The organism is Corallococcus sp. BB11-1, assembly GCF_026626625.1.
Lineage (GTDB): Bacteria > Myxococcota > Myxococcia > Myxococcales > Myxococcaceae > Corallococcus > Corallococcus soli.
In genome coordinates, this window is the sequence record NZ_JAPNJY010000031.1 from 1 (window position 1) to 228,131 (window position 228,131).

General features: G+C 70.9%; 190 protein-coding genes and 1 pseudogene (1 of these 191 running past the window's edge). 94 read left to right on the forward strand and 97 right to left on the reverse strand.

The features are described 5' to 3' along the window. From OV207_RS26050 to dnaE, 3 genes are all read right to left on the reverse strand, one after another. On the reverse strand, nt 1-2,041 hold a 2,041-nt coding region (locus OV207_RS26050), incomplete at its 3' end, for an Ig-like domain-containing protein (RefSeq protein ID WP_267557802.1). 127 nt (nt 2,042-2,168) lie between these two features. Further along, nucleotides 2,169-2,972, reverse strand: a complete 804-nt coding sequence (locus OV207_RS26055; protein WP_193349228.1) for an SDR family oxidoreductase — start codon at nt 2,970-2,972, stop codon at nt 2,169-2,171. A 21-nt stretch (nt 2,973-2,993) separates the two neighbouring features. After that, nucleotides 2,994-6,539 carry a DNA polymerase III subunit alpha gene (gene dnaE, locus OV207_RS26060; RefSeq protein ID WP_267557803.1) on the reverse strand — a complete coding sequence of 1,182 codons (3,546 nt, stop codon included), beginning with the start codon at nt 6,537-6,539 and terminating at the stop codon, nt 2,994-2,996. Between the two features lie 237 nt (nt 6,540-6,776). Between dnaE and OV207_RS26065 the strand changes: the two genes are divergently transcribed. From OV207_RS26065 to OV207_RS26075, 3 genes are all read left to right on the forward strand, one after another. Next, nucleotides 6,777-8,876 (forward strand): sulfatase, encoded by a 2,100-nt coding sequence (locus OV207_RS26065; RefSeq protein WP_267557804.1) that lies wholly within the window; start codon nt 6,777-6,779, stop codon nt 8,874-8,876. A gap of 297 nt (nt 8,877-9,173) precedes the next feature. After that, entirely contained in the window at nt 9,174-9,698 is a 525-nt protein-coding gene (locus OV207_RS26070; protein WP_267557806.1) for a hypothetical protein, read from the forward strand. Nucleotides 9,699-9,709: 11 nt separating this feature from the next. Next, entirely contained in the window at nt 9,710-10,177 is a 468-nt protein-coding gene (locus OV207_RS26075; protein WP_267557808.1) for an SMI1/KNR4 family protein, read from the forward strand. A 72-nt stretch (nt 10,178-10,249) separates the two neighbouring features. Here OV207_RS26075 and OV207_RS26080 read toward each other — a convergent pair whose 3' ends face one another. Next, nucleotides 10,250-11,188, reverse strand: coding sequence for a CPBP family intramembrane glutamic endopeptidase (locus tag OV207_RS26080; protein WP_267557810.1), 939 nt, complete (start codon nt 11,186-11,188; stop codon nt 10,250-10,252). A 160-nt stretch (nt 11,189-11,348) separates the two neighbouring features. Here OV207_RS26080 and OV207_RS26085 point away from each other — a divergent pair, with 160 nt between their 5' ends. From OV207_RS26085 to OV207_RS26110, 6 genes are all read left to right on the forward strand, one after another. Further along, a complete protein-coding gene (locus tag OV207_RS26085) occupies nt 11,349-11,798 on the forward strand; it encodes a Spy/CpxP family protein refolding chaperone (RefSeq protein ID WP_193349224.1) in 450 nt (149 codons plus the stop codon). Nucleotides 11,799-11,926: 128 nt separating this feature from the next. Continuing rightward, the gene (locus OV207_RS26090; protein WP_267557811.1) at nt 11,927-12,736 is read left to right on the forward strand and encodes a hypothetical protein; all 810 of its coding nucleotides are present in this window, start codon (nt 11,927-11,929) and stop codon (nt 12,734-12,736) included. After that, the gene (locus OV207_RS26095; RefSeq protein ID WP_267557812.1) at nt 12,733-13,614 is read left to right on the forward strand and encodes an aldo/keto reductase; all 882 of its coding nucleotides are present in this window, start codon (nt 12,733-12,735) and stop codon (nt 13,612-13,614) included. The genes OV207_RS26090 and OV207_RS26095 overlap by 4 nt, the downstream gene beginning before the upstream one ends. A 127-nt stretch (nt 13,615-13,741) precedes the next feature. Beyond that, nucleotides 13,742-14,023, forward strand: a complete 282-nt coding sequence (locus OV207_RS26100; RefSeq protein WP_267557813.1) for a FruA-associating protein, FapA — start codon at nt 13,742-13,744, stop codon at nt 14,021-14,023. A 79-nt stretch (nt 14,024-14,102) separates the two neighbouring features. Then, nucleotides 14,103-14,579 carry a (2Fe-2S)-binding protein gene (locus tag OV207_RS26105; RefSeq protein WP_267557814.1) on the forward strand — a complete coding sequence of 159 codons (477 nt, stop codon included), beginning with the start codon at nt 14,103-14,105 and terminating at the stop codon, nt 14,577-14,579. After that, the gene (locus OV207_RS26110) at nt 14,576-16,792 is read left to right on the forward strand and encodes a xanthine dehydrogenase family protein molybdopterin-binding subunit (protein ID WP_267557815.1); all 2,217 of its coding nucleotides are present in this window, start codon (nt 14,576-14,578) and stop codon (nt 16,790-16,792) included. Before OV207_RS26105 ends, OV207_RS26110 begins: the two co-directional genes overlap by 4 nt. Here OV207_RS26110 and OV207_RS26115 read toward each other — a convergent pair. Next, nucleotides 16,774-17,424 (reverse strand): Isoquinoline 1-oxidoreductase subunit, encoded by a 651-nt coding sequence (locus OV207_RS26115; RefSeq protein WP_420715263.1) that lies wholly within the window; start codon nt 17,422-17,424, stop codon nt 16,774-16,776. The genes OV207_RS26110 and OV207_RS26115 overlap by 19 nt on opposite strands. A gap of 253 nt (nt 17,425-17,677) precedes the next feature. Here OV207_RS26115 and OV207_RS26120 point away from each other — a divergent pair, with 253 nt between their 5' ends. Then, entirely contained in the window at nt 17,678-19,267 is a 1,590-nt protein-coding gene (locus OV207_RS26120; protein WP_267557818.1) for an adenosine deaminase, read from the forward strand. Between the two features lie 49 nt (nt 19,268-19,316). On the opposite strand, the gene OV207_RS26125 is transcribed toward OV207_RS26120, so the two are convergent. Next, complete coding sequence (locus tag OV207_RS26125; RefSeq protein ID WP_193349216.1) at nt 19,317-20,513, reverse strand: substrate-binding domain-containing protein; 1,197 nt, start codon at nt 20,511-20,513, stop codon at nt 19,317-19,319. Between the two features lie 167 nt (nt 20,514-20,680). Between OV207_RS26125 and OV207_RS26130 the strand changes: the two genes are divergently transcribed. Beyond that, nucleotides 20,681-21,514 carry a hypothetical protein gene (locus OV207_RS26130; RefSeq protein WP_267557819.1) on the forward strand — a complete coding sequence of 278 codons (834 nt, stop codon included), beginning with the start codon at nt 20,681-20,683 and terminating at the stop codon, nt 21,512-21,514. 13 nt (nt 21,515-21,527) lie between these two features. Here the strand turns inward: OV207_RS26130 and OV207_RS26135 are convergent, their stop codons facing one another. The 4 genes from OV207_RS26135 to OV207_RS26150 all read right to left on the reverse strand — a co-directional run bounded on the left by OV207_RS26135 (nt 21,528) and on the right by OV207_RS26150 (nt 26,060). Continuing rightward, nucleotides 21,528-22,388 carry a WGR domain-containing protein gene (locus OV207_RS26135; RefSeq protein ID WP_267557820.1) on the reverse strand — a complete coding sequence of 287 codons (861 nt, stop codon included), beginning with the start codon at nt 22,386-22,388 and terminating at the stop codon, nt 21,528-21,530. 40 nt (nt 22,389-22,428) lie between these two features. Next, on the reverse strand, nt 22,429-23,403 hold the full coding sequence (locus OV207_RS26140; protein WP_267557822.1) for an NAD-dependent epimerase/dehydratase family protein: 975 nt from the start codon (nt 23,401-23,403) through the stop codon (nt 22,429-22,431). Nucleotides 23,404-23,477: 74 nt separating this feature from the next. Beyond that, nucleotides 23,478-24,668, reverse strand: coding sequence for a GNAT family N-acetyltransferase (locus OV207_RS26145; RefSeq protein WP_267557823.1), 1,191 nt, complete (start codon nt 24,666-24,668; stop codon nt 23,478-23,480). Between the two features lie 126 nt (nt 24,669-24,794). Beyond that, on the reverse strand, nt 24,795-26,060 hold the full coding sequence (locus OV207_RS26150) for a P1 family peptidase (protein ID WP_267557824.1): 1,266 nt from the start codon (nt 26,058-26,060) through the stop codon (nt 24,795-24,797). A gap of 121 nt (nt 26,061-26,181) precedes the next feature. On the opposite strand from OV207_RS26150, the pseudogene OV207_RS26155 reads away from it, so the two are divergent. After that, nucleotides 26,182-26,283: pseudogene (locus tag OV207_RS26155) on the forward strand (glutathione S-transferase family protein); the annotation flags it as partial. 46 nt (nt 26,284-26,329) lie between these two features. Here the strand turns inward: OV207_RS26155 and OV207_RS26160 are convergent. Continuing rightward, a complete protein-coding gene (locus OV207_RS26160; RefSeq protein ID WP_267557825.1) occupies nt 26,330-26,698 on the reverse strand; it encodes a hypothetical protein in 369 nt (122 codons plus the stop codon). A 132-nt stretch (nt 26,699-26,830) separates the two neighbouring features. On the opposite strand from OV207_RS26160, the gene OV207_RS26165 reads away from it, so the two are divergent. Continuing rightward, nucleotides 26,831-27,403, forward strand: coding sequence for a dihydrofolate reductase family protein (locus OV207_RS26165; protein WP_267557826.1), 573 nt, complete (start codon nt 26,831-26,833; stop codon nt 27,401-27,403). Between the two features lie 129 nt (nt 27,404-27,532). Here OV207_RS26165 and OV207_RS26170 read toward each other — a convergent pair whose 3' ends face one another. Then, nucleotides 27,533-28,090, reverse strand: a complete 558-nt coding sequence (locus tag OV207_RS26170) for a hypothetical protein (protein WP_267557828.1) — start codon at nt 28,088-28,090, stop codon at nt 27,533-27,535. 307 nt (nt 28,091-28,397) lie between these two features. On the opposite strand from OV207_RS26170, the gene OV207_RS26175 reads away from it, so the two are divergent. Next, complete coding sequence (locus OV207_RS26175; protein WP_267557830.1) at nt 28,398-29,960, forward strand: sensor histidine kinase; 1,563 nt, start codon at nt 28,398-28,400, stop codon at nt 29,958-29,960. Between the two features lie 76 nt (nt 29,961-30,036). On the opposite strand, the gene OV207_RS26180 is transcribed toward OV207_RS26175, so the two are convergent. Beyond that, the gene (locus tag OV207_RS26180) at nt 30,037-30,261 is read right to left on the reverse strand and encodes a hypothetical protein (RefSeq protein WP_267557831.1); all 225 of its coding nucleotides are present in this window, start codon (nt 30,259-30,261) and stop codon (nt 30,037-30,039) included. A 278-nt stretch (nt 30,262-30,539) separates the two neighbouring features. Here OV207_RS26180 and OV207_RS26185 point away from each other — a divergent pair, with 278 nt between their 5' ends. The 3 genes from OV207_RS26185 to OV207_RS26195 are packed head-to-tail and all read left to right on the forward strand — an operon-like array spanning nt 30,540 to nt 33,623. Beyond that, the gene (locus OV207_RS26185; RefSeq protein WP_267557832.1) at nt 30,540-31,643 is read left to right on the forward strand and encodes a hypothetical protein; all 1,104 of its coding nucleotides are present in this window, start codon (nt 30,540-30,542) and stop codon (nt 31,641-31,643) included. 57 nt (nt 31,644-31,700) lie between these two features. Continuing rightward, entirely contained in the window at nt 31,701-31,979 is a 279-nt protein-coding gene (locus tag OV207_RS26190; RefSeq protein WP_193349205.1) for a DUF485 domain-containing protein, read from the forward strand. Between the two features lie 18 nt (nt 31,980-31,997). Then, nucleotides 31,998-33,623 (forward strand): sodium:solute symporter family transporter, encoded by a 1,626-nt coding sequence (locus tag OV207_RS26195; protein WP_267557834.1) that lies wholly within the window; start codon nt 31,998-32,000, stop codon nt 33,621-33,623. Between the two features lie 80 nt (nt 33,624-33,703). On the opposite strand, the gene OV207_RS26200 is transcribed toward OV207_RS26195, so the two are convergent. Both OV207_RS26200 and OV207_RS26205 read right to left on the reverse strand, forming a co-directional pair. Beyond that, nucleotides 33,704-34,810, reverse strand: a complete 1,107-nt coding sequence (locus OV207_RS26200) for an alpha/beta fold hydrolase (protein ID WP_267557835.1) — start codon at nt 34,808-34,810, stop codon at nt 33,704-33,706. A 74-nt stretch (nt 34,811-34,884) separates the two neighbouring features. Continuing rightward, nucleotides 34,885-35,652: a hypothetical protein gene (locus OV207_RS26205; RefSeq protein ID WP_267557836.1), complete on the reverse strand. Its 768-nt coding sequence runs from the start codon at nt 35,650-35,652 to the stop codon at nt 34,885-34,887. 204 nt (nt 35,653-35,856) lie between these two features. Between OV207_RS26205 and OV207_RS26210 the strand changes: the two genes are divergently transcribed. The 3 genes from OV207_RS26210 (at nt 35,857) to OV207_RS26220 (ending at nt 38,990) form a co-directional block, all read left to right on the forward strand. After that, complete coding sequence (locus OV207_RS26210) at nt 35,857-36,720, forward strand: ion transporter (RefSeq protein WP_193349201.1); 864 nt, start codon at nt 35,857-35,859, stop codon at nt 36,718-36,720. 12 nt (nt 36,721-36,732) lie between these two features. Beyond that, the gene (locus tag OV207_RS26215) at nt 36,733-38,310 is read left to right on the forward strand and encodes an N-6 DNA methylase (RefSeq protein WP_267557837.1); all 1,578 of its coding nucleotides are present in this window, start codon (nt 36,733-36,735) and stop codon (nt 38,308-38,310) included. Nucleotides 38,311-38,423: 113 nt separating this feature from the next. Continuing rightward, the gene (locus tag OV207_RS26220; protein ID WP_193349199.1) at nt 38,424-38,990 is read left to right on the forward strand and encodes a superoxide dismutase family protein; all 567 of its coding nucleotides are present in this window, start codon (nt 38,424-38,426) and stop codon (nt 38,988-38,990) included. A gap of 66 nt (nt 38,991-39,056) precedes the next feature. Here OV207_RS26220 and OV207_RS26225 read toward each other — a convergent pair whose 3' ends face one another. Both OV207_RS26225 and OV207_RS26230 read right to left on the reverse strand, forming a co-directional pair. Next, complete coding sequence (locus OV207_RS26225; protein WP_267557838.1) at nt 39,057-41,336, reverse strand: glutamine amidotransferase; 2,280 nt, start codon at nt 41,334-41,336, stop codon at nt 39,057-39,059. 21 nt (nt 41,337-41,357) lie between these two features. Continuing rightward, the gene (locus OV207_RS26230) at nt 41,358-42,116 is read right to left on the reverse strand and encodes a DUF4159 domain-containing protein (RefSeq protein WP_193349197.1); all 759 of its coding nucleotides are present in this window, start codon (nt 42,114-42,116) and stop codon (nt 41,358-41,360) included. A 56-nt stretch (nt 42,117-42,172) separates the two neighbouring features. Here OV207_RS26230 and OV207_RS26235 point away from each other — a divergent pair, with 56 nt between their 5' ends. The 4 genes from OV207_RS26235 (at nt 42,173) to OV207_RS26250 (ending at nt 46,311) form a co-directional block, all read left to right on the forward strand. Next, nucleotides 42,173-42,445 (forward strand): molecular chaperone DnaJ, encoded by a 273-nt coding sequence (locus OV207_RS26235; RefSeq protein WP_193349196.1) that lies wholly within the window; start codon nt 42,173-42,175, stop codon nt 42,443-42,445. A 27-nt stretch (nt 42,446-42,472) separates the two neighbouring features. Further along, on the forward strand, nt 42,473-43,180 hold the full coding sequence (locus OV207_RS26240; RefSeq protein WP_267557839.1) for a hypothetical protein: 708 nt from the start codon (nt 42,473-42,475) through the stop codon (nt 43,178-43,180). A gap of 81 nt (nt 43,181-43,261) precedes the next feature. After that, entirely contained in the window at nt 43,262-44,716 is a 1,455-nt protein-coding gene (locus OV207_RS26245) for a hypothetical protein (RefSeq protein WP_267557840.1), read from the forward strand. Nucleotides 44,717-44,745: 29 nt separating this feature from the next. Beyond that, entirely contained in the window at nt 44,746-46,311 is a 1,566-nt protein-coding gene (locus OV207_RS26250; RefSeq protein WP_267557842.1) for a beta-ketoacyl synthase N-terminal-like domain-containing protein, read from the forward strand. A 37-nt stretch (nt 46,312-46,348) separates the two neighbouring features. Here OV207_RS26250 and OV207_RS26255 read toward each other — a convergent pair whose 3' ends face one another. Then, nucleotides 46,349-47,488 carry a sigma-70 family RNA polymerase sigma factor gene (locus OV207_RS26255; protein WP_267557843.1) on the reverse strand — a complete coding sequence of 380 codons (1,140 nt, stop codon included), beginning with the start codon at nt 47,486-47,488 and terminating at the stop codon, nt 46,349-46,351. A 68-nt stretch (nt 47,489-47,556) separates the two neighbouring features. Here OV207_RS26255 and OV207_RS26260 point away from each other — a divergent pair, with 68 nt between their 5' ends. Then, on the forward strand, nt 47,557-49,992 hold the full coding sequence (locus tag OV207_RS26260; RefSeq protein ID WP_267557844.1) for a DEAD/DEAH box helicase: 2,436 nt from the start codon (nt 47,557-47,559) through the stop codon (nt 49,990-49,992). Nucleotides 49,993-50,050: 58 nt separating this feature from the next. On the opposite strand, the gene OV207_RS26265 is transcribed toward OV207_RS26260, so the two are convergent. Further along, nucleotides 50,051-50,542, reverse strand: a complete 492-nt coding sequence (locus OV207_RS26265) for a helix-turn-helix domain-containing protein (protein WP_193349190.1) — start codon at nt 50,540-50,542, stop codon at nt 50,051-50,053. A gap of 62 nt (nt 50,543-50,604) precedes the next feature. Between OV207_RS26265 and OV207_RS26270 the strand changes: the two genes are divergently transcribed. From OV207_RS26270 to OV207_RS26285, 4 genes are all read left to right on the forward strand, one after another. After that, nucleotides 50,605-51,834, forward strand: a complete 1,230-nt coding sequence (locus OV207_RS26270) for a Glu/Leu/Phe/Val family dehydrogenase (protein WP_193349189.1) — start codon at nt 50,605-50,607, stop codon at nt 51,832-51,834. 126 nt (nt 51,835-51,960) lie between these two features. Continuing rightward, nucleotides 51,961-53,178 (forward strand): threonine ammonia-lyase, encoded by a 1,218-nt coding sequence (locus tag OV207_RS26275; RefSeq protein ID WP_267558147.1) that lies wholly within the window; start codon nt 51,961-51,963, stop codon nt 53,176-53,178. Between the two features lie 50 nt (nt 53,179-53,228). After that, nucleotides 53,229-54,581 (forward strand): tetratricopeptide repeat protein, encoded by a 1,353-nt coding sequence (locus tag OV207_RS26280; RefSeq protein ID WP_267557845.1) that lies wholly within the window; start codon nt 53,229-53,231, stop codon nt 54,579-54,581. Between the two features lie 138 nt (nt 54,582-54,719). Next, a complete protein-coding gene (locus OV207_RS26285; RefSeq protein WP_267557846.1) occupies nt 54,720-59,900 on the forward strand; it encodes a DUF6982 domain-containing protein in 5,181 nt (1,726 codons plus the stop codon). A gap of 104 nt (nt 59,901-60,004) precedes the next feature. On the opposite strand, the gene OV207_RS26290 is transcribed toward OV207_RS26285, so the two are convergent. Both OV207_RS26290 and OV207_RS26295 read right to left on the reverse strand, forming a co-directional pair. Continuing rightward, nucleotides 60,005-60,634 carry a YceI family protein gene (locus OV207_RS26290; protein ID WP_267557847.1) on the reverse strand — a complete coding sequence of 210 codons (630 nt, stop codon included), beginning with the start codon at nt 60,632-60,634 and terminating at the stop codon, nt 60,005-60,007. 33 nt (nt 60,635-60,667) lie between these two features. Then, nucleotides 60,668-61,543: a DODA-type extradiol aromatic ring-opening family dioxygenase gene (locus tag OV207_RS26295; RefSeq protein ID WP_267557848.1), complete on the reverse strand. Its 876-nt coding sequence runs from the start codon at nt 61,541-61,543 to the stop codon at nt 60,668-60,670. A 145-nt stretch (nt 61,544-61,688) separates the two neighbouring features. Between OV207_RS26295 and OV207_RS26300 the strand changes: the two genes are divergently transcribed. Next, nucleotides 61,689-63,329, forward strand: coding sequence for a sigma-54-dependent Fis family transcriptional regulator (locus OV207_RS26300; protein ID WP_267557850.1), 1,641 nt, complete (start codon nt 61,689-61,691; stop codon nt 63,327-63,329). A gap of 82 nt (nt 63,330-63,411) precedes the next feature. Here the strand turns inward: OV207_RS26300 and OV207_RS26305 are convergent, their stop codons facing one another. The 7 genes from OV207_RS26305 to OV207_RS26335 form a co-directional block, all read right to left on the reverse strand. Then, on the reverse strand, nt 63,412-64,146 hold the full coding sequence (locus tag OV207_RS26305; RefSeq protein ID WP_193349183.1) for a DUF1751 domain-containing protein: 735 nt from the start codon (nt 64,144-64,146) through the stop codon (nt 63,412-63,414). A 134-nt stretch (nt 64,147-64,280) separates the two neighbouring features. Continuing rightward, nucleotides 64,281-64,478 (reverse strand): hypothetical protein, encoded by a 198-nt coding sequence (locus OV207_RS26310; RefSeq protein WP_120535321.1) that lies wholly within the window; start codon nt 64,476-64,478, stop codon nt 64,281-64,283. A gap of 192 nt (nt 64,479-64,670) precedes the next feature. Beyond that, nucleotides 64,671-64,886, reverse strand: a complete 216-nt coding sequence (locus OV207_RS26315) for a hypothetical protein (protein WP_193349181.1) — start codon at nt 64,884-64,886, stop codon at nt 64,671-64,673. A 56-nt stretch (nt 64,887-64,942) separates the two neighbouring features. Continuing rightward, nucleotides 64,943-66,139: an acetyl-CoA C-acetyltransferase gene (locus OV207_RS26320; RefSeq protein ID WP_267557851.1), complete on the reverse strand. Its 1,197-nt coding sequence runs from the start codon at nt 66,137-66,139 to the stop codon at nt 64,943-64,945. A gap of 72 nt (nt 66,140-66,211) precedes the next feature. After that, complete coding sequence (locus tag OV207_RS26325; protein ID WP_267557852.1) at nt 66,212-66,862, reverse strand: hypothetical protein; 651 nt, start codon at nt 66,860-66,862, stop codon at nt 66,212-66,214. A gap of 19 nt (nt 66,863-66,881) precedes the next feature. Further along, nucleotides 66,882-67,538, reverse strand: coding sequence for a 2-hydroxychromene-2-carboxylate isomerase (locus tag OV207_RS26330; RefSeq protein WP_193349177.1), 657 nt, complete (start codon nt 67,536-67,538; stop codon nt 66,882-66,884). Nucleotides 67,539-67,566: 28 nt separating this feature from the next. Then, nucleotides 67,567-71,163, reverse strand: a complete 3,597-nt coding sequence (locus tag OV207_RS26335; RefSeq protein WP_267558148.1) for a serine/threonine-protein kinase — start codon at nt 71,161-71,163, stop codon at nt 67,567-67,569. 393 nt (nt 71,164-71,556) lie between these two features. Between OV207_RS26335 and OV207_RS26340 the strand changes: the two genes are divergently transcribed. The 4 genes from OV207_RS26340 (at nt 71,557) to OV207_RS26355 (ending at nt 75,664) form a co-directional block, all read left to right on the forward strand. Further along, nucleotides 71,557-72,228, forward strand: a complete 672-nt coding sequence (locus OV207_RS26340) for a S1 family peptidase (RefSeq protein ID WP_267557853.1) — start codon at nt 71,557-71,559, stop codon at nt 72,226-72,228. A 359-nt stretch (nt 72,229-72,587) separates the two neighbouring features. After that, the gene (locus tag OV207_RS26345; RefSeq protein WP_193349174.1) at nt 72,588-72,986 is read left to right on the forward strand and encodes a response regulator; all 399 of its coding nucleotides are present in this window, start codon (nt 72,588-72,590) and stop codon (nt 72,984-72,986) included. A gap of 169 nt (nt 72,987-73,155) precedes the next feature. Further along, nucleotides 73,156-74,811, forward strand: coding sequence for an L-glutamate gamma-semialdehyde dehydrogenase (pruA, locus tag OV207_RS26350; protein WP_193349519.1), 1,656 nt, complete (start codon nt 73,156-73,158; stop codon nt 74,809-74,811). 4 nt (nt 74,812-74,815) lie between these two features. Continuing rightward, a complete protein-coding gene (locus tag OV207_RS26355) occupies nt 74,816-75,664 on the forward strand; it encodes an aldose epimerase (protein WP_267557854.1) in 849 nt (282 codons plus the stop codon). 6 nt (nt 75,665-75,670) lie between these two features. On the opposite strand, the gene OV207_RS26360 is transcribed toward OV207_RS26355, so the two are convergent. Then, nucleotides 75,671-76,858 carry a cytochrome P450 gene (locus OV207_RS26360; RefSeq protein WP_267557856.1) on the reverse strand — a complete coding sequence of 396 codons (1,188 nt, stop codon included), beginning with the start codon at nt 76,856-76,858 and terminating at the stop codon, nt 75,671-75,673. A gap of 90 nt (nt 76,859-76,948) precedes the next feature. On the opposite strand from OV207_RS26360, the gene OV207_RS26365 reads away from it, so the two are divergent. Next, nucleotides 76,949-77,929 carry a hypothetical protein gene (locus tag OV207_RS26365; protein WP_267557858.1) on the forward strand — a complete coding sequence of 327 codons (981 nt, stop codon included), beginning with the start codon at nt 76,949-76,951 and terminating at the stop codon, nt 77,927-77,929. Between the two features lie 91 nt (nt 77,930-78,020). On the opposite strand, the gene OV207_RS26370 is transcribed toward OV207_RS26365, so the two are convergent. Continuing rightward, complete coding sequence (locus tag OV207_RS26370) at nt 78,021-78,974, reverse strand: alpha/beta hydrolase family protein (RefSeq protein WP_267557860.1); 954 nt, start codon at nt 78,972-78,974, stop codon at nt 78,021-78,023. A gap of 323 nt (nt 78,975-79,297) precedes the next feature. On the opposite strand from OV207_RS26370, the gene OV207_RS26375 reads away from it, so the two are divergent. Genes OV207_RS26375 through OV207_RS26385 form a run of 3 tightly spaced genes read left to right on the forward strand, consistent with a single transcriptional unit; the run spans nt 79,298 to nt 84,439 of the window. Further along, complete coding sequence (locus OV207_RS26375) at nt 79,298-80,587, forward strand: O-acetylhomoserine aminocarboxypropyltransferase/cysteine synthase family protein (RefSeq protein ID WP_267557861.1); 1,290 nt, start codon at nt 79,298-79,300, stop codon at nt 80,585-80,587. Between the two features lie 4 nt (nt 80,588-80,591). Continuing rightward, nucleotides 80,592-81,929 (forward strand): homoserine O-acetyltransferase family protein, encoded by a 1,338-nt coding sequence (locus tag OV207_RS26380; RefSeq protein WP_267557862.1) that lies wholly within the window; start codon nt 80,592-80,594, stop codon nt 81,927-81,929. After that, nucleotides 81,926-84,439 carry an ACT domain-containing protein gene (locus OV207_RS26385; protein ID WP_267557863.1) on the forward strand — a complete coding sequence of 838 codons (2,514 nt, stop codon included), beginning with the start codon at nt 81,926-81,928 and terminating at the stop codon, nt 84,437-84,439. Before OV207_RS26380 ends, OV207_RS26385 begins: the two co-directional genes overlap by 4 nt. A gap of 64 nt (nt 84,440-84,503) precedes the next feature. Here the strand turns inward: OV207_RS26385 and OV207_RS26390 are convergent, their stop codons facing one another. The 6 genes from OV207_RS26390 to OV207_RS26415 form a co-directional block, all read right to left on the reverse strand. Next, the gene (locus OV207_RS26390; protein WP_267557864.1) at nt 84,504-85,220 is read right to left on the reverse strand and encodes a hypothetical protein; all 717 of its coding nucleotides are present in this window, start codon (nt 85,218-85,220) and stop codon (nt 84,504-84,506) included. Nucleotides 85,221-85,494: 274 nt separating this feature from the next. Further along, entirely contained in the window at nt 85,495-86,586 is a 1,092-nt protein-coding gene (locus OV207_RS26395) for a potassium channel family protein (RefSeq protein WP_267557865.1), read from the reverse strand. Between the two features lie 12 nt (nt 86,587-86,598). Further along, nucleotides 86,599-87,804, reverse strand: coding sequence for a twin-arginine translocase subunit TatC (gene tatC, locus OV207_RS26400; RefSeq protein ID WP_267557867.1), 1,206 nt, complete (start codon nt 87,802-87,804; stop codon nt 86,599-86,601). Between the two features lie 39 nt (nt 87,805-87,843). Further along, a complete protein-coding gene (gene tatB / locus OV207_RS26405) occupies nt 87,844-88,377 on the reverse strand; it encodes a Sec-independent protein translocase protein TatB (RefSeq protein ID WP_267557868.1) in 534 nt (177 codons plus the stop codon). Nucleotides 88,378-88,526: 149 nt separating this feature from the next. Continuing rightward, nucleotides 88,527-89,819, reverse strand: coding sequence for an MFS transporter (locus OV207_RS26410; RefSeq protein WP_267557870.1), 1,293 nt, complete (start codon nt 89,817-89,819; stop codon nt 88,527-88,529). A gap of 30 nt (nt 89,820-89,849) precedes the next feature. Continuing rightward, entirely contained in the window at nt 89,850-91,919 is a 2,070-nt protein-coding gene (locus tag OV207_RS26415; RefSeq protein ID WP_193349152.1) for a methyl-accepting chemotaxis protein, read from the reverse strand. Nucleotides 91,920-92,028: 109 nt separating this feature from the next. Between OV207_RS26415 and OV207_RS26420 the strand changes: the two genes are divergently transcribed. Then, nucleotides 92,029-93,057, forward strand: a complete 1,029-nt coding sequence (locus OV207_RS26420; RefSeq protein WP_267557871.1) for a histone deacetylase — start codon at nt 92,029-92,031, stop codon at nt 93,055-93,057. A gap of 90 nt (nt 93,058-93,147) precedes the next feature. On the opposite strand, the gene OV207_RS26425 is transcribed toward OV207_RS26420, so the two are convergent. Then, on the reverse strand, nt 93,148-94,329 hold the full coding sequence (locus OV207_RS26425) for a porin (protein ID WP_267557872.1): 1,182 nt from the start codon (nt 94,327-94,329) through the stop codon (nt 93,148-93,150). Between the two features lie 99 nt (nt 94,330-94,428). Then, nucleotides 94,429-95,589, reverse strand: a complete 1,161-nt coding sequence (gene glsA / locus OV207_RS26430; protein WP_267557873.1) for a glutaminase A — start codon at nt 95,587-95,589, stop codon at nt 94,429-94,431. 204 nt (nt 95,590-95,793) lie between these two features. Between glsA and OV207_RS26435 the strand changes: the two genes are divergently transcribed. The 3 genes from OV207_RS26435 (at nt 95,794) to OV207_RS26445 (ending at nt 101,166) form a co-directional block, all read left to right on the forward strand. After that, nucleotides 95,794-97,185, forward strand: coding sequence for a glutamate decarboxylase (locus OV207_RS26435; RefSeq protein WP_267557874.1), 1,392 nt, complete (start codon nt 95,794-95,796; stop codon nt 97,183-97,185). 24 nt (nt 97,186-97,209) lie between these two features. Further along, nucleotides 97,210-99,051, forward strand: coding sequence for an aspartate:alanine exchanger family transporter (locus OV207_RS26440; protein WP_267557875.1), 1,842 nt, complete (start codon nt 97,210-97,212; stop codon nt 99,049-99,051). 447 nt (nt 99,052-99,498) lie between these two features. Beyond that, entirely contained in the window at nt 99,499-101,166 is a 1,668-nt protein-coding gene (locus OV207_RS26445) for an arylsulfatase (protein WP_267558149.1), read from the forward strand. A 113-nt stretch (nt 101,167-101,279) separates the two neighbouring features. Here the strand turns inward: OV207_RS26445 and OV207_RS26450 are convergent, their stop codons facing one another. Both OV207_RS26450 and OV207_RS26455 read right to left on the reverse strand, forming a co-directional pair. Next, the gene (locus tag OV207_RS26450) at nt 101,280-101,660 is read right to left on the reverse strand and encodes a hypothetical protein (RefSeq protein ID WP_267557876.1); all 381 of its coding nucleotides are present in this window, start codon (nt 101,658-101,660) and stop codon (nt 101,280-101,282) included. 19 nt (nt 101,661-101,679) lie between these two features. Then, a complete protein-coding gene (locus OV207_RS26455; RefSeq protein WP_267557877.1) occupies nt 101,680-102,183 on the reverse strand; it encodes a hypothetical protein in 504 nt (167 codons plus the stop codon). A gap of 286 nt (nt 102,184-102,469) precedes the next feature. Here OV207_RS26455 and OV207_RS26460 point away from each other — a divergent pair, with 286 nt between their 5' ends. Continuing rightward, nucleotides 102,470-103,459 carry a formylglycine-generating enzyme family protein gene (locus OV207_RS26460; RefSeq protein ID WP_267557878.1) on the forward strand — a complete coding sequence of 330 codons (990 nt, stop codon included), beginning with the start codon at nt 102,470-102,472 and terminating at the stop codon, nt 103,457-103,459. Between the two features lie 3 nt (nt 103,460-103,462). Here OV207_RS26460 and OV207_RS26465 read toward each other — a convergent pair whose 3' ends face one another. From OV207_RS26465 to OV207_RS26490, 6 genes are all read right to left on the reverse strand, one after another. After that, on the reverse strand, nt 103,463-104,740 hold the full coding sequence (locus tag OV207_RS26465) for a threonine/serine ThrE exporter family protein (protein ID WP_267557879.1): 1,278 nt from the start codon (nt 104,738-104,740) through the stop codon (nt 103,463-103,465). Then, nucleotides 104,737-104,907, reverse strand: a complete 171-nt coding sequence (locus OV207_RS26470; RefSeq protein ID WP_267557880.1) for a hypothetical protein — start codon at nt 104,905-104,907, stop codon at nt 104,737-104,739. The genes OV207_RS26465 and OV207_RS26470 overlap by 4 nt, the downstream gene beginning before the upstream one ends. A 54-nt stretch (nt 104,908-104,961) precedes the next feature. Beyond that, complete coding sequence (locus OV207_RS26475; protein ID WP_267557881.1) at nt 104,962-106,716, reverse strand: SulP family inorganic anion transporter; 1,755 nt, start codon at nt 106,714-106,716, stop codon at nt 104,962-104,964. Nucleotides 106,717-106,863: 147 nt separating this feature from the next. Beyond that, the gene (locus OV207_RS26480) at nt 106,864-107,763 is read right to left on the reverse strand and encodes a symporter (RefSeq protein WP_267557882.1); all 900 of its coding nucleotides are present in this window, start codon (nt 107,761-107,763) and stop codon (nt 106,864-106,866) included. Beyond that, nucleotides 107,763-108,704: an HAD family hydrolase gene (locus OV207_RS26485; RefSeq protein WP_267557883.1), complete on the reverse strand. Its 942-nt coding sequence runs from the start codon at nt 108,702-108,704 to the stop codon at nt 107,763-107,765. Before OV207_RS26485 ends, OV207_RS26480 begins: the two co-directional genes overlap by 1 nt. Nucleotides 108,705-109,162: 458 nt before the next feature. After that, entirely contained in the window at nt 109,163-110,050 is an 888-nt protein-coding gene (locus OV207_RS26490; RefSeq protein ID WP_267557885.1) for a hypothetical protein, read from the reverse strand. Between the two features lie 214 nt (nt 110,051-110,264). Between OV207_RS26490 and OV207_RS26495 the strand changes: the two genes are divergently transcribed. Then, nucleotides 110,265-111,752: an arylsulfatase gene (locus OV207_RS26495; RefSeq protein ID WP_267557886.1), complete on the forward strand. Its 1,488-nt coding sequence runs from the start codon at nt 110,265-110,267 to the stop codon at nt 111,750-111,752. A gap of 141 nt (nt 111,753-111,893) precedes the next feature. On the opposite strand, the gene OV207_RS26500 is transcribed toward OV207_RS26495, so the two are convergent. After that, nucleotides 111,894-112,577, reverse strand: coding sequence for a pilin (locus tag OV207_RS26500; protein WP_267557887.1), 684 nt, complete (start codon nt 112,575-112,577; stop codon nt 111,894-111,896). Nucleotides 112,578-112,639: 62 nt separating this feature from the next. Beyond that, entirely contained in the window at nt 112,640-113,215 is a 576-nt protein-coding gene (locus OV207_RS26505; RefSeq protein WP_267557888.1) for a hypothetical protein, read from the reverse strand. Here OV207_RS26505 and OV207_RS26510 point away from each other — a divergent pair. After that, nucleotides 113,214-115,094 carry a hypothetical protein gene (locus OV207_RS26510; RefSeq protein WP_267557889.1) on the forward strand — a complete coding sequence of 627 codons (1,881 nt, stop codon included), beginning with the start codon at nt 113,214-113,216 and terminating at the stop codon, nt 115,092-115,094. The two genes, OV207_RS26505 and OV207_RS26510, sit on opposite strands and share 2 nt — an antisense overlap. A gap of 4 nt (nt 115,095-115,098) precedes the next feature. Here OV207_RS26510 and OV207_RS26515 read toward each other — a convergent pair whose 3' ends face one another. Next, nucleotides 115,099-115,494, reverse strand: coding sequence for a response regulator (locus OV207_RS26515; RefSeq protein WP_267557891.1), 396 nt, complete (start codon nt 115,492-115,494; stop codon nt 115,099-115,101). A 142-nt stretch (nt 115,495-115,636) separates the two neighbouring features. Between OV207_RS26515 and OV207_RS26520 the strand changes: the two genes are divergently transcribed. Both OV207_RS26520 and pyrF read left to right on the forward strand, forming a co-directional pair. Next, entirely contained in the window at nt 115,637-116,398 is a 762-nt protein-coding gene (locus tag OV207_RS26520) for an SDR family NAD(P)-dependent oxidoreductase (RefSeq protein ID WP_193349116.1), read from the forward strand. An 11-nt stretch (nt 116,399-116,409) separates the two neighbouring features. After that, nucleotides 116,410-117,267: an orotidine-5'-phosphate decarboxylase gene (gene pyrF, locus OV207_RS26525; protein WP_193349114.1), complete on the forward strand. Its 858-nt coding sequence runs from the start codon at nt 116,410-116,412 to the stop codon at nt 117,265-117,267. A 36-nt stretch (nt 117,268-117,303) separates the two neighbouring features. On the opposite strand, the gene OV207_RS26530 is transcribed toward pyrF, so the two are convergent. Together OV207_RS26530 and OV207_RS26535 are read right to left on the reverse strand one after the other, a co-directional pair. Further along, nucleotides 117,304-119,877 carry a penicillin-binding protein 1A gene (locus tag OV207_RS26530; protein WP_193349113.1) on the reverse strand — a complete coding sequence of 858 codons (2,574 nt, stop codon included), beginning with the start codon at nt 119,875-119,877 and terminating at the stop codon, nt 117,304-117,306. Nucleotides 119,878-119,907: 30 nt separating this feature from the next. After that, nucleotides 119,908-120,870, reverse strand: a complete 963-nt coding sequence (locus OV207_RS26535; protein ID WP_193349112.1) for an RluA family pseudouridine synthase — start codon at nt 120,868-120,870, stop codon at nt 119,908-119,910. A 44-nt stretch (nt 120,871-120,914) separates the two neighbouring features. Between OV207_RS26535 and OV207_RS26540 the strand changes: the two genes are divergently transcribed. Next, entirely contained in the window at nt 120,915-122,393 is a 1,479-nt protein-coding gene (locus OV207_RS26540; RefSeq protein WP_193349111.1) for a pentapeptide repeat-containing protein, read from the forward strand. 94 nt (nt 122,394-122,487) lie between these two features. Here OV207_RS26540 and OV207_RS26545 read toward each other — a convergent pair whose 3' ends face one another. The 4 genes from OV207_RS26545 to OV207_RS26560 form a co-directional block, all read right to left on the reverse strand. Continuing rightward, on the reverse strand, nt 122,488-123,117 hold the full coding sequence (locus tag OV207_RS26545; RefSeq protein ID WP_267557894.1) for an MOSC domain-containing protein: 630 nt from the start codon (nt 123,115-123,117) through the stop codon (nt 122,488-122,490). 46 nt (nt 123,118-123,163) lie between these two features. Continuing rightward, the gene (locus tag OV207_RS26550) at nt 123,164-124,138 is read right to left on the reverse strand and encodes an MBL fold metallo-hydrolase (protein ID WP_193349109.1); all 975 of its coding nucleotides are present in this window, start codon (nt 124,136-124,138) and stop codon (nt 123,164-123,166) included. A 75-nt stretch (nt 124,139-124,213) separates the two neighbouring features. Continuing rightward, nucleotides 124,214-125,140, reverse strand: coding sequence for a DMT family transporter (locus tag OV207_RS26555; protein WP_267557895.1), 927 nt, complete (start codon nt 125,138-125,140; stop codon nt 124,214-124,216). 85 nt (nt 125,141-125,225) lie between these two features. Further along, entirely contained in the window at nt 125,226-126,203 is a 978-nt protein-coding gene (locus OV207_RS26560; protein ID WP_267557896.1) for a GNAT family N-acetyltransferase, read from the reverse strand. Between the two features lie 114 nt (nt 126,204-126,317). Between OV207_RS26560 and OV207_RS26565 the strand changes: the two genes are divergently transcribed. Then, nucleotides 126,318-126,908, forward strand: coding sequence for a cytochrome c oxidase assembly factor Coa1 family protein (locus OV207_RS26565; protein ID WP_267557897.1), 591 nt, complete (start codon nt 126,318-126,320; stop codon nt 126,906-126,908). Nucleotides 126,909-126,999: 91 nt separating this feature from the next. Here OV207_RS26565 and OV207_RS26570 read toward each other — a convergent pair whose 3' ends face one another. The 3 genes from OV207_RS26570 to OV207_RS26580 all read right to left on the reverse strand — a co-directional run bounded on the left by OV207_RS26570 (nt 127,000) and on the right by OV207_RS26580 (nt 130,105). Further along, nucleotides 127,000-127,965, reverse strand: a complete 966-nt coding sequence (locus tag OV207_RS26570) for an electron transfer flavoprotein subunit alpha/FixB family protein (RefSeq protein ID WP_193349105.1) — start codon at nt 127,963-127,965, stop codon at nt 127,000-127,002. 42 nt (nt 127,966-128,007) lie between these two features. Beyond that, nucleotides 128,008-128,805 (reverse strand): electron transfer flavoprotein subunit beta/FixA family protein, encoded by a 798-nt coding sequence (locus OV207_RS26575; RefSeq protein WP_193349104.1) that lies wholly within the window; start codon nt 128,803-128,805, stop codon nt 128,008-128,010. A 163-nt stretch (nt 128,806-128,968) separates the two neighbouring features. Further along, complete coding sequence (locus tag OV207_RS26580; protein WP_193349103.1) at nt 128,969-130,105, reverse strand: acyl-CoA dehydrogenase family protein; 1,137 nt, start codon at nt 130,103-130,105, stop codon at nt 128,969-128,971. A 251-nt stretch (nt 130,106-130,356) separates the two neighbouring features. Here OV207_RS26580 and OV207_RS26585 point away from each other — a divergent pair, with 251 nt between their 5' ends. Further along, entirely contained in the window at nt 130,357-132,264 is a 1,908-nt protein-coding gene (locus OV207_RS26585; protein ID WP_267557898.1) for a hypothetical protein, read from the forward strand. A gap of 99 nt (nt 132,265-132,363) precedes the next feature. On the opposite strand, the gene fsa is transcribed toward OV207_RS26585, so the two are convergent. Then, complete coding sequence (gene fsa / locus OV207_RS26590; RefSeq protein WP_193349101.1) at nt 132,364-133,017, reverse strand: fructose-6-phosphate aldolase; 654 nt, start codon at nt 133,015-133,017, stop codon at nt 132,364-132,366. A 155-nt stretch (nt 133,018-133,172) separates the two neighbouring features. Between fsa and OV207_RS26595 the strand changes: the two genes are divergently transcribed. Next, entirely contained in the window at nt 133,173-134,243 is a 1,071-nt protein-coding gene (locus OV207_RS26595) for a KpsF/GutQ family sugar-phosphate isomerase (RefSeq protein ID WP_267557899.1), read from the forward strand. 31 nt (nt 134,244-134,274) lie between these two features. On the opposite strand, the gene OV207_RS26600 is transcribed toward OV207_RS26595, so the two are convergent. From OV207_RS26600 to mutM, 9 genes are all read right to left on the reverse strand, one after another. After that, nucleotides 134,275-135,621 carry a tetratricopeptide repeat protein gene (locus tag OV207_RS26600; RefSeq protein ID WP_267557900.1) on the reverse strand — a complete coding sequence of 449 codons (1,347 nt, stop codon included), beginning with the start codon at nt 135,619-135,621 and terminating at the stop codon, nt 134,275-134,277. Continuing rightward, nucleotides 135,618-136,157 (reverse strand): 2-amino-4-hydroxy-6-hydroxymethyldihydropteridine diphosphokinase, encoded by a 540-nt coding sequence (gene folK / locus OV207_RS26605; RefSeq protein WP_193349098.1) that lies wholly within the window; start codon nt 136,155-136,157, stop codon nt 135,618-135,620. The genes OV207_RS26600 and folK overlap by 4 nt, the downstream gene beginning before the upstream one ends. After that, nucleotides 136,154-136,921: a fumarylacetoacetate hydrolase family protein gene (locus OV207_RS26610; RefSeq protein ID WP_193349097.1), complete on the reverse strand. Its 768-nt coding sequence runs from the start codon at nt 136,919-136,921 to the stop codon at nt 136,154-136,156. Before OV207_RS26610 ends, folK begins: the two co-directional genes overlap by 4 nt. Continuing rightward, nucleotides 136,918-137,736 (reverse strand): 4-hydroxy-tetrahydrodipicolinate reductase, encoded by an 819-nt coding sequence (gene dapB, locus OV207_RS26615; RefSeq protein WP_193349095.1) that lies wholly within the window; start codon nt 137,734-137,736, stop codon nt 136,918-136,920. The genes OV207_RS26610 and dapB overlap by 4 nt, the downstream gene beginning before the upstream one ends. Nucleotides 137,737-137,782: 46 nt before the next feature. Next, nucleotides 137,783-138,670 (reverse strand): 4-hydroxy-tetrahydrodipicolinate synthase, encoded by an 888-nt coding sequence (gene dapA, locus OV207_RS26620; RefSeq protein ID WP_193349093.1) that lies wholly within the window; start codon nt 138,668-138,670, stop codon nt 137,783-137,785. A 16-nt stretch (nt 138,671-138,686) separates the two neighbouring features. Beyond that, nucleotides 138,687-139,928 carry a diaminopimelate decarboxylase gene (gene lysA / locus OV207_RS26625; RefSeq protein ID WP_267557901.1) on the reverse strand — a complete coding sequence of 414 codons (1,242 nt, stop codon included), beginning with the start codon at nt 139,926-139,928 and terminating at the stop codon, nt 138,687-138,689. After that, complete coding sequence (locus tag OV207_RS26630; protein ID WP_267557902.1) at nt 139,925-140,158, reverse strand: hypothetical protein; 234 nt, start codon at nt 140,156-140,158, stop codon at nt 139,925-139,927. Before OV207_RS26630 ends, lysA begins: the two co-directional genes overlap by 4 nt. A 2-nt stretch (nt 140,159-140,160) precedes the next feature. Then, the gene (locus OV207_RS26635; RefSeq protein ID WP_267557903.1) at nt 140,161-142,026 is read right to left on the reverse strand and encodes a TIGR04551 family protein; all 1,866 of its coding nucleotides are present in this window, start codon (nt 142,024-142,026) and stop codon (nt 140,161-140,163) included. A 79-nt stretch (nt 142,027-142,105) separates the two neighbouring features. Beyond that, nucleotides 142,106-142,996 carry a bifunctional DNA-formamidopyrimidine glycosylase/DNA-(apurinic or apyrimidinic site) lyase gene (gene mutM / locus OV207_RS26645; RefSeq protein ID WP_420715264.1) on the reverse strand — a complete coding sequence of 297 codons (891 nt, stop codon included), beginning with the start codon at nt 142,994-142,996 and terminating at the stop codon, nt 142,106-142,108. 140 nt (nt 142,997-143,136) lie between these two features. On the opposite strand from mutM, the gene OV207_RS26650 reads away from it, so the two are divergent. Beyond that, nucleotides 143,137-143,958 carry a M48 family metallopeptidase gene (locus OV207_RS26650; protein WP_193349083.1) on the forward strand — a complete coding sequence of 274 codons (822 nt, stop codon included), beginning with the start codon at nt 143,137-143,139 and terminating at the stop codon, nt 143,956-143,958. A 40-nt stretch (nt 143,959-143,998) separates the two neighbouring features. Here OV207_RS26650 and OV207_RS26655 read toward each other — a convergent pair whose 3' ends face one another. Together OV207_RS26655 and OV207_RS26660 are read right to left on the reverse strand one after the other, a co-directional pair. Next, the gene (locus tag OV207_RS26655) at nt 143,999-145,048 is read right to left on the reverse strand and encodes a YihY/virulence factor BrkB family protein (protein WP_193349081.1); all 1,050 of its coding nucleotides are present in this window, start codon (nt 145,046-145,048) and stop codon (nt 143,999-144,001) included. A 108-nt stretch (nt 145,049-145,156) separates the two neighbouring features. Further along, nucleotides 145,157-146,047: an MTAP family purine nucleoside phosphorylase gene (locus OV207_RS26660; RefSeq protein WP_267557904.1), complete on the reverse strand. Its 891-nt coding sequence runs from the start codon at nt 146,045-146,047 to the stop codon at nt 145,157-145,159. A 95-nt stretch (nt 146,048-146,142) separates the two neighbouring features. On the opposite strand from OV207_RS26660, the gene OV207_RS26665 reads away from it, so the two are divergent. After that, complete coding sequence (locus OV207_RS26665) at nt 146,143-146,940, forward strand: hypothetical protein (protein ID WP_267557905.1); 798 nt, start codon at nt 146,143-146,145, stop codon at nt 146,938-146,940. A gap of 10 nt (nt 146,941-146,950) precedes the next feature. Here OV207_RS26665 and OV207_RS26670 read toward each other — a convergent pair whose 3' ends face one another. From OV207_RS26670 to OV207_RS26680, 3 genes are read right to left on the reverse strand one after another with little or no spacing between them, the layout of a single operon-like run. Beyond that, nucleotides 146,951-147,898: a DMT family transporter gene (locus OV207_RS26670; RefSeq protein WP_267557906.1), complete on the reverse strand. Its 948-nt coding sequence runs from the start codon at nt 147,896-147,898 to the stop codon at nt 146,951-146,953. Continuing rightward, entirely contained in the window at nt 147,871-148,890 is a 1,020-nt protein-coding gene (queG, locus tag OV207_RS26675; protein WP_267557907.1) for a tRNA epoxyqueuosine(34) reductase QueG, read from the reverse strand. Before queG ends, OV207_RS26670 begins: the two co-directional genes overlap by 28 nt. A 9-nt stretch (nt 148,891-148,899) precedes the next feature. After that, complete coding sequence (locus tag OV207_RS26680) at nt 148,900-149,460, reverse strand: cob(I)yrinic acid a,c-diamide adenosyltransferase (RefSeq protein ID WP_193349072.1); 561 nt, start codon at nt 149,458-149,460, stop codon at nt 148,900-148,902. Between the two features lie 68 nt (nt 149,461-149,528). Here OV207_RS26680 and OV207_RS26685 point away from each other — a divergent pair, with 68 nt between their 5' ends. The 4 genes from OV207_RS26685 to OV207_RS26700 all read left to right on the forward strand — a co-directional run bounded on the left by OV207_RS26685 (nt 149,529) and on the right by OV207_RS26700 (nt 153,584). Then, a complete protein-coding gene (locus OV207_RS26685; RefSeq protein ID WP_267557908.1) occupies nt 149,529-150,323 on the forward strand; it encodes a thymidylate synthase in 795 nt (264 codons plus the stop codon). Then, the gene (locus OV207_RS26690; RefSeq protein WP_267557909.1) at nt 150,320-150,802 is read left to right on the forward strand and encodes a dihydrofolate reductase; all 483 of its coding nucleotides are present in this window, start codon (nt 150,320-150,322) and stop codon (nt 150,800-150,802) included. The genes OV207_RS26685 and OV207_RS26690 overlap by 4 nt, the downstream gene beginning before the upstream one ends. A gap of 137 nt (nt 150,803-150,939) precedes the next feature. Then, the gene (locus tag OV207_RS26695; RefSeq protein WP_267557910.1) at nt 150,940-152,820 is read left to right on the forward strand and encodes a cytochrome c/FTR1 family iron permease; all 1,881 of its coding nucleotides are present in this window, start codon (nt 150,940-150,942) and stop codon (nt 152,818-152,820) included. An 11-nt stretch (nt 152,821-152,831) separates the two neighbouring features. Next, on the forward strand, nt 152,832-153,584 hold the full coding sequence (locus OV207_RS26700) for a GlsB/YeaQ/YmgE family stress response membrane protein (RefSeq protein WP_267557911.1): 753 nt from the start codon (nt 152,832-152,834) through the stop codon (nt 153,582-153,584). A 72-nt stretch (nt 153,585-153,656) separates the two neighbouring features. Here OV207_RS26700 and OV207_RS26705 read toward each other — a convergent pair whose 3' ends face one another. Both OV207_RS26705 and OV207_RS26710 read right to left on the reverse strand, forming a co-directional pair. Next, nucleotides 153,657-155,189 (reverse strand): MBL fold metallo-hydrolase, encoded by a 1,533-nt coding sequence (locus OV207_RS26705; RefSeq protein ID WP_267557912.1) that lies wholly within the window; start codon nt 155,187-155,189, stop codon nt 153,657-153,659. A 14-nt stretch (nt 155,190-155,203) separates the two neighbouring features. Continuing rightward, a complete protein-coding gene (locus OV207_RS26710) occupies nt 155,204-156,496 on the reverse strand; it encodes an HD domain-containing protein (RefSeq protein ID WP_267557913.1) in 1,293 nt (430 codons plus the stop codon). A 175-nt stretch (nt 156,497-156,671) separates the two neighbouring features. On the opposite strand from OV207_RS26710, the gene OV207_RS26715 reads away from it, so the two are divergent. The 3 genes from OV207_RS26715 (at nt 156,672) to OV207_RS26725 (ending at nt 159,771) form a co-directional block, all read left to right on the forward strand. Then, the gene (locus OV207_RS26715; RefSeq protein WP_193349061.1) at nt 156,672-157,772 is read left to right on the forward strand and encodes a D-alanine--D-alanine ligase family protein; all 1,101 of its coding nucleotides are present in this window, start codon (nt 156,672-156,674) and stop codon (nt 157,770-157,772) included. Continuing rightward, complete coding sequence (locus OV207_RS26720) at nt 157,711-158,136, forward strand: GNAT family N-acetyltransferase (RefSeq protein ID WP_227027324.1); 426 nt, start codon at nt 157,711-157,713, stop codon at nt 158,134-158,136. The genes OV207_RS26715 and OV207_RS26720 overlap by 62 nt, the downstream gene beginning before the upstream one ends. 93 nt (nt 158,137-158,229) lie before the next feature. Beyond that, complete coding sequence (locus tag OV207_RS26725; RefSeq protein WP_267557914.1) at nt 158,230-159,771, forward strand: transglutaminase-like domain-containing protein; 1,542 nt, start codon at nt 158,230-158,232, stop codon at nt 159,769-159,771. Between the two features lie 28 nt (nt 159,772-159,799). On the opposite strand, the gene OV207_RS26730 is transcribed toward OV207_RS26725, so the two are convergent. Further along, entirely contained in the window at nt 159,800-161,887 is a 2,088-nt protein-coding gene (locus OV207_RS26730; protein WP_267557915.1) for a thioredoxin domain-containing protein, read from the reverse strand. A gap of 161 nt (nt 161,888-162,048) precedes the next feature. On the opposite strand from OV207_RS26730, the gene OV207_RS26735 reads away from it, so the two are divergent. The 3 genes from OV207_RS26735 (at nt 162,049) to OV207_RS26745 (ending at nt 164,701) form a co-directional block, all read left to right on the forward strand. After that, nucleotides 162,049-163,365 (forward strand): ArnT family glycosyltransferase, encoded by a 1,317-nt coding sequence (locus OV207_RS26735; RefSeq protein ID WP_267557916.1) that lies wholly within the window; start codon nt 162,049-162,051, stop codon nt 163,363-163,365. Nucleotides 163,366-163,433: 68 nt separating this feature from the next. Further along, complete coding sequence (locus tag OV207_RS26740) at nt 163,434-164,153, forward strand: hypothetical protein (RefSeq protein ID WP_267557917.1); 720 nt, start codon at nt 163,434-163,436, stop codon at nt 164,151-164,153. A gap of 74 nt (nt 164,154-164,227) precedes the next feature. Continuing rightward, nucleotides 164,228-164,701 carry an SMI1/KNR4 family protein gene (locus OV207_RS26745; protein ID WP_267557918.1) on the forward strand — a complete coding sequence of 158 codons (474 nt, stop codon included), beginning with the start codon at nt 164,228-164,230 and terminating at the stop codon, nt 164,699-164,701. Between the two features lie 133 nt (nt 164,702-164,834). Here the strand turns inward: OV207_RS26745 and OV207_RS26750 are convergent, their stop codons facing one another. Beyond that, on the reverse strand, nt 164,835-166,130 hold the full coding sequence (locus tag OV207_RS26750; RefSeq protein WP_267557919.1) for an Ig-like domain-containing protein: 1,296 nt from the start codon (nt 166,128-166,130) through the stop codon (nt 164,835-164,837). 205 nt (nt 166,131-166,335) lie between these two features. Beyond that, on the reverse strand, nt 166,336-166,698 hold the full coding sequence (locus OV207_RS26755; RefSeq protein WP_267557920.1) for a winged helix-turn-helix transcriptional regulator: 363 nt from the start codon (nt 166,696-166,698) through the stop codon (nt 166,336-166,338). A 65-nt stretch (nt 166,699-166,763) separates the two neighbouring features. Between OV207_RS26755 and OV207_RS26760 the strand changes: the two genes are divergently transcribed. From OV207_RS26760 to OV207_RS26810, 11 genes are all read left to right on the forward strand, one after another. Continuing rightward, nucleotides 166,764-167,108: a nuclear transport factor 2 family protein gene (locus tag OV207_RS26760; RefSeq protein WP_267557921.1), complete on the forward strand. Its 345-nt coding sequence runs from the start codon at nt 166,764-166,766 to the stop codon at nt 167,106-167,108. After that, nucleotides 167,105-167,884: an SDR family oxidoreductase gene (locus OV207_RS26765; RefSeq protein ID WP_267557922.1), complete on the forward strand. Its 780-nt coding sequence runs from the start codon at nt 167,105-167,107 to the stop codon at nt 167,882-167,884. The genes OV207_RS26760 and OV207_RS26765 overlap by 4 nt, the downstream gene beginning before the upstream one ends. Before the next feature lie 463 nt (nt 167,885-168,347). Beyond that, entirely contained in the window at nt 168,348-170,864 is a 2,517-nt protein-coding gene (locus OV207_RS26770; RefSeq protein ID WP_267557923.1) for an HYR domain-containing protein, read from the forward strand. Nucleotides 170,865-170,890: 26 nt separating this feature from the next. Then, entirely contained in the window at nt 170,891-171,433 is a 543-nt protein-coding gene (locus OV207_RS26775; protein WP_193349049.1) for a DUF350 domain-containing protein, read from the forward strand. A gap of 11 nt (nt 171,434-171,444) precedes the next feature. Beyond that, nucleotides 171,445-172,320, forward strand: coding sequence for a hypothetical protein (locus OV207_RS26780; protein ID WP_193349048.1), 876 nt, complete (start codon nt 171,445-171,447; stop codon nt 172,318-172,320). A gap of 126 nt (nt 172,321-172,446) precedes the next feature. Next, entirely contained in the window at nt 172,447-173,760 is a 1,314-nt protein-coding gene (locus tag OV207_RS26785; RefSeq protein ID WP_267557924.1) for a chitosanase, read from the forward strand. 90 nt (nt 173,761-173,850) lie between these two features. Beyond that, nucleotides 173,851-175,764: an AAA domain-containing protein gene (locus OV207_RS26790; protein ID WP_193349046.1), complete on the forward strand. Its 1,914-nt coding sequence runs from the start codon at nt 173,851-173,853 to the stop codon at nt 175,762-175,764. A gap of 207 nt (nt 175,765-175,971) precedes the next feature. Then, nucleotides 175,972-176,160 carry a hypothetical protein gene (locus OV207_RS26795; protein ID WP_267557925.1) on the forward strand — a complete coding sequence of 63 codons (189 nt, stop codon included), beginning with the start codon at nt 175,972-175,974 and terminating at the stop codon, nt 176,158-176,160. A gap of 71 nt (nt 176,161-176,231) precedes the next feature. Further along, complete coding sequence (locus tag OV207_RS26800) at nt 176,232-177,113, forward strand: alpha/beta fold hydrolase (protein ID WP_267557926.1); 882 nt, start codon at nt 176,232-176,234, stop codon at nt 177,111-177,113. 232 nt (nt 177,114-177,345) lie between these two features. Continuing rightward, nucleotides 177,346-180,345: a choice-of-anchor D domain-containing protein gene (locus OV207_RS26805; protein ID WP_267557927.1), complete on the forward strand. Its 3,000-nt coding sequence runs from the start codon at nt 177,346-177,348 to the stop codon at nt 180,343-180,345. A gap of 134 nt (nt 180,346-180,479) precedes the next feature. Continuing rightward, nucleotides 180,480-182,066, forward strand: a complete 1,587-nt coding sequence (locus tag OV207_RS26810; protein ID WP_267557928.1) for a serine/threonine protein kinase — start codon at nt 180,480-180,482, stop codon at nt 182,064-182,066. Nucleotides 182,067-182,235: 169 nt separating this feature from the next. Here the strand turns inward: OV207_RS26810 and OV207_RS26815 are convergent, their stop codons facing one another. Genes OV207_RS26815 through ttcA form a run of 3 tightly spaced genes read right to left on the reverse strand, consistent with a single transcriptional unit; the run spans nt 182,236 to nt 184,733 of the window. Next, a complete protein-coding gene (locus OV207_RS26815; protein WP_193349041.1) occupies nt 182,236-183,060 on the reverse strand; it encodes a phosphate/phosphite/phosphonate ABC transporter substrate-binding protein in 825 nt (274 codons plus the stop codon). Nucleotides 183,061-183,072: 12 nt separating this feature from the next. Continuing rightward, complete coding sequence (locus OV207_RS26820; protein ID WP_193349040.1) at nt 183,073-183,897, reverse strand: tellurite resistance TerB family protein; 825 nt, start codon at nt 183,895-183,897, stop codon at nt 183,073-183,075. Further along, on the reverse strand, nt 183,876-184,733 hold the full coding sequence (ttcA, locus tag OV207_RS26825) for a tRNA 2-thiocytidine(32) synthetase TtcA (RefSeq protein ID WP_193349039.1): 858 nt from the start codon (nt 184,731-184,733) through the stop codon (nt 183,876-183,878). Before ttcA ends, OV207_RS26820 begins: the two co-directional genes overlap by 22 nt. Before the next feature lie 65 nt (nt 184,734-184,798). On the opposite strand from ttcA, the gene OV207_RS26830 reads away from it, so the two are divergent. Further along, complete coding sequence (locus tag OV207_RS26830) at nt 184,799-185,968, forward strand: ribonuclease D (protein WP_193349038.1); 1,170 nt, start codon at nt 184,799-184,801, stop codon at nt 185,966-185,968. Nucleotides 185,969-186,239: 271 nt separating this feature from the next. Then, on the forward strand, nt 186,240-186,506 hold the full coding sequence (locus OV207_RS26835; protein WP_227027321.1) for a hypothetical protein: 267 nt from the start codon (nt 186,240-186,242) through the stop codon (nt 186,504-186,506). A gap of 29 nt (nt 186,507-186,535) precedes the next feature. Here the strand turns inward: OV207_RS26835 and OV207_RS26840 are convergent, their stop codons facing one another. Further along, a complete protein-coding gene (locus OV207_RS26840; RefSeq protein WP_267557929.1) occupies nt 186,536-188,041 on the reverse strand; it encodes a carboxypeptidase M32 in 1,506 nt (501 codons plus the stop codon). 42 nt (nt 188,042-188,083) lie between these two features. On the opposite strand from OV207_RS26840, the gene OV207_RS26845 reads away from it, so the two are divergent. Further along, a complete protein-coding gene (locus OV207_RS26845) occupies nt 188,084-188,629 on the forward strand; it encodes a hypothetical protein (RefSeq protein WP_193349035.1) in 546 nt (181 codons plus the stop codon). A 64-nt stretch (nt 188,630-188,693) separates the two neighbouring features. On the opposite strand, the gene OV207_RS26850 is transcribed toward OV207_RS26845, so the two are convergent. Beyond that, nucleotides 188,694-190,322 carry a peptide chain release factor 3 gene (locus OV207_RS26850; protein ID WP_267557930.1) on the reverse strand — a complete coding sequence of 543 codons (1,629 nt, stop codon included), beginning with the start codon at nt 190,320-190,322 and terminating at the stop codon, nt 188,694-188,696. A gap of 129 nt (nt 190,323-190,451) precedes the next feature. Here OV207_RS26850 and OV207_RS26855 point away from each other — a divergent pair, with 129 nt between their 5' ends. Together OV207_RS26855 and OV207_RS26860 are read left to right on the forward strand one after the other, a co-directional pair. Then, nucleotides 190,452-190,850: a RidA family protein gene (locus OV207_RS26855; RefSeq protein WP_267557931.1), complete on the forward strand. Its 399-nt coding sequence runs from the start codon at nt 190,452-190,454 to the stop codon at nt 190,848-190,850. 192 nt (nt 190,851-191,042) lie between these two features. Continuing rightward, nucleotides 191,043-191,951 carry a helix-hairpin-helix domain-containing protein gene (locus OV207_RS26860; RefSeq protein WP_267557932.1) on the forward strand — a complete coding sequence of 303 codons (909 nt, stop codon included), beginning with the start codon at nt 191,043-191,045 and terminating at the stop codon, nt 191,949-191,951. Between the two features lie 66 nt (nt 191,952-192,017). Here OV207_RS26860 and OV207_RS26865 read toward each other — a convergent pair whose 3' ends face one another. Continuing rightward, complete coding sequence (locus OV207_RS26865; RefSeq protein ID WP_267557933.1) at nt 192,018-194,183, reverse strand: Kelch repeat-containing protein; 2,166 nt, start codon at nt 194,181-194,183, stop codon at nt 192,018-192,020. A gap of 137 nt (nt 194,184-194,320) precedes the next feature. Between OV207_RS26865 and OV207_RS26870 the strand changes: the two genes are divergently transcribed. After that, nucleotides 194,321-195,262 (forward strand): MBL fold metallo-hydrolase, encoded by a 942-nt coding sequence (locus OV207_RS26870; RefSeq protein ID WP_267557934.1) that lies wholly within the window; start codon nt 194,321-194,323, stop codon nt 195,260-195,262. A 6-nt stretch (nt 195,263-195,268) separates the two neighbouring features. On the opposite strand, the gene OV207_RS26875 is transcribed toward OV207_RS26870, so the two are convergent. From OV207_RS26875 to OV207_RS26885, 3 genes are read right to left on the reverse strand one after another with little or no spacing between them, the layout of a single operon-like run. Beyond that, complete coding sequence (locus tag OV207_RS26875; protein WP_267557935.1) at nt 195,269-196,063, reverse strand: ABC transporter permease; 795 nt, start codon at nt 196,061-196,063, stop codon at nt 195,269-195,271. Nucleotides 196,064-196,067: 4 nt separating this feature from the next. Continuing rightward, a complete protein-coding gene (locus OV207_RS26880) occupies nt 196,068-196,871 on the reverse strand; it encodes an ABC transporter permease (protein ID WP_267557936.1) in 804 nt (267 codons plus the stop codon). Continuing rightward, a complete protein-coding gene (locus OV207_RS26885; protein ID WP_193349028.1) occupies nt 196,868-197,878 on the reverse strand; it encodes an ABC transporter ATP-binding protein in 1,011 nt (336 codons plus the stop codon). The genes OV207_RS26880 and OV207_RS26885 overlap by 4 nt, the downstream gene beginning before the upstream one ends. A gap of 58 nt (nt 197,879-197,936) precedes the next feature. Here OV207_RS26885 and OV207_RS26890 point away from each other — a divergent pair, with 58 nt between their 5' ends. The 3 genes from OV207_RS26890 to pip all read left to right on the forward strand — a co-directional run bounded on the left by OV207_RS26890 (nt 197,937) and on the right by pip (nt 200,941). After that, nucleotides 197,937-199,160 carry a small ribosomal subunit Rsm22 family protein gene (locus OV207_RS26890; RefSeq protein ID WP_267557937.1) on the forward strand — a complete coding sequence of 408 codons (1,224 nt, stop codon included), beginning with the start codon at nt 197,937-197,939 and terminating at the stop codon, nt 199,158-199,160. Nucleotides 199,161-199,327: 167 nt separating this feature from the next. Next, nucleotides 199,328-199,909, forward strand: coding sequence for a hypothetical protein (locus OV207_RS26895; protein ID WP_267557939.1), 582 nt, complete (start codon nt 199,328-199,330; stop codon nt 199,907-199,909). An 84-nt stretch (nt 199,910-199,993) separates the two neighbouring features. After that, nucleotides 199,994-200,941 carry a prolyl aminopeptidase gene (gene pip, locus OV207_RS26900; protein WP_227027352.1) on the forward strand — a complete coding sequence of 316 codons (948 nt, stop codon included), beginning with the start codon at nt 199,994-199,996 and terminating at the stop codon, nt 200,939-200,941. 24 nt (nt 200,942-200,965) lie between these two features. On the opposite strand, the gene OV207_RS26905 is transcribed toward pip, so the two are convergent. Together OV207_RS26905 and OV207_RS26910 are read right to left on the reverse strand one after the other, a co-directional pair. Beyond that, nucleotides 200,966-202,012 (reverse strand): hypothetical protein, encoded by a 1,047-nt coding sequence (locus OV207_RS26905; protein WP_267557940.1) that lies wholly within the window; start codon nt 202,010-202,012, stop codon nt 200,966-200,968. A gap of 50 nt (nt 202,013-202,062) precedes the next feature. Continuing rightward, nucleotides 202,063-203,460, reverse strand: a complete 1,398-nt coding sequence (locus OV207_RS26910) for a M20/M25/M40 family metallo-hydrolase (RefSeq protein WP_193349023.1) — start codon at nt 203,458-203,460, stop codon at nt 202,063-202,065. A gap of 82 nt (nt 203,461-203,542) precedes the next feature. On the opposite strand from OV207_RS26910, the gene OV207_RS26915 reads away from it, so the two are divergent. Continuing rightward, nucleotides 203,543-203,917 (forward strand): response regulator transcription factor, encoded by a 375-nt coding sequence (locus tag OV207_RS26915; RefSeq protein ID WP_120544842.1) that lies wholly within the window; start codon nt 203,543-203,545, stop codon nt 203,915-203,917. Between the two features lie 13 nt (nt 203,918-203,930). Next, nucleotides 203,931-205,070, forward strand: coding sequence for a TIGR02266 family protein (locus OV207_RS26920; RefSeq protein ID WP_267557941.1), 1,140 nt, complete (start codon nt 203,931-203,933; stop codon nt 205,068-205,070). Between the two features lie 42 nt (nt 205,071-205,112). On the opposite strand, the gene OV207_RS26925 is transcribed toward OV207_RS26920, so the two are convergent. Further along, the gene (locus OV207_RS26925; protein WP_255525107.1) at nt 205,113-205,247 is read right to left on the reverse strand and encodes a hypothetical protein; all 135 of its coding nucleotides are present in this window, start codon (nt 205,245-205,247) and stop codon (nt 205,113-205,115) included. Between the two features lie 120 nt (nt 205,248-205,367). On the opposite strand from OV207_RS26925, the gene OV207_RS26930 reads away from it, so the two are divergent. After that, on the forward strand, nt 205,368-206,966 hold the full coding sequence (locus OV207_RS26930) for an ATP-binding protein (RefSeq protein ID WP_267557942.1): 1,599 nt from the start codon (nt 205,368-205,370) through the stop codon (nt 206,964-206,966). A gap of 42 nt (nt 206,967-207,008) precedes the next feature. On the opposite strand, the gene OV207_RS26935 is transcribed toward OV207_RS26930, so the two are convergent. Then, nucleotides 207,009-208,154, reverse strand: coding sequence for a THUMP domain-containing class I SAM-dependent RNA methyltransferase (locus tag OV207_RS26935; protein WP_267557943.1), 1,146 nt, complete (start codon nt 208,152-208,154; stop codon nt 207,009-207,011). Beyond that, nucleotides 208,151-210,802, reverse strand: a complete 2,652-nt coding sequence (locus OV207_RS26940) for a response regulator (protein WP_267557944.1) — start codon at nt 210,800-210,802, stop codon at nt 208,151-208,153. The genes OV207_RS26935 and OV207_RS26940 overlap by 4 nt, the downstream gene beginning before the upstream one ends. A 396-nt stretch (nt 210,803-211,198) precedes the next feature. Here OV207_RS26940 and OV207_RS26945 point away from each other — a divergent pair, with 396 nt between their 5' ends. Beyond that, entirely contained in the window at nt 211,199-212,206 is a 1,008-nt protein-coding gene (locus tag OV207_RS26945; RefSeq protein ID WP_193349018.1) for a fatty acid desaturase family protein, read from the forward strand. Between the two features lie 387 nt (nt 212,207-212,593). Continuing rightward, a complete protein-coding gene (locus OV207_RS26950; RefSeq protein ID WP_267557945.1) occupies nt 212,594-214,759 on the forward strand; it encodes a glycosyl hydrolase family 18 protein in 2,166 nt (721 codons plus the stop codon). A gap of 107 nt (nt 214,760-214,866) precedes the next feature. Here OV207_RS26950 and OV207_RS26955 read toward each other — a convergent pair whose 3' ends face one another. Then, nucleotides 214,867-215,616 (reverse strand): lysophospholipid acyltransferase family protein, encoded by a 750-nt coding sequence (locus OV207_RS26955; protein WP_267557946.1) that lies wholly within the window; start codon nt 215,614-215,616, stop codon nt 214,867-214,869. 254 nt (nt 215,617-215,870) lie between these two features. Here OV207_RS26955 and OV207_RS26960 point away from each other — a divergent pair, with 254 nt between their 5' ends. Both OV207_RS26960 and OV207_RS26965 read left to right on the forward strand, forming a co-directional pair. Further along, nucleotides 215,871-216,758 (forward strand): oxidoreductase, encoded by an 888-nt coding sequence (locus tag OV207_RS26960; protein WP_267557947.1) that lies wholly within the window; start codon nt 215,871-215,873, stop codon nt 216,756-216,758. A 121-nt stretch (nt 216,759-216,879) separates the two neighbouring features. Then, nucleotides 216,880-219,474 (forward strand): S8 family serine peptidase, encoded by a 2,595-nt coding sequence (locus OV207_RS26965; RefSeq protein WP_267557948.1) that lies wholly within the window; start codon nt 216,880-216,882, stop codon nt 219,472-219,474. 68 nt (nt 219,475-219,542) lie between these two features. On the opposite strand, the gene OV207_RS26970 is transcribed toward OV207_RS26965, so the two are convergent. Genes OV207_RS26970 through OV207_RS26980 form a run of 3 tightly spaced genes read right to left on the reverse strand, consistent with a single transcriptional unit; the run spans nt 219,543 to nt 221,912 of the window. Next, nucleotides 219,543-220,382, reverse strand: coding sequence for an alpha/beta fold hydrolase (locus OV207_RS26970; RefSeq protein WP_267557949.1), 840 nt, complete (start codon nt 220,380-220,382; stop codon nt 219,543-219,545). Between the two features lie 46 nt (nt 220,383-220,428). Then, nucleotides 220,429-221,442 carry a class I SAM-dependent methyltransferase gene (locus OV207_RS26975; RefSeq protein ID WP_420715269.1) on the reverse strand — a complete coding sequence of 338 codons (1,014 nt, stop codon included), beginning with the start codon at nt 221,440-221,442 and terminating at the stop codon, nt 220,429-220,431. After that, entirely contained in the window at nt 221,352-221,912 is a 561-nt protein-coding gene (locus OV207_RS26980) for a NifU family protein (RefSeq protein ID WP_267557950.1), read from the reverse strand. Before OV207_RS26980 ends, OV207_RS26975 begins: the two co-directional genes overlap by 91 nt. Nucleotides 221,913-222,118: 206 nt before the next feature. On the opposite strand from OV207_RS26980, the gene OV207_RS26985 reads away from it, so the two are divergent. The 4 genes from OV207_RS26985 to clpA all read left to right on the forward strand — a co-directional run bounded on the left by OV207_RS26985 (nt 222,119) and on the right by clpA (nt 226,465). After that, nucleotides 222,119-222,562 (forward strand): hypothetical protein, encoded by a 444-nt coding sequence (locus tag OV207_RS26985; protein WP_193349011.1) that lies wholly within the window; start codon nt 222,119-222,121, stop codon nt 222,560-222,562. Between the two features lie 67 nt (nt 222,563-222,629). Further along, nucleotides 222,630-223,790 carry a GNAT family N-acetyltransferase gene (locus OV207_RS26990; protein WP_267557951.1) on the forward strand — a complete coding sequence of 387 codons (1,161 nt, stop codon included), beginning with the start codon at nt 222,630-222,632 and terminating at the stop codon, nt 223,788-223,790. A gap of 56 nt (nt 223,791-223,846) precedes the next feature. Next, nucleotides 223,847-224,173: an ATP-dependent Clp protease adaptor ClpS gene (locus OV207_RS26995; protein ID WP_171413745.1), complete on the forward strand. Its 327-nt coding sequence runs from the start codon at nt 223,847-223,849 to the stop codon at nt 224,171-224,173. Between the two features lie 3 nt (nt 224,174-224,176). Next, nucleotides 224,177-226,465 (forward strand): ATP-dependent Clp protease ATP-binding subunit ClpA, encoded by a 2,289-nt coding sequence (gene clpA / locus OV207_RS27000; RefSeq protein WP_267557952.1) that lies wholly within the window; start codon nt 224,177-224,179, stop codon nt 226,463-226,465. A gap of 89 nt (nt 226,466-226,554) precedes the next feature. On the opposite strand, the gene OV207_RS27005 is transcribed toward clpA, so the two are convergent. After that, nucleotides 226,555-228,131 carry the 3' portion of a methyl-accepting chemotaxis protein gene (locus OV207_RS27005; protein WP_193349008.1) on the reverse strand. It continues 40 nt past the right edge of the window, so the window shows 1,577 of its 1,617 coding nt (coding positions 41-1,617); the start codon falls outside the window, past its right edge; it ends in the stop codon at nt 226,555-226,557.

Genomic DNA, 228,131 nt, shown 5'->3' on the forward strand with positions numbered 1-228,131 from the left:
CCTGCGCGCTGCCCGCGTCGACCGGGTCGTTGAAGTGCGACAGCACCAGCTCCGCCGCCGGCCCCGCGCCCATGGTGAAGGACTGGCTCTCCAGGCTGAGCGCCCCCACGGTGGCGGTGAACGTGAACGTGTCCGCCGTGTCCACGCGCAGCCCCTGGAACGTGGCCACGCCGTTGACCGCCGCCACCGCCACCGACGGAAAGGAGGGCTGCCCCGTCAGCGTCAGCGTCACCACCGAGCTGGCGGTGGTGACGACGTCGCCACGCGCGTCCTGGAGCGCCACGAGCACGTCCGCGAGCGCCGTGCCCGCCCTGCCACCCGCCGGCTGCGACACGAACGCCAGCTGCGTCACCTGCGGATTCACCGTGGACACAGTGAGGCTGTCCGACCGCGTGGCGTTGCCCCGCTTGTCCGTCACCTTCAGCGCCACATGGTACGTCGTGCCCACCGCCAGGCCCGTCAGCGTCGCGGACTGCACCGAGCCCGGAGGCACCGGGCTGCCGCTGTCCACCAGGGTCCCCGCCTCGAAGGCCGCGTCCGAATCGATGGGCGCCGTGGCGTAACGCAGCTCCTGCGCGGTCAGCGGTCCCTGGGTGCCGTCATCGCCCACGCCCGTCCACTGCACCGTGAGGCCCGTCTCCGTCGCCGCCGTCTGCGTCAGCACCGGCTTCGCGGGCGGCACGTCGTCCACCACCTCGATGTCAGCGCTGCTCGCGTCCGGCAGCCCGTCCGCGGAGGCCACCAGGTGCGTGAGGCCATGGCCCGCCACGCTCAGCGTCGTGAACGTCGCGACGCCGTCCACCGGCACCGCCTCCGTCGTGCCCGCCAGCGTGAAGCCCGCCTGGGGCAGCGACAGCTTCACCGTCGGCGTGCTCACCCGGACCACGTTTCTGAAGGCGTCCTCCAACTGGACCAACACGGTGCCCAGGGGCGCGCGCGTCGACACGGGCGTGGGCAGCTGCGTGAAGACGAGTTTCGCGGGAGGCCCGGCGGCCACTTCCACATGCAGGGTGAACGCGATGGCGCTCGTGCCGTCGTCAATCATGAGCCGCTGGCTTCCGGCGGTCTGGAAGGTGATGCCCGCGAAGGTGTGCTGCCCTGCGTCCGCGGCCGTGTACGCATGGGCCGCGGGGAGGCTCGCGGCGGAGTCCGTGGACGTCAGCGTCACCGTGCCCGTGTAGTCCGTCACCGTGTTGAAGTACGCGTCCTGCACCGTCACCTGGAGGTCCTGCGCCACGCCCGCCACCGCGGACTCCAGCAGCGTGTTGTAGGCCAGGGTCGCCGGGACGTTGGGGACCACCTTGAAGAAGGTGCTTGAGGCCGGCTCGAAGCCGGGGGCGCTCGCGATGAAGTGGTAGTTGGCGCCCGCCCGCTTCAGCACCACGTCCGGGAAGCGCGCCACGCCATCCACCGCCGTGACCGTCAGCAGGCCCTCCGGGAAGACGACGCCCCCGGAGCCCAGCGACAGCGTCACGTCCGCCGTGCCGTCGGTGATGGGCTGCCCGCTGGCATCCTGGAGGACCACCTCCAGGCCGCCCAGCGCAACGCCCGCCACGCCATCCGGCAGGGCCTGCCTGAACGCGAGCCGCGTGGCCGTGGGGTCGATGAACTCCACCGTGGCGGTGGCGGTGAGCGGCACCGTCTTCCCGTTCAGGTCCTTCACCGACGCCTTCACCGTCTTCACGCCCGTCGTCGTCGACGCCACCTTCGCGACGGTCTCGCCGTTGATGCCGGTGAGCTCCGCCTGCACCGCGATGGAGGCGCCCTCCCCCTCCACCGTCACCGTCACCGCGCGCCCGGGCATCCGCGAGCCGTCCTTGCTCAGCACCGTCACCGTGACGGCGGCTGCGTCCTGGCCGTTCGCGAGCACGCCCGTGGGCCGGTCCACCACCACCGTGGAGGCCGCCGCGTCCACCACGCCCTCCACCACGGGTGGAGGCAAAGGCGAAACGCCGGGCTCGCTACACCCCAGCGACAGACCCAGACACAGCACGCTCAAACCCAGGCAGCGGGCGAGCACCTCGAAACGGGGGGAGGACATGGATGTCTCCGTCCAGCGGGCAGACCCCGCGCGGCATGGAGTGCCTGCGCGGGGCTGCACAGCTTTCTAGCAGACATCCGGCGGCCCCACGAACGCGGGCCGCCCCTTTCAGCTCAACCGAAGAAGCTCAGCTGTTCATCGCCTGGAGGAGCGCGGCGCCGCCCAGCAGGGACTGGCCGCCGTCGCACACCATGATGGCGCCGGTGATGAAGGAGGCCGCGTCGGAGGACAGGAACAGGGCCAGCCGGGAGATGTCCTCCGGGGTGCCAAAGCGCTGCAGCGGCAGGGCCTCGGCCAGCTTCTGCCGTGAGTCCACGGACGGCGCCAGCCGGCTCATGCCCTCGGTGCCTTCGATGGGGCCTGGGGTGATGGCGTTGACGCGCACGCCCGCCCCGCCCCATTCAATGGCGAGCACGCGGGTGAGCATGTCCACGCCGGCCTTGGCGGCGCAGACGTGGGCCTGCATGGCCATGGGCAGGTAGGCCTGGGGCGCGGAGATGGTGATGACGGACGCGCCCGGCTTGCGCAGGTGTTCGAAGGCGGCGCGCGACACGTTGAACGTGCCCAGCACGTCGATGTCCATCACCGCCTTGAAGCCGTTGGAGGACATGCCCAGCGCGGGCGCGGGGAAGTTGCCGGCCGCGCCGCACACCAGCACGTCGATTTCACCGTACGCGTCCTTCACCTGCTGGAGCGCCTTCTCCACGGACGCGTAGTCGCGCACGTCCGCGGCGACGCCCATGGCGGTGCCGTGGGCCTGGAGGCCCTTCACCGCGCCCTCCAGCTTCTCCACGTTGCGGCCGTTGATGGCCACCTTCGCGCCCGCCTTCACGAACGCGGTGGCGATACCGAGGTTGATGCCACTGCTGCCACCGGAGATGAAGGCCGTCTTGCCCTTGAGCAGCCCGTCCCTGAACACGCCATCCGCCATGGAGTCGCTCCTTCTTTCAAATCAGCCGAACTCCACGACCTTCTGCCCGAAGAGCTTGTCCACCGCGAGCAGCAAGTCGTCATTCACCTGCACCCGGAGCGTCGTGCCGGCGATGTGCGCTTCGGCCTCACCGGGGAACAGCACGCTCACGGCCACCGGCGTGGCGCCCGCGTACTTCTTCGCCAGCTCGTTGAGCTTCGCCAGCCGCTCCTCGGTGACGATCTCCGCGGGCAGGCGCAGCTCCAGCCGCTTGGTGCGCTTCTCCCGCACGGACTTGAGGCTCTGGATGTCGTCGACGATGAGCTCCGCGGTGGGCGTGTTCTCGTCGCGCTGCGAAATCTGCACGGTGCCCGTCACCAGGATGGGGTCGTCCGACTTGAGCAGGTGCTCCCACTGCTCGTAGCCCGGCTTGGGCCCCTGCTTGGACCACTTGCCGTCCTTGCCCATCACGTTGCGCGTGCCGTCCTTGCCCGGGAAGCACACCAGCTCCGTGGAGCCGGACAGGTCTTCGATGGTCACCCACGCCATGCGCTTGCCCGTCTTGGTGGGGCGCTCGCGCAGCACGGTGATGATGCCCGCCACGGTGAGCTTCTCGTCGCGGCGCGCGCGCTGCACGGCGGTGATGGGCCGCGCGTAGCGCTTCAGCTCCTTCTCGTACTGGTACAGCGGGTGGCCGGACACGTAGAAGCCGATGGACTCCTTCTCGAAGGCCAGCCGCTCCTTCTCCGGCCACTCATCCACCGCCGCGTAGTCGTCCTTGAGGCCGGTGCCAGCGGCGGCGGGGCCGGAGAGCATGCCGAACAGGGAGCTCTGGCCCGCGGCCTTGTCCTTCTGGCTGGCGGAGCCGCGGTTCATCGCGCGCTCGATGGTCTCGAAGAGCTGCGCGCGGGGGCGCTTCTCGAAGTCGAAGGCGCCCGCCTTCACCAGGGCCTCCAGCACCTTGCGGTTGACGCGCCGGCCGTCCACGCGCTCGCAGAAGTCGAAGAGGCTCTTGAAGGGGCCTTCCTTGCGCGCCTCCAGGATGGACTCGATGGCGCCCTCGCCCACGCCCTTGATGGCGCCCAGACCGAAGCGGATCTTCCCCTCCACCGCGCCGAAGGCCAGGTCGGACTGGTTCACGTCCGGCGGCAGCACCTGCGTGCCCGACTCGCGGGCCTCGCCGATGTGCTTCACCACCTTGTCCGTGTTGTCCTTCTCGCTGGTGAGAAGGGCGGCCATGAATTCGCACGGGTAGTGGGCCTTGAGCCACGCCGTGTGGATGGTGACCAGGCCGTACGCCGCGGAGTGGCTCTTGTTGAAGCCGTACTCGGCGAACTTCTCCATCAGGTCGAAGATTTCGCCCGCGACCTTCAGGTCCACGTTGTTGGCCTTGCAGCCCTCCATGAAGCCGGCGCGCTCGGCCTGCATGACCTCGGCCTTCTTCTTGCCCATGGCGCGGCGAAGCAGGTCCGCGCGGCCCAGGGTGTAGCCACCCAGGACCTGCGAAATCTGCATCACCTGCTCCTGGTACACGATGACGCCGTAGGTGTCCTTGAGGACGGGCTCCAGGTTCGGGTGCGGATACGACACCTTCTCCCGGCCGTGCTTGCGGTTGATGAAGACGTCCACCATGCCGGCGTCCAGCGGACCCGGGCGGTAGAGCGCGCCCGCGGCGATGACGTCTTCGAAGCAGGACGGCTTGAGCTTCATCACCATTTCGGTGAAGCCGCTGGACTCCATCTGGAAGACGCCGGCCGTGTCGCCCTTGGCCATCAGCGCCCACATGCTCTCGTCGGTGAGCGGGATCTCGTGCCGCTTGATGTCCTTGCCGTGGTTGCGGTTCACCAGGTCCAGCGCGTGCTGGATGACGGTGAGCGTCTTCAGGCCCAGGAAGTCGAACTTCACCAGGCCCGCGGCCTCCACCTCGTCCTTGGCGAACTGGGTGATGAGGATCTTCTCGCCCGGGGGCGAGTAGACGGGCACGAACTCCCACAGGGGCTTGTCGGCGATGACGACGCCGGCCGCGTGCATACCGGGCTGGCGGTGCAGGCCCTCCAGCGCGAGCGCGATTTCGAGCACGTCCTTGGTGGTGACGGGGTTGCCCTCCACCTCACCGATGTTGGCGGGCTTTTCGATCATCTCCTTGAGGCGAGGCTCCATTTCGATGGCCTCCTTCAGGGAGATGTTGAGCACTTCGGGCACCAGCTTCGCGATGCGGTCGCCTTCGCTGAAGGGCAGGCCGAAGACGCGGCACACGTCGCGCAGCACGCTCTTGGCCTTGAGCGAACCGAACGTGATGATCTGCCCCACGTTCATCTCGCCGTACTTGCGGCCCACGTACTTGATGACCTCGTCGCGCCGGTCCTGGCAGAAGTCGATGTCGAAGTCCGGCATCGACACGCGCTCCGGGTTGAGGAAGCGCTCGAAGAGGAGGTTGTACGGGATGGGGTCCAGGTCGGTGATGCGCAGCGCGTACGCCACGAGCGACCCCGCGCCGGAGCCTCGGCCCGGGCCCACCGGGATGTTCTGCTTCTTCGCCCAGTTGATGAAGTCCTGGACGATGAGGAAGTAGCCGCTGAAGCCCATGCGCTGGATGACGCCCAGCTCCAGGGTGAGGCGGTCTTTGTACTGCTGGTGGTCGATGGGGTACTGGTGCTTGAGCTCCTCGAAGCGCTGGCGCAGGCCCTCGTAGGACAGCTCCGCCATGAAGGAGTCCGGGGTGTGGCTGTCCGGCACCTTGAACGTGGGGAGCATGGGCTTGCCCAGCTTCAGCTCCACGTTGCACTGCTCGGCGATGCGCTGGGTGTTGTGGACGGCCTCGGGCGTGTCCTTGAAGAACTCCAGCATCTCCGCGGGGCTCGTCACGTAGAGCTTGTCGGTGGAGTGGCGCAGGCGCTTGCTGTCCGCGAGCGTCTTGCCGCTGGCGATGCACATGAGCAGCTCGTGCGCCCGGGCGTCCTCGCGCTTGATGTAGTGCGCGTCCGCGGTGGCGACGAGCGGGATGTCCATGTCCCGCGAGAGCTGCTTGAGGTTCTCGTTCGCCTTGTCCTGCTCCGGCATCCCGTTGGATTGGATCTCCAGGAAGAACTGCCCGGGCTCGAAGATGTTCTTGTACTCACCGGCGGCGCGGCGGGCGTGGTCCATGTCGCCGCGGAAGCACGCGCTCGTCACTTCACCGCCCAGGCACGCGGTGAGCCCGAAGAGGCCCTTGCTGTGCTTGGCGAGCACCTCCTTGTCGATGCGCGGGTGGTAGTAGAACCCGTTCATGTACGCGGTGGAGGACAGGTAGCGCAGGTTCGCGTAGCCCTCCTCGTTCTTCGCCAGGAGGATGAGGTGGTGGGCCACCTTCTCCGAACGGTCCTCGCGCCCCTTGGGGCCCGCGACGTAGGCCTCCAGGCCGAGGATGGGCTTGATGCCGGCGTCCTTCGCCTTCTTGTAGAAGTCGATGGTGCCGAACATGTTGCCGTGGTCCGTGACGGCCACGCTCGACATGCCCTTCTCCTTCACCGTCTTGATGAGGTCCTTCATCCGGATCGCCCCATCGAGCAGCGAATAGAGGGTGTGGAGGTGAAGGTGGGTAAAGGACATGGGCGTCAGGTTCCCGGGGTGAAGAGGGAGGCGCCTGAACACTAGAGCCCGCAACCCCTGCTCGCCAGTCCAGTGACGGGCCCCCCGGTCTTCGGCCGTCTGCGAGTGAAGCGGGGCCCGGAAATCCGGCCCGGGGCAACACCCGGAGCGGAATCCAGGCCCCCGGTCGTCCAGGCGTGGGCAGTCCGGCGCATCGCGGGATGCCGGACGTGGGATTCGTGCCCACGCTGCCCCAGGATGCCCGCCACCACCGCCCGTCCACCGACGCTTCCCCGAGCCCTCCTGCTGGGCTGCCGGGCAGGCCTGCTCGTCTTCCTGGTGCTCTACACGCTCTGTGCCCTGCTGAACATGCAACTGGGTTACCAGGGGAACGAGAGCCGCATCGTCACGGACTGGGTGTGGACCGAGTGGCGCTCCGTGGTGCTGTGGCAGGTGGCGCGGCTGCTCGCGGCGTACTGCGTGGTGGGGCTGGGGCTGGGGGCGCTGCTGGGGGCCGGGCTGTGGGCCGCGGAGCGGGGCCGGCGCGCGGTGTTCTGGGGGAGCGGCCTGGGGTGCCTGGTGGTGGAGGGGATGCTGGTGCTGGGGGACATGGCGCACCATCCGCACGTCTACGCGGCGACGCTGTATGGGCGCTCGGAGGTGACGGCGGCGCTGCTGCGGGGCGTGAGCGGGACGCAGCCTTCGGGTTGGTACACGGCGGCGCTGGTGCTGCCGGTGTTGAGCGTGCTGGCGGTGGTGACGCGGTGGCTGGTCATGGCGCCGCGCTGGCGCAGCGTGATGGGGGGCATGGCGGTGGCGGCGGTGGTGGTGGGGTTCACCGGCCTGGGCCTCGCGCGGACGCGCGGCGCGGAGACGTCCGCATCGCCACGGCCGAACCTGCTCATCCTGGCGTCGGACGGGCTGCGGCCGGACCACCTGTCGGGCAACGGGTATTCGCGGGCCACGTCGCCCAACATCGACCGGCTGATGGCGGAGGGCACGCGCTTCGACGACACGGTGGTGCAGGTGCCGCGCACCGCGCCGTCGTGGACGACGCTGCTGACGTCGCAGTGGGCGGGCGAGCACCCGGTGGTGCACACACTGGTGGGGCCCGAGGCGCGCGAGGCGAAGCTCACCACGCTGGCCACGGTGCTGGCGGAGCAGGGCTACCGCACGGCCGTGGTGGCGGACTACGCGGGGGACCACTTCTCCCGCTTCGAGTACGGCTTCCACCAGGTGTCCGCGCCGGACTTCCGCTTCCCGGACCTGGTCCGCCAGCGGATGCTCATCATGAACGTGGCGCTGCTGCCGTGGACGTCGCTGGCGCCGGGGCTGTTTCCGGAGCGGGGCCAGTTCCCGGAGCTGACCGACCCCGCCCCGTTGCGGGCGCGGGTGCGCCGCACGCTGGCGGGCCTGCCGGAGGACGCGCCGTTCGCGCTGGTGGTCTTCGCATCGTCCACGCACTTCCCCTACGCCGCGCCGTGGCCGCAGGAGGGCCGGTTCGTGGAGCGGGGCTACCGGGGGCCGTGGCGGTTCGGCGCGACGCCGAGGATGGAGGTGGATCCCCAGGCGCCTACGATCACGCCCCAGGACGTGGCGGCGCTGGGGGCGAACTACGACGCGGGGGTGCGGACCTTCGACAGCCTGGTGGGGAGCCTGCGCCAGGACCTGGAGCGGCGCGGGCGGTGGGACGACACGCTGGTGGTGCTGGTGTCGGACCACGGGGAGCACCTGGAGGACGCGGGCCTGGGGCTGGGCCACGGCGACCACCTGTGGGGCCGCGCGGCGCTGCGCATCCCCTTCGTGGTGCGGCTGCCCGGGCAGGTGGCACAAGGGCGCGCGGTGACGCAGCGGGCGCGCTCGCTGGACGTGGCGCCCACGCTGCTGGAGCTCCTGGGCGTGAGCGCGCCGGAGTCCTTCCGAGGCCGCTCGCTCGCGTCGCTGGTGAAGCCCGGACCGGAGCCCCGGCCGCTGCCGGACCTGCCCGCGCTCATCGAAACGGACCTGTGGTTCAGCGACCGCGACGGACAGCCGTACCAGACCGTGCGCGTCCCCTACCCGTGGATCTACGAGACGGCCACGGTGGAGCCGGACACTGGAGAGATTTCACTCAAGCCCGAATGGGAAGGCACCGTGCTGCGCGCGCGGCACCGGGGCCTGTACCTGGGCCGGTGGAAGCTGCTGGAGCTGCCCACGCCGGACGGGGTGGTGCTACAGCTCTTCGACGTGGTGACGGACCCCGAGGAGAAGCGCGACGTGGCCGGGGACTTCCCCAACGTGGTGACCGCGATGCGCGCGAAGCTGGCCGCGGAGTTGCCGGATGCCTCCGGAGAAGCGCGCAGCCCGGTCATCCACTGAGGGCCCGCACGGAGCTGGCGCTTCGCGGGTGCGATGCCGCCCAGGGCCTTCAGCAGGCCGAAGACAGAAGCGGGTCCCATGCCGCATGCGGAGCCAATGTCATGCAGGGAATGGTGCGCACCGGTTGAATGCACCCTCGCAGTCATGACTTAACTCGCCGCGTTGATCGTGCTGTCATGGTTTCCCGTGACAGCCATTCCCCCTGTTCAAGGCGCCGCGAGTGCTGCCCTCCTCGTCCTCGTGAGCTGCGGCTCCGCCACCCTCGGCACCGTTGGCCCCCCCGCATCCGCGAAGTGGGTGAGCCCGATCGTCGCCAGTCCGGACGGTGGCCAGGTGCGCACCACCATCTATTACGGGCCCTGGCAGTGCAGCGCCGCGTTCATGGCCCGCTGCGAGTCGAAGTGCGCAGCCCAGGGCCACGCGCTCATGGGTTGCATGTGGCTCGCCGACATCAAGGGCGACTGGCAGGGCCGCTTCATGCTGATGCCCGCGGAGGCCGGCGGGCGGCTCGCCATCACCCACTGCTGCTGCGACTACCCCAAGGTGGCGGACCTGGAGGCCCGCAGGAAGGCGTGGAACAACGCGCGCAAGTCGTTCCGAAGGGACTGGGCGAGCGAGTACGGCGACTGGCCGAGGAGTGGTGATGCCTGGCCGGGACACCACATCTTCGACCTCGCGCACGGAGGGGAGCCCGTGGCACCTGGCAACGTGCTCCCCGTACCGAAGGCAGTGCATGACGTCTTCACCACTGAGTACCCCGCCTGCTACGCGCCCGGGGGGCGATGGCGCGCCGTAGGCCCGGACCATCCCTATTCAGATTGAGGACCGCGCCCATGCCCACGCCCATCGAGCGCCTGCTGGTCGAAATCACCCGGCACCACTACCCGAATCCCCCTGCGACAGCCGCGCAGCTTGCGGCGTTTGAATCGCGCGTGAATTGGATGCTTGACCCGGACTTGCGCGCCTTCTACCTGCACTGCGATGGCGCGACCCTCTTCGATCCGCGCGACCAGGACCCGAACTATCGCATCCTGCCCCTGGCGGAGATCGAGCGTGCGCGAGTCAGAATGCGCCATGAGGACAGCGACACCTACGGGGCTGCCTCCTGGTACACGCTGCTCTACCTCCAGGATGGCGACTACGTGCTCGTGGATGTCGCCCAGCAGGTGGGCGGGCGCTATCCGATGTTGGACGCATTTCACGAGACCTATCCCGAGGTGAAACAGATTGCCTCGTCCTTCGGCGAGTTCCTGGAGGAGGCGCTGGCCAGCGGGGACGACTACTTCTGGCTGAAGGGGTGAAGCAGGCGTGGCGCCAGCCCTCGGTGAGCATCAGGGTCGTTGTCGCGTGAGAGAGGGCCCCGCCCAGCGCCATCAAGGACCGACGATCGCGGTCCTCGCCTGGGGCTCCACCGGGGAGGCCCCGGTCCGACGCAGCAGCATCACCGCGCCCACCGTCAGCAGGGTGCACACGACGAGCAGCGCCGCGTGCATGGAGGTCGGCAGCTCCAGGGCGGACGGCGCGAAGCGGGTCAGGAGGAAGGACGCCGCGTTGTTGAGGATGTGGACGAACACGGGCAGACGCACGCTGCCGGTGCGCTCCGCGAGCCAGCCCAGATACACGCCCAGCACCAGCGCCAGGGGGCTGTGGATGGGGTCCAGGTGCATGAAGCCGAAGAGCGTGGCGGCCCCCGCGATGCCGGCCCAGGGGCCCCAGCGCTCCACCAGGCGCGTCTGCACGTAGCCCCGGAAGAACAATTCCTCCCCCGTGCCCGCCACCAGCGTGCCGAAGAACATCAGCAACGCGAACGTCCCGAGCGACCCCTGGCTGGTGGCCTGCAACCCCTTCAGCGACGACGTCCAATCCCATACACCCACGAGCACGCTCAGGCTCTCCATCGCCTGCCCCAGCGCGAAGCAGCCCACCAGCGCGGCCCCCCAGGCCCAGGCAGGCAGGGACACGCCCGGCCTGGTTCTCAGCCGCTCCCGCAGCGGGCGGGGGGAGAGCCACCCGCCCATGAGCGCGACGCCCAGCCCCACGAGGCTCGACAGCATCACGCCCGCAACGTGCAGCCACGGCAACAACTTGATCTGCTCCATCATGGCCGCCATGGCCGCGGCGTCCGGGGACTTCACGCCGGTCCGCGCCATCTCCAGCGCCATCGCGATGCCAGCGAACAGGGTGCCCCCGACGAGGAGCGTCACCAACATGAGCCCGAACGCGAGGAACACCGTCCACACCCGGGGGCGCTCCGGGGAGGCGGGCGCGGGCGGAGTGTCCTGGGTGGAGGAAGGTTCGGGCTGGAAATCCATGGCGCGCGACGTTAGTGCCCACGCCATTCCAAGTCGAACCGGGCCTCGCGGCTGGCTTCACACTACTTCACGTCCCATGCAAACCCACGCAATGAGCGGTCTGCATATTGGCTCCAGTCACGAAGCGGGAAACGAACCCCACGCCTGGAGACACCACGCCATGAAGAAGAAGCTCGTCATCGCCGGTACCGCCGTCGTCGCCGTCACCCTCCTCACCGGCTTCGGCTTCGGCGGCCGCGGTCACCACGGCTCACCGGATCCGGAGCGCATCAAGCAGATGGTGACGTGGAAGCTGGACGACAAGCTGGATGACCTGGACGCCACCGAAGCGCAGCGCTCGTCCATCCACGCCGTGAAGGACCGCCTGCTCGCGGAAGGCCAGCAGCTCATGGTGGGACAGCAGGCCGTGCGCAAGGAGGCCCTGGCCCAGCTCGAATCCCCGACGCCCGACGCCGCGAAGCTGCACGCGCTGGTGGACTCGCGCATCGACGCCTTCCGCGCCTTCGCCCACAAGGCGACCGACGCCGTGCTGGAGATGCACCGCACGCTGACGCCGGCCCAGCGGCAGGAGCTGGCCACCGAGTACCGCGAACGCACCGGCCAGAAGTAGCGCCGGCTTTACCGGCGGCCCGTCCTCTTCCCGGGACGGGCCGTTGGGGTTGCGCTCAGGCTGACATTCTCTTCGGCGGCCCTTGCGCCAGCGTGGGCAGGGCCTGCCCGGGCGGCTATGGTCGGACGGTGGATTACACCGACTACGCTCGACGCATCCGTGCCCATGCCTCCCTGGGTGAACTCACCGAATACGGACAGGTGCACGAAGGCGGGCGCGACTACCCGCTCTTCCGCCTCATCGTCCCTGGCGAACGCTGGCTCGTCATCACCTCCGGCTTCCACGGCGAGGAACCCGCCGGTCCGCTGACGCTCGCCCAGCACCTGCCCGACGTCGTGGCCTACGCGAAGTCCAAGGGCGTGGGCCTGCGCGTCTACCCGTGCATCAACCCCTCCGGCTTCGAGGACGGCACGCGCTACAACCGCAGCGGCGAACACCCCAACAACGACTTCATGCGCTATGAAATCGCCCCCGGCGAGTGGCGCGGGGAGCTCATCGGCGATCCGCCCATCCTGCGCTGGGCCCTGTACGACGGCGGCCCCAAGGAGACGCGCGCGGTGAGGGCCGACCTGGCCCGCTTCCCGCCTCCCGACGCCGCGCTCGACATCCACCAGGACAACTACCTGGGCGGCGTCGCCACGTACGCGTACACCTTCGGGGACAAGGCCGCCTACGTCCCGATGATGGAGGCCTGCGCCGCGCACGCCACCGTGGTGCGCAGCCGCAAGGTGGACGACAACAGCTTCGCCGACGAGAACGGCTTCGTCGTCTTCCACGACGGCAGCGTCACCGACTGGTACACGCGCCAGGGCGTGCCGTACACCGCCGCGCTGGAGACCACCACGCCCACGTCGCGCGACGCGTGCGACACCGTGAACCTCATCTGGATCCGCGGCTTCATCGACCTGGCGGCGCGTGGCGAAGGCCCCAAGCGATGATGCAGCGCCCCCTGGGAAGCAGCGGCCTCACCGTCTCCGCGCTCGGCTTCGGCGCGGGCCCGGTGGGCAGCGAAGCGCTCAGTGACTCCGACGCGGGCGCGCTGCTCCACGGCGTGCTGGACGCGGGCGTCACCCTCATCGACACCGCGCCCAGCTACGGCGCGTCCGAGGAGCGCATCGGCCGACACCTCGCCTCGCGGCGCCGGGAGTTCGTGCTGTCCACCAAGTGCGGCTACGGCGTGCCCGGCGTGGAGGACTGGACGCCCGAGTGCATCACGCGCGGCGTGGACCTGGCCCTCCAGCGCCTGCGCACCGACGTGCTGGACGTGCTGCACTTCCATTCGTGCCCGCCGGACGTGCTGCGCCGGCCCGGCCTTCTGGAGGCGCTCACGCGCGCGGTGGAGGCGGGCAAGGTGCGCGCCGCCGCGTACTCGGGTGACAACGCGGGCCTGGACGCCGCGCTGGAGACGGGCGTGTTCGCGGTGGTGCAGACGTCCGTGAACCTCTTCGACCAGCGCTCGCTGGACCACGGCGTGGCGAAGGCCGTGTCGCGCGGCGTGGGCGTCATCGCGAAGCGGCCCCTGGCCAACGCCCCGTGGCGCCACCACGACCGGCCGTCCTCCCACGACGTGGGCGAATACTGGGACCGGATGCGGCGCATGGACGTGCGCCCGGAGGGGCCGGACTGGCCGGAGCTGGCGCTGCGCTTCGCCGCGTACGCGCCCGGCGTCGCGACCTGCATCGTGGGCACCACGCGGCTGGACAACCTGCGCGCCAACGCGCGGGCGCTGGAGCAGGGCGCGCTGCCCGAAGCCCACGTCCACGCCCTCCGGGACGCCTTCCGCCGGAATGACCACGGCTGGGATGGCGTTGTCTGAACAGCCTCCAGGGGCCCCGTTCCGTCAAGCAGCGAAGATTCCAACGCCGCCAACTGCTCACCATCAACGTTTGTCTCGTCCAGGCGGGTCGGGTGCTAGCTCTTGGGTCCGTGTCGACCATCCGGACATGAACGAGATGCCAGAGTTTGAGAAGCAGGGAGAGTCGGCGGAGATCCACCCCTCGGAGCTGGACCTCCACCAGGTGGAGCACACTCCGCAGGTGGCCTCCTGGCTGCGCATGCGGGCCAGCCAGTGGCTGGGCAACGCGCAGAAGGCGTACAACGAAGCCGTCTTCGCGCGGGATGGGTCGGACGCGTCGCTGGACCGCTTCGCCGACGCCCGCTCGGAGCTGGACTCCGCCGAGGCCTGGGCCCTGCGCGTTGCCGACTTCCTCATGCGCCCGCAGTAGCGCCGTCCGCTGACGGGAGTTGGACGTTCGCCTCCCTCGCCGGCCCCGACAGGCGTCGCGGGCTTGATAGTTTTCGCGGATGGCCTTCACGCTGACCGTCAACGGGACGCCCCACGTCATCGAGCCGGGTGAGGGAGAGGAGGACATCCCCCTCCTCTACGTGCTCCGCGACACCCTGCGCCTCAACGGGGCGAAGTACGGCTGCGGCGTGGGGCAGTGTGGGGCCTGCACCGTGCTGCGCGACGGGGCGCCGGTGCGCTCGTGCCTCGTGCCGGCGGCGTCCCTCCAGGGCCGGGAGCTCACCACGCTGGAGGGGCTGCGCGCTCCGGATGGAGCCCTTCATGCGCTCCAGCGCGCGTTCCTGGCCGAGCAGGCCGGACAGTGCGCGTACTGCATCCCGGGGATGATGCTCACGGCGGCGGGGCTGCTCCAGCGCAAGCGCTCGCCCACGGAGGCGGACATCCGGACCGCGCTGGACGCGAACCTGTGCCGGTGTGGTTCGCACAACCGCATCGTGCGCGCCGTGCAGCGCGCGGCGGCGGAGCTGGCGAAGTGAGCGCCCGCGTCTCCCGACGTTCGGTGCTGAAGGGCTCGCTGGTGCTGGCCTTCTCGCTGGTGGTGCCCGCGCCTTCCGCGCAGGGGCAGGGGCGGCGGCTGCCCGGGGACCTGGCGCGCACGCCCGGGCTCGATGCGTGGTTGCGCATCGGCGCGGACGGCGTCGTCACGTTGATGACGGGCAAGGTGGAGCTGGGCCAGGGCATCCTCACCGCGCTGGGGCAGCTCTGCGCGGACGAGCTGGACGTCGAACCGGCGCGGCTGCGCATCCTCTCCGGGGACACCCGTGTCTGTCCCCCGGAGGGCGTCACCGCCGGCAGCATGTCCATCCCCAACGCCGGGGCGGCCGTGCGGCAGGCCTCCGCGGAGGTGCGCGCGCTGCTCGTGTCCATGGCCGCCACGCGCCTGCGCGTCCCGGAGCAGCGGCTGCGCGTCCAGGACGGCACGGTGCGGGCCCCCGGGGGCAGCGCCGTCACGTACTGGGCGCTCGTCGGTGGGCAGACGCTGAACCGCGAGGCCACCGGCACCGTCGCGCCCAAGGCCGCCTCCCAGCGACGCCACGCGGGCCGTCCCCTGCCCCGGTTGGACCTGCCCGCGAAGCTCACCGGCGAGCCGCGCTTCGTCCAGGACCTGCGCCCCGACACGCTGGTGCACGGCCGCGTCGTGCGCGCGCCCACGCCGGGGGCCTCCCTGGTGGCGGTGGAGACGTCCCGGGTGGCCGCGATGCCCGGCGTGCTGAAGGTGGTGCGGGACGGAGACTTCCTGGGCGTCATCGCCACGCGCGAGTGGCTGGCCGTGAAGGCCGCCGCCGCCCTGGCGCTCGCCGCGCGGTGGAAGGACGGCGCGCCCCTGCCCGTGGATCCCCATGCGTGGTTGCTGGCCCAGCCCACGCAGGACGCGGTCATCCACCGCGTCGAGCGCCCCACCGACGTCGCGCCCACGCGCACGCTGGAGGCCACCTACCGCCGGCCGTACCAGATGCACGCGTCCATCGGGCCGTCCTGCGCCGTGGCCGCGTGGGACGGGAGCACGATGACCGTGGACACCCACAGCCAGAGTGTCTTCGAGACGTCCGAGGCCATCGCGAGGCTGCTGGGGCTCCGAAAGGAGCAGGTGCATGGCCGGCACGTGGAGGGCTCCGGGTGCTACGGCCACAACGGCGCGGACGACGCGGCGGCGGATGCGGCGCTGCTGGCCCGCGCCCTGCCCGGCCACGCCGTGCGCGTGCAGTGGTCGCGCGAGGACGAACACACCCACGAACCCTACGGCGCCGCGATGGTGACGAAGGTGCGCGCGGGCGTGGACGCGAACGGCGACGTGCTCGACTGGGATTACGCGCTGTGGTCCACGTCGCACGGGACCCGGCCCTTCGCCGAGCCCGGCAACCTGCTGGCGGGCCGTTCGCTGGCGAAGCCGTTCGCGCAGCCGACGCCGAGGAATGGCGGGCCGCCGAGCTACTCCGCCGACCGCAATGCCATCCCGCTGTATGTCTTTCCCGGCCAGACGGTGACGACGCACTTCGTGAGGGCGATGCCCCTGCGCGTGTCGTCCATGCGCGGCCTGGGCGCCTACGCGAACGTCTTCTCGATTGAGTCCTTCGTGGACGAGCTGGCGCACTCGGCGGGCGTGGACCCGGCGGAGTACCGCCTGCGGCAGCTCCAGGACCCGCGGGCGAAGGCGGTCATCCTCCGCGCGACGGAGCGGTTCGGCTGGAGCCGCTTCGAGCGCAGGCCGCACCACGGCCGGGGCCTGGCCTTCGCCCGGTACAAGAACCTGGCGGCGTACTGCGCGGTGTGCCTGGAGGTCTTCGTCGATCCCGCGACGCACGCGCCGCGCGTGGTGCGCGCCGTGCTCGCCGCCGACGCGGGCGAGGTGGTCAACCCGGACGGGCTGGCCAACCAGTTGGAAGGGGGGCTGCTCCAGTCGCTGAGCTGGAGCCTGAAGGAGGCCGTCCACCACGACGCACGGCGCATCCTGTCGCGCGACTGGGAGGGCTATCCCATCCTCACCTTCTCCGAAGCGCCTCCCGTGGACGTGCAGCTCATCGACCGTCCGGAGGAGCCGTTCCTGGGCGCGGGAGAGGCGAGCCAGGGGCCCGCGCCCGCGGCGCTCGCCAACGCCGTGTTCGCCGCGACGGGGCTGCGCGTGCGCGACCTGCCGGTGACGCCAGAGCGGCTGGCGGCGCTGCGCCGGGCTCAGGGCTCCGGGCAGTAGGCGCCGGAGTCCACCCACGCCTGGAAGAGCCTGCCGAACGCGGCCTGCGTGCCGGGCACCGGCTGTCGCCCCGGGCCCGGGTCCCAGCCCCAGCCCACGAGTTCGTCCTTCGCCATGTGGTGCTGGAGCGCCGCCAGGTCCTTGCCCCCGTTGCGCTTCGGGTCCTTGAGCTGTTCGCAGATGGCGCCCAGCGAGTGCCCCACCCACGCCATCTCCACCGGCGCCAGCGCCCACTTCGGGTTGCCGGGGATGCTGGCCACGGTGGCGCCCACCGTGGGGGTGTTCGTCGCCTGATGGCAGGCCGTGCAGGGCAGCCCGGGAGGTCCGTGGCCGTCCTCGCCTCCCACCACCGCCGGGACATGGGCGCGCTGCTCCATCCCCTGGCGGGGCCGCCCATCCGCCGGGTGGCAGCTGGTGCAGCGGGGATGGGCAATCACCCGGCCCGCTTCGACGAAGAGCGCCACGGAGCGCTCGCGGGCGTCCTGGATGTCCGCGAAGGACTCCACGGACCGGAGCGCCGCCGGGGGCGCGCGGGTTTCAGGCGAGGGAGCTGGGGCCGGCGTCGCGCACCGGCAGCCCGTGAGCGCGACGACCCCGCACGACGTCAGGAGGAGACTCCTCAGGCTTCGCATTCCCGTCGAGCGTGCCATGGGCGGAGCCCCGCCCACCACCCGCGCCAGCATCCAGGGGCACCGGACTGTCCACCTTCCGCCGTGTCTCCGACCCTCCGGAAGGAGGAGTCCCCCGGGGCCCTGCGACCCGGGTCCCAGGCCAAAGCCATTCCCAGACACATTCTCGCATTTCAAGATAAACAGGAAAAACTTCGCGTTCTTCCTGGCAACCTGTACGGAGCGTCCCCTCCCTCCACGAAGGACCGCCACCGTCATGTTCAAGCTTTCCTCATTCGCCATCGTCGCCGCGCTGGGCCTGAGCGCCTGCAATGAAGAGGACCCCATCCCGCCGGTCGAGAAGACGCGCGAGGAGCGCGTCAACGAGCACATGGAGTCGCTGCGCGGCGACGCCACGGCGCTCGGGACCTTCCTGTTCGACATGCCCAAGGGCGGCGACCTGCACAGCCACACCTCCGGTGCCATCACCACGGAGAAGCTGATTGCGTGGGGGGCGGAGGACGGCGCGTGCGTGAACACGACGACCTACGTGGCCAGCAACCCGTGCGCGGCCGGTTCGGTGCCGCTGTCCACCACGGAGAGCGACCGCGCCCTCTACGACGCCGTGATGAGCGCGTGGTCCATGGAGGACCACCCGGGCCCGCTGTTGAGCGCGCACCAGCACTTCTTCGACGCCTTCGGCAAGTACGGCGCCGTGCAGAACGACACGCGCAATGACGACAGCTACGCGGACATCCTGTCACGCGCGGGCAGGCACAATCAGGTCTACGTGGAGCTGATGCAGGGCTTTGGCGCCGGCACGGGCGGCCGGCTGGCCACGCCGCTGTTCGCCTCCACCGACGTCTGGGACAAGGCGACCCTGCTGGCGAAGCGGCAGCAGCTCATCGCGCTGCCGGACTTCCAGAGCGCGCTGACGGCGCAGGCCGCCAGCATCGCGAACACCCTGAAGGGCACCCGCGAGCTGCTCGGCTGTGCCACGGCCCAGCCGGATCCCGGCTGCAACGTGGACGTGCGCCTGCTGGTCTCCGCCAACCGCACGGCGGACCGGACGAACGTCTTCGGGCAGTGGGTGTATGCCTATGAGCTGGCCCAGAAGGTTCCCGAAATCGTCGGCGTGAACCTGGTGTCGCCGGAGGAGAACGCCAACTCGCTCGCGTTCTACCAGGATGAGATGTTCGCCCTGGGCACGCTCGACGACTTCAACGACCAGGAGGTCGGCCGCAAGCTGGTGCACGTCTCGCTGCACGCCGGCGAGCTCATCCCTTCGGTGCTCCAGCCGCAGGACCAGCAGCACATGAACTTCCACATCCGCGAGGCCGTGGAGAAGGCCCACGCGGAGCGCATCGGCCATGGCGCGGACGTGCTGAGCGAGACGGCCGGCGACGGCGCCGAGGACCTGCTGCGCGACATGCACGAGGCGGGCGTGATGGTGGAGATCTGCCTGACCTCCAACCGCGTCCTGCTGGGCATGACGGGAGACGCGCACCCACTCTCCGCGTACCTGAAGAACAAGGTGCCGGTGGCCCTGGCGACGGATGACTCGGGCATCCTGCGCGGGGACATCACCCAGGAGTACGTCGCCGCCGCCACCGCGCAGGGGCTGGACTACAAGACGCTCAAGATGATGGCGCGCGCCAGCCTGGAGCATGCCTTCGCGGAGGGCGACAGCCTCTGGGCCCGCCGCGATGACTTCACCGCGGCCGTGAGCGCCTGCGCCTCCGACAAGCCGGAGCAGGCCCCCCCGTCCACCGGCTGTGAGGGCTTCCTCGCCGCCAACAAGCGGGCCTCGATGCAGTGGAAGCTGGAAGTGCAGCTGGCCACCTTCGAGCGCGGTATCGCCCCGTAGGCCGCTTCACCTTCGCGCTTCCGTCACAGGGGGCGCGAGGGCCGGGGCTTCAGCGCCCCACGCCGATGCGGGTCCACAGGTCCAGCAGCGTGCGCAGCACGTCCGCGTCCGGCACCTCCGCCGCGGGCGGCACGTCCACCCGGATGCCGTGGGCCGCGAGCCGCGTGAAGGGGTTGTCCGCGTCCGGGGTCTTCAGCGGCACCGAGGCGTCCGCGGGCCGGAAGCCGAACGCCAGGGCCCGCGCCTGCACCGGCCGGCTGCGCAGGAAGCCCACCCACTCCAGCGCGGCCTCGCGCTGCTCGGGCGTCACCCACTCCGCTTGCAACACCGCCGCCGGATGGTCGCTCCACAGCGTCACCGGCGGGTAGTCCACCTGGAGCTGCCCCCAGCGCCCCTGCGCGTGGCCCAGGTGCGAGATGACCAGGCTCTCGTACACCAGCGCCAGGTCGTAGCGGGACGGCCCGAAGCGCACCAGGTCCGTCATGAAGATGCCGGTGGAGGGCTCGAAGCGCGTCACGCCCCGCTCCAGCCGCCGGAGCCAGTCCTGGTAGCCCGGCTCCAACAGGTCCGCCTGCTTCACCCCAGCCCTGCGCCCCAGGTACTCCAGCGTCGCGGACAGCAGCGCCTGGAGGCCGGAGTTGGACTTCGTCGGGTCGGTGTGGCCCAGCTTCACGAAGCCCCACTGGGCGGGGCCGCCCACCGAAGGCCAGCCCTGGTCGCTCGCCACCGCGCGCTGGAGCGTCTTCCACGACAGCCCCCCGCCCCCGCCCGCCTTGCGCAGCACCTCCATCCGGTCCTGCCAGCCCACGAACACCAGCGGGGTGATGACCAGCGGCTGGGGCGCGGCGTCCCCCTGCGTCGCGAACAGCGGCCCGTGCGAGGCGTCCGTCGCCCAGTCCGCCGCGAGCATGCGCAGCACCGCGCTGTCCGCCGGGCTCCACACCGTGGGCTGCTCGCGGCCCTCCAGGATGGCCTGGGCCGCGTCCAGCGACCCCCGCCCCACCAGCGTCACCCGCACGTGCGGATGCGAGGACTGGAACTGCGCGAGCGCCGCCTCCACCCACTCGCGCTTCTCCGTGCTGTAGAGGAACGTGATGTCCGTCACCTTCCGGCGCGGCGGCGGACGCACGGGCCCCACCCCCGAGTCCGGCGCCACCGTGCGCGGCGCTTCCGGGGCCGCCAGCAGGTAGAACACGCCGAACGCCGCGGCCAGGACGCCAATGAGGAGGAGGACCCGGGGCTTCATGTCCTGCCTCGTACCCCGGGTCGCACCGCCTGGAACCCCGGCGGCGCCGTTGTCACAACCATGTCACGCACCCCTTCACCCCTGGCCGGTCGCCCCCCGGAGGGGGAAGCCTCCGGACGCACTCCTGGAAGTTTGTTTGTCCTCAAAACGGATGGCAGACTGGCCCCATGATGGCAACGGGTTGGCGAATCACGCTCCTGGGACTGGGCGCGGGGCTCGTGCTCGGTGGATGCGCGGCGAAGCAGGCCCCGCCCATCCAGCACTACGCCCTGGGCATGTCGCGCGCGGAGTATCGGGACTACGCGGGGTCGAAGGCGAGCCCCTGTGACTCGGAGCCGCGCTGGTTCTCCGACGAGCTGACGGCGGTGAACGGGCTGCTGGCGCGCTTCGTCCGGGAGACGGCGCACGCGCAGGACCTGAAGTCGCCGGACCAGCCCGGGCACCTGGCGCTGCTGGAGGAGGGGCTGCGCACGCTGCCGCCGGTGATGAAGGTGCACGAAGGCAACCTGCGCGCCCTGCGGGCCTGCGGCTTCCGGAACACGGGGGCGTTCCCGGACCTGGCCCAGCGGGGCGCGGAGGTGATGCAGGAGGCGCGGGAGCGGCTGGCGCTGGGGCCGAAGATCCAGGCCGCGGCGGCGCTGCGCGAGGCGCAGAAGAAGTGGCGGGACGAGGCGCCGGAGCGCGAGGCGAAGGCGCGCGGGACCTGGTGCTCGAAGGATCCGCAGGTGGGCCAGCCGGACCTCTACTTCGCGCGGCAGTCGCCGGACGGGCACACCGAGTGGTTCTTCTGCGATGGACACGTCGTGGAGAAGACGGGCGAAGCGGAGCCCACGCTCTTGAGTCCGGAGGGGTTGAGCCGGGCGGCGCGCCGGCGGGTGCAGCCGAAGAAGTACCTGGACGCGGCGCGCGGCTATCCCACGGAGGAGATGGACCGCCAGCCCACCTCGCCCCCCGCGCCCTCGGAGGCAGGGGCCGCGAGCGCCACGAACGGGGCGCCCTGAGGGGCGCGCCCCGTCACGCCCCCAGCCGGGCGAGCCGCTTCGACAGGTGCGCGTCACCGCCCGCGTCCACCCCACCGACGAAGGCCGCCAGCGAGCTGCCCGCGTCTCCCAGGTGGGCCTCCACGTGCGGCTTGAGCACGCCCCAGCGCTTGGTCCAGGCGTCCTCGGAGCCGTCGCGCAGTTCGGGACGCTCCGCGAGGAGCGCCGTCACGCGCAGCGCCAGCTCCGGGTCTCCCAGCGACCGCGCGGCGGCCACGCCCGTCGGCACCGAGCCCGCGGGCGCGGCCTGCCACATCTGCGCCGCCCGCTGGAAGGCCGCCACGTCCACCGCGGACAGCAGCCCCAGCGCGTGGCGCACCGGCAGCCGGCCTTCGGCCTTGGGGCCCACCACGTGCGCCATCAGCGCGGCGAAGGGCGCGGCCAGCGCGGGGTGCGCCGCGGGGTCCACGCCGCCAAGGGCCCGCAGCGCCCGCCGGGCCTTGCGCGCCAGCCGCGTCACCTTCCAGCTGGGGCCCTTGAGGCGCGACTGGAGCGAGGCCAGCGCGGCGCCCGCGGCGGCCACCAGCTCGGGGCCGGGCGTGGCGGGCGCCACGCGGCGGGGCAGCACGAGCTTCGCGGGCGGAGCCGCGACTGCGACCTTCGGGGGCGGCGCGGCGGGGGCCTCGCCCGTGCTGACCTCGGCGTAGCCCTCGCGCACCTTCTCCGCGACCTTCTTGGTGTACTCGCGCAGGGCGGCTTCCTCGTCCGGGAAGGCCTTCTCCTTGCGCTGCCCGGCCGTGCCGATGCGGCCGTAGGTGACGATGAAGGTGGCGCCCTGCAATTCGGGCATCCAGAACTTGGAGCTGTTGCCGTCGACGAACTCGAACCTGCGCATGGCCCGGGAGGCTACCGCACCTGGGGGGCCCGTGCGCGCTTCAGCCGGCGTTCACCGCCAGGGCGCGCAGGCCCTCCTCGCGCGACACGCTGCCCGTGTAGCCCAGCTCCAGCCGGGCCTTCTCGTCGCTCACCGTCACCTCCTGCCCTCCCAGCAGCAGCTCCGTGCGCGACAGCGGCGGGGCGCCCTTCAGGCCCAGCACGTCCCAGAGGAGATCCCCCACCACCGCCATCATCGCCGCGAGCGAGGTGGGCAGGGTCTTGTCACCGGGCTCCACGCCCTGCGTCTTCAGGAGCGCGGTGACGAAGGCGCGGAACTCCACCGGCGCGCCGTCGGTGAGGAAGTAGGCCTGGCCGCCCTGCCCCTTCTCCGCCGCCAGCAGCAGCCCCTCCACGACGTTGGCCACGTGGCAGGTGGACGTCAGGTAGCGCCCGCCACCAATCCAGCGGAAGCGCCCGGACTTCACCGCGGCCACCATCGCGGGCAGCGCGGTGGTGTCCCCGGGTCCCCAGACGAGCGGGGGCCGCACCGCGACGGTGGTGAAGTCCGCGGAGTTGACGCTGAGCACCCGGCGTTCGGCCTCGCCCTTGGTGGACGGGTACGCGCCCACGGGGCGCTGGGGCAGCGGGCGCGTTTCGTCGAGGCGGACCATGGGGCCGCCGTCCACCAGCACACCCTGGGTGCTCACGTGCACCAGGCGCTTCACCCCGGCCGCGCGCGCCGCCTCCAGCACGGACTCCGTGCCGCGCACGTTGGCCTCGTAGAGCTCCGCGCGCGGGCCCGACGTGCGCACATGCGCGGCGGCGTGGAAGACGGTGTCGCAGCCCTCCATGCCCAGGCGCAGCCGCTCCGGGTCGCTCAGGTCGCCTTCCCACGGCTCGCCGCCAGCGGCCTGCACCGCCGCCACGGCCGCGGGCGAGCGGGCCAGCGCGCGCGCCGGCACCCCGCGCTTCGCGAGCGCCGCGAGCAGGTGCTTCCCGACGAACCCCGAACCCCCGGTGACGAACGCGCGCACGTGAGCCTCCTGTCTGGCGAGGACGCGCTCCTACCACTCCCGGGCGGCCCGGGGTAGCCGGGCCCCGGCCCGCGTCAGAACATGTCGCGCAGGGACGGCGCGGGCCCGGCGAACAGGGCGGCCGCCACGTCGAGCGACGCGTCGTCCGCGTCCAGCATCCCGGCCAGTTGGAGCGCCCGGGGCGTCAGGAAGCCGGTGAAGAGCGGGGCCAGGGCGCGCACGTGCAGCCGCAGCCGTCCCTCCCCGCCCGGCCGCACGCGCGCGGCGCCGCCTTCCACCTCCAGCACGAAGCGCCCCTGGTTCTGGGGCAGGACGTCGTCCGCCACGTCCAGGTGCAGCGCGCCGGACAGGCCTTGCGGCCAGCCCCGGGCCTCCAGCGCCTTCGGGACATCCAGCAGCCGCGTCATCCAGTGCATGGACAGCTTCACCTGGTACGTCTGCTCACGCAGCAGCGCGAGCAGCGGCTCGTCCGCGCCGCCGTACCACACCACGTCCTGCGCCAGCGAGCGGTGGTCCCCGATGAAGCGCAGCAGCCGCCGCGCGGCGGCGGGCGTGGTGGCTACCAGGTCGTTGAGCTTCAGCAACTGCTTGGGCACCGCGCCCTGCGGCGCGAGGCTCCGGATGAGGTACACGAAGCCCTCCAGGCCGGAGTCGCCCTCCACGACGAAGCCGTGCGCCGTGTCGTGGCGCGGCGTGCGCACGCGCCGCCAGATGTAGTCCCCCCGGTCCAGCCAGCCGTGGCGCTGGGCGGCGAAGCGCCGGTAGCACGCGTCCACCGCCGCCTCGTCCGAGGGCCGCATGGGGCGCAGGGTCAGCGAGCGCTCCCCCAGCTCCAGCGAGGAGGCGTCCACGCGGATCTCATACCGGGCACCGGCCTGCTCGTAGCCCACGCGCCGGTAGAGCGGCTGCGTCGCGGGGAAGAGCACCGACAGGGGCGCCCCCTCGTCGCGCATCTCACGCAGGAAGTGATGGAAGAGGCGCGTGGCGGCCCCGGCCCCCCGGTGCTCGGGCGCGACGCCCACCCCGCCCACGCCGATGATGGGCACCGAGCGGCCGCCCAGGAACTGGCCCATGCGGATGAGGGTGAGCGTGGCCGCCACCTGCCCGTCGTGACGCAGCAGGCGCAGGAGCTGCGATGCGTGGTTCTTGCGCACCACGCTGTCGGAGTCCGCGGCGGCCATGGCGAAGGCCTGCGCGGTGATGTCCACGACCGCGGTGACTTCCTGCTCATCCCGCGGAGGCCCGTACTCTCCCGTCAATTCCATCCCGCATCCCCTTCCAGCGCACGCGCCCCCACGGCCTTCCCCGGTCCCGGGCCCGGCGCGGTGGGCGCTCGCGAAGCAGCATGGCGCAGGGCATGGGGACGCGGAAAGGCGCGCGAGGCGCAGGGGTCACTTCTTCGGCGTCGGCTTCGCGGCCGGAGGCAGCCGCCCGGCCTTGCGCAGGGCCTTCACCAGACGGTCGTGGGGAAGGCCATACACGCGCGCGCCCTGATTGCCGGTCATCGTGTCGGAGACCAGCATCGCGTTCAGGATGGCCTCCTGGGTGGCCTGCACCGTGGCCTCGAAGAGCGGGTTGAGCCGCTCGTTCTCCAGCATGGCGACGCTGGCGAAGGGGACCCCGGCCGCCGGCTGCGTGGGCTGGGTGGAGAACGCGAGGAAGATGTCGCCGGAGAAGTCCTCCCCCAACCCGCCCATCTTCCCGATGGCGAGCGGCACCCGCCGGGCGATGCGCTCCAACTGGTGCGGCAGGAGCGGCGCGTCCGTGGCCACCACCACGATGATGGACCCCATCCCTTCGGGATGCGTGGGTTTGACGCCGGTCCCGGGCGAGCAGGGCTTCATCTGGCGGAAGAAGGGCCCCTTCGGAGGCTGGGCCCCCGCGTAGCAGGCGCGAAGGTCGGGGATCTCCTCGCCCACGGGAACCCCGGCGACGGAGAGCAGCCGCCGGCTGCCGTAGTTGCACTGGACGAGCACGCCGAGCGTGTAGCCCCCCTGCTCCGCCGGCATCCTGCGCGAGGACGTGCCGATGCCGCCCTTGAACCCATGGCAGACCATGCCCGTCCCACCGCCCACGGAGCCCTCCGGCACCGGGCCCGGCCGTGCGGCGTCTATGGCTTGCATGGCGTGGGTGGGCCGGACGTGGAAGCCGTCGATGTCGTTGAGCATGCCATCCCAGGTCTCCGCCACCAGGGGCAGCCCCAGCTCCCAGGTCAGGTCGCGCTTCTGCGCCCAGGCAATCACGCCTTCGTGCACGGCGCCCACGGCGTGCGTGTTGCTGATCATCACGGGCCCGGAGAGCAGACCGGACTCCTTCACCCAATGCGTGCCGGTCATCTCACCGCTGCCATTCAGCGCGTGGGTCGCCGCGAACACGGGCTGCGCCACCGCGTCCCGGCCCCGGGGCAGCACGGCGGTGACGCCGGTACGGACCTGGGGCGAGCCAGGCGCGGCCTCGCCGGAGTGGAGCGTCGCGTGGCCGACCTCCACGCCCTTCACGTCGGTGATGGCATTGAGCGCGCCCGGGGTTCCGCCCAGGAAGACGCCCAGGTCGCTCGCGCGAGCACGGCCCCGGGGCGCCTGGGCCGGGGCCGCGGAGGGAAGCAGCGCCAGGAGGCAGAGCAGACCCGGGACGAGGGCAGGGCGGACGGGGTTCATGGGTTGGAATGTAGACCACATCCCGTCACGAGGCCTGAAGGGCCCGGGAAGCTCTTGAGCACCCCGGGTGTCGTGGCCAGAGTGCCCACCGGCCGCTCACGGCCAGGGGAGCCACCGGGACATGATCTCAATCAGTGCATTCAAGTGGGTGCCGCCGTTCGCGCAGGGGCTGGTGCGAGACCTCCGGGTCCGGTGGGCGCTCGAAGAGGCCGGGCTGCCCTACGATTGACATGCCTTTCACCCCAGGCGTGGACGCGCAACGCCAGACGTCACGGGTCGGAGGACACCACCCGCTCCGGCTCCAGCACCTCCCGGGTCCGTGCTCCGCTTTCGATGTAGCCGGCGCCACCACGCAATTCCCGGCCATCCTCCAGCACCGCGAGGAGCCGGTACGACGACTCCCCCCGGGGCACGTAGGACATGGCCAGGGAGTCCCCCTTGAGCAGCAGGCGGTGGACGACCTGACCATCCGCATGCTCCAGGCGGACCTCCTGCACGTCCTGTCCGGTGTGGTTCTCCACCCGGACCTCGATCTGGGCCCGCCTGGGCCCCGTCTCCTGCAACCAGAGCACGACGCCGGTGACGAGCGTCAGGACCGCCCCTGTCACCGCGCCTCCCAGGAACCACAGCACCCGCATATGGACACCCTCCAGCCTGCCCCTCCACGGGGCCCCGTGTCCGGTTCTAGCAGACGTGTGCGTTCCACGAAGCACCGGCTGCCCGGCCCTCCACCGCGATGGTAAGCAAGGGCGAAAGGAGACAGGACCGCCATGCGAAGACTCACCTACTACGTCGCCAGCACCCTGGATGGCTTCATCGCCTCGCCCCAGGGAGCCTACGACTTCTTCAAGATGGAGCCGGACTACCTGGACGCGATCGCCGCCGAGTATCCGGAGACGCTCCCCGCCAGCTACCGCGCGTTCCGGGGCCTCTCCGGTCCGGGCCAGCACTTCGACACGGTGCTGGAGGGACGCAACACCTACCAGGTGGGGTTGGACGCGGGCGTCACCAATGCGTATCCCCACCTGGAGCACTACGTCTTCTCCCGCACCCTCACCCAGAGCCCGGACCCCAAGGTCACGATCTCCACCACCCCGCTCGCCACCGTGCGTGAGCTGAAGGCCCGGGAGGGGCGCGGCATCTGGCTGTGTGGTGGCGGCGCGCTCGCGGCCGAGCTGCGCCCGGAGATCGACGCGTATGTCATCAAGCTCAATCCCGTCATCGTCGGTTCAGGCATCAAGCTCGTCGACACGGGCTTTTCGCCCCAGCGCCTCCAGCTCACCGGGGTTCGCGCGCTGGCGAGCGGCGTCGTCTTCCTGAACTACGTGCGCCAGCCCGCGTGAAGCACCGCGTCTGACTTTCGCGGCGCTGGGACACGCGAACCGGGAGCGCCCACTCCCCTCCGGGCCCCACCCGGAGGGGTGGCATTCCAATGCGAGGCATTGGAAGCCGCGCGAGGCGGGTGCCTGGGCTCAGCCCAGGTAGAACTGCTCGAAGGTGAAGGCATACATCGTGCTTCCGGAGAAGCCCGTCAGCACGTTGCCGGAGCAGGTGGGCGACGCGAGGGTGATCTGTCCGTTGCCCCAGGTGTTGAAGGTGATGGTCATCTTGCCGGTGTCATCCAGTCCGAGCTGGATGTTGTCCTGGGCGAAGACGGAGAAGTTCTGGTAGCGCGTGACGCCCCCCTGCGTGGAGGAATAGCCCCGGTCGTTGAAGCCCTGGCGCCCGCTGTTGGCGGGGCTGGTGATCCGGGCGGGGATCCGGGTCAGCGTCCCGGTGATGGGATTCAGATACCAGCTCTGGGCCACGTAGCCGCTCAGACTGCCCGTGAAGTGCGAAGCCACCGCCCCCACCGAGCCCGTGGCGGGCTTCAACGTCACGCCCGTCACGTGGAGGAAGTAGCCGCCGCCCTGCTGCACCCAGCTGAACTGGGAGTTCACCAGCGTCGTGCAGCTCTGCGCGGACGCCTCGGCGCCAATGAGGAGGGTCAGCGAGAAGAGCAGTCCTGCGAGGAAACGGGACGCGTTCATGGGGGGCACCCTGCCGGTGGGGGGGTCCGCTCCCGAAACGCCACCGGCACGCGGGCGTTCGGGCTTCAGCGCTCCAGCCCCTGAGCACGCGCCGTGCCGTGACCGTCCCTCCCTGGGTGCCCGCGAGGCGGCGGGCTCCCGGTGTTGCCCTGGGGGCTACGAGGCCACACCGCCGTGGACGCCCAGGCAATCCCCTGCCCGCCTGGGCGTCCGCTGGCCGGGCGGGAGTGTCCTGAGGAGGAAGCTGACACACCCCGATGTCCGCTTGACCCTCCAGGTGCATTACGCTTCTCCCATGCGAAGCCCCATGGATGACCGCCTTGCGCCAGGAGTCCTGGACGGCGGCATCACATACGCGAACAACCTCGCCAGTGACGCGGACGCACAGCTGCGCCTGCTCATCGACAACTTCAGGGACTACGCGCTGCTGACGCTGGACCTGGACGGACGCGTCGCCAGCTGGAACGCGGGGGCCGAGCGCATCAAGGGCTACAAGGCCGAGGAGATCCTCGGGCAGCACTTCAGCCGCTTCTACCCCGCCGAGGACGTCGCCCTGGGCAAGCCCCAGCTGGAGCTGGAGATCGTCACCCGGGAGGGGCGCTTCGAGGAGGAGGGCTGGCGGCTGCGCAAGGACGGCAGCCGCATCTGGGCCAACGTCGTCATCACCGCGCTGCGCGACGACCAGGGGGTCCTGCGGGGCTTCGGCAAGGTGACGCGCGACTTCACCGAGCGCAAGCTGACCCAGGAGCGCCTGCTCCAGAGCGAGGAGCGCTTCCGGCTCCTGGTCGAGAGCATCCAGGACTACGCCATCTACATGCTCGACCCCGAAGGCCGGGTCAGCACCTGGAACGCGGGGGCCGAGCGCATCAAGAACTACCGGGCCGAGGAGATCCTCGGGCAGCACTTCAGCCGCTTCTACCCCCCGGAGGAGGTGGCCCGGGGCAAGCCCCAGCGGGCCCTCCGGGTGGCCGCGGAGGAAGGGCGCTTCGAGGAAGAGGCCTGGCGGATCCGCAAGGACGGCACCCGCTTCTGGGCCAGCGTCGTCATCACCGCGCTGTATGACCCCCAGGGGACGCTGCGGGGCTTCGCCAAGGTGACGCGCGACTTCACGCAGCGCAAACAGACCCAGGAGCGGCGCGAGCTGGAGATGCTGCGGGACGCCGTGCTCGCCCGGGACGAGTTCCTGTCCGTCGCCTCCCATGAGCTGAAGACGCCGCTGACGCCGCTGCAGCTGAAGCTGACGTCCCTCCTGCGAACCGTGGAGGCCCACCCTGAGTCCTCCCTGCCCGTGGCGCGGCTGGCGCGGGACCTGGACGTGGCGCGACGCCAGGTCCGCAAGCTCGCGGACCTCATCGAGGACCTGCTGGACGTCTCACGCATCAGCATGGGCCAGCTGCGCCTGGACCGGACGCCCACGGACCTGGCCGCGCTCGCGCGGGAGGTTGTGGTCCGCTACACGCCGCAGGCCCTCCAGGTGGGCTCCACGGTGGAGGTGGAGGCGCCGGCCCCCATCCCCGGCAACTGGGACCAGACCCGGCTGGAGCAGGTGCTGACCAACCTGCTCACCAACGCGCTCAAGTACGGCGCGGGCAAGCCCATCCGCGTCCACGTGCGCAGCGAAGCGGGGCTGGCCCTCCTCACCGTGCAGGATGAAGGCATCGGCATCGCGCCGGAGCAACAGCCCCGCGTCTTCGACCGCTTCGTGCGCGCGGTGTCCGAGCGCAACTACGGAGGGCTGGGGCTGGGCCTCTTCATCACCCAGCAGATCGTCGAAGCCCACGGCGGCATCGTCCAGGTCCGCAGCACGCTGGGTCAGGGCTCCTCGTTCACCGTGCTGCTGCCCCAGGGACTGGACGCGAAGCCGGACTGACGCCGTCAGCCCGCTGCCCCGCGCCGAAGCCCACCTCCAGCGCGGTGTCGATTCCGTACTGGTTCAGCCGCACCGGCTACACCGGCCGCCGCAGGAAGTCCGCGATGCGGTAGCACACGGACAGGTCGTCCGGATGGAGCATGGCCACCGTCACCGGCTCCTGCTCGCGGGTGCTGTCCACCCGCCCCATCACCGCGACGCCCGGCCGCCGGCAGAAGGACTCCGGCAGGAGCCGCGGCGACTCACGGTCGAGGGTGAACCGGGGCAGCTCTGAGAAGGGGGCGACTTCCGGGGGAGCCATGAGGCGTTGGCCTAGCAGTCCCGACGGGAAGGGACCAAGGCGCGCACGGGCCCCGCGGATCCACCCGCAATGCCGTCGCCGCCAAACGAACGGGGCCGCATCCCTGCCCCCGGGGGCGAGCGGGTGTTGCCCGGGCATGACGGCGCGCTGCACGAATCGTTACGAGCAGTAACGTCCTGGCACCCTCCGTCACCTCCTGACGCGACGAGCCAGCCTGCAAGGCCCTGAAACCCGGGGCGGCCCCGGTTGGAACACGCGTTGCTCTTGCGCCGGGGCCTATGCGCCCCGACCCTCGCGTGCTCCCGCCGTGGCTGGTGCTGGTGGCCCTGCTGTCCGCGCTGCCCGCGGGGGCCGGGAAGATCCAGCTCGGCGAAGACGCGGTGCTCAACGTGGACGTGCTGCTGCACCCGCAGATGCAGCTCGTGAAGGACGGCACGCCCCTGGGGGGCGTGGGCACGGACTTCTTCCTGCGCCGGGTGCGGCTGCTCATCTTCGGCTCCATCACCAAGCGGCTGTCGTTCTTCATCGACACGGACCAGCCGAACCTGGGCAAGAACGGCGACTGGAATCCGGCCTTCTTCATCCAGGACGCGACCATCGCCTACGAGGTCGCCGACAAGACGTGGGTGGAGGCGGGCTTCATCCTCGCGCCGCTGTCGCACCAGGCGTTGCAGGGCGCCATCGCGCTCCAGACGGTGGACTATCACTCCGACCTCATCCGCTACCCGCTGGGCGTGGGCAAGGTGTGGCGGGACATGGGCGTGCAGGTGCGCGGCTTCGCCGGCCCCTGGACGTACCGCGCGGCCCTCCTCAACGGCGTGGAGGGCGCGAAGCTGGAGAGCGGTCAGGTGGTCAACCCGGACGACCTGCCGCGCGTCGTGGGCCACGCGCGCTACAACGTGCTGGGCCGCGAGTACGACCCGTTCCTGCGCGGCATCTACTTCACCGACACGCCCATGCTGTCCTTCGGTGTGGGCGGCGACTACCAGTACTCCGCCATCGCCACCGCCTCCGGCGTGCACGACGCGGTGGCCCTGGCGGCGGACGTGTTCCTGGACGTGCCCGTGGGCGCGAACCAGGAGTTCGTCTTCCAGAGCAACGTCTTCTCCTGGCAGCAGGGCTTCGACAACCCGCGCAGCGGCACGGGCTTCTTCGTGGAGCTGGGCTACCGCATCGGCATCGTGCAGCCCATCCTCTCTGGCGAGTACTTCAACGGCCGCGTGGACGCGCAGGACCTGCTCACGCTGCGTCCCGGCCTCAACCTCTGGTTCCAGAAGCACACCTTCAACCTGAAGACGGAGGTGGCCGTGTCACGCGCGGGCGACATCGCCCATGCTCCCACGGGCATCACCGGCACCGCCCAGCTCCAGCTCTTCTACTGAAGCCCCACCGCCATGGCCCGGCGGTCCATTCTCTTTCCTTCCCGAGGAGGCACACCGATGTATGGCAATTCCAAGGACGACGTCCTGAAGGCCCTCGCCGCCGCGCGCTGGCGCGTGGCGGGAGCGCTCACGGTGGCGATGCTCGTGACGTACCTGGGCTTCATCCTGCTCGTGGCGTTCAACCGGCCGCTGATGGGACGGCAGCTCATCCCAGGGCTGTCCATCGGCATCGTGCTGGGGGCGGTCACCATCCTGGTCGCCTGGGTGCTGACGGGCATCTACATCCTGTGGGCGAACCGCAAGTACGACCACGTCCTCGACGAGCTGCGCCGCTAGCACCGAAAGGGCACTTCCATGAACCCCTCGACCGCGGGCTCCCAGTTGGGCCAGCCCAACACGACGGCCATCGTCTTCTTCCTCCTCTTCGTCGGCATCACGTTGGCCATCACGTACTGGGCCGCGCGCCGCACGAAGACGACCTCCGAGTTCTTCGCCGCCGGCGGCAACATCAGCGCGGTGCAGAACGGCTTCGCGCTGGCGGGCGACTTCATGAGCGCCGCGAGCTTCCTGGGCATCGCGGGGCTGGTGGCCACGTCCGGGTTCGACGGGCTCATCTATTCGGTGGGCTGGCTGGTGGGCTGGCCGGTGGTGACGTTCCTCATCGCGGAGCCCCTGCGCAACCTGGGCAAGTACACCTTCGCGGACGCGGTGGCCTACCGGCTGAAGCAGACCCCGGTGCGGCTGTCCGCCGCGGTGGGCACGCTCACCGTCGTCATCTTCTACCTGATTGCCCAGATGGTGGGCGCCGGCAACCTCATCCACCTGCTCTTCGGCCTGTCGTATGAGATGGCCGTCATCACCGTGGGCGCGGTGATGATCCTCTACGTGCTCTTCGGCGGGATGATCGCCACGACGTGGGTGCAGATCGTCAAGGCGGTGCTGCTGCTGGGCGGCGCGTCCGCGCTGGCGGTGGCGGTGCTGTGGAAGTTCGGCATGAACCCCGCGGCGCTCTTCAGCGAGGCGGCGAGGATGTACGGGCCGGAGGTGCTGGCCCCGGGCAAGCTGGTGGCGAACCCGCTGGAGACCATCTCCCTGGGCGTGGCGCTGATGTTCGGCACGGCGGGCCTGCCGCACATCCTGATGCGCTTCTACACGGTGCCCGACGCGAAGGCGGCGCGCACCAGCGTGTTCTACGCCACGGGCCTCATCGGCTTCTTCTACCTGGTGACGTTCGTGCTGGGCTTCGGCGCGGCGGTGCTGGTGGGCCGGCAGGGCATCACGGCGGTGGACAAGGGCGGCAACATGGCGGCGCCCATGCTGGCGGAGGTGGTGGGCGGCACGGGCTTCCTGGGCTTCATCTCCGCGGTGTCCTTCGCCACCATCCTGGCGGTGGTGGCGGGCCTGACGCTGTCGGGCGCGGCGGCGCTGTCGCACGACCTGTGGTCGCACGTCGTGCGCAAGGGCCACGCGCCGGAGAGCGAGCAGCTCAAGGTGGCGCGGCTGGCGAGCCTGCTGCTGGGCGTGCTGGCCGTCATCCTGGGTGTCGTCTTCAAGGGCCAGAACGTGGCCTTCATGGTGGGGCTGGCGTTCGCCATCGCGGCGAGCGCGAACTTCCCGGCGCTGCTGCTGTCCATGCTGTGGAGGGGCTTCACCACGCGCGGCGCGGTGGCGAGCATGCTGACAGGGGCCTTCAGCGCGGTGCTGCTCATCTTCCTGTCGCCCACGGTGCAGGTGGAGCTGCTGGGGAACGCGTCGGCGCCCTTCCCGCTGAAGAACCCGGGGCTCGTGACGATCCCGCTGTCGTTCCTGGTGGGGTGGGTCGTCTCGCTGCTGTCGCCGGAGGATGAGGCGTCGCGGCGGTTCGCGGAGGTGCAGCACCGGATGCACGTGGGCGCCCTGCTGCCGCCTCCGGTGGTGACGCCGCCCGGCCCGGCGGGCTCGGTGCCACCCGGCATCCCGGAGGCGCCGCGCAAGGTGTGAAGGCTGCTCGGCGGTCCTCCACGGTTCCCGGGTGCCCCCTGAGGGGCCCGGGTTCCGTCCCCCTTCTTCCAGGGCCCGCGCTACTTGCGGCGCGTGAGCGGGAGCACGTCCTGCACCAGCCGGACGAGCACCTTGCCGGGCTCCTCCTCGTGCACCATGTGGGCGGAGTCCTCGAACCAGACGAGCTTCTTGGAGGGCGCCTGGAGCGTGGCGTACCAGGAGTCCAGCAGGCGCGCGGAGGTGGTGAGGTCGTGCCGCCCGTGGAAGAAGACCACCGGGAGGGCGAAGCGCTTCACCGGCCTGAAATCCACCTGGGAGATGGCCCCCCAGAGCGTCACGAAGCTCAGGTCCAGGCCCGCGTCGCGCGCCACCATGTCCGGGTCCGAAACGTCCGGGCTGAAGCGCCAGACCTCCGCGCCGTGCCAGCTCGGGTCGCGCCAGTTGTAGCTCTCATACCGTGACAGCCACCGGCGCTCCTTCGGCAGGTTCACCAGTTGGCGCGCGGCGTCCTTCGGGTCCGGGAAGGGCGCGAGCGCTTCGAGCTCCGCGACGGCCTTCGCATTGCCATCCGCGCGAGCGGCCTGGAGCGTGGCCTCGTAGCCCAGCGCTTCGTTCCGGGGGACGTCCACGGCCTGCCCGATGCCGACATAGGCGTCGAACCACTCCGGGTGGCGCTGCGCGAGCTTCACCCCCAGTATCGAGCCCCAGCTGTGTCCGACGAGCACGATGCGCTTCTTGCCGTAGGTCTTGCGCAGGTGTTCGACCACCTCCTCGGCGTCGGCCACCATGCGCTCCATGGTCATCGTGGGGCGCACCGCCTCCGGCGGGTTGAGCGCGTAGGTCTTCCCCGCGCCCCGCTGGTCCCAGTGGGCGACGGTGAAGTACTCCTCCCATTCGCCCTGGTAGAAGTACGCGGTGGGCAGGGCCGTGAAGCCCGGCCCCCCGTGCAGGAAGAGCAGCAGCGGGTTGTCCCGGTGGCGTCCCCGGACGGAAATCCACTGGTCGATGCCACCGATGCGCACCGCCTCCGCCTTCTCGATGCCGTCCGGGAGCACGCTCCGGCGCGCCTCGCGCATGACGGCCTGGGGCGTGGGCGGGACCTCCTCCGCCGCGGTGGCCAGGCCGGCCACCAGCGACGCGCCAAGGCCGAGCAGGTGGAGAAAGGTGCGCCGTGCCGCGTGTTCCATGGTCTGGACTCCTCAGGGCCGGGTGCGTTCGCCCGCCCGCGTCCTGGGAACGACCAGGGCCCGCCGCGATTGCATCAGGGTAGGGCCTCCATCTGCCTCCGGAGGTCCACCAGGGGCTGCTGGCTGGTGCGGATGCGGCCGCGGTCGGGCAGGTCCAGGTCCAGCAGGGTGAACATGACCGCGGTCAGCATCACCGCGAAGACCGTCCAGCATATCCACGCGCGCGAGTGCGTTTCGGGCTGGTAGCCCAGCAGCAGCCCCGAGCCGAGGACCCCGACGAGCAGGAGGACGAAGATGGTGTCCGGGATGAGGTTCCGGGCGGCCGAGAGGCGATCAGCGGAGACGTCGATGACGTCATTGAGCCCCTGGGTGACGAGGGTCTGAACGCCTGTCGGCTGCTGGAGCACGATCGCGTCCAGCGCGGACCAGAGCTTCCCCTGGATCTGATCCGCTTCGTCCCGGAGCTGGTTGAAGCGCTCCCGGTCCCCCACGGCCATGTACGCCTCCAGCCGGAGGTCGACATAGCGGCGCAACCGGCTCCGCATCTCCGTGCGCGTGGGCTCGGGGAGAAAGCCGCTGCGCAGGTAGAGGGTGCCAATGGCGTTCGCCTCCTTGACAACGAGGTCGCGCCGCTGGCTGAAGCGCTCCTCCGCCATGGAGAAGGAGAAGGACAGCAGCAGCGCCACCAGACCGAGCACCGAGGCCTGGAGCGCGGACGCCTCATCGAGCCCGGGCCTGCGGTGGCTGAGACGGAAGCCCACCTCCAGCGCCACGAAGATGAGCCCCATCACCCCCAGGGCGATCAGCCACGTCGGGAGGATGTCCAGTATTCCCACCACCATGCTCCACCCTCCGGACCCGACCCGCGTCAGGACCGCTCCACGGCATGCAAGCCGGTGACGGTGGCCCCTGGCCCGGCTGGGAGCAACGCAGGCGCAAGTCCAGGGGAAGTGGCGGTCGCGAACGTTCCCGCGCGAAGGCGCTGTCACGGGAGGCGGGCTCCGCCATCCTCGACGGACGGGGGATTGCGCTTAAGCTGCCCGGCAGTGAACCGGCCTTCCGAGCAGAGTCCCCCGGGCGGCCTTCGCGCCCGCCTGCACACCATCATCTTCGAGGCGGACACCCCGGCGGGGAGGGCGTTCGACATCGCCCTGCTGTGGGCCATCGTGTTCAGCGTGGGCGCGGTGATGCTGGAGAGCGTCGCGCAGGTGAGGGCGAACCACAGCCACGCCCTGCACGTCGCCGAGTGGACCTTCACCGTGCTCTTCGCGCTGGAGTACGTGCTGCGGCTCATCGCGGTGCGCCGGCCCCTGGACTACGCCCGCAGCTTCTTCGGCCTCGTGGACCTGATGGCGCTGCTGCCCTCGTTCCTGAGCGTGCTGTTCCCCGGGGCCCAGACGCTGCTGGTGGTGCGCGTGCTGCGCCTCCTGCGCGTCTTCCGCATCCTGAAGCTGGGGCACCTGCTGGGGCAGGCGGAGGTGCTGATGACGGCCCTGCGCGCCAGCCGCCCGAAGATCATCGTCTTCCTGGGCACGGTGCTGAGCATCGACGTCATCATGGGCGCGCTCATGTACATGGTGGAGGGCGAGGCGAACGGCTTCGACAGCATCCCCCGGTCCATGTACTGGGCCATCGTGACGATGACGACGGTGGGCTTTGGCGACATCACGCCCAAGACGGTCACCGGCCAGTTCCTCGCGTCCATCCTGATGGTGATGGGCTACGGCATCATCGCGGTGCCCACGGGCATCGTGTCCGTGGAGCTGGCCGCCGCCACGCGTCAGCACGTGGACACCCAGGCCTGCCCGGGCTGTGGCGCACAGGGTCACGACCCGGATGCGCGCTACTGCAAGCGGTGCGGGACGGCCCTGGACTGGACCCCGCCCGGCACCGACGGTGAAACTGGCTAGGATGGGCCGGGCATGCCCCGCTCCATCGACACGCCCGAGCTGGACGAGGAGCTGCTGGTCCACCAGTTCCCCGGCATCAACCGCAAGGCGGTGGGCGCGTTCTACACGCCCGCGCCCATCGTGGAGCGCACGCTGGCGCTCGCGCTGGCGCACGTGGGCCAGGGCCCGCTCACGGTGGTGGACCCGGCCTGTGGCGCGGGAGCCTTCCTCGCGGCGGCGGCGAGGCACCGGCCGGGCGCCAGGCTGTGCGGCCTGGAGCTGGACGCGGGCGTCGCGCGCCTGTGCCAGGCCCGGGTGCCCGGCGCGGACGTGCGCGTGGGCGACGCGCTCCGGGGCGGGCTGGAGCCGCTGCTCGCGGCGACGCCGGAGGGGCACGCCGAGCTGTGGGTGGGCAACCCGCCCTACAACGGCACGTCGCCGGTGCTGAAGGACGCGGAGGCCTACGCGCGGCTGCGGGCCCTGGTGCCCCTGGCGATGCCGCACGGCACGAGCCTCCGGGATGACTTCGCCTTCTTCCTCCTGGTCGCCACGAAGCGCCTGGCGGCGCGGCAGGGCACCCTGGCCTTCATCACGCCCGCGAGCCTGCTGGAGTCCTTCATCTACGCCCCGCTGCGCCACGCCCTGCTGGGCGCGCTCCACCTGCGGGAGGTGGTGGACCTGGGGCCGGGCATCTTCACGGGCACGCAGGTGCGCACCTGCATCACGGTGTGGACGTCCCGCGCCGGGAGCGAGGCGCCGCCCCCGCGCTACGAGCACAAGGGCGTGGACCAGCGCTTCACGCCGGAAGCGCCCGAGTGGCGCCTGTCCCCCATCGCCCAGGAGGCCTCCGCGCTGGACGCGGACTGGCGGGCGCGGGGCGAGCTGCTCACCACGCTCATCCCGGTGAGCCTGCCCGGGGTGAAGACGCGCTTCGACGAGCTGCTGGTGGACGCGGACGCGGAGCGGCTGCTCGCGCGCGTGCGGGCCTTCGCCGCCGCCACGGAGGACACGCTGGAGGACTTCGCGCGGGAGCACGGCCTGGAGCCGGCGCTGTTGCCCAAGCTGCGGGCGCTGAAGCAGGGCCCGGCGCTGGAGGTGGACGCCCGGCACCTGCGGCCGTTCTTCCGCTACGGCGGCGCGCGGCACCGGGGCGCGCTGCCACCCGAGGCCCGCGCGTTCTGCTACCTGGACCGGCGGTGGATTCCGCGCGGGGACCACCGGCTGCGCGGCCCGTATGATCCGCACCACGACGCAGTGAAGCTGCTGTTCAACGTGCGCGAGCTGCCCCTGTCCGCGGCGCTGCTGGAGGAGCCCGGCTGCGTGCACGACCACCGGCACGCGCGGTTCGCGCCGCTGTACGTGCCCCAGCGCGTGCGGGACGAGGGCCTGGGCATCACCCGGGGCGCCGAATCATGCGAGGAGCTGGGGCCTCCGGTGCCCAACCTGTCGCCCCGGGGTCAGCGCTGGGCGGAGTCGCTGGGAGGCCCGGAGGCGGCGTTCCGCGCGGTGATGCGCTTCCTGAACGGGGCGTCGGTGCAGCGGGTGTGGGCGCCCGCGTTCGGAGCGTCCCGGGTGGTGCCGGTGCCGCTGGACGGGCCGCTGCCGGAGTGATGACTCCCCATCACCGGTGACGCGGAGGGGTGGACATTCTCCTGCGAGGCGAGGCGGTGGGAGGTAGTGTCGCGCCGCTTCGTCACCCACTCCTTCCTGGAGAAGCGCCACCCATGATGATTCGCTCCCTGCTGATTGCCGCTGCCCTGACCACCACGCCCGCCCTGGCCCAGGATGCGGGGACTCCGGCCACCCCGGGCACGGCGACGACGGACGCGGGCGTGAAGCCGGCGCCCAAGCCGGGCGAGATGGCGAAGGCGGCGCTGAAGGACTCCCAGGGCAAGGACGTGGGCACGGTGACCTTCGAGCAGGCGCCGACGGGCGTGCTGGTGAAGGGCACGCTGATGAACCTGCCCGCGGGCGAGCACGCCATCCACATCCACGAGACGGGCAAGTGCGAGGCGCCGGACTTCAAGACGGCGGGCGGCCACTTCAACCCGACGAAGAAGAAGCACGGCGTGCTGTCCCCCAAGGGCAAGCACGACGGCGACCTGCCGAACCTCCACGTCCCCGCGGACGGCAAGGTGCAGTTCGACTTCTTCGCCCACGGCCTCAAGGTGAAGTCCATGTTCGACAAGGACGGCTCCGCCGTCGTCGTGCACGCCACCAAGGACGACTACCACACCGACCCCGCCGGTGACGCCGGCGGCCGCATCGCCTGCGGTCTGGCGGAGAAGTAGCAGTCCCGTCGCGAAGCCGCGAAGCACGGCGCCGGGTCCCCAGGAGCACGGGACCGGGCGCCCGCCTCACACGTACCCGAACCGCCGCCGCGCGAACCACTCCGCGCCGAGCAGCGCGATGAGCGCCACCAGGTAGTACCAGCGATCCCACAGCGGCTGGTCCTTCGCGCGCCCCACCTCCACCACCGGCGGATCCAACAGCGGCACGTCCGGCAGCCCGTCCTGCGGCAGCTTGTACGCCTTGCCCTCGGTGATGCTGGCGATCTGCTCCATCAATTGCGGCCGCACGGACGCGTCCGACAGCTCCGGCCCCACCGCGCGCACCGCCACCGCGTCCTCACCCTTGCCCAGGTCCGTGTCGCCCTTCTTCGCCGACGCGAGCAGCTTGTACGGCCCCGGCGCCGGCGGCGCGAACTCCAGCCGCACCACGCCGTCCGCCCCCGTGGTGCCCGTCTGCACCGCCACCGGCTTCTGCGTCGCCACGGAGAACAGCTCCACCCGCACCTGCGCCTCCTGCGCCGGCTGGTAGTCCGCCATCCGCGCCTGCACCACCACGCCCACCGGCCGCCCCGGCTCCACCGACGGGGGATCCGCCGTCACCTTCAGCGTCGTCAGGTCCGGGTCGCGCACCAGCCACCGCAGGGCATTGCCCCAGAAGCGGTCATATGCCCGGTTCGGGGAGCCGCCCCGGTGCGCCGTGAACGCCCACGACCACGTCGCGTCCGTGGCCACCACCATCGCCCGCCCCCGCCCGTAGTCCCACACCGACACCAGCGGCGCGTTCTTCCCGTCCACCGTCATGAACGGGTGGTCCATCAGCACCGTCGCGCCCTGCCGCGCCCGCGTCAGGTTCGCGCCCGGAATCGGCGCCAGCTCTCCCCACGTGCCTTCGGTGCTCGCCGCGCCCGTCCCAATGGACGTCACCGGGTGCCGCAGGCCCTCCGGCGTGAGCCTCGGCTTGAAGGGCTCCGGGTTCGCCGGCCCCGCGGCCTCCACCGGCAGCGCCTCCATCAGCGTGGGCATGCTGGCGCGGCCTTCGCCCAGCACGCTGTCGCCGCCAATCATCACGAACGCGCCGCCCTCGTGGACGTAGCGCTCCAGGTTGCGCTCGTACTCCGCGATGGACAGCGACGGGTCCGAGTAGCCGAAGTTCTGGAAGATGACGACGTCGAACGTGTGCAGCTTCGTGTCGAAGATCTCCTCCATGGGGAACGGGATGAGCGACAGCTCGCGCTCGTTCGTCACCCCCGGGTCGTCCGACAGCGTGCGCAGGATGTAGAACGACACCAGGTCCACGTTCGCGTCCTGCTTGAGCAGCCCGCGCAGGAACCGCTCGTCCCACGACGGCCGGCCCACCACCAGCAGCACGCGCACCCGGTCGCGGATGACCTTCAGCGTGAACGACCGGCTGTTGTTCTCGCTCACCGCCTCGTCCGGGAACGTGGGCACCGTCACGGTGTAGACGAACCGCCCCGTCTGGTCCGGCGTGAAGGTGAAGGACACCGGCTTCACGTCGTCCGCGGTCGTCATCCGCACCAGCTTGTTCGCGACCGTCTTGCCCTCCTGGCTGAGCACCACCGGGATGTCCTGGCCGGCGAAGCCCCGGCCGTGGATCTCCACCTCCACCGTGAGCGAGTTCCTCACGAAGGCGAAGTCGTCCACCTTCAGCCCCTCCACCGCCAGGTCCTTCAGCGCCTCCTGCCCCACCAGGAACGTGGACACCGGCGCGCCCAGGTCCGCCAGCGCCGCGCGCGCCCGGCCCACCGCCCCGGCCTTCAGCTCCGTGTTGTCCGCGCCGTCGCTGAACAGCAGCACGCCGGACAGCTTGCGCGACCCCTGCCCCGCCGCCGACGCGGACCGCAGCGCCGCGAGCAGGTCCGTCGTCCCCGCCCGCGCGGGCTCACCGGACAGCTGCGCGGGCGTGACGGGCGCCAGCTCCGGATCCACCCCGTACACCTCCACCGTGAAGCGGTCCTGCCAGGACGCGAACGTGGGCGCGGCCTTCTCCAGGAACGCCGCCACCTGCGCGCTGCGCGTGGGCCCGCCCGGCTCCGACGGGAAGTTCATGGACGCCGAGCGGTCCACCAGCACCGCCACCCGGTTCTTCATCCGCGCCACCTGCAGGTGCCGGATGCCGGGCTCCAGGAGGAAGAAGAACGCCGCCAGGCCCGCGCCCAGGCGCAGGCCCCACAGGAGCAGCCGCCGGCCGCGCGACGGCTCCCGGCGCACGCCCCAGGCCGCCAGCGCGATGCCCGCGACCAGCCCCACCGCCAACAACACCAGCGCCCACACCGGCAGGGGCGAGAGGCTGACGAGCTTCCACGCGTTGAAGGACGGGGAGTTCATTCGGTCGCGCGCCAGGACACGTCAGCGCCGCTTGTTGAGGATGAGGGGCAGGTGCACCGCGTCGTCCTTGTAGTCCAGGCACAGCGCGTACATGCACAGGTTGATGCCCAGGCGGATCGCCAGCTCGCGCTGCGGCTCGCCGCCCGGGGTCACGTCGAACTCGTAGTCGCCGGACTCGCTGCGGCTCCACGCGCCCGCCACGTCGTTCTGCGAATAGATGACCGCCGCCCGCTTGCCCAGGGTCGCCACCAGCGGCAGCGGCTTGTGGAGCAGCCGCCCGGGCGCCGCGTCCAGCAGGAAGAAGGACTTGAAGACGACGTGCGTCCCCGGCGTCTCCTTCAGCGGGTTCTGCGGCAGCACCCGCGCCATCTCCCGCCGGAAGCTCGCGTCGAAGCCGTCCCCGTCGCTGCCGTCGTTGGCGTCCCCGAACACGAAGCCGCCATACGTCAGGTAGCGGCGCAGGTTCGTCACCTCCGCGTCCGTGAGCGGCGGGAAGGCCCCGTCCCCCCCGAAGTACAGGAAGGGGTATTCAAAGAGGTCCGGGCTGCTGAGCGCGAACGGGCGCGCGTCCGGCACCACCTCCACGGACGTGCGCCGCTGCAGTTCCCACGCGAGCCGCCGCAGGCCGGACAGCCGTCCGTCCCAGCGGCCGCCGTGCCGGGCCACCGCGGGGATGAACCGGCTCTTCTCGCCAAAGGCGGCCGCACGCCGGGACAGCAGCGGGACGAGCGCGGACGTGGCGAACAGGAGGCTTCGACGGGACAGGGACCGCACGGGCATGGAGACGTGCTTATACCGTCGGCGGGTGTCCACATTCCCTGGTATAGACGCGCGCCATGGCGAAAGGCGGACAGACGCCCCCGGAGCCCGTCTCCCCCGGCTCCGACGAAGTGCGCGCGGCCTGGGCCCGCAAGGACGCCGGGGACGTGGCCGGAGCCCGGAGGGACGCCCGGCGCATCCTGGCCCAGGCCCCTTCCGCGGAGGACCGCGAGCGGGCGGAGGACCTGCTGCGCGCCACCGCCTCGCCCCGCGCCCTCTACGCCTTCGCGCTCCTGGGCGCCGTCATCCTGGCCATCCTGCTGGGGCTCGCGTTGACCCGCTATTCCTAGCGGCCATTGTCAGTAGGATGACGCGCCATGGAAGGCTTCCTCCAGGCGCTCAAGTCCTACCAGACCTTCAACCCCTCCGGCTGGGTGGGCATCTACCGGCTGTTGCCCATGTGGTCCGGCGTCGTCATCGCCGCCGTGGGCGTGGTGCTGCTGCTCGCGGGCGGAGGCCGGATGTTCCGCCTGGTCGCCGGCCCCGTGGGCGCGGTGCTGGGGCTCGTGTGGACGGGGGCCGTCACCCAGAGGCTGGGCCTGATGGACCTGGACCCGCGCCTGCCCACCTTCGTGGCCGCAGGCCTGATGGCCGTGGGCTTCCTCTTCCCGCCCGCCATCACCTTCGTGGGCGCGGGCGTCCCCCTGGGCCTCGTCGCGGGGCAGATCGCCGGCCAGACGGACTTCCTGCTCGGCTTCGGGCCGGGCTTCATCGTGGGCGGCATCGCGGGCGCGCTCCTGCACCGGTTCGTGAGCGGCATCGTCGCGTCCGCGGTGGGCGCGTGGCTGCTGGTGATTGGCGCGCTCGCGGCGCTCCACCAGTTCGGCAGCGTCGTGGAGGCCGTGGCCAGCCGCCCGTGGGGCGTCATCATCGCCGCCCTGCTCTTCGCCCTGGCCGGCAGCGTCTATCAGATCGCCGTGCGCCCCTCGCCCGAGGAGTCGGATCAACAGAAGGCCGAGCGCCACCGGGAGAAGCAACGCCAGGCGGAGCAGCGGGCGCTCGAGAAGCGGTGGGGGGTCAAGTAGTCCCCGCCCGGCAATCCTTTACGCCGGGGGGGCCGGGGCGTACATTCCGCCGCCATTTCCCCCGGAGTTCCCCGAGCATCGATGGGCCAGGCCAGCCGCAAGGACAAGGAGAAGCAGGTCGAGTCCCCCGTGGCGGAAGCCCTGCCGCCCTCCACCGGGGCCGCCCCCGCCGAGGCGTGGCGCAAGCCCGCCGGGCTCACCCGGAAGGGCTGGGCGGTCCTCGCCGGCGTCATCGTCTTCATCCAGTTCCCGCTCATCCACTACGCGCTCTTCCGGGGCCAGGCGGACGTCACCGCCACCCTCCCCTACGCGCAGTCCTTTGATGACCCGGCCGTCGTCGCCCGCGACTTCTTCTCCACCGGCGCCTACTGGCGGGTGACGAACGGGGAGCTGCTGGGCCCCGCGCCCAAGAACAACCCGCTGTGGCTCCAGGCCACGCTGCCGGACGACGTGGCGGTGGAGTTCGACGTGCGCCCGGAGTACCCGGACGGCGACATCCGCGTGGAGCTGTTCGGCAACGGGCGCGACCCGGCCTCCGGCTACGTGCTGGTGCAGGGCGGGTGGAACAACAGCCTGTCCGTCATCGCCCGGCGCGACATCAACGCCCCCTCGCTGGACGCGCTCCAGCGCCGCGCGGCCCGCATCGCGGAGCGGGGCGGCGGACAGGGCGCGGACCTGGTCGCCACCGGCGTCTTCAAGAAGGACACCTCCGTGCGCGTGGAGTCCCGCGTGGGCGCCCCCGTGCAGTCCGGCCGCGTCTACCACTGGCGCATCGAGCGGCGCGGCAACGTGCTCAAGTGGGCCATCGACGGCACGCTCGTGGCGGAGCTGGACGACCCGTTCCCCTTCAAGGGCAAGGGCCACGACCGGCTGGGCCTGTCCGGCTGGGAGTCGCAGCTGTTCTTCGACAACCTGCGCATCGGCACGCCGGACTCGATGCCCGCCACGGCCATGAAGCAGGAGCCCGTGCTGCCCCCGGGCCCCTTCGAGGACGACTTCAACCGCGCCACCCTTGGCGACGCGTGGAACGTGACGAACCCCGGCGCCGTGAAGCTTGAGGACGGGGCGCTGGTGGTGCAGGGCGTGGGCAACCGCCCCATGTGGCTCAAGCAGCCCCTGCCGGAGAACGCCTCCATCGAATTCGACGCCTGGGCCGACAGCGCCGACGGCGACATGAAGATTGAGGCCTGGGGCGACGGCCGCTCCTTCTACGCGGGCGACCCCCGCCTGCAGTACACCGCCACCGGCTACGTCTTCATCTTCGGCGGCTGGCGCAACACGCAGTCCGTCATCGCCCGCCAGCACGAGCACACCAACGACCGCGCCGTGCGCGACGGCGCCGCGGTCACCCCCGGCCAGCGCTACCACTTCCGCATCACCCGGCGGGATGGGCTCCTGTCGTGGGAAGTGGATGGCAAGCCCTTCCTGTCCCTCCAGGACGCCTCTCCCCTCTACGGCCCGCGCAACCGGCACTTCGGCTTCTCGGGTTGGCAGACGCGCGTCCACTTCGACAACCTCAAGATCCAGCCGCTGTAGTCTTCCCCCCGGCGGCGAAGGAAACACCCGTGCGCAGAGTCGGAATCTTCGGCTGGGGCGTGGTTGCCCCGCGTTCCCCCAACATCGAAGCGTTCGCCAGGAACCTCGCGTCCTCGGAGACCTGGCTGACCCCGTTCAACGGCTTCGGTCCGGACAACTTCCTCGTCGGCAACCCCACCTTCAACCTGGCCGACTACAAGCCGTGGATCGACGCCCGCTTCCCCGGCAGCCGCTTCTCCCAGCTGGAGCGGAAGATGGGGCAGCCCACGCAGTACGCCATCGGCGCGTTCATCCAGTCGCTGTCGCAGAACCCCGGCATCGAGAAGGAGCTCCAGGAGCTGGGCGCCCGCGCGCACGTCTACGTGGGCACCGGCCTGGGTGATTTGCCCACCATCCAGAACATCTCCCTGGACCTCTACCGCGCCCAGCGCCGGTGGGATCGCTTCTGGGCCAGCCCCGAACACAACAGCGCCGTGCGCGCGTGGCGCGAGACGCGCGAGCCCCTGGAGGGCCTGCCCCCGGAGCCCTCCACCATCGAAGAGGTGGAGCGCGACAAGGCGGAGGACGACTGGTGGCACTTCTGGGCCGGCCGCTCGCCGGAGCTGCGCGAGTACCTGGAGGAGCTGCGCGAGATTGAAGCCATGGGCGTGCCCGACGAGGGCGACGTGGAGTCCGCCAAGCTCGCCGTCATCAAGGAGAAGCGCACGCGCAACGCGCGCCTCCAGAAGAAGTGGAGCTCCCCGGAGCCGCCCTGGAACGCGGTGTCCTCCAACGTGCTGTGGAACATCCACAACACGCCCGCGTCGCAGGTGTCCATGCTGGGCCAGATTACGGGCATGACGTTCGCGCCCGTGGCCGCGTGCTCGTCGTTCGGCTACGGCCTGAAGCTGGCCATGAACGCCATCCGCCTGGGCGAGGCCAAGGCGGTGGTGCTGGGCATGACGGACGCGGCGCCCAACCCCCTGGTGGTGGGCGGCTTCTACAACGCGCGCGTCATCTCCGCGGACGCCGCCGTGTCCAAGCCCCTCACCGCGCTGCGCGGCACGCACATCGCCGGAGGCGCGGTGGTGTGGGTGGTGGGCGACTACGAGCACTTCACGCAGAAGGGCTTCAAGGCGCTGGGCCTGGAGCCCGTCGCGGTGGGCGTCACCGCGGACGCCGACCACATCATCACCCCGTCCAAGGAAGGGCCCACGCTGGCCATCCGCGAGGCGCTCGCCTCCGCCGGCTGCGAACCCAGGGACGTGGGCACCTGGGACCTGCACGCCACCGCCACCCCGGGGGACTTCCTGGAGGTGCAGAACCTGCGCGACGTGCTGCCCGACTCGGTGCTCATCACCGCGCGCAAGGGCACCTTCGGCCACGGCATGTCCGCGGGCGGCGGTTGGGAGCTCACCGCGCAGTACCTGGGCGCCGAACAGGGCAAGGTCTACCCCACGCCCCTGGCGGCCCCGGAGCTCAACAAGCAGATCGCCAAGGTGCACACCCGCTTCGTGTACGACCACGAGGAGCCGGCGCCCGAGGGGTGCTCGGGCAAGCTGTCCATGGGCGTGGGCGGCATCAACGCCTGCATCATCTCCCGGCCCTGGAAGTAGCGGCCGGGCGGTGTCGCGAGAAGCCCAGGGGCTCTTTTCAGCCCTTGGGCACCGCCACCATGTCGAAGTCCGGGATGCGCTCGCGCATGAACTCGCGCATCCGGTTGATGAGGGCCGCTTCAATCTGCCGGGCCCGCTCGCGGCTGACGCCGTACTTGTCGCCAATGTCCTGGAGCGTGAGCGGCTCATCCGCGGTGAGGCGGTTCTCGAAGATGTAGCGCTCCTTGCCCTCCAGCGTCTGGGCGAAGGCGTTCAGGTTCTCCCGGAAGAGCGCCTTGAGCTGTTCGCTGCCCAGCCGCTCGTCGGCGGGCACCGCGGTGGACGGCAGGTAGCGGTCCGCGCGCGTGCCGCCGGAGTCCCCGTCGTTGCCCAGCGGCGCGTCGATGGACAGCTCGTCGTGCCCCAGCCGCTGGTCCATCTCCACGACGTCCTGCTCGGTGACGTTGAGGCGCTCGGCCAACAGGCGCGGGCTGGCCTCGAAGCCCTGGGAGACGAGCTTCTCCTGCTCCTGGCGCAGCTTGAAGAAGAGCTTCCGCTGGGCCTCGGTGGTCCCCAGCTTCACCATCTTCCAGTTGTCCATGATGTAGCGGAGGATGTACGCGCGGATCCACCAGGCGGCGTAGCTGCTGAGCTTCACGCCCCGGTCCGGGTCGTACTTCTTCACCGCCTGCATCAGCCCGATGTTGCCCTCCTGCACCAGGTCCAGCAGCGACAGCGGGTTGCGGTGGTACTCGTGCGCCAGCTTCACCACCAGCCTCAGGTTGGAGGCCACCAGGCGGTAGGCCGCCCGCACGTCCCCCGTGGCCTGGTAGTCCTTGGCCAGCCGGTGCTCCTCCTCGCGGGTGAGCAGCGGGTGGCGCGTCACCTCGGCCATGTAGGCCTGGAGCGGATCGCGGTTGGTGAGCGCGGAGGCCCCCTGGGCCCGCACCAGGGCGGCGGCCTCCGCCTTCGTCGGGGTCCGGGCCGCTCGGGGCGCGGGTTCCTCGATTTCCGCTTCCACTTCGTTCAGTTCCGACAGGTCCGGTTCCAGGGTTTCCGGGTCCGGGGCCAGCGCCTCGCCCTCCTCGGCGTCCGCCCCCGGGTCTTCCTGGGGGGCGCTCGGGCGGGCAGGGGCCGGAGCCCGCTTCGCACGGGCCTTGGGGGCCGGGCTATTGGTTCTCTTCCTCCCATTCGCCATGCGCGCTCCATACCCCAAAGTGCCGCGATTGTTGCCAGAGGGTAATGCAGGGGCTATGCCCATGCCCGATGAGCGACATCCAAGAGCCCACGCCGGGAGTCCCGGCGCCTGACGAAGCCCCGACGCGTCCCGGCGAGTACATCGCGGACATCAGCTTCGAAGACATGAACCTCTCCGAGCCCCTCCGCCGCGCGCTGGCGGATCGCGGCTACACGAACCCCACCCCTGTCCAGGCCAAGGCCTTCGGCCCCGCGATGGCGGGCAAGGACCTGATCGTCCGCAGCAAGACGGGCACGGGCAAGACGGCCGCCTTCGGCCTGCCCCTGCTGGAGAAGATCTCCCCCGATGAGAAGCGCGTGCGCGCCCTCATCCTCTGCCCCACGCGCGAGCTGGCGCTCCAGGTGGCGGAGGAGCTCACCACGCTCGCCAAGTACAAGGGCGTGAAGGTGGCGGCCATCTACGGCGGCGCCTCCATGAAGCAGCAGGAGGACGCGCTGGAAGAGGGCACGCCCATCATCGTGGGCACCCCCGGCCGCGTCTTCGACCACATCAACCGCGGCAACCTGAAGCTGGACGGCTGCGACCACGCCATCCTCGACGAAGCCGACGAGATGCTGAACCAGGGCTTCTACGAGGAGGTGACGCGCATCCTCGACCGTCTTCCGAAGACGCGCCAGGTGCTGCTCTTCAGCGCCACCGTCCCCACGGACATCCAGAACCTCATCGCGCGCTACACGACGAACGCGGAGACGCTGCTGCTGTCCGGCGACGTCTTCACGGTGGAGCACATCCACCACATCCGCTACGACGTGTCGGATCAGTTCCCCAAGCCGCGCAACCTCATCTACATCCTGGAGAAGGAGGAGCCCTCCAACGCCATCATCTTCTGCAACACGCGGGATGACACGGCGCTGGTGACGGCGGTGCTCAACCGCAACGGCTTCGACGCGGAGCTGCTCAACGGAGACCTGCCGCAGAAGGAGCGCGAGCGGGTGATGGGCAAGGTGAAGCGCGGCGAGGTGGCCTTCATGGTCGCCACGGACATCGCGGCGCGCGGCATCGACATCTCCGGGCTGGAGTACGTCATCAACTACTCCCTGCCGGAGGACCCGGCCGTGTACCTGCACCGCGTGGGCCGCACGGGCCGCATCGGCAACAAGGGCACCGCCATCAACCTCTTCTCCGGGCGCGAGCTGGCGACGTTCACCGTCCTGGAGAAGAAGTTCGGCATCAAGTTCGAGATGCGCGAGATGCCGGCCCCGGAAGAGGCCATGCACCTGTGGACCGAACGCCACGTGCGGGAAATCCGCGAGGCGACGGGCTCCAGCATCTTCGAGGGCTTCCTGCCCCTGGCGTCGCAGTTGAAGACGCGCAGCGACGCGGACGACCTCATCGCGTTCCTCATCAAGTACTTCTTCAGCCACCTGCGCATGGAGAAGGCGCAGGCCGCCGGGGAGACGGAGAAGCGCGAGCCGGTGGAGCAGCGCAAGCCCCTGGAGCGCCGGGGCAAGGACCGCGAGCGCGAGCGTGAGCGTCCCCCCCGCCGCGAGGACCGGGGCGAGCGTCCGGAGCGGCCCGCTCCGCGCGCCGAGTCCGGTGAGCGCGAGCGCCGCCCGCGCCGCGACGAGCCCCGCCGCGAGGACCGGGGTGAGCGTGGCCGGGGGACGGCACCGTCGTCCGCCGCGCTGGAGCCGGGCCCGGGCGAGGTGAAGCTCTGGGTGAACCTGGGGACCGCTGACGGCCTGGGGCCGGGCAGCATCGCCACGGCGATGGAGGACGCGGGCGCCCCGGTGGGCAAGATGGTGCGCGCGGAGCTGCGCCCCACGTTCGCGTACGTCTTCGTCGCGGAGGCGGACTCGCCGGGCTTCGAGGCCCTCAACGGCAAGCAGCACGGCAGCAAGACGCTGCGCGTGGAGAAGAGCAAGCCGCGCAGCGAGCGCGACGTCACCAGCACCCGCCCGCCCCCGTCCCCGGACGCGGCCCCCGGCGAGGTGAAGCTCTGGGTGAACCTGGGCATGGATGACGGCATGGACGAGGCGAAGCTGCCCGCCACGCTGGAGTCCCTGGGCGCCCCGGGCGGCAAGGTCATCAAGGCCCTCACCCGCCCCACCTACGGCTACGTCTACGTGCCGGAGGCGGAGGCCCCCGGCTTCGAGGCCCTCAATGGCAAGACGCACGCCGACAAGGCGCTGAAGCTGGAGCGGCACCGTCCGCGCGGCCAGCGTGAGGAGCGTCGTCCCCGCCACGAGTCCCTGCCGGACCTCCCCGGCCAGGCGCGCCTCTGGGTGGGCCTGGGCCGTCAGGAGGGCCTGGACGAGGCGGGCGTCACCGCCGCGCTGGAGGCCGCGGGCGCTCCGGCGGGCAAGGTGCTGCGCACCGACCTGCGCCCCACGTACGCGTACGTCTTCGTCGCGGAAGAGGACGTGGCGGGCTTCGAGGCCACCCACGGCAAGCCGCACGGCGAGAACAAGACGCTCAAGGTCGAACGCGCGAAGCGCAAGTAGTCGCGCGCCCCGGTGCCTTGCTTGAAGGCGCGCCTCCCCGGAAAGGGAGGCGCGTTGCTCAGGGGGGCGCCTTCTTCCTGCGGGCCCGGTGGTAGTGCGCGGTGCACAGCCCCCGGGCCAGCACGGGCCGGCCGCAGTCCGGTTCGGTGCAGGCAGCAGGCGCGTGTCCCTGGGACGGGGGGCATGCGGCGTCAGGCCCGCCGCTGAACATCGCGTCCGCCACGGCCAAGAGGCGGTCCACGTCCCCGCGGCCCAGTCCCCGCACCCGAACCCACTCCACCAGCCGATGAGCCCCCGCGTCCTCCGCGTCCTCCAACCGGAACAGCTCCCACAGCGGCAGCTCCAGCGCGGCCGCGACCTGGAGGAGCGTGTCGTAGCTGGGGTTGCGCTCGCCGCGCTCCAGCAGCGACACGAAGCTCACGGAGATGGCGCACCGCTCCGCGAACTCCTCCTGGGTGAGGCCGCGCCGCTCGCGCAGCGTGCGGATGCGCCGGGCCAGCCCCTGGAGCGAAGCACTTCCGTCGCTTGGAGCCGGGGAGCCGGGGCGCATGGACGCCCCCATCGTAGCGCACCCCTTCTGTTATGGTTTTCCGACCAGGAGCCAGCCCCCACATGAACGCCGTCGACGGCACCAACTACTACTTCCGCAAGGCCGCGCGGGTGATGGACGTGGGCACGCCCATCGAAACGCTCCTGGCCACGCCCCTGCGCGAGGTGAAGGTGCAGGTGTCCATCGAGATGGACTCCGGGGAGATCCGCACGTTCCTGGGCTACCGCATCCAGCACGACAACAGCCGGGGCCCCATGAAGGGCGGCCTGCGCTACCACCCCGCCCTGGACCAGGACGAGTGCGTGTCGCTCGCGTCGCTGATGACGTGGAAGACCGCCGTGGTGAACGTGCCCTACGGCGGCGCCAAGGGCGGCGTGGCGTGCGACCCCGCGCAGATGAGCCTCAAGGAAGTGGAGCGGCTCACGCGCAAGTTCGTGGATCAGATTCAGGACGTCATCGGGCCCACGCGTGACATCCCCGCGCCGGACGTCAACACCAACCCCCAGGTGATGGCGTGGGTGATGGACCAGTACTCGCGCTACCACGGGCACTCGCCCGCGGTGGTGACGGGCAAGCCCCTGGAGCTGTACGGCTCCAAGGGCCGCGAGGCCGCCACCGGGCGGGGCCTGCTGTACGTGTGCCGTGAAATCCTGCGCGACCTGGGCATGCCGGTGAAGGGCACGCGCTTCGCCATCCAGGGCTTCGGCAACGTGGGCAGCCACATCGCGCAGCTCCTCTGGGGCGACGGCGGCGTGGTGGTGGCCGCGTCCGACGTGCTGGGCGGCATGTACAACCCGCTGGGCCTGGACGTGCCGTCGCTCTTCGAGCACGTCAAGCGCACCGGCACCGTCACCGGCTTCAGCGGCGGCACGCCGTGCAGCAACGCGGACGTGCTCGCGGCGGACTGCGAGGTGCTCATCCCCGCCGCGCTGGGCCACGTGCTCACCCGCGACAACGCCAACAGCGTGCGCGCGCGCCTGGTGGTGGAGGGCGCCAACGGCCCCACCCAGCCGGAGGCGGACGACATCCTGGAGAAGCGCGGCATCTTCGTGGTGCCGGACATCCTCGCCAGCGCCGGGGGCGTCACCGTCAGCTACCTGGAGTGGGTGCAGAACCTCCAGCACGTCTCCTGGGAGGAGGACCGCGTCAACGCGGAGCTGGAGAAGACGATGAAGGAGGCCTACGACCGGGTGGCGCAGATTGCCCGCTCCCGGAAGGTCTCCATGCGGACGGCCGCCTACATCCTGGCCATTGGCCGGGTGGGCAAGGCCACGGTGCTGCGCGGCATCTGAGGCATTCCCGGGCGGTGCTTCGGGCACCAACGTCCGCGCCGCCCGCCGCCGCATCGCGTCCAGGCAGGCGACGCGGCCCCGCTTCACTTCCGTGCGGGGCCGGCTTTGCGCTACACGGCCGGCATGATGGTCACCCTGCAGGACATCCAGGCGGCGCGGGAGCGACTGCGCACGGCGCTGCGCCCCACGCCGTGCCCCGCGTCGGACTACTTCACCGAGAAGACGGACTGCGCGGTGGTGTACTTCAAGCTGGAGAACCTCCAGCGCACCGGCGCCTTCAAGGAGCGGGGGGCGCTCAACAAGCTGCTCACGCTCACGCCGGAGGAGCGGCAGCGCGGCGTCATCGCGGCCTCCGCCGGCAACCACGCGCAGGGCGTGGCGTACCACGCGCGCCGGCTGGGCATCCGGGCCACCATCGTGATGCCGGAGCGCACGCCGCTCATCAAGGTGACGCGCACGCGGGACGACTACGGCGCGCGCGTGGTGCTCAAGGGCGCCAACTTCGACGAAGCCTACGCGGAGGCCCTGCGCATCCAGAAGGCGGAGGACCTGGTCTTCGTCCACCCCTTCAACGATCCGCACGTCATCGCGGGCCAGGGCACGCTGGGCCTGGAGCTGCTGGAGCAGTGCCCGGACCTGGAGCTGGTGCTGGTGCCGGTGGGCGGCGGAGGGCTCATCTCCGGGGTGGCGGTGGCGCTCAAGGAGACGAACCCGCGCATCCAGGTGGTGGGCGTGCAGGCCTCCACCATCGCCAGCATGAAGGCGTCGCTGGACGCGGGCGCGCGCACGGAGCTCACGGCCGCGGGCACCACCATCGCGGACGGCATCGCGGTGAAGATTCCAGGCGACCTCACCTTCGAGCACGTGCGCAGGTACGTGGACGCGGTGGTGACGGTGGACGAGGAGGAGATCGCCGCCGCCATCCTGCTGATGCTGGAGCAGGAGAAGACGGTGGCGGAGGGCGCGGGCGCCGCGGGGCTGGCCGCGCTGCTCAACGGCAAGGTGCCGCAGGCGAAGGGCAAGCGCGTCGCCATCATCGTGGGCGGTGGCAACATCGACATGAACGTCATCAGCCGCATCATCGAGCGGGGCCTCGTGAAGGCGGGCCGCCTGGTGCAGTTGGAGGTGCGGCTGCCGGACCGGCCGGGCATGCTCGCCCGGCTCACCACGCAGATCGCGGAGATGCGCGCCAACGTGGTGGACCTGCACCATGACCGCGCCTTCTCCAAGGCGGGCCTGGGCGAGGCCACGGTGGAGGTGATGCTGGAGACCACCGGGCACCCCCACATCCAGGAGCTGATGGCGTCGCTGGAGTCGCAGGGCTGGCAGGTCGCCCGGACCTAGTCCGAGGGAGCTTGCACGTCCGCGTGCGGCTTCGGCGATACTGGGATTCCATGAACACGCCCCTCATCGCCCTGCTGCTGCTCGCCGCCGCTCCTCCGCCGCAGAAGGCAAGGGAGCTGGCCGCCCAGAAGCAGTGGGAGGAGCTGTACCTGGCGTTCGCGGCGGCGTCCCCGGAGGACTACCCGGAAGCGCAGCGACCGGCCGTCGCGGGGCCCCTGCTCAAGGGGTGCGAGGCGCTGCTCGCGGAGGACGCGGTGATGGCGTACTCGCTGGGCGAGCGCGCCGTGGCCTTCCAGGAGACGTCCGGGGGCCTGCGGTGCCTGGCGAGGTCCGCGCTGAAGACGGACCAGCGCGCCTCCGCGGAGGAGGCGCTGAAGAAGGGCCTGGAGCACTTCCCCAAGGACGGCGCGTTCGGGCTGGAGCTGGGGCGCCTGCTGCTGCAGGACGAGGACTCGACGGCGGCCATCGCCACGCTGGAGCGGGTGCCCGCGAAGTCGAAGGAGGCGAAGGAGGCGCGCAAGCTCATCCAGCAGGCGCGCGCCAAGGTGTCGGAGGCCGGGGCCGCGCGGGGTGAGGTGGAGCGCCTGGAGAAGCGGTTGAACGGCGAGGATGAAAAGCGCGCCGCGAAGGGAGAAGGAGACTTCCGTCCGGACAGCCTCAACTACGAGTCTGGGGTGGGCAAGGACGGCATGCGCGTGCGCGCCAACAAGCGCTTCATCATCAGCTACTACAACAGCGAGCGCGACTTCGGGCAGCGCACTGACTATGAGAGCCAGGTCGCCTCCGCCATGGAGGAGGTGCATGCCTTCACCCGGCGGCTGCTGGGTCGTGCCCGCGAGCAGCCCCTGAAGGTGGTGCTCTACACGCGCGATGAGTTCATCACGCATGTGGGCTCCCGCTACGCGAGCTATGCCGGGCTCTACGTCGATGGCCTCATTCGCATGAATGACGCCGCGAAGCTCACGCAGGCGACGAAGGGCGCGCTGACGCACGAATACACGAACGCCGTGCTGGATGAGCTCTGCACCGGCGGCATCGGCAACCTGCATCGCTGGTTCAGCCAGGGACTGGCCGACTACATGAAGTGGCGCTTCCTGGGACTCGACGGTCCTCCGCGAGAACTGGCGAACAAGCTGCATGGGGCGGCCAGGCAGGGTCGGCTGCCGAAGCTGTCGGAGATGAGCTCGAAGTCCCCCATCTACCAAGAGAACCCGGAGGTGGCCTTCGGAACCTCCGCCATGGCCGTGCACGAGCTCGTCCGGATGGGGGGGACGGAGAAGATCCTGGCCTTCATCGATTCCTTCAACCAGTCCGGGTCCTTTGAAGGCTCCCTGCAGTCCACCTACGGAAAGGACCTTGCCGGCCTGGACGCCGCGGTCCATTCCGCCCTCTCGGGGAGGTAGCGGCCGGTCGGGCGTGGCGGATTGGTTTACCCCCTGGCGGGAGTCCCCTACACTCGCGACCCTCCAAGATTTTCGCTGCGGCGGTCCCCGTTTGACGCTGGCGCAGCAAGGTGACGGATGTCCGATACGCGCGCCGCGATGAGAGAATTCCGCTTCCTGGATGAGAAGCGGAAGCTGGGAAGTCTGTCCGCCGTCGAGGAAGCTCGCTGGGTCGAGTTGCGGGGCCTGTTGGGCATCCAGGACGCGGCGGACACCGCGGCGGCGGCGCAGGCCTGGGCACAGCCCCAGGCCCAGGAGCAGCCCCAGGGCTACTACGGCGAGGACGGCCAGTGGTACGCCTACCCCGCCGGCTACGAGCAGCCCCAGGGCTACTACGGCGAGGATGGCCAGTGGTACGCCTACCCCGCCGGCTACGAGCAGCCCCAGGGCTACTACGGCGAGGACGGCCAGTGGTACGCCTACCCCGCCGGCTACGACCCCAACGCGGCGTATGATCCGAACGCGGCGGCGTGGCCCCAGCAGGGTTACGACGCGAACGCGGCCTATGATCCGAACGCGGCGGCCGCCTACGCGGCCCCGGCCGGCACCGACGCTGGCGCTGCGTATGATCCGAACGCGGGCGACGCGCAGGCGTGGGCGGCCTACTCCGGAGGAGCGGCGGAGGCCGGCTACGCGCCGCAGGCGCCCGTGGATCAGGACAACCTGAGCCTCAGCACGGACGACATCGACATCCCCTCGCTGAGCGAACCCGCGCCCTGGATGCCCCAGCCGGCGGCGGAGGTGGCGCCGGCGGCGGCAGGCGCGGAGGAGACCTGGGAGACGAGCGCCGAGGAGGACTTCTCCGGGCTCTCCACGGCGACACCGCCCCCGGTGGCCGCCGAGCCCGAGGCGTCGCTGGAGGACTCGTTCGCCGAGCTGTCGATGGACGTCGAGGCCGAGGCCCAGGCCCCGGCGGAGTCCGGACTGGATCCGATGGCCGAGGCCCTGGCCTCCGCCGAGCACGCGGCGTCCGAGGAAGCGGCGCTGATGGACGCTGAACCCGAGGCGGTGCTCGCCGAGGACCTGGCCCCCGCGCCCATGGATGCGGCGTGGGACGCGGCACCGCTCGCGGTGGAGTCCGACGAGTCCCGTGAGGGCGCGCTCGACACGGCGCCGCTCGCGGTGGACACGTCGGCCCCGACCGAAGGCGCCGCTTCGGACTGGGACTGGAGCGACGTCTCGACGACGCAGGCCCCCGTGGCGTCGGACGGCGCCGTGCTGGAGGCGTCGGCCGAGGAGATCTCGACCGACGCGGGCGGAACCGACGCGGCGTGGCAGGCGGAGTCCGCTTCCGGAACCACGGATCCGAATGGGGACATCGTGCTCGGCTCCGGCGATATCGCCGAAGCGTGGACGGACGGTGCCGCTGCTTCGGAGATGCCCGCGGAGGAGAGCGCCCAGCAGGTGGGGGACGCCGCCGGGGAGTGGTCGTCGGAGACGGCAGGCGCGGCGGAATGGCAGGCCGACGGTGCGACTTCGACGGAGGCTCCGGCCGAGGAGATCGCGCTCAGCCCGGATGAGGTCGCGAGCAGCTGGCAGGCCGACGGCGCGGCTTCCACGGAAGCACCCGTCGAGGAGATCGCGCTCAGCCCGGATGAGGTCGCGAGCAGCTGGCAGGTCGACGGTGCGGCGTCCACGGAGGCTTCGGCCGAGGAGATCGCGCTCGATCCGAGCGAGGTCGCGGATGAGGGTGCGGCCTGGACCGATGCGTCGACGGGGGCCGAAGGCGAAGCCATCGCGCTGACGGACTCCGATGCCATGCCCTCCGCGCAGGCGGAGGAGACCCCGACGTTCGATGCGGCCGACCTGGGAGCCGAGGAGACGCTCACCCCGCCCCCTTCTCCCTTCGCCGAGGACGCGCGGGGCTCGTCGCTGCGGATCCGCAGCATCCCGGTCGGTCCGGACGTGGAAGCCGACACGCTGGAGCTTGGCGCGGACGACGTCGAACCGATGCCGTTGGCGGCGGCGCGTGACACCCTGGCCTCGGAACAGTGGACCGACCTGAACGGTCATCCCGACGAGGCCGTGCCGCTGGCCACCGCGAGCGAATCCCTCGCGGAGGCGCAGTCCACCGAGGCCTCGGCCTGGGGCGACGGAGCACAGGACGCACAGGCCGAGTGGTCCGCCGATGGCGCGCCGTCCGACGCGACCGCCACCGTCGGATTGCAGGAGGAGTCCGCGCCCATCGAGTTGCAGCCCGAGTGGGCCTCCGATGCGGTGGAGTCCCCCGCCGAGACGCCCGCCTGGGCGCAGGCGTCCGAGGAGTCCGCGCCCATCGAGCTGCAGCCTGAATGGGCTGCTTCCGCCGGAGACGCGAGCGCGACCGATCCCCAGGCGGAGTGGGCCACCCCGGAGCAGGAAGGTGCTGCGTCGGAATGGTCCGACACCGCCTCGTCCGAACAGTCCACCGAAACCGGGACGTCCGCCGGGTGGGGCACGTCGGAGGACGCGTCCGCCACCATCGCCACGCAGCCGGAATGGGCTGAGGCCGACGCCTCCGGCGAAGCCCTGCCCCTCGATGCGCAGCCGGAAGGGGCCACCGGGGAAGAGACCGCGACCGAAGTGCCGGCCACCGAGTGGGAAACCCCGGTGGAGGAGACCGCGTGGGCCACGTCCTCCGAGAACCTGGCCGCAAGCACCGCCCAGACGGAGGGCACTGCTCAGGCCGAGGAAGCACCACTGCTTGAAGCGCAGCCGGAGTGGGCCACGTCGGAGACGGCCTCCGCGGAGTGGACGGATCCGTCCGGAGAAGCGGCGCCTGTCGAGGCGCAGCCGGAGTGGGCTGCGTCCGAGGAAGCCGCGCCGGTCGAAGCCGGATCCGGGTGGGCCACGCCGGGCGAAGCAGCACCCGCCGCACAGTCTTCGGATTGGGGCTCCACGGAAGAAGCCGCGCCCATCGAGGCGCAGCCGGAGTGGGCCACCTCCGAAGAGTCGGCGCCCATCGAGGCGCAGCCCGAGTGGGCCACGACCGAAGAAGCAGCGGCCGTCGAAGCGCAGCCCGAGTGGGCCACGACTGAAGAGGCAGCGCCCGTTGCCGCGCAGACGGAGTGGGCCGCGACTGAAGAAGCAGCGCCCGTCGCCGCTCAGCCGGAGTGGGCCACCGCCGAAGAGAATGCGCCTGTCGCAGCGCAGTCGGAGTGGGCGACGTCCGAAGAGACCGCGCCCATTGAGGCTCAGCCGGAGTGGGCGACGTCCGAAGAGAGCGCGCCCGTCGCAGCGCAGCCGGAGTGGACCACGGCGGATGAAGCTGCGCCCATCGAGGCTCAGCCGGAGTGGGCGACGACTGAAGAGGCAGCGCCCGTTGCCGCGCAGTCCGCGTGGGCGACCTCCGAAGAAGCCGCGCCCGTCGCAGCGCAGCCGGAGTGGACCACGGCGGATGAAGCTGCGCCCATCGAGGCTCAGCCGGAGTGGGCCACGGAGGAAGCCGCTCCTGTCGCCACTCAGTCCGAGTGGTCTGCCTCGGAAGAGGCCCCCATCGAGGCGCAGCCGGAGTGGGCCACCTCCGAAGAGACCGCGCCTGTCGCCGCGCAGTCTGAATGGGCCTCCTCGGAAGAAGCCCCCATCGAGGCACAGCCGGAGTGGGCGACGACCGAAGAAACCGCCCCCGTCGCCGCGCAGTCCGACTGGGCAGGTACGGAAGAGGCAGCCCCTCTCGAAGCCCAGCCCGAATGGGCCACGGCTGAAGAGACCGCGCCTGCGGTCGCGCAGTCCGAGTGGGCCTCCACCGAAGAAGCCGCGCCCATCGAAGCCCAGCCGGAGTGGGTTACCCCTGGGGAAGTGACTCCCGGCTCGCCGCAGCCGTGGTCCGCCACGGACGCGGCTGCTCCCGTCACCGCGCAGCCCGCCTGGAACTCGGACGATTCCGGAACGTCGGCGTCGGAGTGGGCCTCCACGGAGGAAGCCGCTCCCATCGAAGCCCAGCCCGAATGGGCCGCGGACGCCTCCGAACCCGCCGTCGCCACGCAGTCGGAGTGGGCCTCCACCGAAGAAGCCGCGCCCATCGAAGCCCAGCCCGAATGGGCCACGGACGGCTCCGAAACCGCCGTCGCCGCGCAGTCGGAGTGGGCCTCCACCGAAGAAGCCGCGCCCATCGAAGCCCAGCCCGAATGGGCCACGGAGGAAGCCGCTCCCGTCGCCGCGCAGTCAGAGTGGGCCTCCACGGAGGAAGCTCCCGACGGGTCGGCGTCCGCCTGGGCCCAGCCCTCCACCGAAGCCCAGCCCGCCTGGGACGCCCCCGTCGAGGAAGCCGCCTCCGAGTGGTCCTCTCCTCCGGCCACCCCCGAGTGGAGCGCCCAGGAAGCCCCGGCCGCCAGGTCCGCCTGGGGCGCGCCCCAGGAAGCCCAGCCGGAATGGATGGCCTCCGAGCCCGCGCCCGCCCACGCCGCCTGGGAGGCCCCGCAGGCCGCGGCCTCCAACTGGAGCGAGCCCGTCGCCGAGGAAGAGGTCTCCCTCACCGGCCTGAGCCCGCTCGAGCCCGCCTGGGCTGAACAGCCCGTCGTGCCGGCCGAGTCCTCGTCCTGGGAAGAGCCCGCCGTGGACGTGGAGCCCCTCTCCGACGCCGCGCCCCTGGAGACCCCGGAGCCGGCCTGGGCCGCCCAGCCTGCCCTCGACGTCGAGGAGCTGGAGCCCGAAGCCGAACCCCTGGCGGACATCGAACTGGTGGAGGAAGAGCCCGCCCTGCCCGTCGCGGCCATGCCGCCCCCGACGCCTCCTCCGGCCCTGTCGCTCGCGGCGGCCCGGCCGGCGCCGGCCGTCCTCCCGGCGAGCCCGCCCCTGCGGAGCGCCGTCCCCGGGCAGGCCTCTCCCGCGCCCGTGGCGATGGGGGGAGCTTCCTCCAACCACCTGCGCCCCACCGAGGATGCCCTCTTCGATGCGCACGCGGCGGCCGGGTTCCCGCCCTCCACCCACTCCTTCGTGGAGGGCGAGCACCGCGTCATCATCCACACCATCGAAGGCCAGGTGAAGCGCGGCACCATCCGCGACGCGGACCTGCTCGAGGACGTCATCTCCCTGGAGCAGCAGAGCGGCTTCGCCCCCGAGCGCATCCCCGGCAAGCGCGTGAAGGCCATCTTCTTCATGCTCGCGGCGGGCGCGCGTCAGCCCCAGGCGGAGGGCTCCAAGATTCGCGTCACCTTCAACGACGGGCGCCAGGTCGCCGGCTTCTCCCAGGACTTCAAGGGCCCCACCCCGGGCTTCTTCGTCATCCCCGCCGACAACCGCACCAACACCGCGCGCATCTTCATCTACCGCGCCAGCGTGCAGGCCGTCGCCGAGGGCTGACGGCCTCCCGGCGGGACAGCCACCGCACAAAAAAGAGGGGCCTCGTCACCGAGGCCCCTCTCTTCATTTCACCGACCCGGGGGCCGGCGAGCTGACGCGAAGGACTACTTCGCGTCCTTCGCCGCGGGCGCCGCCGCCGCGTCCTTCTTGGGCGTCAGCTCCAGCGCGAGCGTGATGGCGATGTCCTCGCCCACCGCCACGCCGCCGGCCTCCAGCGCCTTGTTCCAGCCCAGGCCGAAGTCCTTGCGGTTGATCTTCGTGGTCGCCTCGACGCCACGGCGCATGCCGCCGAACGCATCCTTGATCTCCGGCGTCGGGCCCACCACGTCCAGCACGACGGACTTCGTCACGCCGTGCAGCGTCAGGTCGCCGGTGACCTTCAGTTTGTCCTTGCCGGCCTTCGCGACCTTCGTCGACTTGAAGGTGATGGTCGGGTACTTCGCCGTGTCGAAGAAGTCGGGGCTCTTCAGGTGCTCGTCGCGCTTGGGCTCCGCGGTGTTGACGGTGGTCGCGTCCAGGACGGCCTCGACGGTGGACTTGGTCACGTCCTTGTCGTCGATGTTGACCGTGCCGGACTGCACCTTGAAGTTGCCCTTCACGTTGGACACCATCATGTGCTTCACGGAGAAGTCGGCGGAGGAGTGCGACCCGTCGATGTCATACGCCGCCGCGAAGGCGAACGAGGGGGCGGCGACGGCGATCAGGGTGATGGCGGACTTCAGGGTCATCTTCATGGTGTGGACTCCCAGGACTGCGAACTGCGAGGTTCAGGCGCGCAGCGCGAAGCTGCGCATGGACAAGGTTCCGTGATGGAAACCCTCGAACACCGGGGTGAGACGGTCCTCGGCGAGGGCGGCTCCGAGGACGAAGTAGATGGGCAACCAGTGCTCGGCGGATGGATGCGCGACCCGCGCATTCGGTGCGCCCATCCATGACTGAAGCCCGATGAAGTCTCGTGCGACAAGTTTTCCGGCGACCCACGCGTCGAACTCGGCCGCCCATGGCTCCACGGACGCCAGCTTGGATCTGAAATTCACCCGGCGCAGGTTGTGGACCACCCCGCCGCTGCCCATCAGTAGCACGCCGTCCGCGCGCAGCGGACGCAAAGCCTCGCCCATCCTCGCCACGTCCGCGGGGGACGCCCCCGCCGGCAGCGCCACCTGGATGACCGGCACGCGCGCCTCCGGGAAGGCATGGCGCAGCGGCACCCAGACGCCGTGGTCCAGGCCGCGCGAAGCCTCCGCCACCGCCGGCACGCCCGCCGCCTGCAGCCGGGCCACCACGTCCAGGGACAGCTCCGGCGCGCCGGGCGCCGGGTAGCGCAGCCGGTACATCTCCTCCGGGAAGCCGTAGAAGTCGTAGACGAGCGGCGGCGCCGCCATCGCGGTGACGTGCACGCGCGCCTCCGTCTCCCAGTGCGCCGACACCACCACCAGCGCCTTCACCGCGCCCACGCTGTCACCCAGCCGCTTGAGCGCCTGCGGGTACGCGTCCGAGTCCAACGCCGTCATCGGTGAGCCGTGCGACACGAAGACCGCTGGCGCCACCTGCCGGGCCACCGTGGGCCCCGCGCCCATCACCCCCGCCACCCCGGCGGCCGCCACGCCCTGCAGCACCCCGCGTCTGTCGAGTTCGGAACCCATGGTGGACCCCATCGACTGCAACCCCAGGGCCAGCACAAGCGAAACGCCAACCCCATGGAATCATTGGGAGTCCAATTCCGCCCCTGCGAAAATGCTCTCAGAATGATAGAGAAGCCCCTCAGTCTGAATGGATCCGGGAGTCACCGTGGCTGGGCTGGAAGGGCTGGACCTGAGGGAGCTGCTGGCGTTCGAGCCGAAGGGGGGCGTCATCCACTTCGCCGGGCAGCGGGCACTGCTGATGGATCCGGTGGCGCTGGGGCTGCTGCGCTCGGAGATCGTCGGAATCATGGGGATGACGGCGGCGCGCGGCATCTTCACGCGGCTGGGCTACGCGCACGGCTGGCGCACCGCGGAGGCGATGCGCACGGCGGTGCCGTGGACGGACGAGGCCGAGTGGCGCCGGGCGGGGGGCCGGCTGCACACGCTGATGGGCCAGGTGCGCGTGGAGCGCATCGAGCGGACGGAGAAGGACGGGCCGGCGCCCTTCGCGGAGGCGCAGTGGCGCGACTCCTATGAAGCCGAGCAGCACCTGCTCCACCTGGGCCAGGCGGACCAGCCGGTGTGCTGGAGCCTCACCGGCTTCGCGTCCGGGTACCTGAGCTACTGCAATGGCAAGCCCATCTATTGCGCGGAGGAGAAGTGCGTCGGCAAGGGGGACGCGCTCTGCCAGATTGTCGGCCGGCCCGCCGAGGAGTGGAGCACCGAGTGCGCGGAGCTGCTGCGCTTCTATGAGACGCAGTGCATGGAGGGCGTGCTCGGCCAGGTGACGGAGGCCCTGCGGCAGGCGGAGCGCAAGCTGCGCGCGAAGCGGCAGTCGCTGGCGCGGGTGTCCGGCATGAAGGAGGACCCGGCGGGCATGGTGGCCCGCGCGGACGCGATGCAGAAGGTGCTCAACCTGGCCCGGCGCTCGGCGAAGGTGGACACCACCATCCTCGTCACCGGCGAGAGCGGCGTGGGCAAGGAGCGCATCGCGCGGCTCATCCACGACGAGTCCGGCCGCGCCCACAAGGCCTTCATCGCCGTCAACTGCGCCGCCGTGACGGAGAGCCTGCTGGAGAGCGAGCTGTTCGGCCACGCGAAGGGCGCCTTCACCGGCGCCACGCACGACCGGCCCGGCCTCTTCGAGGCGGCCCACGGCGGCACCCTCTTCCTGGACGAGGTGGGCGAGGTGCCCCCCGCCATGCAGGCCAAGCTGCTGCGCGTGCTCCAGGAGCGCGAGGTGCGGCGCGTGGGGGAGAACCTCAGCCGCAAGGTGGACGTGCGCGTGGTGGCCGCCACCAACCGCGAGCTGTCCGAGGAGGTGCGCCTGGGCCACTTCCGCCAGGACCTCTTCTACCGGCTGCGCGTCATCGAGCTGCGCATCCCGCCCCTGCGCGAGCGCAAGGAGGACATCCTCCCCCTGGCCCGGCTGCTGCTGGCCGAGGCCGGAGAGCGCCTGGGCCGCCGCGTGAGCGGCCTGTCCCCGGACGCGGCGGATCAGCTCCTGCGCTACCCCTGGCCCGGCAACGTGCGGGAGCTGGGCAACGCCCTCGAGCGCGCGGTGGTGCTGTGCGAGGGCCCGCGCGTGGAGCGCGAGGATCTGCCCGAGGAGGTGCGCGCCGCGCCCCCCAGCATGGTGCCCACCGGCAACCCGCGCCGGCTGGAGGACATGGAGAAGGAGTACATCCTCGCGGTGCTGGCCCAGAACGGCGGCAACCGCTCACGCACCGCGGAGCAGTTGGACATCGGCGTGGCCACGCTTTACCGCAAGCTCAAGCAGTACGGGCACCCGGAGGCCGCGCACTAGCGGACGCGGCACGGGCCCACCGACGCTCGCGCGTCAGCAGGCCCGTGGAGGAGGCACGCGCCGGCCCGGAGGCCGGCGGGCGTCAGTTGAGGAACTGGTCGCGGTCCGGCGGGCGGTTCTTGCCCACCACGCGCAGGTGCTTGGAGCGGTCGCGCAGCTGGCGCTGCAGCCGCCAGTGCTGCAGGTGCAGGAAGAGCCGCTTGGGGCTCGCGCCGCGCACGTAGGCGAACACCAGCACCAGGCTGATGAGCTCCGGCGCCAGGAACTGCCAGGACGGCGCGGTGAGCAGCCGCAGCACGGTGAAGCCCGCGCCAATGGCCGCGAACCAGTTGCCCGTCAGCGGGATGCCCCAGAAGTTCGCCTGCCCCCGGCCGATGACGAGCCCGTACGCCACCCACAGCACCGTGGTCATCACCGAGCCGCCGGCGTAGGCGCTCGCCATGGGCATCACCAGCGCCAGCAGCACCGTCAGCAGGCCCGCGAACACCGTGATGCCCACCGACGCCATCAGCAGGCGCCGCGCGCCCCAGGTGGACTCCAGGAAGCCGCCAATGGACCAGATGATGATGCCGCCGAAGATGATGCCCAGCGGGTCCGGCGCGATGAACGCGTAGGTGAACAGCTCCCACACGCGGCCGCGCAGCACGTCGTAGGGGTTGAGCAGCAGCAGCGCGCCCTGCCCGCCGCGCGTCGCCAGGTACAGGGCGGAGAACGCCACCAGCGCCACCGCCAGCTTGGCCGCCATCGATTCCAGGCCGACGAAGCCGCCGCCAAAGCCGCCGCCTCCGCCACCGTTGAAGCCCCGCATGGGTCGCATAGAGGCCCAAAGGTGGTGGAACACCGCCCGGTCCGCAACCCCAATCGCAGAAACGATGAAGGGCGCCCCACCCTGATGTCTCCAGGGAGAAGCGCCCTCACCTCCAACCCGCCTTCACGCGCCGGTCGAGGAGCTCAGACCTTGTGGCGGTAGAAGAGCGTGATGGTCAGACAGTGAAACTCCTTGTCCGAGGACTGCGTGACGATCTTGTCCACGATGTCCACGCCGGAGTTCTCCTTCAGCCACTTGGTGATGTTCTCGCCCATGTTCTCGCGATCGCGCGCGAGCGTGGTGGAGAACACCTTGACTCCCGTGAAGCTGATAACGCCCATTCCAACCCTCGTGTCACCAGAGATTACGAACGTTTACCCCGAGTCGCGGGCGCCATCAAGAAACGGGCCCGACAATCCGGCCTGCTGCTGCCCGGGGCGTGCGCTGCCCGGGCGCCCGGGCCCCCGGGGAGCCGGAAGCCACCGTCCGCCCGCCAACACTCGGGCGGGCGGCGCGGGGGCGGGAGGTGCGTGTCAGCGGCCCGAGGCGGCGCGGCGGGCCTGACACGTCACCTCGTCCTTGCAGGCGGGACCGATGCCTTCGGGGTGGGCCGTCAGGGGCGTCTTGTCACTCTCCTCCACGCCACACACCACGCAGCGGCGCTTGCGGTTGCGGCGCTCGGCGCGGCGCTGCTCGGCGATGGCCTTGGCCCGCTCGCGGGCCGTCTTCGCGTCCACCTCGTTGCTCATCTCACGTCCCGTCCGGAAGTCGTCTGCCCCGTACCCCGTCCCCGACCCAGCGGCGCCTAGAGCGCCTCGACCAGCACGGCGATGCCCTGGCCGCCACCGATGCAGGCAGAGCCGATACCATAGCGAGCGCCCCGCCGCTTGAGCTCGTAGGCCAGCGTCATGGTGATGCGCGCCCCGGAGGCCCCCAGCGGGTGGCCCACGGCGATGGCGCCGCCGTTGACGTTGGTCGCGTCGCGTGGCAGGCCCAGCTCCTTCTCCACCGCCAGGTACTGCGGCGCGAAGGCCTCGTTGACCTCGAAGAGGTCCACGTCGGACAGCTTCGCGTCCGCGCGCTGGAGCAGGTTGCGGATGGCCGGCGCGGGGCCGATGCCCATGATCTTCGGGTCGCACCCGGACACGCCCCAGTTGACCAGCCGCGCCACGGGCTTCAGGCCGTGCTTCTCCACGAAGGTGCGCGTGGCCATCACCATGGAGCCCGCGCCGTCGCAGATGCCGCTGGCGGCGCCCGCGTGCACCACGCCGTCCTTCTTGAAGACCTTGGGCAGCTTGCGCAGGGTCTCCACCGTGGTCTCCGGACGGTTGTGCTCGTCCCTGGACACCACCGTGTCACCCTTCTTGCCCTTGAGCGTCACCGGGGCGATCTCCTCCCCCAGGCGGCCGGCCTCCTGCGCGGCGGCGAAGCGCTTCTGGGTGAGCACCGCGTACTGGTCCACGTCGTCCTGGGTGAGGCCGTAGTCCACCGCGAGCTGCTCGGCGGTGAGCGCCATGGCCTGCCCGGTGTAGCTGTCCGTCAGGGCCGTCCAGAGCATGTCCTCCAGGCCGCCCTTGCCCAGGGGGATGCCCCAGCGCGCGCCGCGGATGACGTGGGGCGCCTGGCTCATGGACTCCGTGCCGCCCGCCAGCACGCACTCCCCGCCGCCCGTCAGCATCATCTCCGCGGCGGTGACGAAGGCCTGGAAGCCGGAGCCGCACAGCCGGTTGACGCCCAGCGCGGGCACCGGCACGGGCACGCCCGTGCGCAGGCCCACGTGGCGCGGCAGATAGATGGCGTCCGAGCTCGTCTGGACGACGTTGCCGTACACCACATGCTCAATCTGCTCCGGGGACACGCCCGCCTGCGCCAGGGCCGCCTTCGCGGACTCCACGGCCAGGTCGGTGGCGCTCAGGTCCTTGAGGCTGCCGCCGTAGGTACCGAACGGGGTGCGCTTGCCGGACAGGAAGTAGATTTCCTCGTTCTTGGACACGCTCTTCATGGTGGTCGACTCCCTACTCTTCCGGGCGGCGCGGTGCACGCACGACGTGACGAGCAAGACGCGGTGGCCGCCTCAGCCCGCGCGCCTGCCCAGGAAGGCGCCGGCGACGATGGCAAGCGCGATGGCCGTCCACAACACTCCCTGGAGGTTCTGCCGGCGGATTTCCTTGCGGCCAAGGCCCTGGTACCAGGCCCGCCCGGCCTGGATCCGGCCCTCCCAGGTGAAGGCGCCCGGCTCCGCCGGACCCAACCCGTCCAGTCGGCGCACATGTGCGCGCAACAGGCGCTCCGGGGAGGCGTCCTCCAGGGCACCGGAGCGGTAGCCGGGCAGGTCCAGGGCGGGGCGCCGGTAGCTGGCGGTGACGACGAAGCCCCCGGAGGCCAGGGGGGTGAGCAGGTAGAGGCGGGGCAGCTCCTCCTTGCCCAGGTGCAGGGTGGCGAAGACGCGCTCGCCGAGGTGGGCCCACGTGTAGGAGCGGGTGGCCCCCTGAAGGAGCGGCTTCTCCTCGTGGCTGCCCAGGGGGGTGAAGCCCAGCGCCTGGAGCTGGCCGGCGAGAGGGACCAGCGCCTCCGGCAGGTCCATCTGGTCCGCGGGGGCCTCCGGCTCGATGCGGACCGTGCCGGGGAAGAAGAAGAGCAGCGCGCGCCAGAAGTTGAGCGACAGCAGCACGCCCGCCAGCACGAGGCTCGCGACGACGAAACCCAACTGACCGAGGACGTTCATGGACCGGGGCCTCCGGCGCTCAGCGACGCGACGCGGTGGAGGGCAGGTGCTGCCAGCGCGCCAGGGCGTCCGGGGTGAGCGGGTCGCGGCCCTCCAGGAAGCGCTCCAGGTGGCCCAGCGAGTCCACGCCCCAGAACATCTCCCCGTCCACCAGCACGGAGGGCACGCCGAAGGTGCCCTGGGCCAGCGCCTCGTCGGTGTTCCTCCGCACGCGGTCCTTCACCTCCGGGCTCGCCGCCCGGGCGAGCAGGGCCTGCGCGTCGAAGCCGGCCTGCTGGAGCACCGCGCCCACCTGCTCCGGCGTCTCGATGCCCCGGCCCTCGCCCCACGCCGCCGCATAGAGCGCGGTGGCGAGCCTCGTCCGGGCCTCCACGTCGTCCACCGCGGCCGTCACGCGCAGGGACAACAGCGGGTTGAACGGGTGCGAGGGCGGCGGGGTGAACGGGGCCCCCTGTTCGTGCGCGATGCGGAAGGTCTGCTTGAAGACGTAGACGCGCTTGGCGGGGATCTCCGCGGGCCCGATGGAGCCCACCGCGTTGAGCAGCCCCGCGAGCAGCACCGGCACCGGCTCCAGCGTGCGCCCGTGGCGCGCCGCGAGGGCGGGCATCCGCAGCCAGGCGAGGTAGGCGTACGGTGACAGGTAGTCCAGGCAGAAGCGCAGGGGGGACGGGGCCATGGGGCCATCCTACCCAGGACGGCGCCCGTCAGGCGCTCTGCTTCAGCGCTCCGGGCTGGCGCGACAGCGGGCCGCGCAGGGAGCTGGCGAGCGACTGGAGGTGCGTGGCCTTCGCGTTGCCGAAGGCGCGCTCGGCGATCTCCAGCTCCAGCATCACCTCCTCGTGCGTGCCGTGCCGCTCCGCGTGTTGCAGGTACACGAGCCCCATCTGCAGCACGTTGCCGGTGGCCTCCGCCAGGATGAGCGCGTGGCGCAGGTGCGCGTCCCCCTCCTCCTTGGACACCAGCGGCGCCAGCGCGCGGCGGGCCAGGATTTCATCCCACGGGTTGGCGAGCACCGGATCCAACGCGCGCGCGAGCGCCGTCTGCGCGGCGGCGAGCGCGGCGGGCAGCCGGCCCTGGTCGCGCTCGAAGCGCGCCTGGTACACGTGCACCAGCGTCTCCATGCGCAGGCCGCCCTGGCGCGCGGCCTCCAGGGCGCGGGGCAGCGACTCGCGCGCGGCGGCCGCGTCCTCGAAGAGCACGTCGCGGCACGCCTGGTACACCTGCACGTGGGCCTGCAACCAGCGGTCCTGGGGCAGCACCCGCGCCAGGGCCTCGCCGCGCGCCACCACCGCGGCGACGAGCTCGTGCTCGCCGCGCTCCAGGTAGTACGGCGGCGTGAAGAGGGCCAGGTTGCGCTCCATCAGCCGAGGGCTGCCCAGCCGCCGGATGAGCTCCGTCTTCTGCGCCAGGGCCGGCGCGAAGGCGGCCCCGTCCCCGGTGAAGGCCGCGCGCGTCACCTGGGTGAACAGGTGGTAGGCGCGCACGTCGGTGAAGCCGTGGGCCTGCGCCACCGCGAGCCCGTCGCGCAGCACGTCCTCGTCCAGCGCTTCGCCGCGCAGGGCCAGGTTCACGTTGAGCAGGTAGCCGCCCATGCCCAGCGCCCACGCGAGCCGCCGGGGCGGACGGCCCACGGCGTCGCGGAAGTCGCGCAGCCGCTTCACCTGCCGGCGCTGCTCGACCACGCCCCCGGACCAGCAGCCGGTGTACGCGCTCAGCGTCGCGCGGGCGATGGACATCCCGGCCAGGTAGGGCGAGTCCTCCGGGTGCTCGGCGGACGCGCTCGACAGCAGCGCCTCCATCTCCTGCGTGCGCCCCAGGATGGCCAGCGACATGCCCTGGAGGATTTGAAGCTCCGAGCGCTTCCAGAAGACGTCCACCGGCGTCATGCGCGCGCCCGCGGACACCTCGCGGAACAGCGGGCACAACAGCTCCTCGTGCTCCGCGGCCGTGGCCGTGCGCGCGGACGCCAGCCGCGCCGCCGCCTCGCGGCGCCCGGCCTCCACGTCCACCGTGGCCGCCCAGTGCGCGAAGAGGCGCTCCGCGTACGCCACCGACGTCGGCGGGTCGCTGGAGTAGCCCACCTCCACCAGCGACACCCAGGTGCGCAGCAGCTGCTCCGAGCGCCCCGGGAAGTCCGGCGCGGACTCCAGGAGCCCCGCCGCCTCCTTCAAGAGCAGCGTGGCCTCCAGCAGCGCCTCCGCCTCGATGGCCGCCCTGCCCGCCTCCAGCAGCGGCTGGATGGCCTCCGCGGGCGCGTCCGAGCGCGCGTAGTGCCAGCCCACCGCGCGCACCAGCCCCGCGCGTCCCACGGGCAGCGCCTGGAGCGCCCGCGCCACCAGGCCGTGGTGCGACCGGCGCTCCACCTCCGGCGTGCTGTCGTAGACGGCCTGGTGCACGGTGTCGTGCGTGAAGACGTACCGGCCCTCCACGTCCTGGAGGAACTGCCGCTCCACGATGCCGTCCAGCACCGCGAACAGCTCCGCCTCCGGCAGCCCCGCCAGCGCGCGCACCAGCGGCAGGTCCAGCATGCGGCCCGCGGGCGCCAGCTTGCGCAGGAGCGTCACCTGCTCCGGGGGCGCGCTCGCCAGCCGCACCAGCACCGCCTCCTGGATGCTGTCCGGCAGCCGCCGCGTCCCCAGCCCCTCCTCCGCCTCCCACCGGCCGCCCACGCGCTTGAGCGCGCCCGCCTCCACCAGCATGCGCAGGCACTCGGTGGCGAAGAAGGCGTTGCCGCCCGTGGTCTCGTGCAGCCGCGTGACGAAGCCCTCCGGCATCTCCAGCCCGGGCAGCACCAACTCCACCAGCGTGCCCACGTTCTCCGCGGACAGGGGCTCCAGGTCCACGCGCGAGGTGAGCTTCTCGTCCACCGTCTGGAACGCGAGGCTCAGTCGCGACAGCTCCGCGGAGCGGAACGTGCCCACCACCATGCCGCGCGTGCCGTGCAGCGCGCGGATGATGACGTTGATGGCCTCCAGCGACGCGCTGTCCGCCCACTGGAGGTCCTCGAAGCACAGCACGAACGACTGCCGCCCGCCCAGCGTGTGCGTCCACTCCGACAGCGCCTCGAAGAACGCGCCCTTCTCCTCCGCGCCTTCGCGCAGGGCCCGCTCGTGCACCTCGTCCTCGGGCACCTCCGACGACAGGTGGGGTAGCAGGCGCGCCAGCCGGGGCCCCAGCCGGTCCATCAGCTCCGCGGGCGTGTGCGGCACCATGCTGCGCAGCGCCTGCGCCACCGGCGCGAGCGGCGCCAGCCCCTCCGCGCGGCACTGGCCCCGGCCGAAGGGCAGCTCCGCCAGCTTCGCCTGGAGCTCGAACTCCTGGAGCAGCCGCGTCTTGCCCACGCCCGCGGGCCCGCCCACGAGCACCGCGCGCGACTGGCCCCAGTCCGCCTCCGCCAGGCCGTTCATCAGCCCCTCCAGCTCCGCCTCGCGCCCCACCACCTCCGGGACGTGCAGGTAGCTGGCGCGCGCCGACAGCGGCTCCTCCGGGGACGGCTCGCCGCTCGCGTGGCAGAGCGCTTCGAGCAGCTCGCTGGCGTCCTGGAAGCGCTCGCGCGGATCCTTGGCCATGAGCAGGAGGATGATCTCCTCCAGCTGCGGGTCCACCGCGCAGAGCGTGGAGGGGCGCGGCGGCGGGCGCGTCAGGTGATCCGCCAGCAGCACCGCGGGGTTGCTGCGCTTGAAGGGCAGCTTGCGCGTGGCCAGGTACCAGGCCATCACGCCCAGCGAGTACAGGTCCGCGCGCCCGTCGATGCTCGCGCCCCGCTGCCACTCCGGCGCCAGGTACTCCAGCGTGCCCTTGAGCTTGCCGGGGCTGGGCGTGCCCAGCTGGTGCATCACGCCGAAGTCCATCAGCTTCACCGCGCCGGACTCGGTGATGCGCACGTTGCTGGCCTTGATGTCGCAGTGCACGTACAGGCGCGAGTGGATGAACGCCAGCACCTGCGCCATCTGGATCAGCACCCGATACATCGTGCGCGTGTCCAGCGGCGATTCGCGCACCAGCGTGCTCAGGTCGTGGCCGCCCACCACCTCCATGGTGATGAAGCGGTTGCCGGCCTCCGTCATGCCCCAGTCGAAGACCTTGAGCGTGGACGGGTGCTGGAGCTTCTTCATGGCGAAGAACTCGTGCCGGAACATCAGCACCAGCTCCTCCACCTTCGCGGCGGACAGCTCCGCCGGGACGTGCATCTCCTTGAGCGCGACGCGCCGGCGCTCCTGCAGGTCGTCCGCCAGCCAGATGCGGCCCATGCCGCCCTCGCCCAGCAGCGACTCCACCCGGTAGCGCCCGGTGACGACCATGCCCGGCTCCAGGGAGCGCCGCTCCCCGATGCCCGCCCCCGGCAGGGTGATGGGCGTACGCAGCCGGTCCCCCCACGTGCTCGGAGGCCGGGTGCGCTCGTCCAGGACCGTTGTCTTCTCGTCGTCGCTCACGCGCTAGGGGCCGGCGGTTGCGCCGGAATCCAGACGTTGGAGCAATAGCACGTTTCAGTGACACCGCCTCCGGGACATCCGAGCAGGTGAACTCCATGCTCCTGGACATCCCGCCCCCGTCCTGCCGGAGGAAGGCGCGCCCCGCCGCCCGAACGCCTGCTGGGGGGCCACTTCCGGCCGCCCGGCCTCAACGCATCGGGACGCATGCACACCCTTCTTCCAGGCTCGGGGCCCACCGCCCCTACCCGAGGGGGAAGCGGCATGCGTGCATGGAAGCGGGGCGGAGTGACCGTGGCCTTCGTGGCCGTCACGGCCTGGATGGCCTGCGGTCAGCCGGTGGACCCGGAGACCCGGGGGCTCCAGGAAGCGGCGGCGGCGACCGTCACCCTGGGCGAGGGCCACTGCGCGGGCGTGGTGGTGGGCACCGGGCGCCACGTGCTCACCGCGGCCCACTGCGTCGCGCAGGGGCAGGACGCCGGGCCCGAGCACACGAACTTCGAGGACGGGCGACGGCTGGAGGGCCGCTACGTGTTCGTGGATCGCGGCCGGGACCTGGCGGTGCTGGAGCTGGAGGCGAAGGCGCCGGTGGCCCCGCTGGAGGTGGCGGACGCGCTGCCCGCGCCCGGCGAACCGCTCGTCTTCACCGGCCGGTTTGATCGCCCCGGAGCGCCGCAGCAGGTCCAGTTGGAGCGGCTGGGCCGCTGCCCCTCGCTGCCGGACGTGCCCGCCGCGCTCTTCACCACGATGCACGGCATCCCGGGTGACTCCGGCGCGCCCCTGGTGGACGCCCGGATGCGCGTGGTGGGCCTGGTGCACGGCGGCGCGCGGTGCAGCATCGCCGCGCCCACGGCCGACATCGCCCCGGAGCTCCAGCGCCTCTCCCAGGAAGCCTCCCAGCCCCTGGCCCGGGGCCTGCCACCAGCCCCCCGCTGAAGGCGGAGGTCAGGGTCGTTTTGCTGGAGCCTCGCAGCCTCGGGGCCCGGGCCGCCGCGCGGCGCGACAGGGACGCCGCCCTTCGCCCCTGGGCGGCCAGGCAGGCGGGCTTCCAGGGTCTGTTCGTTGCCCGGTCGCTCCCGCGAGGCCCACCTTCCTGCCGGATGCCGGTTCGCGCCCCACGCAGGGCTCCTTCCGCGACGGCGAAACCTCCGGCTTGGAGGCAAACCCGTGAGGTGGAGGCTTTCATGAATTCCTCCGGGTGAAGGGGGACCTCTTGCCCGGTGCGCACGGTGGGGGGATGCTGGTGCCGTCGTGCCCCCTGCTGTCCGCGGTCCCCTCCCGGGAGTCGAAGCGCCGTGAAGCCCAAGGTCCTCATCGTCGAGAACTCCTGGACCATGCGCGAGACGCTGCGGCTGCTGCTGTCCGGTGAGTTCGACTGCACGGTGGCGGCCGACGGCGAGGCGGGGCTCGCGCACGCGCTGACGGAGACGCCGGACGTGCTGCTGTCGGACGTGAACATGGACGGCATCGACGGCTATGAGCTGTGCCGCCGCGTGCGCGCCGAGCCGTCCCTGGCGCGCCTGCCGGTGGTGTTCGTCAGCGGCTACGCGCCGCGCGTGGACCTGGACCCCGCGCAGCCCCAGCCGGACGCGTACCTGGTCAAGCCCGTGAAGCCGCCGTACCTCATCGCGCAGCTGCACGCCGTGCTGCAACGGGCGCGGGGCGCGACGGCCAAGGCGGCGGGCGAGGCCTGAGCCGAGGGCCAGGCCGTCCGGGGGGCAGGAGGCTTTTGCCCCGCCCGTGACGCGCGGGGGCGGCGCCTCCGGTGTCGCGGCGCGGACGGCCCGGGCATCTGTCGCTGACCTGGACGTGCGGGAGGGCTATACCTTGCCCACCTTTCTTCTCCTGTCCCGAGGTCCTCGCGTGCTCAACGCCTTCCCCCGCGTCCCGGCTCCCAAGAACGAGCCCGTCCTCTCCCACGCCCCCGGCACGCCCGAGCGCGCCGAGCTCCAGGCCACGCTCAAGCGCATGAGCGGTGAGAAGCTGGAGATCCCGGTCGTCATCGGCGGCAAGCACCTCCGCTCCGGCAAGACGGACACGGTGCGCATGCCGCACCGGCACCAGCACGTGCTGGCCACCCTGCACGAGGCGGACGCCAGCCACGTCGAGCAGGCCATCCAGAACGCCCTGAGCGTGAAGGAGGACTGGGCGCGGATGTCCTTCCACGCGAGGGCGGCCATCTTCCTGCGCGCCGCGGAGCTGCTGGCCACGCGCTACCGCCCGCTGCTCAACGCGTCCTCCATGCTGGGCCAGTCGAAGACGGCGCACCAGGCGGAGATCGACGCGGCGTGCGAGCTCATCGACTTCCTTCGCTACAACGTCCACTTCGCGCAGCAGATCCTGTCCATCCAGCCGGAGAGCTCCGCGCAGACGTGGAACCTGACGGACTACCGGCCGCTGGACGGGTTCGTCTTCGCCATCACGCCGTTCAACTTCACCTCCATCGCCGTCAACCTGTGCGTGGCGCCCGCCATCATGGGCAACGTGGTGCTGTGGAAGCCGTCCTCCACGCAGGCCCTGAGCGCGTGGTACGGCCTGGAGCTGCTGCGCGAGGCGGGCCTGCCCGACGGCGTCATCAACATGCTGCCCGGCGACGGCCCCACGGTGGGCAACCCGGTGCTGGCGAGCCCCCACCTGGGCGGCATCCACTTCACCGGCTCCACGCCCACGTTCAACAGCCTGTGGCGCACCGTGGGCGAGAACATCAGCCGCTACAAGCAGTACCCCCGGCTGGTGGGTGAGACGGGCGGCAAGGACTTCATCTTCGCGCACCCGTCCGCGGCGGATGACCTGGAGGCGCTCGCGGTCGCCATCGTGCGCGGCGGCTTCGAATACCAGGGCCAGAAGTGCTCCGCGGCCAGCCGCGTCTACGTGCCGGAGTCGCTGTGGCCCAAGCTGAAGCCGCGCCTGCAGGCGCTCATCGGTGAAATCAAGATGGGCGACGTGGCGGACTTCCGGAACTTCATGGGCGCCGTCATCGACGAGCGCTCGTTCAAGAAGGTGTCGTCGTACATCGACCTGGCGAAGACGGGCGGCGACGCCACCATCATCGCGGGCGGCGGGACGGACAAGAGCGAGGGCTGGTACGTGCAGCCCACGCTGGTGCAGTGCCACAGCCCGCGCCACCGCATCATGACGGAGGAGATCTTCGCGCCGCTCGTGGGCCTGTACGTCTACCCGGACGCGAAGCTGGAGGAGACGCTGAAGGAGTGCGACCAGGCCGCCAGCTACGCGCTGACGGGCGCCATCTTCGCGCGCGACCGCAAGGCCATCGAGATGATGATGAGCAGCCTGCGCGGCGCGGCGGGCAACTTCTACATCAACGACAAGCCCACGGGCGCGGTGGTGGGCCAGCAGCCCTTCGGCGGCAGCCGGGCGTCCGGCACGAACGACAAGGCGGGCTCCATCGTCAACCTGTTCCGCTGGAGCAGCCCGCGCACCATCAAGGAGAACTTCGTGCCGCCCGCGCAGGTGCCCTACCCCTTCATGGACAGCGACCCGAAGGAAGGGGCCATCTAGTCCCATGAGCGGACCGTTCCCGGGCATCGCGGGGCTGGACACCTACGCGCTGGAGGATGGCGCGTGCCGCGTGGAGGTCATCCCCACGCGCGGCGCGCTCGTCACGCGCATGGTGGTGGACGGCGAGGAGGTGCTCTTCCTGGACGAGGGCACCGTCGCCGACCTCACGAAGAACGTGCGCGGGGGCATCCCCGTGCTCTTTCCCATCGCCGGTCCCCTGCCCGGGGACACGTACCCGGCGGACCGCAAGGCGTACACCCTGCCGCAGCACGGCTTCGCGCGGCGGCTGCCGTGGACCGTGCGGCAGGCGGAGGGCTCGCTGCTGGTGCTGGGGCTCACCTCGTCGGAGGAGACGCTGCGCCAGTACCCCTGGGCCTTCGACGCGCAGCTCACCTTCTCGCTGGTGGGCAGCCGGCTCACCATCGACTTCGACCTGGAGAACCGGGACACGCGGCCCCTGCCGCTGCACCTGGGCTACCACCCGTACTTCCGCGTGCCACAGGCGAACAAGGCCCAGGCCCGCGTGGAGACGGACGCCACGCACGCGTGGGACAACCGGGAGAAGAAGGAGGTGCCCTTCACCGGCCTGGACCTCACGCAGGCGGAGGTGGACATGCACCTGCGCGACCACAAGGGCCCGGGCACGGTGCTTTCGCGCGGGCCGGGCCTGCCGCCGGTGAAGCTGTCATGGAGCCCGGAGTTCCGGCTGCTCGTCGTGTGGACGTTGCAGGGCAAGGACTTCGTCTGCGTGGAGCCGTGGACCGCCGCCGCCGGGGCGCTGGCCACCGGCGAGGGCCTGCTGCACGTGGAGCCCGGCGAGCGCGTGTCGCTCGCGTTCGACATCGAGGCGTGAGCGCGCTCAGGCGTGCGGGATGAGGGGCATCGTCAGCGGGCCGCGCACGGTGAGGGAGGTGTTCCACTTCACCGGGCCCGCGGGCGTGAAGCGCGTGAAGCGGGACAGGAGCACCTCCAGCCCCACGCGCGCCTCCAGCCGGGCCAGGGGCGCGCCCAGGCAGAAGTGGATGCCGTGGCCGAAGGGGAAGTTGTTCACGCCCTCGCGGTCCATGTCGAAGGTGTCCGGGTCCTTGAAGCGCTCGCCGTCGCGGCACGCGGAGCCCACCATCAGCGCCACGCGCGCGCCCTCCGGAATCACCACGCCCGCCACCTCCGTCGCCTTCGTGGTGACGCGCACCAGGCCGTGCACGGAGGGCTCGAAGCGCAGCACCTCCTCCACGAAGCGCGGGAGCTGGGCCGGGTTCTCCCGCAGGCGGGTGAGCAGGTGCGGGTGCTCCATCAGCATGCGCACGCAGTGGCTGACGAGCTGCACGGTGGTCTCCAGCCCCGCGACGACGAGCAGGAACAGGAAGCTCATCAGCTCCGTGTCGGAGAGCGCCTCGCCGTCCACGCGCGTCCGCACCAGGTCCGACACCATGTCGTCCTGGGGCTGGCGGCGGCGGTCGGCGACCACCTGGGACAGGTAGTCCTCCATCTCGCGCACCGTGGCGCGGATGGACTCGTGGCGGTGGGTGTCCGTCTCCGTCGTCCCGGACACGCTGGACAGGTCCACCGACCAGCGCTTGTAGCGGGCGGTCATCCGCGGATCCAACGCGAACAGTTCGCCAATCACGCTGGCGGGCAGCGGCATGGCGAAGGCATCCACGAAGTCCACCTCCCGCTCCGGATGCAGGCGTTCGGCGAGCGCCTGCGCGAAGCTCCGGATGCGAGGCTCCAGCCGGTTCACCGCCGCGGGCGTCCACGCGCGGCTCACCAGCGTGCGCAGCCGCATGTGGTGCGGCGGGTCCATGACGATCATGGATTCGGAGAACGGGTTGTGGCCCAGCCACGGGGGCGCCGTGACGGCGCGCACCCCCGCTGAGGAGAACACCTGCGGGTTCTTGAACGCCGCGGACACGTCCTCGAAGCGCGTGAGCGCCCAGAGGCCACCTGGCTCCACCTGACACACCGGAGCGTTGCGCCGCAGCTCCGCGTACACGGGGTAGGGATTGGCCCGGACCTCCGGGGCCATCAGGTTCACGCGTCCGCTCATGGAATAATTTCCTCTCCGGGCTGGAATTCTATACCCGGTATACTGGCGTCTGAACAGAGGCACTGCCTCCCCCTTCCCTCCCCGAGTCACATGCCCCGTCTCGTCCTCGCCGCCGTCCTTGCCCTGGGCCTGTCCGCGTGTTCGGACGACCCTGATGAGCCCACGCCCGATGCGAGCAGCACCGCCGACTCGGGCACCGCCACCGATGCCGGGGCGGACGCGGGTGTGGATGCGGGCACCGACGCGGGCACGCAGGTAGACGCCGGCACGGACGCGGGCTCGGGCAGCTCGCGGGGTGCCGGCAAGCTGCCCTGCATCACCACGGGGACGACGCAGACGGACGCGGGCACCCTGTCGTTCTGCGAGGCGCAGGTCGGCGCGGCGAAGGTGAAGATCATCGAGCCCCAGGCGGGCATCGCGGCCGCGCCCATGAAGCTGGCCATCTACCTGCACGGGGATGGCGCCTCGGCCTACAGGCCCGACAACAGCGGCAAGGGCCCCCGCGCGCTATACACCCACGGGGGTTGGGCCTACGGGCACAACACGCTCTACGTGGCGGCACTCGCACCGAACAGCTGCGCCTGGTGGACGACCCCGGAGCGCACGGACTGCTCCACCGAAGCGACGGACGCGGATCGCGACCTGGAGGGCAAGAACGCGGCGGCGCTGGCGGAGATCATCGAAACGGTGCGCCGGAGCTGGGACATCCTGAACGGGCCCATCTACTTCGGCGGCTCGTCGGGCGGCTCCATCCAGCTGACCGCCAGCTTCCTGCCGCGCTACGGCGACCGCTACCCGGGCGTCTACGCGCTCAGCTGCGGCGGCGAGAAGCCGTGGTCTGGGAGCATGGACTGGGATGCGAGCCAGGCGTCGCTGCGCGGTAGCACGAAGTTCTACTTCACCTACGGCAGCAAGGACTTCCTGTACGACGACATCCAGGCCGCCAAGGCCTACCTCACCGGGCTCCAGTTCCCGGTGGACGACAAGATCATCCCGGACGCCGTGCACTGCGCGTTCGATCAGATTGGCCGCGTCTCCGAGGTCTGGAACGAGGCCACCCCCACGCCGTAGTTCGCGTGGCTGGAGCGCGTGAAGGCGCAGCCGGGCTTCCAGGGCGCGCTGCCGCCCTACCCCGCGAACGCCCAGGTGCGCTGAGCGGACCTCACCTGTCGCGTTCGACACGCATCGCCTCACGGACCTCCGCGTCCGTGAGCACCACCGTCGGTGCCTCCGCTGGCGCTTCCGCGAGCTTGCGCGCCAGCAGCTCCGTCACGGGCGCGAGCACACTGAAGTGCGTGGCGCCGGGCACGGCGAGGAACGACAGCGGCGCACCCTTCGCCGCCTCGCGCAGGGGCTCGAACGCGTCGGTGTTGCCCTCTTCCGCGCCCTCGATGATCTGCGTGGGTACGCGCAGGGACTCCACGAAGCTCACCGGGTTGCGCATCCACAGCTCTGGTCCCGTAGCGCGGTCCAGCGCCGTGCCCGTCTTTCCGTACACGGAGACGTCGTGGACGGGACCGAAGGCGTAGACCCCCTTCAGGCGCGGTGCATGCGCCGCCGCGATGAGCGCCAGCGTGCCTCCCGTGCTGTGCCCACCCAGGTAGATGCGAGCAGGGTCCACGTCCGGGCGCCGGGCCAGGAAGTCGATGGCGGCCACCACGTCGTCCGCCTCACCCAGGAAGTACTCGCGCTCGCCGGGGTTGTCGTTCGCGCCGCGCAACGACGGCAGCATCAGCACCATGCCCGCATCACGGAACGCCCGCGCGCTCTGGTCGTTGTCTCGCTTGGCGGGCACCCACGCGAGCGGACCGATGCCCCAGTCGAAGCCTCCGTGGATCCACACCATCGCCGGACGCCGGGCCCCTTCGCGCACGGGCGAGACGTAGGCCGCGTTGCTTCCCAGCGGCGCCGGATAGCGCACCACTTCGAAGGCACTCACGGGCGGAAGGTGCGCGCTCGCGGGGAATCCTGCCGGGTCCTTCAGCTGCGTGCGGAACGTCTTTCGCAAGGTCATGGAGGTGGGCGGCGCGGGCCGGGAACACGCGCCCGCGAAGAGACAGGTGACGAGGCAGGCCAGCAGCTTCGTTCCAGGGGGTGGCTTGACAGTGCGTGGCATGCTCGCTACTTCTATTCGCAGAATGTTCGTCACCTCCGCCATGTGCATGTGTTCGATGCCTGTTCCGGGTGGGCCCAAGCCCGCCGCGGCCGGCTGACGCACAGCCTGCCCCTGGCGAGCCACCGGAGCCCACCCACCCGCGAGGGTCGGTGGGCTTCGTCGTTCCGGGCCTCCGCTCTCGCATCCCCGCCGAAGAGCGTCGTTAGCGCCCACCGAGACCTGAAGCCTCCCCCGCCGCCCGTCGTGCCCTGACGTCCCCGTCACCCGTCCGCCCTTCACCTCACGCGCGCCTTCGCTGGCGACGCGAACAGGAGCCCCTTGCCATGAGCACGCCCAACGACCGCCCGCTGCACTTCGACACGCTCGCGCTGCACGCCGGCTATTCGCCCGACCCCACCACCGGGTCGCGCGCGGTGCCCATCTACCAGACGACCAGCTACCGCTTCCGCGACGCGGACCACGCCGCCGCCCTCTTCGGCCTCAAGGAGTTCGGCAACATCTACACGCGCATCACGAACCCCACGACGGACGTGTTCGAGAAGCGCATCGCCGCGCTCGAAGGGGGCGTGGGCGCGCTCGCCGTGGCGTCCGGACAGGCCGCGCAGACGCTGGGCATCCTCAACATCCTCAAGAACGGGGATGAGCTCGTGTCCGGCGCCAGCCTCTACGGCGGCACCTACAACCTCTTCAAGGTGACGCTGCCCCGCCTGGGCATCACCACGCGCTTCGTGGACTCCAACCGCCCGGAGTCGTTCCGCGAAGCCATTGGCCCCAGGACGAAGGCGCTCTACCTGGAGTCGCTGGGCAACCCGCGCCTGGACGTGCCGGACTTCGACGCCATCGCCGCCATCGCGCGCGACGCGGGCCTGCCCCTCTTCGTGGACAACACCGCGCTGTCCCCCGCCCTCTTCAACCCCCTGCGCCACGGCGCGCACATCGTGCTGCACAGCGCGACGAAGTACATCGGCGGCCACGGCACCTCCATTGGCGGCGTCATCGTGGACGGTGGCAACTTCCCCTGGGAGAACGGCCGGTTCCCGGAGCTGACCGAGCCCAACCCCGGCTACCACGGCCTGCGCCTGCGCGAAGCCTTCGGTCCCGCGGCCTACATCCTCAAGGCCCGGCTGGAGGGCCTGCGCGACCTGGGCCCCGCGCTCAGCCCCTTCAACGCGCACGCCTTCATCCTGGGCCTGGAGACGCTGCGGCTGCGCCTGGAGCGCCACTCGCAGAACGCGCTCGCGGTGGCGAAGTGGCTCCAGCACCACAAGAAGGTGGAGTGGGTGCGCTACCCGGGCCTGGAGAACGACCCCGCGTTCACCCACGCGAAGAAGTACCTCAAGAACGGCTTCGGCGGACTCGTCACCTTCGGCGTGAAGGGCGGCCTGCCGGCGGGGCGCCGCGTGATTGACGGCGTGAAGCTGTGGAGCCTGCTCGCGAACATCGGCGACACGCGCTCGCTCATCATCCACCCCGCGTCCACGACGCACGAGCAGCTGTCGCCGGAGGAGCGCGCCAGCACGGGCGTCACCGACGACCTGGTGCGGCTGTCCGTGGGCCTGGAGCACCTGGACGACATCCTGGCCGACCTGGACCAGGCGTTGGACGCGGCCTGACGCCATGCGACCCGTGAGGAATCCCGTGGAGCTCCCCGCGCGCGCCGAAACGCCGCGCGTCTTCGACCTGTCGCTGCCGGACCTGCCCCTGGAGGCCGGCGCCCGCGTGGCGCCCCACCTGGTGCGCGGCTGGTGGTGGGGGCCCCCGGAGGACCTCGCGTGGCTGCGGTCGCGCTCGCGCGTGCACTCGGAAGAGGCGACGCGCGCGGGCAGGCTTCAAGTCGTGCGGCGCTCCGCCTCCGAGCTGCGGGACGCCGCCGCCGATGCACGTCGCGACGGTCCGCGACGCGCGCCCGACCCCGTGCCCACCGTGCTGCTGGTGCACGCGCTCACCGGGGACATGCACGCGGGGGGCGAGGGCGGCTGGTGGGAGCCCGTCATCGGGAAGGGCCGGCCGCTGGACCCTTCGCGCGTGCGCCTGCTGTGCTTCAACAACCTGGGCTCCTGCTACGGCACCTTCGGCCCCGCGGACGAAGGCTTCCCCCTGCGCACCGACGACACCCGCTTCGGCCCCTCGCCGGTGTTGGCCAAGGGCGACCTGCGCCTGGATGAGCGCAGCCTCCCCGCCACCCTCACGCCGTGGGACCAGGCGCGCTCCATCCTCGCCGCGCTGGACGCGCTGGGCATCGCGGAGGTGGCGCTCGTCATCGGCGGCTCGCTGGGCGGCATGGTGGTCCTGTGCCTCGCGGCGCTCGCGCCGGAGCGCTTCCAGCGCATGGTGCCCATCGCCACGGCGGAGTCGGCATCCGCGTGGGTGGTGGGCTGGAACCACGTGGCCCGGCAGGCCATCCTGTTGGATCCGGAGTACCCGGAGTCCCCCCGGCGCGGCCTGGAGCTGGCGCGTCAGTTGGCGACGCTCACCTACCGCGCGGAGGCCGGCCTGGACGCGCTCCAGAAGCGTCCGCAGGCGTGGTCTTCGCGGGCCCTGTACCCGGTGGAGAGCTACCTGGAGCACCAGGGCGCGAAGCTGGAGGCGCGCTTCGATGCCCGCTCCTACCTGGCGCTGCTGGGCGCCATGGACCACCACGACCTGGCGCGCGTGCCCACGCCGCGCGGCGGCCCCGGCCTGGACCGGATCCGCGCGAGCACGCTGAGCATCGGCATCGACCGCGACCAGCTCTTCCCGCCCGAGCACATGGTCACGCTGTCCCGGCGCCTGCGCGCGCAGGGCCTGCACGCCGAATACGCGGCCCTGAGCAGCGTGCACGGCCACGACGGCTTCCTCATCGAATGGGACGCGCTCGCGCCCCTGTTGCTGCGCGCCCTGGCCCTGCCCCCGGGCGTGGGCCGTGACGCCCGCCCCTCCTCCCCTGCCGGCGTCCGCGCCCGGAAGACTTCATGACCGCCCCCGTGAGCATCACCCGCTACGCGCCCTTCCTGCTCGACACCGCCCTGGGCCTCGCGTCCGTGGCCACGCACCTGTCGCGCCGCGACGCGGGCACCACGCGCGCCGCCATCGTGTCGTCGCCGCCGTGGCTGTCCACGGGCCTGGAGGCCGCGCTGTCCATCGCGTTGAAGGGCAACGCCGTGCTGGCGCGACAGGAGCTGGATGGCCTCCTGGCGCGCGGCCTGTTGATGCTGGAGGAGGCCGAGCGCCGGCTGGGCGCGCCTCCGGGCTCCACGTCGGTGGAGGCGGAGGGGACGCGCACGCTGGCGTCGCTGCTGGAGCCCGCGCGGCGCGCGCTGGATGGCGCCAGCCTCGTGCGCGAGCGACGCCCGGCGCTGGAGGACGTGGTTCAGGGCGCGGGCGAGCGGCTGACGGCGGCGCTGCTAGGACGGCTGCTGGGAGCGCGGGGCGTGCCTTCGCTGGAGGTGGACGGGGCGGACTGGACGGTGACGGAAGGAGAACCCGGACAGGCGCGCGTGGACCGGGAGCACACCCGCGCGCGGGTGGCGACGCTGCGGCCCACCTGGGAGGGACGGCTGACGCTGCATGCGGGAGGGCGCGGGGTGTCGCTCGACGGGCGCTCCACCACGCTGGGCTCCGGTGGCGCGGACGAGACGGCGGCGGTGCTGGCCGTGCTGCTGGGCACGCCGCTGACCCTGTGGACGGACGTGCCCGGGGTGATGACGGCGGATCCGCTCCACGTCGCGGACGCACGGCCGGTGCCGCACCTGAGCTACACCGAAGCACTGGAGCTGGTGTACCTGGGCCTGCCCACGCTGCACCCGCGCGCGCTGTCCACGCTGCGCGACGCGGACATCCCGCTGCGCGTGCGCCACCTGCAACAGCCCGACGAGCCGGGCACCCTCATCGACGTGCCCGGCGCGGGCGACGGCAGCGTGCCCACCTGCGTGGTGTCGCTGGAGGACCTGGCGCTGCTGGGGCTGGAGGGCGGCGCGGAGGAAGCGGCGCGGCCGGTGGGGCCTCGCGCGTTGCAGGCGCTGGAGGCGGCGAGCATCGACGCGTGGATGGCGGCGCAGTCGTCGCCGGGCCGCTCGGTGGCGGTGGTGCTGCACAAGGCCCATGCGGCGCGCGCGGAGCAGGTGCTGCGGCGTGAGCTGGCGCTGGAGCTGGAGCGGGGCGCCCTGCTGCCGCCCCAGGTGCGCGCGCCGGTGACGCAGGTGGCGCTGGTGGCGGAGGCGATGGGCCAGGGCGCAAATGTGGCCGGCCGCCTGTTCCAGCCGCTGGGCGCCCTGGGCATCAACGTGCGCGCCATCGCGCAGACGGCCAGCGCGCGCTCCATCTCGTTCATCGTGGATGGAGGGGAGACGGCGCTGACGGTGCGCACGGTGCACGCGGCCTTCCACTTCGCCCACGAGGAGGTGAGCCTGCTGGTGCTGGGCCATGGCGTGGTGGGCAGCCAGTTGCTGGAGCAGCTGCGCACGCTGCAACAGACGCTGGCGCAGGAGCACGGCATCCAGCTCAACCTGGTGGGGCTCGCGGACAGCCGGCGGGTGCTCTTCTCGCCGGAGGGCATCCCGCTGCACCAGTGGCGCGAGCGCATCGAAGCGGTGCCCGAGGGAGCGTCACCGCCCGTGGTGCAGGCGCTGCTGGAGCCGCTGCGGCGGCTGCCGGTGCCGGTGCTGGTGGACTGCACCGCGGCGGACGGCATGGAGGCGCTGTACCTGGAGGCCTTCCGCGGCGGCATCCACGTCGTGGCGGCGAACAAGAAGCCGCTGACGCAGCCGCGCGAGGTGTGGGAGCGACTCAGGAGCACCGCGCGCCTGAACCACCGCGCGTACCACTACGAGACGACGGTGGGCGCGGGCCTGCCCGTCATCCAGACGCTGAAGGACCTGGTGCGCACGGGGGACCGGGTGCACCGGGTGGAGGGCTCCTTCTCCGGGACGCTCGGCTACCTGAGCCAGCAGTTGATGGACGGCGTGCCGCTGTCGAAGGCGGTGCGCACCGCGCGCGAGCTGGGCTTCACGGAGCCGCACCCGCGCGAGGACCTGGCGGGCACGGACGCGGCGCGAAAGGCGCTCATCCTGGCGCGCGAGCAGGGCCTGGAGCTGTCAATGGAGGACGTGGAGGTGGAGCCCTTCGTGCCGCGCGCGTACCTGGAGGAGGCCGACGTGGAGCGCTTCCTCACCAGCCTGGAGAAGCTGGACCGCACGTTCACGTCGCGCATCGAGGGCCTGCGCGCGGAGGGCAAGGTGCTGCGCTACCTGGCGCGAATCGATCCCGCCGCGAAGGACGGCCCGGTGCTGCGCGTGGGGCCGGTGGCCGTGGCGAAGGAGCACCCGGCGACGCGGCTGCGCGGCTCGGAGGCGTTCGTGGCCTTCTCCACGGAGCGCTACGCGGACCACCCGCTGCTGGTGCAGGGCGCGGGCGCGGGAGGTCCCGTCACGGCGGCCGGCGTGCTCGCGGACATCCTGAAGATTGCCCAGGGCCTGCGCGGACGGTGACGGCGGCGCACGGGGGCACGGTCTGGGGCGCCGCTTCGGAACAGCACCCCGCCCGTGGCCCCGCCTACTTCCGGGTCCGCGTCTTCTTCGCTGCGGCCGTCTTCCTGCCAGGCGCCTTCCTGGCGCCGCCAGCGCGCTTCGCAGCCATGGACTTCTTCACGCCACCAAGGGGCTTCGCGGACACGGACTTCTTCACACCACCGCGGGGCTTCGCCGCCACGGACTTCTTCACGCCCTTCTTCACGCCACCAAGGGGCTTCGCGGACACGGACTTCTTCACGCCCTTCCTCACACCACTGGGGGGCTTCGCGGACACGGACTTCTTCGCCCCGCGCGCCGCGCTCTGCTTCACCCCACGGGCGCCCCCCGTGGGTCCCGCCGCCTTCAGGTCGGCCGCGCCCCTCTCCGCGAGTCCCTTCTCCAGGGAGGGGGTCTCCTGCGCCTCCTTGCCCCCCGCGGGATCGCGCGTCGGAGGACCCGACCGGCTCACCGCCACGTGCCGTCCGGAGAAGGCCTCCCAGGACTCCAGGGCATGTGTCCACCGCGCCAACAACTCCTCGCGGACGCCCGCATCCGGCAGCCCCTCCGCGTGCAGCGCCACGGTGATGCCGTGCACGGAGGGAACCAGGCGCAGTTGGACGGTGCGAGCCCGGCCCCACTCCTCGCGCTCCAGCCGCAGGCGCAACTGCTTCGCCGGAACGCACCGCACCACCGTCACCCGCGTCCCATCCGGCAGTGAGGCCAACGCCCCGTCCTCCAGCGGCTCATGGATCGTGCCCACCCAGCGCGACAATCCCGGGCCTTCACCCCACCCCTCCCACGCGACGTCCGCTCCCACCGAGAAGGACCGACGGACACCTGCCTGGAATCCAACGGTCGCGGTACGGCCTGTCGGCATCTGGCAGCTTCTCCCGGCATTGGGGGGCTCCGTCCCATCACGGGAGGAAGCGCCCGATGAACCGACTTCTTAAGGGCGTGTCGCTGACCGGAGCAATGCTGCTGGCCGCATGCGGAGGCATGGAATCGGCTCCCGGACAGGAGTCCGTGATGGACGCTCACCCCGTGGGGCGATAGCCGGGCATCAGGAAGTTGTCGTGGTCCGCGTACGCGGGCGCGTCCGCCTCGCCGGTGAAGGCGCGCAGGGCGCAGTACTCCGGATAGGACGCCTGGACGGTGACCTGGTCCCCGGGCTGGAACACCACGTCCCCGTTCGGGTGCAGCGTCTCCTCCGCGCCCCGGATGAGGGACAGGGCCAGCCCGCCGAAGCGGTCGCGCACCTGGGACACGTTCATGCCCGGCAGGCCCTCACGCGCCACGAACAGCGACACCACCATCAGGTGCTTGCCAATACGGAAGGAGTGCACGAGCCGAGGGTCCAGCGCCGCCAGCGCCATGGCGGGCGCGGCCAGCGAGGAGCTGGACAGGGCCTCCGCCTTGAACGTGTCGCGCACCTTCGCGCCCAGGTCGTCGTCGAACAGCCGGATGACCACGCGGATGCCCGGGTTGAGCCTGCGCGCGTCCAGCGCGATGTTCAGGTTCGCCAGGTCGTCGTCCGTGGCGCAGACGATGGCGGACGCGTGCTTCACGTGCGTGCGCGGCAGGCACAGCGGGCTGCGCGTGTCGTCGATGAGCAGCGGCACGTTCTCATCCCGCAGCGCGGACACGAACGTCGCGTCCTCGCGCTTCTCCACCACCACCACGTCCTTGCCCATCTCCCGCAGCTGCGTCACCACGCGGTAGCCCACGCGCCCCGCCCCGCACACCACGACGTGGCCCTTCATCGTTTCGGACACCACGGTGACCCACTCCTTGTCGTTCTTGTGCCGGGCGAAGAAGAGGTACGCGAAGCGCACCACGCCATCCACCACCAGCGCGATGCTCACGGGGGGGATGAGGATGTTCAGGCTCTCCACCAGCCAGTCGTCGACGTACGGCAGCGACGGCTGACCGAAGAGCAGGAAGTAGACGTGGTGCAGCGCCTCCCCGTAGGCGATGCGCTCCCCGCCCGGCCCCACGAAGCGCCACTGGAACAGCAGCGGCCCCAGCCCGAAGATGACCGCCGCCAGCAGCAGCGTGCTGCGGAACCTCCGCGACAGCGCGCGCAGGTACCGCAGGTCCACCATCAGTCGCGCGGAGAAGCTCTTCATGCGCGCGAGAGTCTACGCCGCCGGGGTGATGTCCGTGGAGGCTTCCGACTTCGAGCGGCGCTTCTCGATGAGCCACACCGCCAGCACGCCCAGCTCGTAGCAGAGCAGCATGGGGCCGGCCATGAGCGACAGGTTCACCACGTCGCCCGTGGGCGTCAGGATGGCCGCCGCGATGAGGCACACCACGAACGCGTGGCGCTGGTAGCGGAAGAGCCACTTCGACTGCACCACCCCGACGATGCCCAGCAGCGCCATCACCAGCGGCAGCTCGAAGATGACGCCGAAGGCGAGGATGAGCAGCAGCACCAGCGACAGCTGCTCGTTCATCGTCAGCATGGGCCGCGTCCAGCGCGCCGCCTCCGCCTCCGCGTGGCCCCGGGCCAGCTCCTTCTCCAGCCGCCACAGGCCGGACATCTCCTCCGCGCGCGTGGGGGCCACGCCCGCGAGCAGGCTCGCCGCCTGGTCCATGGCCACCTCCGACGCGACGTAGTCCTGCCGGCCGAAGGCGTTCACCGCCTCCACCCGCTTCTCCACCGCCGCGCGCAGCACGCCGCGCGCGGGCACGCCCAGCCCGTCCGACGCCGCGTCCAGCAGGTCGCCCAGGCCCTTCAGGCGCGCGGTCAGCTCCACGCTCTTCGCGGTCGCGACCTCCGGGTCCTTCACCTGGCCCTGCCCCGCGGCCGTCAGCGCGGCGCTGGTCTGCTTCGCCAGGTGCCCGGCGCGCTCCACCTCGCCAATGCGCAGGAAGCGCAGCGCGTCCTCCGCGCCCAGCCTCGCGGTGTCCACGCGCTGCTCCAGCGCCAGCGTCTCCTCCTCGCTCAGGAGGAACTTGAACATGGAGGGCAGCACCAGGAAGTAGCAGAACAGCGCGCCCACGAGGAACGCCACCGAGCCCAGCATCACGAAGGGCGAGGCGTACTTGCGCTCCTCCGGGTAGAGCCCGGGCGACACGAAGCCCCAGATCTGCCAGAGGATGACGGGCGTGGTGAGGAAGATGCCGCAGTACACGCCCACCTTCATCAGCACGTTGATTTCTTCGATGCCGGATGTGTAGACGAGCGACCGGCCGTCCGCGGGCAGCGCGTCGAGCACCGGCCGCATCAGCAGGCCGAAGATGGGCTTGGCGAAGAGCAGCGACGCGGCGCCCAGCACGAGCACCGCGAGCGAACACTTCACCAGCCGCGTGCGCAGCTCCGTCAGGTGCTCCGACAGGCTCATGCGCAGATCGTTGAAATCAACCCCTTGGCGGTTCAGGGCTCAGCTCCGTTTCGGCGCGTTGCGCGCCACCGTGCCCGGGATGGGGGCGAGTTGCGGGAGGCCATCCGCGCCAGGGCGCGGCTCCGTCCCTGCCGCGTCACCCTCCGCTTCCGGCGAAGCCTGGGGACCGGTGGCCACCGCCAGGGCGGCCGCCTCCGCGGACGGCCCGTGGGACTCCGCCGCCGCTTCGGGTGCGGGCAGGTGCGCGGGCTCCAACGACGCGGTGAGCGACGGCGCGGGCTCCGCGAGCATGTTGGGCAGGGAGCCATCCGGCAGGTGGTGCAGGCCCCCCGTCAGCTCCGGCGGCGGGGACGGCACGCGCGTGCCCGGGCGGGCCGGAAGCTCGCGGTTGAACTCCTCGTCCATCGCGTAGAACTCGCGCTCCACCACGTTGCGCACGTCGTCCGTCTGGCGACGGAACTCGCGCATGAACTTGCCGATGGCCCGCGCCAGCTCAGGCAACCGCTGGGGGCCGAGCACGATCAGCGCGGCCACCAGGATGAACACCATTTCGCCTGCGCCGATGTTGAACATGGGTCTTCAGAGTCCCCTTGAAGGGAGTTCCCGGGTTATCGCCCCGGGAGCGGGCTCGCGCAACCGCCAGTGGACGTCCAGCGACCGACCGGCACCGTGGGGAGGGGGCGGGCGGCCGGGCCCCCGGTGCGGCCCTGGGGCAAAAAGCCTCAGGTGTGGGGGTTCGCCGGGGAGGACAGCGGCACCGCCAGCCCCTGGGAGGCGGGCGTTGCCAGGGCCAGGGCCTGCTCGCGCGAGCGGACCCGCTTCTCCACCACCCACAACATGCCGGGCACCCCCAGCGACAACCCGATGGACACCCAGGCGATGGTCCCCATTCCGCCCAGCGTCCCGTCCGGCAGGTCCATCAACAGGCGGGAGGACAGGAAGGCGCCCAGCGCGGACGCCATGTGCTGCGTCGCGGACTGCAACGACATGAAGCGGGCGCGCACCGGGTTGTCCGGCACGCGGGAGGTGAGCGTGTTGTACGCCACGTTGCGCATCCCCATGGCCAGCATGAAGCCCATGAAGACGAGCGGGATGGGCAGCCACGCCGGATAGGAGATGAAGCCCACGTAGGTGGCGCACGCGGCCAGGAGCACGCCCGCCGTGCCCACGCGGAAGGAGCCGAAGCGGTCCACCAGCGGCCCCGTCAGCCGCAGCGTGACGAAGCTCACGATGCCGCCCACGAAGTAGAGGAACCACAGCCGGTCGCGCGGGTAGCCCAGGTTCTGCTGGAGGTAGGCGGAGATGTTGGGGATGACGATGAAGCCGCTCATCATCACCAGCGCCGTCATCAGGTAGGACAGTTGCACGTCGGTGCGGCCCAGGAGCGCGCCCACGCCCGGCGCCCGGGCCGCGCCGCCCTGGCCCAGGTGGCCGCGCACCGGCGGCAGCAGCAGGAGCGCGGCCGTGGCCACCACCAGCCCCAGCGCCGCCACCGCGAAGAAGGGCAGCCGCCAGCCGCCCACCTCCGCCACCTTCAGGGCCATGGGGACGCCCAACACGGACGCCACGGAGAAGGACGCCATCACCGCGCCCAGCGCCCGGCCCCGGCGCTCCGCCGGGATGAGGTCCGCGATGATGGACAGCGACAGCGCCGTCGCCGGCCCGCCGAAGAGGCCCGCGCACACCCGCGTCAGCAGCAGCGTGGACAGTCCCGTGGACAGGCCCCCCGCCGCCGTGGCCGCCACCAGCCCCAGCATGCACACCGCCAGCGCCTTGCGGCGGTCGAAGCGGTCCAGCATGTAGCCGCCCACCAGCCCCGCCACGCTCGCGGCGGCGGTGTAGCTGCCGCCAATGGTGCCGATGTGCGACGACTCGATGCCCAGCCCCTTCGCGAAGTCGGGGCCCAGCGGCATCACCATCACGAAGTCCAGGATGTTGACGAACTGCACCGCGCCGATGAGCAGCACCACGGCGCGCTCGGAGACGGTGCGGGGAGCGGCGGGCTCGGCGGGCATGGGGGACAGGCTGCCTTCTTCCAAGGGACCTCAGACGCGGAAGCGTCGCACTTCGGCGCGGAGGATCTCCGCCTGCCGCGTCAGGTTGTCGATGGCTTCTTCCAGCTGGCGCACCGAACGCGTCTGGTGCTCGGACACGCCCTTGATGGTCTCCACCGCCTTGAGCACCTGTTCGCTGCCCTTGGTCTGCTCCTTCTGGGCGCGGTTCAGGTGGGTGACCATCTCGTTGATGCTCTCGATGGAGCGGGTGATCTGCTTGCTGCCGTGCGCCTGCTCCTGGCTGGAGCGCTGGACGTGCTGGGTGAGCGTCTTCATCCGCTCCGCGCTCTTCATGATCTGCTCGCCACCCCGGGCCTGCTCGTTGGAGGCCTGGGAGATCATCTGCACGGTGGCGGAGATGCGGTGGATGGCCGCGGTCACCTGCTTGCTGCCCCGGGACTGCTCCACCGTGGCGCGGGCGATGGCCTTCACCATCTGCGTGGACTTCTGCGTGCTGTCGTTGATCTTCCGCAGGGCGCCCTCCGCCTCGCGGCCCAGTTGCACGCCCTCCTCCACGCTCTTGTAGCCCTGGTTCATCACCACCACGGCGTTGCGGCTCTCCTCCTGCACGCCCCGGATGAGCTCCGCGATCTCCTTGGTGGACGCGCCGGTGCGCTCGGCCAGGTCCTTGATCTCCTCGGCCACCACCGCGAAGCCCTTGCCGTGCTCGCCGGCCTGCGCGGCGATGATGGCGGCGTTGAGGGCCAGCAGGTTCGTCTGCTCCGCCACGTCGTCGATGACGTTGAGGATGTTGCCGATCTCGGAGATGCGCCGGCCCAGGCTGTCGATGACGCCCGCGGCGGTGCGGCTGGTGTCCTTGATGCGGTCGATGCCGGACAGCGTCTTGCGCAGGGCCTCCACGCCCGTCTGCGCGTCCTCGAAGACCTGCTCGGACAGGCGGGCCGTCTCGTTGGCGTTGGCGTCCACCTGGCCGATGGCCGCGTCCATCTCACTGATGGCGGAGGAGGTGTCCTCGGTGGAGGCGGACAGGTCCTCGATGTTCTTGGCCACCTCCTTGATGGAGTACGTCATCTGCTCGATGGCGCTGGTCGTCTCCTCCACGCTGGCGGCCATGGCCTGGACGTTCTCCGCCACCTCGTCGTTGGTGGCGGCCATCTCCATGATGGAGGAGCTGCTCTCCTCCGCGCTCTGGTAGAGGACCTCCACGTTCTCCGCGATGCCGCGCAAGGACGCCATCATCTCCACCATGGAGGAGGACGTCTCCTCCACGCGCGACTGCACGGTGCCCGCGCCGGAGGACACGGTGGTGCCGGTGCGGTGGATCTGCTCGATGACGCCCGCCACCACGTCGGACACGCCGCGCACGCGGCCCAGCGTGTCGCGCCAGCTCTGCGCCATGCGGTTGAGCGCCTCCGCCAGCTGGCCCAGCTCGTCCGTGCTGTTGCGCACCTCCGCGCGGCCGGTGAGGTCGGCCTCCGCCAGCTTGCGCGCCATGGACATCATCGTGTCCAGCGGCTGGAGGATGAACGCGCGGGAGATGAGGAACGCCACCAGCAGGAACAGCACCAGCCCCACCAGGAAGGCCAGCAGCACGGTGTGGCGCAGCGTCTGGAGCACGTCGTCCAGCCGCGACAGGTTCACCACCACCACCACCTCCCCGGGCACACCGCTCGCGGGCGCCACGGCGACGGACACCGCCTCGTTGCCGTTGGGGAACGCCAGCCCGTTCAGCGGAGGCGGAGGCCCGGACTCCGTTTCGGTGCGATCCTCCAGGGCCTTCCGGAACCACGCCGGTGCCTGCGTGGGGTGGGTGGCCAGGATTGAGCCCTGGTCATCCACGAGGGCCACGACGCTGAAGTCCTCGTCCTGGCTGTAGATGCCTTCCAGGCTGGGAGCCGACCGGATGCCCCCCCGTGCCATGAGCAGCGCACCCACCTCCTGAGCCTTCGCACGGGCGTGAGCGCGCAAGCGCTCCTTCAGGTAGTCCTCCACCTGCCAGGGGACGACGAAGTAGAGCGCTCCAAGGACGACGGCCAACGCGAGGCCGAAAGAACCCAGGAGGATGCCCCGGAGACCGGGTTTCTTGAGGCGACGTGCCAAGGCCCGCGCACTGTAGGGAGGGTGTGGCACCCAGGGCAAGGAGCGGCCCCTTCCGGACCGACCCCGGCGCTGGGTTCCTGGCCCCGGGATGCGTAAGGTCGTCCGTACGATGACCGCGACGCTGCTGCTCACCGACCCGCTGTTCCTCCAGCACGACCCCGGCGAGGGCCACCCGGAGTCCCCCGCCCGGCTGCGGCGCATCCTCCAGCTGCTGGCCCGCGCGCCCATCGCGGGCACGGTGATGGCGCAGCCCCGCTCCGCCACCGACGCGGAGCTGGCGGCGGTGCACTCGCCGGAGCTGCTGGCTTCGCTCGCGAAGTTGAACGGGCACAGCGCGGAGATCGACGGTGACACCTTCGTGTCCCCGGACAGCGTGGACGCGGCGCGGCTGGCGGCGGGCGCGGCGGTGCAGGCCGTGGAGGCGGTGCTCGCGGGCAAGGCGAGGAACGCGTTCGCGCTGGTGCGGCCCCCGGGCCACCACGCGGAGCCGGACCGGGCCATGGGCTTCTGCCTGTTCAACAACGCCGCCGTCGCCGCGGAGGCTGGACGGCGGCTGGGCGCGGAGCGCGTGCTGGTGCTGGACTGGGACGTGCACCACGGCAACGGCACCCAGGCGGCGTTCTGGGGCCGGCGCGACGTGCTCTACCAGTCCGTGCACCAGTTCCCCTACTACCCGGGCAGCGGCGCCGCTCCGGAGGTGGGCCGGGGCGAGGGCCAGGGCTTCACCGTCAACTGCGGCCTGCCCGGCGGCAACAGCGACGCCGACTACGGGATGATCTTCGAGGAGCTGCTGCTGCCCGTCGCGCAGGCGTACCGGCCCGACCTCATCCTCGTCTCCGCGGGCTTTGATCCGCACCGCGACGACCCCATTGGCGGCATGGACGTCACCGAGCGCGGCTTCGCGGCGATGTGCACCTCCATGCGCAAGCTGGCGGAGGAGGTCTGCGGCGGGAAGCTGGTGCTGTGCCTGGAGGGGGGCTACTCGCTGGAGGGGCTGTCGAACTCCGTGCACGCGTGCATCGAGGTGCTGGCGGGCCGCGACGACAGCTTCGCCACCGGCCACACCAACGCGGACGCGCGCCACGCGCTGGCCGCCAGCCGTCAGGCGCTCCAGCCCTTCTGGGCCAGCGTGCGCTGAAGTCTTCCCGGGCTCGAACAGGCCCGACTGGCCGTGATTGCAGCTTCAGGCTGACGGGACTCGCGGCCAACGACTGCCCGGTGCCGTCCGTCAGAACGCCAGATTGAGCTGGAGCGTGAGGAGGTTGGACGTGCCCGCCTCCTTCGCCAGGTTCACCGCGCCCAGCAACGCGGGATCCGGCGAGGCCTGGTGCGCGTGCTGGTAGCGCAGCTTGATGGCGAGGATGGGTGCGTCCACGAACCACGCGAGCTGCGCCTCCGCGATGTAGAGCGTGTCGTCGGTCAGCTCGCGGCTCGCGTCCAGCCAGGACAGACGCACGCCCGCGTCCAGCACCTTCTTGTAGAAGACGTAGTCGGCCTGGGCCCACGCCCCCACGCTGGTGTAGCTCGAACCCGTCTCCTCGGGGTTCGTGCGCTCCAGGTACGCCTCCATGAAGAAGGTGAAGCGCTGGGCCTGGAGCATGAAGTCCACGCCGCCGGTGGCGAACTTGCGCACGCCCTCGTCGGTGATGTCGAAGCCGCCCGTCTCCACGTTGAAGTTCTCGTCACGGCGCTCCACCTTGCCGCCCGCCCCCTGCACCGTGAAGGACACGCGCAGCGGCGCGCCCTTCTCATCCGACATGATGTACGGCAGCTCGCCGTAGCCCATGGGCCCCATGGGGCTCACGGTGAGCCGCGCGTTGGACACCCACCGCCCCGGGTCCGACGTGATGGAGCGCAGCGGTGAGCCTCCGTAGATGCCCGCGTAGTACTCCAGCGTGTCGGTGGTCCCCATGAACGTCACGCCCTTGTCGCGGCCCGTCCAGAAGTAGTTCGCCACCGGCGCGAACTCGGGGAAGAGGATCTGCTGCGGCCCCAGCGACTCATGCCGGCTGAGCGGCGTGTAGTGCTGGCCCACGCGAACGCCCGCGACCTTCCACGGTTGCAGGTCCACGTAGGAGTCCAGCACGTAGGGCGCCAGCGGCGACGCCAGCTCCAGCGACGTCCAGAAGCTTATCCACGGCCGGTACACGTTGCCGTAGATGCGCGGGCGCAGGAACGGGAACGCCGTGCGCGACTTCGACTCGCCGTCCTGCCAGACGGGCTCCAGCTTGTAGCCACTCTGCAAGCCCGCGCCCAGCCGGTAGTTGCCGTCGTCGGACGCGATGGCGAAGCCCTTGTCCCCCTTCGGCGTCTCCACCTTCGGAGGCTTGTCGTCCTTCGCGTCCGCGGCCTCCACGCCCGACGCCACGAGCACGCCCAGCAGCCCCGCCCATCCCCACCGCTTGCGCATGCCCACGCTCCCCACCGCCCCGGGCTCCCGGACGCGGGAGCCCGAGCCATGGTGGGGAGCGAGGGGGCGCACGGCACCGCCCCCCCGGGTGCCTTGCGCCTATCGCGAGCCGGACACTCCGCCGCCGGAGCGGGCCGCCTGCTTCGCGCCGCCCGAGGAGAAGATGTCCCCGCCCAGCTCCGTGATGATGGACTCCACCGCCTTCTGGCCGCGCACGCTGTTGCCTGCCTTGTCCAGGGGCGGGGAGAACGTCGCCACCGCGAAGCGGCCCGGCACCACCGCGACAATCCCACCGCCCACGCCGCTCTTGGCCGGCAGGCCGGCGGTGAAGGACCAGTCCCCGGAGTTCTCGTAGAGGCCGGTGGTGAGCATCTGCGACAGCACCTTCTGGGCGTTGTCGGAGTCCACCACGCGCTTGCCGGTGACGGGGTTCATCCCGCCGTTGGCCAGCGTCGCGCCCATGATGGCCAGGTCCTTCGCGGTGACGTTCACGGAGCACTGCCGCGTGTAGACGTCCAGCGCCTCCATGGGGTCTCCAGGCAGCGCGTCGTAGGACTTGAGCAGCCAGGAGATGGCCCGGTTGCGCGTGTTGGTGGCGGACTCGGAGCGGTAGACCTCTTCGTTCACGGGGAGCTCGCGCCCGGCGAAGTCGTTGAGCGTGTCATGGATGCGCGTCCAGCGCTCGTCCGCGCTCTTCGCCGGCACCATGCTCACCGCGGTGATGGCGCCCGCGTTCACCAGCGGGTTGCCCGCGGGCGGCCGGTTCGCCTCCTTGTTCTGCTCAATGGCGGTGATGGAGTTGAAGGGCTCGCCGGTGGCGTTGGTGCCAATCTTCTTCTCCACCTTCGCGGCGCCCACGTCCTGGAGGACGCGCGCCAGGGTGAAGGGCTTGGAGACGGACTCGATGGCGAACGGGGACTCCGAGTCCCCCACCGAGTACACGCGCCCATCCACCGTCACCAGCACGATGCCGAAGAGGCTGGGGTCCACCTTCGCCAGCGAGGGGATGTAGTCCGCGTTCTTGCCCTCCTTCACGCCCTTGAAGCGGGAGTGCGCCCGCTGCAGTGCGTCCTTCGCCTCCGCGGCGGAAACCTCCGCGTCGGCGGCGGCCGGCGGCGTCTTGCGCGCGGGCTGCGTCTTCGGTGCCTGCGCGGGGGTGGGCTGCTGGCCAAGCCCCACCCCTGGCGCGCCCAGCAACCCCATCACACACACGAGCGCCGTGGCGGCCCACCGCTGCCTGTTGCCCAGGGACTTCGACATGGAACGTCCTCCCCTTCATGCGTCCGGCGGCTGCCGGCGCCGAGTTCACCCTGGGGACGCAGCCCCCTGTCGGGCAACGCACGGCCTTCTGCTGGAACGGGGGCATGCGCCCACGGCCGCTCCACACCGAGGGACGACGCGGAACCCACGGACACGCACCATTTCACCAAGCGGAGCAGCCCCGCCCGCCGCCAAGGAGCGCGCATGTCCCTGCATGGAAAGGACGAAGTCCGCGACCGCATCAACGACGACGTCTACGCATCCCCCGACCTCTCCGTCCCGATGCCCAAGTTCCGCATCCCCGAGGGCGCGCACAGCCCGGAGCACGCCTACGCGGTGGTGCACGACGAGCTGCTGCTGGACGGCAACTCACGACAGAACCTGGCCACCTTCTGCCAGACCTGGGTCGAACCCCAGGTGCACCGGCTGATGGACGAGTGCCTGGACAAGAACATGATCGACAAGGACGAGTACCCGCAGACCGCGGAGATTGAAACGCGCTGCGTGAACATGCTCGCCGACCTCTGGCACGCGCCCGAGGCGAACAACACCATTGGCACCTCCACCACCGGCTCCAGCGAGGCGGCGATGCTGGGAGGCCTGGCGCTCAAGTGGCGCTGGCGCAAGCGCCGCGAGGCGGAAGGCAAGCCCACGGACAAGCCCAACCTCATCTGCGGCCCGGTGCAGATCTGCTGGCACAAGTTCGCCCGCTACTTCGACGTGGAGCTGCGCCAGGTGCCGCTCGCCCCCGGCCGCACGACGCTGACGCCCGAAGAGGTGCTCAAGCGCTGCGACGAGAACACCATCGGCGTGGTGCCCACGCTGGGCATCACCTTCAACCTCGTCTACGAGCCCGTGAAGGAGATCGCGGACGCGCTGGACGACCTCCAGCGCCGCACGGGGCTGGACGTCCCCATCCACGTCGACGCGGCGAGCGGCGGCTTCCTCGCACCCTTCATCCACCCGGAGGTGGTGTGGGACTTCCGCATCGAACGGGTGAAGTCCATCAACGCGTCCGGCCACAAGTTCGGGCTGACGCCGCTGGGCTGCGGCTGGGCGGTGTGGCGCGACAAGAGCGACCTGCCGGAGGAGCTGGTGTTCCGCGTGGACTACCTGGGCGGGGACATGCCGACGTTCGCGCTGAACTTCTCGCGGCCGGGCGGGCAGATCGTCATCCAGTACTACAACTTCCTCCGGCTCGGGAAGGAGGGCTACCGGCGCGTCCACCAGACGTGCTCGGACACCGCGAACTTCATGGCGCTGGCCATCGAACAGATTGGCCTCTTCGACATCCTCTACGACGGCCGGGGCGGCGTGCCCGGCGTGTGCTGGACGCTGAAGGCCGGCGTGGACCCCGGCTTCACGCTCTATGACCTGGCGGACCGGATGCGCGAGCGCGGCTGGCAGGTGCCCGCCTATCCCATGCCCGCGGACCTCCAGGACCTGGTGGTGCAGCGCGTGCTGGTGCGCCACGGCGTCAGCCGGGACCTGGCCACGCTGCTGGTGCATGACCTCATCGGCTGCATCGAACACTTCCGCCGCCACCCGGTGGGCACGCCGATGTCGCAGCAAGAGTCCTCCGGCTACCACCACTGAGCGTCAAGGCGAGGGAGCACTCCCATGCGAGTCATCACACGCCACACCGCCCTGCTCGTGGGCGCGGCGGCCCTGGGGCTGGCGGTCGTCGCCTTCGCCCAGGGCGCGCCCCCGCCCGGCGCGGGCCAGCCCCACCCCCATGGCGTCTTCGGGAAGTTGCTCAACACCCTGGGCCAGCAGCCCTTCATCCTGCTCTTCCTCATCGTCGCGGGCGGCTACGCGCTGGGCAAGGTGCAGGTGAAGGGCGTGGGGCTGGGCTCCACCGCGGCCACGCTGCTGCTGGGTCTGGCGGTGAGCCTCTGGGCCTTCCAGGCGTTCCACGTCACCTACGCCATCCCGGAGTTCACCAGCACGGTGTTCTTCAACCTCTTCATCTTCGCCATCGGCATGAAGGTGGGGCCGCAGTTCATTGGCGGCCTCCAGCGCGAGGGGCGGCACCTGCTGGTGCTGTCATTGCTGGTGCCGCTGCTGTCCGCGGTGCTGGTGTACCTGTCGAAGTTCGTCTTCGACCTCCAGCCGGGCCTGCTGGCCGGCATCCTGTCCGGGGCGAACACCGCCACGCCGGGCTTCGGCGCGGCGCAGTCGGCGCTGGCTGGCGGCGGGGTGAAGCTCCCGGCTGGCGCGACGCTGGAGGCGGCCCGCGCGAACCTGACGACGTCCTACGCCCTGCTCTACTCCATCAGCATGGTGCTCTTCACCGTGATGACGAAGGTGCTGCCCAACATGTTCGGCCGGGACGCGGCGGTGGACGCGAAGGCGATGGAGAAGGTGCTCGCGGGCGAACATCAGTCCCCCCTGCCCGGCACCGCTGAATCCTTCCTCCGGGGCAGCATGCCGGTGGACGTGCGCGTGTTCCGCGTGGAGAACCCGGAGGTGGAGGGCCGCTCGCTATCGCAGCTGAGCCCGCAGGCCCCACGCGTCGGCATTGAACGGGTGCTGCACGCGGGCCGCGTCTACCTGCCCGAGGACGGCCTGGTGTTGCACCGGGGCGACGAGGTCGCCGTCGCCGGGCCGGTGGGGCTCTTGATGACCGGGCCCCAGCGCATCGGCCCGGAGGTGGATGACTCGCGGCTGCGCGACATCCGCTTCGAGACGATGGAGATCGTCGCGCACAAGTCGGACCTCGTGGGCCACTCCCTGGGGGAGATCGCCCTGCACGAGGGCCACGGCCTCTACCTCAATGCGCTGTTCCGCGCCGGCGACGAGCTGCCCATCGACCGCGACGTGGTCATCCGCCGGGGCGACGTGCTGCGCGTCACCGGCAGCCGCCGGCGCCTGGACGCGCTCCAGAAGCGCGTGGGCAAGGTGGTGCGCCCCAGCCTGGTGACGGACATCATCACCCTGGCGCTGGGCGTGGCGCTGGGCGCGCTCCTGGGCGCGATCACCGTGCCCGTGGGCGGGGTGAAGTTCAGCCTGGGCTCCGCGGTGGGCCTGCTCATCGTGAGCATCGCGCTGAGCATCCTGCGCACCCACAATCCGGCCCTGGGCGGGCCCTTCCCGGAGGCGGCGCGCGAGCTGCTGGAGGACCTGGGCCTCAACGTCTTCATCGCCATCCTGGGCATCAACGCGGGCGCGGGCGTGGCGAGCGCCGTCGCGGGGGGCACCCTGGCGCCCATCCTCATCGTCGGCCTCGTCGCCGCGCTGGTGCCGCCCGTCATCGCGTGGATGGTGGGCCAGTACGTGATGAAGATGAACACGGCGGTGCTCATGGGCGCCGTCGCGGGCGCGCGCTGCAACAGCGCCGGCATGCGCGCCGCGCAGGAGGCCACCGGGAGCATCATCCCGGCCATCGGCTACCCGGTGACGTTCGCGGTGTCGAACCTGCTGCTCACGCTCATCTGCTACCTCTTCGCGCTGATGGGCTGAAGACGTCCCCCCCGGACGGGCGCAAGGGCGGCGCGGGTGATACCCGCGCCGCTCGTGTCTTCGCAGGTTGCCAGACATGCGAACCCTGCTCCTGGCCCTGCTCCTTGCCCCGTGATGACCGCCGGGGCGGCGCCGTCGGACGAAGGCAGCCCTCCGCGCGAGCGGCAGCTCAACGGCCACACCTTCCAGCTCCCCATCCTCCAGCAGAGCGCGCTGGTCACCACGCACGTGGGCGTCCGCGAGGGGGTGGCGCGCTACAGCGTGCCCGACCTGCCCACCAGCGACATTGAACGGAGGGACCTGTGGCTGCTGGGCGTGCAGTCCACCCTGGACGGGGGCCGTGCGTCTCACCGCCAGGGATGCCCGTCCGCCACCCGGGGACGGGGCGCGCTCCGGAGGCAGCCCCCACCTTGCACGGCAGTGAAACCGCGAGGGGGAGGTCCACGCATGGCGACCGCAGGCAAGAAGTCCACGGGCAACGGCAACGGGCACGGCAAGCACGGGAAGCGCAAACCCAACATCCTGGTCATCTGGGGTGACGACATCGGCTTCTGGAACATCAGCGCCTACAACCAGGGGATGATGGGCTACAAGACACCCAACATCGACCGCATCGCGAAGGAAGGCGCGTTGATGACGGACTGCTACGGCCAGCAGAGCTGCACCGCGGGCCGGGCGGCGTTCATCACGGGCATGAACCCGCTGCGCACGGGGCTCACCACCATCGGCATGCCGGGGGCGAAGTACGGCCTCCAGGACTCCGACCCGACCATCGCGGAGATGCTCAAGCCGCTGGGCTACACCTGTGGCCACTTCGGCAAGAACCACCTGGGCGACTCCAACCCCTACCTGCCGACGATGCACGGGTTCGACGAATTCTTCGGCAATCTCTACCACCTGAACGCGGAGAACGAGCCGGAGTGCCCCGACTACCCGAAGGACCCGGCCTTCAAGGAGCGCTTCGGGCCTCGCGGCGTGCTGCACTCGTACGCCACCGACCGCAACGACGTGACCGAGGACCCTCGCTGGGGGCTCGTGGGCAAGCAGCGCATCGAGGACACCGGCGCGCTGACGAAGAAGCGCATGGAGACGGTGGACGGTGAGTTCCTCAAGGGGACGCTGGACTTCATGGAGCGCGCGGTGGAGGAGGACAAGCCGTTCTTCCTCTGGCACAACACCACGCGCTGCCACGTCTGGACCTACCTCCAGGAGAAGTACCAGAACGCGACGGGCCATGGGCTCTACGCGGACGCGATGCGGGAGCTGGACGACATCGTCGGGGCGCTGCTGGCGAAGCTGGACGAGCTGGGCATCGCGGACAACACGATGGTGGTGTTCTCCAGCGACAACGGGGTGCAGAAGATGGGTTGGCCGGACGGCGGCAACAGCCCCTTCCGCGGCGAGAAGGGCTCGACGTGGGAGGGCGGCGTGCGCGTGCCGTGCGTGGTGCGCTGGCCGGGCGTGGTGGAGCCGGGGCGCGTCATCAACGACATCTTCGCGCACGAGGACTGGATGCCCACGATGGTGGCGGCGGCGGGCGGCCCCATGGACCTCGTGGAGAAGTGCAAGCAGGGCCACAAGGTGGGGGACAAGACCTTCAAGGTCCACCTGGACGGGTATGACCAGAACGCGCTGCTGGCCGGCACGGCGCCGGGCAACCGGCACGAGTTCATCTACGTGCTCGACAGCGGCAACCTGGCGGCGGTGCGCTACAACGACTGGAAGATCATCTTCAGCTACCAGGACGGCGAAGGCCCGGACATGTGGTTCAGCGGCAAGCGCTTCAGCCCGGCGTGGCCCTACCTCATCAACCTGCGCTCGGACCCGTTCGAGTACGGGCCGCATTCGGGCATGTACACACAGTGGTACGGCGAGCGCATGTTCACGTTCGTGCCCGCGCAGATGCTGGTGAAGCAGTTCGCGGAGAGTCTCATCGAATTCCTGCCCAGCCAGGCCCCGGGCAGCCTGAGCATCGGGCCAATGAAGGATCGCGTGAAGGAGAAGATGAAGGAGGCGCGCAAGCAGGAGAGCCAGCCGAGCATCGGTGACCAGGTGATGTCGCTGGCCAACGAGGTGGAGCAGTTCATCCACCGCTTCCAGCAATCGCACACGTAGCGGCCGGTCCTTCGCGGGCGGTGACGGGATGGAGCCGTCACCGCCCGTGGGCCCTCCCAGCTCAAGGTGCGCGATGGGTACAACGCCCGACCACCCGTCACGCCAGGGTGGAGCTACTTCGCACCGGGAGGCCCCAATTCTTCCGGCAGTGGCGTGCGCAGGAACTTCAAGCCGTTGGGCAACTGGATGACCTGGAAGCCCTGACCCGCGATCCTGACAAGGCTCCCGTCAACCGCCTTCCCACTGCTCAGCCACCCATCCGCCTCCTCTTGTGTCGTGAAGTCCTGAGCGACGGAGACAACGGACGCGGGTTCGGAAAACTCCTGGTGATACGCCAGGAACTCCTCCAGCTTCTTGATGCGGCGGATGTAGAGCAACGAAACAGCCGCGAGCTGGACGGCAGCCTCCTCCTTCGAACCGGGCGGATAGCTCTTGCTGGCCGCGTCCAGGATTCGAAGCACCGCATCCATCTCAAAATCCTTGGAGTTCGTCATGGAATGACCTTTCTACCCCTCAGAGAGGAGCGAGCATCAGCACGCCCGCCCCACCCGCCGCGACGATGAACGCCATGCCGGCGATGACCACGACCGTTCCAATCGCCGCTTCGGCACGATGAGCCCTCAACCAATCAAGTGCCTCATCCATCCTTGAAAACCGACGCGCATCGCCCTTTTGAGGGAGCGGCTCAAGGTCACCGATGCATTCCATGTACGCCTTCCGGCACTCCTCGGTGCAGTACTCGTGGTGCTTGCCAGATCCCACCTTGATACTCGTCAACGGAGGGATGGAGTTCCAGCATCGGGTGAAGCATGCGACATGTTCAGCATCGCAATCGCGATGTCCAGAACCACCAATGCCTTGTTCTCCCTCCGAGATGACATAGGTGCGGCGCTCGGGCCGTGAGCCATGGGTGCATCCGCTCACCGCCACAGCGAATGGAAGCACCCATGCGCTTACGATCCTGCGCAGCAGTGCCTGTCGCACGGCGCCATCAGCGGTGTACACCACGCGGTTCATCAAGGCCCTCGGAGAGGCCCCCCAGCATCCCGAGCCGAAGGGCTAGGTTTCCCTACGCGGGTTTCCTCCTACCTGCAAACAGCGCGCGGTGAGGGCGACACTGAAGGGACTCGCGACCTGCGCGCTGAATCAGGGCAGGGGCCCATCCCGGGTTGGACGCACGACAGACCCGCCGGCCTTCGGAGCGAGTGTCATTTCCTGCCACACGTCGGATCTTGTCCTCGGAGGACCGTGCGTCCTCGGGGGCCATGCCATGCACAGGGACGACGACCTCAGCGGTTCCGCCGTGGCTCAGGACGCCGGGCCCACCACCGACACCTCACAGCGTCCCGGCCGCGCCCCCTCCCCGGACATGGTCTGGATTCCCGGCGGCACGTACTGGATGGGCTCCGACCACCACTATCCGGAGGAGGCCCCCGCCCATCAGGTGACCGTCTCCGGCTTCTGGATGGACAAGTACACCGTGACCAACGAGCAGTTCGCCCGCTTCGTGGAGGCCACCGGCTACGTCACCGTCGCGCAGCGCCCGCTCGACCCGGCGGACTACCCTGGCGCGTCCCCGGAGACGCTCGTCCCCGGCTCGCTCGTGTTCCACAAGACGCAGGGGCCCGTGGACCTGGGCAACGTGGCGAACTGGTGGAGCTACGTCCCCGAGGCTTGCTGGAAGCACCCGGAGGGCCGCCGCTCCTCCGTGAAACACCGCCGCGACCACCCCGTCGTGCACGTCGCCTACGAGGACGCGGAGGCCTACGCCACCTGGGCCGGCAAGGCCCTCCCCACCGAAGCGGAGTGGGAGCGCGCCGCGCGCGGCGGCCTGGACCGCAACGAGTTCTGCTGGGGCAATGACTTCACGCCCGGCGGCGAGCACCGTGCCAACACCTGGCAGGGCTACTTCCCCTGGCAGAACCTGCGCGAGGACGGCCACGAAGGCACCTGCCCCGTCGGCGCCTTCCCTCCCAATGGCTATTGCCTCCACCAGATGGCCGGCAATGTCTGGGAATGGACCTCCGACTGGTTCCAGGAGCGCCATCAGGGCAACAAGGGCAAGGCCTGCTGCATCCCCGTCAACCCGCGCGGCCCCGCCACGCCCAAGGGCAGCCAGGATCCCTTCACGCCCGCCATCCCCATCCCCCGCCGCGTCCTCAAGGGCGGCAGCCACCTGTGCGCGCCCAACTACTGCCGCCGCTACCGCCCCGCCGCGCGCTCGCCCCAGGCCGTGGACAGCGGGGCCAGCCACATCGGCTTCCGCTGCATCGTGCGTCCGCCCTCGCCGTAGCGCCTATGCGCTGCCAGCGCGCGGGGGAACCGGGGCCTCCCGGTTCACCGGGAAGCGCGGCGGCACCACCACCGAGGCGAACACCAGACCCAGCACGAGCTGGAGCGCCACCAGCAGCACGTCGAACAGACGGGCGTTCGCGCCCGCGCTTCCCGCGCCCAGCAGCGCGACGATGGCCTGCGTGCCCACGAACCCCGGCGCCAGTTGCAACAGCCCCGGCATGATGATCGTCATCGGCATCCGGTCCTTCCCGCGCCCGTAGAGCAGCCCCGCCACGCCCAGCACGAACGCGGACACCAGCGGGCTGCCCCGGTCCCCGAGCACCGCCTTCGCCAGGGCCTGCGTCGCGTACGCGAGCAGCACCCCGCCGACGATCCACCCCACGTCGCGCGGCCGTCCGGACATGCACACCGAGAGCGCCACGCCGCCCACCCCCACCAGCGCCAGCGTGACGAGCGGAGGCAACGCCTGCACCACGAAGTGGGTCGGCAATGGCCAGGCGAAGCTCCAGAGCGTCCCCGCCGCCGCGATGCCCACCCCCATCATCATGAAGCGCAGCAGGCCATAGGTGAGCCTGGGCAGCCCTGCCTCCACCGACTCCATGGCCAGCTCCAGCGAGCCCAGCGTCACCACCATCGCGGGCACGAGCAACGTCGCGCCCCCGAACAAGGCTCGCAAGGCGTCGAACGACGGCAGGACGAGCGTGAACCCAAACGCCACCAGCGTGCCCAGGAACGCCGCCACGAAGCTCTTCTGCAAATCCAGGCGCTGCGAGCGCAGCGTGCCGAAGTGGATGACGCCCGCGAGGACACCCACCACGAACGCCACGCCCATCTCCAGCCACGCCCCACCCACCCGGGCGGTGACCGCCGCGCCGTAGACACCGTACGCCAGGAACACGAGCCACTCGGGATATGGCAGATGGGACGCCAGGAGGCGGTCCAGCTCCGCGCGGGCCTCGGGCAGCCGCACGCCCCCTTCCGCGATGCCGTCCGCCAGCCGCAGCAGCGCCGCGGCCCGGCCCAGGTTCCAGTGCGGGTTGAAGGGCAACCGCGCGAAGGCCACACGCGGACGCCGTGAGGACAGCACCTCCGTCATCGCCAGGCTCTGGAGCGTGAAGACCTCCACCTGGAGCCCCCAGGCCCTCGCGGCCCGCTTCACGCGCGCCTCCACCAGGAGCGACGGCTGGTAGGCCAGGTGCAGGGCCCGCGCGAGGTCGAGCAGGAAGGCCGACGCGGCCTCCTCGTCCACCGGCACGTCCAAGGGTGGGTCCCGTCTCATTTCGCCTCCGCGTCGCTGTCGTCGTCCACGCCGACCTCGCCGGCCGTCTCCCGCGTGTCGATGCGCGCGAAGCTGGCGCCAATCAGCGCGGTGGCCTCGAAGTAACGGACCTGGTGGCTCCGCGCGGACACGGACAGCCCGGCCTGCGCCGGCGCCGACAGGAGCATCCCGGCCGCCAAAAAACCCCTCCCCTGCTCCGCTGGCTTGTGCATGGCATGGCGTCAGTGCACCGGAGGAGGCCGGAGGTCCGCCTCCGCGACAGGCTCCCGGGGCCCCTCCTCCGCCAGGAAGGCCCGCACGGCCGCGCCCACGGTGGGAAAGAGGTGCTCCTTGCCGAACAGGGACCGCAGCCCCGAGCGCCGCAGCATCGAGCGCATCGGCGCGCGGGCCTGCGCCACCACGAACACGATGCCTTCTTCCTCCAGTTCGTGCCGCAGCTTCTCCAGCCCCTCCGCCGCGGTGACGTCCAGGTCGAACACGGAGGACGCATCCAGGACAAACCACTTCACCGGGGCGCGGGACTCCGCCACCAGCTTGCGCACCTGTTCGCGCAGGAACCGGGCGTTGGCGAAGAAGAGGGGCGCGTCGAAGCGGTAGACGACCAGCCCGGGCACCGTCTCCGCGTCCGCGTGGCCCTCCACGTCATGCCAGCCGGGCACGCCCTCGCGCTCGCCCAGGACGGCGTCGTGGGGGTGGGCCGCGCGGCGGATGAGGTCCACCAGCGCCAGCGCCACCGCGATGAGGATGCCCTGCAGGATGCCCAGCAGCAGCACGCCCAGCATCGTCACCACCGCGAGCACCGCCTCCACCGGCCGCACCCGCCACAGCCGGGTGATGGGCTGCACCTCCAGCAGGTACACCGCCGCGACGATGACGATGGCCCCCAGCGTCACCAGCGGCAGCTTCGCCAGCAGCGGCGTGAAGAAGAGGGTGAACACCAGCACCACCACCGCCGCGCCCACGCCCACCAGCTGCGTGTGCCCCTTCATGGACGCGTTCACCGCCGTGCGCGAATCGCTGCCCGTCACCGGGAACCCCTGCGTGAGGCCCGTCACCAGGTTCGCCGCCGCCTGCCCGAAGAACTCCTGGTTGGCGTTCAGGCGGTAGCCGAACCGGTCCGCGTAGATGCGGCCCGTGAGCACGGAGCTCGCGTAGTTCACCAGCGCGAGGCTGAGCGCCGCCGGCAGCAGCGCGCGGAAGTCCGCGAAGCCCACCGACGGCAACCCAAGGGCAGGCGCCTCCGCGGAGATGCTGCCCACCACCTTGATGCCCCCTTGCTCCAGTTCGAGCACCGAGGCCGCCAGCGTGGTGAGCACCACCATCACCAGCGGCGCGGGCCAGCGGGGCAGGAAGCGCCGCATCGCCACCAGCGCCACGATGATGCCCAGGCCCAACAGCAGCGTGGGCACGTGCGTGCGACCCACGTTGGACGCCACCTCCCGGAGCTGCCCCGTGAACGCGTTCGACTTGCGCTCCAGTCCCAGCATCCGCGCCAGCTGACTGCCGATGATGATGAGCGCCGCGCCGTTGACGTAGCCGATGAGGATGGGCCGCGACAGGAAGTCCGCGAGCGCCCCCGCCCGGCACAGCCCGCCAAGAAGGCTGATGCCACCCACCATCAGCGCCAGCAGGGCCGCGAGCGACGCCAGCCGCTCCGGGCCTCCCCCCGCGACCACGGGGGCCAGCGCGGTCGCGGTGAGGATGGCGGCGCCCGCCTCCGGCCCCAGCAGCAGGTGGCGCGACGGGCCGAACAACGCGTAGGCCAGCATCGCGAAGATGCCCGCGTACAGTCCGGCCACGGGGCGCACACCGACGATCTGCGCGTACGCCAACCCCTGCGGGATGAGCATGGCCCCCACGGTGAGCGCGGCCAGCACGTCCGCGCGCAGCCACCGTCGCTGATACGTCCGCGCCTGCTCGGCGCCAGGAAGCGCACGCCGCAGGGCGTGGCCAAGCGTGGCCGAAGACACCGTCATGGCCCGTCCCCCTCCCGCGCCGCGTCCACCGGCGCCCAGCTCATCGCGCGCGCCCGGTCCCCTGGCGGAGGCAGGATGGAGACGCTCGCGTCCCGGGGCATCGCCCACCGGGGTGCCTTGCGCGCGTCGCGGCCCCGACAGGCCCGCTCAAGCGTGGACCCGCCGGCCCGAAGGCAGCGACGGTCCGCCGCCATGCTCGGAGGCCTGGTGGCGCTTGTTCCAGATTTGATACGGCAGCAGCGCCAACGTGCGCAGCACCAGGTACAGCCCCATGACGCCCAGCAGGTCCTTCATCGGGTAGGTGCTGCCGCCCAGGCAGAAGGCGAAGGCCGGATTGCCGAACACCGCGGAGATGGCCAGCGCCGTGCGGTCCTGGGGCCGGGGCCTCCCCGCCACGTGGCCCATCGCCGCCGCCCCCAGCGTCACCACGAGCATCGCGACGTAGACCCACGGGGAGAGGTGCTGCCTCAACAGCGGGATGCTGGCGGCGATCACCAACAGCACGGCGACGGCCAGCGCGACGTTGAAGTAGAGCTTCGCGGGCTTGAGCAGCCGCCGCGCCCAGACGGGCGACAGTCTCTGGAGTCCAATCCCCAGCGTGAAGGGCACGAGGAACGGGAGGATGACCCTGGACAGGAGCACGTCGTACGACGGCGGCTGGATGGCCAGCTGGAACAGCCTCTCCAGCAAGGCCAGCGACAGCGGCATCATCACGATGGCGATGAGCGACAGGGTGATGGACAGCGCCAGGGCCAACGGCAGGTTCCCCTTCTGGTGGGAGATGACGTTGAGAGACATGGGCAGCCCCGGGCAGAACGCCATCAACGCGATGACGCTCGCCGCGACGGGCTGAAGGGGCAGCACCTTGGCCATGAGCACGGACAGCACCGGCACCCCCACCAGCGACACCAGCAGCCCGCGCTTGAACGCCGGCTGACGCACGCCCCGGCCCAGGTCCTCCAGGTGCCACGCCAGCCCCTGGGTCAACCCCAGCGCGACGATGAAGCTCGACACCAGGAAGCCGATGATGGCGTGCAGGACGTGCATCAGCGCCCCTCCGGGAAGATGCGCTTCCAGTCCTGGCGCATGCTGACCACCGTCCAGCCGCCCGCGCGCGCGGCCTTCAGCGAGGCGTCGTCCTTCTCCTGGTAGGCGAACTCGCGCTCCGCGTCGTCGTGGTTGATGAGCAGGGTGAAGCCCGGACGCGGCTGCTCCTTCGTGTACTGGAGCATCTGGATGTCCCCGCCCGAGCGGACGTTTCCCGCCGCGAACACCGGCCGGAGGCCGATGTGCTGCCCGATGCCCACCGGCTTGCCCGCCTTGTCGTTGACGTGGTCCACCTTCGCCTCGCGCCGCAGCACCGCGTGGCCGCCCCCGTCGTCGAAGCGCACCCTCAGGTCGCTGCCGATGACCTGCTGGGGCGGGATGCCGTAGGTGTCCTCGGAGATGACGCGCATGAAGTCGGTGCCGCCGCCGGAGCTGATCCACGTCTGGAAGCCATGGGCGCGCAGGTACTGGAGCAGCTCCAGCATGGGCGCATAGGCAAGCTGCGTGTACGGCGCGCCGAACTTCGGGTGCCGGGCGGACTGGAAGAAGGCGCGCGCCTCGGCGGCGAAGGCCTCCTGCGTCTTGCCCTTGTGGGTGGCCGCGAACAGCGCCATCAGCTCAGGCTCGTCCATCGTCGACAGCAGCGCCAAATCCCCCTCCAGCACGGCCTTGAAGGGCTGCTTGAGCGCGAGCGAGGCGTCCTCCTTCACCAACGCCTTCACCTGCTCCTTCAGGAAGACACCCTGCACGACGGGCTGCTCCTGCCAGAGCGTGCCGTCGTTGTCGAAGGTGGCGATCCGCTCTTCCGGGGGGATGAAGCCAGGGCTGCCCTCCGTGGTGGAGCGGGTGACGAAGTCGATGATGGACTGCTTCACCGGGCCGTCATTCCAGGAAGGCAGCGGATCCGCCGCGAGCGCCTGGACCGGGACCGCGACGCACAAGGCGAGGAACCAGGGCAGGCAGGCCTGCCTTGACGCTCCACCAGTCCGCGTGAACCGAGCCACGGTCGCCTCCCCTCCGCGCAATCCCAGCCATCCCCCTGGAGGGTGCGACTGGAATGGAGACTTCACAACGCGAGTGGAGAGGTGCGCGGGGAGGGCCTGCTGCGCCCGTCCGGGCCAGGTTCATCGGTGGCCTTGGCCAGGTCCTGCTCGGAAGCCGTCCCCGCCCCGGTGGCGGGAGCGTCCGTCGTCTGTGCGAAGCAAGAAGCGGCGCAGCACAGGCCCCCCATGAGCCCGAGCAGACTCCAGTTCCGACGCGTGCGAGCCCCCACCATGTGCTCTCCCCGCCTGCGCTGCGCCCGGGATGAAGCTGGTGGGGAAGTGGGGGCTCCGCACATGGGGCCCCGGGTCGCAGGGCACTGTCGGCTGACGGGGCCCGCCGCCTGCTCCAGACGAACTCAGCGCGGGTGTCCGGCGCCCCAGCGCGCGGCGAGCACGGTCACGGCCACGAGCGCGCTGCCCGCGCCCGCCATGGCCAGCAGGGGGCGGCGAAGGCGCGACCCCAGGGCCTCCAGCACGCCCGCGGTGAAGTCCCGGCCCACGCGCCGCAGGGGCCTTCCCTCCGCCGGGGCCTCCCGCCAGCGCAGCCCCTCCTCCTTGAGCGCCGAGCCCGCGCCGCGCACGGTCGCGGAGGCAGCGCGCTGCGCGAACTCCTCCAGCGAAGCCACCAGCGCATCCCTGGAGACCGCCGGACTCGACGCCAGTTCCTCGCGCAGGCCCGCCGCCATCCCTCGCACCAGCCCCTGCCCCACCCGCGAAGCCACCTCCTCGCCCAGCGGCGCCAGCGCGCGCGCGTCCTCCAGCAGGAGCGGCACGGCCTCATGGAGCTGCTCCATGGCCGCCTTCACCACGCCCCGGGACATCGCCTGGGCGCGCTCCCCTGGCTTGCGGATCTCATCGGTGCGGGAGTGGGCGAACTCCAGCGCCTCGTCGAAGAGGTGGTTGATGCGCACCATGAAGGCGTGCAGGGGCAGGCCCCCGTCATTCCACTCCCGCTCCAGGGCCTTCAGCGCCCCCTCCATCGCCGCGCCCGCCAGCAGGTGGGCCGCATCCGCCGGCGCCACATGCTCGCGCTCGGCGGCCTCGTGCGCCAGCCGTCCCAGCACCGTGAGCACGTCCTGGAGGAGCGCCCGCAGCTGGCCATCCAGCTCCGGCATCTCCTTGCGCAGCCCCTCCGCCGAGCCGTGCACCGCGCCTGTCGCGGCCTCGCTCGCGGCCAGGCGCGCCAGCGACAGCGACAGGTTGCGGAGCGCCTCCACCGGTGCCGTGAGCCGCTTGCCCTGCATCCGCCACCATCCTTCCCGTCGGTGAGGCTCCGGCGGATGAAGAGCGTTCTCCAGGAGGGTGAGCGCCGGTGGGCACCAATGCAATCCAGGGCCGCCGGATGGAAGCGACCGCAGCGGCCTCCCGCCTCCCCGCGTCTCCTCTTGGCCAGCGGCGCACTCCACCTTTGGAACGGCCTGGAATCCAGACGTTCACGGCGCGCGCGGAGGAGAAGCCATGGCGAAGAAGCAACCGAACATCCTGGTCATCTTTGGTGATGACATCGGCTACTGGAACCTGAGCGCCTACAACCTGGGCGCCATGGGCTACCGCACGCCAAACATCGACCGGTTGGCGAAGGAAGGGGCGCTCTTCACCGACTACTACGCCCAGCAGAGCTGCACCGCGGGGCGCGCGGCCTTCATCACCGGGCAGTGCCCGTTCCGCACCGGTCTCACCAAGGTCGGCATGCCCGGCGCGAAGGTAGGCCTCCAGCCCGAGGATCCGACCATCGCGGACCTGCTCAAGCCCCTGGGATACACCTGCGGCCAGTTCGGCAAGAACCACCTGGGTGACCGCGACGAATTCCTGCCCACGATGCACGGCTTCGATGAGTTCTTCGGCAATCTCTATCACCTCAACGCGGAGGAGGAGCCGGAGAACGAGGACTACCCCAAGGACCCCGCATTCCGGAAGCAGTTCGGCCCGCGCGGCGTCCTCCGCAGCAAGGCGGATGGCCAGGGCGGGCAGAGCGTGCAGGACACCGGCCCGCTGACGAAGAAGCGAATGGAGACGGTGGACGAGGAGTTCCTGGGCGCGACCCTGGACTTCATCGAGCGCGCGAAGAAGTCCGATACGCCGTTCTTCGTCTGGTTCAACACCACCCGCATGCACGTCCACACCCACCTGCGGCCGGAGTCGAAGGGCAAGACGGGCCTGGGGCTCTACCCAGACGGCATGGTGGAGCATGACGGCCATGTCGGTGAGCTGCTGGGCAAGCTGGAGGAGCTGGGCATCGCTGACGACACCCTCGTCATCTACACCACCGACAACGGCGCCATGACGTGCATGTGGCCGGACGGCGGCATGACGCCGTTCCGAGGCGAGAAGGACACCAACTGGGAAGGCGCCTTCCGCGCGCCCTGCCTCGTGCGCTGGCCCGGTCACATCCCCGCCGGCACGCAGCTCAACGAGCTGTTCTCCTCCGAGGACTGGCTGCCCACCCTGGTCGCGGCGGCGGGTGGACCCAAGGACCTGGTGGAGCAGTGCAAGCGGGGCTTCAGCGCGGGGGACAAGACCTTCAAGGTCCACCTGGACGGCTACGACCAGACGCCGCTGCTCACCACCAAGGGTCCGTCCCTGCGCAACGAGTTCTTCTACTTCGGTGACGATGGCGAGCTGATGGCCGTGCGCTACGGGCGCTTCAAGCTGGTGTTCGAGGAGCAGGACGCCACGGGCATCGAGATGTGGGGCCAGCCCTTCGTCAGCCGCCGCGCCCCGCTCATCTTCGACCTGCGAGCGGATCCGTTGGAGCGCGGGCAGGACTCCACCGGCTACTCCGACTGGCTCATCGACCACGCCTTCATGATGGTGCCGGCCCAGCAGGTGGTGGCGCGGTTCCTCTCCACCTTCCGCGAGTTCCCTCCGCGCCAGCACCCGGCCAGCTTCTCCGTCGATCAGGTGGTGGCGAAGCTGGAGAACGCCTCCTCCGCGCCAGTGCACTGACGCCAACCGCGAGCTGACCCCGGCCGAACGCCTGGAGCAACACGTGCGGCTGGATTGAGCCCCTCGAAAGAGCAGGGACCTCGCGGCGCGCTGCTTCGCCGCGAGGCCTCCGCGCCCGCGAGTCAGGCGTCCGGGGGCCCCCTACTCCTTGACGTCATTCACGTGGAGATACGCCTCGCCGGGGGCGATGGCCTTGCCCTCCGCGTCGGTGCGCTCCGCGGTGGAGATGCTCCACACATCCAGCGTGTCGTCGTTGTCCACGTTGCCCACGCACGCGGCCGTCAGGGTGCATTCGGGGCATTCGCCCTCCACGCCCGGCTCCACGCCGGCGTTGTCCAGGGCCGCCTGGATTTCGGACGGGTCGAGCGCGGTGAAGCGCGCGCTCACGGGAACGAAGGAGTCCGGGAGGCTCAGCACGTAGGCATAGCGGTTGCCAGGCTCCGGCACGAAGCCCAGCTCCGTGAGGGACCCCAGGGGCTGGTCTTCCGCGAGCCGCGTCATCGCGGAGGTGTAGAGGTACTTGAGGTTCACCTTGCACTCGGCCTGCTTCGAGCGCGCCTGGAACTTGATGAAGTTGGGAATGGCGATGGCGGCCATGATGCCGCTGAAGAAGATGCTGGCCACGGAGATGATCAGCGCCGCGATGGCGAGCCCCCTGCCTTGCTGCCCCGGCTTGCCCGTCTTCACCATCGCGACGATGGACAGCACCAGCCCCACCGGCCACAGACAGATGAGGCACAGGCTGGCGATGGAGAAGCCCAGGGCGACCCCGGGCAGCACGGACTTCTTCGAAGCGGCGGGAACATCGGATGACATCGAGGGCATCACTTCCTCCAAGGCGAGGGACCCTAGAACGCCTCACGTCGGAGAGTCACGCGGAGTGCGGCTCAAACCTTCGCGGCGCGCGTCTTCGTCACGAGGTCCTTCCACAGCCCCGCGTACTTCTTGCGGTACTTCAAGTCGTCTTCCGACTCGATGAGCGTCAGCGCGAGCTGCTTGAGCGCTTCGTCCTTCACGACGTCGTAGGTCTTCCGGAAGACCTCCAGGATGTCGTACCGGATGAGCGTCCCGTTCTTCTCCGTGGAGCACTCCCGGAAGCGCTTGGACAGACGGTCCACCACGGCGGCCCGCAGGGCGTCGTCCGCGACCGCGGCCCGCCAGAGCGTCTGGAGGGAGTGGCGGGCCGTGACGAACTTCTCGTCCTTCGTCACGACCATGACCTTGTCCAGGTCCTTCAACAGTCGCTTGGGCTCACTCTTCGCCAGGTTGCTGAGCAGCTGCGCGGCGATGGCGCGCTGGTGGTTGTCACCTTCCTTCAGCAGCGCCAGCAGCCCGTCCCAGACGTCGACGGCCCAGTCCACCGGCGCGTCCGTCACGGCCATGAGGTGCCGGTAGGAGGCATGGCGGGAGTCGGCGTCCTGGCCGCGAAGGTTGACGAAGTGACTCTGGATGTTCGCGTCCATGCCCTGGCGTTCTACCAATCCCTCCGGCCCCGGGCATCCACGCTACGCTCCCGCCCTCTCCATGACCGTCTCCCCGACTTTGGATGCTTCGAACGCCCCTCGCGGGAAGCGGTGGTGGCGCCTCCCGCTGTGGCTGCTGGTGGCAGTCGTGCTGCTGGAGGTGCTCATCAACGTGGCGCTCAACGTCGGCGTCGTCCAGGCCATCATGCGCCGGGGCACGGACCGCACGCAGCTGTCCTGGCAGCGCGCCTGGTGGCTGTGGCCCGTGGGCCGGCTGCACCTCAAGGGCTTCACCCTCACCAACCAGGACACCCAGCGCTGGTGGAAGGTGGAGGTGGACGCCCTGACGGCCGGTGTGTCGCTGACGGGCCTGCTGCGCAAGCGCGTGGACGTGTACGGCATCGACGGGCGCGGGGCGACCTTCCGCATGGAGCCCTCCCCTGCCCCCGAGGAGGGCCCGTCGGATCCGAACTCGCGCCCCTGGGTCATCCACCTCCGCGACGTGACGATCCACGAGGTGCGGGAGCTGGACTTCAGCCGCGTGCGCTTCGCGGGCGCGTTGGACGTCAAGGGGGAGCTCAACCTCCAGTCCCGCGAGCGCATCCAGGTGGACCTGCCGTCGGTGCGCGTGGCGGAGGGCTTCCTGGAGGTGGATGGCAAGCGGGTCGCGCGCCTGGAGGCCCTGTCCGCCCGCGCCCGGCTGGATGCGCCCTTCCAGGGCGAGCAGGACGGCTATGACCTCTCCAAGGCCATTGGCGGACAGGCCCAGGCGAAGGTGGACCTGCTGCCGCTGGACTGGGTGAACGACCTGCTGGGCGCGAGCGCCCCCGTGTCCCTGCGCGGCGGCGGCGGACGGCTGGAGCTGGACGTGCGCATGGAGCGCAACATGCTGGAGCCGGGCAGCCGCCTGGAAGCCTCCGGCACGCAGCTGGACCTGCGCGCGGGCCCCATGCGCGCCCGGGCCCCCTGGAGCCTCAAGGCGTCCATGGACGAGCAGCGTCCGGGACAGCCCGCGGGCCAGCTCAGCCTCGCCTTCGCGCCCGTGAAGGTCTCCGGCCCCAAGGGCAACGGGGTGGAGGTTCCGGAGGTCGCCCTCTCCGTCCTCGCGCGGAGGCGTGAAGGACAGCCGGGCTTCGACCTGGAGCCGGAGCTGCGCGTGGCGAAGAGCCGCCCGCTGGACCTGCGGCTGCTCAATCCGTGGCTGGAGCAGACGCTGGCGGTCGACTCCGGACACGTCACGGTGCGCACCGAGGAGCGGTCCCCGAAAGCGAAGAAGCGCAACTCCCTGGAGCTGCGCATGGACACCGACCTCGTGTCCGGACGCATGGGCAACAACAAGGTCCTGCTGCGCGCGGAGGTGGACGTGGATGCGCGGCACCTGTCGTGGGACATGAAGGAGCTAGGGCTCGCCGGCACGACGCTGCGGTTGAGCAACGTCTCCTCCAATGGCCCCGTGCCCATCCGCGCCTGGAGCGGCACGTTCAGCCTGCCCCGCGCCAGCCTGACGCTGTCGCCCACGGTGCTGTCGGCGCGCTTCTCCAGCCAGCTCACCGACACGCAGCCGCTGGTCGCGCTCATCACCGCGTCCAAGCGCCTGCCCTCCTTCCTCACCTCGCTGCTCAACATCCCGAAGGTGGAGGTGACGGGGCAGGTGCAGATTGACGAGCAGGGGCTCCAGGTGCGCGAGCTGAAGGCGAAGGGCGATGGCTTCTCCCTGGAGGGCCACCTGGACCTCGTCCAGGGCAACATCACGGGCGCCCTCCTGACGACGCTGGGCGCGGTGACGGGCGGCATCGAATTGAGGCCCGGCAACAACGGCCTGCACCTGGTGAACGCGAAGCAGTGGTTCGCAGGTCAGCAGGCGCCGCCCTTCCGCTAGCCCATCACTGGGGGTGGGCGCCCCACCCGCCGCGCGCCACGTAGGGCGCCACGGCGCGCAGGAGCACCTCCAGGTCCACGGGCTTCTTGAGGAAGCCCTCCACCTCCAGGGCCTTCATGGCGCTCAAGCCCGTCTCCACCGCGTACAGGACGATGACCGGGATGGAGGCGAGCGCCGGGTCCGCGCGCTGTCGCGCCCGGAACTCCCAGGCGTCCATGCGGGGCATCAGCAGGTCCAGCAGGATGAGCGCCGGGCGCAGCCCCTGCTTCAAGAGGTGCAGGGCCTCCGCCCCGTCGCGCGCCAGCACCGCCGTGTGCCCGTCCAGCGCCAGCGCCTCCTGGTAGGCCCGGAGCAGGTCCAGATCGTCGTCCACCACGAGGATGCAGTTCCACCGGGACATGGCCGCTCGCTTCCGCATCCAACGGTGAACACGCACCGGGGGCCGCGCCTCGTCCCACGGTGGCAGGAGGAGGGGTTTTGCGTGCCCTCGGATGCGCAACCGTGCGACAAGGCGGTGGCTGCGACACCCCCTGGAGGACGGCATGGCGGAGATGACCTACCGGACGGCGCTGGTGACAGGCGCCTCGAGCGGGCTGGGACGTGGACTGGCGCTGTGGCTGGCCAGGCACGGCCTGCGTGTGTTCGCGACCGGACGACGGCTGTCCCAGTTGCAGGCCCTGGCCGCGGAGGCCCAGGCCGCGGGCGCCACGGTGGAGCCCGTCGTCATGGACGTCAACCACGCGGAGGCCTCGCAGGAGCGCATCCGCGCCATTGACGCGGAGTGCGGCGGCCTGGACCTGGTCGTCGCCAACGCGGGCGTGGGCGGCCCCACGCACGGCAAGCGCATGGACTGGGACAAGGCGCGGGCCATCATCGACACCAACGTCACCGGCGCCGCCGCCACGCTGTGCGCGGTGCTGCCCCAGATGGTGGAGCGCCGCCGGGGCCACGTCGTGGGCATCTCCAGCCTCGCGGGCTACCGGGGGCTGTCGGGCCACGCGGCCTACTCGGCGTCCAAGGCCTTCCTCGCCACCTTCCTGGAGAGCCTGCGCGTGGACCTGAAGGGCACCGGCGTCAGCGTCACCTGCGTCTACCCGGGCTTCGTGAAGAGCGAACTGACGGCGAAGAACCGCTTCCCCATGCCCTTCCTCATGGAGACCGAGGACGCGGTGGAGCGCATGGGCCGCGCCATCTTCGCGGGCCAGGCGGAGGTGAGCTTCCCCTGGCAGGTGTCCGCCTCCATGCGCGTGCTCAAGGCGATGCCCAACCCGCTGTTCGACGCCACCGCGCGCCGGCTGAAGTGAGGAAGCCCTCCGTGACGACGACGCCCGAGTCCTTCGCCCAGCGCTTCGCCCGGCTCGCCGACGCGCGCTCCCCCTTCTGCCTGGGCCTGGATCCGTCGCGCGACGTGCTCGCCCGCTGGAGGCTGCCGGACACCGCGCAGGGCCTGTCCGACTTCTGCGAGCGGCTGGCCGACGCGGCCGGAGAGAGCCTCGCGGTGGTGAAGCCGCAGAGCGCCTTCTTCGAGCGCCACGGCCCCGAAGGGCTCGTCGTGCTCCAGCGCGTGCTCAAGCGCTTCCGCGCGGCGGGCACCCTCACGCTGCTGGACGTGAAGCGCGGCGACATCGGCTCCACCATGGATGCCTACGCGGAGGGCCTCTTCGGCGAGGGCAGCGCCTGGGACGTGGACGCCGCCACCTTCACCGCGTACCTGGGCCTGGGCGCGCTCGCGAAGACGGTGGAGCGCGCGAGGGCCCACGGCGCCTGCGCCTTCGTCGTCGTGCGCTCGTCCAACCCGGAGGGCGTGCCCGTGCAGAACGCCACCGGCGCCGACGGCCGCACCGTGGCCCAGGCCGTGGCGGACGGCCTGCGCGAGCTCAACGCGAAGGCCGGCCCCGGCGTGCTGCCCGCGGGCGCGGTGATGGGCGCCACGCTGCCGCCGGCCGACCGCGACGTGGTGGAGCGCCTGGGCGGCGCGCTGCTGCTCACGCCGGGCATCGGCTCGCAGGGCGCGGGCTTCGCGGACCTGCCGAAGCTCTTCTCCGGCCGCGAGCGGCAGGTGCTGCCCACCGCCGCGCGCTCGGTGCTGGAGGCGGGGCCGGACGTGGCCGCGCTCCGCGAAGCGCTGCAAGCACATCAGGCGCCCTCGCGCGTGTTCCGCGAAGGCGCCTGACGGGTACGGCAGGGCTTGCCGGATGCGGCGCGCGGGCTACTGCGCGCCCATCATGAACTGGTCCACGCCGACCGTGTTCTTGTCGGGCATGGCCTCCTTCGGCTCGGTGCCCTTCTTGAAGAACATCAGCTCCGCGCCCTTGGCGCCCGGGTGGGACACCTTGCCCGTCTTCTTGTCGATGTAGAGCCGGGCCAGCTGCATGGACTGCCAGGGGTAGAACTCCGGCTGCGGCCGGCCCTCCAGCGCGCGCTTCATGTAGTTGAGCCAGATGGGGAGCGCCGCGCGGCCGCCCGTCTCGTAGCGGCCCAGCGGGTGCGGGTTCAAGTCGTAGCCCACCCACGCCACCGTCACGAGGTCCTTGGTGTACGCGGAGAACCACGCGTCGAAGGAGTCATTGGTGGTGCCCGTCTTGCCCGCCGCCGGCTTGCCCAGCTTCGTCGCGGGGCCGCCGGTGCCCTGGAGCACCACGCCGCGCAAGAGGTGCGTGAGGATGAAGCCCGTCTCCGCGCTCATCACCTGCTCGCCCGGTTCGAAGAGGCGCGCGTAGCCTGCCGCCACGCGGTCCTGGAGCGGCGCCCACGCGTCGTCGAAGGCGGTGTGGTCCTCCAGCGTGCGGCCGAAGCGGTCCTCCACCTTGCGGATGAAGTACGTGGGCTTCTTGCGGCCGTAGCGGTTGAACGTCGCGTACGCGTTCGCCAGGTCCAGCGGGTACACGCACGAGGAGCCCAGCGCGGCGGAGAAGTCCATGTTCATGGGCGTGGTGATGCCCAGCTTCTTCGACCAGTCCGACATGTTGTGCACGCCCACCGCGCCGAACGTCTTCACCGCGGGGATGTTCATGGAGTTCACCAGCGCCGTGCGCAGCAGCACGTCACCCACGAACTCCTCGCTGTAGTTGGCCGGCTTCCACGACACCTTGTTGTCCGGGTCGTGCTCCACGATGGGGGAGTCCACGATGATGGTGGCCTCCGTCCAGTTCAGCTGCTCCAGCGCCGCCGAGTACACGAACGGCTTGAAGGAGCTGCCCGGCTGGCGGCACGCCTGGAACGCGCGGTTGAACTCGTTGTCGTCGAAGTCGTAGCCGCCCACCATCGCCGTCAGGTACTGGCGGTGCGGATCAATGGAGACCAGCGCGCTCTGCGCCTCCGGCGTCTGCTCCAGCCGGAAGAGCTTCACGCCCTCGTCCGGGATGGCCTCCGCCAGCTTCTTGTCCCACTGCTCGCGGTCGTCCGTCAGCTCCTTCTTCGTCACGTGGCGCAGCACGATGACGTCGCCCACCGCCACGGCCTTCTTGACGGAGGAGATCATCATCGCCGGGTAGTAGCCCTCCGGGTTCACCTTGCGCGCCCAGCGCATGCCCAACAGCGGCAGCCGGCCCGCGTGCGGCCCCACCTGCACGTCCGCGCCCTTGCCGTCGTCGTCGATGTCCGTCACGACGCCCACGTAGAGCCGGTTGTCGACGAGCTCCTCCTTGCCCATCGCCTTCTTGGACTTGTCGATGAAGGCGCGGCGCTCGGCGTCGGTGGCCAGCTGCTGCACCGGCCCGCGCCAGCCCTGGCGCTTGTCCACGGACATCAGGCCCTCCAGCACGGAGTCCTGCGCCGCGCGCTGGCGCTCGCTGTCCATGGTGGTGAAGATCTTGAGGCCTTCCTTCAGGAGCACGGGGTTGCCGTAGCGCTCCACCACGTCCTTGCGCACCTGCTCCACGAAGTACGGGGCGAACTCGTGGAAGACGTCCTCCACCGGGTACACCTTCACGGGCTCCGCGTTGGCCGTGTCGTGCTCCTCCTTGGAGATCATCCCTTCGGTCAGCATGCGCCCCAGCACGTAGCTGCGGCGGCGCTTGGCGGCCTCCGGGCGGAGGAAGGGCGAGTAGCGGCTGGGCGCCTGGGGCAGGCCCGCGATGAGGGTCATCTCCCCCAGCGTCAGGTCGCGCACGTCCTTGCGGTAGTAGTTCTCCGCCGCGCTCTGCACGCCGTAGCTGTGGTGCCCGAGGAAGACGTTGTTCAGGTAGAGGTAGAGAATCTCCTCCTTCGTCAGCGCCTGCTCCAGCCGGAAGGCGAGGATGGCCTCGCGGATCTTCCGCTTGGGCGTCTTCGCGGTGGCCTCCTTGTAGCCCTCCGCGGAGATGAGGACCGCCTTCGCGGTCTGCTGCGTGAGCGTGGAGCCGCCCTGCACGCCGCCGGCCCGCAGGCCCAGCTTCGTCATCGCCGTCTTGGTGACGGCGCGCGTGGTGCCCAGCACGTCCACGCCGAAGTGGTCGAAGAAGCTGGAGTCCTCGCTGGCGATGAACGCCTGCACGAGCCGCTTGGGGATGCGCTCGTAGGGCACCACCTTGCGCCGCTCGTTGTAGAACTCGCCCGCGAGCACGGCGTCGTCGGTGTAGACCTCCGTGACGATGGGCGGCCAGTACTCGTCCACCTTCGGGATGGCGGGCAGCCCGTCGGAGAAGATGTAGTAGGCGCCCACCACGGCCAGCACCGCCGCGGTGGCGCCCATCAGGCCCAGCACGGCGGTGAGCTTCAGGAGGCGCACGAGGATGTTGCGCTTGGGCGGAACGCCGTCGAGCACCAGCTTGGAGCGGCTGCGGTCAGTCTTCGGATCGGCCATGCGTATTCTGTCGAGTCCTGGGCTCAAGGCTTAGAGGAGCGCCGCCCGCTTCAGCACATCCGTCAGCTCTGGCGGGAGCGGAGTCTCCACGACGACCTTCCTGCCATCTTCGGGGTGCGGAAATTCGATGCGCTCGGCGTGCAGGAAAAGACGTTTGAGCCCCCACCGCGCCCGCACGTCGCGGTTGAGGGCGAAGTCGCCGTACTTCTTGTCACCCACCACCGGGTGACCCACGGCGACCAGATGCCTTCTTATCTGATGCGTGCGCCCGGTCTCGATGGTGCAGGAGAGGAGGGCTGCCTCGCTCGACTGGCGCACGACCTTCCACCGGGTGACGGCCGCCTGCATGTTGATTCCCCGACGGGACTTGGACTCGGCCGTCTGCTGGTGCTCGGCGAGCGGCAGGTCGATGACGCCCGAATCCTTGGGCATCTTCCCCTTCACCAGGGCCAGGTAGCGCTTCTTCGGGTGGCCATTCGTGAAGATTTCCGTGAAATGCACCATCGCCGGGCGGCGCTTGGCCACCAGGATGACGCCGGAGGTCTCCCGGTCCAGGCGGTGGGCGGGGGAGGCGGTGAAGTCGTTGCGGGTCGCCTTGGGGCCCAGGTAGGCCCGGACGTAGTCCACCAGGGTCCCCCCCGTGATGCCGCTGCCGGTATGGACGGCCATGCCGCTGGGCTTGTCCACGGCCATCATCCAGTCGTCCTCCAGGAGGATGACCAGCCGGCTGGGGTCCACCGGCGGGGGGGGCGGGGGCGGACGGTCCGATTTCGGACGCTCCGCGAGGGTGAGCTGCTCTTCGGTGCCGCGGATGGTGAGCACGTCTCCTTCGGCGAGCAACTGCTCCGGCTGCGCGCGCTTGCCGTTCACCCGCACCTTCTTGGTGCGGATCATCTTGAAGAGGTGACTGACCGGGACGTTGGGCATCCGCTTGCGCAGGTGCTTGTCCAGCCGCATCCCGACGGTGTCGGCTTCAATTCGGTACTCGATCATTTGTGCTGGCGCCTGGACCAGACCACACGAATAATTCGCGGTCCATGCCGAAAGCCCCAACTATCGAGAAGCTGCTCCAGAGCGGCTCCGCAGAGTGGAACAAGCTGCGCAAGTCGTCCCAGGTGGCCACCGACCATACCGGCGCCACGTTCACGCAGCTGTTCTCCGCCAACGCCGACCTGTCCGGGCTCGGACTGGTGGGCTCCGAGTGGGAGCGCTGTGACCTGTCGAAGATGAACTTCCGGGACGCCGACCTCTCCAACGCCTACTTCCACGGAGGCCGCCTGCAGGACTGCGACTTCCGCGGCGCCAACCTGGAAGGCTGTACCTTCGAGAAGCTCAAGCTCCTGAGATGCGACTTCACCGGCGCCAAGGGTCTGGACGACCTGGAGCTGGACGACGTGGACATGGACCGCGTGACGGGCCTGGACGGCGAGGAAGCCCCGCCGCCCCCGCCCCCGCCGGTCCAGGGCATCACGGCCTTCACGCGCGAGCAGCGCGAGAAGATGCTGGGCCAGTCGCACGGCGGCGGCAACGCGATGGAGGGCTCGAACCCGGCGCACCCGGACGACCTGCCCCCCTTCCGTCCGCAGGACCCGCCGGGCTCGCTCTTCTTCCGGGCGCTCAAGCACGTGGGCGCGCCCCCGCTCTGGGTGCTGGACGTGCCGGGCCTGCGTCCGCTCCTGCCGCAGCGGCTGCCTCCGGGAAGCTCCCTGGAGACGCTCTACCGCGAGGCGGTGAAGACGCGGCTGGAGAACAAGAAGCCCGCGGCGGACCCCGGCGCGGTGGAGCGCGCGCAGAAGGCGCTGCGCATGAGCGGCAAGGAGGCCAACGTCGCGGCGGTGTACCTGCGCGAGGTGGGCGTGCTGCCCCTGTTCCGCTTCGCCGCCGCCAAGCAGCTCAAGGGTGAGCTGCGCGCGGAGGTGGAGGTGGACGACATCACGGGCTCCATCGATCCGCGCACCACGGGCGCCCTGCTGGAGCTGCGCCTGACGCACGAGGTGGTGGAGCACGTGCACGAGGCCCGCCGGCGCATGGCGGCCGCCCAGCTCTACACGTCGCTCCTGGAGGCGGGCTTCAACCCGGAGAACAACTGGGACGAGGCGCTGGAGTCGAGCGAGGCGTCCATGGAGCTGGCGCAGGCGGCCACCGGCGACGACCGGCAGGCGCTGCTGGAGGGCTTCCAGGTGTTCGCGGCCCTGCCGGAGGAGGCGCGGCTGCGCAGGCTCGCGTACCTGGCGGAGTCGGTGTCGAACCTGGAGCTCTTGAGCCGGCTGCCCGAAGGCATGGAGCCCTCCTGGCTCACCGGCCCGGAGACGCGCGAGTGCCACGAGCGCGAGATGACCTACGTGCAGTCGCTCAAGGCCCAGGACATCCCCACCAAGGTGGCCGCGCTGGCCAAGGCGGAGCTGGGCGTGCCCGAGGGCGAGGTGCCCGAGGACAGCGACGACGACCTGTTCGTGCACGTGCGGTGCGACGTGTGCGGCAAGGAGAAGCTCATCGTCCAGTCGCCGGACGCGTGAGTCGCCCCCCTGCCGTGAGGCGGGGGTGGGGCAGGCAAGGCCCGGTCGGAGCGCGAAGGGCGCTTCGTGCCGGGCCTTCTGTCTTTCCGGGCGCTCAGCCCACCTGTTCGCGCTTCGCGTCTACGTCCACGGGCGCGGCGGGCAGCGAGTACGTCACCGGCGGCGGCAGCATCACCCGCACCTGGTCCCCCGCGCGGATGAGGCCCGGACGCTCCACCCAGCCCACCAGCCCGCGCTTGCGCCACGCGGCCTTCACGAAGCGGCTCGCCAGCCCCTTCATGTCCGGGTGGTGCGCTTCAATGGCGCGGCCCGGGTGGATGCAGGGCTGGTTCTCCCCCTCCATCACCAGCGTGGCCTCCTCCGGAAAGAACAGCCGCGTGCCCGGCGGCAGGTGCGTCAGCCGGGGCACGCCGACGAGCTCCAGGTTCGCGCCCAGCCAGGAGGCCAGCACGTTCGGGATGCCCATCGTGCCCGCGACCTCCGCCAGCTCCTCGCGCGACACCACCGACACCTGCCGCGTGTTGCGGATGACCGTGCCTTTCGGGAACCACGGCGTGCGCACGTCCGCGAGCCGGGTGAGGCCCGCGTGGCGGTCCCCCACGAAGCCTTCGAAGGACACCTGGACCTCGGGCACCTCGCGGGTGACGAAGCGCTTCTTCTCGGGGTCCGTGCACACGAGCACGTTGGCGAGGTGGCCGGAGAGCGAGGGAGCGGGTGCGGTCATATCGGGCGACCGTTCTAACGCTTCGGCGTCCGAAAAATGAGCCCCCTCAGAACAAGGTCATCTGCTGCGGCTTGCCCAGCGGGCGGGCGTCCGTGCCCACGTCCCGCAGCGCCTGGGCCAGCTCCTCCGCGAAGCCGTGGCAGGTGATGACGTCCCGGGCCCCGGTGTCCTTCACGTAGCGCATCAGCGACGGGAAGTCCGCGTGGTCCGACAGGGGGAAGGCCACGTCCGCGCCGTAGCGCCGCGCGCCGCCCGGGTCCATGGCCCAGCCCGTGAGCACCGCCGTCGCCCGGGGCCAGTGGGGCGCCAATCCCCCACCCCGCGCCAGGTGCGGCGGGAAGAAGAGCACCTCGCCCGGCTCCACCTTCCCCTCGTAGCGGCGCAGGTTCTCGATGGGGACGCCCAGCTCCGCGTACAGCACCGCCACCTCGAAGATGGACGGGTGCGCGACGAGCTGGAAGCCCCGGACGGCCAGGTGCTTCATGGCCTCCTGGCTCTTGCCCAGTGGATAGCCCAGCAGCACCGGCGTCACGCCCCGGGTGAGCTGCGCGCGCAGCCACGTCTCCACCTGCCCCAGCACCTCCGGGCGCGGCGGGAAGCGGTAGCGCGGGTGGCCGAAGGTGGACTCGATGACGAGCGTGTCGCACGAGGCCACCTCCGTGGCCTCCGCGGTGAGCGACGGCGCGGTGTTCAGGTCCCCGGTGTAGACGATGCGCCGTCCATCCGAGCGGGTGACGCGCAGCTGCGCGCTGCCCAGGATGTGGCCCGCGGGCAGCAGCTCCAGCGTCAGCGCCCCCAGCTCGAAGGGGCGGCGGTACGGCACCGCCAGGGGCGAGCGCACCGGGCCCAGCCGGTGGGCCATGAAGCGCAGCGTGGCCGCCGTGGCGATGGTGCTCTCGTGCCGGGCGATGTGGTCCGAGTGCCCATGGCTGACGAAGGACAGCGGCGACTTGCGCTTCGCGTCCAGCGACAGCGGCGTGCCCGTCAGGTGCAGCCCGTTTCGTCTCAGCTCCACGCTCATGGGTCGGGCGCTGTCATAGCGCGCGCCCGACGCCCGCGCTCCCCTCCGCGCACGCCGCCCCCACGCGTCGGGTGCTCAGGAGGCGGGCGTGCGGCCCCGCGCCCGCCATCCGTCCCACACGACGGGGCCCAATTCGGAGAGGAGCACGCCCAGGAGGATGAGCGCGCCGCCGGACCACTCGCGCGGCCCCAGCACCTCGCGGCCCATCATGACGGAGGCGACGGAGGCGAACACCGGCTCCAGCGCGAAGATGACCGCCGCGCGCACCGCCGTGGTGCGCGCCTGTCCCCACGTCTGCACGCCAATGGCGACCGCGCTCGCGAGCACGCCACACACCAGCACCGCGCCCATGAGCGCGGGCGTCGGCTCCAGCCGCCGCTCCACGAACGGCAGGCACAGCGCGGACAACACCGCCACGCCCGTCAACTGCACCGCCACCAGCCCCAGCACACCGTCGCGCGAGGCGAAGCGCTCCGTGAGCAGGATGTGCCCCGCGTACGTCGCCGCGCACCCGATGGACAGCCAGTCCCCCAGGGACAGGCCCCAGAGGTGTCCTGGCCGCGCCGGGCCTTCGGCCTGCATAGTCAGCGCGTACAGGCCCACCGCCGCCAGCACCACGCCCACGCGGGTGCCCCAGCGGGGGAGGCGCTTGTGCAGCGCCACGGAGAACAGCGGGACGAAGAGGACGTTGAGCCCGGTGAGGAACGCCGCGCGCGACGGCGTGGTGTCCGTCAGGCCCACCGTCTGGAGCGCGAAGCTCAGGAACAGCAACACCGACAGGAGCGCGCCCTTCTTCAACACGCCGGGCGCGAACACCCGCCGGCCCGCGAGCGCGACCATCACGGCCGCGCCCACCGTGAAGCGCAGGGTGAGGAACGTGAAGGGGTCCGCGAACGCGAGCGCGTCCTTCACCACCACGAACGTCACACCCCAGAAGAGGCACAGGAGCACCAGCGCCCCGTCCGCCTGCAACCGCGCCCCATCGCCATCCTGCGTCGTCACCGGGAACCCCGCGGGCTGAAGAAGCGCGCCACGCCGGGGAGCTTTTGGCCCAGGCGGCAGCAGGAGCGCAACCCCCGGGCCGCGCTCACGCCGAAAGCGCGCGGATCAGCACGACCAGGCGCTTGCTGCCGCCCGCCGCGTCCCACTGCTGGTTCGTCGCCGTCGTCAGCGCGGCCGGCGCGGGATGGAAGTCCAGGCCCCGGAAGGTCCGCAGCGAGGCGGTGTTGTCCTCGTCGATGTCGGCGTGGACGCGCTCCGCGCCCTGGCGCCGGGCCTCCTCCACCAGACAGCGCACCAGGGCGGAGGCCACCCCCATGCGCCGCCCCCGGGGGGACACCACCAGCGAGCGCACCCAGAGGCCGTCCAGCGCCAGCCCCTCCTGGCGGTAGTCGTCCACCCAGGCGAAGCCGAACAGGCGGCCCTGGGCGTCGAAGGCCCCCGCCGCCGCCCCCACCCGCCGCTCCTGTGGCAGGCCCCAGCGGTCGCGCAGCTGGCGGCGCAGGAAGGTGCCGGACACCACCAGCCGCTCCGTCGCGAAGGCGAGCAGCGCGTCCAGGTCGTCCTGGCGCACCAGCCTTGTCTCCAGCGGCCCCACGAAGTGGCGGCGCAGGGGCTTCGTCCACCCGGAGAACAGGTCGCGCAGGTGTCGGAACACCGCGCGCGCCGCGGGCTGCGTCCACACGCCGGACAGCGCCCGCTGCGTCAGGTACAGCGCCGGCCGGGTGGGCCGGGGCAGCCGCAGCACCAGCGCCCCGCGCTTGAGCGCGACCACCCGTCCCACCAGCTCCCCTCCCGGCGCGGGGGGGCCTCCCAGCAGGGGCTCCGTCACCCAGGGTTCAATGGAGAGCACCACCTGGGCGGCGAGCCGGGGCCCATGCCGCACGAGCGCCACGTCCCCGCGCGCCAGCCGCTCCGGCCCGCAGCGCAGCAGGCGGACGGCGTCCCCGCTGCGCAGGAGCGGATAGAGGCTCCGCCCCATGCCGCGCACCCACAGCCGGTGGCCAGAGGGCAGCGCCGCAAGCAGGTCCGCGAGCTCGGCCGTCGAGACGCCACCAGTGGGCATGGCGGGCACTCTGTCATGAAGGCGCCTTGGGGACAGGTTCCGCGACACATCCCCCACCCCGGCTTCGTCCGGAACCGGCTATGACACGGCCCGACGCCAAGGCCAGGAGGGCCCATGCCGACGATGCCCGAGGGTGACTACGCGCCCGTACCCCGCCAGGGGTGGTGGAACCGGAACTGGAAGTGGGCCGTGCCGGTGGGGTGCCTGGGCCTGATGGGCTCGTGCGTGTGCTTCGTCGCCATCGCCATCGGCTATGGCTACACGTCCTTCCGGGACATGGGCGCGTACACGGACGCGCTCGCCCTGGCGCAGGAGGACCCCCAGGTGCAGAAGGCCCTGGGCTCCCCCTTCAAGCCGGGCTTCCCCAGCAACACCCAGGTGAGCACCACCAACGGCCGCACCCACGCGACCTTCGTCGTGCCGCTGGACGGGCCCAGGGCGGACGGCACCCTGCACGCCGTGGCCGACAAGAGCGGCGAGGCGTGGACCTTCCGCACCCTCTACGTGGAGCTGGCGGACGGCGGCCGCGTGGACCTGCTGGACACGGAGGCGCCCGACGACGCCCCGGACGCACTGCCGGAGGACCTGGACCCGGAGGAGCCGGACGACGTGCCGGAGCTGGACGACCTGGAACCGGGGGCCCCCGCCGCCCCGCTGCCCCCGCCGGAGAAGAAGCCCGGCCGCGACAGCGACATCGACCTGTAGGACGCACGAAGGGCGCGCTGACCGGGGATGCCCTCCCGGCCCGACGCGCCCTTCGCGGTGCTTCACCGCCCGCTCCGCGAGGAGCGGAGGCCTACTTCAGCTTCTGGATGCCTTCGCGCAGCGCGGGCAGGACCTTGAAGAGGTCCTCCACGAGGCCGTAGTCGGCCACCTGGAAGATGGGCGCCTCCGGATCCTTGTTGATGGCGACGATGGTCTTGGAACTCTTCATGCCGGCCAGGTGCTGGATGGCGCCGCTGATGCCCGCGGCGATGTACAGCTTGGGCGCGACGACCTTGCCCGTCTGGCCCACCTGGTAGTCGTTGGGCACCCAGCCCGCGTCGCACACCGCGCGGGACGCGCCCACCGCGGCGCCCAGCAGGTCCGCCAGCGCTTCGACCTCCTTGAAGTCGCCCTTGGTGCCGCGACCGCCGGACACCACCACGCTCGCCTCGGTCAGCTCCGGGCGCGCGCTCTTCACTTCGTTGAAGCTGACGAACTTCGTCTTGCTGGCCTCCAGCTTGGGCTGGAAGGTCTTCACCTCCGCGGCGCCCTGGCCCGGGGTGGCGGCCGGGAACTCCGTGGCGCGGATGCTGATGACCTGCACCGGCGTGTTCAGCTTCACCTCCGCGAACACGTTGCCGGCCCACATGGGGCGCGTGAAGGTGATGTCCGCGCCAGCGCCGTTGATGGCGGTGATGTCGGTGGCCATGGCGGCCTTCAGCCGGGCGGCGACGCGCGGCAGCAGGTCCTTGCCCTGCGCCGTGGAGGCCGCGCCGATGAAGGTGGCCTTCAGCTCCTGCGCGAGCGCGGCGATGACGGGGGCGTAGACCTCCGCCAGGTAGTGCTCCAGCTCCGGGGCGGCGGCCGTGTGGACGGCCTTGGCGCCGGTGCCGGCGAGCTCCCCGGCGACCTTCGAGGGGTCCTTGGACAAGAGGACGAGGTGCAGCTCCCCGCCGGACTTCTCCGCGAGCTGCTTGCCCGCGGCGATGGCGTTGAGGGAGGCCTTGCGCAGGTTTCCGTCCGGCTGCTGCTCGGCGACGATGAGGACGATGGACATGGGTCTGTCTCCGGAATCTCTAGGTTGGCAAGGATGCGGCGCTCAGACGACCTTCGCCTCGTTGTGCAGCTTCTCCACCAGGGTGGCCACGTCCGGCACCTTGATGCCCGCCTTGCGCGCCGGGGGCGACGACAGCTTCAGCACCTGGATCTTCGGCGCCACGTCCACGCCCAGCCCGGCCGGCGTCAGCTCCTCGATGGGCTTGCTCTTGGCCTTCATGATGCCCGGCAGGCTCGCGTAGCGCGGCTGGTTCAGGCGCAGGTCCGTGGTCACGATGGCCGGCAGCTGGACCTCCAACGTGGCCAGGCCGTTGTCCACTTCGCGCACCACCTGCACGCTCTTCTTGTCCGCGGACACCACCACCGCGGGCTGCTTGTTCTTCTCCTCGGCGCTCTCCAGCGACTCCACCTTGGAGGCGAACGTCGCCTGGCCCCAGCCCAGGAACTCGGCCAGGTACTGGCCCACCTGGTTCTGGTCGTCGTCGATGGACTGCTTGCCCAGGAGGACGATGTCCGGCTTCTCCTTCTCCGCGACCTTCTGGAGCAGGCCCGCGATGCCCAGCTGATCCAGCGGCCCCGTGTGGTTCACCCACACGGCGCGGTTGGCGCCCATGGCCAGCGCGTGGCGCAGCTGCTCCTGCACCTCCTTGCCGCCGATGGAGACCACCACCACCTCGCCGGTGTGCTTCGCCGCGAGGCGCAGGCCCTCTTCCACGCCGATTTCGTCGAAGGGGTTGATCTTGTACTTCAGCCCCTCCTTCACGATGTCCGAGCCGTCCGGCTTCACCTTGATCTTCGACTCAGGGTCTTCCACGCGCTTGGCGGTGACGAGAATCTTCACGGCGGGCTTCTCCTCTGTGGGGAGTGCTTGAAAAGTGGGTCGGCTGCTTCCGGCACTCAGGACGCGGCGTCCAGTTGACGCGCCGCGCATCAGGGCCGGAGTAATAGACATCCGTACAGCGCGGCGGCAACTTGAAAGCCCCACCGCGCGCAGTTTTGCTTTTCTACCTGAACAGTTCCTTCGCGATGACCAGCCGCTGCACCTGGCTGGTGCCCTCGTAGACCTGGATGAGCTTGGCGTCGCGCATCAGCTTCTCCACCGGGTAGTCCTTCATGTAGCCGTAGCCGCCGTAGACCTGCACGGCGTCGGTGGCGACCTTCATGGCCATGTCCGCGGCGAAGCACTTCGCATAGCTGGACTGCAGGGTGTTGCGCTGTCCCTCATCCAGCACCCAGGCGCTCTCCCAGGTGAGCAGGCGCGCGGCGTGGGTGTTCATGGCCATGTCGGCCAGCATGAACTGCACGCCCTGGTGCTCGCGGATGGGCTTGCCGAAGGTCTGGCGCTGGGCGGAGTACTCCAGCGAGTACTCCAGCGCCGCGCGGGCGATGCCCACCGACAGGCTGGCGGTGAGCGGGCGGCTGTTGTCCAGCGTCGCCATGGCGACCTTGAAGCCCTCCCCCTCCTCGCCGATGCGGTTGGCCACCGGGACGCGGACCTCGTCGAAGTTGACCGTCACCGTGTTGCTGGCCCGCTGGCCCATCTTGTTCTCGTGCTTGCCGGTGGAAACACCCTGCGGCCGGCCCTCCACGACGAAGCAGGTGATGCCCTTGTGCTTCTTGCCCTTGTCCAGCGTGGCGAACACGGTGAACTGATCCGCGTAGCCGCCGTTGGTGATGAAGCACTTGGTGCCGTTGAGGACGTACTCGTCCCCTTCGCGGCGCGCGGTGGTGCTCATGGCCGCCACGTCGGAGCCCGCGCTGGGCTCCGTGAGGCAGAAGGAGCTGAACTTCAGCTTCTGCCCGAACCCGGAGAGCAGCCGCTTCTTCTGGTCCTCCGTGCCGTGCAGGATGATGGGCAGGTTGGCCAGGTCGTTGGCGATGATGGACGTGGCCACGCCCGCGCAGCCCCACGCCAGCTCCTCGCAGACGATGACCTGCTCCAGGTGCGACAGGCCGCCGCCGCCGTACTCGGACGGGATGGCCATGTTGAGCAGGCCCAGTTCGAAGGCCGTGGACAGCAGGTCGCGGGGAAACTCGGAGGTCTCGTCGTAGTGGGCGGCCTTGGGGCGCACCACTTCGCGGGCGTACTTGCGAGCGGCATCCTGCAACGCACGCTGGGACTCGGTGAGCTGGAATTCCATGGGGCGGATCCTCGGGTTGATTCAAATATCAACGCGTCTTCCTGCCATACCGCTCCCGTCGCCGGACCGCCAGTCCCGAGGCGTGAATAAAGCGACAGGCCGCACGTCCCCCCGGGCGTCCCCAAGGCGCCCGGCGGCCCCCGTCCGTCCGCTGCCCGTTTGTGCAGCAGGGGACCTTTCCACTAAAAGGACCTTTCCCTGGAGGGGGTAACTCCCACATGCACAATTCATTGAAATTCGCGGGCGCGTTCTTGCTGGCCCTTGGCCTGGCGGCCTGCCCGGGCAACGACGACGACGACGAGCCCGGCCAGCCGGTCCTGCGCATCACGCCGAATCCGGCCACCATCACCGATGATGGGCAGACGAGCACCCTGTCCATCACCGCGCTCGACAAGGATGGGAACCCCGGCACGGGCTCCGTCAACCTGACGGCGGCCGCGGGCGTGGTGGACAGCGAGAGCGGGGTTGGCTTCAAGGCCAAGTCGTTCGACCTGGTGGACGGCAAGCTGAGCACGACGTTCCGCTGCGAGAAGACGGTCGACGCCAACTGCGCCGGGGCCGTGACCGTCACCGGCGTCTGGGGTGATGTGACCAAGACCGCCACCATCACCGTCAGGGCGCCGGGCTCCACGCCGGTCGACGGCGGCACGCAGGGTGACGGCGGAACGAAGACGGACGGCGGCACGCCGGACGGCGGCCCCGTGGCGAGCGACCCGGCCGAGGTCTCGTTCGTCTCCAGCACCAAGGAGAAGCTGGGCATCCTGTCGTCCAACATCGACACGTCGACGCTGGTCACGTTCAAGGTGGTGGACCTCAACCGCGTGGGCGTCCCCAACACCAAGGTGAACTTCACGGTGACGGGCGCGGGCGGCACCATCCTGCTGCCGACCTCCGCCACGACCAACAACTCGGGACTGGTCAGCACCACGCTCCAGTCGGGCAATGAGGTGGGCTTCGCCATCGTGCAGGCGTCCGTGGACGGCAAGGAGCTGGCGGCCAACTCCAAGAGCATCTCCATCAGCGGGGCCCGGGCCTCGGACGACAACTTCGTGGTCCAGTGCGCGGCGATCAACCTGGCCGCCAACGCGTCGGAGACGCCGCCCCGCTCGGACCTGAACACCACGTGCAGCGCGCAGCTGAGCGACCGGTTCAACAACCCGGTGGTCATCGACCCGAAGGTGAACTGGTACACGGAGGCCGGCAGCGTGGACAAGTCGACGGCGCCCACCACCCAGGCGCCCGGCCTCGTCACCACGAAGTTCTACACCTCCGGCGACTGGCCGCCGAAGGAAGTCAGCCCGCTGGTGGGCGAGCCGGACCATGGCGGCAACAACCCCCGCGACATGCTCGTCACCATCATCGCGGTCACCCCCGGTGAGGAGTCCTTCTACGACGGCTCCGGCGCGTCCAACGGCAACAAGAACGGCAAGTGGGATCCGGGCGAGTGGTTCGTGGACCTGCCCGAGCCCTTCGTCGACTCCAACGACAACGGCCTGTACGACTCGGGTGAGAAGTTCATCGACACCGAGCGGCTCAACTGCGCCACGGGCCAGCGCGCCCAGCCGAACGGCGCCTGGGACGGACCCAACGGCTGCTGGGACGGCGACACGCAGCTGTGGCACTCCACCCACATCGTCTACACGGGCTTCTCCTCCGTGGTGGGCGCGCCCATCGTGACGTTCTCGCCGGACCCGGGCACGGCGGGCTTCGACGTCCCCAAGAATGGAGAGATCAGCTTCGGCGTGCGCGTGGCGGACCCCTACGGCAACCAACTGTCGCCGGACACGGCCAACATCACCGCCGCCGTCACCACGAGCAAGGGCACCGTCACCGTCACGGAGAAGGACGCCACGCTGAACTCGCGCGTCTACGGCATGACCATCACGCACGAGCGCCGTGAGGTGGAGCCCGCCGCCGGACAGCCGGGCTACAAGGACGTGGGCCCCTGCAACATCAACAAGACCGTCACGGAGACGGTGGCCTCCAAGGCCTGGTGCCAGTGGCGCTACACCGTCTCCACCTTCCGGGACGGCAACACCGCCTCGGTGCGTATCAAAGGAGCCTCGGACACTGCCGGCCCCTCCACGGGCAGGGTGAATGTCACCTTCGGCAACACCCGCAGTTCGACCACCGTCTCCCGCGACCTGATCGTGCAGTAACGGCAGGAACAGTCCCCGGCAGGAAACAGGACGGCCGCCGTGCTCCCGGAAGCGAAGGGAGTCCGGCGGCCGTCGTGCGTCGTGCGGTGAAGCTGGCGACTACTTGCCCTGCTTGGGAACCTTCTCCCAGTCCGCGAGGAACTTCTGGATGCCGCTGTCGGTGAGCGGGTGGTTCGCCAGCTGGGTGATGACGTTGTAGGGCAGCGTGGCGACATCCGCGCCCAGGCGCGCGGCCTGGAGCACGTGCACGGGGTTGCGCACGCTGGCCACCAGCACCTGCGTGGTGAAGTCGTAGTTCTGGTAGATCTCCAGGATGTGGGCGATGAGCTCCATGCCGTCCTGGGAGATGTCGTCCAGCCGGCCCACGAAGGGCGACACGTACGTGGCCCCCGCCTTGGCGCACAGCAGCGCCTGGTTGGCGGAGAAGCACAGCGTGACGTTGGTGCGGATGCCCTCGGCGGTGAGCGCCTTGACGGCCTTCATGCCCTCCACGCCCATGGGAATCTTCACGACGACGTTGTCGTGGATCTTCGCCAGGGTCTTCCCCTCCTGGATGAGCGCCGGGGCCTCCAGCGAGACGCACTCCGCGCTGATGGGCCCGTCCACGATGGAGCAGATTTCGCGGATGGTCTCCTCCAGCCCGCGGCCGACCTTGGCCAAGAGCGACGGGTTGGTGGTGACGCCGTCCACGCAGCCCATGGCGTGCGCCTTGCGGATTTCCCCGACGTCCGCGCTGTCGATGAAGAACTTCATTCCGTCCCCTCCGTCATGAGTGGTGCAGCAGGTGGTGCGCAAAGGCCTCCCCGACCGCGGGCGGCCGGGCGAGCAGGCCGTAGCCGATGCCCCCCCATGCGTCAAGGATGGCCACCCGGGCGAAGGCTGGAGTAGAGGTAGCGCCAAGGAAGCCCATGGCCCGCGCCCCCCGCTCCACCGCCAAGAAGCCCCGCCTGCGCGCCCTCCCCGGCCGCGCGTCCGCAGGTTCCGAACCCGCCCGTGCCCGCGACGCTGACGCGGAGGCCACGCTCGCGTACGCGCGCGGCGTGCTGGAGGCGGAGGCGCGCGCCATCCTCGGCGTCACCGAGCGGCTGGGGGACGCGTTCCTCCACGCCCTGCACCTGGTGCGCGACTGCACGGGCCAGGTGGTGGTGACGGGCATGGGGAAGGCGGGCCACATCGGACAGAAGCTGTCCTCCACGCTGGCGTCCACCGGCGTGCGCTCCGTGTTCCTGCACCCCGCGGAGGCCGTGCACGGCGACCTGGGCCGCGTGGGCCAGGGCGACGTCATCCTCGCCCTGTCCAACAGCGGCAGCACGGAGGAGCTGCTGCGGCTGTTGCCCCTGTTCAAGCGCATGGGCACGCCCGTCGTCGCGCTCACCGGGGACGCGGACAGCGCGCTCGCCAGGGGCGCGGACGTGGTGCTGGACATCGGCCGCATCGAAGAGGCGTGTCCCATGGGGCTCGTGCCCACCGCCTCCACCGCCGCGCTGCACGCGGTGGGTGACGCGCTGGCCATGACGCTGCTGCGCTCGCGGCCCTTCGGGCGGGACGACTACGCGCTGCTGCACCCGGGCGGGAAGCTGGGGCGCTCCGTGCTGCGCGTCTTCGAACTGATGCGCACCGGCCGCGCCAACCCGCTGGTGCTGGACACCGCGCGGCTGTCCGAAGCGGTGGTGGTGATGACCAACACGCCGGGCCGGCCGGGCGCCGCGTGCGTGGTGGACAAGGACGGGATGCTGGAGGGCATCTTCACCGACGGAGATTTGCGCCGGCTGGTGGAGCGGGGGCACCAGGACTTCGAGGTGCCGGTGCGCCAGGTGATGGGCAAGCGCCCGCGCTGCATCACCCCGGAGACGCTGGTGCTCACCGCCGCCGCGCAGATGCGCGAGCTGAAGGTGGACCAGCTCCCCGTGGTGGACGTCGAGGGCCGCGCGGTGGGCCTGCTCGACGTCCAGGACCTGCTGGCCGCGAAGTTCGTCTAGGGAAGCCTCCGGGGGGGAAGCCTCCGGGCCGCTACCGCGACAGCTTCGCCTGGAGCGCGGCCTTGTTCGGGTAGTCGGGCGCGTCCTGGGACAGCTTCTCCCACAGCGCCTTCGCGCCCTTGGCGTCCCCCTTGGCGAGCAGCGTGTCGCCCAGCTTCTCCACCGCGCTCGCGTCGCCCTGCAGCGCCACGCTCCACACGCGCGCACCCATGGGACGGCCCAGGCCCACCAGCGCCCAGGCCATGCCCGCCTTCGCCCGGCCGTTCTCCGGCTGGAAGGGCACCACGCGGGTGTAGTTGGCCAGGGCCTCCTGGTAGCGGCCGCGCGCCAGGTGCTCCTCGCCCTCGTCCACCAGCTTCGCGAGCCCCGCCTCCAGCTCCGGCGTGCGCTCCGTGTTCTTCACCGCGTCCACCATGTCCGGCGTCAGCGGGCGGGGCGCGTCCGGCGGCATGGCGGCGGCCTGCGCCTGCCCCTGCGCCAGGCGCACGCGGCGGTCCTCGGCGCGCGACGCGAGCCACTTCTTGCGCCCGCCGGCCTTCACCATCTCCTCGATGCGCTGGCTCAGCGCCCGGGCCATGGGCGTGCGCGGGGACTGGGGGAACGTCTCCGCCAGCGTGTCGAAGCCCTCGCGCGCGGTCTTGAGCGCCGGGAGGTTCTCACCCTGCGTCTCGAAGAGCAGCGAGCCCTGGCCGAAGAGGGCCTCCGGGTGCCGGGGCTCCACCTCCAGCACGCGCGCGTAGGCCTTGAGCGCGGCGATGCTGTCACCCTGGAGGTACAGCGCGTTGCCGCGCAAGAGCTCCACGTCCAGCACCGGCTCCAGCGCGGTGCGCGCGCAGGCGGCGGCGCCGGCGGTGTCACCGGACTTCGCGCGCGCCTGCACCGCCGCGTCCATCACGTCCAGCGTCTGGCCGGGCGTGAAGCCGCAGTTCGCGGAGGCCGCATCAGGCATGGCCGCCTTGCCCAGCTTCTTCTTCAGCGCGAGGAACCGCGCGCGCGCGCCCTCCGAGCGGGCCTGCGCCTGCGCCAGGTACGACAGCGCCTCCGCGTTGCGGCCGTTCGTGTAGTAGAGCTTGCCCAGCGACGTGGCGATCTCGAAGGTCTTCTCCCGCTCGCGCAGGCCCTCCGTCGAGTCGAGCTGCTTCATCAGCTCCTCGGCCGACGGCGGCATCTTGTTCGCATCCGACACCGGCGGGTGGCCCTGCGGCAGCGGGGTGCCGGGCGACACGGGGGCGCTCGCGGGCATCGTCGGGTGGCCCTCCGGCAGCGCGGTGGTGGGCGACGCCTGGGTGCCGGGGGGGATGGTGGGGTGACCGGGAGGCAGGGGGGTGGGCTCGGCCGCGAGCAGCGCGGCCGTGGCCAGGGCGAGGGACAGGCTCATAGTTCGTGCACGGGGAAACGGGCGCCCATGTCGGGCCAGCAGAGGGCCTCGCGCTTGCGGACGTCCTGGGGGGCGAGCTTCGAGAGCAGCTCCCGCACCGTCACGCCCAAGACGGGGTGCCGGGCATGCGGGGCCAGCTCCGACAGGGGTTCCAGCGCGAAGCGGCGCTTGTGCAATTCCAGGTGGGGCACCTGGAGGTTGGCGTCCGCGACGACGGAGCGCTCCTCCTCGTCCCACAGGAGGATGTCCAGGTCGATGGTGCGCGGCCCCCAGTGCTGGAGGCGGCGGCGGCCCAGGTCCTGTTCAATGCGCTGCAGGATGCACAGCAGGCGCTGCGGGGACAGGTCGCACTCCAGCGCCACCACGGCGTTGAGGAAGCGCGGCTGCGCGGGGCCCACCGGGGCGCTGTCGTACAGCGACGAGCAGCCCAGCACGGCCGCCGCGTCGATGCGGGACATCGCGGAGAGGGCGGCCACGAGGTGGGCCTCGCGGTCGCCCTCGTTGGAACCCAGACCTACATAGACGGTCGCACTCAAGGCTCCATCTCAACCGGGTTCACCAGGGTTCCGATTCCCTCCAGCTCCACCTCCACCGTGTCCCCCGCCACCAGCACGCCCACCCCGGAGGGGGTGCCCGTGCTCACCAGGTCGCCCGGCAGCAGCGTCATGATGTGGGAGATGAAGGACACCAGGCGGGCGGGACTGAACACCATGTCGGACGTGCGGCCATCCTGACGCACCTGTCCGTTCACCCGGCACACCACCCGCAGGTCCGCGGGGGACAGGCCCGTCACGGCCCAGGGGCCCGCGCAGGCGAAGGTGTCATAGCCCTTGGCGCGGGTGTGCTGGGTCTCCTTGCGCTGGATGTCGCGCGCGGTGACGTCGTTGAAGGCGGTGAGGCCCCAGATGGCGCGCGCGGCGGTGGCCTCGTCGGCGTTCTTCACGCGCTCGCCGATGAGCAGCGCCAGCTCCGCCTCGTGGTGCACCTCCTGGCTCGCCTTCGGGATGCGGATGGGCGAGCCCGGGCCGTTGAGCGCGGTGGAGGGCTTGGTGAAGATGAGCGGTTCGGTGGGGACGGGCTTGCCCATCTCCTCCGCGTGCTTGCGGTAGTTCTGCCCGATGCAGACCACCTTGGACGCGTCCGACGGCACCAGCAGCGTCAGGCCCTTGAGCGACCGGCGCAGCCCCGTCTCCTTGCCCCCGGCCCACGGCGCGGCGGTGAGCACCACCACCTCGGTGCCGTCGACGCGGCCGTGGCTGGCGCGGCCATCGACCTGGAAGCGGCAGTAGCGGGCGGTCATGTCTTCCCCTGGAGGCCGAGCACGTCGGCCATGTCATAGAGCCCCGGCGCACGGCCCGCCACCCAACGCGCGGCCCTGAGCGCCCCCAGGGCGAACTGATCACGATTCGTCGCCCGGTGGGTGAGCTCGATGCGCTCGCCCTCGCCGAAGAAGTACACGGTGTGCTCGCCCACCACGTCCCCGCCGCGCAGCGCCTGCACGCCAATCTCACCCGGCGAACGGGGCCCCGTCTGCCCGTCGCGCACGAACGTGAGGTCGTCGCGCGTGCGCCCCAGGCTCTCCGCGAGCACCTCCGCCAGCTTGAGCGCGGTGCCGCTGGGCGCGTCCTTCTTCATGCGGTGGTGCGCCTCCAGCACCTCCACGTCGAACGAGGGCCCCAGCACGCGCGCCAGCTCCGCGGCCATGCGGATGACCAGGTTCACGCCCACGGACATGTTGGGCGCCGCGACGATGGGCACCCGCCGCGAGCACTCGCGCAGCTCCGCGTCATCCTCCGGCGAGAAGCCCGTGGAGCCCATCACCAGCGGCACGCCGCGCTCGGCGCACGTCCTCGCATGGGCGAGGCTGGCCTGGGGGCCCGTGAAGTCCACCACGACGTCCGCCTTCGACAGCGCCAGCGTGCGGTCCAGGTCGTCCATCAGCAGCACGTCCAGCGCCGAGCCCAGCCGGGCCGCGAGCCCCGCGTCCTGCCCCGCCGCGGCGCTGCCCGGCCGCACCGTGGCGCCCACCACCTGGAGGTCCTTCGCATCCCGCGCCAGGCGAAGCAGCGTGCTGCCCATGCGGCCGGTGCTGCCGGTGATGACGGTGCGGATCATGGCGCGTGTGCTCCAGGGACGGCGAGGGTCCAGCGTGAGACCGCGTTCAGCCCTTCAACAAGTCCAGCTGGAGGAGCGCGCCCTTCAACTTCTCGGCGTTCGCCTCGCCCATGGGCACGAGCGGCAGGCGCACCTCCGGGCCGAACATCCCCATCAGGTGCAGCGCCCACTTCACGGGGATGGGGTTGGACTCCACGAAGAGCAGCCGGTGCAGCGCGTTCATCCGCACCTGGAGCGCTCTCGCCTTCGCGATGTCGCCGCCCCGCGCCGCCGCCACCAGGTCCGCCATCATCCGGGGCGCGACGTTGGAGGACACGGAGATGACGCCCTGGCCACCGCACGCGATGAAGGGCAACACCGTGAAGTCATCACCGGACAGGAGCGTCAGCCGGTCGCCGCACAGCTCCAGCAGGTCCACCGTGCGCGCCAGGTTGCCGGTGGCCTCCTTGAGCGCCACGACCTCCGGGATGTCGCACAGCCGGAGCGCCGTCTCCGGCAGCAGGTCCACGCCCGTGCGGCCCGGCACGTTGTAGGCGATGAGCGGGAAGCCCGGGTGCGCCTTCGCGATGGCGCGGTAGTGCTCCACCATCCCCGCCTGCGTGGGCTTGTTGTAGTAGGGCGTGACGATGAGCGCGCCGTCCGCGCCCGACAGGCGCGCGCGGCGCACGGACTCAATGGTTTCGCGCGTGCTGTTGCTGCCCGCGCCCGCCACCACCGGCACGCGGCCCTTCACCTCGTCCACCACCACGGCGATGGCGGCCGCGCGCTCCTCCGCGTCCATCGTGACGGCCTCGCCCGTGGTGCCCATGGGCAGGAGCACGTCCGTGCCGCCCTCCAGCTGGGCGCGGACCAGGGCCCGGAAGGCCCTCTCGTCCAGCGCCCCATTCAGGAACGGAGTGGCCAGCGCCGTCATGGAGCCTTGGAAGGTCTTCATGTCGGCGCTTATACGTTCAGGCCCGCTCGCCGCGCCAGAGGTCCTCGACGCGCTCGCGCTCGCGCACGACCCGCCACGCCTCCCCGTCCACCAGCACCTCGGCCGGGCGGGGGCGCGAGTTGTAGGTAGAAGCCATGCTCATCCCGTAGGCCCCGGCGCTCATGAAGGCGTACAGGTCGTCCTGGCGGGGGAGCACCAGGGCGCGCGCCTTCGCGAGCACGTCGGTGGACTCACACACCGGCCCCACGACGTCCACCTGCACGTCCTTCCCCCGGCGCTTCACCAGGGGCTGGAGCGCGTGGTGCGCTTCGTAGAGGGCGGGGCGGAGCAGGTCGTTCATTCCCGCGTCCACCACCACGAAGGTGCGCGCCTCGGTGGGCTTGCGGTACAGCACGCGGGTGAGCAGCACGCCCGCGTTGCCCACGAGCGACCGGCCCGGCTCCAAGAGCAGCGTGGCCCCGGTGGGCTTCACCGCGGCCAGCACCGTGCGGGCGTACTCCTGGGGGCTGGGGGGCGTCTCGTCCGAATAGGTGATGCCCAGCCCGCCGCCCACGTCCAGGTACTCCAGCGCGTGGCCCCGGGCCTTGAGCGTGACGTAGAGGTCCGCCACCTTGGTGAGCGCGGCGCGCATGGGCGCCGTGCGCGTGAGCTGCGAGCCGATGTGGCAGTCCAGCCCCAGCGCCTTCACGCCCTTCATCTTCTTCGCGCGGGCGTAGAGGGCGACCGCCTCCTCGAAGGGCACGCCGAACTTGGACGTCTTCAGGCCCGTGGCGATGTAGCGGTGCGTCCGCGCGTCCACGTCCGGATTCACCCGCAGCGCGAAGGGAGCCTGCTGGCCCGCCCTGCGCCCCACGGCATCCAGCGCCTCCAGCTCCTCCGCGCTCTCCACGTTGAAGAGCCGGATGCCGGAGGCGAGCGCCTGGGCCATCTCCGCCGGCGTCTTGCCCACGCCCGCGAACACCGTCTTCGAAGCGTCCCCACCCGCCTGCTTCACGCGGGCCAGCTCGCCGCCGGACACGATGTCGAAGCCGCTGCCCAGCCCCACGAAGAGCTTCAGGATGGCCAGGTTGGAGTTGGCCTTCACCGAATAGCAGATGAGGTGCGGGTGGCCCTGGAAGGCCTCCGTCACCTCGCGGAAGCGCTCCGTGAGGGCCGCGGCGGAGTAGACGTACGTGGGCGTGCCCACCGCGTCCGCGATGGCGGACAGGGGCACCCCTTCCGCGCACAGCACGCCCTTGCGATACGGGAAGGCCGTCATTGCGGACGCCCGGTGTCCGTGGAGGACGGCGGCACCGTGGAGGACGGCGGCACCGTGGGGCCGGAGGGCTCCACGGGTCCGCGCGGCGGCTCCTGCGGGGGCGCCGTCTCCGGGGTGGGCGCGGGCGGCGGCGCCGGCCGGGGGGCGCGGGGGTTGCCCTTGATGCCACACGCCACCAGTCCCAGCGTCAGGACGGCGGCCACACACCACCGGGGAAGGAGTCCGCGCATGGCTAGAACTTGATGGCCAGCGTGCCGCGGATGGAGTGCGCGGTGCCCAGCTCCTGCGCGGGCACGTTCAGGTCCTTCAGGCCCGCGAGCGGGAAGAGGATGCCGTAGTCGATGCCCGCCACGAAGCCGTCCTCGGTGACGTAGCGCGCGCCGACGTCCGCCTCGAAGCCCAGGCTCTTGCTGACCGACGAGGGCGTGGACTCACCGTAGAACGCCTGCGAGTAGATGATGCTGCCGAAGACGTCGAAGCCCTCCGCGATGGAGTACTTGAGGCCCGGCTTCACGTAGAATGCGTCCGTGACGCCATTCAGGATGGAGCGCCACAGGATGAGGTCCACGCGGTAGTCGCGGTTGAAGCGGAAGTTGCGGATGGCGTTGTCGCTGCAGCCACCGGTGTCGCAGCGGTACTGACGGCCCTCCACGTCGCCCGGCGCGGTGTTGCCGTCCGAACCGGTGCCCTGGCGGCCCGGGTAGTTGCCGAAGCCCGGCGCCTTGTCACCGGACGCGAAGCCCGCCTCCACGCCCAGGTGGAGCTTGTTCTCGATGACGTGGAACTCCGTCTGGAGCACGCCGCCGAACTGCGCGATGCGCAGCGACTGGGAGGCGGGGTCCGCCGTCGTCAACGCCCGCCCGTCGATGCTGCCCAACTGCGCGGCGAACTCCGCCTCGATGCGGAACTTCTTCTCCGCGTACTTGAACCACAGGTCCGGCACGTACATCGTCCCGCCGCGCGGCAGGAACGTGGGGTTGACGACGTTGCCCACCGGATCCGGGTTGATGGGGGTGCCGCTCGTGTCCCCCAGCGTCGCGTACCGCTGCGTGCGGTAGGTGAAGTACAGGCCGTAGTTGAGCACGCCCTGGTTGTTGTCCAGCTTGGCGCGCTCCTGCTGCTCGGTGTCGCGCCGCGCGATGGCCAGCACCAGGCTGTGGCTGTCGTCGGACTGGGTGAGGTCCACCGGCTCGCCCAGGGAGTTGGCGCGCTCGGACGTCACGCCCTCCGAGTTGAAGTCCAGCATGGGCGTCACGTACCAGCCGGCGAACGGCTCCGTGACGAACTGGATGCGGTCCACCGTGTCGCCGTAGTCGCAGTCCAGGCAGTTGCCGTCGTTGCGCAGCATGCCCACGCCCCAGTGGCTGCCCATGCGGCCGAAGCGCAGGATGCCCACCGGCGTCGTCACCTCACCGTACGCGCGCCGGACCTGCACGGAGTCCTTGAACGCGTTGATGCCGGAGTTGCCCGGGGTCTGGTTCTCGGAGAAGAGCGTGAAGTTGTTGCGCCCGTCGCCGCTGTAGGCGCTGTCCGGGTTGGAGCCCAGCAGGATGTTGTCCAGGGCGTCCACCTGCACCTTGACGCGCACGTCCTCGGAGACGTTGAAGGACGGCTCCAGGCGGAAGCGCATGTTGGCGCCCGCCTGGGTGTGCTCCGTGGGGGAGCGCGGCGAGCGCGTCCACAGCTGGCGGCCCAGGGGCGTGCCGGCCGGCAGCGCGGGCTTGCCCAGGTCGAAGTTGGAGAAGAGCGTGGGGCGCACGCGCAGGTAGCCGTCGAGCGTGAACAGCTCCAGCTTGCGCTTCTCCTCCGTCCACTCCTCCTGCCAGTCGTTGTTGGCCACGGCCTGGGTGGCCGTCTGCGCGCGGATGTCCTCGCGCAGCTCCTGACGGGTGGCCTCCAGCCGCTGCTCCAGCTCCTCGCGGCTGACGGCGCCGTCGGTGGAGGCGGCAGGGGCCGGTGTGGCCGGGGCGGGGGCGGGAGCTTCGGCCGGAGCCGACTCCTGGGGTGCCGCGGCGGGCGAGCCACCATCAGGCACCGGCGTCTGCGCGGTGGCCGTGGACGAGGCGACGAGCAGCGCCGCCAGCAGGACGTGAGGCATGGTCAACGGTCTCCGGGGCCACGACATGACGCGGCCGGGTGTAAAGGGCGGGCGATTCAAGCCATGCCCCCCAGGGGTGTCAACGTCTACGGGAGCGGGGCTTCGCGCCGTCAACGACCCGCGAGGGCCTCTTCGGCGGCTTTCCAGGACGGGCGGGGCCCTTGGGGAGCGGCTGACACTTCGGACAGAAATGCGTGGTGCGTCCACCCTGGGTGAAGGACTCCACCGTCGTTCCGCACCTCGAACACGGCCCCTCCGCCCGCCCGTAGACGAGGAAGCGGTTCACGGATCCCGGCTCTTCCAGGTAGACGATGTCCTCGCCCTCCTGCTCCTTGAAGGCGAAGTCGAACGCGGCGTGGACCCCTTCCGCCAGCCGCTGCCACTCCGGCGGCGTGAGGGACGCGGGCTTGCGGGCCGGGTGCACGCCCGCGCGGAAGAGCGCCTCCGCCGCGTGGATGTTGCCCAGGCCCGCCACCCGGCCCTGGTCCATCAGCGCCACCTTCAGGTCCTGCATCGAGCCCCCCACCGCCTCCTGGAGCTGGGGCCCGGTGAGGCCCTCCGTCAGCGGATCCCTCCCCAGGGCCTTCACCGACGCCAGCTCCCACAGGCCGCCAGAGGGCACGGGCTCCATCCGGCCGAAGAGGCGGGGATCACAGAAGTGGATGACGCAGCCGTCGTCCAGGTGGAAGCGGGCGCGGCTGTAGGGGACGGCCTCCCCCTGCGCGCGGCGCACGAACTTCCCGGTCATCCCCAGGTGGGCCATCAGGCCCCGGCCGCCCTCCAGGGTGAGCAGCAGGTACTTTCCCTTGCGCTCCAGGGCCTCCACCCGGCCGGTGAGCCGGGCGAAGTGCGCAAGCTCCGCGCCCCGGAAGACGCGGGTGGCGTCTGCTTCCGCACGCACGACGCGGTGGCCCTTGAACCAGCGCGCGAGGTTGCGCCGGGCGATCTCCACTTCCGGTAGCTCAGGCATCCAGCGGGCCCCATAGCACCCCTGGCGGCCTCTTTCGTGCGTTGAAAACCGGGCCGGCAAGGGGCTTGCCCGGGGCGCGCCGGCGTGACTACGAGGGAGCGGACACGCCACAACCTCGCAAGCGAAGGGACGACCCGCCCATGCAACGGATGGCCACCGCAATCCTGACCCTCACCCTGGCCTCGGGCCTCACCGCCGGCTGCACGAAGCAGCGCATCGGCGCGGAGAAGGCGATCGCCAAGGCGTTCATCTCCGACGAGCAGGAGAACCAGCTCGGCCTCCAGGTGAAGAAGGAGTTGGAGACGAAGGAGAACATCAAGTACGTGGAGGACCCGGCGGTGCTGGAGTACGTGCGCGGCATCTCCGCCCCCATCCTGGCGCAGGCCAACAAGGACCGCCCCGGGGTGAAGTGGAAGGTCAACGTCATCAACGACCCGAAGCAGGTCAACGCCTTCGCCACGCCGGGCGGCTTCCTCTACGTCTACACGGGCCTGCTGCTGGCGGCGGACACGGAGGCGGAGCTGGCGGGCGTGATGGCGCACGAGGCGGGCCACGTCGTGGGCCGGCACTCGGCGCGCGCGATGGTGAACGCCTACGGCCTGCAGACCATCACCCAGGTGGCGCTGGGCCAGAACCCGGGCACCGCCGCGCAGATCGCCGCGCAGCTGGCCGGGGGCGGCCTGCAGCTGGCGCACGGGCGCAGCGAGGAGACGGAGGCGGACGAGTACGGCGCGAGGTACTCCTCCGCGGCGGGCTTCGATCCGAACGGCCTCATCGCCTTCTTCGAGAAGCTCCAGAAGATGCAGGGCGCGCAGCCCGCGGTCCTCAAGTGGCTCTCCACGCACCCCACCAACGCGGACCGCATCGCGCACCTGCGGAAGATCATCGCGCAGCAGGGCCTCAAGGGCGGCCGCAACGACGCGGGCGGCCTGACGGCCATCCAGGCGAAGCTGCCCAAGTAGGCGCCGCGCGCGTCGGACGCCGTGCCCCGCCCGGGCGACTTCAGTGCACGGGCGGGTTGTCGCTGCCGTCGGGCAGGAAGCCGGGAGGCTCCGGGTCCTTGCCCTCGGCCACCCGGCGCCGCCTGCGGAACAGGGCCAGCCGCGTCTTCCGGGCGCTGCTGGCGCTCTTGGCCGCGCCGGGCGTCTTGAGCGGCGGCTCCAGGGGCGCGGGCTGACCGAAGTCGCGCGCGCCCTTCGCCTTGCCCTCCACGGAGGCGTGTTCGAGGATGGCGTTGAGCTCCCCGCCGAGGATGAAGATGAGCCCGGTGATGTAGAGCCACAGCAGCAGCACCACCACGCCACCGATGGAGCCGTAGGTGACGTCGTACTTGCCGAAGTGCTCCACGTACTGCGTGAAGCCCCAGGTGCTGCCCAGCCACGCCAGCGTGCCCACCACCGAACCCGGGGTGATGTACTTGAAGCGCTGCTTCACGTCCGGCAGCAGGTAGTAGCAGAGCGACAGCATCAGCATCACCAGCCCCGCGGTGAAGGGCCAGCGCAGCCAGGACCAGAGGAGGTGGAACTCGTCGATGAGCGCCAGCTTGTCCGCGGCCCACGCGCCCACGCGCCCGCCCAGCAGCAGGATGGCGAAGGACAGCGGGATGAGCAGCCCGCCCACCAGCGTCACCACCAGCGCCAGGCCCTGCGTCTTCCAGTAGGGCCGGGACTCCGGCACGTCGTACGCCATGTTGAGCGCCTTGCGCAGGGCGTCCACGCCGCGCGAGGACGTCCACAGCGCGACGAGCAGACCCACCGTGAGCAGCTTGGGGCGCGTCTCACCGACGAGGGACGTCAGGTGCTGGCTCATGAGGCCCAGCGCGTCGCCGGGCACCAGCGGACGGATGCGGTCCATCATCGCGTCCACCGCGCCGGGCGCGAACGGCAGGTAGGCCACCAGCGTGACGAGGAAGAACAGGAAGGGGAACAGGGAGAAGAGGAAGTAGTAGGACAGCTGCGCCGCCACGTCGGTGACGGTGTCCTCCTCCATCTCCTTCCAGAAGCGCCGACCGAACTCCCTCCACGTCAGGTACTTGAGCCGTGGCAGCCCCATGTGGTTCCCCCTCCGGGTCTGTTGGGGAGCCAATGTGCGAACGATGGCGGCATTCGGCAGCAGGCAGCCGGCCGAGCACCCGCCACGGGGCCCTACCACTGTCGGGTGCTAGACGACGCCCGAGGGCAGGTAGCGCCCGAGGAGGGGGCGCAGGCGGGAGCGCACCTCGGCGGGGATGCGCGCACGGTCGGTGAAGATGGCCAGCGCGAGCGCGCTGTCGCAGCGGCACTGGGGCGCGGTGCCGGCGATGCGCGGCAGCGCGCGGCGCAGGAGGGCGGCCCCGTGGGCGGTGACGGCCTCCAGGCGCTGGGAGAGCTGCGGCAGGAGGGCCTCGGGCTCCTGGCCCACGGGCTGGGGGCGCCAGGAGTCGTGGTCGGTGGGCAGCGCGATGAGCGCGTAGTGCAGCTCCGCCTCGCGGGCGAGCCGGGCCTCGGGCATCGCGGTGAGTCCGATGAGGTCACACCCCCAGGAGCGGTAGAGCTGGCTCTCCGCCTGGGTGCTGAGCGAGGGGCCTTCGATGCACACGTAGTTGCCGGTGGGGTGCACCACGGTGTCGGACCGCGGGGACGCGTCGATGAGGGCCTGGCGCAGGGTGGAGCAGAAGGGCTGGGCCAGCTCCACGTGCACCGCGACGTCGTCGTAGAAGGTGCAGGGGCGGCGGTAGGTCCGGTCGATGACCTGATCCGGCAGGGCCAGGTGGAGCGGCTGGATGTGTTCGCGCAGGCTGCCCACGGTGCCGGTGGCGAGGACGTGGGTGACGCCCAGGACCTTCAGGGCGAAGAGGTTGGCGCGGTAGGGGGAGCGGGTGGCGTTGTGGACGTGGCCCTGGCCGTGGCGGGAGACGAAGACGACGGGGACGCCGTCCAGCTCCGTGGCGATGAGCGGCGAGCTGTGGGGGCCGAAGGGCGTCTCGATGGTGAGGTGCTCGCCCCGGCCCTGGAGGCCCAGGGCCTGATGGAGGGTGTGGCCTCCGATGATGCCCACCTTGACCGCCGGCATGCGTCTCCCCTTGCCCGGACGCCGGGCGTGGGCCTGACGATATCGCGGGGCCCTCCCCCGGGAAGCGCCGAAGACTGGTAGCTTTCACATTTGCCATGCGTCTTCTTCCGCGCCTCGTCGCCCTCGCCTTCCTCCTTGCTACCCCTGCCCTGGCCGCTCCCATCCCGCCCGGATGCGAGGAGGACGCCGTCGCGTGCAAGGAGGACTGCACCATCGAGTACGGCGGCAACGGCAACGCCATCCGCAAGCTGACGCGCTGCTTCGAGGGCTGCACGAGCAAGCGCTCGCAGTGCGCCCGGAAGTTCAACGCCGTGAACGGCCGCGCCCCGGATGCGCCGGAGGCCGCCCCCGAGCGCCGGCAGTCCAAGACGGAGGCCGCCAAGCTGCGGGAGATTCAAGAGAAGGACCGCAAGCGCGACGAGGACCCGTTCGGTGACGACGACAAGCCCGTGCGCGAGCGCCCCGCGCGCGACGCCTACGACGACCCGCCGGAGCCGCCCCCGGAGCGCAAGGGCTACCGCGCCTCCGACGAGCCGGAGAAGAAGCCCGTGAGGGGCAACCCCCGCCCGGCGGCCGTCCCGGCGCGAGCGTCCGAGCCCGCGCGCCCGCCGCCCCCGCCCTCCCCCGCCGTCGCTCCCGAGCCCACGCGGTCCGAGCCCCCGGACATCGAAGCCTTCGCGGAGCCGCCGCCGCGCGCGGAGCCGCCGGCCCCGAAGCCCGTGGTGGCCGAACCCGCGCCGAGCCGCGACACGTCCGACGACGACGACCTGCCCGCGCCGCTGCCGCCCGTGGAGAAGAAGGCGCCCCCGCCCCGCCCCGTGGAGGCACCCCGCCCGAAGCCGCCGCCGGAGCCCAAGAAGGACATCTCCGACTGGGACCCGAACGGCGACTAGCAAGAGGGCCTCAGCCCGCGCGCACCACCACCGGAGGAGGCTTCACCGGCGCGGCCTGCGTCAGCCGCACGCCCAGGAGCACCAGCGCGCCGCCCAGCGCCAGCTCCCAGTGCAGGGCCTCATCCAGGAAGGCCCAGGCCGCGAGCGCCGTCGCGGCCGGCTGCAGGTTGGAGAAGATGGCCACCTTCGACGCGGGCACCTTCGACAGCGCGTAGTACCAGAGCAGGTACGCCACCACCGACGTCATCAGCCCCAGGTACACGATGGCGGCCTTCGCCGTGAGGCTCGCGGCCCACACCTGCTCGGGCTGGAGCACGAACGGGATGAGCGGCAACTGCAACGCCGTGGCCACCGTCATGGTCCATGCCGTGGCGCGCAGCGCGCCGTGCTCCGCGGCCAGCGGCCTGCCCTCCGTCGTGTAGATGACCCATGCCACCACCGCCGTGAGGATGAGCAGGTCTCCCAGGACCGAGCCCCGCGCGCTCGCGAGCCCCCGCCCCAGCAGCAGCACCACCACGCCCACCAGCGCGGTGAGGATGCCCGCCGTCGCGCGCCGGCTTGCCCGCTCACGTCCCAGCATGAGGCTGGCCACGTACACGCCCAGCGGCGTCAGCGCGTAGAGCAGCGCCGCGTGCGCCGACGTGGAGCGCGACAGCCCGGAGAAGAACAGCGTCTGGTTCACCGGCCCGCCCATCAGGCCCAGCAGCGCCACGCGCCTCCACTCCGAGCGCGGCGGCAGCTTCGGCCCTGGCGTCAGCGCGAGCAGCAGCGTGAACGCCGCGCCGCACACGAGGAAGCGCCACAGCACCACGGTGAACGGCGACAGCTCCGTCATCGCCCGCTTGGCCGCCAGGTACGTGCCCGCGCTGATCAGCACCTGCACCGTCAGCGCCGCGTACACCCGCCCGAGCGGGGTGACGGCGGGCGGTGTCACGACTCCAGTTGGAGAAGCGCCCATTTCGCGGCGCTGCGTACCAGTTCGCTGGAGTCAGCGCTGAGCTTTTCGAGCAGCGACCGGGCCTGCGCCTGCCGTGCCACGCCCAGCGCATAGACAGCGTTGCGCCTCAAACCGTCGTAGCGCGCGCGGGCCAGCGCCGTGCCGGGGATGAGTTCCTTGTATTGCTCGGGCGTCAGCGCGGCCAGTTCCACCGTGCCCAGCGACGCCACCGCGCGGGGCATGAAGCGCGCGTCCTCCGTGTGCACCGGCTTGCGGTTGAGCGGGCACACCTGCTGGCAGATGTCGCAGCCGAAGATGAGGTTGTCGAACTTGAAGCGGAACGACTCCGGCACGTCACGGTCGCGGTTCTCGATGGTCTGGTACGACAGGCAGGCCCGCGCATCCACCTGCCGGTGGCCCACCAGCGCGCCCGTGGGACACGCCATGAGACACCGCCGGCAGGAACCGCAGCGGTCCGCCACCGGGCCCTCCGGATACGCGTCCACCTCCGCGTCCAGGATGAGCGTGGCCAGCAGCACCCACGAGCCGTGCGACGCCGTGATGAGGCAGCCGTTCTTCCCCACGTACCCCAGGCCCCCGCGCGCGGCCCAGACCTTCTCCATCATGGGGCCGCTGTCCACGCCGCCGTAGCTGCCCAGCCCCGGGTACCAGGCGTTGAGCGTCTTGCGGAACGCCTTCATCCGGTCGCGCAGCGTGGAGTGGTAGTCCCGGCCCCGCGCGTAGCGCGCGATGGGCGAGCCCTGCGACGACGCGTCGTCCCGGTAGTAGTTGTTCGCGAAGGACAGCACCGTCTTCGCGCCCGGCAGCAGCACCGACACGTCGAGCCGCTCCTCCGCGCGCGACCCCATCCAGTCCATGTCCGCGTCGTAGCCGGCCTCCAGCCACGACAGCAGCGACGACGGGGGGATGGGCTCCGCGCGGGCGAAGCCGATGAGGTCGAAGCCCACCTGCTGGGCGAGGTCCCGGAGCCGGGCGGTGGGCAGCGGAGTCACGGGCGCGACCTACTTCGAGGGCTTCTCGGGGATCCACTTCACGTCGGGCAGGCCGGCGCGGAAGTTCACCAGCCGCGCCACGACGAAGAGCAGGTCCGACAGGCGGTTCAGGTACATGGCCACCGCGGGCGGGGCCTTGTCCTCGCGCAGGAGCGTCACCACCCGGCGCTCGGCCCGGCGGCACACCGTGCGCGACAGGTGCAGCGCCGCCGCCGCGGGCGCGCCGCCCGGGAGGATGAAGTGCGTCATCTTCGGCAGCTCCTCCTCGTAGCGGTCGATGTGGCGCTCCATCTCCTCCACCCACTCCGGCTTCAGCTCCGGGATGTGCGCCGCCGCCTTGGTGTGCGGGGGCGTGGCCAGCACCGCCCCCACCGTGAAGAGCTGGTCCTGGAGGCGCTGGAGGAAGTGGTCCAGGTCCGCGGGCAGCGGGAAGGTCCGAGCGAGCCCCAGCGTGGCGTTGAGCTCGTCCACCTCGCCGTAGGCGTCCACCAGCGCGTCGTCCTTGGCGATGCGTCCGCCGCCGAACAGGCCCGTCTCTCCCGCGTCGCCCGTCTTTGTGTAGATCTTCATTTCATCCTCTTAACGGCGGGCAGGAGGTTGAGATTGCCTGCCCCACCGGACCGATTCATAAGGGGGCCATGCAGCAATACCTGAGTCTGCTGGACCATGTCCTGCGCCACGGTACGAAGAAAGGTGACCGGACCGGCACGGGGACCCTGAGCCTCTTCGGCCACCAGCTCCGCTTCGACCTCACCCAGGGCTTCCCCCTGGTGACGACGAAGAAGCTCCACGTGAAGTCCATCCTCCATGAGCTCCTGTGGATGCTCCGGGGGGACACGAGCGTGCGCTCGCTCCAGGAGCAGGGCGTCACCATCTGGGACGAGTGGGCCAACGCCGACGGCGGCCTGGGCCCCGTGTACGGCCACCAGTGGCGCTCGTGGAGCACGCCGGACGGCGCGCCCGTGGACCAGATGCGGCAGCTGGTGGACGGCCTGAAGAAGAACCCGGACTCGCGCCGGCACCTGGTCAGCGCGTGGAACGTGGCGGACCTGCCCGCCATGAAGCTGCCGCCCTGCCACGTGATGTTCCAGTTCTACGTGGCCGACGGCCGGCTGTCCTGCCAGCTCTACCAGCGCAGCGCGGACATCTTCCTGGGGCTGCCCTTCAACATCGCGTCGTACTCGCTGCTGACGATGATGGTGGCGCAGGCCACGGGCCTCGTCGCGCACGAGTTCATCCACACGCTGGGCGACGCGCACCTGTACCTGAACCACGTGGAGCAGGCCCGGGAGCAGCTCACGCGCGCCCCCCGCGCCCTGCCGCGCATGCGCCTCAACCCGGACGTGGAGGACCTGTTCGCCTTCCGCTACGAGGACTTCACGCTGGAAGGCTACGACCCCCACCCCGCCATCAAGGCGCCCGTGGCCGTATGACGGCGCGCCTGTCCGCCATCGTCGCCATGGCGGCGAACCGCGCCATCGGCCTGGGCAACACCCTGCCCTGGCGCCTGCCGCAGGACCTGGCGCGCTTCAAGCGCCTGACGATGGGCCACACCCTCGTCATGGGCCGCAGGACGTACGAATCCATCGGGAGGCCCCTGCCCGGCCGCACCACCGTGGTCCTCACCCGCCAGCCCGGCTGGGTCGCGCCGCCCGGCGTCCAGGTGGCGCACTCCGTGGACGCGGCCCTGGCGCTGGCCCGCGCCGACAGCGAGGTCTTCATCGCCGGGGGCGCGGACCTGTATGCCCAGACGGTGGACCGGTGGGACCGGCTCTACCTCACCCGCATCGCGCGCGACTTTCCGGGCGACGCCTTCTTCCCGCCCGTGGACCTGTCCGCGTGGAGGCTCGTGGAGGAGGAAGCCCACCCGGAGGCGGACCTCCCCTTCGGTTTCCTCACCTACGAGCGGTAGGGATGGCCCTTCCGCAGTAGCCCTCGCGGTCACCCGGAGTGTTGCTCTCCCGCCCCCTTCGTCCTCGGAGGGGGCGCTGTATCCTGATATTGATTCTCAGAATTGAACGCCCCAGAGGGGGTTGGTAGAAGTCAGGCGTGAATCGCGCCGCCTCCGTCACGCTGTGCCTGCTGCTCGCGTTGTCCTCCACCGTCCGGGCCGAAGCGCCCGCGTCCGAAGAGGGCCGCACCTGGCACCGGCTGGTGGGCATCCTCCAGTACCTCCAGGCGGACTACCCGGCGGCGGTGTCGACGCGCTCCGAGTTCGAGCTGGCGGAGCAGAAGAGCTTCGCGGCGGAGGCGCTGGAGGCGGCGAAGGAGCTGGGCCCGGCGGCGGCCACCTTCGTGCCGAAGGTGCAGGCCATCCAGGCGCGCGTGGACCAGTCCACGGACCCCGAGGGCGTGAGCCGCGACTGCGGGGAGCTGGTGGAGAGCCTGGTGCTGGCGGGGGGGCTCGCGCGCAGTCCCCGCAAGACGCCGGACCTGGAGCAGGGCGCGAAGCTGTTCCAGGCGAACTGCGCGGTGTGCCACGGCGTGGACGGCAAGGCGGCGGTGGACATCGCGGCCACCATGGAGCCCGCGCCGGCGAACTTCCAGGACCCGCAACTGATGGAGGAGGGCCTGACGCCCTACAAGGCGTTCAACACCACCAGCTTCGGCGTGCCCGGCACCGCGATGCCGGCCTTCCCCACCCTCTCCGAGGACGACCGCTGGTCGCTCGCGTTCTTCGTCTTCACGCTGCGCCAGCCGCCGTGCCAGGGCGAGCCGCCGCGCGCGTCGCTGGAGCGCCTGGCCACCGCCACCGACGCGGAGCTGGCGAAGGAGTACGGCGCGGACAAGGTCGCGTGCCTGCGCCGGAACATGCCGGACGAGGACGAGGAGAAGGCGCTGCTCGCCGCCCGGCAGTCGGTGGGCAACGCGATGCGCATGGGCGCCGCGGGCGACTACGCCAGCGCGAGGACGGAGCTGCTGGACGCGTACCTCAACGGCCTGGAGCCGGTGGAGCCCAAGCTGCGCGGACGCGACCCGGTGCTCACCCAGAAGCTGGAGGAGGCCTTCCTCCAGGCGCGGCTCGCCGCCGAGCGCAAGAGCCCGCACCTGCAGGACGAGGGGCGTGAGCTGCTGTCGCTGCTGGACCAGGCGCGCAAGGCGAACGGCAGCACCACGGACATGCTGTCGGTGGCGTGGCTGACGCTGCTCATCCTGCTGCGCGAGGGCTTCGAGGCGACCATCATCGTCACGGCCCTGCTGGCGGCGCTCAAGAAGATGAAGGCCCCGGAGCAGGTGCGCGTGGTGCACGCGGGCTGGGTGTCCGCGCTCGTCGTCGGCGCGCTGGCGTACCTGCTGGGCCGCAAGCTGCTGGCGGGCGCGCAGCGCGAGTGGCTGGAGGGCGTCACCGCGCTCGTCGCCGTGGCCATGCTGCTGTACGCGGCGCTGTGGCTCAACGCGCGCGCCAACGTGAGCCAGTTCATGGGGGAGCTGCGCCAGCGCATGCAGGGCGCGCTGGGCCGGGGCAGCACGTTCGGCCTGTTCGCCATCGCCTTCACGTCGGTGCTGCGCGAGAGCTTCGAGACGGCCATCTTCCTCCAGGGGCTCGCGGTGGACTCCGCGGCGGGCGTGGCCTGGGGCGCGCTGGCGGGCGTCGTCGCGCTGGCGGTGCTGGTGCTCTTCGTCAACCGCATGGGCTACCGCCTGCCCATGAAGACGCTCTTCAACCTCTCCACCGTGGTGCTGGTGGTGACGGCGGTGATGCTGCTGGGCAAGGGCATCCATTCGCTGCAGGAGGTGGGCGCGCTGCCGCTGATGCCGGTGCGCTTCATCACCGTGGACATGCTCGGCGTGTACCCGGATGTCCTGTCGTTGGTGCCGCAGGCGTTGCTGGCCGCGGCCCCGCTGGCCTACTGGGCCCTGCGCCGGCGGGCGCGCGCGGCGACGGCCGGCTCAGGCGACGGGGCGACGCAACCGCCGCCCTTGCGGTAGCGTGGAACGTGGTGAAGCGCTCCCCCCTCCTGTTCCCACTCCTCGCCCTGCTGCTCGTGTCGGGCCTGGCCTCCGCCCAGGAGGCCCCCGCCGAGCCGGCCACGGCTCCCACCCGGGGCCTCACGCCGCCGCCCCTGGTGGGCGCGGAGGCGGAGGACGTGCCGGCGCCTCCGGACGCTGAATCCCCGGAGGATGCGCCCTCCGGGTCGCGCCCCTCCGTCACCGCCGGGGCCCTGCCGGACGCGCGGCCTCCGCCGTCGAAGGACCCCGTGCCCCGCGTGGCGGTGGAGGCGCTGGGCGGCGCGGCGGGCGGCGTGGTGGGCGCCACGGTGCTGGGCTCCTTCGGGTACCTGCTGGGCTCCGCCACCGTGGGCTGTGACGAGTGTCTGGTGATGGCCGTCGCGGGCGCCGCGGCCGGGGCGCTCATCGGCATCCCGGTGGGCACCTACGCGGGCGGCCGGTTCATGAACGGGCGCGGCAGGCTGGGCCCCACGGTGGCCGGCAGCATGGTGGGCTGGGGCGCGACGCTGCTGGGCATCTCGCTGGTGAACAGCGGCGGCGCCGACGCGCCTCCCGCCGTGAACGCCGCGCTCTTCATCCTCCCGGTGGTGGGCGCGAGCGTGGGCTACGAGCTGACGCACAGCAGCACCCTCCGCGCGGAGGAGGCGGCGCGGCAGCCCCACGCCCCCCAGGGCGTGCGCCTGATGCCCGTGGCCACCTACGGCGCGAAGGGCCCGCACCTGGGCCTGCTGGGCAGCTTCTGACCTGCGTCAGGCAGGTCCGTTGAAGCAGAAGGCCCTGGCGTCCCGGGGCCTCACGCCCCGTCCCTGAAGGGCTCAGGCGCCCACGCGGAACCAGCTGAAGGACTCCTCGCGCACGCGGCCCTCCGCCACCAGCTTCTCCAGCGTGGCCAGGGCGCTGCGCTCCGCCACCGGGTGCAAGAGCGGCGGCGTGTCCGCGTAGGCCGTCGCCACCACCTCCGCCAGCGTGGCGCCCGTCGCGGGCACCGACTCCAGGATGATGGCCTCGCGCTGGGCGCGGTGGCGCAGGTACTCGTCCAGCTTGCCCGGGCCGTCCGGCACCGGCGCGCCGTGCGCGGGGTACAGCGTGGTGACGGGCCAGTCGCGCAGCCGGCGCAGCTGCGCGAGGTAGTCCACCATGTTGCCTTCGGGCGGGTCGATGACGATGGAGCCCACGCTGGCCACCATGTCCCCCACCACCGCCGCCCTGCTGCGCGAGTCCACCAGGCACAGGTGCCCCTGCGCGTGCCCCGGCGTGTGCAGCACGCGCCAGCGCTGCGGCAGCGGCCCGCCCAGCTCCAGCACCTCGCCGTCCTCCAGCAGCCGCTCCACCGGGAAGTCCAGCCGGTCCGCCGTGCGCGCGTGGCACCAGAGCGGAATCCCCAGCCGCTCCTTCACCGCGAGCGCCCCGCCCACGTGGTCGCCGTGGTGGTGGGTGAGCACCACCGCCAGGGGCCGCAGCCCCTCCGCCTTCAGGCTGGACACCAGCGACAGGAGCTTCGCGTACTGCTTCACGTCCGACGAGCCCGGGTCCACGATGAGCAGGTCGCCCGTGCCCAGCACGTACGCGTTGGTGTGCGTCGCGGGCGGCAGCGTGGGCGTCTCCAGCGCCACCACGCGCACGCCGCGCTGGAACTCGATGCGCTGGGCCACGTAGCCCGGGCAGTACGGCGGCGTGTTCAGCCGCGCGCGCGCGTCCGCCTCGTCGGTGAACTCCGACAGCACCTGCAACGCGTGCTGCGCGGGCGGGTGCAGCAGCGCCGTGCCCTCACTCCAGCGCGACAGCGCGTCCTCCGGCCGCGTCCACGCGCCCTCGGACAGCTCCCCGGGGAGGACGCTCGCGGTCGCGGCCTCCGGCAGCTCCACCAGGTAGAAGCGCGTGTCGAAGCGCACCGGGATGGAGGGCGGGGTGATCCACCGGCCCGCCGGCCGCAGGTCCTCCGCGCGCAGGGTGAGCGCGTGGCGCGAGAGCCACTCGCTCCACTTTACCGTCCCCGCGAGCAGCGCCGTGCGCCCCTGGGCCAGCGCCGCCTCGGAGAGCGCCCCCGCGCCCTCGGCCACCAGCACGCCCGCCTCCTCGAAGAGCTCGCGCGCCGCCGCCGAGCGCAGCGCGGCCTCTTCACCCTGCGCGCCCTGCACGGGCACGTCCGCGTCGTCGCGGTCCAGCTTGCCGCCCGGGAAGGCGTAGAAGCCTCCGGCGAAGGCCAGCGCCCGCTCGCGCTTCACCCAGAACACCTCCACGCCCACGCCGTCCCGCGCGCGGCGGTAGAGGATGACCACCGAGGAGGCCCGGGGTTCGACGGGGGCGTAGGGGGCGAAGAGGCCCATGCCGGGGAGGGGCTCGCTCATGGTTGCACCATCCTTCAGGACTGCGTCGTCTGGCCGAGCAGCCGGCCCATCATGTCGCGCGCCCGCTCCGCCTGGTCCGGCCGGACATAGAGCCGCGTCAGTCGCACCGCGCCACTGTAGCGCTGGTACAGCGGCGTGTACCGCGCCACCTCCGTGAGCCGCCCCGTGGACACGTCCAGGATGAACAGCCCCGGGTTGCCCCCGGCCGCCCCCACGTACTTGCTGAGCGCGCCCTTGGACTGCACCGTGTAGTGCTCGAAGCCCTCGCTGGTGAGCGCGCTGTTGAGCACCTCCAGGTCGTAGCCCGTGTCGCGCTCCGTGAACTGCGCCAGCAGCTTGAAGCCCTGCCGGCGGCTGATGCGCTCCGCCCACCGGTTCTTCGAGCGGCGCAGCGTGTACCAGAGCGCCGCGTCGTCGCAGAGGAGGAAGGCCTCCGGGTCCGCCGGGATCTCGAACTCGCCGGGCGTCTCCTCGTAGTAGCGGCGCAGCATGTGGTCGAAGTTGACCGACGTGTGGTGCAGGTACACCGACACGAACATGTGGTAGCGGCTGAGCAGGAAGTCCTCGAACGCGAACGCCGCCGCGCGCGACAGGGCCAGCACCGCCTTGCCGTCCTTCACCGCCGGGTTCAGGTTGGAGACGATCCAATCCAGGTCGTACCGGCCATAGTTCACGCCCGTGTAGAACGAGTCGCGCAGGAGGTAGTCCATCCGGTCCGCGTCCAGCTCCCCGGAGACGATGGCGCGCAACAGCGGCGTCCAGTCCACGCCCTTGTGGGTGAAGCCCGGGTCCTTCGGCGGCTTCGCGCCGGAGATGAGCGCCACCGTGGCCATGGGGGTGATGCCCCGGGGGCTGAACTCGCGCTGGATGACCTCCGTCAGGGAGCTGTCCAGGATGAGCTTGGCGGTGAAGTCCTCGTGGTTCGCCTGCTCCCCTTCCGCCACGGAATCCAGCCAGCCGGGCAACCGCAGCAGCGACCGCCGGGGCGCGATGCGCTCCGACGCGTGCGACAGGGGCATGTGCCCCAGGTCATGACACAGCACCGCCAGCCGCACGGCTTCGCAGAAATGTTCACGCACATCGTCCGGCAGGTCGGACCGGCTGGCCACGGCGCCGAAGACGCGCGAGGCGACGAACATGGCGCCCAGGCTGTGGGCGTGGCGGGTGTGGGTGGCGCCGGGGAAGGCCATGTCGCCAAAGCCCAGCTGCCGCACGTAGCGCAGCCGCTGGTAGAAGCGGCTGTCGATGACGGCCTTCTCCGGGTCGCTCACCGGGATGACGCCGTGGATGGGGTCGCGAATCCGCATGTCGTCCTTGCCGGGCTTCTGGAATCCCGGACCTCCTCCAGGGGGTCGCCCACCTTGGAGGTCACCTACCGTACCGCAGACCCTGGCGGGCGGTAGCCCCGTGAGGAGGCGACCAGACACCATGTCTCCCGCTGGGAAGGTCCCAAGGGACGTGCTAACCCTTCCCGCACTCCGAATGCACATCATCCTGCTGCACAATCGTGACCACGAGCTGCTCGAAGAAGACCCGGGGCGCGAAGCCCGCGAGGACGTGGTCCGGGTGGCCGAAAGCCTGGCCCAGGCGTTGAGCCGGGACGGGGTGGTCGCCGAGCCGCTCGCCATCGAAGGGGACCGGCTGGACTTCGTGGAGGCCCTGCGCTTCCTCCAGCCCGACCTCGTGGTGAACCTGTGCGAGTCGCTGGCCGCCGACAGCCGCGGGGAGATGGCCATCCCCTGCCTGCTGGACGCGCTGGGGCTGCCGTACACCGGCTCGTCCGCCCTGTCGCTGGGGCTGGCGCTGCACAAGCCCAAGGCGAAGGAGCTGCTGCGCGCCAACGGCGTCTCCACGCCCGCCTCCTGCGTGGTGCGCCGCCGTGAGGACGCCCTGGCGGTGGACCTGCCCTGGCCCCTCATCGTGAAGCCCGCCCGCGAGGACGCCAGCGTGGGCATGGACTTCGACTCCGTGGTGACGGAGCGGGCCGCCCTGGTGCGGGCGTGCGAGGCGGTGCTCAAGACCTTCCACCAGCCCGCGCTGGTGGAGCAGTACATCCCGGGGCGGGAAATCTACGTGCCGTTGTTGGGCAACAGCCCGCGACAGGCGCTGCCGCTCACGGAGATCCACTTCGGCCACGCGTTCGACGACCGTCCGAACATCGTGTCGTACCGGGCCAAGTGGGAGGTGGAGTCGCCGGAGTACCGGGACTCGACCTCCGGGCCGTGCAAGCTCGACGCAGTGCAGGAAGCCCGTTGCGTCCAGACGGCGCTGGAAGCATTTGCAGCGCTGGACTGCCAGGACTATGGACGCGTGGACCTTCGGGTGTCGCCCGAGGGTGTGCCGTACGTCATCGACATCAACCCCAACTGCGACCTTCACCCGGGCGCGGGGTTCGCGAAGGCGGCGCAGGCCGCTGGGATGGACTACGCGACCCTGGCCTCACGAATCGTGGAGGTCGCTCTCGAAAGAGCCCATGGAAATCCGCACACTCGAAAGAAAGGACCGGGAACCGCTCGTCGCGTTGATCCGGCGAATCGAAACCTTCTCGCAGGAGGAGCAGGACTGCGCCATCGAGCTGGTTGACACCGCGCTCACCGCGGGCAACCGGGACTACTCCATCCTCGTGGCGGACCGCGGGCAGGAAGGCGGCATCGTCGGGTACGCGTGCTACGGCCCGACGCCCATGACGGAGAACGCCTTCGACCTGTACTGGATCGCCTCCTCGCCGGAAGTGCGCGGCCAGGGCATTGGCGCCCAGCTCATCTCCTCCATGGAGGGCGACCTGCGCCGCCGCAAGGCGCGGCTCATCCGCGTGGAGACGAGCGCCACGGAGGCCTACGGCCCCACGCGCGGCTTCTACGCGTCCATGAAGTACGGGGAAGAGGCGCGCCTGCGGGATTTCTACAAGCAGGGCGACGACCTCATCATCCTGACGAAGCGCCTGTAGTCCGCCGTCCGCAGCAGACCACCCCTGGGCGTGAGTGAAGACGCCGCCCGGGTCCCCGTCAGGAGGGGGCAGATGCCTTCCATGAACCGACCGATGCGACGCACCCGTCTGGGATTGTTGAGCCTGCTCGCCCTGCTGACGGGGGCACCCGCCCCCGCCTGGGCCCAGGCCCCCTCCTCCGCCGCGCTGAAGTCCCAGGCGAAGGCCGCGGCGACCCAGGCGCAGCAGAAGGCGCCTGCCCCCGCCCCGCAGACGCAGGAGCTCTCCGACGCGCTGAGGGCCCCGCGCCCCAAGGGCGGCGAGTACTTCGGCCTGTACCTGATGGACAAGAAGGTGGGCTGGTTCTTCACTGACTTGACGGCGCTGCCGGGCGGCAAGGCGCAGAGCATCAACGAGCTCATCTTCAAGGCGCAGGTGGGTACGCGCGTGTCGGAGCGCGTGCACCGCGAGGTGCGCGTCTACGAAGCGAAGCCGGGCGGGCGCCTCTTGTCCTTCACCGTCACCCAGCGTGGGGACGGCGGGGACCAGGAGCTGGTGGGCACTGCCACGGCGGACGGGCTGCGCGTGGTGCGCAAGCGCCCGGGCCAGCCGGAGGAGGTGCTCAAGCCGATGCCCGCGCCCAAGGAGACGGTGGACGACGCGGACCAGGCGCGCGTGGCGCTCCTGCGCGGCAAGAAGGTGGAGGGCGTGCTGCTGGACGGCACCGACCTGGAGGGCTACCGCACCGTCACCACGGTGGAGGCCCCGGAGGAGCAGGTGCTGGGCGGCGTGAAGGTGAAGCTCGCGCGCGTGAGCACGCTGTCCGACAAGGAGAAGGTGCCGGTGGCGGCCTTCCTGACGACGGACGGGAAGATGGTGCGCGTGGACTTCGGCCAGACGATGCAGGCGCGCGCCGAGTCCGAGTCCGTGGCCAAGCGCATGGACCTGGTGGAGGTGTTCGGCCTCACGCGCGTGGTGCTGCCAAAGCCGCTGCCCGCGAAGGCGCGCGAGGTCCCCGGGCAGGTGACGCTGGTGATGAAGAACCTGCCGGCGAAGTTCCAGCAGGACACGTACCGGCAGAAGTACAAGCCGCTGCCGGATGGCCGCGTGGAGGTGACGCTGATGGCGGCGCCGCCCGCGCCCAAGGGCCGCAAGCCCCGGCCGGTGGCGGACCCCGACGGCGGGGCGAACCTCAAGTCCACGCTCGCGGTGGAGTCCGAGGCGCCGGCCATCGTCGCGCAGGCCAGGAGCATCATCCGCGAGGAGAAGGACGCGTACACGGCGGCGCGGATGCTGTCCGCGTGGGTGTACAGCAACCTGCAGAAGGACTACGGCGCCAGCGCGGACCGGGCCACGGACGTGCTGCGCCAGAAGAAGGGCGACTGCACGGAGCACTCGCTGCTCACGGTGGCCATGATGCGCGCGTCCGGCATCCCCGCGCGGCGCGTGGACGGCGTCATCTACATGGTGAACGCCGACGGCGTGCCCGCGCTGTACTGGCACGAGTGGGTGGAGGCCTGGGTGGGCGAGTGGACCCAGTTGGACCCCACCTTCAACCAGCCCGTCGCGGACGCCACGCACTTCGCCGTGGGCTACGAGGGGAACGCTGAAATCACGCCCCTCATCGGTTCGCTCCAGGTCACCGACGTGAAGTAGCCGTCGGCGGTGTCCCGGGCCGCTTGTTTCAGTGGCCCGGGGTCGCCACCAGGCGCTCCGCGAGCGTGGCCGGGTCCGTCACGGGCCGCTCGCAGACGAAGCCGCGGCAGAGGTACGCCGCGCCCTGCCCTTCCACCGGGTCGCGCCCTTCAAAGAGTTCCTGGAGGCGCGCGGGCGGTGGAGCGCTGGTGTCGTTCCACCCGAAGGAGAACGCGGGGGCGTAGGTGCGGTTCGCGGCGGCCAGCAGCGGCGCCACGGCGGCGCGCGTGCCCGCGAAGGTGACGCCGGACGCGCCGTCCAGCAGCGAGTCCGCGGCGAGCCCCAGGTGCCCGTAGCCCAGCGGGTTGCGCACGAGCTGATCCCTCAGCTTGGCCACGTAGTGCTCCGGGTGCTCCAGGTGGGCCACGTCCCCCGTGAGCGCCGCGAGCGCCACCTGCGCCTCGGTCAGCGTGGAGGCCCCGGACGGGAAGGCGTTGTCGAAGAGGGAGTAGGCCGCCACCACCAGGTCCTTCTGTCCCCGGGGCGCTGACAGGTACGCGTGCTTCTCCTCGTCCCAGAAGAGCGCCACCGCGCGGTGCACGAGCGCGTCCGCGGCGTCCAGGTACTTCGCGTCGAAGGTGGCCTGATAGAGCGCGGTGAGGCCCGAGGCGAGGTCGCCGTAGTCCTCCAGGAAACCGTCGATGCGGCCCTTGCCGTCCTGGTGCGAGCGGAGCAGCCGCGTGCCGTCCCACAGGTTCGCGAGCACGAAGTCCGCCGCGTTGGCCGCGAGCTTCGCCCAGTCCGGGCGGTCGAAGACGCGCGCGGCGAGCGCGAGGCCGCGGATCATCAGCCCGTTCCAGCCCGCGAGGATCTTGTCGTCGCGGCCCGGCTTCACGCGCTGCTCGCGCGCGGCGAAGAGGAGGCGGCGCGCTTCGGCCAGCTCCGCCTGCACCATCTCCACGGGGCGGCCCTGCTCGGTCGCCACTGTCTCCACGGGGACGACGACCTCCAGCACGGTGGCGCCGTGTTCGAAGTTGCCCTGCGGGGTGATGCCGTAGTGGCGCAGCACGGTGTCGGCCTGGCCCGGGGAGAGCACCGCGCGGACCTCCTCCGGGCGCCAGACGAAGAACTTCCCCTCCTCGCCCTCGCTGTCCGCGTCCTGCGTGGCGTAGAAGCCGCCGGCCGGGTCGGTCATCTCGCGGCGCACGTAGTCGACGGTCTCCTCCACGACCTTGCGCCACAGGGGGCGTGACTCCACCTGCTCCGCTTCCGCGTACAGGTGCAGGAGCTGGGCGTTGTCGTAGAGCATCTTCTCGAAGTGGGGCACGAGCCACCGCTCGTCCACCGAGTAGCGATGGAAGCCTCCGCCCAACTGGTCGTAGAGGCCGCCCGACGCCATGCGCTCCAGCGTGCGGAACACGGCCGCCTTCAGGGGCTCACCGGCGCCGCGGCGCCACGCGCGCAAGAGCAGCGCGACGTTCATGGGGTTCGGGAACTTGGGCGCGCCGCCGAAGCCGCCGTGCACCGGGTCCATGCGCTTCGCCATCGCGTGGCCCATGGCGACGACGTCCTCGGCGGACAGGTGGCCGGGGGTGGCGTCCAGACCGTGCGAGGACAGCTCGCCCAGGCCCTCCTGGAAGCGGCGGGCCTGCTCCTCGATTTCGTCCGCCTTGTTCTCCCACGCGTCGCGCAGCGCGGTGAGGAGGCGTGGGAACCCGGGGCGGCCGTAGCGGTCCTCGGGGGGGAAGTAGGTGCCGCCGTAGAAGGGGCGCAGGTCGGGCGTGAGGAACACGGTGAGGGGCCAGCCTCCGCCCTGCCCCATGAGCTGCACGACGCCCTGGTAGATCTGATCCAGGTCCGGGCGCTCCTCGCGGTCGACCTTGATGTTGATGAAGCCGTCGTTCATCAGGCGCGCGGTGTCGGGGGACTCGAAGGACTCGTGCGCCATGACGTGGCACCAGTGGCACGCGGAGTAGCCCACGGAGAGCAGGATGGGCTTGTTCTGGGCGCGGGCCAGGGCCAGGGCCTCGTCGCCCCACGGGTGCCAGTCCACGGGATTGGTGGCGTGCTGGCGCAGGTAGGGCGAGGGCTCCTGGGCGAGCCGGTTGGTGGAGCCAGAGGGGGGATGTACGGCCATGGAGGGCTCCCGGGGCGCAGAGACTTGGCGGCCCATCACATTGTGAGCCCGGGTGCTCCGGAGCAAGCCGAAATGGCCTCACTCGCCGCTGGCCAACGGCCCTCCGGTGCGCTTTGTCCGGGGGCGTGCGTGCGTCCGCCGACTCCACCCCTGGCCTGGGAATGAGGGCCTGTGTCGCCCTGGTGGCGCTGGGCGTGGGGGTGCGGCTGGCCCTGGCGCTGGGCACGGACGTCTACTTCGACGAGGCCTATTACTGGCAGTGGGCGCGGCACCTCGCGTGGGGGTACTTCGACCACCCGCCGCTGGTGGCGTGGCTCATCGCCGCGCTGGGCATCCGGGGCACCGCGCTCCTGTGCGGCCTGGGCACGGGCGCGGCGGTGTGGGGGCTCGCGCGGGACGTCTACGGCTCCAAGGACGTGGCGTGGCGCGCGCTGGCCCTGTGGAGCGTGGTGCCGGTGGGCATCATCTCCGGGGTCTGGGCCACGCCCGACTCGCCCATGCTGCTGTTCTGGGCGCTGGGGCTGTGGGCGCTGTACCGCGAGAGGTGGGTGCTGGCGGGCCTGACGTGTGGCCTGGCGTTGTTGTCCAAGTACCCATCCGTGCTGCTGGGGCTGGCGTTCATGCTGGCGGCGCTGCGCGCGCGGAGGCTGCCGGCGGGCGCGTGGCTCACGGCGGGGCTTGGCCTGCTGTGCTTCCTGCCGGTGGTGCTGTGGAACGCGAGCCATGAATGGGTGGGCTTCGCGTTCCAGTTGAACCACGGCCTGGGAGGCAGCGGCGGTTGGAGGACGTTCGGGGAGTTCCTGGCGGGGCAGCTCGCGATGGGCGGGCCGCTGCTGTTCCCGCTGGCGCTGGTGTACGCGGTGCGGGGACCGCGCGAGCAGTTCCTCTTGCGCATGGCGGCGTTGGTGCCGCTGGTGTTCTTCGGCTACGCGGCGGCGCGCACGCGGGGCGAGGCCAACTGGCCGGCGGCGGCGTACCTGGCGGCGTGCATTGGCGTCGCGGGCATGAAGCACCCTTGGCAGCGGGGCACGGCGTGGAGCGGAGCGCTCATCTCGCTCGCGGTGGCGTCGCACCTGCTGTTCCCGGTGCTGACGTTCGAGCGGGACGTGCTGCTGTCACGGACGCACGGCTGGGGCCCGCTGGAGCGGCTGGCCCGGCCCGAGCAGCTCTTCGCCGGCATGACGCCGGGGCGCACGGCGGTGTACGCGCCGACGTATCAGATGGCCTCGCAGGTGGCGTACTTCGCGGGCGTGGAGACGGACACCGTGGGCCCGGCCCGGCGCAAGAGCCAGTACGACGTCTGGCCCCCGCTGGAGCTGAAGCCCGGGCAGGACGTGCTGTGGTGTTCGGAGAACGGCGCACCTCCGCCCGAGGAACTGGTGCAGCGCTTCGGTTCGGTGGAGGGGCCGGTGGAACTCACGGGCGACTTCCGGGGCCGGCGGCTGCACACGTTCACGGTGTGGCGCCTAAAGGATTGAACAGCCCCAATCAACATAAACAGCACCCAAGGCACATCAACACTCCACGACACAGATCAAAACCCACAATGAACGCCACAAAAAAGCGCGAATTTCAAACTGCATTCATGATCGACGACCCAGCACTTGAAAAGCTTGATCGAATTCTCAGCGAGTTCGGACCAAGAACATACACCATATCTTTCACAGACGGACTCACTCTTGAGTGTGGCGACCTGCAGGGCCTCAGACAGCAAACAAGCGACAGGGGAAATCCCATTCTTGAGATTCTAATCAGCACTTCTTGGCAGTCCCAGCAAAGGGCAGCAATTCGCCTACGCAAACCAGAAAAGCAAGAAGTATCGTCTATCGATTATGATATGGCGGGCGAAGAAAAGGACGTCTTCGTACTGTCTGGAAAACTAGACCAATGGATCGCAGCGCGAAGACCACCATATGCCTACTTCGCCCGATGGGAGCTGGTGCCGGTGGTCAGTTTCTTCGGCGGTACGGCCCTTCTGATCATGGCTTTGGCCGCATTTCCAGCCAGTGAGTCTGCAATTCAGGAAACAAAGACAGCAGGGAAGCCTTCACCACTAGCTGAAGTAGCGCCTTTATGGGGCTGGTTGCTCGCGACAATCGGATTCATCGCGACATGGCTAAGAAATCGCGTAATGCCAGTCGCGGACTTTGCAATAGGCGATGGCGTGGAGCGAAGTCGACGACTAGGCTGGTGGCGAAATGCAGTCATTCTCGCAACGGTCCTAAGCGTCGCGACCAGCGTTTTGACCAGCAAGCTAATGCAATAACAGTGTCTAACAATATTCAGGCCAGTGGCGGACGCCAGGGCCTGACCGCCCGTACGTGGATTGAGAGGGCCGCCATGTCCATGCGTAGCATGTTGGCCGAGGTCTCCAGGACTCACTACCCCAATGCACCCGCGACGCCAGCACAGCTCGCTGCGTTTGAAGCCCACGTAGGCTGGGAACTCGACAAGGACCTGCGCGCCTTTTACTTGCACTGCGACGGCGGCACGCTCTTCGAGACTCGCAACAACGCCAACTACCGCTTCCTCCCGCTCGCGGAGATCCGTCGCGCTCGTCTTGCAATCAGGGCCAGCGACGAAGACGAGGACGGAGCGCCTTCGGTCTACACGCTGGTGGACATGCAGGACTCAGACTTCATCGTCCTGGACGTTGCCCAGCGCATTGCCGGTAGCTACCCGCTATTCGACGCGTGGCACGAGACGTTCCCTGTGGTGGAGCGAATTGCATCCTCTTTTGGAGAGTTCTTGGAGAAGGCGCTGCGCAGCGGCAACCGCTCGTTCTGGTTGAGCAGCGCCCCTCCGGAACGCTGAGCAACCGAGGAACGCCCACGCCTCTTCGCACGGACATCCAGAGTCGTACCCCCGGCTCTCCGTGCACTGCCTCCGACGAGCCCTCCGGGGAATGACAATGGTCACCGGGAAGCTGGCACAGTACGCAGGCGGGTCAGTCGTTCGCCGCGCCCGCGAGGATCCACGAGCGGACGCGAACCACGAGCCCCGGGTTCTGATCAAAGTAGGCCGTGTTCTTCTGGGGCATGCGGCTCCCGCACGTCGTGCCCTCCATCTTGCGGATGAGCGCCGAGTTGTCCGGGTCGCCGGGCTGGACCCGCTTGAGCGTGCTGCATGAGGCGACGGTGGCGTTGACGTTGACCAGGTGGCTGTAGCTGCTCCCTGACGCGAGGTTGAGCCCACCGCTGGTGCCGTGGCAGCCCGTGCATGAGCCGGAGCTCCACACACCCTGCACATCCGTGGAGTACCGGGGCACGGAGACGAAGACGGTGAGGCTCCGGACCACGGGCGTGCTCGCGCCATCCGTGACGCTCACGGACAGGGTGAAGGACGTCCCCGTGGCCACCTCGGGCGAGAACCACTGCGCGCTCGCGCCGGTGGCCCCTCCCACCCAGGTGCCCTTTGAAGCAGGGGCCGTCTGCGACCACGCGAAGGTCAGCGGGTCCCCATCCGGGTCGCTCGCCGTGACGGTGAACGTGCCCGTCGCTCCCGCCAGCAGCGTCGCTGGGCCGGAGAGCGTCGCGTTCACCGTGGGCGGCTGGTTCACCTTCTGGACCGCGACGTCGACGGTGGCCTGCGTGCTGCCGCCCTTCCCGTCGGTGACGGTGACCCTCAACGTGTACGTCCCGCTGGAGAGCACATCCGGGGCCTTCCAACTGGTCTGGGCAGAAGCAGGGGCGCTGAAGGTCCCTCGCGGCGTGCCGGGCGTCACCTGCTCCCAGGCGTACGTGAGCGTGTCACCGTCCAGGTCGGTGGCGTTGACCGCCAGGGCGACGGACTGCTGCTCGTCGATGGGCGTGGCGGGCGTGGCCGTGGGCGTCGACACCGTCGGAGGCTTGTTCACGACGAGGGCGCGCGAGACATCCACCGCCACCGTGCCCTGCGTGATGCCGTCCCTGCCGTCGCTCACCGTCACCGTCAGCGTGAAGCGCTGGGCGCTCTCGACCTGCGGAGCCGTCCAGGTGGGGTTGCGCGCGGAGGCGTCATTGAACGCGCCCGCTGGCGACGCGGGGCTCTGCGCCCAGGCATAGGTGAGCGCGTCCCCGTCCGAATCCGTGGCCTCCACCCCCAACTCCACCGGGCTCCCGGCGCTCACCTGGGTCGTCTGCGCATTCGGACCGATGAGGGTCGGAGGATGGTTGATGAGGGTCGAATCGTCACCGCCACAGGCGAGGCCTCCAAGCCCGAGGAGCAGCAACGGCAACAGGTACTGCGACAGATGGTGGCGCATGGGGGGTCCCTCAAAAATGAGGGCGGACCCTAGCAGGCAGTCAGAGGAACAGAGGAGGTGTGTTGCCCTGTCCAGCGGTCTCCCGCCATTGAGGACTTTCTCTCAGGGCACCTGTCCTCCAATGGCATGCACGAGCATGGCGGGAGGCTGCTGGCCCCCGACCCGAGCTGTTCGTCGGGCAGGGCGATGGCGAACGGGCTCGAAGTCACGCGCTCGTGGGCCGTCGCGCGCGCTTCGGCGTTGGCCGCTTCTCGGCCCACGTCAGGAGCTCGTCGAGCGCCGGGCAGAGCGACTGTCCCCACTCGGTCAGGTGGTACTCGACCTTGGGCGGCACCTGCGCGTGAACGATGCGCGCGACGATGCCGTCCTGCTCAAGCTGCCGAAGCTGCTGGATGAGCATCTTCTGCGAGATGGCTGGGATTGCACGCTCCAGCTCGGAGAAGCGGAGCAGCTTGCCGCCGAACAGGTGGAAGAGGATGACCAGCTTCCAGCGGCCCTCCAGCATCTGGATGGCTTCCTCGATGCCGCTGGCCGCCGTCGCTGGCGTATGGTGCTCATGCTTACCCAAAGGTATGTACCCTACTTTCCCGTGTGTTCTTGCGGAACAAAACCGTACTCATTACAGGATGGGCAATGCAAACGACGCCCGACCCGCTCCCTGGCCTGCCCGCGCCGATCGCGAGCTACTTCACACACGAGACGACCAACCCAGCAGCCGTGGCGCGGTGTTTCACCGACGATGCGCTCGTCGTGGATGAGCGCCACGAACACCGCGGGCGCGCCGCCATCGAGGCGTGGAACGCTGCCGCACACAGCAAGTACACGTTCACGACGCAACTGCTCGCGGCGGAGTCCGACGGTGCTCGCACCACGGTGCGTGCGAAGGTGATGGGCAACTTCCCAGTCAGCCCCATTGAGCTCCGCTTCCGCTTCACCCTCGCTGACGGGCTCATCGCCCGACTGGAGATTGCACCGTGAGCTTCGACCTCGAACTGAAGAGCCGCCGAGCCCTTGTCACGGGAGGAACGAAGGGGGTCGGTGCGGCGGTCGTCACGGCCCTCGTCAACGCCGGCGCCAAGGTTGTCGCGACCGCACGCACCGTTCCCAGCGACACGCCTGACGTGCACTACGTCGCCGCCGACGTCACGACCATCGAAGGCTGCGCGCAGGTGGCGCGCGACGCACTCGCGCACCTCGGTGGCATCGACATCCTGGTCCATGTGCTCGGCGGCTCGAGTGCGCCCCCAGGTGGCTTTGCGGCGCTCAGCGAGGACGCGTGGCAGAAGGAGCTCAATCTGAACCTGATGCCCTCGGTCCGGCTCGACCGAGCGCTCTTGCCGTCGATGTTGGAGCAACGCTCGGGCGTCATCGTGCATGTCACGTCCATCCAGCGCGAGCTGCCCCTGCCAGAGTCAACGACGGCGTACGCCGCAGCGAAGGCGGCGCTGGCGACCTACAGCAAGTCACTGTCGAAAGAGGTGGCGCCGAAAGGCGTGCGGGTGGTCCGCGTCTCGCCGGGCTGGGTGGAGACCGAGGCTTCTGTGCAACTGGCCGAGCGCCTCGCCAAGGAGGCCGGCACCGACTACGAGGGCGGCAAGCAGCTCATCATGAAGGGGCTGGGAGGCATCCCGCTCGGCCGTCCGGCCACGCCTCAAGAGGTCGCCGACCTCATCGCGTTCGTCGTGTCGCCGAAGGCGGGCTCCATCACCGGCACGGAGTACGTCATCGATGGCGGCACAGTGCCGACGGTGTGAGCCGTGAACGGTGGCCTCCTGCCCCGAGGCCACCTCCTGCTACTCGGCGTCGAACGCGGCCAGGTCCCCTGCCCCTCCACGCCTCGGTGGGCGCGCTTCAGCGTCTCCTCCAGCGCCTTGACGCTGTCCTCGAACCCTCCCGGCACCTCGATGGTGACCTTCGACATCGTCTGAGGTCGTCCGGTGGCGCGGGTAGAGGACTCCCACCGTCGGCGTCCGAGTACCACCCACATCAGGCGACGGGAGACCGGGGCCGGCCGGTCGCTGGTGAACACATGAAGCAGGGATGACACCGGGTCCGTGAGACGACTGGCGAACAGTCAGTCGTCCCCTCGGTTGTGGATCACACCGGGCGTGATGACGGTGCGCCCCGTGGATGGTGTTGGCGCGGCTCCCTTCAAGGGGTCAGCGGCCAGCGGGCGCGAAGCGGTCAGTGGAACGGGCGTTGGTGGGGAGGGGTTGGATGATGACTCGCGGCGGTCGTGCGTGGCTTTCGGCGTTGTCACTGGTGGCGGTCAGCGGTCCTGCGCTGGCCTCCGGTGTCAGCGCGAATGGTCCGGATCCGGTCAGCGTTCGTCCATTGGCCAGGCTTCCGGAAGAGAGCGGCTTCGCCTCCGCCACGAACTTCGAGCTCCAGCCCCAGGCCACCCTGAACGGGCAGCTGTACTTCTTCAGCGGCCCGCGCGTGGAAGCCTACGACCACCGCCCCCTGAAGCTGTGGGCGACGGATGGCACTGCCCAGGGCACGCGCTCCATGCAGGACCTGGTGCCGCCCTCCGCCGTCATCGACCACACGACGTTGTCCTCGGTGCCGGGCCGCCTGTTCTTCACCGCCCACGACACGGCCACCGGCCGTGAGCTGTGGACGAGCGACGGCACGGCCCAGGGCACCCACGTCGTACGGGACCTCCAGTCGGGAGCGGCCAGCGGCGTGCGCGCGCCGAACCTGCCCGTCGCCTTCGGCACCTCCGTGCTGTTCGCCGCCGAGGACCGCGACGGCGACACCGAGCTCTGGAAGTCGGACGGCACCGAAGCGGGCACCGTGCGCGTCCAGGACGTGTGGCCCGGTCCCCAGGGTTCCCATCCCTCCTTCCTGGGGCCGTGTGGCGGCGCCATGTACTTCAGCGCCGTCGGTCCCGAGGGCCGGGAGCTGTGGCGGACGGATGGCACGGATGCGGGCACCTGGCGCGTCCGCGACCTCCGTCCGGGCGCCGAGTCGTCGAACCCCGGGCCCGTCACCGCGCTGGGCTCCACCTGCTTCTTCACCGCGGACGACGGTCAGCACGGCAGGACCCTGTGGAAGACGAATGGCACCTATCCGAGCACGTCCCGGGTGAGCGACCTGGTGGCGGGCTCCTTCGAGCCGGAGCTGAGCCAGCTCACCGTGCTGGGTGACACGCTCCTGTTCCTCGTGAAGGACGGCCAGCAGGTGGACCTCTGGCGCACGGACGGCACGGAGGCGGGCACCCTTCCGGTGAAGGCGCTTCCGCGCGACCTCAGCGGGACCGTCTCGCTCGTCCGGGCGGGCGCGCGCGTCTACTACCTCACCCAGGGCACGGGGTCCGGCCGCCAGCTGTGGGTGACGGACGGCACGGCGCAGAAGACCACGGCCATCCCGCTGGAGGACGCGGGTCGGCCCCTCGTCCCGCACTTCATCGCGGCCTGGGGTGACGAGCTCGTCTTCTACCGCGCCCCCAATGACTGGGGCGGCGAGCTGTGGCGCACCGACGGCACCGCGGCGGGCACGTACCGTCTGGCCCGGGTGCCCGCGACCCGGCCGTTCTCGCCGTCCAGGGTGGTGCCGTTCGGGGACTCGCTGATCATCCCCAATGACAGCCCCTTCAACGGCCTGTCGCTGTGGCGGCTGGACCGCGACGCCACGGCGCCTGCCTTCCGCGAGTGCCCGTCCCACCTGGACGTGCCCGCCACGCATGCCCAGGGCACGGAGATGCGCCTCCCGGTGCCCGCGCTCACCGGTGGCCAGACGCCCCTGACGGTGCGCACCAGCCACCCCGAGGGCACGCCGCTGACCATGCCCATGAGCTTCCCCGTCTACTACCAGGCCGAGGACGCGCAGGGCCGGGTCGCCGCGTGCGTCATCGAAGTCGCCGTGGCCAACCTGACGCCGCCCACCATCCAGGGCTGCCCGTCGGAGCTCGTCGTCAACACCCGCTCGCCCCGGGGCGCCACGGTGTACTACCCGGAGTTCACGGTGACGGAGGAGACGGGCGGCGAGGTCGTCACCTCCATCATCCCGGAGAACGGCAGCGTGCTGCCCCTGGGCACCACCCTGGTGACGATGACGGCCCGCGACCGGGCGGGCAACACGTCCACCTGCGCCTTCCCCGTCACCGTGCGCGACGGTCAGCCGCCCGCGTCCGCGTGCAAGGTGAGCGAGGTGCGCGTGGAGGCCGAGGGCCCGGACGGCGCTCGCGCCTGGTGGCCGGAGGTGACCGCCAGCGACAACGTCTCCGCCCAGGCGGCCACCTCCCGTACGCACGCCCCCGGCGACCTGTTCCCCCTGGGCATCACCCGCGTGCAGCTCACCCGCACCGATGAAGCGGGCAACAGCAGCTCGTGTGAAATCCAGGTGAAGGTGCGCGACTCCCGGCCGCCCGTCCTCGCCTGCCCGGACGACGTCACGCTGCGGACCGCCGTCATGTCCGGCACCCGCGCCGACTACCCGCCGGCCACCGCTCAGGACGCCGTGTCCGCGGCGGAGCTGCACTACACCCCCGAGCCGGGCACGCCGCTCGCGCCGGGCATGCATTCGGTGCAGGTGACCGCGCTCGACGCGGCCGGCAACGCGGCGCTGTGCAGCTTCCACGTCGCCGTGGAGTACGACCCGACGACGGACATGACGCGCAGCCTGGGGTGCTCCGTGGGCAGCGGCCCGGCTTCGGGCGCGGGCTGGGCGGCGCTGCTGCTCCTCGGCTGGACGCTCAGCCGCCGGAAGAAGGGCACCGCGCAGGACGCCTGAGCATCCGCTACAGTCCCGCGCGGACCATGGACCTCACCCTCTTCGTCGTCGGACTCGTGAAGGTCGTCTTCGGTGGACTCGTGGCCGCGCTCGGAATCGGCCTGGGGATGCACGGCCTGGGTCGCCTGCTGGACAGCCACCCGGTGGAGGAGCTGCGCCAGGGCAACGTCGCCGCAGGGCTGGTGCACGCGACGAGCCTCGTGTCGCTGGGCCTGCTGGTGCAGCACGCGCTGAAGGCCACCGGGGACGCGGTGGACATCGCGGTGCAGAACCCGCCCGTGCCGCCCATCGCGGTGCTCCAGCTCATGGGCCTGTCCCTGGTGCACGTGGCGCTGTCGCTGGCGGTGGGCGTGGCGGTGCTCGCGCTGGGCGTGCGGCTGTTTGACAGGATGACGCCGGGCATCGACGAGCTGGCGGAGGTGCGCAAGGGCAACATCGCCGCGGCCCTCATCCTCTGCGCCTTCCTGCTGGTGATTGCCCTGCTCACCGCGCCCGGCCTGCAGGCCGCGCTCAACGGGCTCATCCCCTTCCCGCAGCTCCCCACCGGCATGCTGCGCGCGCCCGCCTGAGTCCCAGCACCATGGCCGCGCGCTCCTGGAAGACCTGGCTGCGGTGGGGACTGGCGGGCACGGTCCTGGCCACGGTCTTCTGGCGCGTGGACGTCCAGAAGGCGGGGCGGCTCGCGGAGGCCCCGGGGACGGAGGTGGGGGCGGGCTCGCCGGTGGAGGCGACGCTGGACCTGGGCAGGGCGCTGGTGCCGGAGGACACGCCCCCGGACCGCGTGCACGCGTATGACTGGCGCGTGGAGGGACTGGAGCCCGCCCGGCAGCAGGTGGCCTACGGCCTGGGCGAAGCGGTGGAGCGCGGGCTGGAGCAGGCGCACCGCGACCACAGCCTGCGGCTGCGCTACCGCGCCATGGGCCCGGAGCGCTTCACGTACGTGGCGCCCCCGGGGTGCGGCACGGACATGCGCTGCATCTACGCGGAGCTGATGCAGAGCAACGCGGTGCCGGTGCGCGTCCTGGGCGAGCGCTTCGCCACCTCCATCCGCGAGCGCAACCTGGACGCCGCGCAGGCCACCGAGCTCATCCTCGGCTTCGTGCGCCGCATCCGCTACGAGCTGCCCGGGGACGAGCCGTTCGGCATCGTCCCGCCAGGGCTGGTGCCCGCGCAGGACCGCGGCGACTGCGACTCCAAGGCCGTGCTCGCGCTGATGCTGCTGCGGCAGGTGGGCGTGGACGCGGTGCTGCTGTACTCGGATGCGCTGGCGCACGCGGCCATTGGCGTGGGCCTGCCCGGCTCCGGCACCCGCATCCCCTTTGGCGGACGCGGCTACCAGTACGCGGAGCTCACCGCGGACGGCTGGCCCCTGGGCATGATTCCGCCCCAGTACAACAAGCCCCAGCTGTGGCGGGTGCTCCCGCTGCCGGACGCGCCCACGCCGGCGCCAGGGTAGGCGAAGTCTCCCGTCCCGACCCGCTCCCGGGAGGACTTGGAGTTCGCCGTAAATTCCATTATTCCTGCTTTCACGGGGATGCGTGGGGAAGGTCCGCGCCCTCCGTCCACGACAGGGAGCAGGCACATGGAAGCGAAGCGTTCACAGGGTCGGGCCCGTCGGTCGTTCGTCCTCGCGGGGCTGGCGGCGCTGGCGGTCGGGTGTGGTGCGGAGGAGGGCGCCGACGCGGCGGTGGCGCCGGGCGCGGTGGAGCAGGAGCTGGGGGCGTGCGCGCACTCCATCACGACGAACACGTACGTGGGCGCGGACTACTGGGGCACGCTCGTGTTCAAGAACACGGGCACGGTGGCCATCGCCAACCCGCACATCTCCATTGATGTGCCGTCGGGCGTGACGTGTGACGACGACCAGCCCGGCTGGACGCACACGCAGTCGAACCGGACGTGCACGTACACGCGGACCTCCGCGCTGACGGTGGCGGTGAATGCGTCACACACGTTCTACTATTCCACCAACTCCAACACGTCGTTCACCGCGGCCAACGTGAAGGTCCAGTCGGACAGCTGCGGCACCACGTCCCCTGGTGGCCCGGGCCTCACCGCGAACCAGAAGAAGGTGGCGGAGGCGCTGACGAGCATCTGGGAGAACGACACGCCCACGCTCAACTACGCCTACGCGGAGAACATCCAGGACGGGCGCGGCTACACCAACGGGCGCGCGGGCTTCTGCACCGGCACCGGCGACGCCATCCAGGTCGTGCAGTGCTACCGGGCGCTGCGCACCGAGGCCAATGGCAACCGGCTGGCGAAGTACTGGAACGCGCTCAACGTCATCAACAACCGCTTCCTGTCCACCGGCCAGAACCAGGCGTCCACGGCGGAGCTGGACGCGGTGGGCAACTGGACGGCGGACTGGGCGGCGAGCTTCAACACCGCCGCGACGAAGGCGGACTTCAAGCAGTGCCAGGACCAGGTGAGCGACGCGCTCTACTACACGCCCATCATGAACGAGGCCACGCGCTGGGGCTTCACCCAGGCGCTCACCAAGGCGGCGCTGTACGACGCGGCCATCAACCACGGCGAGAGCGGCGTGAACGCCATCATCCGCAGCGCCAACACGGCCCTGGGCAACAGCGGCCAGGTGGCGCCGGTGATTGGCCACAACGGCATCACGGAGAGCGCCTGGCTCCAGAAGTTCCTGGAGAAGCGCCGGGACGTGCTCGCGGCGGACGCCACCTGGGCGCAGGCGGTGGACCGCGTGGCGGTGTACGAGAAGCAGCGCCGCGTGGGCAACTGGAGCCTGGGCACGGCGCTGCGCAACGACGTGCGCGCCCGCGACTGCTGGGGCACCAGCTACCCGGCGAGCGGCTACACCGTGCGCCTCATCAACCCGGACGGCACCTGGAGCACGCCCTCCTCGTACACCTACGCCTGCCAGTAGCGGGGCGGTGCGTCCGGGCAGGCCACTGCCCGACACGGGCCGTGACGGCGCGCTGGCCGCCAGGGCGCCTGTGGTGGCATGACCTGCCCCATGGCCCGTGACGTCTCGTTCTTCGACAAGCTCGGCTCGCTGCTCGCCCAGGAACGCGAGGCCGAGAAGGCCCGCACGGTCGCGTTCGCGCAAGGGTTGTCCCTGCGCGAGCGCGAGGAGCAGGGCCTGTCGGTGCTGGACCTGGAGACCGTCGAGGAGGAGGTGGGCCTGGGGGGCCGCATCCTCCTCACGCTCGCCCGCGCGGACCGGGGGCGCCTGCCCACGCGCCTGTCCAACGGCGACTTCGTGGCGGTGCTGCCCCGCCGCGCGGAGGTGAAGGACCCGGCGAAGGCGCTCGTGTCGCGCGCGTCCTCCACCCGCATCCAGCTCGCGTTCGACCGGGATCCGCCCGCCTATATCTCCGAAGGGTTGCTGCGCCTGGACGTCGTCCCCAACGACATCACGTACGAGCGCATCCGGGCGGGCCTCCAGCGCGTGAAGGCCCTGGACAAGGGCGCCGAGCGGCACAAGCGCGAGGTGCTGCTGGGCAACGAGCCCCCGCGCTTCGACAACGCGAAGGACTTCACCCCCACCCGCCCGCTCAACCCGGAGCAGCTGGACGCCACGAAGCGCGCGCTGGCCGCGGAGGACTTCTTCCTGGTGCACGGCCCTCCCGGCACCGGCAAGTCCACGGTGCTCGCGGAGGTGGCCGCCCAGGCCGTCGCACGCGGCGAGCGCCTGCTGTGCACCGCGGCCAGCAACGCCGCCGTGGACCACCTGCTGGAGCTGTGCCTGGAGAAGGGCCTGCGGGCCATCCGCGTGGGCCACCCCGCCCGCGTGGCCGCGCGGCTCCAGGAGCACACGCTGGACATCGTGGTGGAGGAGCACCCGGACCGCATCATCAGCCGCGACCTGTTCGATGAAGCCTTCGACCTGTTCGGCTACGCGCGCCGCCAGCGCAGCCAGGGCCGCAGCCGCGAGCGCTTCTCCAACGCCCGCTCGTCCACGGCGGAGGCCAAGGACCTGATGGATGAGGCGCGCAAGCTGGAGAAGAAGGCCGTGAGGGCCGTGCTCGCGCGCTCGGACGTGGTGTGCGTCACGCTCGCGAGCCTGGGCTCCGGCATCCTCGCCGGAGAGGAGTTCGACCGGGCGCTCCTGGACGAAGCCACCCAGGCCACCGAACCGCTGGCCCTGCTGGGCTTCCTGCGCGCGCCCAAGGTGGTGCTCGCCGGGGACCCGCAGCAGCTGCCGCCCACCGTGCTGTCGCAGGAGGCGTCCAAGGCGGGCCTGGGCGTGAGCCTCTTCGAGCGGCTGCTCAAGGACCACGGCGACGACGTGAAGCGCATGCTGCGCGAGCAGTACCGGATGAACGCCACCATCATGGCCTTCCCGTCGCGGGAGATGTACGCCGGCGAGCTGCGGGCCCACCCGTCCGTGGCGGAGCGCACGCTCGCGGACGTGCTCGCGCCCGGCGCGGAGGTGGACGCCCCGCCGGTGCTCTTCCTGGACACCGCCGGCAAGGGGTTCGACGAGGAGGTGGAGCCCACCACGCACAGCCTCTTCAACCCGGGCGAGGCGGACTACGTCGTCGCCCGCGTGCGCCAGTTGCTGGCGCTGGGCCTGTCCCCGCGCGAGGTGGCCGTCATCGCCCCGTACAGCGCCCAGTCCCGCCAGCTCCGCGAGGCGCTGGAAGCGGTGCACCCGGAGGTGGAGGTGGACACCGTGGACGCGTTCCAGGGCCGGGAGAAGGACGCCGTCCTCGTCAGCCTCACCCGCTCCAACAGCGAGGGGCAGTTGGGCTTCCTCAATGACCTGCGCCGCATGAACGTCGCGCTCACCCGCGCCCGCCGGCACCTGTTCGTCGTGGGGGACTCCGCCACCCTGAGCAGCCACGCGTTCTACGCGCGCTTCATCGAAGGCACCCAGACCGACGGCGGCTACCGCTCCGCCTGGGAGTGGCCTGACCCGGTCTGAAACATGTTTGTCATTCCAACGACTTCGGGTTGCCCTGCGGGGCTACGCAAGGAGTGCGACCCAGGCGCCCGAAAATTGTCGGCTCGCTGAACGAATTTTGTCACTCGTGCGGCCGCAAGACGGGGAGATGGCCGGATATCAGGCGTTTGGCTCAAGCCCAGGGGTCGGCACGAAGGATGCTTCTGTATCGGGGCAAGGAGGGACCCCATGTCCCAAGCGCCTGTGGTGACCAAGGAGAATGACGTCTGGGTGATTCGGATTGAGCGGCCCAACGGCAAGGTCCAGGAGTACCGCTGCGCCACGGAGAGCCAGGCCCGGCAGTTGGCGCTGGTGCTCGGCCGTCCGGACTCGGGGGCCCCGCCGCGCCCCGCCGCGCCGTCCAGCAGCGCCGCCTGAGCGGGCCCGCGCGCGCGGCGCCTTGAGGCCCACACCGCGTTGCTGACACACGGGCAGGAGGAGCCACCTCCATGCCCACCGCCCCCTTCGAATCACGCACCCTGGACGCCGAGGGCCTGCCGCTGCACGTGCGCCAGCGCCACCCGGGCGGCGACCCCGCCGTGCTGTTCCTCCACGGCTGGCTGGACCACTCCCACAGCTTCGACCCGCTCTGCGAGCACCTGCCCCCGGACTGGCGCACGGTGCTGCTCGACTTTCGCGGCATGGGGCAGAGCGGCCACCTGGGGCCCGGCGCCACGTACCACTTCAGCGACCACCTGCTGGACGTGGAGGCCGCCCTGGACGGCCTGGCCCTCCCCTCCGTGCACCTGGTGGGGCACTCGTTGGGCGGCATCGTCGCGCTCGCGTACGCCGCCGCGCGCCCCGAGCGCATCCTGAGCCTGACCCTCATCGAGAGCCTGGGCCCCTCCGGCGGCCCGCCCGAGGGCGCGGTGCAGCGGCTGCGCGGCTTCCTGGACGACGCGCGCCGCCCCCCCAACCGCAAGCGCTACCCCTCCGTGGAGGCCGCCGCGGAGCGCCTGCGTCAGGCGAACCCCACCCTGTCCCCGGACGCGGCCCGGCTCTTCGCCCACCACGGCACCCACCCCACCCCCGAGGGCGAGCACGCCTTCACCTTCGACCCGCGCCACCGCCGCCGCTTCGGGCAGGGCTTCGACGAGTCCCAGTGGCTGGCGCTGGAGGCCGCCGTCACCTGCCCCGTCCAGATCCTGCGGGGAAGCCAGGGCCTGTCCCCTTCCCCGCCCCTCCTCCAGGGGCGCCTGGACGCCTTGCGGACGCTCGTGGGCCCACCCCAGGTTTTCGAGGGCGGCCACCACGTCCACCTGGAGCAACCCCAGGCCATCGCCGCCGCGATCGCGACCTTCGTGCAGGGAAACGTTCGCTATCCCCCCTGAAAAGATGGGGGTGAGGGTTGGCAAGAGGTCGGGAAAAACCTTTCACCCTCCAGGGCACCCTGGTTCCCTCCAGCGCTCACTTGGCCGCCGTGGCGTGCCCCAAGTCCTTGATTTCAGGTGGGTGACGCCGCCGCCCGCGCGACGGCACGGCTCTTGGATCAGGAAGGCCCGCGAGAGATTACGTGTCCCGGGCATCCGTGTGCGTGTGGTGTGGAAGGGTGGGGAGCGGACAATGGTGATGGGGTGGAGGGGTCGGTTCGTCCTGCTGGCGTCGCTGATGGCGGGGACGATGGCGTGTCACGAAGAGGACCAGACCCGCGGGGTGCAGGCCACCGCGGTGCTGGACATGGAGGCGCTCGACTTCGGCGAGGTGCCGGTGGGCGAGTGGCGTGAGCGCGAAGTGCGCATCCGCAACGTGGGCTACGTGCCCTTCTCCGCGCTGGAGGCGCTGGGGCTGGGCAACAATCCGTCCTACCAGGTGGAGCTGACCGAGGGCGGCGGCCGCGTGCCGCCGGGCGAGTCGCACGTGGTGAAGGTGCGCTTCCACCCGCTGGCCGAGGGCCCGGTGGAGGAGACGCTGCGCGTGACGACGGACGCCAACGTGGGCTCCCTCAACCAGCTGCCCGTGCGCGGCATGGGCACGCCCACGCCCATTGGCGTGCACCCGCCGCTGCTGGACTACGAGACGCTGGAGGTGGACAGCGACCGCGTGCTGGAGGTCACCGTCACCAACCCGGTGGACCTGCCCCTGACGCTGAAGGTCGCGGGCGACCAGGCGGATCCGTTCACGCCGGACACCATCACCGTGCCGCCCAACAGCACCCAGGTCGTGCGCACGAAGTACCTGCCGCGCGCGCTGGGGCAGATGGGCGCCCGGCTGGAGGTCGTGTCGTGCGAGACGTGCACCCCGTCCGTCGTGGACCTGAAGGGCAACTCCGTGGCGAGCGCCTTCGCGTTCGACCCGGCGCCGGTGCCCTTCGACGAGATTCCGGTGCACGAGCGCACCGAGTCCTTCACCCGGGCGCGCAACATCACCTGGCGCCCGGTCACCATCTCCGCGCTGGCCACCAGCGACCGCGCCTTCTCGCCGCTGTCCAAGCCCGAGGGCGCCACGGTGCAGCCGGGCGAGGTGGTGGAGATGCGGATGGAGTTCGCCGCGCGCTTCTCCGGCCCCAACGTGGGCAACCTCACGGTGGCGTACGCGTCCGACAAGGCGCGTGAGGCCCGCGTGATGCTGGACGCGCGAGGCGGCCGTCCCACGCTGGCCGTGGCCCCGGTGGCGCTCGACTTCGGCGAGCTGCCGGTGGGCGGCAAGGTGGAGCAGGTCATCCGCATCACCAACGCCGGCAGCAACGGCCCCCTCACCTTCACCGGCGTGCGCGCCGACGGCGACGCGGCCCAGTTCACCGTGGGCACGCCCACGCGCGGCATGCAGGACTACCCGTGGAAGGGCGGCACCTGGCCCACGCTGGAGGCCAACGGCCTGCAGATCGCCCCGGGCGCCGACGCGCTGGAGCTGAAGGTCTACTTCGAGCCCAAGGCGGAGGGGCCCTTCACCGCGACGCTCTACGTGCAGTCCAACGACCTGTTCACGCCCGAGCGCGCCATCACCCTCACGGGCCGCGCCCGTGCGAGCGGCCCCTGCGTGTACGAATTGCTGCCCCAGCCGTCGCTGGAGTTCGGCAACGTGGCCCCGGGCCGAGGCGCGGTGCTGGGCTTCTACTTCCGCAACCCGGGCCGGGCCGAGTGCGCCATCAAGAACGTGCACCTGTCCAACGACGCCGGCGGCGTGTTCACCATGCCCGGCGGCCCCATCACCGGCGGCGTGGTGCTCTACGACACGGCCTTCAGCTCCATGATCTCCTTCCGGGCGCCCACCACGGGCGGTGAGTTCAACGGCGAGCTCCAGCTCACGGTGAACAACCCCGCGTTCCCCACGGTGACGCTGCCCATCCACGCCGTGTCGCAGGCGTCCTGCCTGGTCGCCACGCCGTCCTTCGTGGACTTCGGGCCCATCCGCTACGACTGCGCCGCGAAGCCGCGCAAGACGTTCGTGTCCAACCGCTGCAGCGAGCCGCTCACCGTGACGGACGCCGTCATCGGCAACGGCACGAGCAACCAGTTCTCGCTGATGACGCCCGTCAGCGCGCCCGTCACCCTGGCGCCGGGCCAGGGCTTCGAGATGGAGGTGAACTACGCCCGCAACGTGCTGGGCCAGCACTTCACCCCCATGTACCTGCGGGCGGACACGGAGCCCAACGGCTTCCTGGTTCCCCTGCTCGCGGAGACCAACCACGAGGGCATCCAGGTGGACCGCTTCACGCAGGGCACCGACAGCCAGCTGGACGTGCTCTTCGTGGTCTCCAACACCACCACCATGGACACCTACCAGCAGCGCCTGAAGGCCGCGATTCCCGGCTGGCTGGAGCGCGCGAAGGAGCTGAACGTGGACGTGCGCGTGGGCGTCACCAGCACCGGCCTCGTGCAGCGCGGCGGGCTGTGCGGCGGCGGCGCCAACGGCGGTGAGGCCGGTCGCCTCTTCCCGGTGGACGGCAGCCGCGCCCGCGTCGTGTCCGGCACCAGCGCCAACGCGGCGGCCACCATCCAGGCCAACCTGGGCGTGGGCCTCTGCCACAACCTGGTGCAGGGCCTGGAGACGATGCGCCAGGGCCTGTCCGCTCCGCTGTCCGAGCAGGCCGACGACGTCCGCACCGCGCAGCCCAACGACGGCAACCTGGGCTTCACCCGCGCCGCGGCCCGCATGGCGGTGGTGGTGCTGGCGGACGAGGACGACCACTCCGGCTTCGAACCGGACAGCTACATCCAGTTCCTCCAGACGCTGAAGGGCACGGGCATGTCCCAGCGCAGCAACCTGCACGCGCTCATCCCCACCAGCACCGCGTGCACCACCGCCGGCCCCAACGGGGAGCGCTTCGCCGCCGTCGCGAGGGGCACGGGCGGTTCCGTGGGCTCCATCTGCGAGGGCGACTACCGGGGGTTCCTGGATCCCATCATCCAGCAGGCCGGTGAGCCCCAGGCGGACTTCACCCTCACCGCCCAGCCGGACGGCACCGCGGAGCTGAGCGTGCGAGTGAACGGCCGCGTGGTCCCCGCCAACCAGTGGCTGTACGACGCGGGCCGCAACGCCATCATCTTCAACCCGGGCTCGGTGCCCACCCCGGGCCAGGCCGTGGAGATCCGCTACCGCAGCGTCTGCGCCCCCACGCCGTAAGGGAGCCCCAAGGCTCCGCGGACCCGTGACGCACCGCGGCCGGGCCGGTCCCCCAAGGGGCCGGCCCGGTTCGCGTTTTCCGGCGGGGCGGACTTTTGAGTTCGGCCCGGGCGCGGCTATCGTCCCCGGCCGGAGTGGAAACGTTCGGCCGCTATGAATTGCTGCGCAAGCTGGCCACCGGCGGCATGGGGGCCGTCTACCTTGCCCGACAGAAGGGGCCGGTGGGCTTCCAGAAGCTCCTGGTGGTGAAGCGGCTGCTGCCCCACCTGTCGGAGGACGACGAGTTCCTCCAGATGTTCCTGGACGAGGCGCGCATCGCGGCGCTGCTGAACCATCCGAACATCGCGCAGATCTACGAGATGGGGGATGTGGACGGGCAGTACTACATCGCCATGGAGTACGTGCACGGAGAGCCCCTGGGCTCGCTGGTGCCGCGCGCGTCCGCGCACCCGGGCGGGTTCCCGCTGGGCCTGCGCTGTCGCATCATCGCGGAGGCGGCGGCGGGGCTGGACGCGGCGCACAACGCGCGCAGTCCGTCCGGGCGCAAGCTGTCGCTGATCCACCGGGACGTGTCGCCACAGAACGTGCTCGTCGGCTTCAACGGCGGCGTGAAGCTCATCGACTTCGGGGTGGCGAAGGCGCAGGGGAAGCTGTCCCAGACGGTGGTGGGCACCATCAAGGGCAAGCACGCGTACATGTCCCCGGAGCAGGCGCGGGGCGAGCCGCTGGATGCGCGCTCGGACGTGTTCGGGCTGGGGACGGTGTTCTACGAGCTGCTCACCAACGGCCGCCTGTTCAAGCGTGAGTCGGAGATGGCCACGCTCAAGGCGGTGGTGGGCTTCAAGATCATCCCGCCGTCGGAGGCGGTGCCGGGCATCCCCAAGTCGCTGGACGCCATCGTGTTCAAGGCGCTGGCGCGCAAGCGCGACGACCGGTTCTCCACCGCGGGTGAGCTGCAGCTCGCGCTGGAGGAGTTCCTCCAGCAGGAGAAGCTGCACGGCACCAGCGCGCACCTGGCCGCGTTCATGCGCGACGTGTACGCGGAGGAGCTGGAGGAGGAGCGCTTCGCGGCCGAGCCGACGATGATCTACTTCGACCCGCGCCTGATGGCCCGGCCGGGCAGCCCGGCCCCGAAGGCGCCACCGGCCCCGGGCAAGACGCCCGCGAAGCCGCCGCCTCCTCCGGAGGCCTCGGCCGTGAGCCAATCGTCGACGAAGGCCGCGAGCTCCCCGGAGGACTCCGGGGTGGCCCGCCCTTCGGAGCGGCCGGTGCGCACGCGGGAGAACTCCGGCCTGAGCCGCCCGGAGGCGCGGCCCGTGCGCACGAAGGAGAACACCGGCTTCAGCCACGCGGACACGCGACCGGTGCGGGGTGACGAGGACACGGGCGCGAAGCCCGCCGCGCCGCCGCCGGAGGGGCCCGTGGAGTTCAGGCCGACGGCGAAGCCCGTGCGCGCACCGGAGGGGGCACCTGGCGGCGGCAGCCGCTCCGCCTCCAAGGCCGTGCGCGCCTCCGACGGCGCGACCGACAGCCGCTCCGCCTCGAAGCCCGTGCGAGCCCAGGAAGGCGCGGCCGACAGCCGGGCCGCTGCCAGGCCCGCGCATGCGCCGGAGGACTCCGTCGGAGGAAAGGCGCCCGCGAAGTCCGCCCGCGCCGCCGAAGGCTCCGTCTCCCAGGCCCGGCGCCCCGCGCGCGGCAACGGGCCGGACTCCGACAAGTAGCAACCCGGCGGGCGCGGGGGCTCACCGCCGGTGCGGTGCCTTCGCCTAAACCGGAGGGTGCGGGGGCTCACCGAGGGTGCGGTGCCTTCGCCTGACGTGCGCGCGTGATGACGCGGAGCGCGAGCAGCCTCCGCGCGCCGCCCGGGTCACCCGGGCGAAAGCAGCCGTCCTACAGGCTCGCCAGCGCCACGCGGTACAGCGCCCGGTAGCCCATGCGCGGGGCGATCTCGAAGCGCTCCGCGTTGAAGATGTCGCGCAAGAGCGCCTGGCCGTCCGGCGTGGCCGGCAGCCCCAGCAGCGCCGACTCCAGCGAGGCCACCAGCGGCGCCGGCAACCCCATGGCCACGGGCACGCCGTCGTTGGGCGCCTCGTCCGTGTAGGCCAGCAATTCGAAGCGCGAGCCCATCCCCTTGCCCAGCACATCCTCCACGCCCGTGGCGAACGACAGCCCGGTGGAGGCCGGCGGACAGAACACGCTCGTCACGTCCGCCCTCCCCTCCAGCACCGCCTCCAGCGCGCCCTGGTAGGAGCCGGTGAACTGCTGCGACACGAACGCCCGCGACGGCTCCAGCCCCTGCGTCTTGAGGAAGGCGCTGGGCAGCAGGTAGCCCGCCACCGAATCGCGGTCCACCCACGCCGCCTTGGCGCCCTTGAGCTTCTCCAGCGTCAGCCCGGAGCCCGCCCGGCCCACCAGCGCGGAGCGGTAGCTGGACATGCCCCGGCGCACCCCGCGCACCAGCACCCTCACCCCCATGGCCTCCATGCGCGCACACACGAAGGGCGGCGCCCAGGCGGCATCCGCCCGCCCGGACAACAGGTCCTTGGCGAGCGTCTCGTAGCTGGTGGCGACTCCCACCTCCACGAGCTTGCCCAGCGCGCGCTGGAGGAATGACGCGAGCCGTTCCGCGCGCTCGCGCGCCGTCTCACTGCCCAGCGACGGCGGCAGGCCGAAACGGAAGGAGTGCCGCGAACCTGAGGGGACGTGCGGGGTCATGCCACTCCCTGCTTACCCTTGCTGGTCCAACCGCGCCACTTCATCGTCAGCCAGACCGAACGTCGCCTGGAGCAGGTCCAGGATGCGCTGCTCCGCGTGGCTCGTCCTCCCGGACGCGTGGGCGATCTTCGTGGCCAGCTGGTACGCCTTCATCCGCTGGGAGTGCGTGGCCAGCCCGTGCGCCAGGGCGTGCAGCCGCTGCGGCAGCCCGTCCGACGCCAGCGCCGCCACCGACTCGCTGACGAAGCCCTGCGCCCGCTCCGGGCTCACGTTCTGGAAGAGCGGATCCGCCGCGAAGCTCTCCACCATCGCCCGGGCCTCCGCCTCCTTGAGCTGGCCGTCCGCCGCCAGCACCAGCACCATCACCTCCGCGAACAGCCGCTCCAGGGGCTCGCCCAGCGCCTCGGACAGGCTGCCCCCCTGCTCGATGACGTCGATGATCTGCGCGACCTCGTCCTCGGAGATGCCCAGCGCCGCCTGGAACGTCTTCAGCAGGCCCAGCTCCGAGCGCGTGGCGCGTTGATCCGCCAGCGCCACCGCCGCCGCCAGCCCGAACGCCAGCATCCGGTTCTTGTGGTCCGGCAGCCGCCGGCGCAGCGACGCCAGCACCTCTTCCAGGTTGCGCGCCTCCGACAGCCGCACCGCGCTGGACTCCACCAGCAGGTTCAGCTCCCCGGCCTGCGTGCCTTCGAACTCCGGGCGCTCCAGCACCCGCGCCAGCAGCGTCTGCATCTCGCGCTGGGACACGCTGCCGTCGGCCATGGCGGCCAGCAGCATCGCCTCCACCAGCGCCGCGTTGCGCTCCTTGCGCGTCTTTACTGCCTGCTCTCGAGCCATGGGCTGGCGCTCCCTTGCGTGTCGTCGGTGGTGGGGGGAAGCCCGGGCACGGCCTCGTGCGCGTTCAGCGGGTCCGGGTTCAGGGTCTTGTCCAAGAGGTGCGTGGGCCGCACGTTCGACATCGCGTTGAGCAGGCTCTGGCGGACGTTGGGGATCTCCTTGCCCAGGTCCTCCACCAGCTTCTGCATCCGCTTGCGCTGCAGGTTCTCCTGCGAACCGCACAGGTCACAGGGGATGATGGGGAACGCCTTCGCCTGCGCGAACTGGATGATCTCCTTCTCCGGCGCGTAGCACAGCGGCCGGATGACCACGTTGCGCCCGTCGTCGCTCTTCAGGAGCGGCGGCATCGCCTTGAGGCTCCCGGCGAAGAACATGTTCAGCAGCATCGTGTGGATGAGGTCGTCGCGGTGGTGGCCCAGGGCGATCTTGTTGCAGCCCAGGTGCACGGCGGCGTTGTAGAGGATGCCCCGGCGCAGCCGCGAGCACACCGAGCACTGCGTCTTCCCCGGCGGCGTCTTCTCCAGGACGATGCTGTAGGTGTCCTCCTTCAGCATCTTGTAGGCGTACCCCTCGCGCTGGAAGTAGCCCTCCAGCACGTGGCCCGGGAATCCAGGGTGTCCCTGATCCAGGTTGACCGCGAGGAGGTCGAACTTCACGGGGGCCCGCCGCTGCAGCTCCCGCAGCAGGTGGAGCATCGTGTAGGAGTCCTTGCCCCCCGACACGCCCACCATGATGCGGTCTCCGGCCTCGATGAGGCGGAAGTCCGCGATGGCTCGGCCCATGTGGCCGAGCAGGCTCTTTTCAAGACGTTGGGCGTCGTTCATCGGCGGGGCCATCCTAGCGGCGGTTCGGGAAAAAACACGTCAAAGGGGCGGGCGGGTCCGCTAGCCTGCTCTCCGCGATGCCGACCTTCCCTCAAGGTGCCCTGGACGTGGTGGACGCAGCCGGCGCGGAGGCGGCCACGCGCGTGCTCGAATCCGCGCCCGAACTGGCGGTGGACCTGGAGGCGGACGCGATGCACGCCTTCCGCGCCCGCCTGTGCTTCCTCCAGCTGGGCACCGACACGGACATCTTCCTCTTCGACACGCTCCAGCCAGGCGTGGATCCGCGCCTGCTCGTCCCCCTGATGGGGGATCCGGAGCGCACCAAGTTCTTCCACGCCGCGCAGGGCGACCTCCAGTACCTCGCCGAGGCGGGCGTGCGCGTGCGCGGCCTCTTCGACACGCACCGCGCGGTGACGCTGCTGGGCTGGCCCAAGGTGGGCCTGGCGGACCTGGCCCGTGAACGCCTGGGCATCGAGCTGCCGAAGGAGCACCAGCAGTCCGACTTCTCCCTGCGGCCCCTGCCCCCGGGCATGCGCGACTACATCGCCAACGACGTGCGCTACCTGTGCGAGCTGGGCCGCCAGGTGCGCGACGCGTGCCGCGAGGCGGACATCCTGGAAGAGGTGCTGCTGGACTGCGCGCGCATGTGCGACGAGGCGGCGGCCCGCCCGGAGACGGGCGCCGAGTACAAGCCCAAGCTGTCGCGCAGCGGCCTGTCCTCGGCGCAGTACGCGCTGGCGCACGCCATCGCCCAGGGGCTGCACAAGCAGCGGCTGGAGTGGGCGGAGAAGGACAACGTGCCCATGGGTCGCATGCTGTCCAACATGGCCATCACGGACCTGGCGCTGAAGCAGCCCAACACCCACAAGGACCTGGCGCGCGCGGCCGGCGTGCGCGGCGCCGTGGTGCGCGCCCACGGGGACGCCATCCTGGCCCTCATCCGCGAGCAGCAGGAGAAGGCCGCCCGGGGAGAGCTGGACCTGGACCGCGAGCCCAAGGGTCCGCGCGACCCCCACCGGCGCAAGCGCGAGGACGCCCTCAAGGCCTTCCGCATCGAACAGGCCACCGCGCGCAAGGTGACGCCCAGCGTGATCCTCACCAACCCGCTGATGGACGCGCTCGCGGCGCACCCTCCCGCGACCGCGGAGGCGCTGTTGGAGCTGCCCTACTTCGGGGAGAAGCGGCGGCGGCTGTACGGTGACAAGCTCGTCGCACTGCTGGCGCCCTACCCAGTGCTGGGAACCTGACGTTTCCCGGCACGAAAGGGCGGTCCGGCGAAAATCGCCGGAATCGTCCGGGCATCCGTGGCCGGGCCCGGTGTCCAGGGGTCTAGGGGGCGGTTGTCCAGACCCCATCTGAGCCCGGAGTGCAGGTTGCCCGGACAGCGGGCATGCGTACCTTTGTCGCCTCACCAGGGAGGGCGTGGTCATGTTGGGAGCCAGGACAGGTGGGGCGAGGACAGAGGTCTCCCGGTGCATCGCCGCGAGCCTGCAGTGCCAGACCTCCTGCGAGGAGGGCATGGCCCGCCTGAAGGCCCAGGGTCTCCCGGCGGATGACGACGCCGTGCGCCTGCTGCGCCAGTGCGCGGAGCTGTGCGAGCTCAACGTGCGGGCCCTCCAGAAGGAGAGCCGGTTGTCGCGGCGCACCGCGAGCCTGTGCTTCGAGCTGGGCAGCCAGGTGGCGCGCGCCGCGTGGCTGGAGGCGCAGGACCCGGCCTCGCATGCGCTCGCGCGGGACGCGCTGCACCTGGCGCGCGCGTGCCGTCCGCTGGTGTTCGCCGCCTGAGTCCTTCGCGGGCGGCCCGGGACACCCCGCTACAGCGCCACGCCGTACAGCGCGCCGTACTTGGCGCGCAGGTACGCCAGGAAGTCGCGATCCGTCAGCCCTTCGCCGGTGACGGCGCGCACGCGGTCCTCGGCGTGCAGCCGGAAGCCCTGCGAGTGCACCTGGGCGCGCAGCCACCCCCTCAAGGGCGACGTGTCCCCCTGGGACAGGCGCGCCTCCAGGTCCGGCAGCGCGCGCCCGGCCGCGGCGTGCAGTGACGCGGCGTAGAGGTTGCCCAGCGCGTACGTCGGGAAGTAGCCCAGCTCGCCCCAGGCCCAGTGGATGTCCTGCAGCACGCCCTGCGTGTCGTCCGGGGGCGTGAGGCCCAGGTAGCGCCGCATGCGCTCGTTCCACGCGGACGGCAGCTCCGACACGGGCAGTTCGTCCCGCAGCAGCGCCAGCTCCAGCTCGTAGCGCAGGACGATGTGCAGGTTGTACGTCACCTCATCCGCCTCCACGCGGATGAGCGACGGCGTGACGTGGTTGATGCCCGCGTGGAAGCCGTCCAGGTCCACGTCCGCCAGCGCCTGCGGGAAGGCGTCCTTCAGCGCGGGGAAGTGGTGCACCCAGAAGGCGCGGCCGCGGCCCACCAGGTTCTCCCACAGGCGGGACTGGGACTCGTGCAGCCCCATGGAGGGCACCGCCGCCAGCGGCGTGCGCAGGTGCTCCGGGGAGAAGCCCTGTTCGTACAGGCCGTGGCCCGCCTCGTGGAGCGTGCCGAAGAGCGCGGCCAGCGGGTGCTTCGCGTCCAGGCGCGTGGTGAGCCGCACGTCGTTCGCGTGCTGGCTGTTGGTGAACGGGTGGATGCTGACGTCCTGGCGGCCCGCCTCCAGGTCGAAGCCCACCGCCTCCAGCAGCCGCATCGTGAAGCGCCACTGCTGGTCGGTGTCGTAGGTGCGCCCGTCCAGGAACGCGGGCGCGGGGCGCTTCACCTGCGCGAGCGTGCCCACCATGGGGATGAGCGCGTCGCGCAGCGCGGTGAGCACCGGGGTGAGGCGCTGGACGCGCATGCCGGGCTCGAAGCCTTCGAGCAGCGCGTCGTAGCGCTCGCCGTCGTGGCCCAGCGCGTCCGCCTGCTCCCGCCGCAGGGCCAGGAGCGCCTCCAGCGCGGGCTGGAAGCGGGCGAAGTGCTTCGCCTCGCGGGCCTCGCGCCAGGCCTGGATGCCGGCGCCCTGGGCCTCCGCCAGCGCCGTCACCAGCCGGGCGGGCAGCCGCACCGCGCGCTCCCGGTCCTCGGTGAGCACGCGCACCATGGCCCGCTCGTCGGGCGTCAGGGCCTGGGAGGCAGGGCCCGGCTCGCTGGCGCGGGCCAGCGCCTCGCCCAGGCGCGGATCCACCAGCCGCTCGTGCTGGAGGGCCTGGAGGGTGGAGAGCTGCCAGGCGCGGGCGGTGGCGCCCTTGGCGGGCAGGTAGACCTCCCGATCCCAGGAAGCCAGGTTGATGACGCCGTGCAAGTCACACAGCTCGTGCATCCGGGAGCGCAGCCAAGTGTCCATGGCTGTGTTTCTAGCGTGCTTCCAGGATATGAGGACGCCGCGATGGCCAACATCCTCCAATTCTTCATGGCACCCGACGATGAGGTCGCCTTCTTCCGTTTCCTCGAGCGTCACGTGCTGGAGGTCTACCCCCGGCGCGTTCCCGCGGACTGGAAGCCCTTCCGCGCCACCATGGAGAACGTCCCCCACCTGCCGGAGGAGGACCTGTACCTGGTGGCCAGCGACATCGGCCCGGCCCTGGTGGACAAGGTGAAGCGCGGGCCGGACAAGGGCTCGTGGCGCATCGACGAGGTGCGCTCCCCCGTCATCTTCATCATGCGCTCGCGGCGCAACGAAGAGGGCGAGCTGCTCAGCGGCCAGATGTGGGTGGAGCTGGAGGTGACGTCCCAGACGGGCCGGCGCGACGCGGCCCCGGACAAGTTCCGCCGCCTCTACCTGGAGGTGGAGGAGTTCATCAAGAAGACCTTCCGCCGCGGTGACCCGAAGGACTTCTTCGTGGGCCCCAAGGCCGCGCGCCTCTTCAAGCAGGACGGCCTGGTGCTGCGCGACTCCGCCTTCCGGGGCGGCACCGTGGTGCCGCACAAGTAGCGCGGCCGGGACACGGGGGAGGCGCCTCTTTTCCGCCTCTCCTCCCAGGCCCCGTGCGTCGTCGCTAGCTGCCGGTGGCGACCGGGGTCGCGGCGCGGATCATCGGCGCCTCGGTCACGAACTTCAGCTCCGGGTGCTTGTCCTCGGCGTGCTGGAGCGCCCAGTCGTCGCGGAAGAGCACCAGGGGCAGCCCGTCGCGGTCCTGCACCGTCTGCCGGTTGCCCTCCCAGTCGAACGAGCGCGGGTCGAAGTTCGCGCCCACCACCCAGCGGGCGTGGCTGAAGGGCAGCCGGTCCAGGGCGATGCGCGCGCCGTACTCGTGCTCCAGGCGGTACTGCAGCACCTCGAACTGGAGCGCGCCCACCACGCCGACGATGGGGTCCTTCATGCCCATGCTCAGCTGCTGGAAGATCTGCACCGTGCCCTCTTCGGACAGCTGCTCCAGGCCCTTCTCCATCTGCTTGCGGCGCAGCGGGTCGCGCGAGCGCACCACCGCGAAGAACTCCGGGCTGAAGCGCGGCACGCCCTCGAAGGCCACGTCCGTGGCGCCCTCCGCCAGCGTGTCCCCGATGCGGTACTGCCCCGGGTCGAACAGGCCGATGACGTCCCCCGGCCACGCGTCCTCGATGGAGGTGCGCTCGGCCGCCATGAACTGGCTGGGCTTGGCCAGCCGCACCTCCTTGCCCAGGCGCGAGTGGAACGCGTTCATGCCCTTGACGTAGCGGCCGCTCACCACGCGCATGAACGCGATGCGGTCGCGGTGCGCGGGGTCCATGTTCGCTTGAATCTTGAAGACGAAGCCCGCGAACTTGGGGTTCGTGGGCTCGCGCTCGCCCGTGGTGGTGAGGCGCGCGGAGGGCGCGGGCGCCAGGTCCAGGAACGCGTCCAGGAAGGGCCGCACGCCGAAGTTCGTCATCGCGCTGCCGAAGAACATGGGCGTCAGCTGCCCGGAGTCCGACTTCTCGCGGGTGAACGCGTCGCCGCCGATGTCGAGCAGCTCGATGTCCTCGTGGAGCTTCGCCAGCTCCGACTCGGTCAGCACCGCGTGGATGTCCGGCGAGTCGATGGGCACCGAGCGCTCCGTGACCTCCGACTCGCCGTGCGAGCCCTCCGCGGAGAACACGTGCACCACGCGCGCCTGCCGGTCGTAGACGCCCCGGAACTCCGGCCCCATGCCGATGGGCCAGTTCATCGGGTAGGAGCGGATGCCCAGCACCTGCTCCAGCTCGTTCATCAGCTCCAGCGGTTCGCGGCCGTAGCGGTCCAGCTTGTTGACGAAGGTGAAGATGGGGATGCCGCGCATGCGGCAGACCTTGAAGAGCTTCTTGGTCTGCGGCTCGACGCCCTTGGCCGCGTCGATGAGCATCACCGCGGCGTCCGCGGCGGACAGCGTGCGGTAGGTGTCCTCGGAGAAGTCCTGGTGGCCCGGGGTGTCCAGCAGGTTCACCGCGTGGTCGCGGTAGGTGAACTGGAGCACCGACGACGTGACGGAGATGCCACGCTCCTTCTCCAGCTCCATCCAGTCACTGGTCGCGTGCCGCCGCGCCCGCTTGGCCTTGACGCTGCCGGCCAGGTGGATGGCGCCGCCGTAGAGCAGCAGCTTCTCCGTCAGGGTTGTCTTTCCCGCGTCGGGGTGGGAGATGATGGCGAAGGTACGTCGCCGTGCGACCTCCCGCTCAAGCTCGTTGGCCATGATCCGAGGCCAACTATCACGGGCGGTCTTTCCTTGCAGCTTGCAAGCGGCGCCTGGAGGTCCGGCCGGGCTCCGGCCCTCCCAGAGGCCCCCCGCCGCCCCCTCCCCGCCCCCACCCGGAGTCACGCCATGCAGCGCACCCTCCATTCCACGGCCACCCCCTGGGAGCCCCGCGTGGGCTACTCGCGGGCGGTGCGCGTGGGCCCCTTCGTGTCCGTCTCCGGCACCACCGCCACGGACGCGGCCGGGCAGCTCGTGGGTGAAGGGGACGCATACCGGCAGGCGGCCCAGGCGCTCGCCAACATCCGCGCGGCGCTGGAGGCCGTGGGCGCCCGGATGGAGGACGTGGTGCGCACGCGCATGTACGTCACCGACATCTCCCGCTGGGAAGACGTGGGGCGCGCGCACGGCGAATGCTTCCGGGACATCCGCCCCGCCACGTCCATGGTGGAGGTGAAGGCGCTCATCGACCCGCGCATGCTGGTGGAGATTGAAGCGGATGCCGTGGTGGCGTCCGCCCTGGGCTAGCTGACGCCGGAGGGCACGTCCTCCGGAGCGCCGGGGTCGGGTTCCAGCGAGGCGCCCACGATGTCCGGCAGCGACGCCAGCGCCTCCCAACCGGGCGTGCGTCGGCTGGGGGCGGGAATCGATTGGTCGCGCGGGCCCGTGCGCTCCGGCCGGGTGGCCGTCCTCCGTGGCAGGGCCTACCTTCCAGGTACCATGGGCGTTGAATGGAAGAACAACATCGACATCGCGGATGCGCTGGAGCGGGTCGCGGACCTGCTGGACACCCAGGACGCGATGCCCTACCGCGTGGGGGCCTACCGCAAGGCGGCGGCCACCATCGCGACGTGGCCGGACTCCGTCGCCCACGTGCTCGCGGCTGACGGTGAAGCGGGGCTGCGGAAGCTGCCGGGGGTGGGCAAGAGCATCGCGGCGGCGGTCGCGGAGCTGGTGCGCACGGGGCGGATGGACCTGCTCGAACGGCTGGAGGGGGAGGGCTCTCCCGAGGGCCTGCTCGCCAGCGTGCCCGGCATCGGGCCGGAGCTGGCGAAGCGCATCCATGACGCGCTGGACATCACCACCCTGGAGGCGCTGGAGCTGGCCGCGCACGACGGAAGGCTGGAGCGCGTGGAGGGCTTCGGGCCCCGGCGCGCGGAGCAGGTGCGCGAGGTGCTGGCGGCGCGACTGGAGCGCAACCGGCGAGCGCGTGAGCAGGCACGGTCCCATCGCCGCGAGGATGCGCCACGACCGTCCGTGGAGGCGCTGCTGCGCGTGGACGCGGACTACCGCCGGAGGTCAGCGAACGGGGAGCTGCGCCGCATCGCGCCCAAGCGCTTCAACCCCTCTGGCGAAGCCTGGCTGCCGGTGATGCGCGAGCACATGGACGGCTGGAACCTGCGGGCCCTGTTCTCCAACACGGCGCTGGCGCACCGGCAGAAGACCACGCACGACTGGGTGGTCCTCTACTACGACCAGGACGACATCCGGGGGCAGTGCACGGTGGTGACGGCCCACGGCGGCCCGCTGGATGGACGGCGCGTCGTGAAGGGCCGCGAGGATGAATGCCTCGCGCACTACGGCCGCGGCAAGGCGGAGGAACACGAAGCACCGCACGCGGGAGCCTGAGGCCTCCGTGAGGGGCGGACGGTGCCGCCCCTCGCGAAGGGTGCCTGCCCGTGCCCGGAGGAGGCGTCAGGGCGTGGGCGAGTACACATCCGCGCCGACGCGCGGGCCGCTCGTGCCGCTGCCGCCCACGACGAGCACGCGCCCCGAAGGCAGCAGGGCCAGGTCATGGTGCGTGTTGCGCTGGGCCAGCGTGCCCGCCGGGGTCCACGCACGGGTGGCGGCGTCGTAGACCTCCGCGGAGTCCAGGACGCCCAGGCCCGCGCCCCCCTCTCCCGTCACCACCAGCACGCGGCCGGAGGCCAGCTTGATGGCGTGCGGCAGGTAGCGCGGCGTGCCCAGCGGGGACTCGCTCCTCCACGTCCCCAGGGCCACGTCGTACAGCTCCACGGAGCGCAGCGCGCCGTCCGCCCCCCAGCCTCCCACCACCAGCACGCGCTCACCGTTGCCCAGCGGCACGGCGACATGGCCATAGCGCGCGGTGGCCAGGGCCCCCGTGGACCGCCAGCTCCCGGTGGCCGGGTTGTACAGCTCCGCGGTGGCCGTGACGGCCGCGCCGTCGGTGGAGATGCCGCCCATCACCAGCACCTCGCCCGACGACAGCGGCACCGCGGCGTGGAGCGAGCGCGACCGCGCCATGGCGCCCGTGGGACTCCAGGTGCCGGTGGCCGGGTCGAACAGCTCCGCGCTCGCGAGGTTGGACGCCGAGCCCGTGCCCGACACGCCGCCCGACACCAGCACCTTCCCCGAGCCCGACAGCAGCGTCGCGGTGTGGCGTGCCCGGCGCGTGCCCAGGTCCGCCACCTGCGTCCAGGCGCCGGTGGAGGGTGCGTACACCTCCGAGGCGGACAGCCACGTCGATGCGTCCTTCTGCCCGCCGGTGACGAGCACCCGGCCGTCGCTCAGCGGCGTGGCGGAGTGCAGGAAGCGCGCGGTGCGCAGGGGCGAGGTGTCCTGCCAGGTGTCCGTCGTCTCGTCGTACAGCGCGGCGCTCGCGAGCGCGCTCCCGCCCGCGCCGGCACCGCCCGTGACCAGCACGGCGCCCGTGGGCAGCTGCGTGGCGCTGAGCTGCATGCGCGCGGCGGTGAGGCTCGCGGCCGGGCGCCACGGCAGCGAGGACGGCCGGTAGCGTTCAGCGGAGGCGTTGAGCACCCCGGCCTGGGCCACGCCCCCCAGGACGAGCACCTCACCCGAGGGCAGCAGGGTGGCGGCGTGGCTGATGCGGCGGGTGGCCATCCGCGTCGTCTCCGTCCAGGTGCTGGTGGCCGGGTCGAAGAGCGTGGCGTTCTCCAGGTAGGGCTGGCCGCCGTGGGAGCCGCCCGCGACGAGCACCTGCCCGGAGATGAGGAGCGTGGCGGTGTGGAAGACCCGCAGCGACGGCAGCTCGCCCTTCGGCGTCCAACCGCCGGTGGCCGGGTCGTACAGCTCCGTGGTGGCGGTGGCGAGGCTGCCCACGAAGCCGCCCGTCACCAGCACCTGACCGGACAGCAGCAGCGTCGCGGTGTGGCCCGTGCGCTGGATGCCCATGGGGGCCGCCGCGAGCCACGTCCCGGACGCCGGATCATACAGCTCCGCCGACGTCAGCACGGTGCCGTTGGCGCTGTCGCGGCCCCCGGCGACGAGCACCCGGCCGTCGGACAGCAGCGTCGCGGTGTGACCCACGCGGGGGGCGCCCATGCGGCCGGTCGCGCTCCAGGTGTTCGTGGCGGGGGTGTACAGCAGCGCGGTGAACAGCGCGTTGCCGGCGCCGCTGTCGCCCCCGGCGACGAGCACCCGGCCGTCGTCCAGCAGCGTCGCGGTGTGCTGGGAGCGGGGCAGGTCCAGGCCGCCCACCCCGGTCCAGGTGTTGGTGTCCGGGTCGAACACCTCCGACCCTCCGGCGCCCTGCGCGGAGGTGCCGCCGCCCACCACGAGCACCCTGCCGGAGGCGAGCAGCGTCGCGGTGTGCCGCTGACGGCTGGCCGCCATCGCGCCCAGGGTGAACCAGCGGCCGGTGCGCGGATCATGCAGCTCCGCGGCGGAGGTGCCTCCACCGGCGACGAGCACGTAGCCATTGCGCAGCACGGTGGCGGTGGGGTCCACGCGCACCGAGGCCATGGTCCCAGCGATGCTCCACGCCGACGTGTCGACGAGCGCGGCGGAGCGGGAGACAAAAGACTGTTCATCAGGAGAACAAGCCGAGGCGCACGCAAGCGCGAGCGCGGCCATCAGGCCGTTGAAACGGATCCGCATCATCAGGGGGGTGGTCCTTCACTTCACTGCGAGGGGGAACGGCTTGCGCCGTTGGGGGGCGGCCCCTTAACCCAATTCAAACGAAGACACCACCGGTGAATCCCTTTCAGTCCACATTCCAGCAGCTAGAATTGACGCTCATGAAAGTGAAAGCCGTCCTCGTGGCCTCCTTCGGCGCCCTGCTGCTCGGCTGCGGTGCGGCCCGGCCCGTCGTCCCGACCCACCACCGCTCCCACTCCGTCCAGGAGCAGGGGGACGCGCGAATCGGTGGGTACATCTCCTCCGAGTGGTCGCTCCAGACGGCCTCGTACTGGATTGAAGGCCCCAACGGGCTCGTCTTCATCGACACGCAGCTGCTGCCGTCGGCGCTGCGCAAGCAGATGGCGTTCGCGAAGGAGCGCACCGGCAAGGAGGTCAAGCTGGCCATCATCCTCCACCCCACCCCGGACCGCTTCAACGGCACCGCCCTGCTCAAGGAGCTGGGCGTCCCGGTCCTCACCTCCGACCAGGTCCGGGCCCGCATCCCCGCCGTCCACGCGAAGTGGGCCCCTTCCCTCTTCCAGAAGTACTGGAACGGCCGCTACCCCCGGGAGCTGGTGCTCGCGGACGGCTTCGGTGACAGCACCCGCGAGCTGAGCGCGGCGGGCCTCACGCTGAAGGCCCACGTCCTGGGCGCGGGGTGCAGCCCGGAGCACGTGGTCATCGAATGGGAGGGCCACCTCTTCACGGGGGACCTCGTGGCCCGCGCCACGCACCCCTGGTTCGAGGACGGCCGGGTGGACGCGTGGCTCCAGCGCCTGGACGAATTGCGCGCCCTGAAGCCGAAGTGGATCCACCCGGGACGCGGCCTCCCCGGGGGACCGGAGCTGCTGGACGCACAGGCGGCCTACCTCCAGGCCGTGGTGGAGGAGGTCACCGCGGAGCGAAGGGCGGCCCACCCCAGCAGCGACCCCATCGCCACCGTCATCCAGGAGGTGACCCGGCGCTTTCCCGACCACCACCTCCCCACCCTGCTGCCCGCCCTGGTGAAGGGCGAGTGGGCCCGCCAGGCGCCCCGGCCTTCCGCCACGCCGCCGCCGTAGGACGGCTCAGCTGCTCGCGGACGTGTAGTGGCCAATGGACAGCAACCACACCCGCCGCGCCACCCACGCGAACACCACGGAGCCCGCCACCGAGCCCGCCAGCCACGTCCACGGCAGCCGCCCCAGCATCGCGAGCGCGGGGAACGTGGTCATCAGGGCCAGCGGGATGATGAAGGTGAACACCATCGCCAGCGCGCCCCGGAACACGGAGGACGGCCAGCGGGCCGCGTCGAAGATGGACGTGAACAGGTACGTGAGGTTGTCCACCTTCACCACGAAGAACGCCGCGCTCACCACGAGGATCCACAGCGAGTAGAGCAACAGCACGCTGGTGCCCAGCAGCACCAGCGCCGCCAGCAGGCCCGGCAGCGACGGCCAGCGCCCCAGCGACACGAACGCGTAGATGAACAGCCCCACGCCGGACAGCACGTTCATCGCGCGCCACGGCAGGAAGCGCTGCGTGGACACCAGGAACTGCGCGTCCGCGGGCTTGAGCAACACGAAGTCCAAGGTGCCCTTGCGGATGTGCTCCACCACGCCCGTGAGGCTGGGGCTGATGGCGCCCTCCAGCACGCCCTGCAGCAGCGTGAACCAGCCCACCACCAACAGGGACTCGTGGAAGCTCCACCCCTCCAGGCTCGGCCGCTCCCCGAAGACGACGAACAGCGGCGCCAGCGCCGTGAACGTCCACGCCAGCGACGTCAGCCCCTCCGCCAGGAAGTCCGCGCGATACTGCAGCGCCAGCAGGCCGGAGGCCTTGAGCTGCACGCCCAGCAGTCGCAGGTATCGCTCCAGCTTCACGCGCCTATCCTCCGAACGCCGCGAAGCGCGCCAGGCCCCGCCGCCACACGAGCGTGGACACCACGCCCAGCCCCGCCACCCACGCCCACTGCTTCGCGAGCAACCCCAGCGCCGCGCCCGTCGCGTGCGCCCCCGTCATCAGCTCCACCGGCAACCCCATCTGGTAGCGGAAGGGCAGCACGTCGATGAACGTGCGCGCCCAGGCCGGGAAGAGCTCCACCGGGAACATGTAGCCGGAGCACACGAAGAACAGCACCATGTAGACGTCCATCAGCTTCTGGCTGCTCTCCATGAACAGGCTCAGCGTGCCCATCAGCAGGTTCAGGTAGAACGTGATGAGCCACCCGCCCGCCAGCGAGAGGATGAACATGGCCCAGCCCGCCGGTGACGACGGCACGGCCTGCGCGCCCACCACGTACAGGCTGATGCCCAGCACGGGCGCGACCACCAGCAGCCGCAGCGGGATGCCCGCCAGCACCTCCGTCGCGTAGGCGAGCAGCGGGGAGATGGGCCGCAGGAGGCGCATCGCCAGCGTGCCCTGCTTCACCTCGTAGCTGAGCAGCCACGCCACCCAGCAACTGGTGACCTGCCGCACGCAGAAGGCCGCCAGGAAGTAGCCGACGAACTCCTCCTGCCCGAAGCGGCCGACGGGCGCCGTACGCGCCACCGCCGACCACAGCGCCAGCATGATGAGCGGCATCGTGGTGGCGAACACCCAGACGATCATCTCCGCGCGGAAGGCCACGGCCTCCGCGAAGCCGATGCGCAGGAGCGTGGGCAGCGCCCTCAGCGACGTGCGCAGGCTCATGCGGACACCGTCTCCCGGGCCGCCTCCGCCCGGCGGGCCTTGCCCTCCTGGAACAGCTCGCTCATCACCTCTTCCAGCGGCGCGTTCTCCACCGTCAGGTCCGTCACCGGCAGCGTCGACAGGGCCTGCCCCACGGTGGCGTTCACCGCGTCCTGCCGCACCTGGAGCACCGCCGCGCCGGGCTCGTGCGACACCACCCGCCCCAGCGGGGCCAGCAGGGACGCGTCCACCGGCCGGGCCAGCCGCAGCACCACGCGCTTCTCCGGACGCACGCGCTGCACCAGCGCGTCCAGGCTGCCGTCGTAGGACAGCTGCCCCTTGTCGATGACGATGACGCGCGGGCACAGCGCCGCCACGTCGTCCATGTAGTGGCTGGTCAGGATGAGCGTGGCCCCCGTGGTCTCGTTGTAGGCCTTGATGAAGTTGCGCATCGTGACCTGCATGGACACGTCCAGGCCGATGGTGGGCTCGTCCAGGAACAGCACCCGGGGGCGGTGGATGAGGGCCGCGGCCAGCTCGCACTTCATCCGCTCGCCCAGGCTGAGCTGGCGGACGGGCTTCTGGATGAGGTCCTCCAGCTCCAGCAGCGACACCAGCTCCTCCAGCGTCTGCTTGTACTGGAGGCGGGGCACGTCGTAGATGGCCCGGTTGAGTTCGAACGTCTCCGCGGCGGGCAGGTCCCAGAGCAGCTGCTGCTTCTGCCCCATCACCAGCATGATCTTCTTGAGGAACGCCTCCTCGCGCAGCTTCGGCTCGTGGCCGTCCACGCGCACTTCACCCTCGGAGGGGTGGAGCAGGCCCGCCAGCACCTTGAGCGTCGTCGTCTTTCCCGCGCCGTTGGGCCCCAGGAACCCCACCCGTTCCCCGGCCTTGATATCGAAGGAGATACCGTCCACGGCCTTGACGGACGTGTAGCTGCGGTGGACGAGCGAGCGCAGGGCCGCCTTCAGGCCGGGCGGGCGCTTGTGAACCTGATAGTGCTTGCGCAATCCGCGGACGGAAATCATGGCGGAACGGGTTTAACGCGGTCGCCTCCGGGTGGCGACCCCAGAAGTGAAGGCACGGATGAGCAACGCATACAGCAAGGACTTGGAGCGGTGGCTGCCGCGGCTCATCGCCGTGTGGCGCGCGTCGCGGGGCAAGGGCGACGGGCCGGAGGGGCGCCTCACGCCCCAGGAGGTCAAGGAGGTGGGCGCGGGGGTGAAGCAGTTGTCACTCGGCCTCACCCGTGAGCGGCAGCTGGCCGGCGCCCGGTACATGGACGACCCGCGCCTCTTGGGCGCCTACCTGCTCTTCTACTGGCCGGTCTCCTACGCCCAGGCGCGGCAGGTGCTGGGGGAGCTGCCCAACCGCCCCCGCCACGTGCTGGACCTGGGCAGCGGCCCGGGCCCGGTCGCCTTCGCGGCGATGGACGCGGGCGCCAGTGAAGTCACCGCGGCGGACCGCAGCAAGCCGGCCCTGGCCCTGGCGCTCAAGCTGGCCACGGAGGCGGGCGAGGCGCTGGCCACGCGCGAGTGGGATCCGCTGAAGAAGAACGCCTCCCTGCCGGACGGCCAGTACGACCTGGTGACGATGGGGCACGTCGTCAACGAACTGTACGGCGCCACGGACGAAGCGCTCAAGCCGCGCGCGGCGCTGCTGGAGGCCGTGCTGGCGAAGGTGAAGAAGGGCGGCAGCCTGCTGGTGATGGAGCCCGCGCTGCGCGAGACGAGCCGCAACCTGCTCAAGGTGCGCGACCTGCTGGTGGAGCGCGGCTACGCCATCCGCGCGCCGTGCCTGTACCGGGGGGCCTGCCCCGCGCTGGTGAAGGAGACGGACTGGTGCCACGCCGAGCGCGCGTGGCCCATGCCGCGCGTGGTGGAGGAGCTGGCGCGCACGGCCGGGTTCCACAAGGAGTCGCTGAAGATGAGCTACCTGGTGGTGGCGCCCAAGGGGGAGGCGTGGCCGGAGCCGCCCCCGGGCCGGGTGTTCCGCATCGTCAGCGAGTCGCTGGAGGGCAAGGGCCGCCAGCGCTACATCGGCTGCGGGCCGGAGGGGCGCGTGGGCCTGGCGATGCAGGAGCGCCACCGCGCGGAGAAGAACGAGCGGTTCTTCCACCTCCAGCGCGGGGACGTCATTGAAGCGACGGACCTGGAGACCAAGGGCGACGGCTTCGCGCTCGGGGAGAACGCCGAGGTGCGCATCGTGGCCCAGGCCGGACGCGGCGTGCCCCCCGGCCCCCCCCGAGCGCCCGAAGCCCCCCGGGACCCCGCCCCGCCCACGGCGCCCGTCCCACCCGAGAAGCCCTGAGCGGACGCGGGAACGACCTGGAAGGGCCCTGGGCGGGAGCGTCCAGGTGAAACACCCGGCGGAGCCCTGAGCGGAAGCGGGCGCGGCAACGACCTGGAAGGAGCCTCCGCTCCGTACATGGGTGCGGAGTCCAGGTCATCCGCCCCCCCTTCCGAGGTTCCGCCTCCGTGCCGCGCTCCCTCCGTTCCCTGCCCGCCGCGCTCCTGCTCTTCATGCTCGCCTCGTCCCTGACCCGCGCGGAGGAGGACCGCGCGATGCACGGGCCGTGGATTGGCGTGTCGCTGCCGCGCAGCTCCGGCTTCGACACCACGGTGCGCGACCCCTCCCCGCTGTTTGCGCAGGACGTTCGCTTTGACAGCGGCGTGGGCCTGGGCGTGCGCGCGGGCTACGACTTCGAGGCGCTGGTGGGCGCGTTCGTCACCGCCGAGCTGCTCACCGGCCGCGAGGACAGCTTCTACACGTCCTTCGCCGGCGGCCTGCGCGTGCTGACGCCCACCGCCCCGCTCCGCGCGGGCCTCACCGCGGGCGTGCGCTTCATCGACTCGGGGCCGGCCCTGCCCTTCTTCACCACCGGCGTCCTGGGCGAGGCGCGGCTCGGGCGGCACCTGGGCCTCCTCCTGGAAGTGGACAAGTCCTGGCCCCTGAAGCGGGAAATCACCGTCGACAGCGAAACCGGTGATCACCCGCGGAGCACCACCGTGGTGGGTGGGCCCTGGGGACTCGTGCTCGGGCTGACGTGGTACTTCTGAGCGGATCCGCGCGAACGAACCAAGCTGCTAGGGTCCCCCCACTCTCCCTCTCACGGAAGGAACGCCGTGCCCGCACCCACGCCGCTGCGCACGCTCTATCCCCCCATCGAGCCCTACCGCACCGGTCGGCTGGGCGTCCCGGGTGACCACTCCCTGTACTTCGAGGAGTGCGGCAACCCGAACGGCAAGCCCGTGGTGTTCGTGCACGGCGGCCCCGGCGGCGGCACCGACGCGAAGCAGCGCCGCTTCTTCGACCCCAGCGTCTACCGCATCATCCTCTTCGACCAGCGCGGCTGTGGCCGCAGCACCCCACACGCCAGCTTGGTGATGAACACCACCTGGGACCTGGTGGCGGACATGGAGCGGCTGCGCGAACACCTGGGCCTGGAGGCCTGGCAGCTCTTCGGCGGCTCGTGGGGCAGCACCCTGGCGCTCGCCTACGCGCAGGCGCACCCGGAGCGCGTCACGGAGCTGGTGCTGCGCGGCATCTTCCTGTTGCGCAAGCAGGAGATCGACTGGTTCTACCAGCGCGGCGCGGACGCGATGTTCCCGGACGCGTGGGAGCACTTCCTCGCGCCCATCCCGGAGGAGGAGCGCGGGGACCTGCTCCAGGCGTACGCGAGGCGGCTGTTCGGCGACGACCGCCACGCGCAGCAGGAGGCCGCCCGGGCGTGGAGCATGTGGGAGGGCCGCACGAGCTGCCTGTACCCGAACCCGGAGCTCATCGCGCGCAACGCGGGGGACGACTTCGCCATCGCCTTCGCGCGCATCGAATGCCACTACTTCCTCAACCGGGGTTGGATGCGCACCGACACCCAGCTCCTGGATGACGTGCACCGCATCCGCCACATCCCCGCCGTCATCGTGCAGGGCCGCTACGACGTCGTGTGTCCGCCGGAGAGCGCGTGGGCCCTGCACCGCGCGTGGCCCGAGGCCCAGTTCGTCATCGTCCCGGACGCCGGCCACTCCGCCAACGAGCCCGGCAACACGTCCGCGCTCATCGAGGCCACGGACCGCTTCCGCAGCCGCTAGGAGTCCGGAGGGCGCGGGGGCCGGCTACATGTCCTGGCCTTCCGCGTCGTCCGTCACCCATTCGCACTTCGGCGCGAGCCACACGTAGTGCCCCAGGTGCCGCCGCCCCGCCTGGGCCTCGGGGTCCGGAGCGGGCAGGAAGACGCTGAAGGCCTTCCAGCCCTCCGGCCCGTCCGCGTCCGCCTTCGCCTGGGCCCTGGACAGGTCCCCCGTCCCCGTCTCTCCCGACAGGTACGGTGACACGAGGAGCCTCCCACAGCCCGCGCCCACCAGCATGCCCACGTCCCGCATGCGCTCGTGCATGGCGGGCTCCTGCGCGATCACCGCCACGGGCAGCCCCAGCCCCGTCAGCACCGTCTTGAAGTGGGTCTGCCGGGCCTGACACGCCACGCTCCCCTGCTTCAGCCTCAGCTCGGCCAGCGGGTCTCCCTGGCGTGCGCGCTCCTGGAGCGACGCGAGGCGCGCCGCCTCCTCCTGCTTCTGCTTCGGCGTGCAGGGGCCCACGCACTGCCCCTTCATCACCTGCCGGGCCAGCACCGCGTCGCCCCGCACCACGCGGAGCAGCAGGTCCGTCGTCGGACACGCCGGCGCCGGGCTCGGGGTGACGCGGTGGACGGTGAGCTCCAGGCCGGGCGAGTCCGGGAACGGGAACGTGCCTTGCGCCTTCGCGTCCGCGGGCAGCGCCTCCTTCAGCGCGTTGGGCGAAGGACACGCCAGCGCGGCGGCGCCCGTCAGCGGCTGCACCCGGACGCCCGGCACCATCGGTCGCACCAGCGCCCGGGCCGCCTCCGCCTCCTCCTTCGTGCCACACACCCCCAGCAGCAGGACGTGCTGGCCCTCCGGGAGCCCCGGCAGCGCCTTGGAGGCGACCAGCTTGGGGAAGCCCTTCGCGGGCTTCACCCAGGCGAAGGCACGCGCCTGCTTCTGGGCCGCCAGCAGCTTCGCCACCGGGGGGCGCTTGGTGTCCTGTCCCAGGACGATGGCCCACGGCGCCTCCGCCGCCAGGACGCTCCGGGGCCCCAGGGCGCACAGCAGCAGCAGACAGACGTTCCAGAGGGGAGGCACGCGCATGGGGGCGCATCTAGTCCATCCGCCCCCACCGGGAAACCCCTCCGGCCCGCCTATCCGCGCGAGCCCAGCGCCTTCGCCAGTTCCTCATAGAGATGGATGGCGGAGCGGATGGACTTCTCCCAGTCCCCCAGGTGCAGGCTCTCGTTCTCCGAGTGGGCGTACGTGTACGGATCCTCCACGCCGATGAGCAGCGCGGGCACGCCGCCCAGCTCCTTGGCGAACGGCTCCACGAACGGGATGGACCCTCCGCACCCGATGGTGACGGGCTTCTTCGCGTAGCCCTTCTCCAGCGCGCGGAACGCCGCCTGGAAGGCCGGGTGCGACGAGTCCGTGTACCACCAGCCGGACGCCTGGTCCTCGCGGATCTCCAGCTCCAGGCCCCACGGACACACCTTCTTCAGGTGCGCCACCAGCCGGCGCTGCACGTCCTCCGGATCCAGGTCCGGCACCACGCGGATGCCCACGCGCGCCCACGCCGACTCCACGATGATGTTGCGCGCGTCCTTGCGGCTGCTGGCCTGGATGGCGTTGATGGCCAGGCTCGGCTGGCGCCAGTTCATCTCCCACGGGTGGCGTCCGCCGCCCAGCAGCTCCACGCCCGCGTTGAGCCCCACCTGCTCGCGGAAGGTGGCGTCGTCGCCCGGCAGCGCCTGGATGCTCTGACGCTCCGCCTCCGTCAGCGGCTTCACATGCTCCATCACCCCTTCGATGGCGATGGAGCCGTCCGCGTGCGTCAGGCTCGCGAGCATCCGGCACAGCGCCATGGCCGGGTCCGGCACCGGCCCGCCCCACATGCCGGAGTGCACCGCCTGCTTCAGGCCGCGCACCTCCACGTCCACCGTCACCAGCCCGCGCAGCGCCGTGGTGATGGACGGCAGGCCCGTGTCGAAGTTCGACGTGTCCGTCAACACGATGGCGTCCGCCGCCACCAACTTCGCGTGCTTCTGGAGAAATGCACCCAGGTGGTCACTGCCCGCCTCTTCCTCCCCTTCGATGATGACCTTCACGTTGAGTGGGAGCTGGCCGGTGCTCTTGAGCCACGCGTCCACCGCGGAGGAGTGCACGACGATGCCGGCCTTGTCGTCCGCGGCGCCGCGCCCGTACAGGCGACCGTCGCGCAGCTCCGGCTCGAAGGGCGGGCTCTTCCACGCGGCCTCGTCCCCGGCGGGCTGCACGTCGTGGTGCGCGTAGAGCAGCAGCGTGGGCTTGCCCGGCGCCTTGAGCACCTCGCCATAGACATACGGATGGGCGCCCTCGATTTCCAGGAGCTGGACGTTTTCAAACCCACGGTCTTTCAACAGCGCGGCGGTTGCTTCGGCGCTCTTGCGCACGAGGCCCGGGTCGAAGCCGGCGAAGGACACACTGGGGATGCGTACGAGGGCCTTGAGGTCCTCCAGGTACGCGGCTTTCTGGGACTCGAAATGGGACAGCGCCTGGTCGATGGACATGCCCACCCCTTAACCCAAAAGGCGGGCAGGCGCCGTACGACAGCCGCGCCGAAAAACGCGCGGCCCATGTATCCTGCCGCCCATGTCTGGACTGCCAACCCTGCTGCTGGTGGATGACGACAGCTTCGTGCGTCGCATCCTCAAGGACGTCATCGCGGAGACGGGCATCGCCCTGAGACTGCTGGAGGCAGCCGACGGGGAAGAGGGACTGGCGCTGGCCGCGAAGGAGCAGCCCGCGGTGATGTTCCTGGACCTGTTCATGCCGAAGAAGAGCGGGCTGGAGGTGCTGGGGGCCATCAAGAGCGTGTCGCCGGGAACGCGCGTGCTCGTCATCAGCAGCATGGACGCCGAGCCGGTGGTGGAGCAGGCCATCGCCGCGGGCGCGGTGGGCTTCGTGGGCAAGCCCTTCCACCCCATGGAGATCGCGTCGGCCATGCGCGAGGCGCTCGCGTCCTGATTCCGAGGTTCCCGTGTCGTCATCCGCTGTCGGTTACTGGGTGGGAGATTCGCTTGGCCGCGTGCTGGGCCCGCTCCAGTTGCAAGCATTCCGCGAGCTCATCGCCTCCGGCCGTTTGAAGACGGCCGTGCGCGCGTCGCGCGATGGAACGAACTGGATTCCGTTGCAGGAGCTGCCGGAGGTGCGCGACCTGTTCGCCACCGCGGCGCCCTCCGCTTCGGTGGAGACGCAGCAGGCGGAGCGCCTGCGCACCCAGTTGAGGGGCCTGCTGCACCTGCCCCCGCATGAGGTCTTCGGGCTCAAGCCGCAGGCGTCGCTCGACGAGTTCCGCACCGCCTTCTTCCGCATGGCGAAGCGCTTCTCGCCGGATCACCTGTCGCCGGACCTGCACCCGGAGCTCCGGAAGATCTCCGTGGAGATCTTCGACTTCCTCTCGCGGCGGATCCGCGAGGCGGAGACGCTCTTCCTCCAGGGCACGACCCCGCCTCCGCCCGCGCCGCCTCCCCGCCTGGACATGAGCGGAACGCTGCCACCGCCACCGCCGCCGTCGCCGCTGCCCCTGAGCGGCTCCCCGGTGGCCGCGCGGCCGCCTCCGCCGTTCGTCCCCCCGCCCCCGCCGCCCGCGCCGGTCGCGGCACGTCCTCCACAGTACGTCCCGCCGCCCGCGCCGCCACGGCCTCCGCCGGTGATGACGCCGTCCGCGCGCCCCCTGGCCCCGCCGCCTCCCGCCCCCCCACCGCCCGCGCCTCCGCCCCCCGCGCCGGCCCGGCGTCCGGTGGCGGCGCCCCCCCCGCCGTCCTATTCGAGCGCGGAGTTCGTGGGTCTGGAGCGGCGCTCGGACGACCGGCTGCACGCGGACGTGCGGGTGACGATGAAGAACACGGGCATCTTCACCGACCACCGCATCATCAACCTGTCGTCGGGCGGTCTGTTCATCGGCACGGACCGGCCGTTGCGACTGGGGACGCAGGTGGAGCTGACGCTGCGCTTCGATGATCCGGAGCGGGTGATGACCCTGCGCAGCTCCGTCATCTGGGAGAACTCCCTCGATGACGGCAAGAACCCTCGCGGCTACGGGCTGCGGCTGAGCGCCTTGCGCGCGGAGGAGCGCGACTTCATCCAGCAGTACGTCCGCCGCCCGAAGAAGCCCTGAGCCCGCGGCTCAGGCCCCGTCCTGGGATGGCGGACGGGGCCCTCAGAACAACTGCACCAGCAAGACCGCGCTCATGGCCACGAAGGTCACCATCACCACCATGACGGACTTCAATTCCAGGTCCCTGCGGTCCAACTCGTTCGCGAAGTTCACGGTGTTCTCTCCCATCCTCGTCATCAATGCCTTCACCCCTTCCTACGGACCTCGCGTGGATCGATTGCCTGGGAGCCCGCGGCGCCCCGGGGCGGCGTGGCATGCGGTCAGGGAAGCGGACGGCGTCATGCGGCCGGTGACGCGATGAGCGCCGGGGCTCCGCCCGTCACGCTGGACGGCCTGCTCCAGCGGCTGCCGATGCCGCTGCTCGTCGTCCGGGGCGACCGGCTGGTGTTCACCAACGCCGCGCTCCAGGCGCTGCTGGGCCTGCGCGAGGACGAGCTGCCGTCGGTCCTGGAGTTCAACGCCCGCTTCTCTCCGGACGAGAGCGCGTGGGTGGAGCCCCTGTCGCGGGCGCTGGCCCGCGGCGAGCCCCTGCCGGAGCAGCCGTCCTGGGTGCGGATGCGGAGCGAGGACGGGCGTCAGCACTTGATGACGATGCTCCACGCGCCGGGCCGGGTGCCGGAGGAGCAGCTGGTGGTGCTGCTGGACGCCGAGGGCGGGGACGCGGTGCGCAGGCTGTCCACCCTGCTGGTGTCCACCGCGGCGCAGCTGCTGCGCTGCCGCGACGAGGCGGCGGTGCTGGAGCTGGCGGTGGAGGCCGTGCACCAGCAGGGCTTCTACGTGTCCGTGATGCTGCTGGAGGGCGACCACCTGCGCCACGGGCCGCTGCGCCAGGAGCCGGAGGGCCTGGCGGCCGCCGAACGCATCTACGGGCAGAGCATCCACGAGGTGCGCATCCACCGCGCGGCCATGCCGCAACTGGCGGACGTGCTCACCCGGCGCAAGGCGGCCTTCCATCCGGATGCGTTCAGCATGGCCCGACGGATCCATCCGCCGGAGGTGGCGGACAACATCGAGCGCATCTATCCCCCGGGCTCTCGCGCGCTGGACGCGCCCATCTTCGTGGGGGATGAGCCCTTCGGCGTGCTCGCGGTGCAGTCCCCCACGCTCACGCCCGCGAACGCCGGCGCGCTGGAGCTGTTCGCGCAGCTCATTGGCGGGGCGCTGGAGAACGTGCGCCACCACCGCGCGGCGGAGGCCCGGCTCGCGGAGGTGTCACGGCTGCAGGGTGAGCTGGTCGCGAGCGAGCGGCTGACGGCCCTGGGCGAGGCGGCGGGGGTGGTGGCCCACGAGGTGCGCAACCCCCTGGGCGCCATCCTCAACACGGTGGCGGTGCTCAAGCGCGAATCGCGCCTGGGGCCCTCCGGCGCCGCGGCGGTGGAGATGCTGGAGGAGGAGGCCATCCGGCTGGAGGACATCGTGCGCGACCTGCTGGACACGGTGCGCCCGCTGGAGCCCCGGCCCCGCCTGCTGAACCTGGGGGAGCTGGTGCACCGGGCGCTCGGCCAGCTCCAGGGCCGGGAGGGGCTGCCCGCGGCGCACGTGGTGTTCGAGGAGGCGCCGGACGTGCCGGACTTCTCCGGCGACGAGACGCTGCTCCAGCTCGCCCTCACGCACCTGATGCGCAACGCCCTGCAGGCCTCGCCCGCGCGGGGCACGGTGCACGTGGCCGTACGCCGCGTGCCCCGGGGCGTGTCCCTGGTGGTGGAGGACGAGGGCCCGGGCATCGCGGGCACGGATCCCCACCGCGCCTTCGAGCCCTTCTTCCTCACGCGCGCCAACGGGCGAGGCCTGGGGCTGGCCATCGTGCGGCGCGTGGTGCTCGCGCACGGGGGCACGGTGCACGCTGGCGCGCGGCCCGAAGGGGGCGCGCGCTTCGAGCTGGTGCTGCCGCTCTAGGTCCCAGGGACAGCGCTGGCGCCCAGCATGCCAGGGCCACGCTCAGGCGGGCCCGGCCAGCACCAGCAGACACGGCAGGCCGCCGTTCTTCACGTCCACCGTCCGCGCACCCTCCAGCCCCAGCGCGGCCAGCAGCTTCGGCTCGTCGGGGATGATGATGGCCTTGCGCCAGCCCCGGAACGCGCCGTTCAACGTGGCGCCCAGCGCGCGGTAGAGGTCCGGCAGGTCCAGGTCCTCGCCCACGCGCTTGCCGTAGGGCGGATTGGCCACCACCAGTCCGGGCCCCTCCGACGGCGCCTTCAACGTGCGCAGGTCGTGCCGCTCCAGCGTCAGCGTCACCCCCGCGCGCTTCGCGTTGCGCCGCGCCGTCCCCAGCGCGCCCGCGTTGATGTCGTAGCCCCGGATGGCCACGCGCGGCTCGGCCAGCGCGCCCGCCTCCGCCTCCGCGCGGCGGCGCGCCCACCCTTCCTTGTCGAACGCGGGGAACGACTGGAAGGCGAACGTGCGCAGCAGCCCCGGGGCCTTGCGCTGGGACATCCACGCGCCCTCCACCAGGAAGGTGCCCGAGCCGCACATCGGATCCACCAGGGGCACGTCCCCCGTGTAGCCCGCGAGCCCCAGCAGGCCCGCCGCCAGCGTCTCGCGCAGCGGCGCGCGCCCCACCTCCTGCCGGTAGCCGCGCTGGTGCAGCGGCTCCCCGGAGGTGTCCACGCTCACCGTCCACCGGTCCCCTTCCCCGCGCACGAGCAGCGTGAGCCCTGGCGCGCCCCCCTCCTCGTCCAGGTGCGGCCCCGCTCGCAGCACCTCCTTCACGCCCCAGGCCACCGCGGCGGACTCCAGCACCACGTTGGGCCCCGGCGCCGCGGAGCGGTGCAGCGTCACCGACACCCGGGGCGGCGCCTTGCCGTCCCAGAAGTCCTGGAGGGGCAGCGCGGCCAGCTCGCGCACCAGCCCGTCCGCCGTGGGCGCCTTGAAGGTGCCCAGGCGCAGGAGCACGCGGCTGGCGGTGCGCAGGTGCAGGTTCGCCGTCTGGTACAGGCCCGGCGGCCCCACGAACTCGGCGCCCCCCTCCACGCGGCGGGGGCCCAGCCCACAGGCGCGGGCCTCCGCCTCCAGCGCGGGCTCCAGCCCGGGCAGCGTGGACACGTAGATGACTTCCTCGCCCGTCCGGGTGCGCGCGTCCGTCACGGCGCACGCGTCCGGGGCGCGTCCGGCAGCGCGGCGGAGACCTGCGTCAACGCGCGCTCCATTTGATCCAGGTCATACGGCTTGGGCAGCAGCACCGCGCGCTCCAGTTCTTTTCCGGATTCAGAGGTCACCGCGCGCGAATCGCCGGAGGCGATGACGATGCGCAGGGTGGGGAACCGCCGCACGGCCTCGCGCGCCAGCGCCACGCCGGACATGCCCGGCAGGGTCACGTCCGTGAAGAGCACGTCGATGGGGTCCGTTCCCAGCACCGCGCGCGCCGCTTCCGCGCTCTCCACCGCGTGCACGCCATGTCCCATGTCCGTGAGCAGTTCGCACGCGGATTCGCGGATGTCCGCGTCATCCTCCACCAGCAGGATGCGCAGCGGCCCCTTCAATTCGCCGCCCCCCGCGCGCGCCCCCGAGGACGCGGAGGTCGGCGCGGGCGCCTGCGGGGCCACCGCCGTGGGCGCCTGCGGCCGCGGCCCCTTCGCCGCCAAGCGCTGCTCGCGGTTCTTCAGCATCGCGCGGATCTTCCGCGCCAGGTCCTCGCGCCGGTACGGCTTGCTCAACAGGCTCACGCCGGGATCCAACCGGCCGCCGTGCACGATGGCGTTCTCCGTGTAGCCCGACGTGAAGAGCACCTCCAGGTCCGGCAGCAGCTCCTTGGCCTGCCGCGCCAGCTCCGGACTGCGCACCGGCCCCGGCATCACCACGTCCGTGAAGAGCAGGTCCACCGGCAGGCCGCTCTGGATGACCGCGAGCGCGCTCTGCCCGTCCGTCGCCTTGAGCACCCGGTAGCCCAGCTCCCCCAGCACCTCCACCACCGTGCCGCGCACCGCCGGGTCGTCCTCCACCACCAGGATGGTCTCCGTGCCGCCCTCCACCTGGCCCGTGGCGGCCTCCGTCGGCTGCACCGCCACCTGGAAGGTGCGCGGCAGGTAGATCTTCAGCGACGTGCCGTGCCCCACCTCGCTGTAGATCTTCACGTGGCCGCCGGACTGCTTCACGAAGCCGTACACCATGCTCAGCCCCAGGCCCGTGCCGCGCCCCTCCGGCTTGGTGGTGAAGAACGGCTCGAACGCGCGCTCCATCACCTCCGGCGCCATGCCCGAGCCCGTGTCGGAGATGGCCAGCATCACGTACTGCCCCGCGGTGACCTCCGGGTGCAGCAGCGCGTAGTGGTCATCCAGCATCGCGTTGCCCGCCTCGATGGTCAGCTTGCCCCGGCCGTCCATGGCGTCGCGCGCGTTGATGGCCAGGTTGAGGATGACGTTCTCCAGCTGGTTGCGGTCCACCGACGTGTTCCACAGCCCGCCCGCGATGACCGTCTCCACCTCCACGTCCTCGCCCAGCGCGCGGCGCAACAGGTCGTCCATGTCGCGCACCAGCCGGCCCACGCTGAGCGCCGTGGGCGCCAGCGGCTGGCGCCGGGCGAAGGCCAGCAGCTGCGAGGACAGCCGCGCCCCGCGCTCCACCGCGCCCAGCGCCGTCTCCAGCCGCCGCTGCGCCTTCGCGTCGCCCGCCATGTCGCGCTGGAGCAGCTGGAGGTTGCCGCTCACCACCTGGAGCAGGTTGTTGAAGTCGTGCGCCACGCCGCCCGTCAGCTTGCCCACCGCCTCCATCTTCTGCGCCTGGCGCAGCGCGGCCTCCGTCTGGCGCCGCTCCGCCTCGCTCTCCTCCAGCGCCCGCGTGCGCTCGCGCACCAATTCCTCCAGGTGGTCGCGGTGGCGCGCCAGTTCGCCCTCGGCGCGCTTCTGCGCCGTCATGTCGTGGCCCTGGACGAAGATGCCGGAGACGCGCCCGTCGGGCTCCACGATGGGCTGGTACACCAGGTCCACGAAGGCCTCCTCCAGCACGCCCCCGGGCACGCGCTGCAACATCACGCGCATGCCGTGGCCGACGAAGGGCTCACCGGACGTGAGCACCCCGTCCAGCAGCTCGAAGTAGCCCTGCCCGGCCACCTCCGGCAGGGCCTCCCGGATGGGCTTGCCCAGGATGTCCCGGTGCCCGATGAGCTGGAGGTAGGCCCGGTTCACCAGCTCGAAGACGTGGTCGGGGCCCCTCAAGGAGCACATGAAGCCCGGCGCCGCCTCGAACAGCCGCCGCAGGTGCTTGCGCTCGCCGTCCAGCGTGAGGTTCGCCTCCTGCACGGCCTTGGCGCGCAGGAACACGCCGCCCTCCAGCTGCGGGCCCGGCCCCCGCGACGACAGGCCTTCCACCTCGCGCATGGCCTGCTTGAGCTGCTGCAGCTCCGTCACGTCCATCGTGTGCTGGAGGATGAAGGCCACCTTCCCCGCCCCATCCAGCAGGGGGGTGTGCGTGGCGCTCCAGAAGCGGTCCTCCACGACGACGCCCTGCTCCGTGTGCCGGGGGACGCGGTAGGGGATGAGCGCCAGGGTGTCCAGCACCCCCTCGTTCAGCACCCGGAAGAATGAATCGCGCAGCATCCGCAGGCTGGCGTTGGCCGGGTCGTCCGGGTCGTGGGGGAACGCCTCGAAGACGTAGCGCCCCACCAGGTCCTCCAGCCGGCTGGCGGTCACCCGCAGGTAGGCCGCGTTCGCCGTCACGTACCGCAGGTCGCGGTCCAGCAGCATGTACGGGTTCGGTGAGAGCTCGAAGAGCTTCTGGAAGTCGAAGGGTGCCTGCATCCATTGACCGGAAGGCGGGAGCCCTCCGTCCTTTCCTGGGGCCGCGGGACGCGGAAAGGGCGTGCCTCCCCAGTGTACGAACAACACCTCCTGCACACCGTCCAAAAGGCCGGAGCACCTCCACCTTCCCAGGCGCCAGGGCCCCGGAAGGCCGCCCACTGGACACTGCCCGACACCCGGCCAGTCCCGCCGTCCCCTTGCCTTACCTGTCCGTCCTGGCTGTAAGATTGGGCGGGTATTTCCGACCTCAGGATTACTGTGCTATGAGATTATTACCGCCCAGGCGGTGTAGTCCCACATGGACCGGGGTGCGCGGCAGGGGGTCGCCTTGGGTTGGGAGGAAGGGCCTCCCTGCCTCCAGCCAGAGCGCTTGCGCCCGGCTGGAGGTCTGTCCCCATGCTTGCCGTTCCAGAACCCCAGTTGCTGGATGACTCGGAAGCGGTCACCTCTCGCGTGTTCGAGCGCAAGTCGCTGACTTCCAGCGTGCGAGCGCTGTCGATGGTGACCAACTGGCGTGGCCTGTGGGCGATGACGCGCCAGTGGCTCATCATCGCGCTGGCATTGGGCTTCGTGGTGCAGGTGGACCAGTGGTGGGCGTGGCTGGTGGCCGCGGTGATCATCTCCACCCGTCAGCACGCGCTCCTGAGCCTGGTGCACGAAGCGTCACACCACCACCTGCTCACGAACCGGTCCGCGAACGACCTCCTGGCGGACCTGCTGTGCGCGTTTCCCATGAACATCACCACGGCGGGCTACCGCAAGGAGCACGCGGAGCACCACCGCTACGTCAACACCCCGAAGGACCCCTACTGGCGCACCGCGCAGCGCGACGCCGCGTGGATCTTCCCGAGGACGCGCTGGGGCGCCGCGCGCGTGCTCCTGGGCGACATGGTGGGCGTGTTCACCCTCTCCCACCTGAAGATCATGATCCCCTGGTCCTTCACGGGCCGGATGATGGGCAAGGGGGGGCCGCCGCCCTCGGGCGCGGAGAAGGTGCGCTACACGCTGTGGCTCGTGGGCCTGGTGGCGTTCCTCACGCTCACGGGCGGCTGGCTGCACTACCTGCTCTTGTGGTCGGTGCCGTCGCTCACGCTGATGATGGTGGCCTTCCGCATCCGCGCGGTGGTGGAGCACCCCTTCACCGCGGCCACGCCGGACGAGACCCATGAGACGCGGGACGTGGAGTCACCCACTTGGTTCGAGCGCTTCTTCATCGCGCCCTTCAACGCCAGCTACCACCTGTCCCATCACCTCTTCCCGTCGGTGCCCTACTACCACCTGCCAGAGCTGCACGCGCAGCTCCAGCGGACCGGCCTCTACCGTCCCGGGGAGAACCACTTCCGCACGTACCTGCAGGGAGAGGGCAGCGCGTGGACGTTCATGACGTCGGCCGGCAGGAAGTGACTTCCAACGTCGTTGAAGCATTGGATTCCCACGCCTGACGGCATGGGTACCTTCCCCCTGGAGGCGCGTCAGGAGCGCCTCCAGGCGTGGGAAGGGCCCGCTCGCAGGAGCCGTCACCAGGCGCGTTTCACTCTCACACCGGCCGCCCGCGCCTCCGTCCGCGCACCGGCCTGGCGTCCGTGCGACGTGCCGAAACACCCCACCCCATGGCTTGAACGCTGACGGGTGATCGCGGTGTTTCTTGGCCCTCGATTGCCAGGTCCCCCAAGCGTCCGCCAATTCCGGCGCGACCCCAGGGCGGCCGGGGGCTTCGCTGCCACGCACCGCGGGCAGCGGGTGCAGCGCCTCCGACGCCGTCCTGTCTCACCTGGCGAGGCAGGAGCAGACTTGAGAAGGCAGCTCATCGGGTTGCTTGTCGCGTTGGGCGCGGTCCACGCCGGCTGTGGTGGTGCCCCGGACTTCACCTCCACCGCGGGTGACGAGGACTCGCTGTTGACCTCCGGTGACGCGCTCGCGAGCGCGACCACCCTGTATGACGACGCGCTGGGTTCGGGCTGGCAGGACTGGTCCTGGGCCACGCACAGCCTTTCGGCGACGAAGCCCGTGTTCGCGGGCACCCGCTCCATCTCCGCGACGTTCGGCCCGTGGAAGGGCGTGTACCTGAACCACGCGGGCGTCCCCACCACGGGCTTCGGCTTCGTGGAGCTGCAGGTGCACCCGGGCGCGACGAACAACCCCGCCCTCGCCGTCTACGCGACCGTGGGCACGTCCCAGAAGCCCCCCGTGGCGCTCAACCCGTCCTGCGCGGGCGGCAGCATCAAGGCCAACGCGTGGACGCAGTGCCGCGTGCCCCTCTCCACCCTGGGCGCGGCGGGCGGCAGCCTGACCGGCTTCGTGGTGATGGAGAACGCGGGCCGGTCGCTGCCCACGGTGTACTTCGACAACCTGCGCCTGGGCACCAGCGCCACCGCGCCGTCCGCCCCCACCGGCCTGAAGGCGACCGGCTCCGCGACGGACGTCGCGCTCACCTGGGGCGCGGTGACGGGCGCCACGGGCTACCACGTCTACCGCGCGGCCTCCCAGACGGGCACGTACACGAAGCTCACCGCGTCCCCCGTCGCGTCCGCGTCCTACAAGGACACCAGCGCCGTTACCGGCACGACGTCCTGGTACGCCGTCACCGCGCTGAACGCGGCCGGGGAGAGCGCGCGTTCGGCCGCGGTGTCCGGCACGCGCACCGCGCCCACCGGCGTGAGCATCACCGTCACCCCCGCGAGCGCGACGCTGGCGCAGGGCGGCGTGCAGACCTTCACCGCGAAGGTGACGGGCGCCACCAACACGGCCGTCACCTGGTCCGTGCTGGAGGGCGCGGGCGGCGGCAGCGTCACCTCCAGCGGCACGTACACTGCGCCCCGGACGGCGGGCAGCTACCACGTCGTCGCGACGAGCGTCGCGGACGCGACGAAGAAGGCCACCGCGGACGTCACCGTCACGGGCCCGGTGGGCAACACCAACAAGTGGGTGTCCGGCTACTACACGGGCTGGAACGCGGATGACTACCCGCCGGAGAAGGTGGACTTCAGCGCGCTCACGCACATCATCGTCGGCCGCGTGACGCCGAACGCGGACGGCACCGTCAACGCCGTCTTCGACAACTCCAACGGCTCCGCCATGGCGAAGACGCTGTCCACGCGCGCGCACGCGGCGGGGCGCAAGGCCATCATCATGGTGGGCGGCGCAGGCGAGCACGCCGGCTGGGTGGGCGCGGCCGCCCCCGCGAACCGGGAGAAGTTCGTCGCGAACCTGCTCAAGGTGATGGACGACCACGGCTACGACGGGCTGGACATCGACTGGGAGCCGGTGGAGGAGGCGGACAAGCCGAACCTGCTCGCGCTCGCGCAGCGGCTGCGCCAGCTGCGGCCCAACATGCTGATGACCTTCCCCATCGGCTGGGTGAACAACAACTTCCGCACCGACGCGGAGCTCAAGTGGTACCCGCAGCTGGCGGCGTACATGGACCAGGTCAACGTCATGTCCTACGAGATGATTGGCGTCTGGGACGGGTGGGATTCGTGGTTCAGCTCCGCGCTCACGGGCGAGTCCGGCACCCACCCCACGTCCGTGGAGTCCAGCCTCAAGGCCTGGGTGAACGCGGGCATCCCCAAGGAGAAGCTGGGCATGGGCATCCCGTTCTACGGCCTCGCGTGGCGCAACATCACCGGCCCGCGCCAGCCCTTCACCAACTGGTCCGACTACGTGGGCGGGGACAACTCCTTCACGTACAAGAAGATCCTCGCGCTCTCCAAGACGGGCACCCTGAAGTGGGACGCGGCGGCGCAGGCCAACTACGTCACCTTCAACACGCCCGTGGAGGACGGCACCGTGCGCTGGATTACCTACGACGGCCCGGAGGCCATCCAGGCCAAGGGCCAGTACGCCAAGGCCAACGGCTACGGCGGCACCATCATCTGGACCATCAACCAGGGCTGCACCGACCCCGCGACGGGCGCCAACCCCCTCCTCACCGAGGTGAAGAAGGCGTTCCTCCAGTAGTCCCGAGGCTCGGAGTCCGGAGCCCGGAGTCCGGAGTCCGAAGGCGTGAAGCACCCGGCCGCGTGGGCACCGTCGCCCGCGCGGCCGTCTTCGTTCCAGGGGCAGCCCTACGCGGGGGGCGGCGCGGAGGCCGGCGGCGCAGAGGCCTCCACCGCCTCCGGGCGCGCGGCGTAGACGCCCTGGTACGCGGGCGGCAGCAGCGCGGCCACCCGGCGCATCATCGCGTCCACCAGCGCCTGGCGCGCGTCCCGGGCCCCGGCGACCTCCGGCTCCAGGTCCTCCATGCGGAAGGCGGGGCCGAACGTCACCGTGACGTTGGCGTGGAAGAGCCGCTCGCCGCCCATGTCGGAGTCGTTGATGGGCATCAGCTTCTCCGTGCCCGTCAGCGCCACCGGAACAATGGGCACCCCGGCGCGCTTGGCGATGAGGCCCACGCCCTTCTTCGCCTGGAGCATGCCCCCGGAGCGGCTGCGGCCCCCTTCCGGGAAGATGAGCACCGACTGGCCGCCCTTGAGCAGCTCCACGCAGCGGCGCAGCGCTTCGATGTCCGGCGAGTTCGGCGTGATGTCGATGGTGTCCATCGTCTCCGCCGCCAGCCGCGTCATCACCGTGCCGTGCAGCTTCACGCCGGCCAGGAAGACGACCTGCCGGGGGCGAAACGCGCGGTAGAGCGTGAAGCCGTCCGCGTTGGACAGGTGGTTGCAGATGAAGAGGCAGGGGCCGGGCGGCACCTGCCTCAGGCCGTACACCTTCGCGTGGGACAGCGTGCCCCACACCGCGTGCATCAGCCCGCGCACGACGCGCCGGCGGGGCGCGCGCGGCAACAGCGACATCAGGAAGAAGAGAACTCGTAGCACGCGGCGGCCCACTTCCTTTCCCGGGTGCCCCCGCGCAACACGGGGCGGGACGGCTCCGCGTCCCTGGCGAAGATGTAGTCCTGCCTGCCAGGGTCGGTCAGCGCCCGTCCGCCAGCCCCTCCCTGCCCGCCTGCCCATCCGTCATCCAGCCAACGCCCACACCGCCCCCTTGTTCCAGGGTTCGGGAGAAAAGCATGGCCGGACGCGGCCCCCTGGCCGCGCGAGGCCACACCCCGCGTGTTATGGGAAGGCCCATGAGCGTCGAAGCCACGCCCTCTCGCGCGAAGAAGCCCGTCGAGTACGAGGCCACCGTCACCGCCGTGCGCATGGAGACGCACGACACGGCGACGCTGCTGTTGGACCTGGGCCCGGGGCCGCTCGACTACAAGGCGGGCCAGTTCCTCAACATCGACCCGCACCAGTTCCCCGCGCTCGCCCACCAGTGCGCGTACCTCCAGGAGCAGAAGGGGCGCAAGGAGCCGGCGCGCTCGTACTCGCTCGCCTCCGCGCCGCACGAACCGCACGTGGCCATCACGGTGAAGGACGAGGAGTTCATCTCCGGCGTCACCCGCTACCCGCCCCTGCTGTCGCCGCTGCTCGTGCACGGCCGCCTCACCGGCGCGCGCCTCAAGGTCACGGGCTTCATGGGGCCCTACGTCCTGCCGGACGACGTGGCCGACAAGACGGACCACGTCCTGCACCTGGTCGCGGGCTCCGGCGCGGTGCCCAACTTCGCCATGCTGAAGGACGCGCTGCACCGGGGGCTGAAGCTGCGCCACACCTTCCTCGCGTCCAACAAGACCTGGGGCGACATCCTCTACCGCGAGGAGCTGGCCGCGCTGGAGCGCTCCGCGCCCGACCGCGTGCGCGTGGTGCACACCCTCACGCGGGAGCTGGACGAAACCAAGTACGGCCCCCAGGTGCGCAAGGGCCGCGTCAACGAAGCGCTGCTCCAGGAGCTGCTCCCGGACCGCGACACCTGCCTCGTCTACGTCTGCGGCCCCGCCATCACCCCGTGGGACCGGCGCAAGGCGCTGGAGACGCGCACCCCCGCGACGCCGCGCTTCATGGAGGCCGTGCTCGGCCACCTGCACGCGCTGGACATCCCCGACAAGCGCATCAAGCGCGAGGCCTACGGATGACGTCGTGCGTCAGCGACATTCCGGGAAAGCCCGCATAGCCGATATCCCGTGAATATCTTCAGGGGACGGCGTCCTGGAAGCAGCCGGCTCGGCATGAGCACGGCCCCAGGAGCACACCCCCATGAAGAAGGCGAAGGCCCAGCCCTTGAAGCTGGCGCTGGTCGTGATGACGTGTACCGCCGCGACGAACGCGGCCGCGGTGAACGTGGACCGTGGTGGCCACCCCCAGGGGGGGCCGGCGTCGCTGGCCCCCGCGACGCTCAAGCCGCGAGGCTCGCACGCGTCGCTCAAGCGCACGGTTCGCGCGGAGGACCTCCAGGCCGCGTTCCGCAACCGCATCGAGGTGAAGTTCCGCGAGGGCAGCGGCGTGCGCTCGCGCGGGGGTGAGCTTGCGCTGGACGCCACCCAGGCCCGCGGCGCGGCGGCCATCGCGGAGCTGGACCGGGTGCGCGCCACGCTGCGCGGCGCCCGTCGCTACGCGGCGATGAAGATGCACCCCTTCACGGAGGACACCGCCGCGTGGCTCAAGGCCCAGGGCGAGCGCGGCTCGGGCACGGAGCTGCCGGATCCGAACCTCTGGTACTACCTGTACGTGGACGCGGGTTCGGACCAGGCGGTCGCGGACGTCGTCAACGCGCTCAACGCGCTGGACGTGGTGGAGGTGGCCTATCCGTCGCCCCTGCCCGTGCGCTCCGCGGACATGGACTCCCGGAGCGCGGAGGCCTTCGAGGCGTACTGGCGCGAGCACGCGCGCATGGACTGGCCCACGCAGGAGCACCTGCTGTCCTGGGAGCGCGGTGAGGGCGCGCGGACGCTGCTGAACGAAGCGCCGCCCCCTCCTTCTGCGGTGGCCGCGCCCACCCCGGCGCTCGGGCCCTCCGGCATGCTGGCCGTCAGCTACGTGGCGGACCAGGACTACGGCGAGGCCGCGCCCACCGGCATCGACACGGACTGGCTGCGGGGCAACTTCTACAACGCCTACGGCAACGGCTGGGGCTACACCGACGCCGAGTACTCCTGGAACTACTGGCACCAGGACCTCACCCAGCTGACGGGCGCGGTGCTCGTCAACGGCCAGCCCCACGCCAGCGCGGCGGTGCTGGGCAACCGCAACCACGGCACCGCCGTGGTCGGCGTGCTCAGCAGTGACACCAACGCCTTCGGCACCACGGGCCTGGTGAACGGCTCCGCCGTGCGCCTGTCCACCGAGTGGCCCACCACCGGCTACAACCGCGCCTCCGCCATCTACTCGGCGTCCAACCAGTTCTGGGCGGGCGCCGTCATCCTGCTGGAGATGCAGGCGGCCTCCACCATCGACTGCAACGGCGACGGCATCGTCAGCGCCTCCGGCGCCAACGCGGACTATGTCCCCGCCGAGTACGTCCCGGCCGTGCGCGACGCCGTCAAGGTCGCCACCGCCAACGGCCGCATCGTCGTGGCGGCCGGCGGCAACGGAAACTGCAACCTGGACCTCGCGACCTTCGGTGGCTACTTCAGCGCCACCGACGCGACGAAGGACTCGGGCGCCATCATCGTGGGCGCGGGTGAGAAGCTCACGCGCAACAAGGCGTTCTTCTCCACCTACGGCAGCCGCGTGGACACGCAGGCCGAGGGCGACTTCAAGATCGTCACCACCGGCTATGGCGACAGGTACTCCGCGGAAGGGGAGAACCTCTTCTACACGTCCACCTTCTCCGGCACGTCCGGCGCGTCGCCCATCGTCACCGGCGCCGCGGTGGGCCTGTCCGGCGTGATGTACCTGCGCTACGGCGGCCACTACCACCCGAAGGAGATGCGCGACCTCCTGCGCCGCGACGGCACGCCCCAGGCCGCGGGCGGGAAGATTGGACCGCGCCCGGACCTGCGCAAGCAGATCTCCCACATGCAGAACCGCTACCCGGCCATGCACTCCACGGACTTCGACGGAGATGGCCGCAGCGACTACGCGGTGTGGCGGCCGAGCACCGGCGTGTGGAACATCCGTTTCTCCTCCACCGGCCTCACCCAGTCCATCCAGTGGGGCATGCAGGGCGACGTGCCGGTGCCCGCGGACGTGACGGGGGACGCCCGCGCGGAGCTCATCGTGTGGCGGCCGAGCACCGGCATGTGGCTGGTGCGCAAGTGGGACGGCACCACGCAGTCCACCCAGTGGGGCATGCTGGGTGACATCCCGGTGCCCCTGGACTTCACGGGCGACAAGAAGGCGGAGTTCGTCGTCTACCGCCCCCCGTACGTCGGGGGCACCCCGGAGGGCCAGTGGCTCATCCGCTACGCCAACAACACGTACACCGCCATCAACTGGGGCGCGGCGGGTGACGTGCCCATCGCGCGCGACTTCGACGGCGACGGCTACGAGGACGTCTCCGTGTACCGGCCGTCCACCGGCCAGTGGATCATCCGCTTCTTCAGCGGCACCTCCGCCGTCCACGCCCTGGGCTCCTGGAGCGACGTGCCCGTGCCGTACAAGGCGGGCAACCAGTGGAACCTGGCGGTGTGGAACCCGACCACGGGCATCTTCACCACGAAGAACATCCACGGCGGCGGCACCAGCACCGCGCAGTGGGGCCTGCCCGGAGACATCCCGCGCTTCGGTGACGCCAACCTGGACGGCACCGACGAGTACATCGTCTGGAGGCCGTCGTCGGGCACCTGGTACAACGCCCAGTTCGGCGGCGTGCAGTGGGGCCTGCCCGGCGACCTCGCCCTGTCGCGGTAGTCCCCCGCGCGAAACAGAAGCAGTCACACGGCGGGCGGCCCCTTCTCCAGCGAAGGGCCGCCCGCTGTTCACTTCTCCGGCGGCAGGTGCTCCAGGAACGCGAGCACGCGGTCGGCCGTCTCACGCGGCTGCTCCAGCGGGAACAGGTGGGACGCGAGCGGCAGCACGTCACACTTCGCCAGGGGCAGTTCGCGCTCCACCCGGGCCAGCGCCGCGGGCAGCAGCGTGTCCGACTTCTCACCGCGCAGCACCAGCGTGGGCGCGGCGTTGGCGCGGATGAGCTTCCAGGGGTCCGCGGGGAAGGTCTCGAAGATGCGGGCCTCCCACTCGCGCGGGATGCGCAGCTTGAAGTCGCCCTCCGGCGTCGGCACCAGCCCGTGGGTGATGTAGTCGTTGAAGCAGTCCGCGTCCCAGTCGCGGAACAGCTTGCGGGAGCGGTACGCCTCCGCGGCCTCCTCGCGCGTCGGCCACCGGTCCCGCCGGCGCAGCGCGCCCTGCACGATGGCGGTGCGGTCCATGCGGCCCAGCAGCTTCATCAGGCGCACCGCCCAGGCCCGCGCGCCGGTGATGAGCACCGGATCCAACGCCACCACCGCGCGGAACAGCCCGGGGTTCGCGGCGGACGCCATCAGCGTGCTGGCCCCGCCCACGCTGTGGCCCACGCCCAGCACGCCCGAGCGGCCCCGCGCCTTGAGCTCCCGCGCCAGGTCGTCGCCCAGCTCGGCCCAGGTCGTGAGCCGCTTTGGATCCTCGTCCGGCACCAGCGGCCGCGTGCGCAGCGACACCACGTGGTAGCGCGTCGCCAGCCGCGCGAAGAGCTTGCGGTACGTCTCCGGCGGAAACCCGTTCGCGCAGGCGAAGTGCAGGAGCGGCCCCGTGCCGCCCCAATCATCCAGCTCCAAGGCCATGCCCCCTCCCGACAGAAGCGCCCGCCTCAAGCACGGCGGGCACGCCTCACGCCTGACGTTCGTCCGACTCCGGCCCTGGTTCCAGCGCGGATTCTACTTCCGGACCGTCGGGCAGTTCCACCGGCGCCCCCCCCGTCGTCGCGGGGGTGATGCCCAGCAGACGCGTGAGCCGGGGCTGCACGCCCGTCTCCGCCAGCAGCGCCTGGAGCTGGAGCTTCGCGCGCCGGTTGTCGCGGTGCACGCGCCGCCCGAGGATGAGCTCGTTCTTCAGCGAGTGCTCCCACCCCGTCAGCTCCGTCACCGTCACCTGGTAGCCGAAGGACTCCAGCGTCAGCGCGCGGATGACGTTCGTCAGGTGCGAGCCGAACTCGCGCCGGTGCATGGGGTGCTGGAAGAGCAGCGACATGGAGCCGGCCGGCTTCGCGCGCTTCTCCTTCAACTGCGCGGCCACCTCCGCCTGGCAGCACGGCACCACCGCCACGTGGTCCGCGCCATGCTTGATGGCGGCCACCAGCGCGTCGTCCGTGGCCGTGTCGCACGCGTGCAGCGCCATCAGCACGTGGATGCGCTCGGGGTACTGGGCCGCGTCGATGTGCGCCGTCTGGAAGCGCATCCGGTCGAAGTGCAGCCGCTCAGCGCGGCCCTTCGCCCTTTCGGTCAGCTCCGGGCGCCCTTCGATGGAGAGCAGCTCCCCGGCCTGCGCGTCCTTGAGGAACAGCTCGTAGACGACGAAGCCCAGGTAGGCGTTGCCGCTGCCGGCGTCCACCACGAGGGGGCTCGGGTGGCGGGCCTGCACGTCGTCCATGGCGGGGCGCAAGAGGCCCACCAGGTGGTTGACCTGCTTGAGCTTGCGCAGCGCGTCCGCGTTGAGGTGGCCCTCGCGCGTGAGCAGGTGCAGCTCCCGCAGCAGGGCCTGGGACTGGTCCGGCAGCAGCTCCTTGCGGACCTGCGGCGCCTTGACGTTGCGCCTCAGACGGACACCACTTCCATCACTTCCGGGATGGCCTCGCGCAGGCGGCCCTCGATGCCCATCTTCAGCGTCGCGGTGGACGACGGGCAGCCCGCGCACGAGCCCTTCATGTGCAGGTACACGATGCCGTCCTCGAAGCGGTCCAGCGTGATGTCGCCGCCGTCCTGCGCCACCGCCGGACGGATCTCATCGTCCAGGATGGTCTGGATGCGCTGCTCGATGGAGCCCTCCTGGGAGGACGCCTGGCGCGACGCCGCGAGCGCGGCCTCGTCCACCACGGGCAGCCCCTCGGTGAGGTGCGTGTCCAGCGTGGCCATCACGGAATCGTTGAGCTCGTCCCATTCACCGGAGTCGCCCTTCGTCACGGTGACGAAGTTGGTGCCGAGCATCACCGCGGTGACGCCCTGGATGTCCATCAGCCGCAGGGCCAGGGGCGACTTCGCCTCCGCGTCCCCCCGGTTGGTGAAGTTCACGGCGCCACCGCCCAGCAGCTTGCGGTCCACCACGTACTTCAACGTGCTGGGGTTGGGGGTCCACTCGAGCTGGATGTTCACGGACATTCTGTTCTCCCGACGAAAGTCTGCTTCCTCTAAGGCGCGCCGGGCCCCATAGCAACCTGTCCGGCTGTCAGGCAAACGCGCCGCGCGTTCCATTCACTCCGGATGCGGCCCGGAGCGTCGTTCCGATGTAAGACACCGGGTCCCCTCTGCTTTTCCGGTCCGGGGGACCGTCCTTCCCTTCCCTGCCCCGCTGGTGAGGTCTCCCCATGTCCGCCTTCCCGCCGCGCCTTGCCCACCTCGCCACCCGGGCCGTGGTGGTGGCCAAGCTGGGCCCCACCTACGCCGAGGCCCACCGCCTGGACGCCGAGGAATCCGCCCAGCGCCTCTCCACCGCGCTCTCCGGACGCCTGCTGACGGCCCTGCTGGAGGCCACGTGGACCCAGATGCTCGGCAAGACAAAACGTCTCACCGAGGACGGCCTGCTGGAGAAGGTGGCCACCACCCTGGGCGACCGGCCGCAGCGCCCGGGCAAGGTCGCGCCCACGACGCCCGGCTGGAGCGCCTTCCTGGTGCTGGTGGACCTGGAGGCGGGCACGGCCAGCGACGCCGCCCGCCGCGTGATGGAGTCCGACGAGGGCCGCAAGCGCGCCGCCGCCGGGATGGCGGAGGTCGCGGGCTTCCTCGCCACCGAGCTGACGCGCGGCAAGTAGCTGGCGTGGGGCGGGCGTGGCGGCAGGCCTCACGCGCCGTTATAGGCTGGCGTTGCCCGGCCCGCCCATGTCCGCCCCGCTCCCCACCACGCTGCGCCTGCTCACGTCCATCACCGACGTCCCCCAGACGGCCTGGGACGCGCTGGTGGACCCGGGCTCCATGCCCTTCCTGGAGTGGGCCTTCCTGGCCGCCCTGGAGGAGAGCGGCAGCGTGGTGCCCGAGCGCGGCTGGCACCCCCGCCACCTCACCCTCTGGAGGGGCTCACGCCTGGTGGCCGCCGCGCCCGCGTACCTGAAGGACGACAGCCACGGCGAGTTCGTCTTCGACGCCGCCTGGGCCACCGCCGCCGAGCGCGCCGGCCTGCGCTACTACCCCAAGCTGGTGCTCGCGGTGCCCTTCACCCCTGCCACGGGCCGCCGCGTGCTGGTGGCCCCCGGTGAGGACCGCCCCACCCGCGAGGCGGAGCTGTACGGCGCCGCCCTGGAGTACGCCCGCGCGGAGGGGCTCTTGAGCGTCCACGTCCTCTTCCCCACCCCGGAGGAGCTGCCGGTGCTGGAGGCCCAGGGCTACGCGGTGCGCCTGGGCGTGCAGTACCAGTGGACGAACACCGGCTACCGGACGTTCGAGGACTTCCTCGCCCGCTTCCACTCCAAGCGGCGCCACCAGCTCCGGCGCGAGCTGGCCGCCCCTGAAGCCCAGGGCATCACCTTCCGCACCCTGCGGGGCGAGGCCCTGGAGGAGCTGGAGCCCGCGAGCGCGCACCAGCTCTACGTGGCCACGGTGGACCGCTACCCCTGGGGGGTGCGGTCGCTGACGCCGGACTTCTTCGCCCGCCTGCTCGGGGGCTTCCGGCACCGGTGTGAGTTCGTGGAGGCCCGGCGGGAAGGCCGGCGGGTGGCGGGGGCGTTCAACTTCATCGGGCCGCGCACGCTGTTCGGCCGTTATTGGGGAGCGCTCGAGGAGCACCCGTTCCTGCACTTCAATGTCTGCCTCTACCAGCCGGTGGAGGCCTGCATCGCGCGGGGGCTGGAGCGCTTCGAGCCCGGGGCCGGGGGCGAGCACAAGCTCACCCGGGGATTCGAGCCGCACCTCACGTACAGTGCGCATCTCTTCCTCCACCCCGGATTGGACCGGGCGGTGCGCGGCTTCCTGGCGCACGAGCGGGCGGCCGTCGAAAGCGGTCTGCCCCTCTGGTGGGCGGAGACGGGTTTCAAGGAGCGGGTCTGAAGTTTTCGAGGACCCGCCGTGGTTCGCGAAGCGAAGGCAAGGGAGTCCGCAAGCCCATGGCGCAGAAGCACCAACATGATGACGGCCAGGTCGTCACGGAGACCGTCCCCAAGCAGAAGCTGAAGAGGCCGACGCTCTACAAGGTCCTCCTGCACAACGACAACTACACCACGCGGGAGTTCGTGGTGGCCGTGCTCAAGGAGATCTTCCACAAGTCGGAGACGGATGCCGTGCAGATCATGATGCACGTTCATTACAACGGCATCGGCGTGGCCGGCGTTTATACCTACGACGTCGCAGAGACGAAGCTCAAGACAGTGGAGGCCGCGGCGCGGGACAACGGGTTCCCCCTGCGGCTGTCCATGGAACCCGAGGAAGGCTGAACCGTGGCAGGACCATCGATTGCCAAAGAGTTGCAGGCCAGCTTCCGCACCGCGCTCGACGAGGCGCGGAAGATGCGCCACGAATACCTGACGCTGGAGCACCTGCTCCTGGCCCTCACCCGTGACTCGCGCACCCGCGAGGTGCTCAAGGCCTGCGGCGCGAACGTCAAGCGCCTGCAGGAGAACCTGACCTCCTTCCTGGAGGAGACGGTCGAGCGGCTGCCCGACGACGTGGACGCCGAGCCCCAGCAGACCATCGGCGTGGAGCGCGTGCTCCACCGCGCCGCCATGCACGCCCTGTCCGCCGAACAGAAGTACATCGACGGGGGCGACGTGCTGGTCGCCATGTTCCGCGAGGAGGAGAGCCAGGCGCTCTTCCTGCTCCAGCAGGAGGGCGTCACCCGCCTGGACCTGCTCAACTTCATCTCCCACGGCATCAGCAAGGACGGCGAGTCCGACGCGGCCGGGGACAGCAAGGGCGCGCCCGCGGGGGACGACGAGGACGGCGAGTCTTCGCGCAAGAGCCCGCTGGAAGCGTACGCCGTGCAGCTCAACGTGGAGGCGAAGGCGGGCCGCATCGACCCGCTCATCGGCCGCGACAAGGAGCTGGAGCGCACCATCCAGGTGCTCTGCCGCCGCCGCAAGAACAACCCGCTCTACGTGGGTGAGGCCGGCGTGGGCAAGACGGCCATCGCGGAGGGCCTGGCGCTCCACATCACCGAAGGCCGCGTGCCGGCCGCGTTGAAGGACGCGGTCGTCTACTCGCTGGACATGGGCGCGCTGCTGGCGGGCACCAAGTTCCGCGGCCAGTTCGAGGAGCGCCTCAAGGGCGTGCTCAAGGCGCTGCAGGAGCTGCCGGACGCCATCCTCTTCATCGACGAGATCCACACCATCGTCGGGGCGGGGGCCACGAGCGGCGGGTCCATGGACGCGTCCAACCTGCTCAAGCCCGCGCTGGCGTCGGGCCGGCTGCGCTGCATCGGGTCCACGACGTTCCAGGAGTTCAAGGCGTCCTTCGAGCGCGACCGCGCGCTGTCCCGCCGCTTCCAGAAGATTGAAGTGGACGAGCCCAGCGTGGAGGACACCATCAAGGTCCTGGAGGGCCTGAGGAGCCGCTACGAGGAGCACCACCACGTGAAGTACGGCGAGGGGGCGCTCCAGGCGGCGGCGGAGCTGGCGGCCAAGCACATCAACGACCGGTTCCTGCCGGACAAGGCCATCGACGTCATCGACGAGTCGGGCGCGGCCGAGCGGCTGAAGCCGGACGGGGTGCGCACGGGCGTCGTCACCGCGCACGACGTGGAGCAGGTCGTCTCCAAGATGGCGAAGATTCCCGCCAAGAGCGTGTCCGCCAGCGAGGGCGTGCAGATCCAGAACCTCGACAAGGAGCTCAAGGGCGTCATCTTTGGCCAGGACAAGGCCATTGAAGAGATGGTCAGCGCCATCAAGCTGTCGCGCTCCGGCCTGCGCGCGCCTGAGAAGCCCATTGGCAGCTTCCTCTTCTCCGGCCCCACGGGCGTGGGCAAGACGGAGCTGGCCAAGCAGCTGGCGCTCAGCCTGGGCGTGGAGTTCCTGCGCTTCGACATGAGCGAGTACTCGGAGAAGCACACGGTGAGCCGGCTCATCGGCGCGCCCCCGGGCTACGTGGGCTTCGACCAGGGCGGCCTGCTCACGGACGCCGTGCGCAAGCACCCGTACGCGGTGCTGGTGCTGGATGAAATCGAGAAGGCCCACCCGGACCTCTTCAACATCCTGCTCCAGGTGATGGACCACGCGACGCTCACCGACAACAACGGGCGCAAGGCGGACTTCCGCAACATCATCCTCATCCTGACGACGAACGCGGGCGCGCAGGAGATGAGCACCAAGGCCATGGGCTTCGGTGACACCAGCGTGGTGGTGGACGGTTCGCGGGCGAAGAAGGCCATCGAGCGCACCTTCACGCCGGAGTTCCGCAACCGGCTGGACGGCTGGATTTTGTTCTCCGGCCTCCCCGCGGAGGTCATCCTCAAGGTCGTGGACAAGGAGGTGCGCCTGCTCCAGAAGGTGCTCGACGAGAAGAAGGTCAAGTTGGAGCTCACGCCCGCCGCCCGCGCGTGGCTGGCGGAGCACGGGTACGACCCGGCCTTCGGCGCGCGCCCCATGGCGCGGCTGGTGGACAGCTCGCTCAAGAAGCAGCTCGCGGAGGCCCTGCTGTTCGGGGCCCTCAAGGGCGGCGGCGTCGCGCGCTTCGACGTGGTGGACGACGCGCTGAAGCTCGTCACCGAGTCCGCGGAGGCCGTCCCCGCGTAAGGCCGCTGGATTGCCTGAAACACCGAGGCCCCGGGCTCCCTCTTGAGGGGAACTCGGGGCCTTCGTGTTTCCACCGGCGTGCGGGGCGGCTACGGCTTCTTCGCGTCCACCTTGTACGCGCCCACGGCGCTGGAGAGCTGCTCGGAGATGATCTGCAGCGTGGTGGCCGCCTCGCCGGTGGACCCGATGCGCGCCACGGTGTCGTCCATCATCCGGGACAAGTCGTTCACCGCGAGGGTGATTTGGTTGATGCCCACGTTCTGCTGGTTCACCGCGGCGGCGATCTGCCGGACGGCGGCGGCGTTGTCCTGGACGATGGAGGACAGCTCGCGCAGGTTCTGCCCGCTGGTGCGCACCTGCTCCAGGCCCGCCTCCATGCGCTCCGCGCCGCGCTCGGTGATGCGCACCGCGGCGGTGACGGAGTTGGCGATGTCGTCCAGCAGCTCCCGCACGCGCGTCGTCGCCTGGATGGACTGGTCCGCCAGCGCGCGGATCTCACGGGCCACAACGCTGAAGCCCTTGCCGTGCTCGCCGGAGCGCACCGCTTCAATGGCCGCGTTGAGCGCGAGCATGTTGGACTGGTCCGCCAGGTCCTTCACCGTCTGGGTGATGCCGCCAATCTGGCGGGTGCGCTCGCCCAGCTCGAGAATCTTCTCCGCGATCTCCCCCACCTGCGCGCGGATGTCGTTGAGGCCCGCCATCGTCTGCTCGATGGAGTCCTCGCCCGCCTTCGCCAGGGAGTCGGCGCGCTCGGCCACGCTGAGCACGCTCTCCGCCTTCTGCGCGGCCAGCGTGGAGGTCTGCTTTATCTCCTGCGCCGTCACCTGCGTCTCCTGCAGCGCGGCGGCCTGGCGCGAGATGGTCTGCGCCTGCTCCGTGGAGGACGCGTTGAGGTGCTCGGTGGACTGGGTGAGCGCGGTGGCCGCGTGCTGGAGGTTGAGGGTGACCTCGCGCAGCTTGCCCACCATCTGCGAGAAGGAGTTGGACAGCCGCCCCACCTCGTCGTTGCCCCGCACCGTGATGGGACGCGTGAGGTCGCCGGACGCCACGATGTGGCCCGCCACCGACGTGAGCTCCGCCAGCGGCCGCACGATGCTGCGGCCGAACAGCGCCGCCACCACGACGCCGGCCAGCTCCAGCAGCAGCGCGAACAGCAGCATCTGCCAGCGCAGCCCGCCCACCTTCGCTTCAATGAACTCGCGCGCCATGCCCACGTGCACGGTGCCCAGCCGTCCCCCGGCCACCGGCGCCGCCACGTCCGTGCCCACCAGCGTCCTGCCGCCCCGCTGCAGCCGCAGCTCCGGGATGACGCGCAGGCCGTCATGGCCCACCACCGCCGGGGCCTCGGTGGCGACCTTCAGCGCCTCCGGGAAGGCGCCGTTGAAGGTGTGCACCAGCACCTTGCCGGAGGCGTCCTGGATGAAGAGGTACGCCAGGTCGTCGCGCCCCAGGAACGGGCTGATGAGGGGCTGGAGCGACGGCATGCCCGCGGCGAGGCCCTGCTCCGTGGCGATGGACAGGCTCAGCGCCACGGCCTGCCCTTCGATGATGTGGCGCTCCTCCAGGTTGGCCTGGAGCTGGTTCGTGGCGATGAAGGTGAGCAGCACGGCCACGGCGGCGCTGACGACCGCCGTGACGAGCACGAACTTCGGCGCGAGCCCGAGCC

What these genes read in the sequence shown, in the direction of transcription:
- OV207_RS26560 (WP_267557896.1), bottom strand. Translation starts at nt 126,203, where the DNA reads ATGCCCACTGGTGGCGTCTCGACGGCCGAGCTCGCGGACCTGCTTGCG.
- OV207_RS26750 (WP_267557919.1), bottom strand. Translation starts at nt 166,130, where the DNA reads ATGCGCCACCATCTGTCGCAGTACCTGTTGCCGTTGCTGCTCCTCGGG.
- OV207_RS26475 (WP_267557881.1), bottom strand. Translation starts at nt 106,716, where the DNA reads ATGACGGTGTCTTCGGCCACGCTTGGCCACGCCCTGCGGCGTGCGCTT.
- OV207_RS26200 (WP_267557835.1), bottom strand. Translation starts at nt 34,810, where the DNA reads ATGGAACACGCGGCACGGCGCACCTTTCTCCACCTGCTCGGCCTTGGC.
- OV207_RS26995 (WP_171413745.1), top strand. Translation starts at nt 223,847, where the DNA reads ATGGCGCAGAAGCACCAACATGATGACGGCCAGGTCGTCACGGAGACC.
- OV207_RS26945 (WP_193349018.1), top strand. Translation starts at nt 211,199, where the DNA reads ATGCTTGCCGTTCCAGAACCCCAGTTGCTGGATGACTCGGAAGCGGTC.
- OV207_RS26190 (WP_193349205.1), top strand. Translation starts at nt 31,701, where the DNA reads ATGTATGGCAATTCCAAGGACGACGTCCTGAAGGCCCTCGCCGCCGCG.
- OV207_RS26330 (WP_193349177.1), bottom strand. Translation starts at nt 67,538, where the DNA reads ATGGCCCCGTCCCCCCTGCGCTTCTGCCTGGACTACCTGTCACCGTAC.
- OV207_RS26185 (WP_267557832.1), top strand. Translation starts at nt 30,540, where the DNA reads ATGCGCCCCGACCCTCGCGTGCTCCCGCCGTGGCTGGTGCTGGTGGCC.
- OV207_RS26275 (WP_267558147.1), top strand. Translation starts at nt 51,961, where the DNA reads ATGGTCACCCTGCAGGACATCCAGGCGGCGCGGGAGCGACTGCGCACG.
- OV207_RS26225 (WP_267557838.1), bottom strand. Translation starts at nt 41,336, where the DNA reads ATGAACTCCCCGTCCTTCAACGCGTGGAAGCTCGTCAGCCTCTCGCCC.
- OV207_RS26120 (WP_267557818.1), top strand. Translation starts at nt 17,678, where the DNA reads ATGTTCAAGCTTTCCTCATTCGCCATCGTCGCCGCGCTGGGCCTGAGC.
- OV207_RS26160 (WP_267557825.1), bottom strand. Translation starts at nt 26,698, where the DNA reads ATGCGGGTGCTGTGGTTCCTGGGAGGCGCGGTGACAGGGGCGGTCCTG.
- OV207_RS26085 (WP_193349224.1), top strand. Translation starts at nt 11,349, where the DNA reads ATGAAGAAGAAGCTCGTCATCGCCGGTACCGCCGTCGTCGCCGTCACC.
- OV207_RS26795 (WP_267557925.1), top strand. Translation starts at nt 175,972, where the DNA reads ATGTCCCAAGCGCCTGTGGTGACCAAGGAGAATGACGTCTGGGTGATT.
- OV207_RS26455 (WP_267557877.1), bottom strand. Translation starts at nt 102,183, where the DNA reads ATGAACCGCGTGGTGTACACCGCTGATGGCGCCGTGCGACAGGCACTG.
- OV207_RS26080 (WP_267557810.1), bottom strand. Translation starts at nt 11,188, where the DNA reads ATGGATTTCCAGCCCGAACCTTCCTCCACCCAGGACACTCCGCCCGCG.
- OV207_RS26940 (WP_267557944.1), bottom strand. Translation starts at nt 210,802, where the DNA reads ATGCAGGCACCCTTCGACTTCCAGAAGCTCTTCGAGCTCTCACCGAAC.
- OV207_RS26465 (WP_267557879.1), bottom strand. Translation starts at nt 104,740, where the DNA reads ATGAGACGGGACCCACCCTTGGACGTGCCGGTGGACGAGGAGGCCGCG.
- OV207_RS26760 (WP_267557921.1), top strand. Translation starts at nt 166,764, where the DNA reads ATGCAAACGACGCCCGACCCGCTCCCTGGCCTGCCCGCGCCGATCGCG.
- OV207_RS26505 (WP_267557888.1), bottom strand. Translation starts at nt 113,215, where the DNA reads ATGGACGCGAACATCCAGAGTCACTTCGTCAACCTTCGCGGCCAGGAC.
- OV207_RS26990 (WP_267557951.1), top strand. Translation starts at nt 222,630, where the DNA reads ATGTCCGCCCCGCTCCCCACCACGCTGCGCCTGCTCACGTCCATCACC.
- OV207_RS26310 (WP_120535321.1), bottom strand. Translation starts at nt 64,478, where the DNA reads ATGGGCGTTATCAGCTTCACGGGAGTCAAGGTGTTCTCCACCACGCTC.
- OV207_RS26820 (WP_193349040.1), bottom strand. Translation starts at nt 183,897, where the DNA reads ATGGCTCGAGAGCAGGCAGTAAAGACGCGCAAGGAGCGCAACGCGGCG.
- OV207_RS26495 (WP_267557886.1), top strand. Translation starts at nt 110,265, where the DNA reads ATGGCGAAGAAGCAACCGAACATCCTGGTCATCTTTGGTGATGACATC.
- OV207_RS26595 (WP_267557899.1), top strand. Translation starts at nt 133,173, where the DNA reads ATGGCCCGCGCCCCCCGCTCCACCGCCAAGAAGCCCCGCCTGCGCGCC.
- OV207_RS26175 (WP_267557830.1), top strand. Translation starts at nt 28,398, where the DNA reads ATGGATGACCGCCTTGCGCCAGGAGTCCTGGACGGCGGCATCACATAC.
- OV207_RS26985 (WP_193349011.1), top strand. Translation starts at nt 222,119, where the DNA reads ATGTCCGCCTTCCCGCCGCGCCTTGCCCACCTCGCCACCCGGGCCGTG.
- OV207_RS26885 (WP_193349028.1), bottom strand. Translation starts at nt 197,878, where the DNA reads ATGATTTCCGTCCGCGGATTGCGCAAGCACTATCAGGTTCACAAGCGC.
- OV207_RS26170 (WP_267557828.1), bottom strand. Translation starts at nt 28,090, where the DNA reads ATGAACGCGTCCCGTTTCCTCGCAGGACTGCTCTTCTCGCTGACCCTC.
- OV207_RS26435 (WP_267557874.1), top strand. Translation starts at nt 95,794, where the DNA reads ATGTCCCTGCATGGAAAGGACGAAGTCCGCGACCGCATCAACGACGAC.
- OV207_RS26830 (WP_193349038.1), top strand. Translation starts at nt 184,799, where the DNA reads ATGCCGACCTTCCCTCAAGGTGCCCTGGACGTGGTGGACGCAGCCGGC.
- OV207_RS26805 (WP_267557927.1), top strand. Translation starts at nt 177,346, where the DNA reads ATGGTGATGGGGTGGAGGGGTCGGTTCGTCCTGCTGGCGTCGCTGATG.
- OV207_RS26265 (WP_193349190.1), bottom strand. Translation starts at nt 50,542, where the DNA reads ATGCGCCCCGGCTCCCCGGCTCCAAGCGACGGAAGTGCTTCGCTCCAG.
- OV207_RS26095 (WP_267557812.1), top strand. Translation starts at nt 12,733, where the DNA reads ATGATGCAGCGCCCCCTGGGAAGCAGCGGCCTCACCGTCTCCGCGCTC.
- tatB (WP_267557868.1), bottom strand. Translation starts at nt 88,377, where the DNA reads ATGTTCAACATCGGCGCAGGCGAAATGGTGTTCATCCTGGTGGCCGCG.
- OV207_RS26905 (WP_267557940.1), bottom strand. Translation starts at nt 202,012, where the DNA reads ATGCGCGTGCCTCCCCTCTGGAACGTCTGTCTGCTGCTGCTGTGCGCC.
- OV207_RS26470 (WP_267557880.1), bottom strand. Translation starts at nt 104,907, where the DNA reads ATGCTCCTGTCGGCGCCGGCGCAGGCCGGGCTGTCCGTGTCCGCGCGG.
- dapA (WP_193349093.1), bottom strand. Translation starts at nt 138,670, where the DNA reads ATGAAGACCTTCCAAGGCTCCATGACGGCGCTGGCCACTCCGTTCCTG.
- OV207_RS26340 (WP_267557853.1), top strand. Translation starts at nt 71,557, where the DNA reads ATGCGTGCATGGAAGCGGGGCGGAGTGACCGTGGCCTTCGTGGCCGTC.
- OV207_RS26785 (WP_267557924.1), top strand. Translation starts at nt 172,447, where the DNA reads ATGGAAGCGAAGCGTTCACAGGGTCGGGCCCGTCGGTCGTTCGTCCTC.
- OV207_RS26715 (WP_193349061.1), top strand. Translation starts at nt 156,672, where the DNA reads ATGCACATCATCCTGCTGCACAATCGTGACCACGAGCTGCTCGAAGAA.
- ttcA (WP_193349039.1), bottom strand. Translation starts at nt 184,733, where the DNA reads ATGGCCCCGCCGATGAACGACGCCCAACGTCTTGAAAAGAGCCTGCTC.
- OV207_RS26380 (WP_267557862.1), top strand. Translation starts at nt 80,592, where the DNA reads ATGCGACCCGTGAGGAATCCCGTGGAGCTCCCCGCGCGCGCCGAAACG.
- OV207_RS26500 (WP_267557887.1), bottom strand. Translation starts at nt 112,577, where the DNA reads ATGCCCTCGATGTCATCCGATGTTCCCGCCGCTTCGAAGAAGTCCGTG.
- OV207_RS26710 (WP_267557913.1), bottom strand. Translation starts at nt 156,496, where the DNA reads ATGCGGATTCGCGACCCCATCCACGGCGTCATCCCGGTGAGCGACCCG.
- OV207_RS26535 (WP_193349112.1), bottom strand. Translation starts at nt 120,870, where the DNA reads ATGATCGAGTACCGAATTGAAGCCGACACCGTCGGGATGCGGCTGGAC.
- OV207_RS26865 (WP_267557933.1), bottom strand. Translation starts at nt 194,183, where the DNA reads ATGATGCGGATCCGTTTCAACGGCCTGATGGCCGCGCTCGCGCTTGCG.
- OV207_RS26325 (WP_267557852.1), bottom strand. Translation starts at nt 66,862, where the DNA reads ATGAACGTCCTCGGTCAGTTGGGTTTCGTCGTCGCGAGCCTCGTGCTG.
- lysA (WP_267557901.1), bottom strand. Translation starts at nt 139,928, where the DNA reads ATGACGGCCTTCCCGTATCGCAAGGGCGTGCTGTGCGCGGAAGGGGTG.
- OV207_RS26725 (WP_267557914.1), top strand. Translation starts at nt 158,230, where the DNA reads ATGCGACGCACCCGTCTGGGATTGTTGAGCCTGCTCGCCCTGCTGACG.
- OV207_RS26665 (WP_267557905.1), top strand. Translation starts at nt 146,143, where the DNA reads ATGCGTCTTCTTCCGCGCCTCGTCGCCCTCGCCTTCCTCCTTGCTACC.
- OV207_RS26480 (WP_267557882.1), bottom strand. Translation starts at nt 107,763, where the DNA reads ATGCACGTCCTGCACGCCATCATCGGCTTCCTGGTGTCGAGCTTCATC.
- OV207_RS26540 (WP_193349111.1), top strand. Translation starts at nt 120,915, where the DNA reads ATGCCGAAAGCCCCAACTATCGAGAAGCTGCTCCAGAGCGGCTCCGCA.
- OV207_RS26360 (WP_267557856.1), bottom strand. Translation starts at nt 76,858, where the DNA reads ATGAGCGGACGCGTGAACCTGATGGCCCCGGAGGTCCGGGCCAATCCC.
- OV207_RS26980 (WP_267557950.1), bottom strand. Translation starts at nt 221,912, where the DNA reads ATGTCCGTGAACATCCAGCTCGAGTGGACCCCCAACCCCAGCACGTTG.
- OV207_RS26880 (WP_267557936.1), bottom strand. Translation starts at nt 196,871, where the DNA reads ATGAGCCTGCGCACGTCGCTGAGGGCGCTGCCCACGCTCCTGCGCATC.
- OV207_RS26680 (WP_193349072.1), bottom strand. Translation starts at nt 149,460, where the DNA reads ATGAAGATCTACACAAAGACGGGCGACGCGGGAGAGACGGGCCTGTTC.
- OV207_RS26365 (WP_267557858.1), top strand. Translation starts at nt 76,949, where the DNA reads ATGCCCCGTCTCGTCCTCGCCGCCGTCCTTGCCCTGGGCCTGTCCGCG.
- OV207_RS26355 (WP_267557854.1), top strand. Translation starts at nt 74,816, where the DNA reads ATGAGCGGACCGTTCCCGGGCATCGCGGGGCTGGACACCTACGCGCTG.
- OV207_RS26730 (WP_267557915.1), bottom strand. Translation starts at nt 161,887, where the DNA reads ATGGCCGTACATCCCCCCTCTGGCTCCACCAACCGGCTCGCCCAGGAG.
- OV207_RS26860 (WP_267557932.1), top strand. Translation starts at nt 191,043, where the DNA reads ATGGGCGTTGAATGGAAGAACAACATCGACATCGCGGATGCGCTGGAG.
- OV207_RS26915 (WP_120544842.1), top strand. Translation starts at nt 203,543, where the DNA reads ATGTCTGGACTGCCAACCCTGCTGCTGGTGGATGACGACAGCTTCGTG.
- OV207_RS26335 (WP_267558148.1), bottom strand. Translation starts at nt 71,163, where the DNA reads ATGGTCGTCACCGGGCGCTACCGGGTGGAGTCGCTGCTGGGCGAGGGC.
- OV207_RS26425 (WP_267557872.1), bottom strand. Translation starts at nt 94,329, where the DNA reads ATGCGCAAGCGGTGGGGATGGGCGGGGCTGCTGGGCGTGCTCGTGGCG.
- OV207_RS26545 (WP_267557894.1), bottom strand. Translation starts at nt 123,117, where the DNA reads ATGACCGCACCCGCTCCCTCGCTCTCCGGCCACCTCGCCAACGTGCTC.
- OV207_RS26520 (WP_193349116.1), top strand. Translation starts at nt 115,637, where the DNA reads ATGGCGGAGATGACCTACCGGACGGCGCTGGTGACAGGCGCCTCGAGC.
- OV207_RS26970 (WP_267557949.1), bottom strand. Translation starts at nt 220,382, where the DNA reads ATGGCCTTGGAGCTGGATGATTGGGGCGGCACGGGGCCGCTCCTGCAC.
- OV207_RS26165 (WP_267557826.1), top strand. Translation starts at nt 26,831, where the DNA reads ATGCGAAGACTCACCTACTACGTCGCCAGCACCCTGGATGGCTTCATC.
- OV207_RS26240 (WP_267557839.1), top strand. Translation starts at nt 42,473, where the DNA reads ATGGAAGGCTTCCTCCAGGCGCTCAAGTCCTACCAGACCTTCAACCCC.
- OV207_RS26150 (WP_267557824.1), bottom strand. Translation starts at nt 26,060, where the DNA reads ATGAACCCCGTCCGCCCTGCCCTCGTCCCGGGTCTGCTCTGCCTCCTG.
- OV207_RS26835 (WP_227027321.1), top strand. Translation starts at nt 186,240, where the DNA reads ATGGCCCGCCTGAAGGCCCAGGGTCTCCCGGCGGATGACGACGCCGTG.
- OV207_RS26550 (WP_193349109.1), bottom strand. Translation starts at nt 124,138, where the DNA reads ATGAGCGTGGAGCTGAGACGAAACGGGCTGCACCTGACGGGCACGCCG.
- OV207_RS26685 (WP_267557908.1), top strand. Translation starts at nt 149,529, where the DNA reads ATGCAGCAATACCTGAGTCTGCTGGACCATGTCCTGCGCCACGGTACG.
- OV207_RS26065 (WP_267557804.1), top strand. Translation starts at nt 6,777, where the DNA reads ATGCCCGCCACCACCGCCCGTCCACCGACGCTTCCCCGAGCCCTCCTG.
- OV207_RS26745 (WP_267557918.1), top strand. Translation starts at nt 164,228, where the DNA reads ATGTCCATGCGTAGCATGTTGGCCGAGGTCTCCAGGACTCACTACCCC.
- OV207_RS26130 (WP_267557819.1), top strand. Translation starts at nt 20,681, where the DNA reads ATGATGGCAACGGGTTGGCGAATCACGCTCCTGGGACTGGGCGCGGGG.
- OV207_RS26260 (WP_267557844.1), top strand. Translation starts at nt 47,557, where the DNA reads ATGAGCGACATCCAAGAGCCCACGCCGGGAGTCCCGGCGCCTGACGAA.
- OV207_RS26305 (WP_193349183.1), bottom strand. Translation starts at nt 64,146, where the DNA reads ATGCGACCCATGCGGGGCTTCAACGGTGGCGGAGGCGGCGGCTTTGGC.
- tatC (WP_267557867.1), bottom strand. Translation starts at nt 87,804, where the DNA reads ATGAGCCTGTCGGAGCACCTGACGGAGCTGCGCACGCGGCTGGTGAAG.
- OV207_RS26840 (WP_267557929.1), bottom strand. Translation starts at nt 188,041, where the DNA reads ATGGACACTTGGCTGCGCTCCCGGATGCACGAGCTGTGTGACTTGCAC.
- OV207_RS26790 (WP_193349046.1), top strand. Translation starts at nt 173,851, where the DNA reads ATGGCCCGTGACGTCTCGTTCTTCGACAAGCTCGGCTCGCTGCTCGCC.
- OV207_RS26800 (WP_267557926.1), top strand. Translation starts at nt 176,232, where the DNA reads ATGCCCACCGCCCCCTTCGAATCACGCACCCTGGACGCCGAGGGCCTG.
- OV207_RS26290 (WP_267557847.1), bottom strand. Translation starts at nt 60,634, where the DNA reads ATGAAGATGACCCTGAAGTCCGCCATCACCCTGATCGCCGTCGCCGCC.
- OV207_RS26655 (WP_193349081.1), bottom strand. Translation starts at nt 145,048, where the DNA reads ATGGGGCTGCCACGGCTCAAGTACCTGACGTGGAGGGAGTTCGGTCGG.
- OV207_RS26395 (WP_267557865.1), bottom strand. Translation starts at nt 86,586, where the DNA reads ATGAAGAGCTTCTCCGCGCGACTGATGGTGGACCTGCGGTACCTGCGC.
- OV207_RS26245 (WP_267557840.1), top strand. Translation starts at nt 43,262, where the DNA reads ATGGGCCAGGCCAGCCGCAAGGACAAGGAGAAGCAGGTCGAGTCCCCC.
- OV207_RS26705 (WP_267557912.1), bottom strand. Translation starts at nt 155,189, where the DNA reads ATGAGCGAGCCCCTCCCCGGCATGGGCCTCTTCGCCCCCTACGCCCCC.
- OV207_RS26925 (WP_255525107.1), bottom strand. Translation starts at nt 205,247, where the DNA reads ATGACGAGGATGGGAGAGAACACCGTGAACTTCGCGAACGAGTTGGAC.
- OV207_RS26115 (WP_420715263.1), bottom strand. Translation starts at nt 17,424, where the DNA reads ATGCGAAGCCTGAGGAGTCTCCTCCTGACGTCGTGCGGGGTCGTCGCG.
- OV207_RS26965 (WP_267557948.1), top strand. Translation starts at nt 216,880, where the DNA reads ATGAAGAAGGCGAAGGCCCAGCCCTTGAAGCTGGCGCTGGTCGTGATG.
- OV207_RS26055 (WP_193349228.1), bottom strand. Translation starts at nt 2,972, where the DNA reads ATGGCGGATGGCGTGTTCAGGGACGGGCTGCTCAAGGGCAAGACGGCC.
- OV207_RS26375 (WP_267557861.1), top strand. Translation starts at nt 79,298, where the DNA reads ATGAGCACGCCCAACGACCGCCCGCTGCACTTCGACACGCTCGCGCTG.
- OV207_RS26890 (WP_267557937.1), top strand. Translation starts at nt 197,937, where the DNA reads ATGAGCAACGCATACAGCAAGGACTTGGAGCGGTGGCTGCCGCGGCTC.
- dapB (WP_193349095.1), bottom strand. Translation starts at nt 137,736, where the DNA reads ATGATCCGCACCGTCATCACCGGCAGCACCGGCCGCATGGGCAGCACG.
- OV207_RS26670 (WP_267557906.1), bottom strand. Translation starts at nt 147,898, where the DNA reads ATGGGCGCTTCTCCAACTGGAGTCGTGACACCGCCCGCCGTCACCCCG.
- OV207_RS26195 (WP_267557834.1), top strand. Translation starts at nt 31,998, where the DNA reads ATGAACCCCTCGACCGCGGGCTCCCAGTTGGGCCAGCCCAACACGACG.
- OV207_RS26370 (WP_267557860.1), bottom strand. Translation starts at nt 78,974, where the DNA reads ATGCCACGCACTGTCAAGCCACCCCCTGGAACGAAGCTGCTGGCCTGC.
- OV207_RS26295 (WP_267557848.1), bottom strand. Translation starts at nt 61,543, where the DNA reads ATGGGTTCCGAACTCGACAGACGCGGGGTGCTGCAGGGCGTGGCGGCC.
- OV207_RS26610 (WP_193349097.1), bottom strand. Translation starts at nt 136,921, where the DNA reads ATGACCGCCCGCTACTGCCGCTTCCAGGTCGATGGCCGCGCCAGCCAC.
- OV207_RS26850 (WP_267557930.1), bottom strand. Translation starts at nt 190,322, where the DNA reads ATGGCCAACGAGCTTGAGCGGGAGGTCGCACGGCGACGTACCTTCGCC.
- OV207_RS26440 (WP_267557875.1), top strand. Translation starts at nt 97,210, where the DNA reads ATGCGAGTCATCACACGCCACACCGCCCTGCTCGTGGGCGCGGCGGCC.
- OV207_RS26510 (WP_267557889.1), top strand. Translation starts at nt 113,214, where the DNA reads ATGCCCTGGCGTTCTACCAATCCCTCCGGCCCCGGGCATCCACGCTAC.
- fsa (WP_193349101.1), bottom strand. Translation starts at nt 133,017, where the DNA reads ATGAAGTTCTTCATCGACAGCGCGGACGTCGGGGAAATCCGCAAGGCG.
- OV207_RS26180 (WP_267557831.1), bottom strand. Translation starts at nt 30,261, where the DNA reads ATGGCTCCCCCGGAAGTCGCCCCCTTCTCAGAGCTGCCCCGGTTCACC.
- OV207_RS26735 (WP_267557916.1), top strand. Translation starts at nt 162,049, where the DNA reads ATGAGGGCCTGTGTCGCCCTGGTGGCGCTGGGCGTGGGGGTGCGGCTG.
- OV207_RS26320 (WP_267557851.1), bottom strand. Translation starts at nt 66,139, where the DNA reads ATGAAGAGCGTGTCCAAGAACGAGGAAATCTACTTCCTGTCCGGCAAG.
- OV207_RS26235 (WP_193349196.1), top strand. Translation starts at nt 42,173, where the DNA reads ATGGCGAAAGGCGGACAGACGCCCCCGGAGCCCGTCTCCCCCGGCTCC.
- OV207_RS26255 (WP_267557843.1), bottom strand. Translation starts at nt 47,488, where the DNA reads ATGGCGAATGGGAGGAAGAGAACCAATAGCCCGGCCCCCAAGGCCCGT.
- OV207_RS26410 (WP_267557870.1), bottom strand. Translation starts at nt 89,819, where the DNA reads ATGCCCGCCGAGCCCGCCGCTCCCCGCACCGTCTCCGAGCGCGCCGTG.
- OV207_RS26100 (WP_267557813.1), top strand. Translation starts at nt 13,742, where the DNA reads ATGAACGAGATGCCAGAGTTTGAGAAGCAGGGAGAGTCGGCGGAGATC.
- OV207_RS26530 (WP_193349113.1), bottom strand. Translation starts at nt 119,877, where the DNA reads ATGGCCGATCCGAAGACTGACCGCAGCCGCTCCAAGCTGGTGCTCGAC.
- OV207_RS26450 (WP_267557876.1), bottom strand. Translation starts at nt 101,660, where the DNA reads ATGACGAACTCCAAGGATTTTGAGATGGATGCGGTGCTTCGAATCCTG.
- OV207_RS26740 (WP_267557917.1), top strand. Translation starts at nt 163,434, where the DNA reads ATGAACGCCACAAAAAAGCGCGAATTTCAAACTGCATTCATGATCGAC.
- OV207_RS26845 (WP_193349035.1), top strand. Translation starts at nt 188,084, where the DNA reads ATGGCCAACATCCTCCAATTCTTCATGGCACCCGACGATGAGGTCGCC.
- OV207_RS26600 (WP_267557900.1), bottom strand. Translation starts at nt 135,621, where the DNA reads ATGAGCCTGTCCCTCGCCCTGGCCACGGCCGCGCTGCTCGCGGCCGAG.
- OV207_RS26490 (WP_267557885.1), bottom strand. Translation starts at nt 110,050, where the DNA reads ATGCAGGGCAAGCGGCTCACGGCACCGGTGGAGGCGCTCCGCAACCTG.
- OV207_RS26215 (WP_267557837.1), top strand. Translation starts at nt 36,733, where the DNA reads ATGCCCCGCTCCATCGACACGCCCGAGCTGGACGAGGAGCTGCTGGTC.
- mutM (WP_420715264.1), bottom strand. Translation starts at nt 142,996, where the DNA reads ATGCCTGAGCTACCGGAAGTGGAGATCGCCCGGCGCAACCTCGCGCGC.
- OV207_RS26220 (WP_193349199.1), top strand. Translation starts at nt 38,424, where the DNA reads ATGATGATTCGCTCCCTGCTGATTGCCGCTGCCCTGACCACCACGCCC.
- glsA (WP_267557873.1), bottom strand. Translation starts at nt 95,589, where the DNA reads ATGTCGAAGTCCCTGGGCAACAGGCAGCGGTGGGCCGCCACGGCGCTC.
- OV207_RS26635 (WP_267557903.1), bottom strand. Translation starts at nt 142,026, where the DNA reads ATGCCTCACGTCCTGCTGGCGGCGCTGCTCGTCGCCTCGTCCACGGCC.
- OV207_RS26125 (WP_193349216.1), bottom strand. Translation starts at nt 20,513, where the DNA reads ATGAAGCCCCGGGTCCTCCTCCTCATTGGCGTCCTGGCCGCGGCGTTC.
- OV207_RS26315 (WP_193349181.1), bottom strand. Translation starts at nt 64,886, where the DNA reads ATGAGCAACGAGGTGGACGCGAAGACGGCCCGCGAGCGGGCCAAGGCC.
- OV207_RS26775 (WP_193349049.1), top strand. Translation starts at nt 170,891, where the DNA reads ATGGACCTCACCCTCTTCGTCGTCGGACTCGTGAAGGTCGTCTTCGGT.
- OV207_RS26780 (WP_193349048.1), top strand. Translation starts at nt 171,445, where the DNA reads ATGGCCGCGCGCTCCTGGAAGACCTGGCTGCGGTGGGGACTGGCGGGC.
- OV207_RS26565 (WP_267557897.1), top strand. Translation starts at nt 126,318, where the DNA reads ATGCCGACGATGCCCGAGGGTGACTACGCGCCCGTACCCCGCCAGGGG.
- OV207_RS26285 (WP_267557846.1), top strand. Translation starts at nt 54,720, where the DNA reads ATGAGAGAATTCCGCTTCCTGGATGAGAAGCGGAAGCTGGGAAGTCTG.
- OV207_RS26650 (WP_193349083.1), top strand. Translation starts at nt 143,137, where the DNA reads ATGCAACGGATGGCCACCGCAATCCTGACCCTCACCCTGGCCTCGGGC.
- OV207_RS26385 (WP_267557863.1), top strand. Translation starts at nt 81,926, where the DNA reads ATGACCGCCCCCGTGAGCATCACCCGCTACGCGCCCTTCCTGCTCGAC.
- OV207_RS26870 (WP_267557934.1), top strand. Translation starts at nt 194,321, where the DNA reads ATGAAAGTGAAAGCCGTCCTCGTGGCCTCCTTCGGCGCCCTGCTGCTC.
- OV207_RS26135 (WP_267557820.1), bottom strand. Translation starts at nt 22,388, where the DNA reads ATGCGCAGGTTCGAGTTCGTCGACGGCAACAGCTCCAAGTTCTGGATG.
- OV207_RS26660 (WP_267557904.1), bottom strand. Translation starts at nt 146,047, where the DNA reads ATGCCGGCGGTCAAGGTGGGCATCATCGGAGGCCACACCCTCCATCAG.
- OV207_RS26930 (WP_267557942.1), top strand. Translation starts at nt 205,368, where the DNA reads ATGAGCGCCGGGGCTCCGCCCGTCACGCTGGACGGCCTGCTCCAGCGG.
- dnaE (WP_267557803.1), bottom strand. Translation starts at nt 6,539, where the DNA reads ATGTCCTTTACCCACCTTCACCTCCACACCCTCTATTCGCTGCTCGAT.
- OV207_RS26270 (WP_193349189.1), top strand. Translation starts at nt 50,605, where the DNA reads ATGAACGCCGTCGACGGCACCAACTACTACTTCCGCAAGGCCGCGCGG.
- OV207_RS26960 (WP_267557947.1), top strand. Translation starts at nt 215,871, where the DNA reads ATGAGCGTCGAAGCCACGCCCTCTCGCGCGAAGAAGCCCGTCGAGTAC.
- OV207_RS26280 (WP_267557845.1), top strand. Translation starts at nt 53,229, where the DNA reads ATGAACACGCCCCTCATCGCCCTGCTGCTGCTCGCCGCCGCTCCTCCG.
- OV207_RS26855 (WP_267557931.1), top strand. Translation starts at nt 190,452, where the DNA reads ATGCAGCGCACCCTCCATTCCACGGCCACCCCCTGGGAGCCCCGCGTG.
- OV207_RS26770 (WP_267557923.1), top strand. Translation starts at nt 168,348, where the DNA reads ATGATGACTCGCGGCGGTCGTGCGTGGCTTTCGGCGTTGTCACTGGTG.
- OV207_RS26205 (WP_267557836.1), bottom strand. Translation starts at nt 35,652, where the DNA reads ATGGTGGTGGGAATACTGGACATCCTCCCGACGTGGCTGATCGCCCTG.
- OV207_RS26630 (WP_267557902.1), bottom strand. Translation starts at nt 140,158, where the DNA reads ATGCGCGGACTCCTTCCCCGGTGGTGTGTGGCCGCCGTCCTGACGCTG.
- OV207_RS26075 (WP_267557808.1), top strand. Translation starts at nt 9,710, where the DNA reads ATGCCCACGCCCATCGAGCGCCTGCTGGTCGAAATCACCCGGCACCAC.
- OV207_RS26420 (WP_267557871.1), top strand. Translation starts at nt 92,029, where the DNA reads ATGACCGCGACGCTGCTGCTCACCGACCCGCTGTTCCTCCAGCACGAC.
- OV207_RS26815 (WP_193349041.1), bottom strand. Translation starts at nt 183,060, where the DNA reads ATGACCCCGCACGTCCCCTCAGGTTCGCGGCACTCCTTCCGTTTCGGC.
- OV207_RS26145 (WP_267557823.1), bottom strand. Translation starts at nt 24,668, where the DNA reads ATGGAATTGACGGGAGAGTACGGGCCTCCGCGGGATGAGCAGGAAGTC.
- OV207_RS26105 (WP_267557814.1), top strand. Translation starts at nt 14,103, where the DNA reads ATGGCCTTCACGCTGACCGTCAACGGGACGCCCCACGTCATCGAGCCG.
- OV207_RS26690 (WP_267557909.1), top strand. Translation starts at nt 150,320, where the DNA reads ATGACGGCGCGCCTGTCCGCCATCGTCGCCATGGCGGCGAACCGCGCC.
- OV207_RS26910 (WP_193349023.1), bottom strand. Translation starts at nt 203,460, where the DNA reads ATGTCCATCGACCAGGCGCTGTCCCATTTCGAGTCCCAGAAAGCCGCG.
- OV207_RS26515 (WP_267557891.1), bottom strand. Translation starts at nt 115,494, where the DNA reads ATGTCCCGGTGGAACTGCATCCTCGTGGTGGACGACGATCTGGACCTG.
- OV207_RS26230 (WP_193349197.1), bottom strand. Translation starts at nt 42,116, where the DNA reads ATGCCCGTGCGGTCCCTGTCCCGTCGAAGCCTCCTGTTCGCCACGTCC.
- OV207_RS26580 (WP_193349103.1), bottom strand. Translation starts at nt 130,105, where the DNA reads ATGGAATTCCAGCTCACCGAGTCCCAGCGTGCGTTGCAGGATGCCGCT.
- OV207_RS26445 (WP_267558149.1), top strand. Translation starts at nt 99,499, where the DNA reads ATGGCGACCGCAGGCAAGAAGTCCACGGGCAACGGCAACGGGCACGGC.
- OV207_RS26570 (WP_193349105.1), bottom strand. Translation starts at nt 127,965, where the DNA reads ATGTCCATCGTCCTCATCGTCGCCGAGCAGCAGCCGGACGGAAACCTG.